This is a genomic window from Natrarchaeobius halalkaliphilus, assembly GCF_003841485.1.
Classification (GTDB): Archaea; Halobacteriota; Halobacteria; order Halobacteriales; family Natrialbaceae; genus Natrarchaeobius; species Natrarchaeobius halalkaliphilus.
The window spans coordinates 279,198-504,266 of record NZ_REFY01000002.1; the positions used below are offsets into that span (position 1 = coordinate 279,198).

A 225,069-nucleotide genomic window follows, 5' to 3' on the forward strand; every position below is an offset into this window, starting at 1 on the left:
AACCGAGGCCGACGAGCTTCGATCCGAACTCGACGACCGGATGCTCGAGATTCCCCAGGTGCCACACGAGAGCGTCCCGCTGGGACTCGACGAGCGCCACAACGTCGAGGACCGGCGCTGGGGGTTCGACGATCTCCGTGATCTCCCGACCGACGTGACACCTCACTACGAACTCGGTGCGGAGATGGATATCATCGACGAAGAACGCGCCGCAAAGACGACCGGATCTGGCTTTTATTTCCTGAAAGGGGACGGTGCGCGACTCGAGCACGCCCTGATCCAGTTCATGATGGACGTCCATCGCGAGCAGGGGTACGTCGACCTCTTTCCGCCGGTTCCCGTCAAGAGCGCGTCGATGCGAGGGACCGGTCAGCTCCCCAAGTTCGCTGACGACGCCTACCGGCTCGGCGGGGACAACGACGAGGCCTACGACGACGAAGATCTCTGGCTCTGTCCGACCGCGGAGGTCCCCGTCACCAACATGTACGCAAACGAGATCCTGCTCGGGGACGATCTCCCGCTCAAACACCAGGCCTACACCCCGAACTTCCGTCGCGAAGCCGGCGAACACGGTACCGAAACGCGGGGAATCGTACGCGTCCACCAGTTCAACAAGGTCGAACTGGTGAACTTCGTCGAACCCGAAGAGAGCTACGACCGACTCGAGGGACTGCTCGACGAGGCCGAGGACATTCTCCAGCGACTCGGACTTCCCTACCGCATTCTCGAACTCTGCACTGGCGATCTCACCTTCGCCTCGGCCAAGACCTACGATATCGAGGTCTGGGCCCCCGGCGACGACTTCGAGGACGGCCCCGAGGAGGGCGGCCGCTGGCTCGAGGTCTCGAGCGCCTCGAACTTCGAGGCGTTTCAGGCTCGTCGCGCCGGCCTGCGCTATCGACCCGAGCGCCACGAATCGGCCGAGTACCTCCACACCCTGAACGCCTCCGGACTCGCACTCCCCAGGGTGATGGTCGCGATTCTCGAGTACTACCAGAACGAGGACGGCACGGTGACGATTCCCGAGGCGCTCCGTCCGTACATGGGAGACAGGGAGGTTCTCGAAAGCCTCGAGAAGGTAGGCGAGAGCGCGCTGGGTGCCGGCGAGCGGGAGTAAGCGTTCTTCGAAAACGCCTCCTCGATCTCGTGTCAGCACGCCAGTCCTTGATGACCTCGGCTGTTTTTTCGCGTGTCCAACACGCACTCGGAGAAGCTGTCTGTGAACCGCTCGAGTTCACGCCCTTCGAGAATCGTCGGTTCCCGTGACCCGGCGAGACCTCGGCCTCGCGGACCTGGCTGATCGTTCCCCCTGTAGTCACGAAAATGTCCGGTTTTCGGACGACTCGAGTACGCGCCGGTACCGCTCCCCCGCGTCGTCGTCGGCCGAGAGCGCCTCGCGGATCGGCGGCGAGATCCACTCGCGCCCGCTTGCCGCAACGTCGTCGAAGCCGTCGGGACGCAGGGCGGGCGGGAAGAACCGCTCGTAGACGGGAAGCCGCTCGCGCAGGGGCAGGTCCGACGAGGCGGCGATCTCCTCGAGTTCGCGCAGGGCGGGCCAGGCGTACTCGGGGTTGATGTGGTCGTCGGTGACCGGCGAGACGCCGCCCAGATCGTCGACGCCGCAGTCGATCAGTTCTCGAGCGGGCGCGAGGTTCGGCGGCACCTGTACGGAGACCTCCTCGGGAAGGGCGACGCGGGCCATCGCCGTCACGCGACGCATGGTCTCCGTATCGGGCGAGCCTTCGGACCAGCGCTCGTTGTTCACCACCGGCTGGACGATGACCTCCTGGACGTGATCGTAGCGCTCGTGTAACTCGGTGATAGCGAGCAGGCTCTCGGCCCGGTCGCGCCAGGTCTCCCCGATCCCGACGAGGATACCGGTCGTGAACGCCACGTCGAGTTCGCCCGCGGTCCGGATGGTTTGCAGGCGCTGGCCCGGTTCCTTCCTGCGGGGACCGGCGTGGGCGTCGACCGTCGCAGTCGACTCGAGCATCACCCCCATGCTGGCGTTGACGTCCGCGACTTCGGCCATCTGCTCTCGGGTCTGGTCGCCGGGATTGGCGTGGGGGAGCAGCCCCTCCGCCAGGGCGACCTCGCAGGCCTCCCGTAGGTACGAGTGGATCGAGTCGTGGCCCCACGTCACGAGCTGGTCGTAGATGTCGGTGTAGCGGTCGTCCGGGTCGTCACCGAAGGTGAACAACGCCTCCGTACAGCCGGCGTCAGCACCCCGTCGGCAGATTTTTCGGACTTCCTCGAGCGAGAGGAGCGACGCCTGCCCCGGCGGGTCGAAGTAGGTGCAGTAGGTACAGGTGTACCGACACGCGGTAGTCAGGGGAACGAAGACGTTTCGTGCGAACGTCAACGCGGCAGGTGCTTCGACGTCAGCGGGTTCGATCGAGCACAACGCTTCGACGTCCGCCTCGTCGACCGCGATATCGACGCCGTACTCGCTCGCCCCGGGAATCATTACGTCGCAGTGTCGTCGCCCCGCACATAAGGGCTTCACTTCGGCCCGAACGTCGGTCCCCGTTCGAACCCGGGTCGGCCGGTGGACGACCACCGTTACGCTCGAGAGAGGTGTCACGGGGCGAGACGTGGAGATTCCTGCCAGATTCGTAGCCGAGACGTGATTCGATCGACCGTCTCCCGAGGGGTTCGTTCGTCGGTGTCGATAACGAGATCGGCCTCCGGCGGCTCGAACTCGCGGTAAACGACCTGGACGCCCTGCTCGTCGATCGCGTCGTCGCGGTGTCGATTGCGCTCGAGGCAGGTCTCGAGGCTAGCAGTGAGCCGAACGAATCGAACGGGCTCGAGGGTTCGAAACAGGGTGTGCCACTCGCGCCGGTAGAAGGTTCCGTCGATCAGACAAAATCCCTCATCCGGCGCGTTCCGAACCTGCTCGTACAGTCTGTCGTAGGTCCGCCTCGAGAAGTCGTCGGAGTGATAGTTCCGCACGGGAGTTCCGTCTTTCTCGAGACGGCGACCGAGCTCCGTCGTGGTCGTGGTTTTCCCGGTTCCCGGCGGTCCACAGATAACGACGTTCACGGTTGACGGTGGTCGTAGAATCCCCACGTACTATATCCGTTGCATTCCAGTCGACCGACCGGCGATTCGCGTTCGCAGACACAGCACATGAGACAGACACGACTAATTACTTCGGGTAATACTTTTCACGGCGAACGGGTTGAACAGTGAAGAAAAGTCGAAAGTATTAGTTACCACTGGAAATATAGTGTTCGTACGAGAGTGAACGAGAGTGAAGCTACGTCAACCAACTGACTTCTTGATCCTCGAGGCCCTCGAGGACAAGGGACGAAACGTCGCGACTAACCTCGCGGCCCACACCGGAAAAAGCCGCAAGAACATCAACACCAGACTTCCCGTCCTCGAAGACTACGGACTGGTCGATAAGATCGGGCCCGCGGAGCGATCCGGTCTGTACGAGATCTCCACGCAAGGAAAAGCAGCCCTCATCTACCAGGATCAGTACGATGAGGCGGACGATTTCGAGGCGCTGATCGAGGGACCGAGCGCAGCGGATGCACCCTCGAGTGCCGACGCACAGGCGAGTTTCGTCCGCGGGGAAGAAAACGACGAAACCGAAGACGAGTAGAGCGATCTACTGCCTCTGGGTGGGGCTGGGGATCTCTCCTATCTACTCGTCGTTCGGCGTCTTCGTCGTCGGTGATGGCACCACTGTGCGTCCGGGTCTGACCGCCGTGAAGCGAACGAATCCGGTCACTCCCCGATCGTTCGGCGCGGTCCGATTCCGCCGGTATAGGTCCGAAGCTCCCGGCGCGCACACCGTGAGAAGGCGAGACTGAGCCGACGTTCGTGGTCGTCGAGAGTCGCGAAACCCGTTCCGCAGCGAGAACGATCGACGTCGTACGTCGGATCGAAAGCGTAGGTGCTGATCATCGGCGTCGCGACGACCGCGTCGCCGTATCGAAACGCGACGCCATGGTCGTGATGGAGCCCCAGTGCGTGACCGATCTCGTGGAGCAGCACCTGCATCGTCCGAGTGGGCGTTCTGACGGGAACGATCGAGCGCTCGACGTCACCGTCCGCTCCCGTTCCGACGAGGTCGTCGAACGGCTCGAGCGAATCGAGATAGCGAGCACCGCCGACCGACGCGACGTGCGGAAGTCCGTACCCCGTGGGCGCACGCCGCATCTGTCCGTCCGTCACCAGTAGATTGACGTCTGATGCGGGCTCGATGTCGCCCGGTCCGACCGTCCCGGACGTGACGGCAAGCGGCCATTCGCCGCTACTCGTGACGAGAGCACCGTCCTCGGTGGAAACCGAAATCGTCCCGCCGAGCGATACGTCGACCGTCCAGAACTCGAAGTCGAGGAGTCGTCCCAGATACTCGAGCACTCGCCGTCGAGCGGTCCCGTACGTCGCTGCCCGCTCCGAGAGCCAGAGTCGAATCTCGAGGGTGTCGACGGGATCTCGCGTCGCGTACGCGAGGGTTCCGAGCGAGGTGGCCGTGCCGAGCGCACCGAGGACGTGTCGGCGGTTCACGGTGATCGGTACCACGGAAAGCCGTCTCGATGTTGTGCTTCTCATATTCACGAGTTATATATCGATCGACGCGCACCGCGTCACCCTCGGAGAGTGTGAACCGGCGATCACCGGCTACGGTAGCGCCTTCGATGAGGAATCGATCGTCGTCGGTCCACGACGCGAGTAGCCATCCCACGAACACGAACCTCGAGCCAGTTCGGCAGCCGCTCCAGATCGATCGAGGTGAGCAACAAAAGGACATCCGCCCCGGTTTCGACCAGATACCGTACGGGAGTTCGCTGTCGGATACAGAGTTTCCAGTGCCCGTTTTCGAGGTTTCGACGGATCTGCCAGCCGGTGTAGTACCGTCCGTTCGATCCCTCGAATACGGTTTCGACGGCAGTCGTCTTCACGGAACCGTCACCATCGCTCGTTCGATCCGTCGGCGTTCGTTCATCGGTGTGCAAACGACGGTCGGGACCGACTATCGACGCTCGGATTAACATACTCGACCTTTAATAGATCGTGACTGTCCCGCAATCGTGACAGAGACGGTCGACCATCGCTTACTCGGATGTCGCTGTGGCCTCGAAGAACTCTCCGAGAATCGTTTTGAGTCCTTTCCGGAGATGCTGGTGCATCGTCGGCGGTGAAATGTTCATGCTGCTAGCGATTTCCTCGCCTGTGCGCTCACGTGGCCAATCGAAGAATCCACCGTAGTACGCGAGTCGAAGCGTCGTCAACTGTCGCTCGGTAAGCTCATCGAGGATGCGATCGTGTCGCTCCGCTGCTGTTCGAACCGGTCGGTCGACGTCTCGACGGGCCACGAGCTCCGTCTGGTCGTACACGCGACCGAGTGCATTCGAAATCTCCCTGACGTTTGCGCTCTGTGGAACCTCGATGAGACAGGTCCCGACGTCGCTTTCCACCACGACATCCCGGATGGTCACGCCGTGGTTCGTCAGCGTCCGAACGCCGGAGTCACGCAGGCGCAACTCGAGCGTACAGCCCTCGGTACCGTCCTGAACCAGTTGACACTCCTCGACGGATTCGTGTTCGTTGGCCGCTTCGAGAGCCGTTTCACCGTCGATTCCATCGATCGTCACGAACTGATACGTCCGTCCGCCGGTGGTCGTTCCCGCCCACTCGAGCGTACAGGAGCAGCCGTACTCCCTCGAGATATCGAACGAAAACGTCTCCCCACCGTTAATTCGAAACTCGAGTTCGACGACGCTATCCGCGAACAGCAGCTGTCGGTTCTTGATCGCCATGATCGTGAATCCGATCGTCTCACCGAGTAAGTCGAAACTCGTCTGCTCGCTATCGCTGAACGCGTCGGCACGGCCCGAAAGAACGGACAGAACGCCGTACGTCGTCTCGTTGTGGGTGATCGGAACGGCGATAGCGGCCCGAATGCCGTCCTCTCGGGCAGCCCCCTGAAGTGGGTGTGGAAACGGTTCGCGCTCGAGAATACGGTTGATCGTCTGTATCTCACCGGTTCGTGCTGCTCGTCGGAACGGGCAGTCCGAACTGGACGTGGTCTCTCTCGCGCACGAGAGATATTCGGTCGCCCCGCCGGAACCGGTTCGATACGCGAGTTCGTCGTTGCCGGTCCACTCGGCTATCCAGGATCCGCAGTACAGCTCCGACTCGACGAGCTGATCGCAGACTCCTCGTTCGATCGCGTCGCGCCCGGGTGCATCGACCAGCGTCTCGATAACCTGTCTGACGACCGCATTGATACGATTGAGCGTCTCGAGTTGCGCCTGGCGCGAACGGAGTTCTCGCTCTCGATTCGCCCGCTCCGTGATGTCGCGTGCCAGCCAGATGACCGCCCGACGACCTTCGATCCACTCCTCGACTGGCACCACTCGAGCGTCGAACCGTCGGCAGCCGTCGGTCGTCTCCAGATCGTACTCGATCGACTGTACGTTCCCGGTCCTGAGCGTCCGATCGACACAGTCCTGCAACGACGCTGCGGTTTCGTCGGGAACGAACTCGGTGAGGTTCATCCCGACCAGACTGTCGGCTGAAACCGAATACAGCCCCTCCGATCGCGCCCGAAATCTCGCCTCGAGACACGTCCCGTCCTCCCCGATGACGAACGCCTCGTCGGGCAGTTCGTTCGCGAGAATGCGACGGAAATCACCGTCTGGATCACGCGCTGATCTCCCCGTCGTTCGGATCGGCTCGAGGATCCGAGCGACTGCCTCGTCGCTCCCGGCCGAAACGTAGTCGGTCGCTCCACCTCGAAGCGCTGCCGTTGCGAGAGCTTCACTGCCCCGCTCTGGGACCACGACGATCGGCAGATCGATCGCCATCGACCGAACGAGATCGACGCGGTCGCGGAGGACATCGGGGTCATCGATCTCGAAAACGACGCCTACCGGACAGTTCGCTTCGAGTACCGTCTCGAGTTCGTCGACCGAAATCGACCGCACTCGAGCCGTCGTCTCCTCACGCAGCCTACTTGACAGGCGACTTTCCCCCGCTCGCTCTCCAGATACGAGAACGATCAACTCGCTTCGAGTCTCGTTGTTCATACCATCGATTGTATCCATGTGTTTCGATATCGACGAACGACCGCGCTGACAGACCGCGCTCTCTTTCTGTATATACCTGTCTCGTGTAATTAAAAAACTGGTGGCACATGGACCCGAACGCCCGGCCCAGGAGAATACTGTGGGCACACCGGGACGCTCGAGCGGATCGTTACCGTCAGCTCTCGACGAACGCTCCGGCCGAAAACGACCGCTCCTGGTGAAGGCGAATAGTCCCGATCGAAGCTACAGTTCACCCTGTTCTTTGAGATCCTCGATGATGTCGTCGACGAACGTTTCCACGTCGTCGTACGGGAAGTCACCACCCGACGTCTTCGTATTCAGTTCCATCGCCGTCATCGAGAACTCCCCGGACTCGAACGACGTTCCAGGCCCGTTCGGAAGCGCTGGAACGAGATCCATCGGACTCGAAATCGGATACTCTGCGCCTTCGAACGCCTCGATCATCTGCTCGCGGATGTCGGTTTCGTCTACCATCGCCTCTCCGTTACACACGATAAATAATAAATTTGCAGGTAGTTGCTTTTTGCTCGGGAGTCAAACGACAACCCGGGAACACCACACCGATCACGTGTACACCTCCGAAACAATAAATAGTGAGTAGTGCTGAATTTCGGGGCATGGCGAAAGATACCGTCAGATATCCCGACGAAGTCGTCGAGGAGATCGACACTCTCGTCCAAGACGGTATGTTCGAAAGTAAATCCGAGTTCTACCGGTTCTCCGCGGAGTACGTTCTGACGCTCGTCAATCCGGATCACGACGTGAAGACGTTCAATTACGACGAAATCAAGACCGAACTCGACATCTCCGACGCCGACCACGGAAAAGCCCTGGGTACGGACGGCGGAACCTTTTTCCTAGATGCCGTTATCACCGTCCGAAAACAGGGACTCCGCGGCAACTACGAGGCCGCAGAGCGGTTCATCGACACCCATTACGATGCAACCGATCAGGAGTGTATCATCCTCGAGGAACTGCTCGGAACCTACCGAAACGGACCGGAGTGATCGAACGGCTCTCCGAGCGCCTCGAGATCGATGTGTTCGCGGACGAGCGCTGCGGCCCGGTCGTACGGAGTCGACCCGCGTGCAGCCTCGGCGTTCGATTCGTCCTCCGAATCGCCCGCGTTCTGTCGGTCGATTCCCGCGCTTTCGGCGATGGAGTCGAGAACAGCCGTTCGAACGGAATCGTCGTCGAACAGTCCGTGGAGATACGTCCCGAGTACCGATCCACACGCTACGCTCGAGTCGCCAAGCGGACGCGAGACGGATTCGTCTTCGAGCACCGTCGTTCGGCCCGCGTGAATCTCGTAACCGGTGACGGAACCCTTCGCACCGAACAGAAGCGACGTCGCGTCTTCGTCGATCGAGACCGTCGTTCGCTCGAGTGACTTTTTCGCGACGAAGCGGGTCTCGACCGGCAACAATCCCAGTCCCCGTACAACGTCGTCGGAACCGGTCCCCTCGAGTGATGCGTTCGTGATCCGCTCGCCCAGTAGCTGGTAGCCCCCACAGAGGCCGATAATCGGTCCGGAAAACGAGTGGAGTGCGTCCTCGTACCCGGCCGTTCGAAGCGCCAGCAGGTCGTCGACGGTATTCTTCGTCCCGGGCAGAACCACGGCGTCCGCGTCGACCGCAGCCAGTGGATCGGGGCGCTCGTCCGTTCGGCCCGTCGCCGGCTCGGTTCCGTCGCTGTCGTCGACCGGGACGTAGATCACGGAGACGCCGGGCTCGGCTGCGAGCGCCTCGAGATCGGTCGCATTCGAGATGCGCGGCAGCCGGGGAACGGCGATTCGGAGCCGGCGCTCATCGGGGACGCCGTCGTCGTCCCCGACGACGCCGCACTCGCCCGGGCCGGGCAGCGAAACGCTGTCTTCCTCGGGGAGTCCCGGATCGTCGTAGGGAACCACGCCGAGTATCGGAACGCCCGCTCGCGACTCGATCTCCTCGATTCCGGGCTCGAGCAACGAGGGATCGCCGCGGAATTTCGTGATAACCGCCCCGATCACGCGGTCTCGTAGCGAGTCGGGCAACAGTTCGATCGTTCCGTAGAGGCTGGCGAAGGCCCCGCCGCGTTCGATGTCGACGAGCAGGAGGACGTCGGCGTCCGCAAAGCGGGCGGTTTCGACGTTCGCCAGGTCGCGGTCGTGGAGGTTGATCTCCGCGATACTCCCCGCGCCCTCGGCCACGATCACGTCGTGGTCGGCCGCGAGCCGTCGGTAGGACTCCTCGGCAGCCTCGCGAGCGACGTCCCAGTACGCCTCGTAGTACTGACCGGCGCGAACGTGTTCGTGCGCCCGTCCCTGAACGACGAGTTGGCTCTCCCCGCCACCGCGAGGCTTCAACAGAACCGGGTTACAGTCCGTCGTCGGTGTGGTCCGTGCGGCTCGAGCCTGTACGAACTGAGAGACGCCGATCTCGCCCCACTGATCGACGCGCTCGCGCGCATCCGCCTCTTCGGTTTCGTTTCCGGGACCGTCCGGTCGAACGACGACGCGAGCGTTATTGCTCATATTCTGTGCCTTGAACGGAGCGACGGCGACGGTTCGGTCGGCAAGCAGCCGACAGAGTCCGGCGGCGATCGTCGATTTTCCCACGTGGCTCGCCGTCCCCGCAACGAGGAGAGTCCGTGTCATCCGCGTAGTGAGCACTCACTCGCACGGGGCTATCGTCCTATCGGTTCACCGTGGTGAGAACGATCACCCCTCGTCATCGCCACGAATCGGTGGCTCTCCGTCCTCGAACGCGACCGCTTCGCCCGCGTGGGGCTCGATGTGACTCAGGATCTCGTGTGGAACGTAGCCGATGTTGTAGCCGTTTTCGTCGTGCAAGACGATACCGTAGTCGTATTCTCGAAAGTCGAAACAGTTGATCTCTTCGTAGGTGTTTCCGGGTTTGTAGACGACTTTCACGGATTCGCTCTCCACGTCCGAACACGTTTCGGAACAGCTTGCGTTTGCAAGGCCCAGCTCGAGCGCACGACCGCGGGTCGCCCGACACGCCCTCGAGCGCCATACGTCTGCTGTAGCGATTCACCGCCCACACGGGTCGCGAATACGTCGGAACTGACGGACAACAGCCCGTCTCAGTACTCGGTTCCCCGTCGCGCTCGCTGGCCCTCGTCGATCGGATGTTTCTGCTTTCGAACGTTCGTCACGAGATCCGCTCGCTCCTCGAGATAGGTTGGTTCGGCGTGGCTCCCTGACAACACCAACTCGAGGTCGTTCGGCTTCGTCTCGATCAGTTCGAGTACGTCGGCCTCCGCGAGCAGTCCCTGATCGACGGCATAGAGGATTTCGTCGAGTACAAGCATGTGAACCCCCGCCTCGGGCGGTCCATCGAGATCGAACGCCGTCCCGAGATCGGCCTCGGACGCCGCCTCGAGCAACTCGTGGGCTCGCTCGAGGCCGGCCCGCGCCTTGTCCTCGTGACCGGCCTCGTCGCTGCCGTCTGCCATCCCGTGCCAGCCGTAGTGGCCGAGGTTCTCGTAACTGATCCCCGGAAGCGCCTCGATCGCGTTGTACTCGCCCCGAACCGCTTCGACGCTCGAGGCACCGCCTTTCATGAACTGGAGGACGTGAACACGATAGCCGTGGCCCGCCGCGCGTACCCCCATCCCGAGCGTCGCCGTCGTTTTCCCTTTCCCGTCGCCCCACCAAACCTGGACGAGTCCGAACTCCTCCGGTGCCGACGGATCGATCCGTTCGGCCGTCGGCGTTCGTCCCTGTCCGGGCGTGTTCTCGAGGGTCGCGTCGCGACTCTGATCCTCGCTCATACGGAAGCCGTCGATCCGATCGCACATGTAGTTGTTCGTCCCCGCCGCTCACTCGGGTTCAGGAGGAAGATCGCATAACGCCGAAACCGTACCGAACGGTCGTACTCCGGAAACTGAGACTGGATCGGTCTCCGTCAGTGGTCCGTCGACACGCGCTCATCGAACGTCTCCCGGACCTTCTCGACCTTCGGGGCCGCGTGCATCCTGCAGTAGGCATCAGTCGGGTTCTTTTCGAAGTAGTTCTGGTGGTACTCCTCGGCTTCGTAAAACTCCTCGAGCGGTTCGATTTCCGTGACGATCCCGTCGTAAACGCCGGTACGTTCGAGTTCGTCGACGAACGCCGTCGCGGTCTCGAGTTGGCCCTCGTCGTGCGTGTAGATCGCAGATCGGTACTGAGAGCCGACGTCCGGTCCCTGACGGTTCGGCGTCGTCGGATCGTGGATCGTCATGAACACCTCGAGCAGATCCGCGTACTCGATTCGATCCGGATCGTACTCGAGCTGGACGACCTCCGCGTGGCCAGTCTCACCCGAGCAGACCGCCCGGTACGTCGGATCCTCGGTGTAGCCGCCGGCGTATCCCGAGGTCGCTGATTCGACGCCCTCGAGCTCTTCGAAGGCCGCTTCGACGCACCAGAAACAGCCGCCGCCGAACGTGGCTCGTTCCATGTCCCGTCGTAAGCGACGCCGGAGGAAAGGTGTGACGGGGAGCGACGCGTCCCGTCGTCGGTCGGCGCTACCGGCCGCCGATCGTCCACCGCAGCAACGCACCGTCGTCCAGCCGCCGAACGGACTCGAGTGCGAGCGTGGGAAACTCGTCGACGAATCCCTCGCCATCAGCGAGCGTCGGTGCGTCGCGTCCCCCGATCACCGTCGGACCGACGAACACCTGAAGCTCGTCGACCAGTCCGGCCTCGAACAGCGAGAAGATGAGTTCGCCGCCTCCCTCGACCATGAGCCGCTCGAGTCCCCGCGCTTCGAGCGCGGCGAACGCACGCAGGAGATCGACCCGGTCGTCGCCCGCGGTTACGAGTTCCGCGTGATTCTCGATTCCCATTCGGCTGTCGACGGGTGCGGCGTCGGTCACGCAGACGTACGTCGTCGCCGCGTCGTCGAGCACCGCGGCGTCCGTCGGCGTTCGGGCCGTCGAATCTACGACGACGCGGGCAGGGTGTTCACTCTGTCCCTCCTCGAGACGCCGCCTGCAAAGCGTCTCGTCCTTGACGGTGAGATGCGGATCGTCCGCCAGCACCGTACCGACGCCCACCACGACGGCGTCGCTATCAGCTCGAAGTTGATCGACGCGTTCGAAATCCGCGTCGCCGCTGATCACGATCTGATCGCGGCGTCTGGAGGAGAGCTTGCCGTCCGCGCTCATGGCGGCGTTGACGACGACGTGCATGGCGGTCCTTCGGTAGCCGCCCGGAAATACTGTTCGTCCGGATCGATGCGACGGTTCTCGGTGACCGGTCCGGATATCGTCGGGAGGGAACGCTCGCCAGTACCTCTGCCTCGAGTCACCAGTATCGATTAATGACGATCGGTTTTCCGTGAACGGTAGGTCTTTGTGTGTCTATCACATGGTGCCGAGTGCATCGATATGAAACCGTGCCACAACTGTCAGGCGGTCATCGACGAGTACATCCTCGACAAACAACTCGAACCCCTGCGCGAACTCACAGTCGACGACTTCAACCTCTGTGTCGACTGCGCGACCATCGTCCCCGGTGCGTGCATAGAGTGCAACGGCGCGGTCTACGTTCCGCGAGACGTAACCGTCACGCCCGATTTCTGTCCCGCGTGTCGATCCGACCACATCGAACGCTCGGGTTACGACCCCGGCTGGAATCTCGAGACCACGTCAGTCTGAACGGCACGCCTCCGTCCACGGCGTTCGTCCGAACCGAGAGGTAACACGTGCTTGAGGAGATCCTCACGGTAGCGATTCACTCGAAAAGCGCCTCGAGTCGTACCTCTCCGGGATCGTTCGTCAGACCTATTGAGCGATGCTGACTGATAGTAATTAGGTCGAATCGTTACCGGTAAGATACGGCCAAATGCTTGGTTCGGTGATCGCGTTCACTCCTCGTGGGATGTAGTCTTTCAACGTTGAGAGATCAGGTGCGAGTCGATACTTGAACCACTCTCGCAACTGACCCACCACCCTTCGACGGCGTTTAGCTCGGGAAGTTTCGACGGAAAGTACCATACTTCGATGATCGTCCCCACGCCGCACGGGATCGAAAACTGTCTCGACTTGGAGCAGGCCGCTCACACATTTGGAACCGTTGGCTCGTTGAATCTCGCTGGCGCATCCCTCGTGAGCGTTATCGACTGCCTTGCTATGGAGGATTCCACAGCTCTACTTGACATCCTCCTCCGCGTTCACGCGGAGGAATCCCACGGTACCGCACCGCTGGATTGGGATATTAGGGTTTACAGTCTACCACTTGTTCCTGCGGTTGGAATCCACTGGACAAGTCATGAAGGTAGACTCCGGGCTGTGCCAACCAGCCGGTACTCCTATCCCCACCCAAACTGGGTGCAGACTTGGAGTTACTTTCCTTGTTGATGTTGAGACGGATGTTTTCCGCCCCGTTCACATCAGCGTTGAACGCCGCGTCACACGCCTCACAGACGTACAACCCGCGTTCAATACGCTGATTATCGTCTTCCGTACCGCACACACAACACGTCTTGCTCGTGTCGCGCTCTGGAACTTCTACGACTTCGATCCCCTCGACTTTCGCCTTGTAGGAGAGGATTTTCGCTCGATGGGTGCGGTGGACTTCCAACATTCTGAACGTCTGTATAATCACTTATACTCGCGCTTCTTGCAAAAGTTCGGATTGGAAACGCGGAATATCCGGGCCTGCCATCGGCGGTGGATTGTTGAGGAGGTGTCGGATTCATCCTGACCCTAAAGGGCCAGGTATTCTCCTCGATTCTGTATAAGAGCGAATTCGACCCAGTTGAACGCACTTGCTGTCACGGGAGGTTCTCAGTCACGTCAACGAGTTGCTCCTCGGTCCGCCAGCGATACAGTCGCCCTTTTTTCTCGAACAGTTCGAAGACGCCGTCCTGCATCCAACCAAACGGGTACGTTTCATCCTCATACTCTCGCTTGAGGACATGACTCTTCGAGAAGTACTCGGTCGTACCGACGAGGAGTCCCTGTTCGACGAGGAAGTCGCTCGGTTCCTTCTCAGCGACGCCGACGAGGTAGGTCACGATATCGGCGATCAGGCAGAACTTCTGGATGCTATTGTCCCACTCTCCACGGATGTCTACCATCCGGAAGGCATAGGTATCCTGGCGACGGTTAAGGCGGTCAACCACCAAGTTCAACCGACGAATTGGCTCTCGATCATAGTTCCCGAGCACAAAGTACGATCGATCGTTCTCGTAGACCAGTGTCAACTCGCTCAAAGCGTGGAGAATTTCCTCGTTGTCTGCCAACGAGATTTCATCCTCATTGAGTTGGTCCTTAGCGCTCGTAAGAACCCCTTCAGGGACAGGCGACTCCTCGTCGGACATACACGGCCCTTCTCAGTGACGTGAAATATGATTTATGGAGTAATTTACCGAGTTGACCATAGCCTGGTTTACCCTTCGGTAATTTACCCGAGGGTAAACTACTTATCACCGGGACGTATACCCTTCCATATGAGCACTAATCTGGAGGCTGCTAAAGGGACCAAACCTCGCGAACTGATCCACTTCGTCACCCAACAGACACGGTTCGCGCTCATCAACAACATCCTCCAGCACCCCGAGCAACTCCCCTCGATGTACGAACTAGAGGAACTCAACCCCAGCGTGAGCGATGCCACTGTCTACAAGCATATCCAGAAGCTCATCGATGCTGGCATCGTGAATGAAGTCGCGCTAGACGACGATCAGCGCCGGCAGGGCTACCCCTGGAAGTTCTACGGTCTTACAGAGGAGGGACGAGACTTCCTCGAGGAGCACAACCTGCTCGCCGCCGAGGAGACCCTCCAGCAAATCTACGAAACAATCTCCGACAAATCCGAAAAGATGGTCAAATACGAGAACGCACCACGTCCCGACGAGTCGTAGTTGGTCACACTCTCCGCCCGCAGAAGAGAAACACGGTTATCCACGACAGATCGAAGCGCGTTATTCGCTCTCGAGGAGTTCGCCGACGTATTGATCTTCCTGTCCCTTCTCGACGAGACCTTTGTCGACGATGGTATCGAGGTTTGGGTACAACCGTCCGTGGTGGATATCCTTTTCGTAAGCACGATCCGGTCAATCTTGTAGTTACTGTTCAGAAGAGTGTTCTCAGAATACCCCAGTAATCGGTCAGGACATCCCTTCGAAGTAAAGCCATTCGAGTAGATCCCTCTTCCACGTTTGGTGGTTTTTCTGGTATTTCTGATTATGCGCGCGCGTGTTGACCGATGCCTCTGTGGTTTCTTGGGCAGGGAGAAGAAAATCAGAGTTAACTTCTCGCGCTTCCCGCTTGAACGTCATTTACTGGCCTCCAGGCTACTTTTTGCACCCGCCTGTCAGTCGAAACGGTGTAATCGAATCGATGGAATCATAGCCGTCTTCTTTCTTTGCTGAAGACGACAGAAAATGCAGAGTTCGGATCGGAGAGCCGGTGATGCGCTGGCTGGGATTTGAACAACGCGAAGACGGTCCTGCTCGCTCACGCTCACTTCGTTCGCTCGCGGGTGCGACTTCTCTCGTTCAAATCCAAGTTCGATTCCTCTCGCTCACGGAGTTGTTCGCGAAAGAAATGCGCTGGCTGGGATTTGAACCCAGGTTGTGACCATGGCAAGGTCACGTGATACCACTACACTACCAGCGCCCCGTTGCACTCTTATCTACTCCCGGAGGGATGTATAAGGGTTGCGAATCGGGTCACCATCGACAGAGGGACACACGAAAGCCGCTCGAACGACAGTCGACGCCGAGTGCGTTTCCTCGAGTCAGTTCGTGGAAAAACCGGTGAGTCGATGTGACGCTCGGGACGACGGTTTGCCAGTCGTGAGTGTGTGCCCGTTCACCACGAATTCGTGGGTGTGAGGGGTTCACAGCCGTGATCGAATCCGCTATCCTTTTAAGACCTTGTCCGCAACACATCGCTACAGTCTAGTGACGCGGCGCCGAAGCGTTTCGGCATGACCGTCAGCGTACTCGTTCCGTCGTCACTGACCCGGGAAGCCGAGGACAAACGCGAGGCAACTCGCAAACTCGGATACGTCGCCCGCGCGGCGACGGTCTTCCGGGCCGATCGCCTGCTCGTCTACCCCGACCGGGGCGGCGAAACAGGTCGATTCGACGGCGGGTTCGTACACACCGTCTTGCGGTACGCCGCAACGCCTCCGTACCTCCGAAACGAGGTCTGGGGGATGCGGGACGAACTGGAGTACGTGGGCGTCTTGCCCCCGCTCCGCGCCGCGTCGCAGACCGGCTCCGAATCGAACGGTTCGGGGTCGACAAGACAAGGGATCGTGACCGAGGTCGGACCTGATCAGCGCGTCCGGGTCAATTGCGGCTTGCAACACCCGATCTCCCTCAACGTGCCTTCCCAAATGAAGGTCGTCGAGGGTGAGCGCGTGACAGTCAGGATCTCTTCGCGACGACCGGTCCGGGCGAAACTCGAGGACAGTCCCCTACCGGGGCTCGTCGTCGAGCGGACGGACCTTTCGACAGCACTCGGCCGTGAGGACGCTGGCGTGTGTATCGCAGCCTCTCGATTCGGTGAGGAGCTCACCGTCGGGAGACTCGAGACGCTGGCCGGACGCATCGAGCGGGACGGGCTGACCGTCGCGTTCGGCGCGCCCGAGAGAGGGCTGCCGGACATCTTCGGAATCGAGGCGTCGACCGTTTCCTCGAGCGACGAGGGGACGACCGACGACGGAGTCGAACCCACAGCCGATCCGGGGTTCGACCTCTGGCTAAACACGGTTCCGGATCAGGGAAGCGAGGTGATTCGAACGGAGGAGGCTCTGTTCGCGTCGCTCGCTCCCCTCTCACTCAGAGAGTGATAGAATGCCACAACCAAACGCACCACGCAAAGGCTCACTCGGGTTCGGCCCACGACAGCGTGCGACCAGCGAGGTCCCGCGCTTCAATTCGTGGCCGGACGACGACGGACAGCCGACGCTCCAGGGCTTCGCGGGCTACAAGGCCGGCATGACCCACGTCGTGATGGTCGACGACAAAGCGAACTCGTCGACCGAGGGGATGGAACAGACCGTCCCCGTAACGATCGTGGAGACGCCGCCGATGCGCGCCGTTGCCCTGCGTGCGTACGAAAACACACCGTACGGTATGAAACCGGTAACCGAGGTCTGGACCGACGAGTTCACGCCCGAACTCGACCGCGTTCTCGACCTTCCCGGCGATGACTACGATACCGACGCCGCCGCGGACGAACTCCGTGGCCTCCTCGAGGAGGGACGCGTCGACGACGTTCGCGTCATCACGCACACGGTTCCCGGCGACATCCCATCGGTGCCCAAGAAGAAACCGGACGTTATGGAGACGCGCGTCGGCGGGGGTTCCGCCGACGAGCGCCTCGAGTACGCCCTCGAGTTACTCGACGAGGACGGCGGCGAGCACGTCATGAACGACGTCTTCCGCGCCGGCGAGTACGTCGACGCAAGCGGCGTCACGAAAGGGAAAGGAACCCAGGGTCCCGTCAAGCGATGGGGGGTCCAGAAACGCAAGGGCAAGCACGCCCGGCAGGGCTGGCGTCGCCGTATCGGCAACCTCGGCCCCTGGAACCCGTCTCGTGTTCGTTCGACGGTTCCCCAGCAGGGACAGACCGGCTACCACCAGCGGACGGAACTGAACAAGCGCCTCGTCGACATCGGCGACGGCGCGGACGCGACGGTCGACGGCGGCTTCGTCAACTACGGCGAAGTCGACGGACCGCACGCGTTGATCAAGGGTTCGCTTCCCGGGCCACAGAGGCGTCTCGTGCGCTTCCGCCCGGCGATCCGACCCGGAGACCAGCCGCGCCTCGATCCCGAGGTTCGGTACGTCTCCACCGCATCCAACCAGGGCTGATAGACTATGGAAGCAACAGTACGAGACCTGGACGGCGGCGACGCGGGCTCGGTTACACTCCCGGCGGTCTTCGAGACCCAGTACCGCCCGGATCTGATCGCTCGCGCCGTTCGTGTCGCCCAGGCGAACCGAACACAGGACTACGGCGCCGACGAGTTCGCCGGCAAGCGGACGCCGGCCGAATCGCTCGGGAGCGGTCGCGGGATGGCTCACGTTCCACGACAGGACGGACGCGCTCGGCGCGTCCCACAGGCTGTCAAAGGACGAAAGGCACACCCGCCGAAAGCCGAAAAGGACTGGACCGAATCGATCAACACGAAAGAACGAAAACTGGCCATCCGCAGCGCGATCGCTGCGACGGCCGACGCAGAAGTCGTCGCCGAACGCGGCCACGAGTTCGACGACGACGCCGAGATTCCGGTCGTCGTCGCAGACGAGTTCGAAGACCTCACGAAGACGAACGAGGTCGTCTCCTTCCTCGAGGCAGCCGGTCTCGAGGCGGATATCGAACGCGCTGACGAGGGTCGAAGCGTCCGATCCGGACAGGGGAAAGCCCGTGGCCGGAAGTACAAGACGCCGACGTCGATCCTCTTCGTGACCGCGAGCGAGACCGGGCCGTCCCGTGCGGCGCGAAACCTCGCCGGGGCGGACGTCGCGACCGCGGCGGAGGTCAACGCGGAAGACCTCGCACCCGGAACGCAGCCGGGTCGACTCACCGTCTGGACCGAGAGCGCACTCGAGGAGGTGGCCGACCGATGAGTTCGATCATCGAACACCCGCTCGTGACGGAGAAGGCGATGAACGACATGGACTTCGAGAACAAGCTCCAGTTCGTCGTCAATCCGGATGCGACCAAACCCGAGATCCGGGACGTGGTCGAATCTCGATTCGACGTTGGAGTCGATTCCATCAACACGCAGCTAACGATGAAGGGCAAAAAGAAAGCAATCGTCAAACTCTCCGAGGACGACGACGCTCAGGAAGTCGCCTCGCGAATCGGGGTGTTCTGACGATGGGACGACGAATCTTCGGACAACGACGTGGCCGCGGGACGCCGACGTTCCGTGCCCCGTCACACCGGTACAAGGCGAAGCTCGAACACAAGAAAGAAGAAAGCGACGTCGTTCGCGGGACGGTCGTGGACATCGAACACGATCCAGCTCGCTCGGCCCCGATCGCTGCCGTCGAATTCGACGACGGCGATCAGCGTCTTATCCTCGCTCCGGAGGGCATCTCCGTCGGAGAGGAGCTACAGGTCGGAGTCTCAGCCGAGATTAAACCCGGCAACACGCTCCCGCTCGCGGAGATTCCCGAAGGAGTTCCGGTCTGTAACGTCGAGGCGAACCCCGGCGACGGCGGCCGATTCGCCCGTGCATCGGGAACGAACGCTGACCTGATCACCCACGACCGCAACGCGGCGGTCGTCCAGTTGCCAAGCGGTGAGGTCAAGCGCCTCGATCCGCAGTGTCGTGCCACCATCGGCGTCGTCGCCGGCGGTGGCCGCACGGAGAAACCGATGGTCAAAGCAGGAAACAAGTATCACAAGATGAGAGCACGGGGCACGAAATGGCCTCGCGTCCGTGGTGTCGCGATGAACGCCGTCGACCACCCTTTCGGTGGCGGTGGCCGACAGCACCCCGGCAAACCGAAGTCCGTCTCGCGGGATGCCCCGCCGGGACGGAAGGTCGGTGACATCTCCTCGCGCCGAACCGGCCGAGGTGGAAACAAATGAGTCAGGAGTACCGAACCGGCCGTGAGGGTGATGAGTTCACCTACCGCGGCCACACGCTCGAGGAGCTGCAGGATCTGGAGCTCGAGGACGTCGCGGAACTGCTGCCCGCACGAAAGCGGCGAAGTATCGAACGCGGTCTCTCCGTCGAGAAGCAGAAGCTTCTCGAGAAGGGCCGCGAGAAAGGCGAAGAAGAGACGGCGAACGCGCCGATCCGAACCCACCTGCGGGATATGCCGATCCTGCCGGAGTTCGTCGGACTGACCTTCGAAGTGTACAACGGCCAGTCCTTCGAGCGCGTTCGCGTCGAACCCGAGATGATCGGACACTATCTCGGCGAGTTCCAGCTGACCCGCACGTCCGTCGAACACGGACAGGCCGGGATCGGTGCGACTCGATCTTCGAAGTTCGTCCCACTGAAGTGATCCACGCATGGGAATCAACTACTCAGTCGACGCCGATCCGGAGACGACCGCGAGAGCGATGCTCCGGGAGCGTCACATGAGCCACAAGCACAGCAAGGAAATCGCACGCGAACTGAAGGGACGAACCATCGACGACGCGCGGGCGTACCTTCAGGACGTCATCGACGGCGAGCGCTCAGTTCCGTTCCGATCTCACAACAGCGGCGTCGGTCACCGCTCGGATATCGACGGCTGGGACGCCGGCCGCTATCCCGAGAAGGTTTCCAACGAGTTCCTCGAACTACTCGAGAACGTCGAGGCCAACGCGGACCATCAGGGCTTCGACGGCGCATCGATGGAAATCGTTCACGTCGCCGCCCACAAGGTCGGTGAATCGGTCGGGCGCAAACCCCGCGCGATGGGGCGAGCGTCGGCCTGGAACACGCCCGAAGTCGACGTCGAAATCGTCGTCGGCGAGGAGCCACGCTCCTCGGACGAGGACGGTTCTACGGAGGATAATAACTAATGGCTGACGAACACCAGTTCATCGAAAACGGCCTGCAGCGGTCACAGATCAACGAGTTCTTCAGCGAAGAACTCGGCCGTGCAGGGTACGGTGGCATGGACGTCGCCAAAACGCCGATGGGAACCCAGATCGTTCTCAAGGCCGAAAAGCCCGGGATGGTCATCGGCAAAGGCGGCGAGAACATTCGGAAAGTCACGACCGCACTCGAGGAGAAGTTCAACCTCGAGGATCCACAGATCGACGTTCAGGAAGTCGAGGAACCGGACCTCAACGCACGGATCGTCGCGGATCGACTGGCCAACGCACTCGAGCGTGGCTGGTACTTCCGGAAAGCCGGTCACACGACGATCGACCGGATCATGGAGGCCGGCGCGCTCGGCGCAGAGATCGTCCTCTCGGGGAAAGTCACGGGCGCACGGTCGCGCGTGGAGAAGTTCAACCGAGGCTACATCAAGCACAACGGCGAACCCGCCGAGGAGATCGTCGACGAGGGACAGGGCGTCGCCGTCATGAAACTCGGAACGATCGGCGTCACGGTGAAGATTATCCCGCCGAACGCCGAACTCCCCGACGACTTCCGCATTCTCGAAGATCTCGATCCCGAAGAAGTCGTTCCGGACGCCGTCGAGGCCAACGAGGCCGAGGGTGTCGAGGAACTCCTCGAGGGCGAACCCGAGGAGGCCGAGGCTACCGAGAGCGGTGCCGAAGCGCCTGCCGAGGACGCCGTCGAGCCCGAACCGGCGGTCGACGAAGAAGACATCGAGGAGGTCATCGAGGAAGAGGTCTCGGATGACGACGAAGAAGAGGTCGAGACTCCAGCCGAGTCACCGATCGAAGAGGATCTGGACGAACTCGAGGAGGACGTCGAAGCCGAAGCCGAGGAGCTGATGGCGGAGATGGACGACGACGAGGCCGACTCGGACGAACCCGACGAGGGAGGTGACGCCTGATGGCGATCATCCACGTCGAGGAGATCCGCGACATGACCGCCGCCGAGCGAGAGGAGGAACTCGAGGAGCTCGAAACCGAGCTGCTGAACGCGAAGTCCGTCCTCGCGGCCGGTGGTGCCCCGGAGAACCCGGGTCGAATCGGAGAACTCGGTCGCACGATCGCGCGGATCAAAACGATCCAGCGTGAGGAAGGTGATTTCGAATGAGGTTCGAAATCCGAACGGGCGACCGCGACGACGAATAACGATACCAATGGCACTGACACCCGAGACACTCCCGCGACACGAACTCAACGGACTTCCCGTCCGAGTCGTCGAGAGCGACGACCCCTCGCGGGTTGGCCTCGAGGGGCGCGTCGTCATCGAGACGGCGAACACGCTCTCGATAGAGGTTTGCGTTCCGCCGGAGACGGACCGGTGGCGAGACGATGCCGTCGAGCGCACCGACGGAGAGTCTCGGGTCGTCATGGTGCCCAAATCGGGCTCGGTATTCGAGTTTGCGATCACAGATGACGCCGCCGGAGACGAGAAGTCACCGGGGACTGCGTCCAAACTGGCCGACACTCAACCTGGTGTCCACGAGCTATCGACGACACCAGACGGCGCTGGCGAGGACGCAGCCTACGTTACGGTCGATGGATCGCGGCTGCTCTCACGACCCGCCCGACGAACGGAAACGAATGGTGATTCACCATGGCAATAGGACTAGACGTTGAAACCCCTCCGGAACCGGATAACCCGGAGGAATACGACTACGAGAAGTGTCCGTTTTACGGCGAGCTCCCCGCTCGAGGCCAGATCCTCGAGGGGACCGTCGTTTCCACGGACATGGACAAGACCGTAGTCGTCGAACGAGAGTACGATGTAGCGGTCCCGAAGTACGACCGGTACATGAAACGTCGTTCGCGCATCCCGGCACACGTGCCGGGCGTGCTCGAGCCGCTCTCGCTCGGTGACACGGTCAAGATCGCAGAGACCCGACCACTATCGAAAACCAAATCGCACGTGGTCGTCGAGATAACCGAAGAAGCGACCGCGGCTGACGTCGCAGAGCTGACGCGACCGGGCGAGCCCGAGCGCGAGCTCTCGAGCGAAGACGTCACCGCAGACGCCGACGACGAACCCGAAGGTGATCAGTGATGGAGGCGATGAAAGCCGACGTCACCCAGGGACTCAAGAAAGGGTCGCTGATCACGTGTGCCGACAACACCGGCGCGCGCGAACTGAAAGTCATCAGCGTTTCGGGCTACCACGGCACCAAGAACCGCCAGCCGAAGGCGGGACTCGGTGACAAGGTAACCGTCTCGGTCACGAAAGGGACCCCGGAGATGCGCCGCCAGGTTCTCGAGGCAGTCGTTGTCCGCCAGCGAAAGTCGATTCGTCGGCCGGACGGAACCCGACTCAAATTCGAGGACAACGCGGCAGTCATCATCGACGAGAACGAAGAGCCCCGCGGTACCGAGATCAAGGGACCGATCGCTCGCGAAGTCGCAGAGCGTTTCGGTGCAATCGCATCAACCGCGACGATGATCGTATAGACCATGAGCAAGCAACCACACAAACAGCGAAATCGAACGGAGCGCGCACCGCTTCACAAGCGGGGGACGCAGCTTCACGCGACGCTTTCGGACGATCTTCGCGATGAGTACGACACGCGTCGAACTCGCGTCAACGCGGGCGACACGGTCGAGGTCATGCGCGGCGACCACGCCGGCGAAGAAGGCGAGGTCCTTCGTGCAGTCCTCGAAGACGGCGTCGTTCACGTCGAGGACGTGACGGTCGAAACGGCAGACGGTGAAGAAGTGCCACGACCGCTCGACACCTCGAACGTCCGGATCACGGAACTCGATCTCTCGGACGAGCGACGCGAAGCACGCCTCGAAGGCGACGCGGACGGTGATACCGAATGACGAAACACCAGAAACGACTATCCGTTCCGAAGTCCTGGCCGGTCGAACGAAAGACCGAGGTCTTCACGGTCAAAGCCGGAGCCGGTCCCCACGGCGAGGAGGGTGTCCCCCTCGTCGTCCTCTTGCGGGACGTTCTCGGTTACGTTGACTCGAAAAAGGAAGCACGGTACGCACTCTCAGAGGATTCGATCCTCGTCAACGGAGAGTCGATCAACGACGAGCAGCGTCCGATCGGAATCTTCGACATTCTCGCGTTCCCTGGACGCGAAGAGAGCTACCGGATCTTCCCCGATGAGGGCGGCCGTCTCGCTCTGACGGAGATCGACGAGGAATCCGCTGGCAGCCGCCTCGGCAAGATCGAGGGCAAACAGCAGGTTCCGGGCGGCGACACGCAGCTGTCGCTTCACGACGGTACGAACGTCATCGTCGACGCCGAAAGCGAGTACGTCGCGAACGATTCCATCGTCATCGACAACGAAGACAAGTCGATCGTCGCTCACTTCCCCTACGAGGAAGGTGCACTCGTCACCGCGATCCGGGGCAACCACGGCGGCAAGATCGGTGAGGTCGAAACGATCGACGTCACGCCCGGTAGCGGTCCGAACACCGTCGCCGTCTCGACGGACGACGGCGAGTTCGAGACCATCGAGGAGTACGTCGTCGTCATCGACGAGAACTTCACGAGCGACGACTCGTCGTCGGAAGATGAGAGCGGTGAAACCGCGAGCGACGGAGGTGACGACGAATGAGCGAAGCCGACTCCGGTGAGCTCCACGAAATGCGAGAACCTCGCGTCGAAAAGGTCGTCGTCCACATGGGCGTCGGTCAGGGTGGCCGCGAACTCGGCAAGGCCGAGGACATCATCGAGGAGGTTACCGACCAACAGAGCGTCCGAACCCAGGCGAAACGGACGGAGCCCGACTTCGGCATTCGTCAGGGTGACCCGATCGGAACGAAGGTCACCCTTCGCGGTCAGGATGCCAACGAGTTCCTCGAGACGGCCCTGCCGCTTGCGGAGCTCTCGTCGAAGCAGTTCGACGATACGGGTAACTTCAGCTTCGGAGTCGAAGAGCACACGGCGTTCCCGAGCCAGGAGTACGATCCCGCGATCGGGATCTACGGACTCGACGTCACTGTCAACATGGTTCGGCCGGGCTACCGTATCGCCAAGCGCGACAAGGCGAATCGGTCGATTCCATCGAGTCACCGCCTGACTCCCGAGGACGCCATTTCGTTCCTCGAGGCGAACTTCGACGTATCTGTAGAGGAGACCGACGATGAGTGAAAGCGAACACGAAAACGACCAGACGGGCGAGCACGCCGCAAAGCGCACTGGCCAGTTCGAGCAGTGCCAGCGCTGTGGCCGTAAGCAGGGCCTCGTCGGCAAGTACGACATCAATCTTTGCCGACAGTGCTTCCGCGAGATCGCCCGCGACATGGGATTCAAGAAGTACCGATAATATGACCGGGAACGATCCACTCAGCAACGCGCTCTCGGGGCTCGACAACGCCGAAAGCGTTGGCCATCTGAGCCACGAGGTAACGCCCGCCTCCAACGAAATCGGCAGCGTACTCGAGGTCTTTTACGACCGCGGGTACATCGACGGCTTCGAGTACGTCGACGACGGCAAAGCCGGTCAGTTCGAGGTCGAATTGAAAGGAGCGATCAACGCGTGTGGCCCCGTCAAGCCCCGCTACAGTGCCGGTGCCGAGGACTTCGAGAAGTGGGAGAAGCGATTCCTCCCCGCTCGAGACTTCGGCGCGCTCGTCGTCACGACGAGTAACGGCATCATGAGCCACTACGAGGCTCGTGAGCAGGGGATTGGGGGTCAGGTGATCGCATACGTCTACTAACCATGCGAGTCGAACTGGAAATCCCCGACAACGTAACCGTCGAGACCGACCACCTCGATGTGACCGTCGACGGACCGGAAGGCACCGTTTCACGGCGTCTCTGGTACCCCGACGTGACCGTCGATGTGGAAGACGACACCCTGGTAATCGAAAGCGACACCGACGACGCGAAAACGAACGCGACCGTCGGTACCTTCGAGAGCCACGTCCAGAACGCGTTCCACGGCGTGACCGAGGGCTGGGAGTACGAGATGGAAGTCTTTTACTCTCACTTCCCGATGCAGGTCCGTGCGGAAGGAACCGACGTCGTCATCGAGAACTTCCTCGGCGAGAAGGCACCGCGACGAACGACTATCCACGGTGACACCGACGTCTCCGTCGACGACGAAGTCGTCGTCCTCACCGGTCCGAACAAAGAGGACGTCGGCCAGACGGCGGCAGACATCGAGCAGCTGACGAAAGTCAGCGGCAAGGACACCCGCGTCTTTCAGGACGGGGTTTACATCACCAAAAAGCCAGCCAAAGGAGGTGCCTGATAGATGGCAGACGACGATCCAGAGCCGGACGTGGAGGCGGACGACGTCGACGCGACCGACGACGACGACCAGCAGGAACTCGAGGATATCAGCGGCGTCGGCGCGAGCAAAGCCGACGCGCTGCGCGACGCAGGCTTCGAGTCCATCGAGGACGTCAAGGAAGCCGATCAGGACGAACTGGCGGAGGCCGACGGCATCGGGAACGCACTCGCTGCCCGTATCAAAGCCGACGTCGGTGATCTCGAGGTCACGGCAGATACCGACGCCGAGATCGAAGACGACGCCGACGAGGACGACGAGGTCGCAGTCGAGGACGTGGAGACGGAACTCCAGCCTCGTGGACTGACCGAGAAAACGCCCGAACTCTCTGCGGACGAACAGCGATTGCTCGATCGGCGCAAGGCCGAGGGCAAACCGCAGTTCAACCGTCAGGACTACCACATGAAAAAGCGGACGCCGGAATCGTGGCGTCGGCCACGCGGCGGCCTCTCGAAACAGCGCCGTGGCATCAAAGGCAAAGGACCGAAGGTTCAGGCCGGCTACCGAACGCCCGAATCAGTTCGCGGGAAACATCCGAGCGGATTCGACGAGGTCTACGTGGAGAACACCGACGATCTCGAGGGCGTCGACGGCGACACGGAAGCGGTCCGAATCGCGTCCTCGGTCGGTGCGCGAAAACGCGAACGAATCGAAGAAACCGCCGAAGACAACGGCGTTCGCGTGCTGAATCCGACCTACGAAGAAGTCGAGGTGGATACAGATGACTGATCTCTCCGCACAGAAGCGACTCGCGGCCGACGTCCTCGACGTGGGACAGAACCGCATCTGGTTCGATCCCACCGCACAGGGCGACATCGCTGAGGCGATTACCCGCGACGAGATCCGCGAACTCGTCGACGACGGCCTCATTCAGGCCGACGACGCCCGTGGAAACTCCCGCGGCCGCGCTCGAAAGCGAAACGAAAAGCGTTCGTACGGTCACCAGAAGGGGGCCGGTAAGCGCAAAGGCAAGAAGGGTGCTCGCCAGAACGAAAAAGAGCAGTGGCAGAACAAGATTCGTGCACAGCGACGGACGCTCCGTGAACTCCGAGACAAGGGCGAGCTGACGCCCACCCAGTACCGCGAGCTCTACAAGAAGGCTGGCGGTGGGGAGTTCCGTAGCGTCCAGTATCTGTTGAACTACATCGACGACAACTACGGTGACAACTAATGGCGACAGGACCACGATACAAGGTACCGATGCGTCGTCGCCGTGAGGTCCGGACGGACTACCATCAGAGGTTGCGCCTGCTGAAATCGGGCAAGCCCCGCCTCGTTGCTCGCAAGAGCAACAAGCACACTACGGCGCAGCTGATCACGCCCGGCCCTCAGGGAGACGAAACCCTCGCCAGCGCGTACTCGGGAGACCTCGAAGAGTACGGCTGGGAGGCACCAACGAGTAACATATCCGCGGCCTATCTGACCGGCCTACTGGCCGGAAAACGAGCCGTCGACGCAGGCCTCGAGGAAGCGGTCCTCGACATCGGCCTCAACACTGCAACGCCCGGCAACAAGGTGTTCGCACTACAGGAAGGTGCGATCGACGCGGGCCTCGAGATTCCGCACAACGACAGCGTGCTCGCGGACTGGTCGCGTACTCGCGGTGAACACATCGCTGAGTACGCAGAGCAGCTCGACGAGCCGCTGTACAGCGGAGAGTTCGACGCAGTCGAACTCCCAGAACACTTCGACGAGGTACGAGAGGCGATTCTCGAATGAGCGCAAACGACTACAACGACGACGGCTGGCAGCCGGTCACCCGTCTCGGCCGGAAGGTTCAGGAGGGCGAAATCGATACGATGGAGACTGCCCTCAACTCGGGACTCCCGCTGAAGGAGCCCGAACTCGTCGATCAGCTCCTTCCGGGGCTGGACGACGAAGTGCTGGACATCAACATGGTCCAGCGAATGACCGACTCCGGACGCCGCGTGAAGTTTCGATGTGTCGTCGTGGTGGGTAACCGCGACGGCTACGTCGGCTACGCGGAAGGCCGAGACGATCAGGTCGGCTCCGCCATCCAGAAGGCGATCGGTATCGCGAAGCTAAACATCATTCAGGTTCCACGCGGCTCCGGTTCGTGGGAGGATCGATCCGACCGTCCGCACTCGCTGACCCGCCGAACGAGCGGCAAGGCCGGCTCGGTCGAAGTCGACGTCATCCCGGCTCCGGAAGGACTCGGCCTCGCCGCGAGTGACACCGTCCGCGCCGTCCTCGAGCTTGCAGGGCTCGAGAACGCCTGGACGAAAAGTCACGGCAACACGCGAACGACGGTCAACCTCGCGAAGGCGACGTTCAACGCACTCGAGAACGCCTCGCAGTCGCGACTGCCGCGTTCGGTCGGTGCCGACCGGGAGGACGCCGAGGTGGCTGACCAATGAAGGCCGTCGTCCAGGTCCGTGGCGAAGTCAACCGCCAGGAGGACGTCCAGGACACGCTCGAGATGCTCAACATCCACAGCGTCAACCACTGTGCACTCATTCCCGAAACCGACACGTACCGGGGAATGATCACCAAAGTCAACGATTACGTCGCTCACGGAGTGCCGGAGTCCGCCGTCCTCGAGACGGTCCTCGAAAAGCGTGCAGAGCCGCTCGAAGGCTCACAGTCCGACGTCGACGAGGAGTGGCTCGCGGACAACACCGACTACGACGATTTCGCCGCGCTTGCCGAGGCGCTGCTCGCAGAGGAGACGACCCTTCGCGATGAGGGGCTCTCTCCGACGTTGCGACTTCACCCGCCGCGCGGTGGTCACGACGGCATCAAGAAGCCGACCGCCGAGGGAGGCCAACTCGGAAAGCATACAACAGCGCAGATTAACGACCTGCTAGAATCGATGCGATAACTATGACGAGCAAAAAACGACGCCAGCGCGGATCCCGAACCCACAGCGGTGGTACTCACAAGAATCGACGAGGTGCGGGTCATCGCGGTGGTCGCGGCCGTGCCGGACGAAGCAAACACGAGTTTCACAACTACGAACCGAAGGGCAAACACGGGTTCAAGCGACCACACGACATTCGTGACGAGGTCGCAGAGATCGACGTCCAGAAGCTAGACGAAGACGCGATCCTCTACGTTGCCGACGATCTCGCTGACGAGACCGACGGTGGCTACGAACTCGACGCACGGGACATCGTCGAGGACGGTTACGACGTCGACATCGTCAAGGTCCTCGGCTCCGGTCAGGTCCGCAACCAGCTAACGGTGACGGCTGACGCCTTTTCCGAGACCGCTCGCGAGAAACTCGAGGCGGCAGGCGGTGAGGCTATCGTTTCGGAGCGAGCCCAGGAAGACGACGCCGAAACCGACGACGAACCCGAACAGAACGAGGACTAACAGATGGGATGGAAGGAAGCCGCCGAACCAGTCTTGACGCGGATGCCCGCAGTCCAGCGTCCACAGAAGCACGTTCCGTTCAAGCGGAAACTGGCCTGGACAGCTGGCATTCTCGTGTTGTACTTCTTCCTGACGAACATCGGGTTGCTCGGGATGGAAGCCGGGCAGGGCGACGACCTCTTCGGTGAGTTTCGTGCCGTTCTCGCCGGAGAACACGGTTCGCTGATGCAAGTCGGTATCGGACCGATCGTCACGGCCAGCATCGTCATGCAACTCCTCGGCGGTGCGAACCTGCTCGGTCTCGACACGGACGATCCTCGAGACCAGGTGCTCTATCAGGGACTGCAGAAACTGCTCGTCATCTTGATGACGGCGCTAACTGCGCTCCCGATGGTGTTCGCCGGCGGTTTCCTGCCAGCCCAGCCGACGCTGACGCTCGGCGGGTTCTCGTTCGATCAGACCCAGGTCCAGGCGCTGATGTTCCTCCAGATATTCATCGGCGGCGTCCTGATCCTCTATATGGACGAAGTCGTCAGTAAGTGGGGAGTCGGGAGCGGGATCGGGCTGTTCATCATCGCCGGTGTCAGCCAGCGTCTCGTCACCGGGTTTATTCAACCCACCGAAGGCGGATTCTTCTACGACTGGTATCTGATCCTTACCGGCCAGGTGAATATCGGATCGATCGTCGCCGGTGACGGTCTCTACACGTTGTTACTTCAGGAGGGGCACATCATCGCCCTGTTCACGACGCTGTTGATCTTCGGGATCGTCGTCTATGCCGAATCCGTTCGGGTAGAGATTCCACTCAGTCACTCACGCGTCAAAGGCGCTCGCGGTCGCTTCCCCGTGAAGCTCATCTACGCGAGCGTCCTGCCGATGATCCTCGTTCGCGCGCTGCAGGCGAACATTCAGTTCATCGGACAGATCATGGAGCGACAGTGGGCAGATATGCCGGCCTGGCTCGGACAGTACGGTCCGCAGGGTCAGCCGGTCAGTGGGTTCTTCTACTACACCGCACCGATCTACTCGCCCGAAGACTGGATGTGGTGGACCGGTGAAGTCGCCCAGGACGCCTGGATGGTGATGATCCGCGTCTCCGTCGACCTGACGTTCATGGTCATCGGTGGTGCGATCTTCGCGATTTTCTGGGTCGAGACGACGAACATGGGTCCAGAGGCGACCGCCCAGCAGATCCAGAACTCCGGGATGCAGATCCCCGGTTTCCGACAGAACACGGGCGTCATCGAGAAGGTCATGGAGCGATACATTCCACAGGTGACCGTTATCGGTGGTGCGCTCGTCGGGCTGCTCGCCGTCTGGGCGAACATGCTCGGCACCATCGGGGCCGTCACCGGGACCGGCCTGCTGCTGGCCGTTTCCATCACCTACAAGCTCTACGAGGAGATCGCAGAAGAGCAGATGATGGAGATGCACCCGATGATGCGCCAGATGTTCGGCAAGGAGTAACGAATAGCTCCACTTCTTTCTGTTCGTAAACATCCCTGATCATCGGCTTCGTCTCGAGCAGCTACGTTCGTGATGTCGCTGTGATCGTCCGCTGGTTCCTCGAGACGACGTACGGTCTCGCCTGACGGTATCGCTCGTCGGTGGTTTGGCTATCGCAGTCGTTGTACGTCACTGCACGCTCGTTTGCGAACTGCCGGCTACACGCTCGGTACTGGCCGCTCGAGTTCGAGTGGATCGGGATTTCGACGGTCACGTTCGCTCACTCGAGTGACGCTAAAGGCTGTGTGACTGACTCAGTGACGACCCGAACTGAAAGTATGAAAACGGCGGTCGACTACTGGATGGAGTAGCCGGCTGCGACGGTGAGCAGGAACACCATAAACACGGCCATCCCCATCATGTAGGTGATCGATCGGGGTTCCTCGATGAGGTGCTGGTAGTAGCCGGCGATGAGGAGGATTTTAGCAACGGCGAGAACGATCGTTGCCGCCAGTGCGATCTCGTACGTGAAGAACTCGAAGAAGGCGAACTTACCCGTACCGAGTGCCAGCAGTACGACGTAAATTAGCGCGTACGTTCGAACGTCAGCCATTGATCTCCATTCTGAGCGACGACCACTTATACCTTCCTCAATGCGGCTGATGCAGGGGTGATTCGGTCGTGTCGGCAACGGGTTTCTTCCGATCGTAACTCGGGTACTCCCATCGCGTCCGGGATGGCCGCGGGTGACGGAATTGCGGGTCGCCGTTTTCGACACGGGCATCGACGACGATCATCCTGATATCGAACTGTACTCAGAGAACCCGTCGGATCCCACCTATCCCGGTGGATGAACCGAGTTCACCGAGACCGGCGAGCGACTCGAGAGCGCCTGGCATCCCGAAGACGGACCGGACCAGAATCGGTACGAACACGGTATTATCGACGCAGAAACCGCGGCTGAGGAACTCGTCGAGAGCTACGAGGAGTCCGAACCACTCACCGAAGCGAATTCCGACGACGCCGGAGCCAGTCCGGTCTCAAGCGTCGAAGCCAGCGAGCGGGACGAGGAGCCGTCCTGGTGGCTCGATGCCGATCCACTCGTCGTGGCCGTCTATCTGGGTCTGTTCGCCGTCGCCGGTGGAATCGCTGCCATCGCGATTCGAAACTGACTCCCAGGCTTTCGAACCGGATCGATCACTCTCCTCGAGTCGGCTCGTATTCGGTAGCAAAAGTCGACGAAAAGCGTCGGAGATCGACGCTACATCAGGTAGAACAGCGGGAAGAGAATGACCCAGACGATATCGACGAAGTGCCAGTAGAGTCCGAAGAACTCGACCGGCCGGTGATCCTCGAGATACGCGTCGACGCTTACGATCCGGTAGATCATGAAGATAGCGATGAGCACGCCGAGGATGACGTGAAGCGCGTGCAGGCCCGTGGTCACGAAGTAGATCGAGTGCTCGATGCTGGTCCACCAATATTCACCGATCGCGAACTTGTAGTTGTACTCGTAGGCCTTGACGACCATGAAGGTGAGGGCAAGCGCAAGCGTCGCGCCCATCGCACCGAGCAGCCCCTTCTTGTTCTTGCGTTCAGCGAAGACGAGCGCCATGATGACCGTGAAACTCGAGGTCAACAGGACGTACGTGTTGAGTAGCCCGGGCCAGGAGGCGAACGGAACGGTCGTCCAGTCGGACCAACCAGTGTGCAGACGCATGAAGACGAACGCACCGATCGCAGCACCGAAGACGACGACGTCGGATGCGAGGAACACCCAGACGCCCATTTTGGTGTTTCCGACGCCGCCGAACGGCCACCGTTCGGCAACTGCCATCTCCGGGACGGTGAACTGCTCGAGACCGAACTTGAAGAGGGTGTATCCGAGCAGGACGATGCCGAGTGCGACCAGACCCAGATACAAGGCGTTCGGCTCGGCACTGGTCCCGACGACGGAGTGACCGCGATTTTCAGCGAATTCGACGAGGTACGGTGTGATTCCCGTCAGTCCGAGGAAAAACACGAAGGTCCCGATACCGATTCCGAGAGGCCAGATACTGGCGTGATCTGGGTGTTCTTCTTCGTGGCCAGCGACCGTTTCGGAGGCGGTTCCCTCACCGTGGGCAACGCCGCCGTCCGTCGCCGCCGCCGAATCCTCGACGAACTCGAGGTGACCGCTCGCGTAGCTCGGTCGACCGCCCCAGTTCTCGAGCGGCGGTGGGGACGGAACCGCCCACTCCGCTGTTCGGGAGAACTCCCACGGATTGTCCGGGGCCTTCGGCCCGTAGAGGAAGCTGTAGATGAACGTCGCGAACATGATGACGAACGACGCGGCGAAGACGAACGCACCGACCGTCGAGAGCTGGTGATAGAACTGGGCGTCTCCGGTGTAGTGGAAGACACGTCGTGGCGTCTCCCAGGCGATAAACTGCGGGAAGTACAGGAGATTGAATCCGATGAAGTAGACGGCGAAGTTAAGCTTGCCGAGCGTCTCCGAGTACATCTTCCCGGTGATCTTCGGCCACCAGTAGTAGAGGCCGGCGATCAACGCGGTGACGCCCGAGACCATGACGTAGTGGAAGTGGGCGACGACCCAGTACGTGCCACGGAACTCGTAGTCGAGGACGACGGCTCCGAGGAACACCCCGGTGATCCCGCCCAGGATGAACAGCACGAGCGCACCGAGTGAGAACAGGAACGGCGTGGTGAACCGAACCCGTCCCTTGACCATCGTGTAGATGAGCGCGAAGACCATCAGGTCGAACGGCAGCGAGATTCCGATCGTCGTCGCCATCATCAGCGTCTTGATCTCGAGGTTGATCGTCGTCAGGAACATGTGGTGCATCCAGACGAGGAACGACTGGACGGCCACGAGTACCATCGCGATGATAACCCACTTTCGGCCGACGAGACGCCGACCACAGAAGGTCTGGAACGTCTCGAACATGATCCCCAGTGCGGGGAAGAAGACGATGTACACCTCCGGATGGCCGAAGAACCAGAACAGGTGCGCCCACAACAGACTCGAGCCCTGTTCGGCCGCGAAGTACTGCGTCAAGAACAGTCGATCGGTCGCCAGCAACAACAGCGCTGCGAGGAGCGCTGCGAACGCGAACAGCATCATCCAGACGGTGAGCAGCCACGACCAGGTGAACATCGGCATGTTCCAGAGGCCGAGCCCTTCGGCACGCGACCGATGGATCGTGACGAGGAAGTTCACCGTTCCGATGGTGATCGAGATGACGAACAACATCAATCCGAGAATCGTCGCGTTCCCACCGGTAGTCGCCTCCATCGCGGGCGTGTACGTCGGCACGTTCAGTGGCGCGTACATCGTCCATCCGCCAGCGTAGGCACCGCCCTGGAAGAACGAGAGTACGATGAGAATTCCCGAGAACAGATAGAACCAGTAACTCAGCGCGTTCATCCGTGGGAACGCGAGGTCTTTGGCACCGATCTGGAGCGGTACGAAGTAGTTCGCAAAGCCGGCTGCGAACGGTGACAGGAACCAAAAGACCATCAACAGTCCGTGAGCAGTGACGGCCTGGTTGAACTCACCTGCGCTCAACAGACCGGTTCCGCCGGGTACCCACAGCTGTGCACGGAACGCGAGCGCCATTACCCCACCCAACAGGAGGAAAAACAGCGCCGTTCCGAGATAGAGGATCCCGACGTCCTTGTGATTCGTCGTGACGAGCCACCGCTTGACCGACGTCATCGGGGGAAGGTCACTCATTCGTCATCGCCTCCGCTTCCGTCGTCGGTGGTATCCGAGTCCTCGTCATTATCCTCGTCGTCCGCATCCGGATCCTCGAGCGTGTAGGTCTCGTCCGTCGGGCCGGTGAAGTCGATCGTGTCTTCGATCTCTTCGAACTCGCCGTCGGTCGGAGTTATCACCACGTCGTAACTGCCACCCTGATCGAAGTCGGTGATCTCGACCGTTCCGTCCTCGAAGTCGTCCGGACCGAGCGCGGCAGAGAGATCCTGCTCGAACTCGTCGTTCTCCTGGTGCTCGATCAAGAGTTCGAAGCCGTCGGTGACGGGTTCGGGCTCCTCTTGGTCGTCCTCGAGAGCGATCGTCAACGTTAGCTGGTCGTCCAACCACTGGTCGAAGTCGTCCTCGGCCATGACGGTGACGTCGGAAGTCATGCCGGAGTGGCCGGCTCCACAGAGTTCGAAGCACTCGAGGAGGTAATCGCCGGGCTCATCGGCCATGAACCAGGTCTGTTCGGTCTCTCCGGGGATCGCGTCAGCTTTGACCCGTAGATCGGAGATCCCGAACGTATGCCAGACATCGGTCGATGTCACCTCGATCCAGATCGGCGTATCCGCCGGAATCACCATGCCCTCATCGAATGAAGTCGTTTCGACGCCGTTCTCGTATTCGAATCCCCAGTCGAACGCCCAGGCTTCGACGTCTACTTCGATGGCGTCTTCCGTCGGATTGTCGTCTGGGCCGTCCTCGACGTACAGCAACATCCCGTAGGTCCAGACGACCAGCGAGATGACGATGATCGCGCTCAGTCCGAAGGATACGAACAGTTTCTTTCCGCCCTTTCCACCAGTCGGTAGCTCCCCGAGCGTTGGCAGATCGTCGTCGTCGCTCGGCTCGCCGCTATCACGATATTTGTACGCGTTGTACAGCGTGTATGCGACGACGACGACGCCTACGAGCGTACCGAGTGCGAGGAAGACCAGGAAGATGTCCTCGAACACGTCCACGCGCGTCTGCACTTGCATCGGGATCGTAAGTGCGCTGAAGATTGTATTCACCTCTATTGAAGACCGCTTATATGACGGACGATGGTTGCCGGGGGCACTTATCTATTTGGAAACGGGCCGACGGCCCCGACGTCATTGACCGTACTTGTGCGGGTCGGTCGTCCATCATCGAACGATCTGTCAGACCGATACAATAGTCCGACCTGATACGGTCTACTGTAAGTCGTTCCCGGAGCGACCGCAGGACGGTTCGCGGTCGTCCCGGACAAAGTCACAGTAAACCGTATGAATCGCTCGTTCTGGCTCGTCACTGAGTCGTAGGATTCGTCAAGCTTCTATCTGTCGCCCGGGAAGCAGCCATCTCGAGACGTGGTTGCTCACCGCGGCGAACGACCGCACATCGATGTCCCTCGAGTCGACCCCATCGTCGCTTACGAAGAGGTCAGGGTCGGTTTTGGGACGCAATTTTCTATACCGTCCGGAACGAAAGGCGGGTATGCCGGAAGAAGTGCTCTTCAAATTCGAACGGGAGATGAATCAGGCCGATATTGCGGATTATCTCCGGGCAGTCGCAGATAACTTAGAGAGCGGGGAAGACCTCACCATAGAGGCTGGTGGCGAATCGGTGACGATGTCGCCGCCGGCCCGGCCGACGTTCGAAATCAAGGCCGAACGCGAAACCTCGAGTTCCGGCGGCGCTGGCGAACTCAGCATCGAGTTCGAACTCGAGTGGGACGAAAACGGTGATCGATCGAGCGGCGAGCTGAACATCGAATAGCGTCGCCGGTTCGAACGCGAGACGGCGTCGGGTTCAGAGTGCAACAACCCAGACGCGGAACTCGGCGGGGAGACCGTAGACTCGACGAAACACCGCATCGAGAAACTGGCCGATTCGATTCGGATCCGCTTTCGCGCTCACGTGGGCGTTCGTTCCCGGCGCGTCGTCCGGGCGGGTCAGCTCGCTGATTTTGAAGGCGGGGAACTCCCCCAGGACGGCCTTGAGTTCCTCGAGTTCGTCGTCAGTACAGTCGAGGTTGATCGTTCCATCGGAGAACTGAATCCAGGGAGTGCCGAGTTCGGGATCCGGACCGGTCGTCTCCCGACTGTTTCGCTTTCGGTCACCGTCCACGTGATCGGTCTCCTCGGTACCGAGTTCGTCGCCACCGAGTTCACTGTCGTCGACCTCGAGCGTCAGAAACGCGCTCCCGCGCTCGCGGTGTGCAGTGATGGCATCGACGTACAGTTTCCGGCGATCGTTCGGCTCGGTCGCGTCGAAGCGAGTCATACGAAGACCGATACGCGCATTTCTTTAAGCCTTTATGCGACGGGCATGAACGGATCGGTATGGCACAGCCACGAATCCTGATTCTGGGTGCTCCCGGTGCGGGGAAGGGAACCCAGAGCGCGAAGATTTCCGAGGAGTTCGACGTCGAGCACGTAACGACCGGCGACGCACTCCGCGCGAACAAGGACATGGACATCTCCGAGATGGATACGGAGTACGACACCGCGCGGGAGTATATGGACCGGGGGGAACTCGTCCCCGACGCGGTCGTCAACGCCATCGTCGACGAAGCGCTCTCTCAGGCCGACGGGTTCGTACTGGACGGCTACCCCCGAAATATCGAGCAAGCGAAAGAACTCGAAGGAATGACTGACCTCGACGTCGTGCTCTCGCTCGACGTGAGCGAGGAGGAACTCGTCCACCGGCTGACCGGCCGGCGCATGGATCCCGAGACCGGCGACATCTACCACCTCGAGTACAACCCGCCCGAAGACCCAGCGGTCGAAGCTCGCCTCGAACAGCGTGACGACGACACCGAGGAGACGGTCAAAGAACGGCTTCGCGTCTACAGAGAAAACACGAAGCCGGTCATCGACCACTACGAGTCCGTCGGCGTCCTCGAGCGAATCGACGGCGAGCAGTCCCCGGACGAGGTCTGGACCGACGTCGAAGCGACTATCGAAGACGCCGCGTAGATCCGTCTCAGTCGTCCGCGACGAGACAGTACGCGTGGCCCGGCTCCTCGAACACCGTCTCTTCGCTGTCGTCCCAGAAGTTCGAAAACACGCCACGCTCGGCGTAATAGATTCGCCCGCCACGGGGAATCGGTCCGCTGGTGACGTGTCCTCGGTTCTCGACCCGCCAGCGACGGCTTCCGGTTTCCTTCTCGAGAGCGTAGAGGTGGGTATCGTAGGAGCCGACGAGGACCGCGTCCGCGGTTGCCGTGAGCGACCCGATCACGTGGCCGCGAACGTTCGTCGACCAGAGTTCGTCGCCGGTCTCCGCGTCGAGCGCGTGGACGTGACGGTCGTCGCCCCCGACGTAGACGACACCTTCGTCGGGGTCGATCGCGGGATTGGACATGATCACCTGTCCCGTCTCGAACGACCACTCCTCGCTGCCGTCCGCGAGATCGAGTCGGTAAAATCGTCCGTCCCATGAGCCGACGAAGGCCGCGCCGTCGTAGACCGGCGTCGTTCCCTTGATCTCCGCACCCAGGTTGAACCGACCGCCGGCCATCGACTCGCCGTCCGGTCCGCCCTCGCCGCCCGCCTGAAACGACCAGGCGAACTCGAGCGAGGGAAACTCCCAGCAGTAGACGACGCCGTCGTTCGAGCCGGTTACGAGCCGACCGGCGTCGCAGTCGATGGCGGGCGATGGGTGGGGCATCCCCCAGATTCGGTCGTCGCTCCAGGTTGGCGTCCCGGTTTCGGCGTCGATCTCCCACAGCGCGCCGCTTGCCGGATCGCTATACTCGGCCAGCAAGTAGAGCCTGCCGTCGATGTAGGCTGGACTCGAGCCGATCGCGATCGCGCCGTCGAACTCGCGGATGCCCGTTCGCCAGATCAACTCGCCGCTCTCGACGTCGATCGCATAGAGCACGCCGTCGTAGCCCCCGACGTACGCCACGTCACCGACGATCGCCGGCGTTCCGTGAAAGCCGAGGCTTCGGGAGGCCCCCGTCTCGAGCCGCCAGCGTTCGTTTCCCTCGGGCGTAAGAGCGCGTATCACGCCCGTATCGGCCGCGACGAGGATCGTCTCGCCGTCGGACGTCGGTCGCGGTGTCGACTTCGCCGCCGTGTGACCGATGCGGTTGACCGGTGTGGACCAGTCGACGCGAACCTCGTCGGGAACGGTTACGTCCGGGTAGTAGCCGTATCGGCGCAGCCCGCGGCGAAACATCGTCACGTCATCGTCGACCGGTCTCGGTACGTGTTCGGGTCCAGCGTCGGCCGCCGCTCGCTCGCAGCCGGGTATCGTCCGTCCGACGCGTGCGCTTGAGCCGACGAGCGACAGGCTCCCCACCGCACCGACGCCGGCGAGCAAGCCGCGCCTGGAGATCTCCTCGAGTTCGGTCCCTGGCCGTTCGGGTTCGACTCGAGATCGATCGGAACCTGTGTTAGGTCCGTTCACGCCCGTTCTCGTTCGTCTACGGTGAGCCGAGGAGAAAAACCCCATCCTTTCGGATCGGAGCGCCCGCGGTCAGACGACCGACCGCACCGCCCCTGCCGTGATCACTCCTGCTGGGCGTCGACGACTGCCACGCCAGCCAGGTTTACGATGTCTTTGACCTCGTCGCCTCGCTGGAGGACGTGGACCGGTTCGTCCATACCGACGAGCATCGGACCGATCGCGTCCGCGCCACCGAGGCGTTGGAGAAGCTTGTAGCCGATGTTCCCCGACTCGAGGTTCGGAAAGACGAGCACGTTCGCCGGTTCCTCGAGTTCCGAGAAGCCGTACGTTCCCTCGAGGATGTCCTCGACGACGGCGGTGTCCGCCTGCATCTCGCCGTCGACGGGAAAGTCGACGTTGGGATCGTTCTGGAGCATTTTCGCCGCCCGGCGAGGTTTGCGCGTGCTCTCGTTGTTGACGCTGCCGAAGTTCGAGTACGACAGCAACGCAGCGCGCGGTTCGACGTTGAACCGTCGGGCGAGTTTGCCGGTCTGTTTGGTCACTTCCGCGAGTACTTCCTCGTCGGGCGACTGGTTGACCGTCGCGTCCGCGACGAAGATGACGCGGTTCTTGAACGTCAACATGTAGACGCCTGCCGCGTAATCAACGTCGTCTGCGGTGCCGATGACCTGTAACGGCGGGCGAAGCGCCGACGGATAGTGGTGTGACAGGCCGGTCATGAGGGCATCTGCGTCCCCCTGTTCGACCATGATGCTTCCGAAGTAGTTCGTATCGCGCTCGATGAGTTCGCCCGCCTCGGTCCGGGTGATTCCCTTGCGCTGGCGGAGTTCGTGAAGCCGGTCGGCGTACTCCTCGTAGTCCCCGACCGTCGGATCGGCCACCTGCGGTTCGAAGTCGAGTCCCAGATTCGCTGCAGTCCGTCGAATGTCACCTTCGTCTCCGATGAGGATCGGGACTGCGATCCCCTGTTCTTGAATCTGGTAGGCCGCTCGAATCATCTTCTCGTTTTCGCCCTCCGCCAGCGCGACCGTCTTCGGGTCGCTTTTGGCCTTGTTGAGGACGACCCGCATCATCTCGCGTGACTTGCCCAGACGAGCCTCGAGTTCGGCTTCGTACTCATCGAGATCGATTTCGGCTCTGGCGGAACCGGATTCCATCGCCGCCTCGGCAATCGACGGTGCAACTCGGAAGAGAACCCGTGGATCGACGGGTTTGGGGATGATGTAATCCGGACCGAACTGAATTGGATCGTCGCCGTAGGCTTTGACCACGGCGTCGGGAACGTCCTGGCGTGCGAGGTCGGCCAGTGCTTCGGCACAGGCGACTTTCATCTCCTCGTTGATCTCCGTCGCACGCACGTCGAGTGCCCCTCTGAAGATGAATGGGAAGCCGAGGACGTTATTGACCTGGTTCGGATAGTCCGACCGACCCGTAGCCATGATGACGGTATCGTCTCGGGCGGCCTTTGCCTCCTCGTATCCGATTTCGGGGTCGGGGTTCGCCATCGCGAAGACGATCGGATCGTCCGCCATCGACCGAATCATCTCCTGTGAGACGAGGCCACCGATCGAGAGGCCGACAAAGACGTCTGCACCGTCCATGGCGTCCGCGAGATCCCCCTCCGTAACGTCGCGAGCGAACTGCTGTTTGTACTCGTTTACTTCATCCGCGTTGGCTCGCTGTTCGGTGATGATTCCCGACGAATCGCACATCGTGATGTTCTCTTTCTCACAGCCGAGAGAGACGTAAAACCGAGCCGTTGCGATCGCACTTGCTCCCGCACCGGAGAAGACGATTTCGACCTCCGAGAGATCCTTCCCGGCGATATCCGCGGCGTTGAGCAGCGCCGCACCAGAGATGATCGCGGTCCCGTGTTGGTCGTCGTGAAACACGGGAATGTCAATTTCCTCGCGCAGGCGTTCTTCAATGGTGAAACACCCCGGTGCTTTGATATCCTCCAGGTTGACGCCGCCGAAGGTCGGTTCCATCATTTTGACGGCCTCGACGAGTTTGTCGGGATCTTCCTCGTCGAGCTCGATGTCGAAGACGTCGATGTCCGCGAATCGCTTGAACAGTACTCCTTTCCCTTCCATCACGGGTTTCGACGCCTGCGCACCGATATTTCCGAGGCCCAGGACGGCAGAACCGTTCGAGACGACTCCGACGAGATTCCCTTTAGCCGTATACGTGTAGGCCTCCGTTTCGTTTTCATCGATTTCCGTACACGGCGCAGCGACGCCGGGGGAGTACGCGAGAGACAGGTCCCGTTGTGTGTTCGTCGGTTTCGTCGTCGAGATTTCTATCTTTCCAGGTGGATCCGTTCGGTGGTAATCCAGTGCGTCTTCATCCAGTCCCATACCACAGCCAGTGTGGGCTAGCACTAAAAACAATGCGAAAGGGGTATTCGACAACTGTCGTAAACCCCGCCGGGATCGACCGTCGTATGAGCATTCGACCCTTTTATACGATCTGCACGAATGGTGTGCAGTATGGACGTCGCGGTCGGTGGAACGTTCGATCCCGTTCACGACGGGCACCGCAGACTGTTCGAACGGGCGCTCGAACTCGGAGACGTGACGGTCGGACTGACGAGCGACGAGTTCGCACCGAAGACCCGACACACCGACCGACAGATCCGACCCTTCGAAGCGCGAGCGGAGATTCTCGAGAACGAACTCGAGGAACTCGCAGACGAGTACGCTCGCGAATTCGAGATTCGGCCGCTCGAGAAGCCGACCGGAATCGCGACCGAGCCACAGTTCGACTATCTCGTCGTCTCCCCCGAGACGCGCGACGGTGGAGAGCGAATCAACGAGATCCGGGTAGAACGCGGGTACGATCCCCTCGAGGTCGTCGCCGTCCCACACGTCCTCGCAGCGGACGGCGATCTCATCTCGAGTACGAGGATTATCGAGGGGGAAATCGACGAGCACGGAACGGTCCTGTCGGAGGATTCAGACTGTCCGTGATATAGTCGGTGAACATCACTGCACTCCCGTTCGCGAACTGGCGACCAGTAGGCTCGGTTCTGGCTGCTCGGGTGCGAGCGAAACGAACGTCGTTCCGACGGCTACTATCGGCCCACGTCGCGATCGTTTCCACCGGATAACGGACCGCTAACTGGATGAAACGATCACCTATCGCTGGATTCTCATCGCTGTCCGATACCGTCCGCCGACCGACAGCTCGGAGACGATCCACCGTCGAATTCCGATGATCGACCCCTTACCATCTGGGGGGCTCGAGACCGGCGTCTTCGAGGAGATTCTTCCACCGAGTCTGAATGGAAAGCCGAGAGACGTCCGTCGCCTCCGCGACGGCACCCTGCGTTCGGCCGTCACCAGCGATCAACGATCCGGCGTAGACACTCGCCGCGAGTACCGCCTGCTTCGATCGGTCGTTCGACGGAACGTCAGCGAGAAAAAGATCGATCGCACACGAGCGGGCCTCGCTCGACAGCGCCAGCCGATCCGCCGCCGCCTCGAGTTCCTCGAGCCACGGCTCGTATTCGATTCGATCCCGTGCGCTGTGCATACAGCCCCTCTCGCCGCGATGGTGAATAAACCCAACGCACTCACCACCCTCGCTCGAACGAACTTCGCGCGGACGTCTTCGTCGTCTGATATCTTCGACAGTACTCGACCGTTTCGATGAATTCGCCCGACTGCACCGAACGTTCGTCGAGCCAATACGGTGCTACCGAGGCCAACGATCAGCTACGAACGCCTAGCGAAACCGGCCGTTCTCCCTGGGTTTCACTAGGAGACGACTACTTAAGCATGCTGCAGCCCTACCGGTCGATGACGCCCCGGCTCGCGGTCGTCGGGTCCACTTCGTCATGAAGGAACCAACCTGCAAGCTCGTCTGTACCGGTTGTGGCCTCGAGATGCCCTACCGGGATCGATCACTGGCCGAGCAGGCCGCAGAGCTACATCAACTTCGCGATCCGGAGCACGTGACGTTTATCGTCCCACCCGATTGGTCACCCGAAGAGCCGGTCAAACACGACTGATCGAGCCGGCTCACGGCCGTAAGCGCTCCCGTTGACTTGCCGAAATCCCACCAACTCGAGACGCCACGGGTTCGATCCGTGAAGTAACGCTTTCGGGGCTCGGTCACGTCGGATCCGACTATGACCACGCAATCTCGACTGGAGGGGGACCGATGACGACCGAGGGCGACTCACCGACGAACGACCCGGTCTGGGCGGAGGTCGTCGCGGACGCAGGAGCGATCACCGAAGAGTACCGCGACCGCGACTGGGACGTCGTGGTCCTCGAACCGGCCGACATCTCACCGGTCGAAGACGGCGATCGAACCGGTTTCGACGTCGTCGTCTCGGATGCCGAGTACGACCTCGTCGAAACGCTCGTCGAGGGAGACGACGGTTCCTTTACTGACGCGGACGTCTACTACCGTCCGTCCGACGGCTCCGATCGACGATTTGCGCTCGTCTTAGAGCGCGACGAAGCGAGCGAAACGGCCGTCTGCATTCCGCTCACGTACTCGATTTCATCGGCTCGCTCCGTCCTCGAGGGAGCGTTGCTCGACGAGGAGTTGCTCGTTCACGTTCGAACCCTCCGATCGGACACTGACGACGATGACCACGAGGACCGTTCGAAACAGTGGGTTACGTTCTCGCACGACGATCCATCGCTCTTCCTCGAGGAATCGGATGTCCGAGACTGGGACGAAAGCGAGACCGAAGACGACACGTAGCCGGTTCAATCCTCGTCTTGCTCTCGCAACTCTTCGCTCGCTTCTCTGACCTCTCGCATCACGCTCGAGATTCGCTCTTCTGCCTCGAGTTCCTCGTCGACCGAGAGATCGACCCCTTCGACCTCGAGGAGGAACTTTGCGACCTCGGTCGACTCGTACATCACGTCGTCGAGTTCCTCGGCGGTGAAAAAGTCACACATCGCTCCGTAAAGGAAGGTCGCACCGGCTTTTCTGACCTTGTCTTCGAACGAAGATCTGGCCTGATTGACCGCCTGGGGCGTGTACGTGTCGGTCATGAACGGAACGAGCTCGGGCAGGTTCTCTCCGATCTTCGTCATTTCGACGCCGGTCTCGGTCCGAAAATCCGAACAGAGCCGGGCAATCGCCCACTCCCTGGCTGTCACGTACGTTCGGTCGCGAAGGAACTCGTTTACCCGGTCGTACTGTGCACCGTCCATCTTCGTAAACCGTGCGTACTTCTCGACGTCTTCGGGAACGTCGCTCTTCGATGGTTCGGGGTCCGGAACGTCCGGCATGGGCTCGTCATTCATGGCCGCCTATTCCGAGACACACGGGATAAGGATTGTTCTCGAAACCGACGCTCGCTCGACGCGATCGAGTAAACGATAAACTCGAGCTTTGTTTTGGACAGTTCGACCGGATTTAAGTCCGTAAGGACCGTCCGGTACTGCATGTCACAGACGCCAGTCGTGGTCGAGGCCGTACGGACGCCACAGGGCAAAGAGGGCGGTGTATTCGCGGATCTCCGAAGCGAGGAGCTTTCGATTCCACTGGTCGACGAGCTTCTCGACCGGACGGGGCTCACAGGGGAGGATATCGACGACCTGATGTGGGGCTGTGCACAGCAACGCGACGAGCAGGGGAACAACGTGGCTCGCGTCATCGCGTTGCTCTCGGAACTCGGCGAGAGCGTCCCCGCAACGACGATCAATCGCTGGTGTGCGTCTTCGATGCAGGCCGTCATGTCGGCGTCGGACGCGATCGCAGCCGGAAATCGCGACGTCATCATCGCCGGCGGCGTCGAGAACATGTCTCGTATCGCGATGGGTGAAAACACGCCGAACGTCCACCCCGGAATGGCCGAACGCTACAACATCGGGGAACTCCAGATGGGGATGACCGCCGAAACGGTCGCCGAGGAGTACGATATCAGCCGAGAAAAACAGGACGAATACGCAGCTAAAAGCCAACAACGTGCAGTCGAGGCGACCGAAGACGGACGGTTCGACGACGAAACCGTTCCGATCGAGACCGACGACGGCGTCGTCGACGAGGACGAAGGACTTCGTCCCGGAACGACCGCGTCGAAGCTGGCCGAACTGCCGAGCGTATTCAAAGCCGACGGCACCGTCACGCCCGGCAACGCCTCTCAGATCTCCGACGGCGCAGCCGCGTTACTCGTCACCAGCGAATCCTTCGCTAACGACCACGATCTCGAGATAGTGGCCCACGTCGGGATGAACAACGTCGCCGGCGTCGACCCGACCGTAATGGGGATCGGTCCCGTGCCCGCGACTCGAGGACTTCTCGAGCGCAACGGCCGCGATATCGACGACTACGACCTCGTGGAGCTCAACGAAGCGTTCGCCAGCCAGGCGGTCTACTCGCGCGACGAACTCGGCGTCGATCCCGACCTGTTCAACGTCAACGGTGGTGCGATCGCCATCGGACACCCGCTCGGTGCCTCGGGTGCCCGGCTCCCAGTGACACTCATTCACGAACTCCAAAAACGCGGCGGCGGTCTCGGTCTCGCGACGCTCTGTGTTGGTTTCGGACAGGGTGCAGCCATCGAGTTCGACGTTTGAGGATATCGAGAGACGTGACACCGGAGCGGTCCACCGACGTCACGCGTGTCTCTCTGATTTGCGAACGCGTGATACGGTTTACTGTGACTTTTTTCCGGGGCGACCGCGAGCCGTCCTGCGGTCGCTCCGGTAACGACTTACAGTAGACCGTATGAGACTCGAGCGCGGTGAAGACAAAACGGCGCTCGAGTGCAACGACGGAAGCAGTGCGATCTCCGGTATCAATCGCGGCTTCCCTACTGGCTCGCACTGGCCCCATCGAACGGTGATCTGGGTGGCAACTGGTCACACCGTACATCGCTCGTGACGTGTCCAGTGATACGGTCTGTTATGATTCGGTACCGGTGATGGCTCGGATGGGGCTGCGATCACCGGTAAAACGGTATAACGACCCGTATGAGAGCCTGCCAGTTTAGTATCCTCGGCACCGAGATATCGCATGGACACAGTATTGCTCGCGATAATCGTAGGCATCCCGCTCGCCTGGCATCTCGTCCTTACGGTGGTGACCTACTACGACGCCGGACGGGTCGGCCTCGAGCCGCCGAGAAAATGGGCGGTGATCACGTTCGCCGTTCCGATCTTCGGCTTTTTCATCTATTTATTCGAACGGAGCGAGCTCTCGTACGACCCCGAGACCGATCCGTATCGCGGAAACACGATCAACGTCCACCCCTCTCGAGCGGACGAGGTTCCCCTGTCATCCCGCAGTGACGAGCGACCGTCTTCGACTCGAGATGACGAGTAGCCTGAATCGAAACCACTTTAGGTAACTTCGACCAACGTCTCATCGCGGGGTCGTGGCCAAGCCAGGGATGGCGACTGACTCCAGAGGTCCCGCGCCCGGGACGACACTCCAGACTGATATACTGATCGGACACCTGATCAGTGTCCGTGTGATGACCCTCTGGAGTTCCGAGGCGCACCGGAGATATCAGTCGATCGGGGGTTCAAATCCCTCCGACCCCATTCTGAGCTTAATACTATCTTAAGACTACAGAGACGTCTTCTCTGGACAAAACTCGAAATACCTGTTACCGTATTTCCGGCCGTTTTTGGCAGGAATAATCTGATTTCTGATATACTTCTTTCCCTCCGGCGGTTCCTATCGTGTAGCGGTGAGCGGTCAGCATCGACGGAGCGCCGCGAGTGCCGGATGGGTGAAAGCCCGGCAATCCCGCCCGGACGAGCTGGCGCAAGCGAAGCGAGCGACCAGCCTCGTTCCGGCGAGGGAGCGGCGCGAAGGAGTTCTCAAACGACTGGTTCGCCTTCGTCAAAGCGGCTACTGACCGATGGGGGTCGTGTCGAGAGTGAACCGTCTCTCATTCGCTATCCACCAGTTAAGCCACCGACGATCTCCGAAACCGGCCAGGGTCACCGATACGTTCGCTGTACTCGCGGTGATAACGACGATACGGTCTATATTCACCAGCTCTGTGCGATCGCTGCTGGCGCTGATCCGTACGATGTCTTCGGTAAACAGTACGACGTCCGTCACGTCGTACCGACCGAGTGGCTCGGTCCTGACGCCAAGACTGCGAAGGGAACTCCAATTCTCAACACTACAGAGACGGTCGCTCTTGCGCCGATCTGGGCACGTTGTAGTGATCGGTTTGGGGAAATCGACAGATCGGAGGACGAAGCATGACGGTCGTTTGTCGTCACTGCGGCAGGGTGATTCAAGAGCACGGAACAGCCGTGCTCGAGGATCGCTTTGTTCTTCGGATCTGTCCCGTTGCGAGTCGAACGCCCATCGTCGACGCACGGTGAATGGGGGCGCTTTCGGGCACACAGCAAGGTTGTAACAGATCCAGTTTAGTCCAGTACCTTGCTGACTGCGGCCTGATGGCTTACGGTCAACGTGACTCGAACGCGCTGACCGACCGAAACAGCGACCGCGTTCGAATTCTCAAGTTCCTTGCACGGCACCCAGAAGGCGTTTCCCAGACTGCGCTCTGTCACTTTGTGCTGAAAGGTGTTGCTCCTAGCGATTACTCGGGCCTCTACGATCTCTCAGGCGATGCCTACGAACGTCACGATGCTGCTGCTCAGTATTTTTACACCGGTAACGACTGGGTAGCGCTCGATGGCTCCGATGATGACTACCAGTTCCTCAATCGATTCGTCAACGATCTCCAGGAGTGTACCGATCTCGTCCGTCTCGAGCACGTCGATCGCGACGACGAGCGGGGACGATGGGTCTACCCGACCCACCGCCTCCTTGACTTGATTTCGGAAGGCATTCGTGAAACACCGACCGCTTCGAACGAACTCGTCTACGACCGCGAGTTCGTACAGAACATGCTCAAGACCTGTAGGAACAGCAGTTTCGACCTTACTGATTCCCAGAAAAACTTTGCAGCTCACGCACTTCGTCGTTACATCCAACGCACGCAGGATTACCGATTACTCTTCGATGTGCACCTCGCTAACCGAAGCGGTTACGACCGTCGTCGTATGGAAAAGTCCTACAAAACCCGGTTTACTGACGAAGGGCGCGTGAACAAGGCTTTCGCGCGGCTTCAGTCAGCACTCGAATACGGCTACGAACGAGCTAAGAACGCCGTGTTCGTGACGCTCACGACTGATCCCGCGAAACATGATTCGCTGTGGGACGCTATACAGGCGATAAATCCGGCTTTTCACAACCTCACGCAGTTTTTCAAAACCGACCCTTCCACGGTCAAGGATACTCGAGAATCCGTGGTTCCGTACTGGCGACCTGGACTCGACTCGTCGAACTTTCACTTCGGCCAAGAAGGTGTCGTGTCGGGCAGACCACGTGAACGTCTCGAGTACGTCAAAGTGCTCGAATTTGACGGTGGCGGGAAACCACATCTACACTGTCTCTTTTTCGATGTTCCAACCCGTGAGAGCGACGGAATGCCGTGGTTGATCGACAAAGACGAACTCTCACATCGCTGGGATCAGTACGGGCAAGGTCGAATCGGCGATCTGTACCCGCTTGCGTATCGTGACGATCTCGACGAAGTCGGTGACTTCGGAGATCGCGTCGTCCGTGATGAGGACGGGACTCGTCTCAAAGATGAGGACGGCGAGTTTGTCACGGAACCCGTCGACGAAGGCTTCGTCTCCTGGTATCGATACGGCGATCACGATCACTCGCAGGAGTGGGTCGATGAGCACGTTCGGTATCACAAAGGAACGGACGGCCTGATCGATATGGACGGTGACGACGACGTTCTACAGGAGAAAACTGCTGGTGCATACATCGGGAAGTACATCTCTGAGATGTACGGAACGCTCCTGGATCACAACGCTGCCGACGTCCCGGAGGACTTCGATCCGGAACTCGATGCTGACGATGACGATGCGGCGTACTGGAAGCTCGCACTCTACTGGGCGACACAGCGCCAGTTTTGGAGTCCATCAAACGGGATTCGCGATGCCATACGGCTCGACGATGATCGCACTGACATTCGTCGCGGTGTCGCTGATGCTACCAGAACATCACTCCTCGTTTCCGCTGAAGCACATCACGAGCCTCATGCATCCTATCCCGATCTCGATTCGTCACGAACTGAGTCGCTGTTCCACGATCTCGTTCGTGACCTTCTCGCTGAACGCGAGCTCGAGGAAACTCGAGCGTCGGTCACGTCGACTACGCTTGCCCGAATCGATTACCTCGGTGCGTACCACTATTCGGACGTTCCCGACAGCGGTGATCGACGCGTGGACGCTGCTGTGGTTGAGCAGGCGATACACGATCCGAACGAACCTGTTGTTCTTGCATCTTCTGGCGATAATCCACCACCTGTTGAAGACGTGTGGTCATAGACATGACTCCAGGTCTACTAGTTGCTAGAGGGTGTTATAGAACAGCTTGCCACCCTTTGCGGCTACCGACGAACGGTAAGTACAGTACATTGGTTGACCAATACAGAGCGAGGTGAAGCAGAATTCAGTCATACTCACTGCCTGTCAGAGGTGGCATTCGGCGTCGGTAGTTTCTCGCGAGCGGAATAGTCCTCCTCTCCGACACTGTCGCCGATTCTGGTCACTGGTTTATTAGTATCTCCAGTATTTGTTGTCCGTATGGCATCAATTCCAACAGAGTCTCGTGATTTGTTCAAGAAGAAGAAGACGTTCGCTCACCTGGCAACGCTCTTGCCGGATGGCGCACCTCATGTCGTTCCAGTTTGGGTGGAGTACGATGCCGATGCTGACCGTCTCTTGGTGAATACCCAACGTGGCCGCCGGAAGGAAAAAAATGTCCGCCAACAGTCACGAGTTGCCATCAGTATGACTGACCCAGATAACCCTTACCGGATGCTCTCGGTACGAGGTGAGGTCGACGACATCACTTCAGAAGGGGCACACGAGCAAGTCAACAGGATGGCGGAGCGCTATCTGGGAGACGGGGACTACGCTGACCCTCAGACAGAACGTGTTATCATCTCAATCAGACCTGAGCAAGTCAGCTACTCTGACTCGTAGGAAGAGAACCGAGTCCAGACAAAGCTGGGAGAAACTATGAGTCCGCTGGCCGGGTGAGCGCCCGTTCGTCCTCCCTCAGCAGTGGTACAGCGAATAGTAGGCGCGTGGAGTGAACGGATAGTTCAGTCTATCGGAGACGAAAAGAATTCTATTGAAATCGTTCTATGACTCCCACAGTTAGCTACGCCACTTTCGGTCCCGCCACTGTACGTACAAGACCACGTTTCCCACTTCTAGCTATTACTATCACTCTAGTATTTAGATATGCATGGCAACTAGTGATAGTTCTGGAGACGGGTTCCAGACAGCGACGGTATCGAGCGGGAACTACGATGGCGACGATGCTGAATGGATTCCTCTCCCGGACGAAGGCGAAGTGATTCAGGGAATCATCCTTGCGATGACTCCAAACAGCGGAGACTACGATCAGCTGCGCGTCCGGTTCAAGTCGACCGACGGCGACGATGAAGGCGAGATTCGGCTCGCTCACTTCAACCAGACGCTCGAGGACACCGTTCACGAGAATGGAATCTCGGAAGGGTACGAGTTCCGCCTCGAAGGTGTCGACTCGTACGAGTGGACGGACGACGACGGCAACGAGCGCGAAGGAACCGAACGCGAGCTGGAGTACCGCGCCTGAGCAGTAACGCGACGACGTTTTCTCACACACGATTACTATGGCAAATCACAGAAACGGATTCGATCTGGGCGGAATGGCAAACGACTACGCAAACCTTCGAACAGTCCCTGCGCTCCTGTCAATCGTCTTCGCGATGGCGTCGCTATACCAGTTCGGCGCTGTCGACGAAATTCACATCCAGTGGTTCGACTACACGCTGTCGAACACGCACGCTATCGGTGGCTCGCTCGGCGTGTACGTAATCGCGTTCATGTCGAGCCAGACCAAGAGCTTCGAGCACTACCAGGACTGGGAAAAGGTCACGATTGCAGCCGGACCGATTCTCATACTCGGGTACGAATACTTGCCGTACCTGCCGTCGGTGATCGAATACCACGATCTCGCACTGTTCGGCCTGGTCGTCCTCACGCTTGCGGTCGTAGGCTTTTCGATCGCGCTCGTCGGCACTGCCGCTGCCGAAGAAACCTCCGCTGACGATCTCGAGGTCGAACACAACGACACTGTCGTTGTCAACGCGACCTTCGCGGAAGACGGTGCGACTGCCGATCTCAACGTGACGATCGTCGCTGACGACAACGAGATTCTAGACGAGTCGACGCACACGCTCGAGGGCGACGAAAACGAGTCCGACGAGTGTCACGGGTTCTTCGATCGACTCGACGACGGCGACGGCGTCCTCGAACTCACGTTCCAGTCGGTACGACGGGGCGTCGCCGCTTTCGCCGCGTCCCCGTCGGTCGAACGTGTATACGGTATAGTGCGCCTCGAGGCCGGAGCGAACCGGTCCCCACCTGGAGTGATCCGCTGTCGTTCCGTGTACCAGTACGACTGGTGGGCCGCTCCCGGTCCGTTCGTACGCGATCGACGTGCCGTCTGCAGATTTGGCCGTCTTCATTGTCTTTTGACTTGCCGTTTATACCCTCAGCGAGACAACCAGTTCTATTCGCGTGACTCGTTGTGAAGTGGACGGTCGCCGCGGCTCTGGGCGTTCCCGAGTAACGTTTCCGCCTCACCCCGGTAGTCATAGCCGGGGATGATTCCCTGTGCGAAGGTTCCCTCGACGTATTCGATGAGGGCTTTCGCGTCCTCGACGCCATCTCTCGCGTTCCCGGCGACGTACTCCAGCGTTACTCGCACGTCGGTGGCGTCACGGTCGACGGTGGGCTTCTCGTGCGTGTCGGTGTGAGAAACGGTGAAGGCGTCCTCGAGTCGACGCTCGAGGGTTTCGAACCACCCGTCTTCGACGACAGGAGCGACGGTTTCGTTCGCGACGGCGGCATCGAGTGTCGGCAGGGTAACGGTGATGAGAAATCGACTGCCGCGTCCGCTGTTCGTATCGACGGCTGTCACGGTCGTGTCGAAGACGGTCGTCGTGAGCGTATAGTCTTCGTCCGACTGGTCGAACGCGTCGTGGGATTCGAGTTCCTGTTCGATGGCTGGCGGAACTGTGGTCATCGTAGAGTGAAACGGCCGTCATGAAAAAGGGTGTTACGTTGTCCTACCGATCGGACAGTGAGACGAGGGAACAACCACCACGACATCGTAATCCGTCCGATCGTTTCGACTCGGTAGGGATCCGTTTCCGATGCAAACGCCATGCATAACTACAACGGATATCGACGTTTCTCGCTGGCATGTCCATCGATAGACACGCAGCCGAACGCCGCCGTTTTGCTCGACTTCTCGGAACCGACGGGGAGGTCGGTTCTGGACTCCCAATCGGCTCTCGCTCGAGTTCGGTTTCCAAATCGGCCCGCGAGGAGCGACGGACGGACGGGGCCGATGACGAACGCGTAACCGACTTCGGAAGCGAGGGGGCTGTCGGAGCCGATCCGAGATCAGAATAGTCCGAGGCGGCCAGAATCGTCCGACGAGATCAGGACAGTTGGCGGGTTTCGAGAAACGAACTGAGCGCGGTCGCGACTTCTTCGAAGTCCTTGACCGTGAGTCCGTCCGTCGTGGCGAAAACGCCCTCGCTGTCGTTGGTCACGCGAATCAAAAAGCCGTTATCGAAGACGCGAATGGTGTAGTTGTACTCACCAAGTTCCGAGTTTTCGTAGGCTGTTTGTGCGGTTTTGAACCCTCGCCACTCGTGACCGATGAACGTCGAGAGGTCGGCATCGCGTTCGAGGTCTTCTCGCAGATAGACCTGTTCGTAGTCGTCACGCGTAAAGTAGGTGACCGAGCGGAGGCTGTCCCCGATCGCCGTTCGACAGGTCGTTTCGATCTGCTCCGTCGCCTCGTCGGTGAGTAGGCCTGTGGCCATACCTGAGTGGTCGAACTCAGCCACCTTAACGACGGGGGGACTTATCGACCTATTGATACTGAAGGATTGACTTCGAGGCGATTCACGCGCTCGAGATTGCCTGATCGAGATCTGCGATCACGTCGTCGACGTCTTCGATACCGATCGAGAGTCGGACGAGGTCGTCGGTAACACCGCCTGCGAGCTTTTCTTCCTCGGTGAGTTGCTGGTGAGTGGTGCTTGCGGGATGGATTATCAACGATTTCGCGTCTCCGACGTTCGCCAGCAGACTCATGAGGTCGACTTCGTTGCAGACCGTCTCGGCGGCGTCGTAGCCTCCCTCGAGACCGAACGTGATCATGCCGCCGTAGCCACCCTCTAAGTACTCGCTGGCTTCGTCGTGGGTTTCGTGACTTTCGAGGCCCGGGTAGTTGACCCACGAAACCGACGAGTGGTCTTCGAGGTACTCTGCGACGGCCATCGCGTTCTCGCAGTGTTTCTCCATCCGGAGCGGGAGCGACTCGAGTTTCTGGAGAGTGACCCAGGCGTCGAACGGCGATTGCTGGTTGCCGAGGTCGCGCAATCCACGCGTTCGGGCGGCGATCGCGAACGCCTGCTCGCCAAACGTTTCGTGGAAGTTAATCCCGTGATACGCCGGATTCGGCTCGGTAAGTTCGGGATACTCACCCTCGTCCCACGGGAACGAGCCGCCATCGACGAGAATTCCACCGACCGTCGACCCGGCACCGTGGATCCACTTGGTCGTCGAGTTCCAGACCAGATCGGCCCCGTGTTCGAGCGGGCGACAGAGATACGGCGTCGCGAACGTGTTGTCCACGAACAGCGGAACGTCGTGTTCGTGTGCGATATCAGCGATGCGTCCGATATCGGGCGTGACCAGGGCGGGGTTACCGATCGTCTCGAGGTGGACGAACGCGGTGTCGTCGTCGATCGCCTCGGCGTAGGCGTCGTAGTCGAGAGTGTCGACGAACTTCGTCTCGATCCCGCGTTTCGAGACGGTGTGGGTGAGATAGGTGTAGGTCCCGCCGTAGAGCGAAGACGAGGACACGATGTTGTCGCCCACGTCCGCCAGAATAAACGTCGCGAGATCGAACGACGCCATTCCAGAGGACGTCGCAAGCGCGCCGACGCCACCCTCGAGGGTGGCGATCCGCTCTTCTAACATCGCGTTCGTCGGGTTCATGATTCGCGAGTAGATGTTTCCGAACTCCTGTAACCCGAAGAGTGCAGCGGCGTGTTCCGTGTCGTCGAACGCGTAGGACGTCGTCTGATAGAGCGGGGGTGCTCGAGCGCCGGTCGTCGGATCGGGGTCCTGTCCGGCGTGGATGCTGTCGGTCGCGAACTGGTGGTCGTGGCTGTCGTCGCTCATACTGGTAGACACACAGGGCTGATAGTAAAACGTTGTTACGATCGCCGGTCTCACGACCGATCTCGGAGGGGACCAACCGATCGAGTGAGGTCGTGAGACCGGCGATCGGTTTCGTTCTGACTGATCCTGAACTCGAATCGTGCCCCACCCGAGTCGGCGGAGCCGGCCGTCACCGTCCAGCCGTGTGCGTCGGCGACGGCCGCGACGATCGAAAGACCGAGCCCGGTCCCGTCCCCGCTCGAATGCCCCTCCTGAAAGACTCGATCGCGTCGTTCGGAAGGAATTCCGGGACCGTCGTCCTCGACGGCAAATCCTCGTTCCGTTTCCAGGACACGGACTGTAACCGACGGTCCGGCGTGTTCGACAGCGTTTCGAAAGAGGTTCTCGAACGCCTGTTGAAGCCGACTCCGATTACCGTCGACGGGTCCGATGGATCCCGTTTCGAGTTTCGATTGCTCTGTTTCGACCGCGTTCCAGGCAGCTCGAACCGTCTCTTCGAGATCGACCGTGTCGGGTTCGCGGACGTCCTCGTCCTGACGGGCAAGCGTCAGGAGATCGTCGATCATCGTCTCCATGCGCTCGGCTGCAACGACGACGTCAGTTGCGTGGGACGGATCACCGGTTTCTTCGATCAGATCGGCATAGCCTCGAAGGATGTTGAGCGGGTTCCTGAGATCGTGGCTGATGACCGAGATGAATCGCTCGAGACGTTCGTTCTTGCGAGCCAGTTCCCGTCGACGACGATCACGATCGTGCGTGTAGCCAACGAGTTCACCGACCGTCTGAACCTGCTGGCGAAGCGATCGCGGCCACGGTCGCTTGGTTCGCTGTTCGATAAGGAGTATTCCCTCGAGTTCCCAGTCGACGACGATGGGTGTCGCGAGTATGGACTCGAGACCGCGCGCTCGAAAGTACGGATGTTCGATCGGGTCTTGTCCGTCGATCTCGTCGTTTCGACTACCGTCGACGCCGAGGCTACCGACGAAATCGTCGGGAACTTCGATATCGAACTCGTCGTCCATCTCCGGTGGAACGGCGTACGGATCGAACGACTGAGACAGCGTGTCGAACCCGGGAAACGATTCGGCATCGATCGCCGGAACGTCCACGGACGGCTCGTCGACGACGGCGATACCGACGGGTCGAGGCTCGCCACTGCTGGCCCCATCGTCATCGGCGTCTCTCGAGGGGGCATCCCAGCAGTATGTTGGCTCGAGAACGCCCTCGTCGTACTCGAATACCAGACACCGATCCGCGTCGAGCTGTCGTCCGACCAGTTGGAGTCCCCACTCGATCTCGATATCGGTCTCGTCCGATGCTGCGCCCATTAGCGACCGCGAAACCTCCAGAACGACCTCCCGAACGTCCGAAATCGACCGGTGGTACTGTTCGTCGAGACACGCCTGCAGTCGCTTAACATCTGTACGAGTCAGCGAGTCGGCTCCGTCCTTCGAGACGATCTCGGCGCGTTCGATCTCGAGCAGGGCGCGGCCGATCGCCGGATCGAGCGACGAGGAAACGTAAATAACGGGGGGCGATGACCGCGACTCGTGTACGTCCTCGAGGACGGAACACGCCTCGTCCGTGGCGAGTCCATCGCCGACGACGAGGCAGTCGACACCGTCCTCGAGTTCCTCCTCGATCGAACTCGGTGAGGTGACGTGCTGGAACCTGTAGCGCGACTCGAACGCTTCGGTGATCCGCGTACGGGTTTCGGGACCATCGACGGAGAGGACGTCAAACGATCGTTCGCACCGCTTCTGATCGGTGGCTTCGGGTTCAGTTGCCCGTCTAGAATCCCGGTTCATGTCGTCTTTTAGAGTGTTGATGTCTCGCTCCGACCTCACGGCGTCTGGGATACGTGACCTCGAGGTCCCGTGCGTACTATCAGGCCTATGGTTTGGCGTTCGTGTCGTACTGGACAGACTACTGCGTTGCCGGTGCGAACGTTACTATGTTCCGCCATGTGCGTTCAGATAAACATTCTGGCCGAACAATTCGAGTCGTGTGACATGATCGAGCGAGTTCCCGAGCAAACGCGAAACGGAGGAGTTCCTCGGTGCTCTGGACGGGGGACAGCCACAGTCGCCGCCCACGTCAACGACGCTACAGGCCGGCTCCCGCGAAAGCGAACAGTCCGGCGAACGGATCTCGAAGTAACACCAGTGCGACTCCGGCAATGACGGTAACGATCAGCCAGACGGCCATAATCGACAGCACCCGACGAATAAACTCCTCGTCCTCGTCGGCCATCAGGGATCCATCGGCACTCATATCGAAGCGTTCTGTCCCCGCGACCATAATAGTAGCGAACGGGGCCGAAGCCGTCGGCGACGAGATCACTCGAGCAACGGTTCGCCGGTCATCTCCGGCGGGCGCTCGAGACCGATCAATTCGAGCAAGGTCGGCGCGAGATCCGCGAGCGTGCCGCCGTCGCGAACTGATCGATCGTCGTCCGTTCCGTCGGGAGAGAGAAAGACGACCGGCACGTCGTTGTACGTGTGTGCGGTGTGTGGGTCGTCTTCGGTTCCCATCTCGTCTGCGTTTCCGTGATCCGCGGTGATGAGAACGTGTGCGCCGGCGTCCTCGAGACAGTCGACGAGCCGACCGAGCTGGCTATCGACGGCCTCGACGGCCTCGATCGCGGCTTCGTAATCGCCGGTGTGTCCGACCATGTCGGGGTTCGCGTAGTTGAGTACGAGCACGTCGGGATCGTCGGATCGAATCGTATCGATCGCGGTCTCTGTGACCTCGGGTGCGCTCATCTCGGGCTGTACGTCGTAGGTCGGAACGTCCGGGCTTTCCACGATCTTTCTGGTTTCGCCGTCGAATTCGACCTCGCGACCGCCGTTCAGGAAGTAGGTGACGTGGGCGTACTTTTCGGACTCGGCGATCCGAAGCTGCGTCTTGCCGTCGGTCGCGAGCGCTTCACCGAGGACGTTTTCCGGCCGGTTCGGAGGGTACGCGACCGGCAGGTCGAACGTCGCGTCGTACTGGGTCATCATCACGACCGTCGTATCGGGGGGGCTGGTTTCGAACTCGGTGGCCCAGTCTTCGCGGCGGATATCCGCGAGCATCCGAGTGAGCTGGCGAGCCCGGTCCGACCGGAAGTTGAACCAGATGACCGAGTCGCCGTCTCGAAGACGCGGACCGTTCCGGATCAGCGTCGGCTCGACGAACTCGTCGGTCTCGCCGCGATCGTACGATTCCTCGACCGCCTCGACCGCGGAATCGGCGGTCCAGTTTGCGTCTCGAGCTACGATCGCGTCGTACGCCCGTTTCGTCCGATCCCAGTTCTGATCCCGATCCATCGCGTAGTATCGGCCGGAAACGGTGGCGACGTCACCCGTCCCCTGCTCGCCGATCACGTCTTCGAGTGTCGAGAGATAGTCCCGCCCACCGGTCGGGGAGGTGTCTCGACCGTCGGTGATGGCGTGAGTGACGGCGGAAACGTCTCGGTCGGCGGCCAGTTCGATCAGTGCGTGGAGGTGTTCGTGGTCGGAGTGAACGCCGCCGTCGCTCACCAGACCCACGAAGTGGGCGCGTCCGCCGTTCTCGCGAGTCGCGTCCAGCGCCGCGGTGATCGCCTCGTTCTCCCGGAAGGAGCCGTCGTCGATCGAATCCGAAATCCGGGTATACTCCTGATAGACGACCCGTCCCGCGCCGATGTTGAGGTGACCGACCTCGCTGTTTCCCATCTGTCCCGCCGGCAGGCCGACGCGTCGTCCGGAGACTTCGAGTCTGCCGTCAGCCCCGGTTCTCGTGAGACGATCGAACGTCGGTGTCTCGGCCGCTTCGACGGCGTCCCGTGCCTCGCCGGTTCCGAGCCCCCAACCGTCGAGAACGATCAGCGCTGCATCCATATTCGAGCGATGCCGGGCCTGGCGTAACTACCTATCGTTGTCGGCTCGAGGGAGATCCGATACACCCGGCCGGTCACGCGTTCTCGAGTTTCCATGGGCGACCGGCGTTTCGGTTCCGATCACTGGCTTTTTGCAAGTGGACTTCGAGTCAACGGCAATGACACTCGATCCGGTCCACTACGACGGCATCGCGAAACTCGCGAGGCGGATCGATCACGGTGCCAGCGAACGGGACCGCCGCGAATTTGCCGAGACCGTCTGGGAAAACTTTCTCGACCCCCTCCGATCGGACGCTCGAACGGTGATGGAGCCGGTCGACGAGCAGGGCCGTCGAGTCGTCGACTGCGAGGACGTCGCACTGTGTGACCGAAAGTTCCCGACCCAGCACGGTCTCGACGCGGGGACGATCAATCCGACGGCGTTCAAAAACGGCCTCGTCATCGACATTGCCCAGGCCGCGATGAGCACGACGCCGAGTGACCTCGAGATACACCGGTCGCGGACGACGGTCATGACGGTTCACTCGAACGACGAGACGATGACGGTGGACGAGAACTGGGGAGCGTTCGACGAGGGGTACAGTCGAAGTCGAGCGGTGAAGATCCCGCCACTGCCCCGGTTTGCCGAGGGAGTCGTCCACGCGCTCGCGCTCTATCTCGCAGAGAGCAAACACGCACTCGAGCACGCGGCCGACGTCAGCGACCTTCTCGTCCTCGATGGACCGCTGTACCCGCGAGGGCTGCTCAGATGGGCCGATCAACACCCCGATCTGTCCGATTTTCTGCTCGAGGATCCGCGGCCGACGACGGTGCTCGAGAACTACGTTCGGCTGGTCGAGACGCTCGTCGAACGCGAGATACCTCTCGTGGGATTCGTCAAGAACCCGGCGACTCGGCTCATCACGCGGACCGTAACGAACAGACGGGACGTCGACGTCAGCGTGCCGTGGGCCGACGACACGGCGTTGTTCACTCGGCTGCTGGAGCGCGGGGAGTACGTCGACGACGTCGACGGCGAACGCTGGGAGCGCGACACCGATGCGCTGTCGTACACGAACTGGTTTCGCTCACGCGGTGGCGTCGATCGGCCGCTGTCGATCGATGGCGACGCGCTGGGAGTCGATCGCCATCTCGAGTCCGATCGGTACGAGGTGACGTTCTTCGTCGTGTACGATCCCCGAGACGATCTCATCTACCGGGTCGAGGCGCCGTACGCGTTCACTCGAGATCCCGATACTCGAGAGCGACTGACGATGCAACTGCTCCAGGACGTCGCGGTCGCCCACGGCCCGCCGACTATCATCGAAAAGGCGGACGAACTCGCACGGATCAGTCGAGCCGAAAAACGGTCCCTTCGGGAGACACTCGAAACGCAGTTCGACACGAGCCGAACGCGCAACTACGACGATCATCGCTGGGAGGAGCTGTAGTACCACTCATACGGTCTGCTGTAACTGTTTACCGACGCACCCGGCACCCGGTCTCCGGATACGGCCGGTACTGACTTACAGCAGACCGTATCAGTTCATCACGTCCGGTTCGGACACCGTTCGGTCCATGAACTCCTGTCCGTCACTCTTCGGAGTCGATCTCGCTCTTTTCGACGTCGAATTCGACGTCTGCCGGGTCCATTCCGATGCGGGCGAACTGCGTTCGAACGTGTTCTTTGGCACACTCGATGGCCTGCGGTCGCGTATCGAAGCCGCGTGGCATGGGGGACTCGAACGCGAGGTGGACTTCGCGTCCGTCGACGAGCTGCGTGGTCCCTCCGCTGTCGACCTCGTAGAATTCGTCACAGACCCAGACGTACGCGGCGTCTTCGTCCGGGGCACCGCGGAACGACGGGGCCTGTTCACCACGCTCGTAGAGCGTGCCAGTGAGCTCGGTCCCACCCGCCGATCCGCGAACGATGAGCATGCCACACCTACGTCTCGCGGGTGCAAAAAGGGAGTGACTTGCAGACGGCCGAACCTCATCACGTTCTCGACACTTGTCATCTCCCGTGACCCGATCGAATACGCGAGGTCCGGATGTGATGTGTCCCCCTCCCAAATTCTTTTGGAGATGGGCTTATCCGCGGCACGCTGATCTGTACTGGTAATGAGTTCGGACGTAACTCCCGGTAGCAGCGCTGGCCGGAGTCTACTGAACGACGTCCCCGTGGACCACTACGAGATTCTTCGACATCCCCGGCGTGTCCGATTGCTCGAAATCATCGAAGATCGGCCTCGAGTAACGCTCGAGGAGCTCACGACGACGCTCATCGAGCGAGGGGGGACCGACGTTCCGGTCGGAACGGCGCGTCGGGAGGTGCACCTCTCCCTCGTTCACAACCACCTTCCGCGTCTCGTCGACGCCGGAATCGTCGAGTGGGATGACGAACGCGGCGTTGCCCTCGTCGAAAACCCGCCCGTCTGTCCGGAGAGGCTCTCGAGGGTACTGAAAAACGACACGCAGCGTCTCGAGTGTCTCACCGATCCCGTTCGACTGCGTCTGCTCGACGTCCTGAATGGGCACGCTGGTTCGCTCTCACTCGAGGCACTCGCCTCGACGCTCGCAGCAAACGGGATTATCGAACGTTCGGACGCCGACACGGTCACGGCCGCCCTACACCACTCGCATCTCCCCGCGCTCGATGACGCCGGCCTCCTCGAGTACGATCCCGAGTCGGGGCTGGTCCGTTCGATCGAGTCCTGAGACGAGATCCTGTAAATCAGTACCGATTCGATCGGTGACGGTTTTCGATTGCACCGGAACATCGGTACGACAATCCGTCCGATCTGTTACCGGAAACCCCCTGGGCGAACGCCTTCACCCCCGAGTAACGCGTTTACGGCCGTGACGCCCATACCGGATCGGGAGGGAAACGGGTTTCAGGAACCAGTCGGATGGAATGAGTATGACCGATCTGGGCGACTTCGGTGATTACAGCGCAGCGTCCGGCGACGGAGCCGGGGATTCGGGTTCCGACGCTGGAACCGGCTCCGACTCGAGCAGTCCCAGCGAGACCGACATCGGGTCCGGAGACGGCCCATCGGAACGGTCGCGTTCGGACGATGCGTTCGAATCGACGGCCGTCGAACCCCGCGGAGAGGACGTCGGCATCGGTGCGGTCTGTGTCTCACAGGGCCTTCGCGTCGCTGAGGACGGCGACGACACCACGCTCCGAGCCTACATCACTCGCGGCAACCGGTCGTCGATCCGTCTCGGCAGCTACCTGCTCGCACCCTATCCCGACGGTGAAACGCTGTTCTGTCGGATCACCGGACTCGAGTATGCCCAGCAGTATCACGCGGACGACGCGACGGAGATCCACGCCCGTCGGGCGATGCGGGCCGACGACATCGAGGAAGCCGACTACAAGTTCGTCGCCGGACTGGAGCCGGTCGCCGTGCTCTACGACGACGACGGCGAGTTGAAACGACGGATGACCGACCGCGTCCCCAAGCCACAGACGATCGTCCGAACGGCCGACGACACCGAAGCGATCAAAACCGGACTAAAGATGCCCGAAGACGGGGTCTTCCTCGGCCACCTCTCGGTCGGCGGCGAGAAAGTCAGAACGGCGGCGTCGCCGCCGACGATCGACTACCGCCTGAAAGACGATTACGAGGCGGGCGACCCACTCGTCTTTCGTCACACGTTGATCGCTGGCGGCACCGGTTCGGGCAAGACCCACGGCGCGAAGAACGTCCTCCGGCAATTCCTCGCGGACGAACGAACCTATCCGATGGCCGACGGCCGGACGGTCAGCCCCGCGGTCGTCCAGTTCGATCCCCAGGACGAGTACGCTCAGATGCACGACGACAACCCGGACCTCGACGACGCCTTCGCTCGCCGTCTCGAGCGCGAGGGAATCGCCCACGGCGGCGTTTCGGAGACGACGGCCTTTATTCCGCGAGTGGGTTCGGCGGCGTACTCGGCGGGCCACCACCGCGCCGAGCAGATCGAGTTCACAGTTCCCTTTTCGATGTGCAAACGCCGCCCGTGGCTCGTCTCCGGTGGCTCGCTCAACGACAATCAGTACGGCGCGCTGACGTTCCTGATCGACCGGTTCTTCTCGGAGTACGGAAACGACGGGACGTACACGCAGTTCAAAACCTTCCTCGACGATCCGGCGTTGCGCGAAGAACTCGACGAGTCGGGACGCGTCCACGAGGCGACGTACGATGCCGTCCGCCGTCGCGTGTTCGGATTCGACGACGTCTTCGATCAGGACGCACGGCCGATCACCGACCTCGTTCACGACCTCGTCCGTCCCGGCGAGCTAAGCGTCGTTCCGACCTACCATATCAACGACACTCGAGCGACGGAGGCCGTCGTCCTCGCACTCTCGTCGCTGCTGATCGACGAGAAGCTCTCGAACGATCCGACCTACGATCGGATCAAGGAGACGCCGCTCGTCCTCGGAATGGACGAAGCGCACAACTTCCTCACGGACGCCGACAGCGTTCAGGCCCGGAAGGTCATCAACAAGTTCACCGAGGCGGCAAAACAGGGTCGAAAGGAACGGCTCGGTCTCTTTCTCATCACCCAGGACCCACAGGATATCGACGACGCCGTCTTCAAGCAGATCAACACCACCGTCGTGTTGAACCTCGGTGACGAGGACGCCATCAAGAGCGTCAACATTCCCAGCAACCTCGAGTCGAAAGTGCCCTACATGGAGAAAGGACAGATGGTGGTCTACTCGCCGGACAATTCCGAACCCGTCGAACTGATCGGCCTCTCGAAGTGCCTGACTCGCCACGGCCGCGATTGAGATCGGAGCCACCGAGCGGAGTGTTCGATCGAACCCGCCGTCGCCGTCGCTACGACTGGCGTGACGGTGCGCCCTCGAGGATTTCGACGCCGCTCGAGGTGCCGATCCGTTCGGCCCCTGCCTCGAGCATCGCGAGCGCTTCCTCGTAGCTCCCGATTCCGCCGCTTGCTTTGACCGGGAGGTAGCCGCTCATCAACTCGACGTCAGCGAGCGTTGCGCCGGCGTCGGCAAAGCCGGTCGAGGTCTTGACCATCGCCGCGTCAGCAGCCACCGCGGCCTCGCACGCTCGCTCCGTTTCGGCCTCCGTCAGTAGGGCGGTCTCGACGATCACTTTCACCGGGACCGGAACCGCGGCGACGACTTCCGCCAGTTCGGCCCGAACGGCGTCGTCCTCCCCCGCTTTCAGTCGACCGACGTTGATCACGACGTCGAGTTCGTCCGCGCCGGCCTTCCAGGCGAGAACGCCCTCGCGACGCTTGACGTCGTGGTCGTTCTGGCCGTGGGGAAACCCGATGACGGTCGCGATCGTCACGTCAGAAGCGTCGCTGGTCGCGTCCTCGAGTGCGTACGGCGGAATACAGGCGTTCATCCCGAACGCTCGTGCGTCCTCGAGCACCGATCGAACGTCGGTGGGCGTCGTCTCAGGTCCGAGAACGGTGTGATCGATTAGCGGCGCGAGTTCGTTGCGCTCCATAGCGGACCGACTCGCCGGACGGTCAAAAAGCCGACCGATCGCTTTTGTTCCGTGCCATCGTTTCGTTACGCATGGGAAACGAAGCGCCTGCCGTCGATCCGGTCGTTGAATCGACCGCCGCCGATATCGCCGCGATGCGGATACGCGGTGCGGCAGCGATCGCTGATGCGGCTGCGGCTGCGCTTGCGATACAGGCCGAGCGATCCGACGCCGTGACTCCGGGGGCGTTTCGAACCCAGCTCCGCGTGGCGGCCAGAACGCTCTACGAGACGCGCCCGACCGCTGTGAGCCTGCCGAACGCCCTCAGGTACGTTCTTCGAGGAACGGACGGGGATAGCGTCGACGAGTTACGGTCGTCGACGATCGACAGGGCCGAAACGTTCCGAGAGGATCTGGAGGACGCACAGACGACGCTAGGAAAGATCGGATCCAACCGCCTGCGGGATGGCGACGTCGTCATGACTCACTGTCACTCGACCGACGCGCTGGCGTGTATCGAGGCCGCGCTCGATGACGGAAAACGGATCGAAGCGATCGTCACGGAGACCCGGCCGAGAAAGCAGGGCCACATCACGGCCCGAGAGCTCCGCGAGTGGGGTGTGCCCGTGACTCTGATCGTCGACAACGCGGCCAGACGGTATCTCGACGACGCCGATCACGTTCTGGTCGGAGCGGACAGCATCGCCGCCGACGGCGGAGTCATCAACAAGATCGGAACGAGCGGCCTCGCGGTCAACGCACGCGAACGGGGCGTTCCGGTGATGGTTGCGGCTCAGACGATCAAACTTCACCCGGGGACGATGACCGGCCACACCGTCGCGATCGAGATGCGAGACGAAACGGAAGTACTCACATCGTCCGAACGGAGCGAGATAACCGATCTCGAGGACGGTGACGACGGATTCACGGTCGAAAACCCGGCGTTCGACGTCACGCCCCCGAGACACGTCGACGCGATCGTCACCGAACACGGCCAGTTCCCGCCGGAAAGCGTCGTGACGCTCATGCGGGAGCTGTTCGGTGAGACGACCACCGAGCCGTGGGAAACGTAGCAGTGTACACCGACCTCGAGTGTCCGCTCACGACACGAGTACGTATTCTGTCGGTGATTCGGAGATAACCGCAACATGTTAGTTACTTGCATGTGCCTGTAGGCGTATGGTCTTACCAGAGGGGTTCGTGGTTCCGCCGTGGTACCTCCTCGTTCCGCTCCTCGTGGTATTTCTCAGCGCCGTCTCACTCCTGTGGACGCTCGAGCCACCGGTGACCGATCGGACGGTACTCGCGTTCGCGCCGTGGATGATGATCGGTGCCGCCGCGCACGTCCTCTACAGACTCGAGGTCTATCCGGACGCAATCGCGGTGTTGTTCGCCTCGCCGGGCGTCTATCTGGTGACGGCAACCGTCGGTGGTCTCGTCTGGATTCTCGGAACCTTTCTCGAGGCCGCCGGCCTCCAGCGGACGGCGGAGCGATTTCTGGGCAGCGTCGGCGTCGTCGTCTTCGCGGTATCGGTGATCGTTGTGCTCGTCGTCGGCTGGGAACACGGAGCGGTCCAGCCGTTCTGGCCCGTCGTCGCCGTCGTCGTCTCGGGACTGGTCACGGCTCTTGCTTGGCTCGTTCTCGGTCTCTGGTTCACCGACGTCGCCGCGACCACGGGTGCGACCGGCGCACTCGTCGTCTTCGGTCACGCGCTCGACGGCATCTCGACCGCCATCGGCTACGACGTGCTCGGAGCCAGCGAAGAGGTTCCGGTCTCGCGCATGATCCTGGAGGCCGGTGGATCCCTCCCGACGGCGGAGTACATCGGCGCTGGCTGGCTGTTCGTGGCGGTGAAAATCGCGCTGGCGATGGTCGTCCTCGGACTCTTCAGGGAGTACGTCGACGCCGATCCGTCCCAGGGACGATTTCTCCTCGCTCTGATCGCTGCGCTCGGTCTCGGACCGGGAGTTCACAACGTCCTCCTGTTCGCCGTCGCCTAGACTTTTCTCGTCGGCCATCGACGTTCCGATAATCGAATGGTTAGGGTGGTTACTGCCGGCCACATCAACTGGGACGTGACGCTCCGAGTCGACAGCTTTCCCGTTGCGGACGGTGAAGCCGTTATTCGTTCACAACGACAGTCCGGCGGCGGAAGCGCGGGCAACGTCGCCGCTTCGCTGGCCGGGTTCGGAATCGAGACGGGACTGATCGGAAGCGTCGGCGACGACGACAACGGTTTGCTCGCCCGCCAGGAGCTCGAGGACGCCGGCGTCTCCCTGGACCGGGTGTGTGTCGTCGACGGTGCGGACACCGCCGTCAAGTACCTGCTCGTCGACGACGAAGGCGAAGTCGCGATCCTCGGAAACGACGGCGTCAACGAGGCTATCGGCCCCGACGACGTCGACGAGTCGGGGATACGAACGGCCGAGCACGTCCATATAACGGGACAGCGTCCCGAGACGGCCGCGGCGATCGCGACCGCCGCACACGAGAGCGACACCACCGTCAGCGTCGATCCCGGGCGTCGAATTGCGGACCGGAACTTCACACGGACGCTCGAGGTGGCAGATATCGTCTTTGCAAACGACAGGGAGAGCGCGGTACTGCTCGAAGACCACTTCGGACAGTCGATCGGAATCGACCGTTTCGTTGTCGTCAAACACGGTGAGGACGGTGCCGTTGTCCACGCTCCCAACGGCTCGTACACACACGCCGGATTCGACGTCGATCCCGTCGATACCGCTGGCGCGGGTGACGCGTTCGCAGCCGGCTTCATCGCGAGACTGCTCGAGGGAGACGACGTCGAACGCGCACTCGAGTACGGAAACGCTTGCGGTGCACTGACGGCGAGCGCTCACGGTGCTCGAAACGCGCCGTCGACCGAGGAGATATCGGCCTTTCTCGGGTCACGGTTCTGAGCGGTGGAGTCTTATCGGCCGCCGGTGAGGACGGAATGCTGTCGAACCCACACGAGCGAGCGACTTCCAGTACGCCTCTATGTGCTTTTCAGCTGCTGGTGTCTGACGGTAGCTATATGTGATGAGCCGTTGGCCACTCGAGTACATTGTCACGGAAACGTGATGGAGAGACATGACGGAACGAAGGATATGCGAGTCCGACGGATACCTGCTCGATCGATGCCTAACGTACGACCGAGGGGTTGACGAATCGCCCAGTGTCGCCGTCGTAACCGCCCTTGCACGATATCACGGTGAAAGCGTCACCGAAACGAGTACGAACCTCTACGAGTACGTCGATCCCGAAGCGCTGGATGCGCTGTTTACCGACACACGACGCGGCGTCGAGCGCTCGGCCGATCGCGTGGAGTTCGAGGTCGAGGATGTGACCGTCGTCGTCACCTCGACACGTGTCGAGGTGTCCCCGACGGCGTCGTGATCCGGCGATCGAACCGTCCCCTTCTCGAACCTTTTTTCTCGTCACCCGGGGAACGCGATGGTATGGGTACCCAGCCACACCTGCTCGTCGAGGACGGTGACCTGACCGATATCGCGCTCGTTCCGGGTGATCCCGGTCGAGTCGATCGAATCGCGAGCCACTGCGACGAATCCGAAACGGTCGCAAGCAACCGCGAGTACAAGGTCGTCAACGCGAGCTACGAGGGATGCGAGCTCACGATCTGTTCGACGGGGATCGGCTGTCCCTCCGCCGCAATTGCCCTCGAGGAACTCGCGAACGTCGGCGTCGAAACCGTGCTTCGGGTGGGGACGACCGGCGCGTTGCAGTCGGGAATCGAGATCGGTGATATGATCGTTGCCACCGGTGCTGCGAAAAACGAGGGGACCTCGAAACGGTACGAACGCGCCGAATACCCCGCCGTTCCGGACTACGAGGTGCTCTCTGCGCTCGTCGAGACCGCAAACGAACGCGAAGGAAACCGAACGGTCCGAGCGTCGAACGGAGAGGACGCGGCGGGACAGGTGCACGTCGGTCCGATCGCCTCGGACGACGCTTACTACGCCGAAACTGAAGAATACGTTGCGGACTGGGAAGAAGCCGGTTTGCTCTCGGTCGAAATGGAAGCCGCCGCGCTCTTTACGCTCGCTCGACGGCGCGGGCTTCGCGCCGGAGCGATCTGTACCGTCGACGGTAATCTCGTCGATGGGACACAGAAGGGAACGGATACGGAAGACGACGAACTCCCTGAGAAGGCAAAGAACAACGTCGGCCGTGCGATCGACATCGCTCTCGAAGCCGCGACCGAGCTGTCCCATCACTGAGCGCACCGCCGAGAAACAGATTCGCCACACCCGCGAAGATGGGGAACCGGAAACGGTCGTCTGAAGCGGGAGCGGCCGTCTAAAGTGCCAGTATCAGCGAGCGGTCGGCGGAGTAGCCGACCGATCTCGATCGCGAACATCCGAGAGAAAGTTCTCGATCACGTCGTGGCCGACCGCCGTGAGCACGCTTTCGGGATGGAACTGTACGCACTCGATCGGATGTTCGCGGTGGCGAACGCCCATGACCAGTTCCGTACCGTCGTGGTCGGCGGTCGCCGTCACCTCGAGACAGTCCGGGACCTCGGTGGCGACCAACGAGTGATACCGTCCGGCACGAAATCCCCGCTCGAGGCCGTCGAAGACGCCCTCGCCGTCGTGATCCACTGCGGAGGCCTTGCCGTGAATCGGGTCGGGCGCTCGTCCGACGGAGCCGCCGTAGGCGTAGACGGTCGCCTCGAGACCGAGACAGACGCCGAGAGTCGGTACGTCGGGGCTCAGCTCGCGGAGAACGTCCATCGTAACGCCGACGTCGCGGTCGTTTTTCGGATGTCCCGGTCCGGGACTGATGACGATCGCGTCGGGGTCGACCGCACGGACGTCCGCGAGCGACGCCGTATTCTTCCGTACCTCGGTTTCCGTCCCCGGCAACTGACTGACGTACTCGACGAGGTTGTAGGTGAACGAATCGTAGTTATCGACGAACAGCACGCGGAGCGTCGCCGTCTCAGCCCCCGTCACCGGTTCGCCGTTCGACGATGAGTTCGGGCTCATCGCCTCGCCTCCGGGGTCGTCTCGAGGTTGGCAGTCGCGTCGTCACCGTCGGATATCTCCGCGCGGGTTTCGATCGCCTCGAGCGCCGTGAGAACGCCGCCCATCTTCTGTTCGGTCTCTTCGTACTCCGATTCCGGATCGCTGTCAGCGACCAGCCCGGCTCCCGCCTGAACCGTGATTCGATCGTGATCTCCCTCGTCTTCGACCGTCGCCGTCCGGATCACGATCGCGAAGTCGGCGTCGCCGGTCCAGGAGTAGTAGCCGACGCCGCCGCCGTACAGCCCTCGGGCGTCGACCTCGAGGTCGTCGATGATCTCCATCGCTCGGACCTTCGGCGCACCGGACAGCGTCCCCGCCGGAAAGGCTGCGCGGGTCGCGTCGAACGCGTCGGCGTCGGCCGCGAGTTTCCCCGTCACCGTCGACTCGATGTGCTGGACGTGGCTGTATTTGAGAACGTTCATAAACTCGTCGACGCGAACCGATCCGGCCTCCGAAACGCGTCTGACGTCGTTTCGCGCGAGATCGACGAGCATCGTGTGTTCTGCGCGCTCTTTTCCGTCCGCGAGCATCTCGCCGGCCAACCGCCGATCCTCGACCGGACTCGATCCCCGGTCGCAGGTTCCGGCGATCGGGTTCGACATGACCTCGCGACCGCGGACGGAAATCAGCGTTTCGGGGCTCGCACCGACGACCGTCAGATCGTCGTGATCGAGCAGATACATGTACGGCGACGGATTGACCTCTCGCATCGCCTCGTAGAAACCGAGCGTATCGATCTCGCCGGAGAGTTCCCGTGTTCTCGAGATGACGCCCTGATAGATGTCGCCGTCCAGAACGTGCTCTTTCGCTCGGCGGACGTTCGCTTCGTACTCCGCTTTCGGACCCGCGACCTCGTCGTGACGAACGAATCCGTTCGTCTCCGGTCGGTCGGCTTCTCGTAGTACTCGCTCGACCATGGCGACTTCCGCGAGCAGTCCGTCGTACACCTCGTCCGGATCGTCGTCATCGGTGAGAACAGGCGTACAGACGATCGACACCGTCCCGTCGTGCTCGTCGAACGCGATCGTTTTCGTCGTCAACACGAACTGCGCGTCCGGAAAACGCGAGTCGGGGCGCTCACAGCCGACCTCCTCGAGCCAGAGATCATAGACGGCGTCGTAGGCGAGAAAGCCGACGAGCCCGCCCTCGAGATGTTGTCGATCGTGGTCGGGAAAGTTCGCCAGCCGCGCGTCCGGCATCGCAGCCCGCAGGGCATCGACGGTGTCGCCGTCGCTGTCGGTTTCGATCGACTCGACCGGCGCGCCCTCCGAGAGCGCTTCGACCGTCGTCCCCGTCGGATCGACCGTGACGACCGCTTCCGGGTCGTAGCCGACGTACGAAAAGCGCGCGTGGCGCTGTGCACCGACCGAACTCGGCCGAAACGCGCCGTCGGGATCGCTCGAGGCGGTCTTCTCGGCGCTCTCGAGCAAGAACGCGTACGGCGATCGGTCGCGGTCGCTTTCCGTCGAACGACCCGTGAGGGCCGCGTAGGCTGTCAGCGGTGTCGTTTCGACGGGAATCGGCGCCACGGTCCGGACGACCGTCGTCCCCTCGCCGCTTGCGTGCTCGCGAAACGCCGTTCGATCGAGGTCGAGCGAGGGCGACTCGTCTCCCGGCCCGTCGCTTCGTTCGGTCTCCGCTGTGGTAGAGTTGGCGTCGTTCATGAGGAGTGTGGCGTCGGTTCCGCGCCGTGGGCGCGTCGTGCGCACTCGACGAACGATCGCACCGCATTCGGATCCTTGACGCCACCGTCGGCCTCGACGCCGCTTGCGACGTCGACGGCGAAGGGATCGGCGGCCCTCACCGCCTCGGCGACGTTCGCCGGCGTGAGCCCGCCCGCGAGGATCACCGGCGACTCGAGGTCTGCGATGGCCGTCCGGGTGCGGTTCCAGTCGTGCGTTCGCCCCGTCCCACCGCCGCCGTCCTCGGCGGGCGTATCGACGAGGAAGGCGTCAACGTCGCCGTCGTGGCGTTGGGCGCTCGAGACGTCGTCGGTGTCGACGGCGAGGACGAGCTGACTGTCGACGCAGTCGGTCACCGCCGCGATATCGATCGTCTCGGGATCGGCGTGGAGCTGGAGGACGTCCGGCTCGACCCGTTCGACCAGATCGGCCGCGTGCTCGAGTCCCCGATCCATCGTAACGAGGACCGTCGTCACGAACGGCGGCGCTGTCGCCACGAGGTCCGCGGCCCGGTCGGCCGTGATCTCTCGAGGAGTGTTCACGGGAACGTCGACGATGACGCCGACCGCGTCCGCACCCGCGTCGACGACCGTCTCGAGGTCGTTGCGGCCGGTCAACCCGCAGATCTTCACTCGCGTCATCGTCCACCCAGTCCGGGAACCGCACTCCGGAGCTGCTCGAGCTTCGTCGCCGCACCGCCGGAGTCGATCGCCTCGCGAGCGACCGCCGCCCCTTCCTCGAGCGAATCGGCTTCGCCCGCGAGGTAGATGGCAGCGCCGGCGTTCGCGAGGATGACGTCGCGTTTTGCGCCCGTCACGTCGCCCTCGACGATGCCGCGGAGATCGGCCGCGTTGGCCTCGGGTGAACCGCCCGCAATGGCCGATATCGCGTGTTCGTCGAGGCCGATATCGGTCGGTTCGACGGTGTACGCTTCGACCCGGTCCCCCTGGACTTCGGCGACGGTCGTCTCGCCGTGAACGGCGATCTCGTCGGTGCCCGAGCCGTGGACGACGAGCGCACGATCGGTATCCATCCGGGCGAGTGCGTCCGCGAGGACGGGAACGAGATCTGCATCGTAGACGCCGATGACCTGTGCGTTCGCGCCCGCGGGATTGGTAAGCGGCCCCAGGACGTTGAAGATGGTTCGCATGCCGAGTTCCTTGCGGGGGCCGATGACGGCTTTCATCGCCGGGTGAAAGACCGGTGCGAGCATGAACCCGATTCCATCACGGTCGATGGCCGTCTCGACGGCCGGCGGCTCCGCCTCGACGTTCACGCCGACTTCCTCGAGGACATCCGCGCTGCCCGAGGACGACGAGACCGAGTAGTTGCCGTGTTTCGCGATCGGAACGCCCGCGCCGGCGGCGACGATCGCGCTGGTCGTCGAAACGTTGATCGTGTCGTAGTCGTCACCACCGGTTCCGCAGGTGTCGACCAGCGGTTCTCGGTCCGGCGAGATCGTACGCGCCACATCGCGCATTCCCTCCGCAAAGCCCGCGATCTCGGCTTCCATTTCTCCTTTCGCGCGCAACGCCGCGAGCAACGCGCCGATCTGTGCCTCCGTCGCATCCTCGAAGACGGCCGTCGAGGCCGCCCGAGCGTCGGCTTGTGTGAGGTCGGTTCCGTCAGCCACCCGTTCGATGTATTCCTTCATAGTGGACACCAATGTACGTAGTTGTCTTACAATGTCCAAATGAGTGCATCAATTTAAGCGTATCGGAGGTCCGCGTGGTTCGGTGTCGCGTACGGCGATCGATTCGAAACCTTCAATTACGGTGGCGGGCAACCGTTGAGTGCAGGTGAAGGTGGCCTCGAGCCACGGACGAAAGCCAGGCGGGTTGGTGGTCTAGTCTGGTTATGACACCTCCTTGACATGGAGGAGACCGGCAGTTCAAATCTGCCCCAACCCACTATTTTTGCGCCGAACAAATCCGTGAGGCGCAAAATCGTCACGTTGAGCAGTTTGAACCAGACAAGTCCAAGCCCGGGAAACAAACGAAGAGGGCGACTCGGACGGTCTTGGTGAGGTTCAAACCCATCTCACCCGACTCGATCCCCGCCGAACGATCGCGTGAGAACCCACTCCGATGGATCGAAAGGGGACCATCCGATGTGCCAGTTGTTCGGACGCGGGGCGACGCTCGAGTCGTACTCGAGGCGTCCACATCGAGCTCGCCGCGCGTACTTGAGTACCGCCGATCACGAAACCGATGGTGGCCACGGCCGCCGATACCCATACATTGTCGGGTTTTGGAGATCCGCTTCAAGAAACCGTCACAGAGATCGATCGGAACGTCGGAGGTGATTAGCCTGACCATTCGCCGGCGAGATCTCCAGCGATGTTCTCTCGCCAATGATCGAATCCGCGTTCGCAGTCGCCGTTCTCGTCGATATGATCGACGAATCCAGCACCGGGAGAGGCGAGTTCGTCGCCGCAGAACGGACAGGTAACCGGGTCGACCCAGTTCATGGTCGTGTTCACCGACATGGAGAAATCCGTGCTATTCAACAATATAAGCCTAGTCGATTAACATCTAATATATATCCTATGTGTTAATATGCCCCTAGTATCGAACGCGCCTCACCGTAGCCGCTACCGACTGAACCAGTCGAACACCGTCGAACCGGCCGCAGGAGACGAACGAGGGGTCTACCCGCCGTCCTCGTGGCCGATGCGTGAGAACGAGGCGAGCCGACGTACTATGAGGGTCGTCGCTACGAGTCGTCGGGGTTACCGGCGTCGTCGTCGAACTCGAAGACGTTCTCCGTCTCCCCTACGGAGTCGCCCACCTGCCGTTCGTCGGAGTCGACGCGCTCGTCGGGACCGTTTTCTTCGTCAGAATCGACGGTATCGTCCGATCGGTCGTCGGTTCGATCCGGGGATGTCGCTGCGGACATCGCTCGAGTCGTTTTCGCCTCCGAATCGACCGTTTCCTCCTCCGGATCGGCCAGATCATTCTCCCGATCGTCGCCCACCGGACCGTCGGTGTCCCCACCGGACTCGTCGACGTCGGTTTCGAAGTGATCCAGTGCCTCAGAGAGCCTGGTCGCCTGCCCGGTGAGTTGCGACGCCGAGGTCGACACTTCGGTCAACGCCGTCGTCTGCTCTTCGGTCGCCGCGGCGACGCTTTCGGCCTCGGCGGTCGTCTCCTCGCTGATCGTCGCGGCCTCGTCGACGATCGCGACGACCTCCTGTGTGGTCGCAGCCTGTTCTTCGGTCGCCGCAGAGATCTCCTGAACCCCGACGTTCGTCTCGTCTGCGTACGCTGCGATCTCCTCGAGCGCCGTGACTGCCCGGTCGACCTGCTCGTGTGCCGCCTCGAGTCGCGCGCTCGTCGCTTCGACCTCCTCGGCCGATCGAACCGTTTGCCCACGGATACTCTCCAGTCGGTTCTCGATCTGGTTCGCGGCCGCTTTCGCGTCGCTGGACAGCTCCTTTATCTCCTGGGCGACGGCGCCGAACCCGTCTCCGTCCCGACCGCTCGCGGATCGAGAGGCCTCGATGTTGGCGTTGAGCGCGAGCATGTTCGTCTGCTCTGCGATCTGCTGAATTCGATCGATCAGGTCGTCGATCTGGCCAACTTCGGACTCGAGCGTTCGAATCTCCTCGACGGCCTGTCGCGCCTCGGTTTCCGTCTCGGACATGCTCTCGAGGGCCTCTTGGGCGGCCTCCTGTCCCGTCTGCCCAGTGTTCGCCGTTCGTGCCGCGAGATCGGCGACCTCGTTCGAGGAGGCGGCGATCTCTTCGGTCGTCGTCGACAGGGTGGACATTTCGCCGGTCGCCTGCTGGAGCGATGCGTTCTGTCGCTCTGCTCCGGCCGAGATTTCCTGGATCGATTCGCTGACTCGCTCGCTCGCGGAACGCACTTCCTCGCTCGAAGCGGTCACCTGTTCGCTGGCGATCGCGACCTGCGTTGCGAACGTCTGGAGATCTGCGACGGTGGTTTCGATGTCGTCGAGCATGTCGTTGAACTCGTCACCGATCGTTCGCATGGACTCGTTGTCCGTTTCGATGTCGGCTCGGACGGCGAGGTCGCCGGCAGCGGCGGCTTCCATCACCGCACAGTACTCCGTGGCGGCGTCCTCGAGTCGATCGTTGAGTTGCTGGACGCGTTCGCGTTCGGCTTCGGACTCCTGACGCGCGTCCTGTGCCGCTCGTATCTGTTCTCGAAGTGAAGTGCGCATCGTCCCGAAACTATGGTAGAGCGACCCGATTTCGTCGATTCGACCGGTCTCGAGATCGACAGAGAGGTCTCCCTCTTCCATCCGCTGTGCGCGATCTCGGAGACGATTTAGATCCGCCGAAACGCTCCGACCGCCGACGAGGCCGACGGCGACGAACACGAGCCCGGTCAACACGATCGTGACCACGAAACTCGTCTGTACCTCGTCTCGCACCGCGAAGGCGGCGTCAGTCGGCGTCGTCGTCACCACGTACAGAGTCTCGCCCGCAGCGGACGAGTACTGGTAGCTCGGCAGATAAGAATAGACTTGCTCGTCGTCGACGCTCTCGGCGATTCCGTCGACGCCGGGCTCGATAACGGCCGAGCCGACGCCGCCGGCACCGATAACTGGCTCACCGTCTTGAGTGACGACAACGGTATTCGCCCCGTCAACCGCTTGGGGAAGGTCCGGTCCTGCCCTCTCAGGGGGGAACTCAGCGACGAGTATCCGATCGCCCATAACGACGCGCTGTCTCCCAATAGCGACCACCTCGTCGTCGTCGAAGTTGGTGTATCGCTCCGCCGTGATGAACGAAGACGACCGCGTGGCCGTCTCCTCGGGGATGTGTTCGAACATGTTCTGGCCAACGGCGTCCCGATTCGAACTCCCGACCACCTCACCCGTTCCCTCCTCGACGAGATGTAGCTCGGAAAAACTGTTCGTGTACGCCTGATTCTCGAGGTGTGTCGATATTCGATCCGAATCGTCCATCGTCAGGACGTCCGCCTGCGAAATCTCGGTCAGATCGTCCTCACGATCCGTGAACCACTGATCGAGGACGCTCGCGTGGAGTTCGGTCGTCTGTTCGGCCTGGTCGTCGACCTGTCCCTCGAGCTGGTCGCTGATCCCGAAGTAAAAGACCGTGCTGATCGCTGCGGTCAACAGGAGAATCGCACAGACTGCGACGAGAACCTTCGTAATGAGCCGTCGTCTGAGTATATCGGGGACGAGCCTCGACGCGATCGATGGGTTTCCGTTCGTTTCAGCTGGCCGTTCCGACGTTTGCCGTGGTTCTGACACATCACTCATGGATTATACCTACCGGTTATCGACCGCGTTCCGCGCCGGTGATTGGCGCAACTGCCTGCCTACGCGCAGATGCGTATCACTGATGACGATTATCTCGTTATCAGTATTACTAATAAAGATTGCTAATTACCTGTATTTATTTCAACGCTGCAGTGTCAACGAAAACAGACTTCCGGTCGAGTGTAACGGGTCGAAACCTCCGCTGTGTCGACACCGATCCGAGTCGGCGAGACTCGTTTCGTCGACACAGCGAACAGTATATATGGGTGCAGTTCTCACACCCGCCAATGAGTACGGACCTCCGAACACCGACTGCCCGCGTCTGCGAGCGGTGCGGTCGGGCCGAGTACTGGGACGACGAACTCGAGGCCTGGCAGATCGACCACGAAGACGGTGAAAAGCAGGTCGGAAACCCGCACTGCCTCCACGAGTGGGATATCAACGGAACGTTCAATCCCGTCCTCGAGGAGTGAGGGGACGCCCATCAGGTCGATGACGACGGTCTACATCACGGCTCCGCCCGAGGAGGCCGAGCGCATCGCACGGGTACTCGTAGAAGAACGACTCGCAGCTTGCGTCAACAGGATACCGACGACCTCCACGTACCGCTGGGACGGTGAGATACACCACGACGACGAGGTCGTGTTACTCGCGAAAACGACTGACACGGTCTACGCCGAACTCGAGAACCGCGTCCTCGAGATCCACCCACACGAGGTTCCGTGTATCGAGCGCTTCGACGAGAGTCACGCCCTCGAGTCGTTCGCTGAGTGGCGAGGCGAGGTCACCCAGCCGAGCAGCGGTGAGAGTGACTGACTCGAGACCTGTTTCCATTCGGTGACCGTGAGTGATCACTTCGAAGTGCGTCAGGGAGTCACAGACGGTGTCTACCCGAAAAAGCAACCCTTAAAACTCGCGCACGGGTTGTGACGGATATGGCTGGAACCATCGAAGTGCTCGTTCCGGGTGGCCAGGCCAACCCTGGCCCACCGCTCGGTCCCGAGCTCGGACCCACACCCGTCGACGTACAGGCGGTCGTACAGCAGATCAACGACCAGACAGCGGCGTTCGACGGAACCGAAGTGCCGGTAACCGTCGAGTACGACGACGACGGCTCGTTCGATATCGACGTCGGCGTTCCCCCGACGGCCGCACTCGTCAAGGACGAAGCGGACTTCGAGACCGGAAGCGGTGAGCCCCAGAAGGATTTCGTCGCGGATCTGTCCGTCGATCAGGTGAAAACGATCGCAGAACAAAAACACCCCGACCTGCTCGCTTACGACACGAAAAACGCTGCAAAGGAAGTCGTCGGTACCTGTGCCTCGATGGGAGTTACCATCGAAGGCGACGATGCTCGCGAGTTCAAAGCAAAGGTCGACGCGGGCGAGTACGACGAGACGCTCGCATAAGACGACAACGAATTTTCGGATCGCTTCGGACCGACGAGCGCGTCGTCCGCCACTCAGATCTTGTTCGCTGGCGGAACGCTCCGGTCTTCGGGACTGGTCGTTCCGCCTGGCCCGAGCAGAATCCGAACGAGAGTGCCCAGACCGAGAGTCGTTGCCGTCCCGACCAGAACGACGGTCACAGCGAGCGACAGCCCGGCGAGCCCGCAAACGAGACTGCCACATAGAACGCCGAACCAGAGCGTATCGCGTCCGAACCGCGCCGCCATCGACTGACCGATGGCGACGAGACCGACGACGGCGGCTACCGGGATCACCGTTATTCCGAACACGACGAAGATGACCCCGAAAAACGTCCCCAGACTCGAGCCGAGAATCAGATATCCGGTGCTCGATATGGTGAGGACGACGAGGAGTGATGGAAATCCGAGACAGCTCGATATTATCGGACTCCGGCGGGATTTTGCGATCGCGCGCGAACTGTGCTCCTGAACCAGCCCGAGCAGTACGACCGCGGCGACGAGCGCTCCGACGAACTGTCCGCCAATCCGTTCGACCGGTGTGAGCGACCGGTACGTCTCGAGGACCCACACGTGGGCGAACTGGCCGGTCGGCTCGAGACCCGCGTTCCAACCCATACCCGATAAATCTATTGGCCACATGCACGAACGATACACTGTCATTGGAGATATTACTTTCGGAAGAACGGTCTCGATCAAAAACGTCGGATGAGTATCGTGTTGATGGATAACAGACCGCTCTGGGGCCACGTATCGCCCTCTCGGCCGGATACACTGACCGTGGTTCGACGGGTTTAAGTTTGCCATGACACTTTGCTCAAGGGAGACAGGCATTGCCTGTTTCACTGACCCGTAGGAGCACTCCTGCGTACTACGGAGGTGAACGATGGCAGATTCGGATATCGAAACCGCAGTGGCTCGCGCACTCGAGGATTCGCCGGACCGGAACTTTACCGAGACGGTCGACCTCGCGATCAATCTGCGCGACCTTGATTTGAACGAACCGTCGAATCGTGTTGACGAGTCCGTCGTCCTACCGGGTGGAACCGGTCAGGACACGCGGATCGTCGTGATTGCCGAGGGAGAAACCGGAGTCCGCGCCGAAGAGGCTGCGGACGACGTGCTCTCGGAGAGCGATGTGGCAGATCTCGACGACGACGAGGCCAAGGATATGGCCGACGAGACGGACTTCTTCATCGCTGAAGAGGCGATGATGCAAGACATCGCCCGGCACCTGGGTACCATTCTCGGTCCCCGGGGGAAGATGCCGGATCCGCTCTCGCCCGACGACGACGTCGTCGAGACCGTCAACCGGCTCAAAAGTACCGTGCAGATTCGCTCCGGCGACCGACGAACGTTCCACACGCTCGTCGGTGCCGAGGATATGAACGCTGAGGACATAGCCGACAACATCGACGTCATCCTGCGTCGTCTGCACGCTGACCTCGAGAAGGGGCCACAGAACATCGACGGCGTCTTCGTCAAGACGACGATGGGGCCGTCCGTAGAGGTGGTCTAACATGAGCGCACAGGCTGAACGCAAGACCGAAAACCTTCCACAGTGGAAAAAAGAGGAGGTCGAGGAGCTTCAGAACCTCATCGACGACTACGAGAGCGTCGGCGTCGTCGGAATCACCGGTATCCCCTCGAAGCAGCTTCAGGACATGCGCCGTGGACTCCACGGAACCGCCGTGGTACGAGTCAGTCGTAACACGCTGCAGGTCCACGCGCTCGAGGACGCCGGCCTCGACGACCTCGTCACGCACGTCGAGGGACAGGTCGGACTCGTCGCGACCGACGACAACCCCTTCACGCTCTATAAGGAACTCGAGGCGTCGAAGACGCCCGCTCCGATCAACGAGGGCGAAGTCGCTCCGAACGACATCGTCATCCCCGAGGGTGACACGGGCGTCGATCCGGGGCCGTTCGTCGGTGACCTTCAGGGAATCGGTGCGAACGCACGCATCGAGGACGGTTCGATTCAGGTCATGGAGGATTCGACGGTCCTGGAGGCCGGCGGAGAAGTCTCTGTCGACCTGGCGAACGTCCTCAACGAACTCGGTATCGAGCCCAAGGAAGTCGGACTCGATCTTCGCGCCGTCATCGCTGACGGCGTGCTCTTCGATCCCGATGATCTCGACATCGACGTCGAGGCCTACGAAAGCGACGTTTCGACGGCTGTTGCCCGCGCTCGGAACCTCTCGGTCAACGCGAGTTACCCGACCGCGACGACGGCTTCGACGCTCATCGCCAAGGCGACGGGCGAGGCCAAGAGCCTCGGCCTGCACGCGGCGATCGAAGACGAAGAGCTCATGCCCGACCTCGTCAGCAAGGCCGACGCACAGCTTCGTGCGCTTGCGGCCCAGATCGACGACGAGGAGGCGCTCCCCGAAGAGCTCCAGAACCTCGAGGCACCCGTCCCGGCGGCGGGAGACGCCGACGAGGTCGAAGACGAATCGGCTGACGACCAAGACGAAGCAGAGGCCGACGAAGCCGACGAAACCGATGACGAAGACGATGACGAAGACGACGGCGACGGCGCGGAAGGTCTCGGTGCGATGTTCGGATAACGAACGGAGGATTCAACAATGGAATACGTTTACGCTGCACTCATCCTGAACGAAACGGGCGAAGAGATCAACGAAGACAACCTGACGGACGTACTGGACGCTGCTGGCGTCGACGTCGAAGAGTCCCGAGTCAAGGCGCTCGTCGCCGCACTCGAGGACGTCGACATCGACGAGGCAGTCTCCGAGGCCGCCGCCGTCCCTGCCGCTGGAGCCGCTGCAGGCGGTGCTGCCGCCGCAGCCGACGACGGCGAAGACGACGACGGCGACGCAGAGGAGACGAGCGACGTCCCGGACACGACGGACGACGACGAAGACGACGAAGACGACGATGCCGGCGGCGAGGGCCTCGGCGAGCTCTTCGGCTAAGTCGCGACGCGACGAATTCACGAAATCAATTTTCTTTGGTCACACCCACCAGCGACTGCGATCTGCTGGCTATCTACCACCACCGTGACCCTCCACGGCCGAGAGTCGACCACTACCAGGTCCGGTAAGGGGTTCGAGAGCGTGATACCGAGCGTCGTCCCTGGTCGCTTCCGTCGTCCGTTCGCGTGACGGTTCGAGTCCATCCTCGAGTTTACAAAGCAGGACGAACCCAGAGGGAGCGATGGCCGTCGCTCCAGTCGAGTTCGTCGTCGACCCGACGCTCTCGATTCAGTTGCTCGCCTGGATACTTGCCGGTTCGTTCCTCGGAAGTCTAAGCGGCCTCGTGCCGGGGCTCCACGCCAACAACTTCGCGCTCTTGCTCGCGGGGTTTGCCGTATCGATCCCCGGACCGCCGCTTTTCGTCGGCTGTGGGATGCTCGCAGCCGGCGTCGTTCACACCTTTCTCAACGCCGTTCCGGCCATGGCGCTTGGCGTTCCCGACGCCGAGATGGCCGTCACGGCGCTTCCGGGCCACCGGATGGTACTCGAGGGGCGTGGCTACGAGGCGATCCGGCTTTCGGCGCTGGGTAGCATTCTCGCCGTCCTCGCCGCCGTTCCGCTCGCCGTCCCGGTCACGTGGGCCGTTACGACGGCGTATCCCACGATCAGATCGAACCTTCCGCTCGTACTGGCGGTGGTCGTCGTCGCACTCGTGGCCTCGGAGCAGACGTGGCGCGGTCGGTTCGGTGGGCTGCTCTCGTTCGGACTCGCGGCCGTACTGGGCGCGCTGACGCTCGATCTCTCGCCCGACGCACCGCTCGAGGCGGGCGGGATGTTGGCCCCGCTGTTCGCCGGACTGTTCGGCGCGCCGGTGTTGATCGACGCGATGGTCGGAAACGGCATTCCGCGACAGGATGGCGACGCGATCACGGTATCCCGTCGTCTCGTCGGTGCCACGGCGCTGGCCGGTGCGCTCGCCGGAGCGGTCGTCGGGTACATTCCGGGAATCTCCGCCGCGATCGCCGCCGTTGCGGTCCTCGTCTTCGTACCGGGTGACTCCGGCGATCGCGGATACATCGTCGCGACCAGCGGCGTCGACACGGCCAATACGATTTTTGCCCTGTTCGCGCTGGTAGCCATCGGGCAGCCACGAACTGGAGTGATGGTCGCGTTCGAAAGCGTTAACGCACCGCTCGAGATTCCGATCTTGCTCGTCGGCGTGATAGTCGCCGGTCTCATCGGATTCGCGCTGGTGATCGTGGTCGGGGAAACGTATCTCGAACTCGTCGGAAAAACGTCGTACTGGAAGATTTCGATCGTCGTTCTCGGACTGTTGTTCGGACTTTCGTATCTGTTCACCGGAGCGCTCGGAATCGCCGTGTTCGTCGCTGCAGCCACGATCGGCATGGTTCCGGTTCGATTGCGAGCGAGACGCGTGCATCTGATGGGCGTGCTGATCGGTCCGTTGATGTTCGGGCTGTGATCGATCGTCCGCACGACGATCACGTTCGGGCCTATATATTATATTGGTGCGAACATGTTCGCCTCCGTCCCATCCGCTGGGAATCGACGGGCATTTCAATGACGTTCTGTGCGAACAGAGAGATAGGACATGACCACATTCAATGGTAACCGACGAACGTTTCTGAAGGCAGCAGGTGCAGCGACCGCGACCGCACTCGTCGCTGGCTGTAGCGACAACGGGAACGGCAACGGGAACGGCAACGGGAACGGCAATGGGGACGGCGAGGGCGTCGAGATCGAGCCCGGTACGGAGATCCTCTTCGACGGGCAAATGTCCGGCTGGGAAGGCCTCGAGCCGGCCGAAATCGAAGGCGACGTGAATCCGACGCTGATCCTTCAGGAGGGCGAAAGCTACGAGATCGGCTGGACGGAAGGCGACGACAACTTCCACAACATCGAGATCCGCGACGACGGCGGCGACGTGGTCGACGACCTCGAAACCGAAGAGGTCGACGACCCCGACGACGACCAGATCCTCGAGTTCGAAGCCAGCGGCGAGATGGCCGAGTACGTCTGCGATCCGCACCCGAACTCGATGGTCGGCGAGCTCATCGTCGAGTAATCGATTCGGCCCGCAGACCGTTTTCGGCTACTCCTCCGACCACTTGATCGAACAGCCCTGCGAGGGCTGCCACTCGAGATCGACGTTCTCGCCGGCGAGGATTGCGTCGATCGCTTCGCGGACGTGATATCGAGTGGGTTCGTCGTCGGGATTGAGAGCGTCGTCCAGTCGGCCCTGATAGACGAGTCGGAACTGTCCGTCGTCGTTGGCGAACAAGAACGGATCGGGCGTACACACCGCGCCGTACTCGCGCGCGACCGATTGGCTCTCGTCCCGGAGATAGACGTCGAAGGCGATCGTTCCGTCGTCGACGAGGTCTCGCATCCGTTCTATGGAATCGTCCGGCTTCTCCGTCGCGTCGTTCGGATTGATACCGACGACCGAGACGTCGTCGTACTCGGCTGCGAGTTCGTTCATGAGGTCGAACTTGGCTTTCGCGTAGGGACAGTGATTGCACGTAAAGACGAGCAAGAGAGCCTCGTCGTTCGCGAAGTCCACGAGCGTATAGGTTCGTTCGTCGGTGCCCTCGAGTTCGAACGCCGGCGGCGCATCTCCCTCATCCAGTACTGTGTCGGACTCTTTGAGTACCATGTCGATACGGTTCGGGTATGTGGTGTTAAATCGTTCGGGGATGCGGACGGTGTTTCCGTCATCGATTCGCGTGTTCCGGACGTTCCCGGTGACGGCCTACATATTTGTACTTGCCACCGTATCGGTGAAATATGGAGACGCTCGAGATCACCGACGAACAGTACGAGGTTATCCAACAGCTTCGCGAGGAGATGTCGGAATCGGTCGTCGGCAAATACGGATTCGTTCGCGAACAGGACGTCGTCCAGTTTCTGCTCGATAACCTCGACGAGGAGACCCAGCTGGCCGACGAAGTCGACCTCGCACCCGACGACAGTACGGCCGCCGTCGACGCCGACGGACCCGTCGAATCCGGCTCGAGCGAGCGCGAGGAAGTGACGTTCGACGAGACGGCGAGAGCCGCGACGGATTCCAGTTCCGATTCGTCCTCGGATAACGAGGACGAAAACGCGGGCGACGAGGACGCAGACGACGGTGGTAACGCGGATGACGACGATTTGTTGAACGAGATGATGAGCTTACTCGAGACGCACGATGACAAGTGGGAGGAGTCGTCGTCTGCCGATTATCGTTACACGGTGACGCTTCCGGACGGCTCGAGCGAGGACGTCCAGACCAAAGACGACGTGCGGGCGCTCCTGTTCAAAAATTACTGAACTTAGGGTCCGCGCGCGAGCGAACCACGGCAGTGCAAGCCGAACGTTTAGGTCGATTCTCCGGTTGTATGTGTTGTGATACCAGGCTCCGTTCTATTGTCGTGGTATATATTGCCTGTAATAATATTCTGGTAAATACCTTTTGGGGCTAACTTTAAGTATCTGGATTACTCACTCATTAAATACTATCGGTATCGGCCCAGCGAACCGATCCGGTTTACGCCGGTCCCCAGCGTACGACTTCGGGACGTCATTCGAGTCTCGAACAGTGCGAGGAGATGCGTGCCCATTCAACCATGATCCAGCAAACCGCTGCCGTCCGATCCGGAGACAAACAACCCGCAGTGATAGCATGAACGGTGACATCGAGACGCTCGAGACGCTCAGTACGGAGTACAAAGAATCGATACCCGCCGACTTGCGAGAATCCAAGTCGTTCGACTGGTACCTCTCGGAGTGCTACGAGGATCCGATGATCACCCGCAACGCCCACCAGCGGGTTGCGGACATGTTCGATTACTACGGAACGCGCTACGACGAGACGGAGGGTGTCGTCGAGTATCAACTCGCCAGCGAGGACCCTCTCGGTGACGGCGAGAACACGTTCTACGGAAGGGTGATTCACCAGTCGATCCACGAGTTCGTCAACAAGGTCAAATCGGGTGCCCGTCGACTCGGCCCCGAGCGCCGAATCAAGCTCCTGCTCGGCCCGGTCGGTTCCGGCAAGTCCCACTTCGACAAGCAGGTTCGCACGTACTTCGAAGACTACACGTTGCGTGATGAAGGTCGGATGTACACCTTCCGATGGACCAACCTCTGTGACGTCATCGCCGATCAGGATCCCGCGGACGATACCGTTCGGTCGCCCATGAACCAGGATCCGCTCGTGCTCCTCCCCGTAGAGCAACGCCAGCGAGTCATCGAGGACTTAAACGAACGGCTCGAGGCACCGTACACGATCCAGAACGAGCAGGCGCTCGATCCCGAAAGCGAGTTCTACATGGATCGACTGCTCGCGTACTACGACGACGACCTCCAGGCGGTCCTCGAGAACCACGTCGAGGTCGTTCGACTCGTCGCCGACGAGAACAAGCGCCAGTGTCTCGAGACGTTCGAGCCGAAAGACAAGAAAAACCAGGACGAGACCGAACTGACCGGCGACGTCAACTACTCGAAGATCGCCATCTACGGCGAGTCCGACCCGCGGGCGTTCGATTACTCCGGAGCGTTCTGTAACGCAAACCGCGGCGTCTTCTCGGGCGAGGAGTTGCTCAAGCTCCAGCGGGAGTTCCTCTATGACTTCCTGCACGCGACCCAGGAACAGACGATCAAGCCGAAGAACAACCCGCGAATCGACATCGACCAGGTGATCGTCGGGCGAACGAACATGCCCGAGTACAAGGACAAGAAAGGCGACGAGAAGATGGAGGCGTTCAACGACCGCACGAAGCGAATCGACTTCCCGTACGTGCTGTCCTACGAGGACGAATCCCACATCTACCAGAAGATGCTGAACAACGCCGACGTGCCGGACATCAACGTCGAGCCACACACCTTGGAGATGGCCGGGCTGTTCGGCGTGCTCACGCGGATCGAAGAGCCGGACGCGGAGACGGTCGATCTGCTATCGAAGGTGAAAGCCTACAACGGCGAGATCGACGAGGGCGACGACATCGACGTCAAAAAGCTCCGCGAAGAGGCCGAGCGGAAAGCCGAGATCGGGGAGGGGATGGTCGGCATCTCGCCTCGCTTCATCGGGGACGAGATCGCCGAAGCGATCATGGACTCGAAACATCGCAGCCGCGGCTTCCTCTCGCCGCTTACGGTGTTCAACTTCTTCGAGGAGAACCTAGAACACCACGGCTCGGTTCCCGAAGAAAACTTCGAGCGGTACTACCGCTACCTCGAGACGGTTCGTGAGGAGTACAAAGAACGCGCCATCGAGGACGTTCGCCACGCGCTGGCGTACGACATCGACGAGATCCGTCGACAGGGCGAGAAGTACATGGATCACGTCATGGCCTACATCGACGACGATACGATCGAGGACGAACTGACCGGCCGTGAACAGGAGCCGGACGAGACGTTCCTTCGGTCCGTCGAGGAGAAGCTCGACATTCCCGAGGATCGCAAAGAGGACTTCCGACAGGAGGTTTCGAACTGGGTCTCCCGTCGTGCCCGCGAGGGCGAGGCGTTTAGCCCCCAGGACAACGAGCGACTCCGCCGCGCTCTGGAGCGCAAGCTCTGGGAGGACAAAAAACACAACATCAACTTCTCCGCGCTGGTGTCGGCCAACGAGTTCGACGACGACGAGCGATCGGCCTGGATCGACGCGTTGATCGAACAGGGCTACTCCGAATCCGGTGCCAAGGAGGTGCTCGAGTTCGCCGGCGCGGAGGTCGCCAAAGCAGAGATGGAAGATTGATATGACCGGCAACGACTACGTCACCGAGGCCGACCGCGCACTCGAGGAAACGTACGAGGAGCCGATGACCCTCGCGGCGTACGTCGACCGGATCTTCGAGAACCCGACCATTGCATCCCACGCTTCGAAGTACTTACTCGAGGCGATCGAATCGACGGGAACGCGGACGGTCGTCGAGGAGGGCGAGGAGAAAGAGCGCTACCGCTTTTTCGACGATCCGCACAACGACGGCGAGCACGCGATCCTCGGGAATACGGAGGTCTTGAACGGGTTCGTCGACGACCTCCGCTCGATCGCTGCGGGCCGGGCGAAAGACGAGAAGATCGTCTGGTTCGAAGGACCAACGGCGACGGGAAAGTCGGAGCTCAAACGCTGTCTGGTCAACGGCCTCCGGGAGTACTCCAAAACGCCGGAGGGACGTCGGTACACCGTCGAGTGGAACGTCACGACAGCGCAAGCCGAAGAGCGCGGCCTGAGCTACGGCGGCGATCCGACGGCATCGGACGATCAACACTGGTACGAGAGTCCGGTCCAGACCCATCCCCTGTCGGTCTTTCCGGACGAAGTCCGCAAACGGATCCTCGCAGATCTCAACGACGGTCTCGAAGAGCACGTTCCCATCAGAGTCGAGACGGAACTCGATCCGTTCTCGCGTGAGGCCTACGACTTCCTCGAAAAGCGCTACCGCCGGGAGGGGAAGTCGGACCTCTTCTCGACGATTACGGACGAGCACCATCTCCGCGTGAAAAACTACGTGATCGACGTCGGCCAGGGCGTCGGCGTCCTGCACTCCGAAGACGACGGCCGTCCCAAAGAGCGCCTCGTCGGGTCCTGGATGCACGGCATGCTTCAAGAACTCGACTCTCGGGGCCGAAAGAATCCGCAGGCGTTTTCCTACGACGGCGTCGTTTCGCAGGGAAACGGCGTTCTCACCGTCGTCGAGGACGCAGCCCAGCACGCCGATTTGCTCCAGAAGCTGCTGAACGTTCCCGACGAACAGTCGGTGAAACTCGACAAGGGAATCGGGATGGACGTCGACACGCAGCTGCTGATAATCTCGAACCCGGATCTCGAGGCCCAGCTCAACCAGCACGCCGACCGAAACGGGATGGACCCGCTGAAGGCGCTCAAGCGTCGACTGGACAAACACCGCTTTGGCTACCTGACGAATCTGAGTCTCGAGTGCGAACTCATTCGTCGCGAGCTGACCAACGAGACGGCGGTCTGGGAGGGGGAGAGCTACGATACGCTGGCAGAACGTATCCGTGAACCAGTTTCGGTGACGATCACGCACTCGCCCGGCGAAACGCGGACCCAGGAGTTTGCCCCGCACGCGATCGAGGCGGCCGCGCTGTATGCGGTCGTCACCCGTCTGGACGAAGAGGACCTGCCGAACGGTCTCGATCTGGTCGACAAGGCGCTGATCTACGACCAGGGATACCTTCAGGAGGGGGATACGAGGCGGGAGAAAGACGAGTTCGAGTTCGACGACGACGGCCACGACGGCGAACACGGCATCCCGGTGACGTACACCCGCGACACGTTGGCGGAGTTGCTCCAGGCGGACCGCGACCGCCACCACTCCGAGCTTCCGGTCGAAGACGTCGTCATGCCGCGAGACGTGCTGAACGCGATGGCGGAGGGGATGGCCGACGCACCGGTTTTTTCGACCGGCGAGCGCTCCGAGTTCGAAAACCGCGTGGTTGCCGTCAAGAACTACGTCTTCGACCAACAGGAGTCGGACGTCATCGAAGCGATCATGCACGAAAAACGAGTCGACGAGGAGACGGTCGCTGAGTACGTCGAACACGTCTACGCCTGGGAGACCGACGAGCCACTGTACAACGACCGCGGCGAGCGTATCGAGCCCGATCCGTTGAAGATGAAGCTCTTCGAGATCGAACACCTCGGACGATTCTCCGAGGACGAGTACCAGGACAACCTCCCCAGAGAGAGCGTCAGAAACTTCCGCCGGGAGAAGGTGATCACCTCGTTGAACCGCCACGCATGGGAACACCGCGACGAGGACTTCGCCGTCGAAGACGTCGATCTCACCGCGATTCCGGTGATCAAATCCGTCCTCGAGAGCCACGACTGGGACGACGTCAGTCGCGTCTTCGAGGACTTCGATCCGCGCCAGTGGGACGATCCGCCGAGTGGAACGGAGACGGAAGCCGTCAAGGAACGAACGATCGAGACGATGATCGATCGGTTCGACTACTCCGGGGCGTCGGCCGAACTGACCAGCAGACACGTCATGGGGCAGGTGAGCTACCGATGGGACTGACCAGCGAGGGACGATCATGGGACTAAGAGACGATCTAGAGCGGTTCCGTGAAGTGGGAGAACAGCGCCGAGAGGACCTGGCAGAGTTCATCCAGTACGGCGAACTCGGCTCGAGCCGACCGGGAGAGATCAAGATCCCGGTGAAGATCGTCTCCCTTCCGGAGTTCGAGTACGACCAGCGCGACAAAGGCGGCGTCGGCCAGGGGGACGGAGACACGCCCGACGTCGGCCAGCCCGTCGGTCAGCCACGGCCGGGAGACGGCGACGAAGACGGCGAGCCGGGCGAGGAAGGCGGCGACCACGAGTACTACGAGATGGATCCCGAGGAGTTCGCTCAGGAGCTGGACGAGGAACTCGGGCTCGATCTCGATCCGAAGGGAAAGACGGTCGTCGAGGAAAAAGAGGGCCCGTTTACGGACCTCACGCGAAGCGGTCCGGACAGCACGCTCGACTTCGAGCGGATGTTCAAAGAGGGGCTCAAACGCAAGCTCGCGATGGATTTCGACGAGGAGTTCGTTCGCGAAGTCTGTAAGGTCGACGGGATCACCCCCCGCGACGTCTTCGAGTGGGCTCGAGGTGAGAACCTTCCGGTGTCGATGGCCTGGATAGAGACGACCTACGCCGAGATTCCCGACGGCGAGCGGGGAACCTGGTCCTCGATCGAGGACGTCGAACGGAACGTCGACCGCGAGAGCGTCCAACAGAAGATCCGCCGCGAGGGGATCAAGCACGTCCCCTTCCGTCGTGAGGACGAGCGCTACCGCTACCCCGAGATCATCGAGGAAAAAGAGAAGAACGTCGTCGTCGTCAACATCCGCGACGTTTCGGGCTCGATGCGCGAGAAGAAGCGCGAACTCGTCGAGCGTACGTTCACCCCGCTCGATTGGTACCTGACGGGGAAATACGACAACGCGGAGTTCATCTACATCGCCCACGACGCCGACGCCTGGGAGGTCGAACGCGAGGAATTCTTCGGCATCCGGTCCGGCGGCGGCACGAAGATCTCGAGCGCCTACGAACTCGCGTCCGAGTTGCTCGAGGCGTATCCCTGGTCGGACTGGAACCGATACGTCTTCGCGGCGGGCGATTCGGAGAACTCCTCGAACGACACCGAAAAGCGCGTGATTCCGATGATGGAGGAGATCGACGCCAATCTCCACGCCTACGTCGAGACCCAGCCCTCGGGGAACGCGATCAACGCGACGCACGCAGAAGAGCTCGAGCGCTATTTCGGGACCGATACCGACGACGTCGCGGTGGCGTACGTCAACGGCGAATCGGACGTGACCGACGCGATCTACGAGACCCTCAGCACAGAGGGTGAAACCGATGAGTGACACCACCGAGAACACGCCCGCGAACGACACCGAGCGCACGGACGAAAGCGCCGGTGTCGACGGGAACGAAAGCGGTACCGATCACGGAAACGTCAACACGAACCTGAGCCCGAACGCCGACCGATTCCGAAAGCAGGCGATCGCCAGCGAGCTTCGCGAACCGGTCACCGAGGCGCGGAACCTGGCCGAGAAACTAGGTCTCGAGCCGTATCCGGTCAACTACTGGATCATCGATTACGACGAGATGAACGAACTCATCGCCTACGGTGGGTTCCAGTCGCGCTATCCACACTGGCGCTGGGGGATGCAGTACGACCGCCAGCAAAAACAGGGCCAGTACGGCGGTGGGAAGGCCTTCGAGATCGTCAACAACGACAATCCAGCCCACGCCTTCTTGCAAGAGTCGAACGCGCTTGCCGACCAGAAAGCGGTCATCACCCACGTCGAAGCGCATTCGGACTTCTTCGCGAACAACGAGTGGTTCGGTCTCTTCACCAACGGCCGTGCCGACCAGACGCAGGTCAACGCCGCCGCCATGCTCGAACGCCACGCGCGTGCGATCGACGAGTACATGTCCGATCCCGAGATCGACCGTGCTGACGTCGAAAAGTGGATCGATCACTGCCTCTCGCTCGAGGACAACATCGACCAACACCGGGTGTTCGAACGGCGCTACGACGTCGACGGGCCGAACGGAGAGATCGACGACGACCTCGCACAGAAAGTGGGCGAACTCGACCTCTCCGAGGAGATCAAAGGCGAAGTGTTCGACGAGGAGTGGCTCGAGAAACTCGAAGAAACCGATCGAGCGGCGACGTTCCCGGAACACCCCCAGAAGGACGTACTCGCGTTCGTCAGAGAACACGGCAAACAGTACGACGAGGAGACGGATCGGGCCGTCGAGATGACGGAGTGGCAACGCGACGTCCTCGATATGATGCGTGCGGAGGGGTACTACTTCGCCGCACAGAAGATGACCAAGGTGATGAACGAGGGGTGGGCCGCCTACTGGGAATCGACGATGATGACCGACGAGGGATTCGCCGGCGACGACGAGTTTCTCAACTACGCAGATCACATGGCGAAGGTCCTCGCTTCCGGAGGACTCAACCCCTACAGTCTGGGGATGGAGCTCTGGGAGTACGTCGAGAATACGACCAACCGCCGCGAGGTCATCGAGCGGATACTTCGCGTCGAAGGGATCACCTGGCACAACTTCGCCGACGTCGTCGACGTCGACGACGTACTCGAATCCCTCGAACCCCCAGACGCGATCGACGAGATCGCATCCGAGACGCTCGAGTCGCTAGCGGAGGTCCCGTCCGAGTGGGTCGACCACGACGCACTCGAGGCGGCTCGTGCGGGCGAAATCGACGTCGAGCGCTACCCCTGGAAAGTCCTTCGCTACGAGGGACTGGCCCGTCGACACTACTCGCTGGTCAAGCGCCAACACCGCGGGTTCCTATCCAGGATTACACAAAACGAACTCGAGCGGATCGGGCGATACCTCTTCGACGACGCCCGCTACGCATCGGTCGACGAAGCGCTGGCTGACGTCGAGTTCACTGCCGGCTGGGATCGGATGTACGACGTCAGGGAGAGTCACAACGACGTGACGTTTCTGGACGAGTTCCTCACCAGGGAGTTCATCACGGAGAACGACTACTTCACGTACGAACACTCCCGAGCAACCGGCCAGTTCCACGTCGCGAGCGACGCTACGTCGGACGTCAAAAAGAAGCTGTTGTTGCAGTTCACCAACTTCGGGAAGCCGACCATCGCGGTCTATGACGGCAACTACAACAACGCCAACGAACTCCTGCTCGGTCACCAGTACAACGGCGTCGTCTTGGACATCGGACAGGCTCGAGAAACGCTGAAACGCACCTTCGAACTGTGGGGACGCCCGGTGAATTTGCTGACGATCGTCAAAGAGATCGACGAACACGATGTCGAGGTAGCAAAGCGTCGTAACCGAGAACCCGAAGCCGAAGAACGAGGGAAACTGATCCGCTACGACGGGGAGTCGGTTACGACCGAGGACGTCCCGTGGGAAGACGTCGAGCATCTCGCAGCCGAGGACGTCGATTACGATACGAAACCCGACGAATGGCTCGCGTGACTATCGTTTCTTCGTGAACGTTTCGAAGTAAACTGCCGGAAGGCTTTTCCCTTCTATCAAACATGGAGAGGTACGATGTATGGGGATGGGGATGGAGCGGGGAGTGTCGACCAACGAGAGGGGAGTGATCCAGTCGACCTTCCATCAATTCTCGCACAGCTCGACGAGCAGACGCGCGCGACCCAGCGTGACGCCGTCAGAACCGTCCGTCGAAACGTCCGTGAGCAACCGGAACGCTGTATGCCAACGGTCCCGAAACTGCGTCAACTGCTCGAGGAACCGTCGGTCGATTTCAACGACGAGATCGCCTTCTGTCTCGCGGAGCTTGCCGAGGAGTCCGTAAACGACGTCGTTCCATCAGTCGATGGGATCGTTTCGTTCGTCGCGGAGAACCCTTCCAGCGCTGCCGTTCCGGATCTGCTTCGATCGCTCGAGACCGTTTCGAGCGAGCATCCGGGCGCGATCACGGAGCACCTCGAATCGATCGTTCCGGCACTCGAAGTCGACGATACAAGGACACGTGCCACCGCTGTAGTCGTGATCGGGCGCGCAGCATCCGAGGTCGATACGGCTGCTGGCGAGACCGTCGACGAGATTCGAAGCTCGCTCGAGGAACGAACGAGAGACGATCCCGACTCGAGCGTTCGCGACCGGGCCGAGTGGGCGCTCGAGCAGCTTCCGTGCTCGCCGCCCTGTCGAGTCGACTCCTGACCGTTGTCCAGCGGACTTCCGTCCGACAGCATATTTACCCACGGCGGGCCAACGTGGTAGCAGCGATGTACCACGACGTTCTCATTCCGACGGACGGGAGCGACGGCACTCGACGGTCGATCGTTCACGGGCTGACGATCGCAGAGCGGTTCGATGCGACGGTTCACGCGCTGTCGGTCGTTCCCGAGGGACCACTCGGAACGCTCGAGAGCGAAGAAGCGACACCAGCAGCCCACCGTGCGGTCGATCACGTCGCCGCGACAGCAAAACGCTCGGGGCTCGAAGCAGTTACTGCCGTAGATCACGGTGTTCCCCACGAGGAGATACTCTCGTATGCGGACGAACACGGGATCGACATGATCGTCATGGGAACTCAGGGTCGGACCGGGCTCGATCGCGTGCTGGTCGGGAGCGTGACGGAGCGCGTCGTTCGGATGGCCGACGTACCGATCGTGACCGTCCGGTTGACCGACGACCGACGGATCGAAACCTCGGAAGAAGCCGAAGCGATCGCGCGCGAGTCACTCGAAGAATCGGTGACCGATTCCGGCGACGAAGCCAAAACGCGGGACAGCTATCGTATCAGCGCGACCTGGTACGTCGAGTTCGGGACTTCATCCGGTCCCATCCAGGTTCAGGTCGACGCCGTCTCGGGCGAAACGAGGCGCTCGAACGTCGACGAGTGACGGCGAACGTTGCGATCGACCGAATCGCGCTCATCTATCCGTTCATGTTCCGTTGTTGATCGGCGTCTGGTCGCTGACGGACAGCAGTTCCCCTCACAGGATTTGCTTTCCGAACGCGCTGGCGGCGAGTTCGGCCGCCACCGTTGCGGTCTCGTTTCGTTCGTCGAGGATCGGATTTACCTCGACGACGTCCATCGACCGAATGAGTCCGTCAGCGTCGTGGCGTCTCGAGACGGTCTCGAGTGCCGAATGGGCCTCGCGGTAGGTGACGCCGCCGCGAACCGGCGTTCCCACGCCCGGTGCAGTCGTCGGATCCAGCCAGTCGAGGTCGAGACTGACGTGGATTCCGTCGGTGCCGTCCGTGGCCACTGAGAGAGCGTCCTCGACGACTGCGGTTATTCCTCGCTCGTCGATATCGGACATCGTGAACGCGGTCAGTTCGCTCTCGCGAACTCGTTTGCGCTCCCGTTCGTCGATACTCCGGAGACCGACGTACGCGATCGCGTCCTCTCGAACGCCCGATGCGTTCGCCCACTCCATTTCGCCGAACATTCCGCGTCCGAGCGTCGCGCTGAGTGGCATTCCGTGGACGTTTCCGCTGGGGGAGGTCTCGGGAGTGTTCAGGTCGGCGTGAGCGTCGAACCAGATCACCCCGAGGTCGGCGTCCCGAGACGAACCGCGCAACGATCCGATCGAAACGGAGTGATCGCCGCCCAGAACGAGCGGAAACTCGCCGTTTCCGATCGCATCGGCGACGCGGTCGGAGAGCCGCGTACAGACGTCTTCGATCTCCCGAAGGAACTTCGCGTTTCCACGCCTCGGGGACCCCGCATCGGGGTCTCGTTCTTCGGCTCGAGGGACGAACAGATCGCCACCGTCGACCGGCTCGACGCCGGCGTCCTCGAGTTCCGTTCCGAGTCCCCCGTATCGTATCGCGGACGGTCCCATGTCGACGCCGCGTCGATCGGCACCGTAGTCCATCGGGACACCGATGATTCGAACGGTCGAATCCATACGTAGCCACTGGTGCTCCAGGCGCTTTGTCGTACTGGGTGATGCGCCGAATCACGCCGACAGATTTAGGGTTAGACACGGCTAAATCGATATAGGATGATGCTGAGCGACGTGATGGAAGACTATCTCAAAGTGATCTACCAGCTCCAGCAACAGACGGACGATCGGATCAAAACCTCCGAAATAGCCGACGAGCTGGACGTCACGTCGCCGACCGTCACCAGTATGCTCGAGAAACTCGAGGATCGAAGTCTCATCGACCGAGAGAAATACCGCGGAGTAACGCTTACCACGGAGGGTGAGACCGTCGCCCTCGAGATCGTTCGCCATCACCGACTGCTGGAGGCCTACCTTACCGAACACCTCGACTACGACTGGTCCGAGGTTCACGCCGAAGCCGATCGACTCGAACACCACATCAGCGAAGTCTTCGAAGCGCGCGTCGCGGAATCCCTCGACGACCCGGAGGTCGATCCTCACGGCTCACCGATCCCGAGTCCCGACCTCGAGCCACCCGACCGACCCGACGGCGACTCCGTCGTGGAGTGTGCGGAAGGCGAGACCGTCGTCGTCGAGGAAGTCGCTGACCACGATCCGGACATCCTCTCGTATCTCTCCGATCACGGCGTCGAGCCCGGACTCGAACTCGAAATTCTCGAGATTGCGCCGTTCGGGATGGTCACCGCCCGCTCGAGTGAGAGCGACGAATCCGTCTCGCTTCCCGACGACGTCGCTCGTCACGTTCGCGTCGCTCGGACGGCCGAACCCGAGCAGTGACCGCCAGATAGCACGCTACCGATCGGAATCCGATTCACCCCTGGGCCGTACAGCCGGACGCTGTTGGGTAAATTAGAGTAGGTCTAGCGGTGCGGTTCACAAAAGAAATATATGTTTAGGGCGGTCTAAGAATAAGTAATGGAGCAACTATCTGTGACGAACAACGGTGATCCCGGGGAATGAGTTGGAGGTGTCTCTCAGATCTACCCCGAAGCCTCCTCGCGATCGGTCCGATCGTCGTTCTGGGTGCGATATTCGGCGTGTTGTATCTAACCTCACCCTTCGGTGATCTCGGCTCAGTCGACGACGCGAGCACGCTCGAAATTATCTGGATGCTGACCGTTATCGGCGCTCTCGCCGGGGTCGTTCCCGTCGCTATCGGCATGCTCTGGTTCCCGTTTATCCGCGATCTCGACCCGCGCTATCTTCACGCGTTTCTGGCGCTCGCGGCGGGCGTGCTCGTCTTTATCGCCCTCGAGATGTCGGAAGACGTTCTCGAGTACAGTGTCGACGCCGAAAACACGCTTCTGGCGGGTAGCCTGGCCGTCATCGGCGTTGTCGGCACGTTCGTCGTTATGTACGTCGCCAGCAAGTGGCGACAACGGAAGGTCACGGCAACCGACAAGAGCGGACTCGAGATCGCCTACCTGGTCGCGCTCGCGCTTGGCCTCCACAGTATCGGTGAGGGGCTCGGAATCGGCGTCGCGTACATCCAGGGTGATTCGACGCTCGTGATGTTACTCGTCCTGGCGTTCGTGTTGCACAACGTCATGGAGGGGCCGACCGTCGTCGCCGCAGTTGCACGCGACAGGGAGACGCCGCCGCTCTATCACTTCGCGGCGATGGGACTCATCGCTGGCGGTCCCGTTATTCTCGGCGGCTGGATCGGCAGTTTCGCCCAGTCCGATCTCCTCGCTGTGTTGTTCTTTTCGATCGCCGTGGGTGCAATCGTACAGGTGCTCATCGAAGTCGCGGAACTGATCAGATTCGACGCCGAAGCCGTCCTGACACGGGTCAATGCAGCGACGTTCGTCGTCGGGTTCGCCCTCATGTTCTTCCTCGAGGACGTCCTCGGTGATCTCCTCCTCGAGGGGTGGCTCGTTCCCCCGTGAATTCGACATAGTACTCCGTTTCGAACGGCTGTTCCCCGAAATTCGACCACTCACCCGTCGGGTTTAAGGAATCCAACTACGAACCATTCGGTATGTCATCCATCGAACTGACTCCGAGCCAGAAGAAGATCCTTCGTGCGCTGACGAACCTCCATAAGGAGTCCGAGGACGCAATCAAAGGCGAGGATATTGCTGAACAGGTAGATCGAAACCCCGGCACGATTCGCAACCAGATGCAGAGTCTGAAAGCGCTCCAGCTCGTAGAGGGCGTACCCGGCCCCAAGGGCGGCTACAAACCGACTGCGGCCGCCTACGAAGCCCTCGAAATCCAGCAGATGGACGACCCCGCATCCGTTCCGCTCGAACACGAAGGCGAATCCGTCGAGGACATCATCGTCGAAGAGATCGATCTCTCGAGCGTTCACCACCCGGAACTCTGTCGCGCGGAGATCCACATGCAGGGCTCGATCGACGACTTTTCGGAAGACGACGCCGTTACGGTCGGTCCGACCCCACTCTCGAAACTCGTCGTCGAGGGCCGCGTCGACGGAAAAGACGACACGAACAACATCTTGATTCTCCGTATCGTCGATATGATCGCACCCGCCGACGAGCCCGCTCACTGACTGCTCACTCGAGCGACCGTCTCTCTAGAAAACACCTGCGCGGAGTGATACACCGTCGCTTATCCGCGGTTCGGAGCGAGTGAAACGAGCGAGAACCGCGCTCGCTCGAGTGGAACATCGAAAATCAACCGCGCGTCGATGATCGGTTACGTTTCCTCGTCCGCCGATTCGTCCGTTGATTCGTTCTCGGCTCCCGACTCGAGTGACTCAGCAGGAATCACGTCGACGCTCGCGACCGCATCGTCCGCGTCGACTTCCATTACGATGACGCCCATCGTGTTCCGACCGACCGTCGAGATTTCGTCGACTCGAGTCCGAATAATTTGTCCGCGTTCGCTCATCATGACCAGTTGATCGTCCGCCGAGACCGCTTTTGCGGCCGTCACCGATCCGTTTCTGTCGCCCGTCTTGATATCGATCAGCCCTTTTCCGTACCGCGACTGAGTCCGATACTCGGAGAGGAGCGTTCGTTTCCCGTATCCGTTCTGGGTGACGGTCAAGAGTGCACGGTCATCGTGCCCGTTGCCGCCGGTTGCGACGAGACCGGCGACCGCATCACCCTCCTGGAGATCGATACCGTTGACACCGCGGGCGTTTCGCCCCATCGATCGAACCTCGTCCTCGTCGAAGCGGATCGTCATTCCACCTTCCGTCGCGATGACGAGGTCCCGTGTGCCGTTAGTCACGTCGACATCGACGAGTTCGTCGCCCTCTTCCAGGTCGGCCGCGATGATGCCAGTCGAACGGATGTTGTCGAAGGCGTCACCTGCGGTTCGCTTGACGTAGCCGTTCCGAGTCACCATCGTCACGTACTCCTCATCACCGAACGCGTCCGTGTCGACGATGGCCGTGATCTCCTCGTCGGCCTCGAGATCGAGGATGTTGACGGCCGACTTGCCCCGCGCGGTTCGGCCCATCTCCGGAATTTCGTACGTTTTGAGCCGATAGACTTTTCCCCGGTTAGTAAAGCAAAGCAGGTAGTCGTGGGTGTTCGCCCGGAACACCGTCGAGACGCGATCGTCGTCTTTGACGTCCGCGCCGATGATCCCCTTGCCACCCCGGCCCTGGGGATCGAAGTTCTCGATCGGCATTCGCTTGACGTAGTCGTCTTCGGTCATGACGACGAACACCTCTTCTTCGGGAATGAGGTCCTCGTGGGTGACCGTGCCGTGATCTTCGATGATGGAGGTCCGTCGATCGTCGGCGTACTCGGCTCTGATCTCTCCGAGTTCGTCTTTGATGACCGCGAGCAGTTCCTGTTCGCTCTCGAGTATCTCGGTGAGCCGTTCGATGTCGACGGTGACCTCGTCGTACTCTTCTTCGATCTCGACCGTCTCCATCGAGGTCAGACTCCCGAGTTGCATCCGAACGATGTGCTCGGCTTGCTCGACCGAGAATCCGAACTCCTCTCGAAGTCCGTCTTTTGCCGCCGTCCGGTCCTCGCTATTTCTGATGAGGTCGACGACGTCCTCGGCGTTTTCGACGGCTTTCAGCCGCCCCTCGAGGATGTGTGCGCGATCCTCGGCTTCCGCGAGATCGTACTCGCTGCGCCGGCGAACGACCTCTCGTCGGTGGGTGACGTACTCCTCTAGGGTTTCTTTGAGCGAGAGCACCTGGGGCTGGCCGTCGACCAGCGCGAGGTTAATTACGCCGAACGTCTTCTCGAGGTGGTTCTCGAGTAATTTGTTCTTGACGACCTCGACGTTCGCGCCGCGATTACACTCGACGACGATTCGGACGCCGTCCCGATCGGACTCATCGCGGAGATCGGTGACCCCTTCGATATCGCCCTCGGTGACGTCCTCCGCGATTCGTTCGACCATCCGGGCCTTGTTCGCCTGGTACGGAAGCTCCGTAATGACGATTCGCTCGCGGCCGTTTTTCCACTCCTCGACCTCGAACTCGGCTCGAACGCGGATGCGTCCGCGGCCGGTCTTGTACGCCGAGTAGATGGCGTCTCGGCCGACGATGTTCGCGGCGGTGGGGAAGTCGGGACCTTTGACGTGGTCCATCAGATCCTCGACGGTCGCGTCGGGATCGTCGATCAGTTCGATCGTCGCGTCGATTATTTCGCCCAAGTTGTGCGGCGGGATGTTCGTCGACATTCCGACCGCGATTCCCGAGGAGCCGTTGACCAGGAGGTTCGGAAACGCCGCGGGCAGGACGCCTGGTTCCTGAAGCCGGTCGTCGTAGTTCGCCTGAAAGTCGACGGTATCCTTTTCGATATCGGAGAGCAGTTCCTCGGAGACGGCTGCCATCCGAGCCTCCGTGTACCGTGGCGCTGCGGCCGGGTCGCCGTCCATCGAGCCGAAGTTCCCCTGGCCGTCGACCAGCGGATAGCGCATCGAGAAGTCCTGTGCCATCCGCACGAGCGTATCGTAGATCGCGCTGTCACCGTGAGGGTGGTAATCACCCATCGTCTCCCCGACGATCGATGAGGACTTGCGGTGGGACGAACCGCTCGTGACGCCCATCTCGTGCATCGCATACAGGATACGACGGTGGACGGGCTTTAACCCGTCCCGGACGTCCGGGAGGGCGCGACCGGCGATGACGGACATCGCGTAGTCGATGTAGCTCTGTTCCATCTCGTCTTCGATGCGGACGTTTTCGACCGCACGGGCCTCTACATCTGTCGGATCGGGTACGTCTGAACTCATGTAGTTACCTCACCTCGTTTCGTCTTCTCAGATGTCGATCCATTCCGCCTCCGGCGCGTTGTCCTTGATGAATTGCTTTCGCGGTTCGACGGCATCGCCCATCAATACCGAGAACATCTTGTCCGCTGCCGCGGCGTCCTCGACTGTGATCTGTTTGAGGATGCGATTGTCCGGGTTCATCGTCGTCTCCCAGAGCTGTTCGGGGTTCATCTCACCGAGACCCTTGAACCGCTGGACTTGCGAGGGGCTTCCGTCGCATTTCTCCTCGACGATCTCGTCTCGTTCCGCGTCGGTCATCGCGTCGTAGGTCTCGCCGCGGTATCGAATGCGATACAGCGGCGGCTGGGTCGCATAGACGTATCCTCCCTCGAGCAACGGGCGCATGTGCCGGTAGAAGAACGTCAGCATGAGCGTTCGGATGTGCGCGCCGTCGACGTCGGCGTCCGTCGCCATGATTATCTTCTTGTAGCGGACGTCGTCGACGTCGAACTCGTCCCCAATCCCCGCACCGATCGCCGTGATCATGTTCCGAATCTCGTCGTTCTCGAGGATGCGATCGAGGCGGTGTTTCTCGACGTTCAGGATCTTTCCTTTGATCGGGAGGACCGCCTGGAACTCCGGATTGCGCGCCTGCTTGGCGCTGCCACCTGCGGAGTCACCCTCCGCGATAAACAGTTCCGCTTCATCCGGGTCTTTGGTCTGACAGTCCGCGAGCTTTCCGGGGAGCGACGTCGAGGAGAGGGCGGACTTCCGTCGCGTCAGCTCTTCTGCCTTCTGGGCCGCCTTTCTGGCTTTGGCCGCCTCGACCGCCTTGGTGACGATCGCCTCGGCGGTGTCGGGGTGTTCCTCGAAATAGGTGCCAAGTCCCTCGTGCATTGCGCTTTCGACGATACCGCGGACCTCGCTGTTGCCGAGTTTCGTCTTCGTCTGTCCCTCGAACTGCGGATCGGGGTGTTTGACCGAGATAACGGCGGTAAGTCCCTCTCGGATGTCCTCACCTTTCAGATTCTCTTCGATATCTCCGAGCAGATCGTTTTCGTTGGCGTAGTCGTTTACACACCGGGTCAGTGCGGTCTTGAACCCGGTGAGGTGGGTGCCACCCTCGCGCGTGTTGATGTTGTTCGCGAACGCATGAATCGATCCCTGAAGATCCTTGGTCGCTTGCATCGCCACTTCGACCTGAATATTCTGTTCTTCGTCCTCGAAGTAGATCACGTCCTCGTGCATGACGGAACGCGTCTCGTTCAGGTACTGGACGAACTCGCGGATGCCGCCGTCGTACTCGTAGGTCTCTTCGACCGAGTCCGAATCGGGGGTTTCCGCGCGGTCGTCTCGAAGGGTGATCCTGACACCGGAGTTCAAAAACGCGAGTTCGCGAAGCCGGTTCGAGAGCGTCGAGAAGGCGAACTCGTCCGTCTCGAAGATGTCCGTATCCGGCCAGAACCGGATCTCGGTGCCGGTCTCTTCGTCGGACTCCATATCGCGAACGCGCTCCATGTCGCCAACGGGTTCGCCCGTCTCGAACGCGTGACGGTAGACGCCGCCGTCGCGTTTGACTTCGGCCGCGAGTCGACCCGAGAGCGCGTTGACGACGCTAACGCCGACGCCGTGAAGTCCGCCGGAGACCTGGTACGATTTGTTGTCGAACTTTCCACCCGCGTGAAGGACGGTCAAAATCACCTCGAGTGCGGGGCGGTCGTACTCTTCGTGCGTGTCGACGGGAATGCCACGGCCGTCGTCTGCGACGCTCACCGAACCATCCTCGTGGAGGGTAACGGTGATATCGTCACAGTGGCCGGCCAGTGCCTCGTCGATCGAGTTGTCCACCACCTCATAGACGAGATGATGAAGCCCTCGAGAGTCAGTAGAACCGATGTACATGGCCGGCCGTTTCCGCACGGCTTCCAGGCCTTCCAAGACCTGAATCTGACCGGCTCCGTACTCGCTTTCCTGGGACATGAGAAACCTGCTTTCGGGTAGTGGACGGTCACTAATAAAGCTTCACGTACGCGCGCGGGCGAAATCCGGAAAAACTCGAAGATCGACACCCACGCAGGCTACCGACAGCCAACGCGGGGTAACACGGAGCGTCCACGCAACGAGACCACCCGGAACACCTTTCCCGCTGACGAGAATCCTCTCAGATATGATCGATGAGACCGTCGAGCAGATCCAGGAGATGCAAACGCACAGCTCTTCGGTGGTCGCTATCCGTGCGACACGAGCCCTCGAGGACCTGACTGATCGGGAGTTTGCGACCGTCGAGGAGTACGTCCGCTCGCTCGAGCGAAACGCGACCGTTCTTCGCCGGGCGAATCCCTCACACGCCACGCTGCAGAACGCGGTTCGACAAGTCGTCGAGGACGTCACGACCGCGGATCTCGACAGCGTCGAGGACGCACAGAATCTGACGCGCGAGCGGATCGACGCCGTCGTCTCGAAGGTCGAATCCGGCAAACGTCTGGCCGCCGAGAACGCCGCAACACATCTCGAGGACGGGGCGACGCTGTTGACGCACGATTACTCCTCGACGGTGATCGGAGCCCTGGAGAAAGCGACCGAGGCTGGAAAATCCTTCGACGTCTACGTCACGGAAGCGCGCCCGCGCTACATCGGCCGCAAGACGGCACGGGCGCTCGCCGGAATCGACGGTATCGATCCGACGCTTATCACGGACAGCGCCAACGGCGTCTATCTCGAGGAGTGTGATCGGGTCATCGTCGGCATGGACTGTATCGTCGACGAGACGCTTTACAACCGCGTCGGAACGCTCCCGATCGCGGCGACGGCGACACAGTTCGACGTCCCCGTCACCGTGCTTGGGTCGGCTTCGAAGATCATCTCGGAGGGGTTCGTCTTCGAAAACGATTTTCGATCCGGTATCGAGGTCATGTCGGAACCCACAGAGGGCTTCGACGTGGAGAACCCCGCCTACGACGCGACACCGGTTTCGTTACTCGAGAGCGTGATTACCGACGACGGCAGACGGGAGTTCTGAACGGCCGTCGGAACACACTAGTGAGCTTGAGAGTCAGTCGTCTGTGGCCACAGCCTATCCTCGTGGCCGGTGTAACGGCTGTATGCGTCTCGTACAGGTATTCGTCCCGAAGGGTGATCTCGAACTCGTCCTCGAGACGGCCGACGCGACCGGCTTGGATTACGCCGTCTCCGAGGAGACCAGTCGAGGTGAGTTCGAAGCACTCGTTTCGATACCCGTTCCGCCGGCAGCCGTCGAACCGCTGCTCGCGGAGTTGCGTGCCGCCGGCTTCGACGAGGACTCGTATACGGTCGTCACCGCCGCTGAGACGATCGTATCGAGTCGAACCGATCAGCTGATCGGACAGTTCTCCGGAACCCGGATATCGCGGGAAGAGCTCCAGACGCGGGCCGAAGATCTCGCGCCGGCAGCGTCGACGTACTTCGTTCTCCTCGTCGTCAGTACGGTGATCGCGACCGCCGGATTGCTCCTCGACTCCGCCGCCACGATCATCGGGGCGATGGTCGTTGCGCCGCTTATGGGCCCGGCTTTGGCCGCCAGCGTCGGCGTGGTCGTCGACGACGGCGAACTCGCGACTCGAGGGGTTCTCTTTCAGGTGACCGGCCTGCTCGCGACGGTCCTGACGGCCGCCCTGATAGGGTGGCTGCTTCGAGGCACCGTTTTGCTTCCGCCCGGATTCGACATCACCACGGTTCCACAGATCAGAGAGCGAATCACTCCGAATTTCCTCGCGTTGTTTCTGGCGCTGGGATCCGGCGTCGCCGGCGTCGTCAGCCTCGTTCGTAACGTGGGCTCCGTCCTCGTCGGGGTGGCGATCGCCGTCGCCCTCGTTCCCCCCGCAGCGACCGCCGGGCTCGGGATCGCCTGGGGACACTCGATAGTCGTCGTCACCGCCGGGACGCTCGTTCTCGTCAACATGCTCTCGATCAACCTGACCGCGTTGATCGTCCTCTGGCTGTCGGGCTATCGTCCCCACCGAAGGGCGAGCGTCGAGCACGTCTACGGCCGAGTCAGATCGCGAATCGTCGTGTTGGTCGTCGCGATCGTCGTACTCTCGATGGTACTCGGCGGCGTCACGTACGGGACCTACCAGACCGCCGCAGTCGAACACGACGTCGGGACCGAACTCGAGGCGATGAGCGACGATCCAGTCTTCGGAGATCTGCGGTTTCAGGAAGTCGCCGTGGAGTACGAACTGATCGACGTCTATACCGGCACAGAGCCCGCGGTCACGGTTCTGGTCGAGCGGCCGCCCGGCGAGCAAGAGCCGGCGGGGTTCGCTGATACCGTCCGCGAACGACTCGAAGATGCGACCGGTGGCGATCTCACGGTCACGGTCGAGCTGGTCGACACGCGACGGAGCGGTTGATACGGACTGCTGTAACTGTTTACCGGCGCTCCCGAAACCCGGTCTCCGGATACGCCGGTACTGACTTACAGTAGACCGTCGAGTTGCTCGGCGTCGTCGACCGCCTTCAGTCCCGTTCTCCGAACGACCGCGGTGATCCCCCCGGCGACGCTGCCCAGTCGACCGCGTTTTTGAGCACCCGTCGAACGGCGTCGTTCTCGAAGATGGGATAGGTCTCGTGGCCCGGCCGAAAGTAGAATATTCGGCCGTTCCCTCGCCGGTAACAACAGCCGCTTCGGAACACCTCGCCGCCTTCAAACCAACTGACGAACACGAGCCGATCCGGTTCGGGGACGTCGAAGGGCTCGCCGTACATCTCCGTCTCGGGGAGTTCGATCGATTCGTCGAGTCCGTCGACGATCGGATGTCCCGGATCGACGACCCACAGTCGTTCCGCCCTTCCATCTTCGCGCCACTGGAGGCTACAGGTGGTCCCCATCAGCCGCTTGAACACCCTCGAGTAGTGAGCCGAGTGGAGGACGATCAGTCCCATTCCGTCGAGGACCCGCGCGTGGACCCGATCGACGATATCCGTTGCGACCTCGTCGTGGGCCGTATGACCCCACCAGATCAGCACGTCGGTTCGCTCGAGGCGGCCCTCGTCGAGGCCGTGATCGGGTTCGTCGAGCGTCGCAGTATGGATCTCGTGAGCATCACCGAGCCCCTCAGCGATGGTTTCGTGGATTCCGTCCGGATAAACCGCTGCAGCGTCGTCGTCTTCGCGTTCGTGTCGGAATTCGTTCCAGATCGTGACGTCGGCCATCGGGTGTTGCTCACCATCGACGTCCTTAGCATCGTGGGGTAGAGGGCGTATTAACTACGTACTGCTGCCCAGTTATTCCCACATGAACAATACGTTCAGGAGAGTATTTATATTATTTCGTGAATATAACGTCTATCAAACGGATTGATTAGTCACAACGCTTATTTCGATCGCTGGCTGCGTATCTACATGGAATTCTTCACTCACGGACGAACGAAACCGAAGCGGTGCGTTTCTCTCGATTCGGTCGCCCTCAACGGCTGGGGAAGGGGTGCGTATGAATGAACCGCGGAGCGATCGGGATCGGCATCGTCGGCCTCGGTGGGATGGGGACGCTTCACGCACGGAGTCTGTCTGATCTCGGTGCAGAGATCGTTGCGGGCGCAGATCTCGTCGAATCGAAGCGAGAGCAGTTCGAAACCGAGTTCGACGCGACGACGTACGAGACGCACGAGGGGCTCGTCGTCGACGGGGACGTCGACGCGGTCGTCGTCACCACGCCGAATCGTTTTCACGAGCCGATCACCGTCGACGCACTCGAGGCAGGCTGTGACGTGCTCGTCGAGAAGCCACTCGCACACACGCTCGAGAGTGCAGAGCGGATCGTGGCGACGGCAGCGGCCGCGGAGGGGTTCTGTATGGTCGGCTTTCACAACCGCCACGCCGCATCGATGGCGATATTCGACGAGTACGATGCCCGCGGTCGCTTCGGTGAACTCACCCACGTCGAGGCGAACTACGTCCGTCGGCGCGGGATTCCCGGTCCCGGCTCCTGGTTTACCGATCCGGATCTCGCCGGCGGCGGTGCGTTGCTCGATATCGGCGTCCACGCGCTCGATCTCGCACTCTATGCGCTCGACTTTCCCGAAATCACCGAAGTTTCCGGCGTCACCAGGACCACGTTCGGAACCCGCGAAACGTACGCCGATCCGGACGGCTTCGGGGACAACTGGGACGCTCAGGCGGAAACCTACGAGGTCGACGATTCCGTCAGTGCCTTCATCCGATTCGCTGACGGGCAGACGATCTCGCTCGAGTCTGCCTGGGCGACCAACCGAGAAGAGAGCATGGAGTTCAGAGTCCGGGGAACCGAGGCCGGGGCGAAGTTCGACATCGGCGGGACGGAACTGAACATAATCGAAGCCAGCACGGCGGGCTGTGACCACTACGCCGACGTTCACCTCGAGGGAGATCCGACGGTCACCGGGCACGTCACACAGGACGAGGCGTTCCTCGACGCGATCGCGGCGGGTGGCGAACCGGAGACGAACACGGTCGACGAAGCGCTCGTCGTCCAGCGCGTCATCGATGCGATCTATCGCTCGAGCGAAACCGGCCGAACCGTCCAGTTCGACGACTCGTTCCCCGAGTCCGAGCGAACGACGACGCCCAAATCGTTGACCGATTGAACGCCGTCAAGTGCTTGACCCACATCGTTTCGACGTGGTCGATACGCAGTGTCGATACGAAACCAGAGAGATGTCGATCGATCCGAGAACTAGTATATTATAGTTGCTAAAGCAATTCATTCAAATAGTTATAGAGGAGTTTTATAATCACTAATCAGCTATTCGATAGCGGATGAAGCGACGAACGACGCTCGCGATCGTCGGTGCATCGATCTTCACAGGAGCAGCAGTTAACGCGACGACAGCGACGACCGACGGCGGCCCACGAATCGTCGACATCGACTCCGAAACCAGTACCGAAGACGTCGACGCAGGCGACGAGTACGCAATCGAGTACGTTGACGGCCGGACAGTCGTCGTTACGGCTCGACGACGGTCTCCACCCCTTGCTACGAGGCAACCGTCCCCGCAATCGAATCCACGGCGTTTGGAGACGTAGTACGTATGATGCCCGAGCAAACGCGCGACGTCTGTCCCGACGTTCTCGCGCGGCTCGCGTTCCGGATCGAACTCGAGTACGCGGATCAGGCTGCCGACGTCTTTCTCCAGTTCGTCGACGACTGATACGGTCTGCTGTAACTGTTTACCGGCGCACCCGGCACCCGGTCACCGGATACGCCGGTACTGACTTACAGCAGACCGCATGACGGCGTCGTCTCGAAGGACTGTACAAAAGAGAGCGGCCGAGGATCAGATGACGTCGTCGAAGTCGTGGTGGCCGTGGATGTCGACGCCCTCCTCGGTGATCTCACAGAGGAAGACACCGTTGCCGGAGCCCGTGTCGCGTTCGGCCGCGGATTTGATTCCGCGGGCGGCGACGGTCGTCGCCTCGTCGTTCGAGAGGTCGTCCTCGTAGGCCTGCTCTAAGTGACCGTAGGCGAGTTGCATTCCGGAGCCGGTAACGGTGTAGTCGTCTTCCATCACGCCGCCCGCAGGATCGATGCTGTAGACGTGACTGCCGTCGTCGTCGACGCCGCCGAGGATCGGGTGGATCGCGAAGAACGGGCCGCCGCGGGCGAAGTTTCCGGCGAGCGTCGCCAGCGCGTCAATGCTCATGTTCTCGCCGCGTCGGGCCTCGAAGAGGTTGACCTCCGCGCGAAGGCTCGAGATGAACGACTGGGCACCGCCGACGCTTCCGACCATCGTCAGCGCGCCCGTCGGATGGATCTGTTCGACCTTCTGGACGTTCTTATTGGAGACGAACCGTCCACCCAGGCTCGCACGCATGTCCGTGGCGATGACGACGCCGTCGGTCGTCGTGATTCCGATCGTCGTCGTTCCGGTCTTGTTCACGTTGTCTAGGTCGGCGCGCGTGAGTTCGTTCTGTGGCATCGATCCGATCTCCGGCGCGTAGGGGTCCGGACTGCGATCGAGTTGATCTGCCGTACGGGAAAACTCCGAGTCGTCTATGGGTGTTCGCATTGACGAACCTTTACGGTCGACACGGTATAAAACATCGGCGTTCCCGGCGGCCGAACACGGATGACGAGCGAGAAACGGTTCGAACCGATTCGCGAGCCGGGGGCTCTCGCGTACAGTGACTCACACGAGAACCGTCGCCCCTCGTATCTACTCCTTGTGACCAGAGGTACTTAAAGAAAATCCACGCTCGAGAGAGCGGTCGGTCGAGCGGTTCCGAACCGATTCGGTGTCCGGTCGGTGCGGTGAGCGACGCGAGACGGACGGAGGGAACGTTCGACCACCCATCAGCAATCGCCCGTTCCGAAAGGCATAATCGGACGCTGTCCCGAGTACGGGCAATGAGTCATCAGCTCCCGGACGTACAGGCGTCGTCTCCCGACGTCACGGTTGGTCTGAGTCAGGTCGGCGTCACCGGCGTCGAGAAACTCGTCAAGATCGCCCGCGAAGGGAAGCGCCCGCTCGTGTTCACCGCCGAGTTCGAGGTGTTCGTCGACCTTCCCGCCTGGCGCAAGGGCGCGGACATGAGCCGAAACATGGAGGTCATCGACGAAATACTCGAGGATGCGACCCGCGAGGAGGCCTATCACGTCGAAGAGGTCTGTGGTGACGCCGCCGAGCGGCTCCTCGGAAAACACGAGTACACCTCCAAGGCGACCGTCTCGATGGAAGCCGAGTTCATGCGCCGCGAGGAGACGCCCGCGACCGACCGCGAGACCCAACACACCGTCGACATCGTCGCGTCCGCGACCGCGACCGACGAGGGGACCCGCGAAGAGATCGGTGCGACGGTCACGGGAATGACGGTCTGCCCGTGTTCACAGGGGATGTCGGCTGCCCGAGCGAAAGCGACGCTCGAGGATCTGGACGTCGACGACGAAACGATCACGCAGTTCCTAGAGGAGGTCCCACAGCCGGGTCACTCCCAGCGAGGCCACGCGACGCTGACGGTCGAATCCGGCGGCGATCCGGACGTCGACCTCAACGACGTCATCGATATCGCCCGCGACGCGATGAGCGCGCGGATCTACAACCTCGCAAAGCGCCCCGACGAAGATCACATGACTTTCGAGGCACATTCTGACGCCAAGTTCGTCGAGGACTGCGTTCGTTCGATGGCCGAAGGGGTCGTCTCCCAGTTCGGTCACCTCCCCGACGACGCCGTGGTCACGATGAAACAGTCGAACGACGAATCGATCCACCAGCACAACGCACACGCCGAACGAGTCGTCGAGATGGCGACGCTTCGCGAAGAAATCGACGGAACTCACCGTCCCCAGTAAACGCCGGCACACCGCCAGCTGGGCGCTGGACGAGTCGGACCGCGCGGTGAGAGAGATCCGATGAAGGGATTCGATGACGGAAAGTCGGGTCGGTTCAACTGAACTCGAGCGGTTCGGCCTCGGTCCATCTGGGAACGAACTCTTCGTGGACGGTCGCGGCGAACTCCGGGTCCTTCAGATCGATCATTCCGAACGCATCTCCCGACGAGAGTGGGTTCGGAACCTGAATGCAGAGTTCGACGTCGTCGATGAGATTGAACGAGCCGGTCACGTCGTCGTTCGTCCGAACGTCGAAGTCGTCGCGACCCTGAAGGGTACGACGATACCGCTCACCCACGTTTTCCGACAGCGTCCCGATCATCTCGCGGGTCATTAACACGTCGACCGAGACGCCCCTGTCGAGTGCGTTCTCGAGTTCCTCGGTGACGTCTTCGCTGACGGTCTGCATGTCTCGCTCCGGTACCGGATCGGCAGCCACCATCACGATGTGGTCGTCAGCGGCTGCGAGGCGCTCTAACAGGAGATCGGTCGTCTCCTCGGGCCCGACCGCGGCGGTCCAGAACTGCTCTTCGATCGGATCGGCCGCATCGAGCTCGTCAGAGAGGTCGTCGACGATCGACTCGTACTGTTCTGCCTTTTCCTCGAGTTCGCGGCGTTTGTCGTCGAGAAGCCGGTCGAGCGCCGTCGAGGGTTCGACTGCGACGTACTTCTTCGGGCGACTCGCGGTCTGGCTCCGGACGAGATTGTACTGTTCGATACTGTTCAACACGTCGTAAATCCGTCCCATCGGCACGTCGCTCGCTCGCGACAACTCCTTTGCCGTTGTGGGCCCCGTGTTCAAGAGTGCGCGATACGCTCGAGCTTCGTACTCAGAAAGCCCGAGATCCCTGAGACTGGCCATACGTCGAACGAAGTGAGTGAAGAAACATAAACGCTGTGGTAGTTTGACGGCGTTCGGGATTGTCGTTCCTTAGCCCTCGATTCCCTCGAGAATAGCCCCTAGCCGGTGGCTCAACTGAGAGGGAGTTTCAGCGGTTTCGGAGTGAACGTCGCCCCGTTCGATCCGAGCGGTTCCAGGATCGAGTTCGTCCGTCGCCTCCGGAACGACGATCTTCTCGTGGTCCGCGAGGCGTAACGCGCCACGGTGTAAATCCGATCCGATTTCGTCCCCGACCAGAACCACCAGCGGCCCCTCGAGCAGTCGAGAGACTGCCGTCGCATAGCGGGCGACCTGAACGCCGAACCGATCGCTCGCCCCGGCGAAGTCCTCGAGCGTCTCGCGAGCGACGGCCCGATAGCGATCGTCGCCCGTCTGTACCGACAGATCGATCAACGCGTCAGCAAAGACCACGTTCGAGTCGAGTGGTCGGAGGGTTCGATCGAGGAGACCGACGGGTTCTGGCGACGCATCGACGAACGAGTCACCGTCCCGGAGACGTTCGATCGTCGCATCAGCGACTGCGACCGCGTCCTCGAGTGCGTTCGTCTCGAGAACACTGCCAGCGGTCGTCAGCGCGGACACCACGCGCGCCTGATTCGCAAGCAAGCCCGCTGGTCCGGTCTCCGGCTGTGAATCGTGACCGTCGTGGACGTGAGCGACGACACCGTCGTCGATCATCTCCGTTCGGAGGGTCTCGAGCGCCCGCTCGGCGTATCGCCGGGCGCGTTCGTCGTCCGTGTAGGCGACGTAGGTACAGAGCCCGTCGATCGCCAGCGCGTTCGGCCCGGAAAAAACGCGCTCGTCGATCGGTGGCTCGGGAGCACTCGAACGCTCGGTCGCGTCGAGACCGTGAGCCGCGTCCGAGCCGGGTGCCTGGCTGCTGGCGAACGCGTCGACCTCGCCGTTCCAGAGCGTCGTCGTCAGATATTCGATCGTCCGCTCGGCGGGCCGGCGATAGCCGTCGTCGCCCGTGTGAAGATAGGCGTTGGCGAACGCCCGGACGAGCGCCCCGTTCGCATCGAGCAGCTTCTCGTACTGGAGCCCCGACCAGTCGCGTTCGGTCCCGAAGCGATAGAACCCACCATCGTACTCGTCCAGTAAGTTCGCTCCGACGGCGTCGAACGACCGTAGCGCCATCTCCCTGTCGCGTTTGAGAGAAAACTCGAGCGCGTCGGGTAACGGAAATTTCGGCCCCTCACCCCAGCCGCCCGCGGTATCGTCGTACGTTTCCGTGAGTTGACCCAGCATCGCCGCTTCGACGTCGGTCGTGAGTTCGCCCGCAGGAGGGTTGTCCTCCCGGAGTGGACGAGGAACCCGTCCGCCATCAGCTCCGTTGGTCTGCCACATCGTTCGGACGCTGTCGAGCACCTGTCGCATTCCCTCGGGACCGAGGTAGCCCGCCCCCGTGAGGACCTGACCGTTCGGCGCGAGAAACACGGTCGACGGGAAACCGCCCATGTTGTACCGATCACGAACGCGCGGGCGGCGGTCGACGTCGACGCGAACCGGGACGAAGCTGTCGTTGACGTTCGCCGCGATCCGTGGCTCTGCGTACGTCTCTTCGTCCATCTCGTGACAATGATCACACCACGTCGCCGTCATCGAGAGCAAGATCGGAACGTCCGCCTCCGTGGCCTCATCGAAGGCGCGATTTCCCCACTCACGCCACTCGACGTGCGCTTCGTCGTCACTCTTCATACCGGACCGTCGGCTGTCGGCGGTGTAAGGGCTTCGCTCCGTCATCTCGAGCATCGAATCGGAATTCGGCGCGAGCGGTGACGAGAGTAAAGGGTTTTCACCCTCGGAAAGCTATATCCGGGCATGCTCCGGTGGATCTTCGCGCTGTTGCTCATCCCGTTTCTCGACGCGGTGATCCTCGCGATCGTCGTCAGCCAGACGACTTACATCGGCTGGGTCGGGATGGTTCTGCTCGTCGTCCTGACGGGACTGATCGGAATGTTGCTCGTCCGCGCCGAGGGGCGACGAACCCTTCGAAAGATGCAACGATCGCTCGCAGCGGGAAAACCGCCGACGAACGAACTGCTGGATGGCGGGCTACTGATCGCCGCCGGTGCGTTCTTGCTCACGCCCGGTCTCGTGACCGACGCGATCGGGTTTCTACTCGTTCTCCCCCTCTCGAGGATCCCCATCCGTGCCGGTCTCAAACGCTACGTGATCGTCCCGTATGCGGACAAGAAGACGGCCGGCTTCGCGAGCGGGACCGTCTGGACGTACGGCTTTCCCGAAGGGGATCGATCGGAGGACTCCGCGACGACTGCGAACGATGGAACGTACGACCTCGGAGAGGACGCCTACTCCGTCGATTCGACCGGCGGGGATTCGTACACGATCGACTTCGGAGACGAATCATCGACCGGTTCCTCGAGTTCCGAAGACGGGACCGATGATCGCGACCCCCGCGCTCGCTAGCGATTCGCACGGGCCCGACGGAAAGAAACGCTTAAACGTACCACGGGGCAACTACGGGATGCGAAGACGGGCCGATAGCTCAATCAGGTTGAGCGCCACTCTGATAAGGTGGAGGCTCTCGGTTCAAATCCGAGTCGGCCCACTCAGCATATATACGTTTTCCGATTTCCTGACATGTAGCGGCCGCTTTTCGGGGTGGTTTGCGTGAGTTCTACACCCTGGACACCGATCGATCGGCATGTCTACACTGTGGATCCCACGTCACCGATCGGTTCGGTCGCGTCTTCGGTAACGATCTCGACCGCACCCACCGCTGTGGCGAGTGCGACGGCTACGCTCGATCGAGTCGCGGCTCCGCCGCTGGGATCGAGGTTCCGATTCCGGATCCGGAGACGTCGCCGGGCCGACACGGAAGTGAGCCCGATGCGTAAGCCGTCGTTCGTCCCCGCGAGCGAACTGTACGACGTCTCGAGCGGAATGCTCATCGCCCATCCGGCCCATCGAGCGACCGGCGCCGAGGTTCGCGAAGCGCTCGAGAACGGGGATGAGTCTCGTGAGCGGCGAGTCCTCGAGCGATACTGACCGCGAAAGAACGAGCTGCCCGCGGAGGTGGAGCTCATTCACCCGTCTCGGGGGTGACTCAGATACAGCTGTTTCCAGCTATAATTCCCGAGACAGTACGCAATGGGGTCGCTATCGTCAAAAGATCACCCCTCGAAAAAGCAAGCTCATCGAAGAAGGCGGGAATACTCACTACGGCCGGAGAACGGCCGCCCAGTCTCAAAATCTGAGAACTCGAAGGGAAACAGAGGGGGTTCGCGATGAGCCGCCTGGTCGAATCCACCGAGTGCGACCGGTGTGACGAGCCGGTTCCGGCGACGAGCCGGCTTTGTCCAGAGTGTGCTCGCGAAGCCCGCCGCGCTCGGGGTGGTCCGCTGTGAGTACTGACACCGAGTGCGTCGTCGAGATCTCGAGCAGCGGCATACTCCTGAATACATTGCGAACGTCGGCCACCGTGTGGATCGTCGTCGCGAGATCCCGCGGAACGGATGTCTCGCGGAATTCGTCGCCTTTGCCGTGCCAGACGCGGAGCACGGTTCCGGCGTCGGTGTCGACGACGTTCTCGGGTGAGATGTCGAGCACTTCGTGCGAGCGGAGTCCACACCGATCACCGAGTGAAAACGCGAGTCGTTGCTGTGTGTCCTGGGCCGACTCGAGCAGCTGTGCTTACAGAACGAATCCTATCGGCTCGATCAGTAGAAATACGTCTTTCAAGAGGGCAAACTAACAATTACCACACTTACTTTCTTTTCGTCAGGACAGGCATGGATCACCACCGGGGACCCACCCAGGAACACAGTTTACCATTTAATCAGCGATAGAGATGGAACGACCGCTATCGTTTTTTTAAGTAGGGAGGGAATTGGTGGTCGCCCTAACTGGGCAGTGAACAGGCATGAGTGACGATACCAATCCAAGCGGAGACTCGAGACGATCGGTTATGAAAAAAGGCGCACTGGCAGCGACGGCCCTTGCAGTCGGCACAGGTGCCACAGCAACCACGACAGCGGCCCAGGAAGAGGACGGAGAGGTCGTCGTGAGCGGCCACGATTACTACCCAGACACCGATTTCGACGTTCTCGCGGAGTTCGAATCGGGGACCAGAGACGACATCCTGGAGTCGGACAATCTGGAAGGCGAGTTCGACGATGTCGGTGACTGGGACGTCTACGCGGTCAGTTTCGACGTCGGAAGCGGCGGGATACTGGGATACTTCATGGTGGACGAAGGCGACGCGGACATCAGCGCCGGAGACACCGGATCCATGACCGGAACCGCGTCGTTCCGCAACGCGGAGGCGAACCTCCTCGAGGTCGACGTTACCACGGAGGCTGCCGAGGACGACCCCGAAGACGACGAAGCCGACGCCGAGGACGATGAGGCCGATAACGACGAATCTGAAGACGACGAAGAAGCGTGAACACAGAGACAAATGAAAGAAACACACACTGCAGACGGTGACTCGAGGCGCTCATTCATGAAAAAAGGTGCACTGGCAACAACTGCCCTTGCAGTCGGTACAGGAGCTTCAGCGACAATGGCAACGGCACAAGATGACGACGACAACGACGACGAGGCGGAAGGAGAGGTCGTCGTGAGCGGTCACGATTACTACCCAGACACTGACTACGAGGTTCTCGCGGAGTTCGATTCGAGTACCAGAGACGATATCCTGGAGTCGGACACGTTCGAAGGCGAGTTCGACGATGTCGGTGATTGGGACGTCTACGCGGTCAGTTTCGACGTCGGAAGCGGCGGGATACTGGGATACTTCATGGTGGACGAAGACGACGCGGATATCAGCGCCGGAGACACCGGATCCATGACCGGAACCGCGTCGTTCCGCAACGCGGAGGCGAACCTCCTCGAGGTCGACGTTACCACGGAGGCTGCCGAGGACGACCCCGAAGACGACGAAGAGGAAGAGCCAGAAGAAGAAGAGCCTGACGACCCCGAAGAAGAGCCCGACGACCCCGAAGAAGAGCCAGAGGAGGAACCCGACGAGGAAGAAGACGACGACGGAATCTTCGGCTGAATCGAACGCTCTTTGAACATCTATAGATATGTTTATTTTCCGTTACTCTTCGTGGTGCTGGTTCGGCCGACACACAGGTGATCAAGAGAATTACGATAGGGGGAAAAGTGGGGTACAGCAGTCACACCGACTCGGACACAACCGAAAACCAATCAGCTCCTCTGAGCTATCGTCTCGATATAAATATGTGGGTTGGTAACAGCTTATTATCGAATTCTTCGGTATCGTTTTGATAGACAATTTCCATTTGTGGCTCTGAAACGAGAAGCTCCTTCGGAACCAGCTGGCGTAACCGGCCGATCGGTCGCTGGATCGTTTCGAAGTCAGAGAGACAGCCTCGAGTCGAAGTGCGATATCCAACCAGGTCGGTTGGGTTCATTTACTATGACGAACCCCTCCGTTTCCCTTCGAGTTCTCAGATTGTGAAAATGAACGGTCAGCAACCATCCGTATGCGTCGATGCTACGAACCGAAGACGGCTCGAGGCGAAGCAGTCGGCGTGGCAAGTTCAGGGAAATAGCTTACCAGAACCGGAGGTCGAGAGTGGATAATGGACATCCCCACTGATCGACTTCTCGTGATGTTAATCGTTGCGAGCGGACTCGCCGTACTGATGGGTGGGTGGGCGGGTGGTCTCGTCCAGGCCGAGACGACGGGATGGGAGGGGATCGGACTTCGAGTCGCTATCGGGGTCGTTTTCTTCGCGGCGCTCCTCGGCGCATGGATTCGCTTCAGTAGAATAGACGAGGAAAAGGGCTGACGACCTCGTTTCCGACCGCACCTCGGTGACCGAGACTGCGAACAGTGTTCCAGCCCGGACATCGATGCGCGCGATCACGCCGATCTCCGTAGCCGCGACGGAACTCCGGAGTGACGTGATTACCACATTTCTGACACCGATCTGTTCCCGATGTGCGGGGATTCCAACGCATAATCTCTTGCATACCTCGATGCTGAGAACGTTGGATAAAGGTGCCTGAGTTATCCGGTGTTGAGGGTTGTAAAATTTCGTATGGGACCGCCGAGAATTGAACTCGGGTCCTACGGACCCCATCCGCAGAGGATACCACTACCCCACGGTCCCGCAATTGAATCGATGGCTGTCCATCGTTTAAGCGTATCGTTTCGGCTCGTACCGCGAGGGGAGATCCGCTTCGCGGATCGATCAAACCAGCACCCGCTCGAGATCGATGACGAGGCCAGACTGTGCCTCGGGGTCGCCGACGAGCGTTCCGAGGCAGACGGCCGCACCGTCGGGAGTGACACAGGTGAGGAGATCTCCCGTACCGATTCCGTCGTCGACGCTCCGTATGCCGGGTGCGTAGACGGGTGCGCCGTTCGCGACCTCCCTGGCTGCTCGTTCTGCGATGACCACGTTCGGAACGTTCTCGAGGATTCGCTCCGCCGGATCGACGATGTCGTAGAGGGACGTTGGATCGTCATCCTCGAGCCAGAACGAGAGCGCATCGAGGAACTCGAAGGCGGTGTGGAGGTCCGTATCGTCGAAGGGAGCCGTCGCAGTTCGACGCAAATGGCCCATGTGACCGCCAGTCCCGAGCGCGAGGCCCAGATCGTGGCAGAGCTTCCGAATATAGGTTCCGCTTTCACACCGAACCCGGAGTAAGAGCCGTCGTTGCTCGCGCTCGAGCACGTCGATGTCGTGTATCGTTCGAACCCGAAGCCGCCGAGAAACGGCGCTCTTTCGCGGCGGTTTCTGATAGATCGGTCCGTCGAATTCAGCGACGATCCGGTCGGCGTCGGACGGGATTGGGCCGTGACATTCGAGGACGGTAACGTACTCCTTTCCACCCTCGAGAAACACTTGCGCGAGGCGGGTCGCGTCACCGAGCATGACCGGTAGACAGCCGGTCACCTTGGGATCGAGCGTGCCAGCGTGGGCTGCCTGATCGATCGTCACGTCGGCGGTGCTCTCTGCGAGCGTCTCGGAGACGGCATCGCGAATCCAGCCGCTAACCTGGTGTGAAGAGGGACCGGGCGGCTTATCCAGGTTGACGACGCCGAACGAGAGGAGGTCAGCAGGTGAGCGTTCGTCGGGTGGACCTCGGAGCGTCATTCGAACTCGTAGTCGAGTAAAACGGGTGCTTTCCCTTCGTCACCGTCGGTATCGTACTCGTCGACGGCGGTGACGAGCATATCGAGAACGGCGTCTGGTTCCCAGCGTGCGGTGTTGACCGAGAGATCGTAGATGGTGAGATCTTGAATGTCGATCCCGTAGTACTGCTCGTACCGCTGGGCTTCGCTCGCTTCGCGCGCTTTCGTTTCTTCTGTTGCGCGCTCGGGATCTTTCGCTTCGCGCTCTGCGATCCGTTCACCACGGACTCGAGCCGGCGCGTCGAGCCAGAATCGAAAGTCCGCTTCGTCGCCAGCCAGCCATCCGGCCAGACGGGACTCGAGAACGAGGTCGTCTTCCTCGAGAGCGATCTCTCGGAGTCGGCGGTCGAGGTCGCGGTCGATCTGCTCGTTTTCCTCCGCGAGTTTGTTGAACTCGAGGGGTGTATAGCCGCGTTCGTCAGCCAGTTCGCGGAAGATATCACCGCCGCTGACGTGTGCAAGATCGAACGTCTCGGCGACCAACTGAGCGGTCGTGCTCTTCCCGCTTCCCGGTGGACCGGAGACGGTGAGTAACATGGTTCATCTGCGACGTGGCGGGTAAAATGGGTTTTGAATCGTTCGAACCGACGACGGCGTTCGAAATGGAGTTAAGACCCCGTCCGAATCACGTGGGGGTCATATCGATGTTGAGCGCTTTTCGCAGGAGCTGTGTAAAGCCCATCGAACAGAGGAAATACCAGACGATCCATGCCCACATCGGGCCGATAAGCCCCTGGTTCAACGAAACCTCGCCCGCAATGGGCATGATCATCGTCATTTCGGCCTGGCTGACGTGGCCGTCGATAATCTTCCAGTACATCCAGAGAAACAGCGGGATCGTGAACAACATGATCCAGACCATGGGACGGAACTGCTCTTTGAACATCCCGATGTTGTCCGCCATCGCCTCCATCTGCTCTTCACGGACTGCTTCTAACTCGTTCTCGAGTCGTTCGATTTCGGCCTCGCTCGCGTCGCGCTCTTCGGCTTCTTTCTTGCGATTTCTGACGTCCTTTTGTTTTTCCTGCATCGACTTCATACGCTGTTGGTACTTCCCCATGACCTCGGGGTTCATCAGGTTCGCCTGCAACAACGTCGAGTACAGTCCGGTCAACATCGCAACGGAGAGGATAACGGCGTAGAACGGAAGCGTCGCATCCAGGGGAGCAAGCGCGAGATCGAGCGTCCCCCCAACGGTGTCTCTGACGGATTCAAGCCAGTAGCCGATCATCAGGAGAACGGACCCGACGGCGGCCAGTTTGTCCCACTGAGACCACTTCGACTGTTCGTCGTCGATATCGACCTCCTCGACGACCGACTCCCCATCACCGTCGCCGTCGAGAGCCCCGTCGTAGGCGTCCCGGTCGGCTATCTCGAATCCTTCGTTCCCGTCGACCAGAACCCCCTTTTCGATCAAGCGCCCCCACTGCCCACTCGTCAGGTCATCGCTTACGTCCTGCCACTGGACTTCGCCACCGTTTTCGTCGGCGGTTTCGCGGATTGCCTCGAGGGCGTCGACCATCGAGGAATCCTCACGAACGAGGGCAGTGATCTTCTCGGCTGTCCGTGTCATCTGCTTGTGTTACGGGACGTTCGGTATACAAGTGTTTATTTTCGTCGGAGTATCTGCCCAGGGGGAGAGCATCCGAGTCCGCAGTAAATATGCGTGATTCGCGAAGGCGGAAATAATAAGTACCTATATCCGATACTAACTAACTGGTCGAGGAATCGGAAGGTTTGCCAGCTCGAGAGGTATTGATTTCGTCGAAGTTCTTCTTTCTGGTATTCTATTATGAAGAAACATTTATAATAGTGCTATAGTAATTATATTCTAATGGGCTCGGGAGGCGGTCGGCAGCGAACTACTGGAGGTGAACAGAGAGCACTGTCACCACAACTCGGCTTTGTTATGCTCCTTGGAATGGTGTTTATCGGGTCGGCGCTGGTCGTCGTCCTCGGAATGGGGCTCGTGGACTCTCTGGAGTCAGAAAGTGAGTCGGAAATAACGTATGCGGCGATCGAAACGACGGAACACAATCTCGCTACCGTTAGCTCGACTGGACAAACGCAGGCGATCCCTTGGGATAAAGCGACGTATCGACCCGACGGCGAAGTACACATCGCGTGGTATAACGAATCGAACGAGAGTTCAGCTGGCGAACTCGATGTCGCGATCGAGCCGCTTGGAGCGATCGAATACGACCTCGAAGATCACGTGGTTATCCAGCAGGGAGGGGCGAGCTGGGAACGGCGTAACGGAGCGTTCTACGAGCGAACCGCACCGGATATCCGCTACGACGGTGACTTTCTCAGGCTTCGGTTGTTGAGCCTGAGTGAAGACGATATCAGTGACGAGAGCGCCGTCGCGAGACCGGATTACGATAGCGACCTTCCGGAACGATTGCAGACCTCGAGAAAAGAGGCCGAGAAAAAGGGGTACAACGATCTCGCACTCGTCATCAAAAGCGAGTATCACGATGGCTGGTACGACTATCTCGAAGGGTTCGATGAGTACGAGAACGTCAGTGTTTATCCGAACAACCAGAGCCCGCGGATCGGACCGGGGAGTGACACTACCGTTCAGGTGATTATGGAAAACGTCAGCGAGACGGATGCCGCGGATTTCTGGATCAGAACGGATCACGGGATCGTCAGCGGTCAGCACGCGGACGAGAATACGTTCGTTGAGGATAGTCCTGATCCGTTCCGGCTGCAGGCAACGATCGAAAACACCGGTGACGAACGCCAGAGACAGGACGTGAACCTGACGATAACGGACAAGGACGGAACCGAGATACTCGACGTCGGGAACCGGACGGAACTCGATGGCGGTCAGGCAGAAACGGTCAGCTTTACGATCGACGGTCATGCGAGTTACTTCGAACCGGGCACCGAGTACGAGTACGACGTTTCGACAGAAGACGATAACCTCAACGAAGAGCGTGGAACGTTTTACTATGCAGAACACAGCGAGCCGACGCTGATCGTCTCCGGTCCGACTGTCAACGGAACGGATGCGACCGATAGCGACAACCCGGTCGATCCGAGCGACGACGACGTGGCTCTCGAGGCAGACGTTCGAAACGCTGGAGTCGAATCAGTCGAGGACGAGCCAGTCGAGTTTGTACTCGAACACGACAGCGAGGACTGGGAGGGAACGGACTCGGACCTGATCGAGCGTGATGGCGGCGAGACGGCACCGGCAAGCTGGACGATCAATCAAACCTCGCTCCTCGAGGGCGAACACACGTTCACGATCTCGACCCCGGATTCGGAAGTCAGCGGTCACTTCTACGTTTCAGAGGGGCTCGACGTCGGCTCCTCGGAGATCCATCTCGGCTCGGAGACGGACGTGAACGTAACGATCGTCGGAAGCGAGATATCGAACAGTAACCCGTTCGATTGCGAGGAGTGTCGTACCGCACACGTCTCCGAGAGAACCGAAGGGAGCTTCGTCGAAGGCGAACGGGTCGGCTACGAGTGGGACACGAGACACGACTGGAACGGAGACGCAACCGCCCCCGAATGGGACGAGTCGGGCGGCTGGAACACCGACGGTGAGCCCGAGTGTGTCGACTCGACGTGGGCCGGCTGTAACGAGTACGGGTTCCCCGATTCGACGGAGTTCTGGTGGGACGACTCCGGTGGGTGGAGGCTCGAGTGGACGGACGATGGCGGTTCCACGCATTCGACTGACTGGGACTGGACCGGACCGATCGAGGCCGGAGAGGCGCCCAGCGACGAGCCGGAGTTCGACGTCGACGGCTACGAAATCAACTGGGTTGGCGCGAGTGCGGAGATCGTCACGCAACCGGTTGACGAGGATGGCAACGCACTCGACGAGCCGACACCGCTCGAGGGCGTTCCCTGGCACGAGACGAATCTGAACCGATTCGACGAGCCCCGGCCGCTGTACGAATACAACTTCACGACCGAAGAGCGCGTCAGCTTGATGCTCAGTGCGACCTCGTACAACCACGGTGGCTCGGACTACTGTGGGGGCCATACGGACACCACGTACACCGACACGTACAACGGAGGCGTCTGGGACCACACGGAGTGTTCCGACGACGCCGTCGGCGGTGGGAACGAACTGGTGAGCCTGTCGGCCGATACCGAAACCGAAGAGACGAACGTTCGAGTCCTCGGTCAAGACGACACGCAGCTACCGGAACTGAATCCCGGCGTCGAACGACAGATGAGTACCGACGACCTCCTCGAGCGACCCGAAGTCGATGTTCCGGTCGACGAAGACGGCTATCTGGACCTCGGTGAGCACGAATTCATCTTCGTTTTCGAAATCACCCACCATCCACGAGAGTACAATACCGACCCGTCAGTCGATCCAGATATTTCGGCGGACGACTACTGGGAAACGGCCCACGACGAGAGCGGTGATCCCAACTTCAACGACATGATCGCCCACGTCGAAATAACGCCCGCCGGCCAGGGATCGCCGGAGATCGATCCGGAGTTCTCGACCGGCCAGGGATCGGGAGCCGACGGTGGAACCGGGAGTGCTGACGAGCCGAGCAACTCGGGTGGTTCGAACGAGAGTGATATCGACGTCGACACTGACGAGATAATCATCGGGTAAAGCGGCCACGGGCCGGCAAAACGACAGCTATCGGAGCAGTCGTTCGAAGGCCGACTACGGAGTCACTTCGTGTGATTCGGACTCGAGAGTTTCGAGAACAGCCGCGGCGTGCCCGCCGGGAGAGACATCTTCGTACGTCGTTTCGACTCGTCCGTCGGGAGCGATGACGTACGTATTCCGGAAGACGCCGTCGAACGTGTTCCCGAACATCTGCTTTTCACCGTATGAGTCATAGAGCGTTGCGACCTCTCCGTGTTCGTCCGACAGGAGATCGAACTCGAGGTCGTACTCGGCGGCGAACGGTTCGATGTCGTCGACCGGATCGTCACTGATACCGACGATTGCGGCGTTGTGTTCCGTGAATTCGGCTATCGCATCGTTGAATTCACGCGCCTCAGTCGTACAGCCTTCGGTGTTCGCTCTGGGATAGAAGTAGATGACGAGTCGTTGGCCGCCGAAATCCGAGCGCTGGACGAGGTCGCCGTGTTGATTTGGGAGTTCGAACTGCGGAGCCTCATCGCCTACGTCGAGCATAGCCGTCTGTTAGAGACAATCGTTGTATGTGTTGTGATTCCGTCCGACGAAACGAACGCAAAAATCAGTTCGGACGTCGCTCACTCGAGTGGCTCTGCGGCTTCACGGTCGACGAGCGGTGTCGCGTTCTGTTCGGGAAGGGTGACGACGTCATCGGCCGAGAGTCGATATTCGCGATCGTCGACGCCGAGAATCGAGCCGACGTCGCGAGTGATCTTGACCGTCACCCGCTCGACGGACGGCTCGTCGGTGATCTCGTTGTGGTCGGCACCGTCGACGGCAGGATCAGCGCCACCCGACGCGCTATCGGGCTCATCGGGAGCGACGATGTCGTCCGGTTCCGTCTCGTCCGCGTCTCGATCCGGGTTCGACGAACTCTCGCCGGATTCTCGAGGCGGAACTGCTGGATCGGGTTCGGTGTGCGAATCGGTCTCGCCGTCCATAACGTCCGCGGCGGTGACGCCGCTGGTGTCGCTTTGGTGATCGCCCTCGGAGAGCGGTGGGTCAACTCCGGGCTCGGTTTCCGGCTCCGGTGGCTGGGGCGGTTCGGAAGGAGTCTCTTCGGGCGGATCGCCGTCTCGAGTCCCCGCGTCGAGTTCGTGGCCCTCACTCCCGGTCGACGCGTCGGATTCGCGTCCCTCGAGGACGTCGAGGACCCGTGACTTGTTCGATTCGATATCAGTGACGAGATCGTCGAAGAGATCGGATTCCTCGGCGGTCAGGCCCTCGTCGTCGGCTTGCATACCGGCCGCGGAAAGACTGGCCTGCTTGACGAGTTTTCCCATCCTGCGCTCGTAGACCGCCTCGACGACGTCTTTTGCGGTCTCGATCTCGTCGGTGAGTCGGCCGACTTCCGGCGAGGAGAACGGGTCGTCGGCCGTCTCTGCGACGCGGTCACGCTCGGCTTCGAGGTCAGCGATGTACTCGCCGACCTCCTGGTAGAACGACGGTCGCAGATGCTGGAGGCTGTCCTTCTTTCGCTCCTTGCTCTGGACCGAGCGTAACTCGTCGAGATTCATTCTTTTTCCTTCTCGGCTCTGCCGCGTGCCATGAGAAACACGCCGACATACTCCGGGAGTAACTGGTCACACTCTGAGACCGTAAAGATATCGCCACCGAGTTCGACCTCGCCACCGTCGGTGACGTCGACGGCGATCTCTTGGCCGCGAAAGGTGGCCGGAATCGCGTCGCAAAGCGGGTCGAACGCCGCAATTTCGTCGCGTTCGAGTCGGACCGTCTCGAGGCCGCTGCCACCGTGAAGGCTTCCCGGAAGCCGGATGAGCCGGTTCGTATCCGTCGTCACCGGTTCGTCGATTGGCGCATTGTCGCGTTCGACGGCCCGACTGGCAAAGCGTTCGGCAAGCTGGGAGACGGCGGTGTGAACGGTAACGTTGCCCGCTTCGAGTCCCTCCCGGTTGTTTCGTGCGGCGTTGAGCGTCGCCTGTGCTTTCCCGGCACCGATTCCGTCGAACTCCTGGAGACGCTCGAGTGCCGTCTCCTCCTCGAGTTCGAGCAGTTCGTCGACGTACTCCATGAAATGGGCGTGGGTCCGAGCACCCCATCCCCCCTCGATCTGGAGGAGGCGACGCTCCGTCGGCGTCTTCCGACCCAGCCCCGCAACGGTTTCGGTTTCGATCAGCTCCTCGAAGTCGAGTCCGATTCCGCGGACGTAATCGACGATCTCCCGTCGATGTTCCCGCTCGAGATGGCGGACGTTCTCGTCGCGAACGTGGACGTGATAGCCCCGTCCGCCGGAGAAGACTATCTCCATCTCATAGAAGCCGAAGTCGTTCTCGAGGAAATCGAGCAGTCGAAACAGCGCCTGTTTACACGTCGCGAGCATCTCGGCATACGAATCCTCACCGAGCGTTACCCCCGGGAGATGGTCGGCGTCGAGGTCGAAGATCAGGTCGGCCGATTGCCAGTCCTTCGCGTCCATCGAACTGGCGCCCGGATCGCGAAATCGGCCCGCGGAGAAGTAGACGTGTCGTGGCCGCTTGCGGACGAGAAACTCCGAAATGTCCCCCAGCTCGAGCAGCGACCGGTGTCTGACCATCGTCGTTCCCGGTCCGTCGGTCCAGGGGATAAACCCCCACTCCCGTTCGTTGGCTGCAGGGGGTAGCGTGATCTCCGTCCGGCGATAGTGATCACGAAACCGTCCCCTAAGGTAGGCTCTCGTTCGCTCCTCCATGCGCCTCGGTAGTCGTCGGTCGGGGGGTATAATCCTGCCGAATGGTCGACTTTGATCCGATCTTCGACGGCTGACTCGAGTGGATCGGGGAGGGGAGACGTTCTCGAACCGTCAAGGGTGGCTTTCGGGGACGAACAGGCTACGAGATGAGACGAGACGGGTGACCCGTGGAGTGGCGATTATCTTCGCATTAGTTCGGAGAGACGGTCTGTAATCCCGACATCGGGACCGAGTTTGAGGTAGTAGGCGTCGCCGTCGTCCTCGTAGTAGTCGTCGATCCGGCGTTTGATCTCGAATCCGAGATGCTCGTAGAACTCGAGAGCGTTCTCGTTGTTCGTGCGAGCGTGACAGGTGATCGTATCGTGATCGTCCGCGACGAGGGCGACGAGTTGTTTTCCGATTCCGAGCCCGCGACAGTCCCGGTCGACCGCGAGAAAGAGGATGTAGCCGTCGCGCCTGACCGCCGCGAATCCGACCAACTCCCCCTCCTGAAGATAGCAGTGGACGGTAGAACGGCGGTAGGCGTCGGTGAAAAAGTCGTATCGCTGCTTGAGCACTCCCTCGCGTCGTTTGATATCCTCTTTGAGCTGCCAAGCTTCGTCGACAAAGTCGTCACTCCCCGGCGTGACGACGCGACTGTCGATGTTGACGCTCACTATTACACTCTTACATCGTGGCCAATATAATTCCACCGGCAATCGGTAATCGAGAACGTCAGACGACTCCGTGTGTCGGCCGGTTTCGATCCGACGAGCGACGGACATACCACGTCGGTCCTCGTAGATGCCAGCGATGAGTTACGAACTCCGCGATCATACGGCCGATATCGCGGTCGCTGCGACGGGAGGCTCACTCGAGGCGGTGTTCGCGGCGACGGCAGACGGGCTGACGGCTGCCTCTTCGGAAGAAGATACGGAGACCCACGACGGTGAGCGGTTTTCGATCTCCGTAACCGCGGAGAACCCCGAGGCGCTCCTGTTCGATTACCTCGACCAGGTGATCTACCTCCGTGACGTTCGCGTCGAGTTACCGGTCGACCACCGGGTCGATCGGATCGAAACGGCCGCCGGCGATCGCAACGATCAACGCTGGGTGCTCGAGGCCAGCGCACGGGGAATTCCGCTCTCGAAGATCGTCGCCCGCGACGTCAAGGCGGTCACGTATTCGGAGATGAGTCTCGAGCAGGTCGAAGACGGGTGGGAGGCGTACGTCGTTTTCGACGTGTGATACGGATTACTGTAACGATTTACCGGCGTACCCGCGGCCCGGGCGGCGGGTGCGCCGGCAATGATTTACAGTAAACCGTATGAGACGGTCCGTGAAGGTCAGTACCGGTTCAACCGCCGGACAGAGCGGTTGAACCGATAATCCGTTGCAGCATCCGCACGAGACGCTAGATTGCGGTCGGTGACCGGTTTCAGGTTGCGGTCGGTGACCGGTTTCAGGTTGCGGTCGGTGACCGGTATGGAGTGCACGAGTGAAGACTGTGAGGGGCCCGAGTCAGTGTCCCACTGTGCGAACCGCTCCCCAGCGTATTTCACCGCGGCCGTGGTACCGTCGGCGGTGTTCCGCCTCGTCCGTGCAGTCTCCAAAATCACCCTCGTCAGTGTGGTGCTGTTCGTAACGGCACTGACGGCGAGCGCAAAGGCACACGAAGAGTACGTGGTCGACGACGAGCGAGACGTGACGGCCACGGAGTTCCTTGCCGACGCGCTGGTGGATCCCGCCGTGGTCGGTCCCCTGATCGTCGGCGCAGCCGGAGTGGTGGCCGTCGTTGCCGGCTATCTCTTCGTGCGGCCGCTCCAGCGAGACATCGGCGCGTTCCGGTCCGCCATGCGAGAGTACACCGACTACGTTCCCTGGCTCCTCCGAATTTCGTTGGGTATCCCGCTGATTGGAGCCGGGTTCAGCGGCTACTTCATTAGCCCCGCTCTCGAGGTCGATCTGCGACTCCTGCAGGTCACGCTCGGCTTTCTCCTGTTGTTCGGACTCGGGACGCGAATCGTCGCGCTGGCCGGGCTCGTCGCCTACCTCGTCGGAGTGTTTCGGTGGCCGACCCTGCTGTTACAACTCGAGTTCGTCGGCGGGTTCGTCGCGATCGCACTGATCGGGAGCGGGCGGCCGAGTGCCGATCACGTCCTCCAGCGGGTCGCCGGAACGACGGGAACGGCGTACAGACGATTGGATCCGATCCACGAGCGTTCGCGGTCGTTTCGAGAGCGAATCGGCACGACAGAACGGTATCTACCGACGGTGGTCCGGGTCGGCCTCGGCGTGACGTTCATTTTTCTCGGCGCAACCCAGAAGATCCTTCAGCCGGGACTGGCTCTCGGGGTCGTCGACCGGTACGATCTCACCGCGGTCGTTCCCGCCAGCCCGGAGCTGTGGGTACTCGGAGCGGGTCTCGCGGAGGTCGCCCTCGGGATCGCACTGATCGTCGGCTTGTTCACCCGCGCGACGGCCGCGGCGGCGGTCGCGATGTTTACACTGACGCTGTTTGCCCTCCCGGATGATCCCGTCCTCGCACACGTCGCGCTGTTCGGGATGGCCTCCGTTCTGCTCATCACCGGCGGCGGCCCATTCGCACTCGACAACCGACTCGAGCGCTTCGAGAACCCCACGACCGATACCCGGATAGACGAACACCTTTGAGCGTCGGGACCGGACGTAGATCCATGAGCAACGGAACGTTCGACGCCGGCGACGTCACGCTCGAGCAAGTACGCGAACACGTCTGGGAACTCCCCGCGACGGGCGACATGCGAGTTCCCGCGCGAGTGTTCGCCAGCCGGGCCCTTCTCGAGGAGATTTCGGAGGACAAAACGCTCGAACAGCTTCGAAACACGACTCACTTGCCGGGGATCACGAACTACGCCATCTGTATGCCCGACGGTCACCAGGGGTACGGGTTCCCGGTCGGCGGAGTAGGCGCGCTGGACGCCGAAACCGGCTGTATCTCGCCCGGCGCGGTCGGCTATGATATTAACTGTGGCGTCAGAATGATGAAGACGAATCTGACGTACGACGAGGTTGCCGGAACCGAAGCGGAACTCGTCGACTCCCTGTTCGCCAACGTTCCGTCGGGGCTGGGCGGCGGCGGAATCGTCGAGTCGGACGTCGAGACGGTGAACGAGATCCTCGCTCGCGGCGTCGACTGGGCGCTCGAGCACGGCTACGCGGTCGAAGAGGACCTGTTGCACTGCGAAGACGAGGGAACGCGCGAGGAGGCGGATCCCGACAAAGTGACCCAGAAAGCGAAGGATCGCGGGAAGAACCAGATCGGCTCGCTCGGCTCGGGCAATCACTTCCTCGAGGTCCAGCGCGTGACGAACGTCTTCGACGCGCACGTCGGCGAGGCATTCGGACTCGAGGAAGATCAGATTGTGATCTTGATCCACTGTGGCTCGCGCGGGCTTGGCCACCAGACGTGTACCGACTACCTGCGGAAGATCGAACGCCAACACCAGGGGTTGTTGAATCAGCTTCCCGACAAAGAGCTGGCTGCGGCACCAGCGGGTTCACAGCTCGAGACGGACTACTACGGGGCGATGAACGCCGCGATCAACTTCGCGTGGGTCAATCGCCAGCTCATCATGCATCGGACCCGACAGGTCTTCGAGCGCGTCTTCGATCGATCGTGGCAGAACATGGAAATGGAGCTTCTGTACGACGTCGCCCACAACATCGCGAAAAAAGAGACGCACGACGTCGACGGCGACCAGCGCGAACTCTACGTGCATCGAAAGGGAGCGACGCGAGCGTTCCCCGCCGGCCATCCGGACGTTCCGACGGCCTACCGCGACGTCGGCCAACCCGTCATTATCCCCGGGAGCATGGGTGCCGGAAGCTACGTTCTTCGCGGCGGCGAGAACTCGATGGATCTCACCTTCGGATCCACTGCCCACGGTGCGGGCCGGCTGATGAGCCGGACCCAGGCGAAAAACGAGTACTGGGGCGGCGACGTTCGGGACGAACTCGAGGACCAACGAGACATCTACGTCAAAGCGCAGTCGGGCGCGACGGTCGCTGAAGAAGCGCCGGGCGTCTACAAGGACGTCGACGAGGTCGTTCGCGTCTCGGACGAACTCGGGATCGGTGACAAAGTCGCGCGCACGTTCCCGGTGTGTAACATCAAAGGGTGAAACGGCGCTTTTATCGACCAGTAACAGTTGTTGCAAATACGATTTCTTTATTCAGCAACCGGCGTGCATATTTTACGAGGGATTTCGGGCATTCCTCGGAGTTACTCAGCGAGTTAATCCACACCATATTTCTAGTTCTTGATAGTCTTTTCGATGGGTATCACCCGGAGTTCTCCGAAGCCGTAGCGCGAGTGTGAGCCGACCCGACGAACGGCATTCTTCGCCGTCTCCACCGGGCGGTCACCCTCGTACTTCACGACCTGACCGTGGTCGATGGTCTGAAGCCGATACACCTCCTGTTGCTCCAGCACCTTCTCCTCACGCTCACGGAGATCGCGCTTCGCCTCTCGCTCCAGTTGCTCGGCGCGACGGCATCGATGCTCGGCTCGCCGTTCGCTGGGTGTCCATCTTGCAACGAAGACTGGTTCGATTCCGAAGCTTCGATGCGACAACACCATGCGCAAGTGCACGACGAGAGTCTGGTTCAGACGCTCACATTCGTGTGCGAATGGTGCGGAGAGGAGTTCGAGCGCACTGATACTCAAGCAGATGGTGCCCGCTTTTGCTCTCAAGAGTGCAGAGTGGCGAAGGGCCGACGGAGACTGGTCGGCACACAGCGAGGACGGGAGAGATGAAGCACTCGAACGCGACAATCACGAGTGTCAGAGGTGTGGCGAAGACACCGACATCGAAGTTCATCACCTCATACCACGGTCAGCAGGAGGCCCTGACAAAGCGGAGAATCTCGTTACTCTGTGCTCAAAATGTCACTCGTGGGTTCACGCCGCGGGGTTTTCACAGCTGCTTGAGGAAAGGAGCGATCTGTACGAAGAACTTCGGGAAGCGGTTTGCGACGAAGACTGAGCGACAGTTCTTTGAGTACCACCCGCGTACCACGCATTATGAGCACGGACGCAGGCGACAACGGCGATGGGGACATGGTGAAGTTGAATGTGAAGGTGCCGAAGCGGCTTCTCGAAGAGATCGACGAACTGGCGGAGGAACTGGAGTACACCAACCGCTCGGAGTTCATTCGTGAGGTGCTGCGCGACACCACGGAGCCGATTCTGACGCCCGGAGCACAGGAGGGCGTCTCGGAGGGCTACACGGATGTTGCAGCGGGGCGGACGATGTCCACGGACGAGGCCCGCGAACGCCTCGGTATCGACGACTGAGGGCTGAACGGTGGCTCACGAGGTCGTTCTGACGGAGACGTTGGTCGAAACGCTGGAACAGTTCGAGACCGATGACGCCGAGCGGATCATCAACAAGCTGGAGGACATCGGCGACTTCCCGAACCACTTTCTTGACCGGTTGAAGAACCATCCCGGCTACAAGCTTCGAGTTGGTGACTTCCGCGTGCTGATCGATTGGGACAAGGAAAACGAGGTGATCTACGCCATCGACGCCTTCGAGCGGAAGAAGGAGTACCGCGAACTCGGGAAGTACCGTGAGGTATGGGGGTCGTGGCGAGATGATGAGTAGGTGGTGAAAGGCCGTGGCAAAGGAGAAAGACGACGACGCCGACCGCGATCCCGAGCCGAAGGGTAAAATCCACGAGCGGTGGCAAGAGAAGGCGGAGATTTCAAGCCGGTACACCGAGGCCAAAAAGAAGTTGCCAGACGACCCGCGGGACGATCCGTGGGCGTACACGGCACTTCTGAGCCGAAATCCAGCCAACAACATCACACCGCCGCTGTGGGAGGCGATCAAATCACACGCCTACCGAGTCTACAATTGGGCAGAGGAACGAAATCGGTACGATCAACCAGAAACGCCTGAGCATCGGCTCGCAAAGGCACTTGGAAAAGTCCAGCTTCGACACTACTACTGGTCGAAAGGAACGAACGAGCACCTCACGGAGACTCTGGACGGAGAGGACGCAACGCGGCTGTATCCCTTCTTCGATCTCTCGGCGCCAACTAAGGACGACCCACACGACCTTCGGCTTCCGACCGAGCCACCAGAAACCCGATAAGTATTTGGCGACGTTCTTGGGGCCGGTTGGAGCACCTCAAACGCCGACTGAATCTCGGGAGGCGTTGCTGAATAGAATCGGCGTGTTTTCAACTACTGGTAACGAGGGTCGAGAGCGCGTCCTCGAGCGCCTCGGCCGCAGCCTCGAGCGCTGAAACGGCGACGTACTCGCGTTCTGCGTGAGCCACGGCCCCGTCCTCGTCGGCCAGAACTCCCGGACCGAAGACGACAGTTGGGGCGGTGGCGGCGAAAAAGCCCGCTTCGGTGGCCGCACCGAACGGTCGAACGTCGCCCCCGCTTGCAGCCCGAAGCGTCCGAACCAGTTCGTCGTCCTCGTCGGTGACGAACGCCTTCGGGAACGGCGTATCGGGACGGATCAGATCGACCGAGATCGTCCGCGCCCCGGCGACGCGTTCCTCGAGGTACGCCTGGAGATCCCGTCGGAAGCTCTCGCTCGTTTCGGGGGGAACGGTTCGACGGTCGAACGTGAGTCGGCATCGGCCCGGAACTCGGTTCGGTGCACCGCCACCCTCGAGACCGGTCGGAGTCAGCTTCGGTCCGCCGAGAACGTCCGTGTCCCCCGATCCCGATGCGTCGTCGTAGCGTTCGAGCGCCTCGAGGACGGCTGCCAGACCTGCCACCGGGTTCGTCGCGGCGGGGACGCTCGCGGCGTGCCCGCCCTCGCCTTCGATCGTGATCGTACCCTCACACTGGCCGCGAGCGCCGACACAGACGTCGAGTCCGGTCGGTTCACCGACGACGTAGCCGTCGGCCGACAGCCGTTCAGCGAGTCCCGCAGCGCCGGTCATCAGCGTCTCCTCGTCGGGCGTGATCGCGAGCGTGAGTCGGCCGTCCGACGGCTCGACTCGCAAAAACGCAGCCAGCAGCGACGCGAGGGGCCCCTTCGCATCACAGGCACCGCGTCCGCGAACGACGTCCGATCCCTCGTCGCGGTCGTACGAAACGTGTGGCGGAACGGTGTCGATGTGGGTGTTCAGGACGACGTGTGTACCATCGTCGTCTCCCCGTCCCCGACTCGCGAGTACGTTACCGAACTCGTCGACTTCGGGAGCCATACCGGCGTCAGAAAGCGTTTCGAGGAGGAAATCTCGCATCTCCGTGACGTCCTCGTGAGAGGGGATCGCGACCGCATCGGCGTGGAATTCGACGAGGTCGAAGTCCGAACCCATCGTCACTGTTCCACGCGAGTGACGTCATCGAGCGTCTCGCGCCGGCGAACGATCCGATGCCCGCCGTCCTCGAGTGCGACCTCACCGGGGCGAGGCTGTGAGTGGAACTGACTCGCCAGCTCGTAGCCATACGAGCCGGCGTTACCGATGGCGATGACGTCTTCGCGTTCCGGACGGGCGATCGGTCGGTCGTGAGCGAAGACGTCGGCGCTGGTACAGACCGGCCCGCCGACGGTGACCGGGTGTGGCTCACGCTCGGGCACGCTTACGTTCAGCATGGGGTGATAGGAGCCGAACATCGCGGGACGGATCATCGTCGCGAGACTGGCGTCGACGCCGACGACCGTCGTGTCGGGTGCCTCCTTGATCGTGTTGACCTCGGTGAGGATCACCCCCGCGTCAGCGACGACGTATCGCCCCGGCTCGAGTTTGAGCGTCGCGTCGATCTCACCGACGGCGTCACGAACCATCTCCGCCGTTCGTTCGAGGTCGAGCGGTTTCTCGTCCTCTCGATAGGGGACGCCGAAACCGCCACCGACGTCGACGAACTCGAGGTCACCGACGCGTCGGGCCATCGCACCGACTCGCTCGATCGCCCGGCAGTGCTCTTCGATGCCGTCCGTGAGAACGCCGCTTCCCGCGTGGGCGTGAAGACCGACCAGATCGAACCCGTCGCGAACCCGGTCAGCGACGTCCGGAACCCGCTCGTAGGGAATTCCAAACTTGGCGTCGGCGCCCGTCGCCACCTTCTCGTGATGGCCGGTTCCGATACCTGGATTGACGCGGATCGCGATTCGACCGTCGTAGCCCCGGTCTGCGAGTCGCTCGAGCGTGTCTATCGCGCCGATCGTGATCGTCAGCCCCGGGTGGTCCGTGGCCAGGTCGGTCGCGTAATCGAGGTCGTGGTCCGGTGGATTGACCGCGGTGTACTGTAGCGTGTTCGGGTCGGCACCGGCGTCGATCGATCGCTGTAGTTCGCCCCAGGCGGCACACTCGATGTCGCCGCCGGTCTCGAGGATCGTCTCGAGTACCGCTTTCCCGGTGTGTGCTTTCGCCGCGTACATGACTTCGGCGTCGGGAAAGGCGGTCGAAAACCGAGCGTAGTTCTCCGCGACCCGATCGAGATCGATCACGTAAAGCGGCGTCTCGTACTCCGCAGCGAGGGACTCGAGCGTCGACGCGTCCCAGTCGGTGAGCCGGCGAACCGCCGGCGAATCCGCGAGATCACACATTACGTCTCCGGAGTCGTCCCGAGGATTCAAAACTTTGGATTCCGCCGCCGAGACGACCAGTTCAGCGCCCAGCCATCGAACTCGAACCGAAGAGTGGCAGATGGGAGATGCCAGTCGTCCGATTGGCCTCCATCAATCGACGTTGTTCGCTCTCCCACGCTCATCGTCCAATAACTGTTCGCCACCGACATTGGCTTTGGAGACGCGGTCACTCGCGAAGTGCGTCCTCACGCTCGGTCGCCTCGAGCGTTTCCTGCGCCAGGTCCGTCGCGACGACAGCCGGTTTGTACGCGCCGCCTTCGAAGAGCTCGTGGTCGCTGATCGAAGATTCGACAAATCTAGTAAACGCGCGTCGATCGGCGGGTAGTTCGCCGTAGATGACCTCCTCCTCGACGAGATCGTAGACCGGAATTCGCGGCGTCAACAGTGTATTCTCACCGACGACGCTGTTCTCACCGACGACGAACCCCGACGTCACTCGACAGCCAGCGCCGAGCGAGACATCGTCTTCGACGATGACCGGTGCGTCCTCGACGGGCTCGAGGACGCCGCCGATAAGCGTGTTCGCGCCGAGCTTGACGTTCTCACCGATCTGTGCGCACGATCCCACGGTGTCACAGGAGTCGACGAGCGTCCCGTCACCGATGTGTGCGCCGATGTTGACGAACGCGGGGCTCATCAGGATGCAGTCGGAGCCGACGTGAGCCCCCCGACGGACGACGGTTCCGTCGGGCGTGTTTCGCGAGCCGCGATCGCCGTAATCGCTCGTATCGGCCAGCGGCAGAACGTCGTTGTACGTGACGCCACCGTACTCCCGAGGCCGGGTTTCACGCAGACCGAAGTTCAGCAAAATACCCTGTTTGACCCACTCATTTGCCTCCCAAGTGCCGTCGGCCGGCTCGGCCGCGCGAACGTCGCCCGCCTCCAGTGCCGCGACGAACTCGTCCAGCGTCGCGAGTTCGTCAGTCCCTGCAGATCGGGCGTCGACCGCATCGTTCTGTTTGCGCTCCCACAACTCCCGTACGTCCGCCTCGAGCGTACTCATATCTGTCCGGAGATGACGAGTGCAGGGCTAAAATACCACCCGTTCTCTCTTCGCTGCGTTCCTCGGCCGTCACTCCGAGATGACGTCAGCGAACTCGTACCTGCCTGGGTCGCGCTCGGCGAGCCAGACGGCAGCGTCGACGGCACCCGCAGCGAACACTCCGCGATCCTCTGCGCGGTGGGTCAGTCGAACTTCCTCGTGGTTGCCGGCGAGCAAGATCTCGTGTTCTCCCGTGATATCGCCCGCACGGAGCGCGTGGACGCCGATTTCTCCGGCTTCGCGGGGAGAATCGCCCTCGCGGCCGTGCGTTCGCTCAGCGAACTCTCCGTTCGCCTCTATCTCGGAAAGCAGCCGGTTCGCGGTCCCGCTCGGAGCGTCGCGTTTTCCGTTGTGGTGGGTTTCGACGAGTTCGACGTCGTACCCCGGAAGGTTCCGAACGGCCTCACCGACGACGTTGAGCAGCGCCTGGACGCCGCGTGCGAAGTTCGGCGCTCGAAGAACGGGAACCCGATCGCTCGCCGCCGCGAGAACCTCGAGATCGTCCGCATCGAAGCCGGTGGTTCCCGTGACGAACGCCACGTTCGTCTCGGCACAGTGAGACGCGTACTCGCGAGCCGATTCGGGGCCGGTGAAATCGACGACGACGGTCGGCTCTCGATCGACGAGAAGCGTCTCGAAATCCGCCGCGGGCTCGATTTCGGTCCCGCCGACCGATTGACCATCCGGACTGCGGTTGATCGCGAAGGCGAGTTCACAGTCGTCGCGATCGTTTACGGCGGCGATCACTTCTCGGCCCATTCGTCCAGTCGCACCCGTCACACCGACTCGAGCCGTCATCGATCGGACTCCGAGGACGCGTCAGCGACCGACGTTCGTTCCGTCTCGAGATCCGCAAGGATCGTCTCGAGGTCGCCGCGGTGTTCGTCGGAAAGACGGGAGAGCGGCGGCCGCAGTCGTGCCGGCATGTTGCCCCGGATCGCCATCGCCTCCTTGACCGGAATCGGATTGGTCTCGACGAAGAGCTGTCGGAAGAGCGGACCCAGTTCGTGATGAAGTCCTCGTGCGCGTTCGTAGTCGCCGTCGATGGCCGCACCGACCATCGCACACGTCCGTTCCGGTTCGACGTTCGCGGCGACGCTGATCGTTCCGGTCGCGCCGACGGAGATCATCGGCACCGTCAGCGCGTCGTCGCCCGAGAGCACCGAGAAGTCCGCTTCAGCGGTTCGCTCCGTGATCTCTCCGATCAGTCCGAGGTCGCCGCTCGCCGCCTTGTAGCCCGCGATGTTCTCGTGTTCTGCGAGCGTAACGGCGGTGTCGGGTTCGATCGATCGACCGGTTCTCGAAGGAACGTTGTAGACGATCTGTGGCAGATCGACCGCGTCAGCGATCGCCCGGAAGTGATCGACGAGTCCGCGCTGTTCGGGCTTGTTGTAGTACGGCGAGATCAACAGCAATCCGTCCGCGCCCGCGTCGGCGGCGCGCTCGGAGAGTTCGAGCGCCTCGCGAGTGTTGTTCGAGCCGGTGCCCGCGATGACCGGAACGTCGTCGACGGCCTCGATGACCGCCTCGACGACCCGGACGTGCTCGTCGTGGGTGAGCGTCGCTGACTCGCCCGTCGAGCCGACGGGGACGAGCCCGTCGACGCCCGCGGTCTCGAGTCGCTGTGCATCGGTCTGGAGTGTGTCGAAGTCGATTCGTTCGTCGTCGTCGAAGGGCGTACACATCGCCGGGAAGACGCCCGTGAGGTCGAGTGGTGTGCTCATGGAGTTGGTGTTCGGTCGTGTCTCGATCCGCAATCATCTCGTCGGTAGTCGTCGATCGAACTAATTCGTGCCGAAACGTGCCCGGGACGGGGACGCTACGCCCGCCTCGAGCACACTCACGAACGTTTACGTTTCGAAAAACGGACGGAGGCGTCGCTCACGACGGATTCGGCGTCCCGGTGAGCGAGACAACGCATGGGCGAAAATCGTATACCCACTAACTTATCAGTTGCGTCTTTCCTCAGCACGCACGACGCGCCGTCGTGAATTCGACGGTGAATTGCCACATCGGTTGACACAACATTTCGCGTAATTTATACCACCGCCAGCACGTAGGGACGGCTATGACCGACTTCGGATTGAAAGTTCGAATGGCGATCGTCGGATCGATCCTGTTCGCCTTCTACATGTTCGTCGGCGCATTCGCGCTCGCGATGTTCGGTTTCGGCGCGTGGCCGCTCGTGTTGCTCGGCTTGCTCGTGTTGCCCGTTATCCAGTACAAGATCGGTACGTGGTCCGCGACGAGGCGGGCCGAGTCGATGCCCGAGGAGGGCCAGTACCGGGACATCCACCAGATGACCGAGTCGCTCTCGAGAGATATGGGTATCAAGAAACCCGAACTGATGGTCATGGAGATGGGCGTTCCGAACGCCTTCGCGACCGGCCGAAAGGGTAAGGGCGTCGTCGTCGTCTCGACCGAGCTGATTCGCCTCCTCGAGCGCGACGAACTCGAGGGCGTCGTCGCTCACGAACTCGCACACATCAAAAACCGCGACGTCGTCACGATGGTTATCGGCCAGTCAATCGGAATGATGGTCGGCTGGGTCGCCTACATGATCTACATCATGGGCAACGACCGAAACTTCGGCAGTATCATCGTCGGATTGGTCATCTCGAACATCGCACAGATGCTCGTGATGGTGTTCGTACTGGCGATCTCCCGGTACCGCGAGTACATCGCAGACGAGGACGCCCGCCAGTACATCGGTAGCGGCGATCCGCTCGCACGCGCCCTCGAGAAGATCTCTCGCGGTTCGGAGGGGCGCGAGTCGAGCCTCGACGACAGCGTGAGTGCGCTCTGTATCTTCAACGCGGACAAGAGCTTGCTGGCGAAGCTGTTCGCGACTCATCCACCGACCGAAAAGCGCATCCAAAAGCTCCGAAATTAGGGAATCGCGGATCGGTTCGGAGTTCGGATCACGTTCGATATCGTGGTCTGAAATATCGACGAACGTCCGTCGACAGCGACGGTCGGCCCTGACGGACGGCGAACGACGGCTGGAACGGCCGATTTTTAGGGCTGCCCGACGAGGCTAACCCATGACGGAAATTCATCCGGATCAGCGCGTCGCCGTCCTCGTCGACGCTCAAAACCTCTATCATACGGCACAGAGTCTTCATAGCCGGAATATCGATTACTCCGCGCTGCTCGAGAAAGCCGTCCAGGATCGACAGCTCACGCGCGCGATCGCCTACGTTATCCGGGCTGAAGCGCCCGACGAAGAGAGTTTCTTCGACGCGCTGGTGGATATCGGCTTCGAGGCCAAAATAAAGGATATCAAACGATTTTCAGACGGGACGAAAAAGGCCGACTGGGACGTCGGTATGAGCCTCGACGCTGTGACTCTCGCGAACCACGTCGACACCGTCGTCCTGTGTACCGGCGACGGAGACTTCTCGAGGCTGTGTTCACACCTTCGCCACGAGGGAGTCCGGGTCGAGGTGATGGCCTTCGAATCTTCGACGGCCGACGAACTGGTCGATGCGGCCGATACGTTTCTCGATCTCGGTGAGCGCCACGAGACGTTTTTGCTCTGATAGGGACTGTTGTGAATCATTGCCGGTGAAACCACAGACGAATCGTGGTTTCACCGGTAAATCGGTACAACACCCCCTATGAAGGCGATCGCCACGACGGTTTGATGGGAAAACAGCCGCCTCACCGAACGCTCGTCGAAAGAACGAGTATAGTAGATCCACCGATTCGATCGGTGCGGTCAGTCCCTCACGAGAGCCGAGCATCGCGTGCGACGCTCGCGAGGACCGCGACCGAACCGAGGAGAAGTGCTCCACCCATCACGATCGTGACGACGTCGGTGTCGAACATCGACGGGCCGACGAGCGTCAAACTACTGACGGCGAGGAGTCCGAGCCCGAGCCCGATCTGCGTGATGTCCATTCTCGAGTAGGGATAGCACCCACATCGTATATACTACTCGCTCTCATCCGTTGAATAATTCCACGATCGAAGGGCTTTCGCTTCGTCGCACGAACACACCCTCGATGAGCGAGTCAGACGAGCCGGCCGATGGAGAGGCGGATCTTTCGAGTCTTCGGACGATCGCGGACTATCAGTTCGGAGCGGGTGCGGGTGTTACGCTCTTTTCTCCGACGGAGTCGCTTACGATCAAACGAACGACTTCCGGTCGTCCACAGCAGGTCCACTGCGCGGATGGACGGATCGTCTCGTTCGGCGTCGACGGCCGGTTTACCCTCGGGATCGAGGGCGGCCGTCGACTCTCGAGAGCGCTTTCTCACCCCGCCTACCGGGTGGTCGTCGACGACGAAAGCGAGCCGTTCGTTCGCGAGGAAAAGAACGTCTTTGCGAAGTTCGTTCTCGAGTCGGACCCGGAGATTCGACCGGGAGACGAAGTACTGGTCGTCCACGAACGTGGCGAACTGCTCGCGGTCGGTCGAGCCGAACTCGACGGGACGGCCATCGAGGACTTCGAGACGGGAATGGCGGTTGCGGTCCGAGAGGGGGAACCGGCCGACGACTGATAACGGTCTGTAGCAACGATTTAGCGGTGCAACGTAGGGCGGTCGCGGTTGCACCGGTAACGACTTACAACAGTCCGTATGAGCCGGATCGGCTTCCGTCCGTTTCGGCGGAGCGCTCTCGGTCGTCGCTCGAAGCCGGCGATCGTCAGACGGGTGGAACGACAAAGTAAAAGGTCGCGGGTGGCGAGATGTCGGGTATGTTCGGAGGAGGAGGCGGACTCAACCCGCGCAAGATGGAACAGATGATGAAACAGATGGGGATCGACGTCGACGACATCGACGCCCAGGAAGTCGTTATTCGGACCGACGAGTACGACCTCGTCTTCGATAATCCGGAAGTGACCAAGATGGACGCGAGAGGTCAGGAAACGTACCAGATCATCGGATCGCCCGAAGAGGTCGAGGCCGGAAGCGCCGGAGGTACGCCGGCGGTCGACGGCGACGCTGGCGCTGGGATTCCCCAGGACGACGTCGAGCTCGTTGCCGAGCGAGCGAACGTCAGTGAAGACGAAGCCCGCGACGCACTGGAAGCCGCCGGGGGGGACCTCGCCGCGGCGATCGGCAACCTCGAGTAAGGCTCGTGGAAGACGATACCGACCCGACGGGCGACGCCGAGACCGAACCCGGTGACGACGGCGGGCGTATTCCAGTGTTGCTGGTCCGGGACGATCGCGAGTTCCTCATCGAACCCGGTGAGGAGATGGGGACCGATCTCGGCGTCCTCGACGTTCCCGACGACGTCGAATCCGGTGACACGATACCGACCCACCTCGGGGAAGCGTTCACCGTCCGTCGGCTCCGCGGTCCGGACCTCTTTCATCACTTCGAGCGGACGGGCGCGCCGATGGTCCCACGCGACATCGGACTGGTGATCGGTGAGACGGGGATCGCTCGAGGCGACCGGGTCCTCGATGCCGGTACTGGAACGGGCGTTCTCGCGGCCTCGATGGCTCGCGCCGGCGCGTCGGTCGTGACCTACGAGCGTGACCCGGACTTCGCTGACGTCGCACGAACTAACATGGCACTCGGCGGCGTCACGGAGGACGTCGACGTTCGCACCGGCGACGTTCGCGAGGAAATCGAGACGCTCGAGCCGTCGTCGTTCGACGTGCTGACGCTCGATACGGGAGACGCCGCCTCGATCGTGTCCCACGCTCCCGACCTCCTGGTTGAGGGGGGATTCGTTGCGGTCTACAGCCCGTTTATCGAGTCGACCAGAGCGGTCGTCGAAGCCGCCCGCGAGGTCGAACTGTCGAACGTCCGCACTCGAGAGACGATCCAGCGCGAGATGCAGTTCGACGACCGGGGCTCGCGGCCGTCGACTGCGCCGGTCGGCCACACGGGCTATCTAACGATCGCTCGGAACGTCTAGTCCGTCCGAACCCTCGTGTCCGGATTCGGACGCCCCCGTACGACGCTCCGTTTTCGAAGGCGGAACCGAACGAGGACGTGCCACGGGTTCCTCTCTGTAGCGTTACTGACTGTTTTTGTGGACAGTAACCTCGAATATGGCTTCTACTCTGACCAAATGATTGATTGAACGGGATGTCGAAAGAGCAACGCCATGACACTCGACGAGTGTACCATAGAAGAAGCGACGATCGATCAGATCCGTCGAGCGTTCGAGGCGGGTACGATTACGAGCGAGACGCTCGTCGAGCGGTATCTCGAGCGGATCGACGCGTACGACCGGGACGGTCCCGTGCTCAACTCGATCGTCACCGTCAACGATCACGCGACCGACCGGGCATCGGAACTCGACGAGGCGTTCGACCAGTCCGGAACGTTCGTCGGTCCGCTCCACGGTATTCCGGTCCTCGTGAAAGATCACATCGAAACGACCGACGTGGTGACGACGTTCGGCTCCGAAGCGTTCGACGAGTACACGCCCGAAACGGAGTCCGACGTCACTCGCCGACTGCGTGATGCGGGAGCGATTATTCTCGCGAAGACGAACATGCCCGACTGGGCGACGTCGTGGTTCGGGTTCTCCTCGGTTGCCGGACGAACGAAGAACCCGTACGATCCCGACCGCGATCCGGGCGGCTCGAGCAGTGGAACGGGCGCTGCTGTCGCGGCGAACCTCGGAGCGGTCGGGATCGGGACGGACTGTGGCGGTTCGATCCGTGTTCCGGCCTCGTTCGATAATCTGGTCGGATTTCGCGTGACGCCGGGGTTGATCAGCCGGTCCGGGATGAGCCCCCTCGTCTCCCAGCAGGATACGGCCGGGCCGATGACGCGTACGGTCCGTGATACGGCCAGGCTGCTCGACGTCCTCGTCGGCTACGACGAACACGACGAACTCACCGGTAGAACCGAGTTGCGATGGAACGCTGAATCGTACACGAATTACCTCGGTGCGGACGGCATGACCGGGGCGCGAATCGGCGTTCTGCGGGACGGGTTCGGCGACGAGGAAAACCCCGACGCTGCGCCGGTCAACCGGGTTATCGAGGACGCGCTGACGGCGATTCGAAACTGCGGCGCGACGCTCGTCGATCCGGTCGAACTCCCGCGGCTGAACCAGTATCTCGAGGAAACGATGTTGTACATTCTGCAATCGAAACGGGATCTCGACCGGTTTCTGGCCGATCGAAAGACGCCGGTCGAAGGAGTCGACGAACTGTACGAACGCGGACAGTATCACGATCTGTTGGACCTATTCGAGGGATTTGCCGAGGACGGTCCCGACGACCTCACCGACCACGTAGAGTACTGGAAGCGACGAAACGCTCAACAGCGGTTTCAGGAGGCGATCCTGAACGTGTTTGCGAAACACGATCTGGACGCCATCGTCTACCCCGACGTTCAGGTACTCCCCCCGACGGAGAACGAAATCCGCGACGGAAAATACGATACGATGACGTTCGCGACGAATACGATCATCGCCTCTCAATCACTGTGTAGCGCGGTGTCGGTCCCGGCTGGCGTTACGAACGACGGGCTTCCGGTGGGACTCGAGATCCTTGGAAAGCCGTTCGACGAACCCACGCTACTCGAGTTGGCGTCCGCGTTCGAGCACGTGACGGATCATCGCCGCCCGCCGGAGACGACGCCACCGCTGTCCGAATAGCGATCGACCTGGGAACGCCGGACGATCATCAGGTCGCCTTTCCGCCGGACGGTAACGCCAGCGTGGTCGAGTGGACCGTCAGTTGTCGTCTTCGCGCCACTTGTACTCACACGACGAACAGATGAAAAACCGGGTTTCGGACTCGTCGGCCGATCGGATCTGTTGCATATACCAGTAGGCGCGGTCGTGTCCACACTCCGGACACAGCGCGTCGGTTTCGGGGAGCGAGGTTTCTTCGGAGGATTCGATCACCTCGCCGATCTCCTGGTCCTCCGTGACGGTGTACTTGGCGGCGTCGCCCGTTGGTTTCGTAAACCCACAGCTGCCACATTCCCAGAGACCATCCTCCGCTTTCATCATCGAACCGCATTCGTCGCAGAACTCCATCGTTGTCCGGGCTACGTCGACCGAGCGACTTAAACGACGCGTTTGCCGTCCCGGGTCCGTCCCGAACGGTCCGATTCGAGAGCTATCCCTCCCCTTCCGATTGAAACGGCTCGCCAACCGCTTCCCGCGGGAGGACGTTGTGCAACTCCGCTTCGAGATCCGCGGGTGAATCGAATCTGTCGCTCGTACTCGCCTCGAGGAGCTCCCCGAGATTTCGCTCGCCGTCAGCGAGCAACAGCGTCATGCCGTCGAATTCGGAAACCACTTCGTCGTCCGTGAGTGGGAACTCGAGGCGCTCGAAAGCGGATTCAATCTCGTTGAGTTTGATCTCCGAGTCCATGTCCGAACGAACGGAATCCGACCGTTTGTACTTCTCTGTGGGTTTGCGTGACGGTCACCGCCACACACCATTTCGATTCGAAACTATAATCGCACAGGATGCTCGAGATACGCACCGATGCGGGAACTCGCTCGTCGAATCGTCGCGCAGTTCGTCGTCGATCGACGGGTACTCGCTCTCGCGTTCGCACGAATGGCCGACGGGGTGGGTAATTCGTTTCTGATCATCGTGATTCCGCTCTACGTGGCGAGTGACGTCGTCGGCGGGACGACGCTGGGACTCGAGGAGGCGATGATTATCGGGATCATCCTCTCGCTGTTCGGCTTTCTCAACAGCAGCTTTCAGCCGTTTACCGGCCGTCTCTCGGATCGGATCGGCCGGCGTAAGCCGTTCATCCTGATCGGGCTGGGTGGACTCGCCGCGACGAACCTGGCGTACGTCTTCGCGGAGTCGTATCTCTCGCTCGTGTTTATTCGCAGCCTCCAGGGGATCAGCGTCGCGTTCATCGTTCCGGCGTCGATCGCGCTGGTGAACGAACTCGCGACGACGCACGACCGCGGCGGGAACATGGGCGTCTACAACACGTTCCGGCTGGTCGGATTCGGTGCCGGACCGGTCGCGGCCGGTGCGGTGGTCAATCTCGGTCCCTACGGATTGCCGGGCGGGACGATTATCAGTGGATTCGATGCCGCCTTCTACGTCGCCGCGATCACGGCGCTGTTGAGTTACGCGATGGTGACCGTTCTGATCTCGGACCCCGATTCGACGAAGGCGAACGCCGGCGCGGATCTCTCTATTTCGATCCGTGACCGAACCGGACCGAACGTCCTCGACCCGATCTTTACGTTGGGCGTTGCCTCGCTGTTGATGGCCGCCGCGATCGCGCTGTTCGCGACCATTCAGCCACAGGTCAACGGTCGACTCGAGCAGGGATCGACCTGGTTCGGACTTCAGTTTGCGGCATTTATCATCGCACAGATCCTCTTACAGACTCCGATCGGACGCGCCTGTGACGTCTTCGGTCGCCGGCCGTTCATCGTCGGCGGGATGATCCTGTTGATTCCGACGACGCTCGTCCAGGGATTCGTACCGAGTTCCGAGGCGATGTTCCTCGCCAGATTACTCCAGGGAATCGCGGGCGCGATGGTGTTCGCGCCGTCGCTCGCGTTGGCGGGTGACCTCGCCGGAGAGGGCGAATCGGGCTCGAAGCTGTCGGTGCTGACGATGGCGTTCGGGTTCGGTATCGCCGTTGGTCCACTCTCCTCGGGTGCACTGATCGGCTACGGATTTTACGTTCCGTTCGTCTTCGGTACGGTACTCGCCGTGTTCGGATCGATTCTCGTCTACACGCAGATCGAAGAGACGCTCGAGACGAGGACGGCCCTGCCGATCGTCGGCGGGGGATGATCGATCCACCGATCCAGTACGGTCGCCACTCCGAGACCAGTATGCGGGACGGGGCGCAACGCAAAAGTAGCGGATACGCATACGGTTGGACAATGACGCTCTCGGAGGAGGCCAGAGAACGGCTGGCCGACGTGGTGGAGCTACAGCCGACGAAAAACGCCGAGCTCCAGGACCGGTGGGGAATGGAAAGCGGCAGCGAAGTACACCAGTATCTGGAGGGGGAACTTGGTGACTACTACTTCCGCGACGATAACAGCCTGATCCGTGCAACGTCGGAAGCGGCCGATCTCGTCGACGTCGAGCCGGGAATCGAGACCGGGCCGGACGAAGAGGGACCACCGTCGCGGATCCGCGTTCCCGAACTCCAGTCCCGAATCGTCGCGGTCCTCGCTGCACCCGACGAAGAGTCAGAAAGCGTAGTTTCGGTGTTGCACAAGCTCAGGGACGAATTCGACGTCGACCCGGACACCGAGGACGTCCGGTCGGGTCTCCAGAGTCTCCGACGAAAGGACGTCGTCGAAGTCGAGTATCGAACCGTCCCGACGTTCCGGCTAACGGTTTCGAGGGACGATCTCGAGGTCGGCGTCTCGGATTGAAAGGGAGAGACCCGCACTCGAGCGAACGCCGCGGACCGTCAGAGTCCCGGTCGTCGCCGCTCGCGCCGGTCCGCGAGTAACCGTCGACAGCGCGCTCCGGGTCCGCCGTCGATCGGCCAGCCCCGCATTCGCCAGGCGGGTGGTTCGGGTTCGAACTCGGGACACGAACCGGAACACGCCGTCGCAGTCTGGCACTCGTCGATCGCATCGCAGTACGGAACCAGTTGATTCCCGGCGTGTGAACGTAACCCGAAAAACCGACAGTCGGGACGCATGGTGTCGACGAACGAACGCCAGCCGCGTTCGTAAGCCCGTTCGGCTATTTCCAGCCGAATTTCGGCTTTTTCGTCCGCACTGATGGAATCGAATCTGGCAGCCGAACCGTCGTGATCGCCGCCGCTCGGCCGCTCGAGGATTCGCGTTCCGGGGTCGGATACCGCGAGCGAGCGAGGATACCACTCGACGTCGGCGGAAAGCGTCTCCGTATCGAGTACGATCACGCCGACTTCCGTGGGGAGTCCCTCGAGGAGAACGGGTTCGACGGGCGCTCCGGTTTGCTCGGTGGCGACCCAGGTTTCATCGGACAGCGCCATCGCAACGTCGTACTCGAGTTGTGCCTCGAGCGAACGGGCAGCGCTCGCGTCGAGGTCGGGTTTGTTCTCGATCGCAACGATCCGATCGACCCAGTCGGGATAGGACCACTTCCGTCGGATCTGAATCCGGTTTCCAGCGCGTCGTGCGTCGACGATACCGCGGTCGTCGGCCCGATGGATCGCCTCGCGAACGTACCGCCACGGGTAGCCGGGGTGCGGTACCGCGTCGCGGTAGTACGCCCATTCCGTCGGCGCGTTTTTGACGACGTGGAGGAGGTCACCGTCGAGACGCTTCGGGCCGAAGTTCGCGCGTTCACGGAGACCAACGGGATCGCACTCGAGGACCAGCGTGTCCCACCGGCGGTGTTTCGTCCCGAGCTGGCGAGCGACCAGGGTGGAACGGTCGTCGTCGGAATCGGGTGGCCACTCGCGTTCCGCCCACCGACAGGTTCGGAGTTCGAAGTTGAACTCGGCGCTGTACCGGCTCACACCCGCCCCCTCGAGCGGGTAACGGAAACGTTACTCGGTTCGTCGGCGCTCCGTGAGCGAGCGACCGCGACCGCGATCAGCCGACTGCTCACGAGCGCTGCGACGAACGGAACCGCCGGCAGAACGACGATTCCGACGATCGAAACGAGACAGAGGACGGCGACGATGGGAACGACCAGCGGAACCAGCTGTAGGGCTGCCATTCCGAGCGCGTACTCGCTGGTGGTGGCGATACGCACGAGCGGTTTTCGCTCGAACGCGGCGCGAAGCGACCCAGTTTCGGCGTACCGTGCCAGCGCCGCCGGGAGGTGATAGTAGACGACGAGCGTGAAAGCGACGAACGCGAGTGCCAAAAGCGCCGCGACGAGCGCCGCGACGACGCTCGTTCCCCAGACGAGCGTGTCGTGATCCGCGACGACCGGTGCGAGTCCGAGGAGACCGTAGTACCCGAGCGCACCGACCACCAGACCGAGCATCGTCCCAAGCGCGAGCGGACCGACGAGATAGACGAGGAGGATCACCGATGCTGCGGTTCCAGTGACTGCGAGGGGACGCCACGTTCCCGGAGCGATTTCCGGTGGATCGTCGGAACCCGCAAGCGTCGTCTCCGCGACGCGAACGCAGTAGCCGATCAAAACGAGTGCGGGAATCACGAGCACGGAACCGAAAACGAGCGCACCGCCGACGACCGTCCGCTCGAGAGCGCGTCCACGACGCGGATAGGAACCCAGGTCGGAGAGCACCGAATCCATCTCGAGAGAACGGTCTCACACCTGATGGTTAAACGCTTCGTGGTGATGTCGAACCTGTCTTTTAGGTTGTGTCGAATCTGTCTTCCTGTTGATACCAAGATTTATCTCGATCGAATGAAATTCAGCCTACCATGGAGAAACACCCTGCTCCGCAGATGGGAACGAACGGGGATGTCATCGGGAAGCGATTTCTCGCGTTCATCCTCGACAGCATCATCATGGGTCTCATCGCGGGAGTCCTCATCGGAATCGGATTCGTACTGGGAGACATCGGCGTGATGCTGATGTCGCTCGTCGCGTTCGCGGTTTCGATCGTCTACGTCTTCTTGCTCGAGGGTATGTACGGGTACACACCCGGAAAGCACCTTCTGGGACTGGTGGTCGTCAAGACCGACGGTTCTGACTGTACGATCGGCGCGTCGGTCCTGCGAAACCTGTTGATAATCGTCGACAGTCTTCCGACCGCATATCTCGTCGGTATCATCCTGATTCTCGTCACTGACGAGAACAAGCGTGTCGGTGACTTCGTCGCGGACACCGTCGTCGTCAACCAACGCTAACGGAACGGCCGTCGCGTTATTCTTCGTCCTCCTCGCGATCGTCGAGGAACGCGTGTGCCTGCTCCAAGATTTCTCGAGGGCCGTCCTGTGTGACGGTGTTCACTGCCTGTTCGTAATCGCGCCACTGCAGGTCGCGATGTTCGTGAGAGAGCTCCGCGCTCGCCTCGAAAGACTTCGCGATGAAGAGATGAACGGTCTTGTGGATGGTCGTTCCGTTCGCCTCGAACACGTAGTTGTAATCCTCACGAAAGCCATCGAGGAGCCGAAACTCGTCGATGCCCGCCTCTTCTTTTATCTCGCGGATAGCCGTCTGCTGTAGTTCTTCGTCTCCTTCGACGCCGCCCTTGGGGAACTCCCAGTCGCCCGGGCGACTCTTGAGTAGAAGATACTCGCGCCGGCCCCGCGTGTCGCGAAAGAGGATCGCGCCTGCGCTCGTAGCTTCAACTGCCATTAACAGCACTAATAGTTACGACGTTAAGTGAATATCGGACTGTTCGTCGTCCGTATACTGCATTCTATCTTGACAGTCACAAATTTAGGTCCGCTCCCCGTGAAACACCCGGTACCAGGGAGAGGCGGCGTCCGATCTCAGCAACTTTTTACGCGCCGGGCGTGGACGGTTGGATACCATAGCTATGACGTTCGTCACACGCCTCACACTCCAGAGCGGGGACAGAGCCGCACTCGACGGTATCGTCGACGACATCAAATCGACCGCAGAGCGAAAGGGCGCTGCGCTGAAAGGGCCACACTCACGCCCGCCCCGGAAGTACTCCGTCCCCCAGCACTGTCGGCTCCACGCCGACGACGACCGGCGATTTTCCTCCTGGACCTACACCGTTTTTACCAGAGAACTCGAGATTCACGGCCACGACAATCTCGCACGGAACATTGCCTCACAGAACTTTCCCGATTCGGTTCATATCGAGGCAAAGGTCGAGCAGATTCACAGTGCGGGCCGCGAGAACTGATCGATTGTAAGAGGCGGGACGATCGACGCGGCCGCCGACGGCATTACGTACCGAGAGCACGCATCGTCGCACGAATATGACCACCGACGACCTCATCGCTCTTCGGCGGGACCTCCACCGGCGACCGGAGCCCGCGTGGCGTGAATTCTATACGACGGCCCGTATCGTCGACGAACTCGAGTCGCGTTTCGACCTCGACGGACTCCACGTCGGCGCGGACGCGATCGCTGACGAACAGCGGATGGCAGTTCCGGACGATGCGGAACTCGACCGATGGTATGTACAGGCTCGCGACGCCGGGATCGACGAGGCGATTCTCGAGCAACTCGAGGGAGGGTACACGGGAGCCGTTGCCGTTCTCGAGTGCGGGCCGGGTCCGACCGTCGGACTTCGAGTCGACATCGACGGGTTGCCACGCGAGGAATCGAACGATCCGGATCACCACCCGGCGGCCGCGGGCTTTCGCTCAGAACACGAGGGCGCGATGCACGCCTGCGGCCACGACGCCCACGCGACGATCGGTATCGGTGTCATAGAGCGAATCGCTAACAGTGACTTCTCGGGAACGCTGAAGGTGTTCTTTCAGCCGGCCGAAGAGATCATCGGCGGCGGGAAGTCGATGGCGAAAAGCGAGCACATCCGGGACGTCGACTCGCTGCTTGCGGTTCACATCGGTCTCGACCATCCGACCGGGGAGATCGTCGCGGGCATCGACGGCTTTCTCGCGGTCTGTCACCTCGAGGCGACCTTTACGGGCGAGCCCGCACACGCGGGTGGCCACCCCGAACAGGGGAGAAACGCCGTCCAGGCCATGGCGACCGCAGTGCAGAATCTCTACGGAATTCCGCGTCACAACGACGGAAAAACGCGGATCAACGCGGGCGTCGTCGAGGGCGGGAGCGCGGCGAACATCATCCCCGAGGAGTCACGGATCGTGGCCGAGGTTCGCGGAGAGACGACCGAGCTACTGGAGTACGTACGAGCGAACGCCCGCCGCGTCCTCCGAAGTGCAGCCGAAATGCACGACTGCGATCTCGAGATCGACGTCGGTGCGGAGGCACCGAGCGCGACGAGCGATGGGGAACTGGTCTCGATCGTCGAAACCGTCGCGACCGAGACGCCGGGCGTCAAGACGGTCCTCGAGCGTGATCAGCTCGGCGGCAGCGAAGATGCGACGTTCCTGATGCGCGAAGTCCAGCGAAACGGTGGCACGGCCTGTTACGTCGGCGTCGGAACCGATCATCCCGGCGGTCATCACACGTCGACGTTCGACGTGGACGAGCCGAGCATCGGCCACGCGGTCGACGTTCTCTCGGGGACGATCGAACGACTCGCTCGAGAGCACCCCTGAAGACCGTCACACTATCGGAGTCAGGAACGACGGGAGTGTCCGAACGCGGCGCTTCGGGGACTTTCGTCTCGCGCGACCACTCGGATACCTATTTCCCACTCGAGATGAATCGTTCGAACGAGATGTGTTCCCCGACACTTCCCTCCACCACAGGCGATCGACTGCGACTCGAGGTGGGTTCACCGTGACGTCGGTTCGCACCCGCGTCGGTCTCCTCGTCCGTACGGTCGTCGCCGCCGGCTGCTGTCTCGCCCTCTCGAGTGCCGTTGCCGGCGCAGCCCTCCTGCTCGTCGCCGCCCCCGTCTACGCGGCGATTCGCTACGGTGTGGCTGCGCTTTCGTCACCGACGGCGCCGTTCCACTCCGGTCTGGTCGACGAACCGCTCGCAGCGGCGGTCGTGATCGCGGTCGTGATCGTCTGTCTGACCGCCGTCGAGCTGTCGTTGCGAACCGTTCGCACCGCCCGCGAGCGCGGCTCACCGGCGGGTGCGCTCGCACAGGGAACCGTCGAACTCGCCTCGTACGTGCTGTTACTCTCGTCGCTGTTGATCGCCCTGGCTGCCTTGCCGTTCCTGCGTGCGGCACTACCGGAGCCGGCGTTCGCACTCCTGATCTTAGTCGGTCTCTTCTACCTGTTGACGGTCGGCTACGCCTGGGCCGCCCACGAGTGGCTTCGCTCGAAAGACGGCGTGGACGACGAGCGAACGACAGGGGGCAACTGGCTCGTTCTCGTCGTCTTCGCCGTCGGCTACCTTAGCGTGGCGTTTTGGTCCGGGTTCGCCCTGCTCGTCGTCGTGGCGCTCGGCTGGCTCGTCCTCGGCTCGGTTCTGGCACCCGACCACGTCGATCGGGTTCGAGACGCCGTCGAACGCCGAGCCGCAGAAAGCGCCGAGGAGACGCCCGTCGACCCCGACGAGGTCTACGGCGTTACGGACGGCGTCGACCGAATTCGCGCCCGACTCGACCGGGGTAGCGGCCCGCGAACGACGATCATCGCGACGAGCGGCGTACTCGCCGTGGTGGGCGCAAGCTACTGGGCGGCGACCCGCATCCCGACCGAGTCGCTCGCCGCCTCGCTGGCCGCCGCGACCGCCGTCACACTCGTCGGCGTCCACGCCGGCGGCGCGATCCGCGCGGAGTTCGGCGGCGACACCGCCGTTCTCCGGGATCTCGAGGATCGATTCGACCTCGAGACGCTCGCGACCGATGCCGACCCGACTCGTGCGTCCCTGGAGTCGATCGTGACCCGACTCGCCGGTCAGGCCGATCTGCCGACCCCCGAGATTCGGATCCTCGATCGCGAACCGGCGATAGCGCTGACGGTGGGCTACCGGCCGGCCGCGTCGACGCTCGTCCTCTCACGAGGATTGATCGAGACGCTCGAAGCGCGCGAACTCGAGGCAGTCGTCGCCCACGAACTCGCCCACCTCAAAAACCGAGACGCCGCGGTGCTCACCGCGTTGTCGGCACCCGGTGCCGTCGCACAGCTCTCTCGAAGCCGGTACGGCTACAATCCCGTCGTCGAACCGCTCGCGACGGTGGTCCAGATTGCGAGTCGCTGGTACGTCGCCTTCGTCTCCCGCGGACGAGAGTACGCAGCCGACGACGGCGCGGCCGCGATCACCGGCGATCCGGCCGCCCTGGCCAGTGCGCTCGAGAGGCTCGACGACGACCTCGAGCGTCGTCCGACGACGGACCTCCGCGAGCGGGACACGGCCTCCGCCTTCGCCATCGTCCCGTCGCCGTGGGACGAACACCGATTTTTCGACCGCACCCGCTGGTTCGTCGCCCGCAAACTCTTCGGAACGCACCCGCCGACCGAAACGCGCATCGAACGGCTGCGCGCTCGAGTGTAAGATCCGGCCGAGAGCGGGACCGAGCGCCGCGAGGTTCCGCGACCCGGGGAAGGGCAGGAAGGGCAGGGGTTCAGCCGATACTCTCCGCGAGCGACCGTCGGGAGCGAGCGGGCCGACGACTGATGTGGAGGGACGCGAAGCGAACCGGAACGAAAGAGGAGTGCTTTTGATCGACATTTTGCCGAGGGACGGCGGGAGCGAGGTGTACGAACACCTCGCTCGCGACAGACCGCAGCGCAAAAGGTCGGTTTTAGTACTTCGGATCGGCTCCCGTCGTCTCGTAGACGGCCTCCATCAGCTCGTCGCGGCGCGCCTGCCACGCCGCGAAGCCGTCTGGACTCGAGGGATACGACTCGTAGTGCTCGAGCAGGTCGTCGGCCCGCCGTTTGGTCTGATAGAGGTTCCAGATCGTTCCCCAGTGGCCGCGGCTTTTGAGCAGCGCCTCGAGTTTGAGTTTCAACCCGATATCCGTACTTCCCGAGTAGAGCGCCTCGGCGAGCTTGTCGCCGGGCATCGCCGCGAGCAACCCCATCAAATCGTCCACGTCGACCGCCGTCGAGAGGATGTTGTAGACGTCGAGTGCCGCATAGCGAGCGCCGAAGTGATCCATGACGCGCTCGTTGTACCGCCAGAAGACGTCCTCGTCGAACGCGCCGGTCGCTACTCCCTCGATAGCCTGTTCGGCGGCGTACTGTCCGGCGTACGCCGCTCCGGCGATACCACCGCCCGTGGTTGGGTTGACGTGACCCGCGGCGTCGCCAACGGCCATGTAGCCCGGATGAACGGCGGAGTCGTAGGGCCGTCGCGTGGGAAGCGCAGCGCCGAGTTTGTCGTCGACCTCGGCACCCTCGAACTCGGGTCGGTTCTCGAGGTCGCGTTTCAAGTCGTCGACGAGTTTCATCGGCTCTTCGGTCATCTGAAAGCCCAGTCCGGCATTGATCTCCGTTTCAGTCCGCGGGAAATACCAGAGATAGCCCGCCGCGCGTTCGGTCGGCTTGAACACGAGAGCGTCGTGCCAGTCGACCGGCTCTTCGACGTGGACGATCTCGCGATAGGCCGAACAGAAGTGCGAGTAGTCGACGTTCGTATCGAACGTCGAACCGGAGAAATCGACGTGGTCCTGGAGGACCGAGAGCGACCCCGCGGCGTCGATGACGACGTCCGCTTCGTAGGTCAGCGGTTCCCCTTTTCGGATCGCCTCGACGCCGGTGACGCGGCCGTCGTCCGTCTGGGTGACGTCCTGGACGACCGTGTCGTAGTGAAGCTCCGCACCGGCGTCGATAGCACCCTCGATGATCCGACGACCGTACTCCCAGCGGTCGATGACCGCCAGTTCGCCCGGAACCGGAATCTCCAGAACGGTGTCTTCCTGGGGGATCTCGAACCGACCGTGATCGACGCCGGTGTTGGTGAACGCGGATTCGATCTGCGATTTGGGGATCGAATCGGGAAAGGCGTTTGCACCTTTCAACGCGTCCCCACAGGCGATGTGACCCGCTTCTTCCTCGGATTTTCGCTCGAGGATAACGACGTCGTAGCCCTCGGATGCGACAGTTGCGCCAGCGTAGCATCCGGCAGTTCCAGCACCGACGACGGCGACGTCAACCCCTCGAGTGCCGGATGACGTGGCTGTTCCCGACTGTTCCAGTGTACTCATACCCACAGTATCTCTACCCCGGTAAGAAAACGTTTTATGGTCGATTCGACCGTTCGCCTGAACCGACCGCGAGGCAATCCGTGATCAGCTACACCACCCGACTCGTGACTTTCGTCCTATCGAGCAGGACAAAAGTGGAATAAAGAGTTTTAGTCGGGTCGTCCGTAGCGACATGCATGACAGAGTACACGGTCGAGTTCGTCGGGACAGGTGAGACGATAACGTGTTCGGAAACCGAGACGGTCCTCAGTCGGTGTCTCGAGGAGGGCATCGCCCAGGAGTACTCCTGTCGGGTCGGGATGTGTCTGGCGTGCTCCGCCGAAATCCTCGAGGGTGAAGTCACCCAACCCGCCGCACGGGCGTTTACGGAGGACGAAGCGGAACACTACGCCCTGACCTGCATGGCCCGGCCGCAGTCGGATCTCAAACTCGAACGGGGAGTCTACCCGCCGAGCATCGAGGGCGACCTCGAGACGACGGGCGGGGAGACAGCGGCTGCCGACGACTGATACGGTTTGCTGTGACTTTTTACCGGAGCGACCGCGAGCAGTCCTGCGGTCGCTCCGGTAACGACTTACAGTAGACCGTATGAAACCGGCGACAATCCGTGACGAAACGAGAGGGTTTTTCGACCACGTTAAGTTATCTCTGAAATGTTGAAAGTGAGAATCCACTGCTAAATAGATCGCCGCTTAGTCGACGAAGTCGATGTCGTCTTCCATCTCGGGCTGGACGGCATCGCCCTCGGGACGGCCGTAGATCTGAGGAGACTGGACGCCGGTGACGACGATCATCGTTCGCATGCTGCCCTCGAGCGTCTCGTCGATGGAGGTTCCCCAGATGATGCGCGCGTCGGGATCGATCCGATCGTAGATCTCTTCGACGACGCCCTCTGCTTCCTCGATCGACATGTCGTTTCCGCCGGTGACGTTGACGAGGGCGGAACTCGCACCGGAGATATCGACGTCGAGTAACGGCGAACGGAGCGCGGTTTTGACGGAGTCTTCGGCTTTCGCTTCGGAGTCGGACTCACCGAGGCCGATCATGGCGACGCCGCCGCGTTCCATTACGGTTCGAACGTCTGCGAAGTCGAGGTTGACGAGGCCGGGTTTGGTGATGAGTTCGGTGATGCCTTTGACCGAACGCATCAGGACCTCGTCCGAGACCTTGAACGCCTGCCGGACGGGAAGCTTGCCGACGGAGTCGAGCAGCCGGTCATTGGGGACGACGATCACGGTGTCCGAGACGTCGCGAAGACGCTCGAGACCCGCCTCGGCGTTCGTCCGACGGACCTCGCCTTCCGCGGTAAAGGGCGTCGTGACGATCGAGATCGTCAGCGCGCCGGCTTCGCGGGCCGCCTTTGCGACGACCGGAGCAGAGCCCGTTCCGGTTCCGCCGCCGAGTCCCGCCGTGACGAAGACCATGTCCGAGCCGTCGATCGCATCGTAGATGTCCTGTTGGCTCTCGAGGGCGGCTTCCTCTCCGACCTGCGGGAGCGATCCGGCACCGCGACCGCCGGTTTTTTCCTCGCCCATCAGGATTTTCGTGTCGGCTTCGATCTCCACGAGGTGCTGGACGTCGGTGTTGGCGGCGACGAGTTTCGCGCCGTGAATGCCTTCCTCGTGCATTCGATCGATGGTGTTTCCACCGGCACCGCCACAGCCGACGACGGTGATATCGGTCTGGAGGTCCTGCAGAACGTCTTCGAGTTCGTCGTCGGTCATCGTTCCCGTTTCCCGACTGCTCCCGGACGAAGCGCCGTCCGCCGACTGAGCCTCGTCGGGAACTGTCGATGGGTCCCCGTCTTCGGCCTCGTCGATGGCATCGTCGATGAGTGAATCCATTCTTGCGATCACCTAACGGGCGGAGCATAATTACCTTTCCCCTGTGCGTCAGCCAATCGTCTGACACGTTATGGTTGTATTACTTGTCGAATTTTAATAAAAAGCAGAACGGTTCTCGTACACCAGTAGTATTGTACTACTATTCGAGATACAACATCTCATATAGCGAACGTTCGCGTTCGTCGAACCCACACGCGTTCGGGTTCGATAGTATCACCGTCGACGGTAACCGACTCACCATCGGCCAGCGTGCCGAACTTCGGTCCTTCCGGAACGCCCGCTTCTCGAGCCAGACCGGGATCGAAGGCCCGTCTTTCGACAACGACAGCGTCGCCGGTGATCGCCACCGACTCGTATTTCTCCTCGAGAACCGCCGCGAGTTCCTCGACGATCGCCACGCGCGGAGTGCGGTCGTCACCGCGGCCGTCGTCGACCGCGTCATCGGTGTTTGTGACATCATCTCGAGAACCGGTCCCGGGAACCGCCGCTCGGTCACCGATTCGACTGCCGCCATTGTCGGTCGTGAACGCGATGCTGTTACGCTCTATAACCCCGCGAACCTCGTCGGGATCGATCCCTTCGGCCGCCTCGACGAGTTCGGTCGGCAAGTCGATCACGACGACCGGCGTCTCGCGCCGCACACCGAAGCGAACGCCGCTATCGATCGTTCCCAGATCGGTTTCGACCGTCGCGACCAGTGTCAGCGGACGGTCACCGACCTCGCGCAGCCACGTTTCGCTGACCACGTCGTATCCGAGTTTTTCGAGCGTCGTCTCGAGAACTGGCCACTCCCCGTCGAGCAGGGCGAATTCGGCGTTGCTAGCTTCGAACGCGGCTTCGATGAGATCCTCGTGGGTGCGGGGGTGATCCATCGCCTCGAGCGCCCAGTCGGCTGCGACATGTCCCACCGCCCATGGCGTCTCGCGGACGATTCGTTCGAACCGGGGTGCGTAGTGGTTACCTCCGAAGCCGACGACCTGACGGCCCCGGTGTGGAGCGACGCCTCGAAGTTTCAGAATCGCGCGGGCGACTGCCCGCGAGCCGGCGGGATCGTCCCACTGTTCGTCGCCGCTGCCGAGTTCCGCAAAGAGCGACGGGCAGCCGACGTCGGTCGGCCCGTGGTGGGTACACTCCATTCCCACGTCGTAGCCGTCCGGTGCGTGCTCGTCGAACGTCTCGAGCAACCGGACGAGCGCGTTCGGACACGCGGTGGCGACGGCGTTGGTATCGCCGCCGAACTCGGCGGGACCGAAGTTCCCCGTGAAATGGCCGGTCAGGAGCGCACCGGTGTCGCCCGAGTGTCGCGAGGCGAACGCCAGCAGATCCGGATCGCACTCGAACGCCGAATCCGGTCGCTCGAGGTCGAGATGAAAGTCGTCGAACGAGCGGAGTTCCATCCGATCGGTTCGGTAGTAGGTGCCGCCGCCGTCGGCGTCCGGTCGTCCGTCGTCGGTACGCTCGGTCCAGTCGACGAGGTCGCGAAGCTCGTCGCAGATGTGGACCGACGCCCGGTCGGCGCGGCTCTCGACGATCGCGAGGTCGCTCATACCGTTCTTCCGGCACCGGATGCGGTTAAGTCGCCGGATTTCGCTTACGGGAAGAGGAGATACACGAAGACGCAGTACCCAATGACGAGCGCGCCGCCGTCGAGCCTCGAGAGGCGACGATCGTATCCCATCAGTCCGACCAGAACGACGGTGAACAGTATCAGCGCGGGGATCTCGAATCGGAGCGTCTCCGAGGCGACGGAGATGGGCGTGATGAGTGCGACGACCCCGAGGACTGCGAGAACGTTGTAGATGTTCGATCCGACCACGTTGCCGATCGCGAATCCGGTTTCGCCGCGAACGGCCCCGACGACTGACGCTGCCAGCTCGGGGAGGGACGTCCCGAGAGCCAACACGGTGAGGCCGATGAAGAGATCCGAAAAACCAAGCATCGAGAGCAGTTCGGTCCCGCCGCCGACTAACCACCGCGAGCCGACGACCAGCGCGACCAATCCGCCGAGGACGAGAGCGATATCCCGACGTCGGATACCCTCGCCTGCGTCAGGTTCGTCCACGACCGACGCGGGATCCGCACCGACGTAATAGAGCAAGTACCCGGTGAACCCGGCGAGAACGGAAAGAAAGATCGCTCCCTCGAGACGACCGATCGTCCCGTCAGCGCCGAGGACGGCGAGCAATAGAGCCGCAAAAACCATGAACGGAACGTGGCGACGCATGACCGTCTCACTGACCGTCAGCGGCTTGATGAGGGCCGCGACGCCGAGGACGAGCCCGATGTTCGCGACGTTCGACCCGAGGACGGCTCCCAGGCCGATGTCGGTCGAGACGTCGAGGGCCCCGATGAGCGCGACGAAGAGTTCGGGAGCGGTCGTCACGAACGCGATCACCGTCACGCCGACGGTCGCAGCACGGAGCCCAATCCCGAACGCGAGGCGTCCGGCACCGGCAACGAGTAACTCGGCACCGACGTACAGCGCAACGACACCCGCCGCCAGGACGAGCACGGAAAACCCGGTCCCGGAGAACATGTGCGTGGCTACTCGAGAACGCCCTAAATACTGATCGCTGCCCAGTGACGCACCACCGAGGGATCGACCGTCTCTCGAGTCGACCGACCGCCCCCACAAATCGACCGATCAGCGCGAACGACGGTCGGTTTCCCGACAGGTCGACCGGAACGAGACCCGTAGGCAAATCCTGGTGAGGATTTTTGTGCTACACGTGGTAGCACCGCCCATGGACGGATTACGCTGGGTTCAGTTGACCGATCGGGAACGTACGGCGTTTCTGGGGACCGGCGGAACTGGCGTTCTCTCCTTCGGAACGGAATCGACGGATCCACCGGCCTCGCTCCCGGTTTCGTACGGCTATTTCGACGACGATCAGGCGTTCTACTTTCGCCTGTCGTTTCCGGAGGGGACCACCAAGGACGACGTGATCGAAAATCCGGTATCGTTCGTGACCCACGGCGAGACGGACGACGGCTGGCGAAGCGTGATCGCAACCGGGACGTTAGAGGAGCTAGGGGAGTTCCCACACGAGTCGGTCGAAGTGCAGGGAATGTGGGCGGTCGATATCCCCAAGGTCGACGTCTTCGACCGTCCGCGAGACGAGATTCCGTTTCACGACTTTCGACTGGATCCCGAGCGACTGACCGGTCGAAAGAGCGTCACAGAGTGATACGGTTTGCTGTGACTTTTTACCGGAGCGACCGCGAGCCGTCCTGCGGTCGATCCGGTAACGACTTACAGTAGACCGTATGAGACGCTCGTCGTCGACGCGGGAAATCTGGCCTGGAGTCGAGTCCGGGAGATTACCGACTCGAGAGACGGAACGTTATCGATCGGTGATCGCGTCCGGGTCGAAGTCGTTCGTAGCTCGGTTCGGCTCGAGTCCGGCCCGATCGACGACCTCGAGATCCGCGGCGGGTGATTGACCGTCCGTCGTGAGGTAGTCCCCGATCAGGATGCCGTCCGCACCAGCCTCGAGCGGGCGGTGCTGTTCGTCGGGGGCCAGATTGACCTCGCGTCCACCCGTGAGTCGAACCCGCGCCTCGGGGTGGAGCAGTTTGTAGACGGCGACGGTCGCGACGATTTCGTCGGTCGTGATCTCGACGTTGCGATCCGCGAGCGGCGTGCCTTCGATCGGGTTCAAGACGTTCACCGGCAGCGACGAGACGCCCATCTCCTGAAGGGCGATAGCTGCATGGACGCGATCGGTCGGCGTCTCGCCCATGCCCAGGATTACCCCCGCACAGAGCTCCATGCCGGCTTCCGTTGCGATCTCGAGCGTTCGGACGCGGTCCTCGAAGCTGTGCGTGTCGACGATTTCGGGGAAGTACCGCGGAGAGGTCTCGATGTTGTGATTGTAGTGGTTGATCCCGGTGTCAGCGAGAATATCGGCTTCCTCGCGGGTAAGGATGCCGAGCGAGGCGTCGACCTCGAGATCGCACTCGTCGCGGACGAGCCTGATCGCCTCGAGGACCTCCTCCCACTCGTCGGGGCGGCGGTCCTTCGAGACGCCTTTCTCCGCGAGGACGATGCCGAAACGCTGGGCACCGTCCCGTTCGGCTCGTTTGGCCGCCTCGAGAACCCGCTCCGGGCCGAGGAACTCGTAGGTGTCGATGCCGGTGTCGAAGTGGACCGACTGCGCACAGAAGCCACAGTCCTCGGCGCAGTTGCCCGCCTTCGCGTTGACGATCGAACAGGCGTCGACCGTCCCGTCACCAAAGTGGTCGCGAACCACGGACCCGGCTTCCGCGAGCGCCTCGACCGGCTGTGCGATAAGCGCCAGTCCGTCGGTTCGATCCAGGCGTTCACCGGCGAACACCCGCTCGAGCGCGTCGTCGATCGTTTCGTTTCCAGTCTCGTAAACCACAGACGAATGAGTTGTTGACGGAAGGATAATTCTTGTGACTTTCCGGCGACAGATCGCCCGACGAACAGCGTCCCGGAGTCGGTGGTCGATGAGAGGCGAGCGGTGGCGGCCCGCTACCGCGGCGTCTCGGCTCCCCACTTCTCGAGTGCGGTCGCGAGTTCCTCGTGCTCTTCGGCGTCGGCCTCGAGCGAGACGCCCTCGAGGCTGGCCTCGGTGGCCTGCCGGAGCGCCTTCGCGCCGGCGTGCGTTCCGTCCGGATGGCCGTGGATGCCGCCGCCGGCCTGAATACAGATGTCCGTCCCGAGCGCGTCGATCAACTGGTCGACGACGCCGGGGTGGAGCCCGCCGGAGGCGACCGGCAGGACCGGCTGCAGACCGTGACACTCGCCGTGGAGCCAGGCGTTGATCCCGGGCGTATCCTCGTTCTCGAGTTTGCCGAGGCCCGCGGTTCCCGTGTGAATGTGGTCGACGCCACAGAGGCGCGCGATCTGTGCGATGACGCGCATCGAGACGCCGTGGTGGTCCGTGCGGTCGAAGGCGGCGTGCATCGCGCGGTGGGCGTGGATCGCGAGGCCGTGGTCTGCACAGCGCTCGCGAACCGTCTGGACGGCCGACCAACCGCAGGTGATCACGTCGATCATGACGAACCCGCCGCCGTGTTCGGCAACCAGATCGACGCGCTCTAACATCTTGTTGGTCTCGGCCGTCACGTTGACGAGGTAATCCTTTCGCTCACCGACGTCCTCCTGGACGCGGTCTCTGGCAGCGAGACTCTCCGCGAGTCGGTCCTCGAAGGGGTTGAACGCCTGATCGGTGAGGTTCTCGTCGTCTTTCAGCAGATCGATACCGCCGCGCCAGGCGGCTTCACCGACGTCGACGTGGGCCGACGTCGACAGCCCGACCTTCGGCTTGGGAACGGTCGCGAGGACCGGACGCTCGCCGGCGTCGAGCAGCTCGTTGGCGACGCTCGTTCCGAACTGCGGCCCCGGAAACCCGTCGACGATCGACGCTGGCCAGGTACAGTCCTCGAGTCGAATCGAGTCGACGGCTTTCATCCCCATTATGTTTCCGGCGATACACGAGAGTATTTGTGGCATGCTCCCCGTCTCGAACAGATCGGCGGGATAGGCAACGGTTACCCGGCTGCCGTCGATCCCGCAGGCGACTGCACCCAGATCGGTCAACTCGGCCTCGTCGACGTGTAACGCGGCCCAGGTTCCGTTCGACGATTCGGAGGCGACTCGGCTCGCTGCCGCCTCCATCGACATATCGGTCGCTGGATCGATCGTGAACGTACAGACCAGATCCGTCGACGCTGGTTCGTACTCGAGGTCGAGGAAGTCGTCGTACTCGATTCCGGTCATGGCAACTGCCGTTCTTCGTTTCCTCGAGTAATAAGGATTGGCGCGAGGACCACGTGACGAAGCCGACCGGAACCGATTACGTTCGTGACAGTAAAAATTCCAAAACTTAATTATCTGTGATAATGTACTAGAACAGAGCGAGTCCATGACCGACAGTACGATCGACGACAAACCGGGTGACGGCGGGTTCGACGTCGGGTCGAGTGCCGACGAACTGTTCGGGGAGATCGAAGAAGAGCCTCTCGAAGCGGATGTCGATCGATCGGACGAGGACGGGGACGAAACAGGCACAGAACACGAGGGAGAACCGGCCGATGAAGACGACACCGGCGTCGAAGATCAGACGGCTGCAGCCGTCTTCGGGCAACTGAAAAACGAGGTCGTCGCTGACGGAGCGGACGGCGTCCTCGAGGACGAAACTCCGGAGGAGATCATCGCGGGTGCGGACGAACCCGATCCCGAGCCGGCGGAACCGATCGACGACGACCTGCTCGCGGACGAAGACGAACTGGCGGATCTTCTGCTCACGGAACGGACCAAAGGCGAAGAGTTCCTCTGGGTCGATTCGGGATCGTCGACCGAGGATACTGGGACCGAACCGGATACGGCTCCTGGTTCTGACGCGAAATCACAGCAAGGTGAGACGTCCGAAGTCGATCTGGAGGCCGAGACAGCGGCCACCCCGGAATCGATAGCCGACGAAAACGTCGACTCCGGATCGAACGGCCGTGACTCGAGTCACACCGACGACGCCGAGGCGATGGACGACCGTGTCGATGGGGGCCTCGAGGTGACGGACGAACGAATGGATGAGGGCTCCGACGTCGATTCGCCACAAGACGATAGCGACGTATCGGAGACCGACGGCGATACGGGTGGCGTGATCGGTTGGATTAAGGCCACGATCGGGCGGGTATTTTGAGCTCGTTTTGAGATCGATCGGGAGTGGCGTTCGTGGGCGTAACTGTTCGTGATTGACCTCTAGGCAGAGTGCGAATCAGAGCTATAGGAACGGCGCGTGTTCTGGTACCATGGGACATTCATATCGTACGGAGCCCGATCCGCCGGAAGAGCCGACCGAACGCAGTGAATCCGACGCTCGAGAAACCACCGACGCGCTCCGGAGCGGAGCGTGGGTCGCGATTTCGTCGATATTCGGACTGGTATTCCTCGTCGCAACGCTGACGCAACTCATTCGAGTGCTCGTTCCCACGTCACCCTACGGCGGACCGACGCTTCTCAACTGGCTGCTGTTCGTGGCCGTCGTCCTCGCGTTCGCCGTCGCCGTGACGTGGAGCTGGCGAGAGCGGACCACGATTCCGCAGTAACGACCGCTATACGAAATCCGTGTGGTGAAACCCCGTCGCTACAGCTGGTTATCGACCGATCACTCGAGGAACGCTTCGATGTGATCGGCGACTTCCTCGGGCGTATCACCGACCGGAACGCCGGCATCGTTCAGCGCGTTGATCTTGCTCTCTGCGGTGCCGGTCCCCGACCCGGAGACGATCGCACCCGCGTGACCCATGCGCTTGCCCGGCGGGGCGGTCCGACCGGCGATGAAGCCGGCGACCGGCGTGTCGACGTGTTCGTCGATGAACGCGGCGGCTTCCTCTTCGTCCTCGCCGCCGATCTCTCCGCACATGGCGATCGCGTCCGTCTCGGGATCGTTCTCGAACAACTCGAGAGCGTCGACGAAATCGGTGCCGATGATCGGGTCACCACCGATGCCGATGGCGGTCGTCTGGCCGATACCGCGGTTGGTGAGGTTATCGACGACCTGGTAGGTCAGCGTCCCGGACCGAGAGACGAGACCGACGTTCCCCGAAGAGAAGATGTTTCCGGGGAGGATACCCAGTTTGGCCTCGCCGGGTGTGATGAGGCCGGGACAGTTCGGACCGACGAGTCGCGTCTCCGTCTCCGAGAGACGCTTGTTGACCCGCGCCATGTCCTGCGTCGGGACGCCCTCGGTGATCGCGACCGCGAGATCGAGGTTCGTATCGAGCGCCTCGAAGATCGCGTCGCCCGCGAACGCGGGCGGAACGAAGATGACGGACGTATCGGCGTCCTCTTCTTCGACCGCCTCCTCGACCGTATCGTAGACCGGAACGCCGGCGGCTTCCTGACCACCCTTGCCGGGAACCGCACCGGCGACGACGTTGGTACCGTACTCGATCATCTGTTCGGCGTGGAAGTTGCCCTCTCCGCCGGTAATTCCCTGTACCACGACGCGCGTGTCGTCGTCGACTAATACGCTCATTGTTCGTTCACCTCCGCGGCGTACTCGACGGTACGCTCGACTGCATCCTCGAGGGTCTGTTCGACCGTTACGAGGTCCTCGTTCAGAATCTCCATTCCCTCTTCCCAGTTCGTTCCCGCCAGCCGAACGACGACCGGCTTTGGAATCTCGTCGAACTGCTCGAGCGCCTCGTTGATCCCCCGGGCGACCTCGTCGCCACGGGTGATGCCGCCGAAGATGTTGAAGACGACGCTGTCGACGTTGTCGTCGGAAAAGACCATGTCGAGCGCGTTCGTGATTCGGGACGCCTTTGCTCCGCCACCGACGTCGAGGAAGTTCGCCGGCTCGCCGCCGTAGTAATCGACGAGGTCGAGCGTCGTCATCACCAGCCCCGCACCGTTGCCGATGATCCCGACGTTACCCTCGAGGCGGACGTAATCGAAGCCGTACTCGTCCGCCTTCTGCTCGAGTTCGTCGCCGCCGGTGGCTTCTTCTTCCATCTCGGCCAGCTCGGGCTGGCGGAACAGGGCGTCTTCGTCGATGTTCATCACGGCGTCGGCGGCGACGACTTCGTCGTCGCTCGTGACCATGAGCGGGTTGATCTCGGCATCGGAACCGTCGCGGCTCTCCCAGAGGTCGTAGAGCGTCATGAGAACGCTCGAGACGTCGCGAGCGACGGTTCCGTCGACGTCCGCACCGTAGACGGCTTTACGGGCCTGATACGGATGCATGCCGAACGACGGATCGATGTGCTCGGTTGCGATGGCACCGGGGTCTTCTTCGGCAACCTGTTCGATGTCGACGCCGCCTTTCGTCGAGACCATCGCGACGGGCTTGCCCTCGGCACGGTCCATCGTGATGCCGACGTAGAGTTCGTTCGTAAAGTCGACGGCCTCTTCGACCAGAACGCGGTCGACGTGGTAGCCTTTGAGATCCATCCCGATGATCGACTCGGCCGCCTCGCGGGCCTCGTCTTCGTCCGATACGAGTTTGATCCCGCCGGCTTTCCCCCGTCCACCGACCTGTACCTGCGCTTTGACTGCGACCGGATACCCGATCTCCTCGGCCGCGGCGAGAACGCCGTCGACGTCGGAGGCGAGTTGTGATGCCGGCGTCGGTACCCCGGCATCGGCGAAGACGTTCTTCGCCTGATATTCGTGGAGTTTCATAGGCATTCGAACGGGTGTGCTGGCCTTGCTTAAATCCTGTTAGTTTCCGCCGTCAGCCCCGCTCGACCACGCGTATCGGGCGTCTACCGTCGGAGTGTTGAAAGGTCGAGAGCCACACCACGAGCGCGAGCGCTTTCAGGGGCGAATCAGCACGAGATACCTGGTAAGTACCAGCGAACAAATAGAATATGGGTTGAATGTACCGTCTCGCTGAGTGGCGAAAATCACCACTACGGGTAGAACATCATTCGATTATGAGTTGTGATTTGTGGCGATTATTCGCAACCTTCTTTAGCCACTCACATGTCCACGCAGATAGAGATGGCTGTACTCTGGCTGGACGAGATCAGTGCCGGCGACCTCGAGACGGTCGGCGGGAAAGGTGCTTCCCTCGGTGAACTTACGGGTGCTGGGCTGCCGGTTCCGCCGGGGTTCGTGGTGACTGCGGGGACGTATCGATCGTTCATCGAAGGTGCCGGGATCGACGACGAGCTGTTCGAGTCCGTCGACATCGATGCCAACGACTCGAGCGCACTTGCGGACGCTGCCGACCGCGCGCAAGAACTGATCATCGAAACGCCGTTTCCCGACGAGCTGCGCGAGGAGATCCTGGCCGCGTACCACGACGTGGGAACCGACGGAGAGGCGTTCGTCGCGGTTCGGTCGTCCGCGACGGCCGAGGACCTGCCCGACGCCTCCTTTGCCGGCCAACAGGAGACGTTCCTGAACGTCACGGAAGACCAGCTCCTGAATCGCGTTCGCGAGTGCTGGGCCTCGTTGTTCACACAGCGGGCGATCTACTACCGACAGGAACAGGGATTCGATCACGCGACGGTCAACATCGCGGTCGTCGTCCAGCAGATGGTCGATGCCGAAAAGTCCGGCGTGATGTTCACCAGCCACCCCTCGACGGGTGATCCGACGATGATCATCGAAGCCGCCTGGGGGCTGGGCGAAGCCGTCGTTTCCGGAGCGGTCTCACCGGACAACTACGTCGTTCCTCGAGACGAGGGAGTGACCGACGTCACCGTCGCCGAAAAGAAGGTGATGCATCTCAAAGATCCCGAGACGGGCAAAACCGTCGAGCGGGACGTTCCGGATGACAAACGTAATGCGCGCGTGGTCAGCGACGAAGAAATCGATCAGCTCGTCGAACTCGGTGAGCGCGTCGAGAATCACTACGACGAGCCCCAGGACGTCGAGTGGGCGATGGTCGACGGCGAAGTCTTCATGCTCCAGTCCCGCCCGATCACGACGATCGACGAGGCGGCGGAAGACGACGTCGATTCCACGGCCGCCCCGCGGACCGCCGCAGGCGTAACTGACGGAAGCGGCAGCGTCAAAGCCGATCAGGCGAGCGTCGATTCGGAATCGGAAAACGGCGGCTCCGGCGAGATCCTCGTCGACGGGCTCGGATCGAGTCCCGGGATCGTAAGCGGCCCGGCGAAGATCGTCAAAAAGCTCGACGATCTCGCGAAAGTCAGCGACGGGGACATCATCGTCACCGAGATGACGATGCCCGATATGGTTCCAGCGATGAAACGCGCCTCCGGGATCATCACCGACGAGGGTGGGATGACCAGCCACGCCGCGATCGTCTCTCGAGAACTCGGCGTTCCCGCGATCGTCGGGACGACCAACGCGACGACCGTCCTAGAGGACGGCCAGGCCGTTACCTTAGACGGCGAGAAAGGAGCCGTTCTCGAGGGAACGGAAGTCGAACCCGAAGACGAAACCGAGCCGGTCGAGGAGGTCCGCCCGCAATCGCCGGTCAAGCCGATGACGGCGACGGAGGTGAAGGTCAACGTCTCGATCCCCGAAGCGGCCGAACGAGCGGCTGCGACCGGTGCCGACGGCGTCGGCCTCCTTCGAACCGAACACATGATCCTCTCGCTGAACCAGACCCCCGAGAAGTTCATCGAGGAAAACAGCGCGGACGCCTACATCACGGAACTCCTCGAGGGAATCCGGAGCGTTGCCGACGAGTTCTACCCCCGCCCCGTCCGCGTTCGAACGCTCGATGCACCGACGGACGAGTTCCGCCAACTCGAGGGCGGCGAGGACGAACCCAAAGAGCACAACCCGATGCTCGGCTACCGCGGTATTCGCCGTTCGATCGATCGAACCGAGGTGTTCGGCCACGAACTCGAGGCGTTCCGTCGACTCTACGACCTCGGCTACGACAACGTCGAGATCATGTTTCCGCTGGTCAACGACGCCGAGGACGTCTACCGCGCCAAACAACGCATGATCGAGGCGGGGATCGATCCGGACAAGCGCAAGTGGGGCGTGATGATCGAGACGCCCGCATCGGCGCTCTGCGTCGAGGAGATGGCTGCCACCGGCATCGACTTCGCTTCCTTCGGAACGAACGACCTCACCCAGTACACGCTCGCGGTCGACCGCAACAACGAGCACGTCGCGGATCGATTCGACGAGCTTCACCCCGGCGTCTTGCGGCTCATCGGTGACGTCATCGAAACCTGTCGCGAACACGACGTCGATACGAGCATCTGTGGCCAGGCCGGCTCCAAACCCGACATGGTCCAGTTCCTCGTCAACGAGGGCGTCAGCTCCATCTCCGCGAACATCGACGCCGTCCGCGATGTCCAACACGAGGTCAAACGCGTCGAACAGAAACTCCTGCTCGAGTCGGTTCGGTGACCCCCTGAACGGGACGATTCGGCTTACTCATCGGTGCGCTCCACCGGAACGGCTTCCTCCTCGATTTCGCCATAAAACGAACGAAGAGCGGCTTTCGTTGCCGAGTAGACCACGATCCAGATGACACCGAACAGGATGAGGATTCCGGTGACAGGCTCGACCGGACTGTCAATTTACGAGTGTATGTGTGAAGAAATTATCGATCGAGTACTGTTGGGTAGTGCTGTCCTGGGCGACGCAGCACTGCCCGTGATGAGGAACCACTCCACGACGCAATCTCGAGGATACCGAAGAGAACGTGAGGCGAGAACTCGTCCCGGTGACGAACGTGCGAGAGCGATCCGAGCGAATACGAAACACCGTCGAACCGCGCTACTCGACTCGTTTGTCGGCCAAACGCAACGCATAAGCGATCGACCGTTCACGTCCCTGATATGCAGATGGAGCCGCAGCCGTTCGACCGGGTGCTCTCGTCGATGTGTACGGAACCCCACCCGGTGGCACGCGAGGCGGCCGAACGGTTTCTCGCGACGAACCCCGGGGATCCGGGGACCTATCGGACCGTCTCCGCACTCGAGGACGATGCTATCGCCATCCTGGGCGAGATCGCCGGCCTCGAAGAGCCGGCAGGCTACGTGGCGAGCGGCGGGACGGAAGCGAACGTTCAGGCCGTTCGGATAGCCCGCGAACGTGCCGACGACCGTCGACCGAACGTCGTCATCCCCGACTCCGGTCACTTCAGCTTTCACAAGGCTTCGGACGTTCTCGGCGTCGAGTTGCGGGTCGTTCCGACCGACGACCGCCACCGGGCCGACGTAGCGGCTGTCCGCGCCGCCGTCGACGAGGAAACGGCGCTCGTGGTCGGCGTCGCGGGATCGACCGAGTACGGCCGCGTCGATCCGATCGTAGTCCTCTCCGAGATCGCAGCCGATGCCGGCGCTATGTGCCACGTCGACGCCGCCTGGGGCGGATTCGTCCTGCCGTTTACCGACTACGAATGGCACTTCGACCACGCGGCGATCGATTCGATGACGATCGATCCCCACAAGATGGGACAGGCGGCCGTTCCGGCGGGCGGATTGCTCGTTCGTTCGTCCGACCTCCTAGACGAACTCGCCGTGGACACGCCGTATCTCGAGTCGACCGATCAGGCGACGCTCACCGGGACCCGATCGGGAGCAGGTGTCGCCAGTGCGGTTGCGGCGATGGACGAGTTGTGGCCCGACGGCTATCGCGGCCAGTACGTTCGCTCGCAGAACAACGCCGAGTGGCTCGCAGGTGCGCTAGAACAGCGCGGATACGCGGTGGTGGAACCGACACTGCCGCTGGTCGCCGCCGACATCCCGCAGTCGACGTTCGACGCCCTGCGCGCGGAGGGATGGCGTCTCTCCAGAGCAGCGACGGGCGAGGTTCGGATCGTCTGTATGCCCCACGTCACTCGAGAGATGCTCGCTTCGTTCGTCGACGATCTGGATCGTCTCGAGTCTCGGTCGAGTGCTCCCACGGCGGGTGACGACTGATCGAGATGGCGCTCGATCGAATCGACGGGATCGCGTTCGTCGGCTTCGTTCTGGTGGGCGTAGCGGCGACGGTCCTCGACGGGGCGCTCGCGGCTGCCGCACTGGCTGGCGTGTTGCTCTCGGTCGCGAGCTGGCGACTCTACGGCGGACGACCCTGGGAGGCGCTGGGCTGGCTCTCGTGGGTCGGTGCGGCGGTGACGCTCGTGATCGATCCCGGTGGGCTGACGTTTCTGGTCGCGTTCGGTGGCTTTGGACTCGTCGGGATCTGTCTCCTCGTCGGCGATCGACTCGGGTTCCTTCCGGACGTCTGGACCGTCGGAACAGCGACGAACTGAGCGCTCCAGGACGGTGAACAACGGTGGGATGACGGATAGACTGGCTGTCATCCGCAAACGAGCCCGAACGGATCGACGCTACAGATCAGCGAGCCACTCGCTGAAGGGGCCCGTCAGGAATTCGACGTAGTCGAGGACGCCGAGGGTGAGCGCGACGAACAGTGCCAGAACGACCGGGATACGCACCGCCCAGATCCAGGCGGTTCCGTACCCCCCGAGATCACCGATGCCACGCTCGAGTTCTTCGATCGCGAGCGTCGACAGGGACCACCCGACGAGGATCATCAACAAGAGCCCGCCGAGAACCAGCAGGATCTGGTCGGCAAAGAGGTCGAACAGATCGAGCAGGACGAGGTCGTACGCCGACGGGATGCCGAGCAGAAACATGGCGCCGCCGATACCGATCGCGGCCGTCATCCGGTCGACGTTTCGTTCGTCGATCGCGTAGGAGACGACGACTTCCATCAGGCTGATCGCACTCGAGAGCGCGGCGATGGCGACGGTGCCGAAGAACACCGCCCCGATCAGCCAGCCGAGGGTGAGATCCCCGAAGGCTGCCGCGAGCGAGACGAAGATCGCACCCGCGCCCGGATCGCCCGGATCGATGCCTGCGGTAAAGAGGATCGGGAAGACGATCAGTCCCGTGACGAACGCGATCATCGTGTCGAAGCCGATGACGATCGCGCCGTCCTCAGCGAGGTTTCGGTTCTCGTCGAGATAGGAGGCGTAGGTGATCATCACACCCATCCCGAGCGAGAGGGTGAAAAAGGCCTGCCCGGCCGCGGCGGGCAGGATACTCGTCCAGTTTGCCGCGATTACGTCCCACTCTGGCGCGAGGTAGTAAGCGTAGGCGTCGCTCGCCCCCTCGAGAGTGGCGGCGTATATCGCGAGTCCGATCGTGATGGCGATGATCGCCGGGACCATCACCTTGACCGCGAGCTCGATTCCGCGTTTGACCCCCAGCCCGACGATGAGTATCACCGCAGCCATGAAGACAGCGTGGAGGAAGATCGCGTCGAGACCGCTTGCGAACGTGACGAACTGGCCCTCAGCTTCGCCGGCATCTGCGAGGTAGCCGTCCTGAAGTCCGAGTATCGTATAGCGGATCGTCCAACCGGCGACGACGCTGTAGTACGAGAGGATGACGAACCCCGTTGCGACGAAGATCCAGCCGACGTAGCGCCACGCGCCCCCGCCGATCTCCTTCAACGCGCCGACCGGATTGCGTTCGGTGTGGCGACCCACGACGAACTCGACGAGCATCGCCGGGAAGCCGACCAGAACGATGAATAACAGATACATCAGCAGGAAGCCTGCACCACCCTCCTGTCCGACCTGAAACGGGAAGCGCCAGATGTTCCCGAGGCCCACCGCACTCCCGACGGCCGCCAGGATGAATCCGATACGAGTCGCCCACGTCTCCCGTGGCATGTTGACGGTGCTCATGACATCTTATGGCACGTTATTTTATAAAAGATTGTCGGGAGCGTTAAACAAGTCTCAGCGATCGAAAACCGGCGGGTTTTACGCCGCCCAGCGAAAGAGTACGGGTATGAGCACCGACGAGTTTCCGACGGACCGCCCCGCGGTCGTGACCTGCGGGTTGCCCTACGCCAACGGGGACCTCCACATCGGTCACCTCCGTGGCTACATCGGCGCGGACGCCTTTCGCCGCGCGCTCGAGACCCTCGGACAGGAGACCGCCTACGTCTGCGGCTCGGACATGCACGGCACGCCGGTCGCCGTCAACGCCGAGAAAGAAGGCGTCGCCCCCGAGGCGTTCGCACTCGAGTGGCACGAACAGTACGAGGAGACCTTTCCACAGTTCAACGTCGATTTCGACAACTACGGCCACACGCACGACGAGACCAACACCGACCTGACGAAAGAGATCGTCCGGACCCTGGACGAGAGGGGCTACGTCTACGAGAAGGAGATCCAGGTCGCCTACGATCCCGAGGCCGACCAGTATCTTCCCGACCGGTACGTCGAGGGGACCTGCCCCTACTGTGGCGAGAAAGCCCGCGGCGACGAGTGTGACGAGGGTTGTCAGCGTCACCTTGAGCCCGGCGAGGTCGAGGATCCGACGAGTACGATCACCGGAAACCCGGCCGAGTACCGGAACCGTTCACACAAGTTCTTCGAGGTCTCGGAGTTTTCGGACTACCTGAGCGAGTTCCTCGACGGCCTCGAGGGAACGTCGAATGCGCGCAATCAGCCCCGGCAGTGGATCGAAGACGGCCTACAGGACTGGTGTATCACGCGGGATATGGACTGGGGGATCGACTACCCCCACGGCGACGACGAGGACGGCGACGACCTCGTCCTCTACGTCTGGGTCGACGCCCCCATCGAGTACATCTCCTCGACGAAGCAGTACACGGAACGCGTCGGAGCCGACGAGTACGACTGGGAACGCGTCTGGACGGAAGACGGTGACATCGTCCACGTCATCGGTCGCGACATCATCCAGCACCACACGATCTTCTGGCCGGCGATGCTCGAGGGGGCCGGCTACAACGCGCCGCGAGCCGTCGCCGCAACCGGGTTCATCACCATCAACGGCAAGGGTCTCTCGACCAGCCGAAACCGGGCGATCTGGGCGAAGGAGTACCTCGAGGAGGGCTTCCATCCCGATCTCCTACGATACTATCTGACGACCACGGGCGGCCTCCAGCAGGACGTCGACTTCTCGTGGGACGCCTTCCAGGAGAAGGTCAACGGCGAACTCGTCGGTACGGTCGGCAACTTCTGGTACCGATCGTTGCTGTTTGCCTATCGAAATTACGAGGGAACGCCCGACGAAGACGCCTCCGAGGAAGTCAGCGAGCGGATCGAGGCCGCGATCGGTGACGTCCGCGAAAGCGTCAACGGGTACGATCTGCGCGGCGTCGGCCAGGCCGCAACCCGACTCGCACAGTTCGGCAACGAATACATCCAGCGCAACGAGCCCTGGAAGCTCACCGACGACGAGCCCGAGAAAGCGGCACAGGTCATTCGCGACTGCGTCCAGATCGCAAAGGCCGTCGCCGTTCTGCTCGAGCCGATCACCCCCGACAAGTCACAGGCGCTGTGGGGACAGATCGGCGAGGACGGCGAGGTAGCGAACGCCCACCTCGAGGACGCCCTCCAGTCACCGCCGCGCAACTTCGACGAACCCGGAGAGCTCTTCGAAAAGATCGAAGACGACCGCGTCGACGAACTCGGAGAGCAACTCGAAGCGCGAGTCGCCACCGCCTCGGACGACGAGGGAGAGGAAGCCGAAGGCGACGACACCCCGGCGGACGAACCCGACGATACGGCCGATTCGGGGTCGGAGACGGACGGCCTCGAGCCCCTGCTCGACGAGCGCATCGGCTTCGAAGACTTCCAGAACGTCGACATCCGCGTCGGCCGCATCGAAACCGCCGAGGGCATCGAAGGTGCGGACGACCTCGCGCGACTCGAGGTCGACATCGGCTTCGAGATCCGCCAGGTCGTCGCGGGGATCAAGCAACTGCACGATCTCGATGAGCTGCCGGGGACGAAGTGCGTGCTGCTCGCGAACATGGAGCCTGCGGAGCTGTTCGGCGTCGAATCGAACGGGATGATCCTCGCCGCCGGCGAGGAGGCGGACCTGCTGACGACCCACGACGACGCAGAGATTGGCGAGAAAGTTCGGTAGCGGACCCGCACGAATCTGCACGTTTATCCACGGTATTTCGACAGTCGGCGCGTCCCTGGCCTGCCGGGTTAGAACGGAACGCGAAGCAGGTTCCAGTACCACAGCAGCCAGCAGAAGCCGATCACGCTTGCGACGACGAGCGCGTAGTGGATCCTTGAGAGCCGACCCCAGTAGCCGTCGCGCCAGGAAACGACGGCGTATCCCGCCGACGCGGCGGCACCGCCGGCACCGAGCAGCCCCAGGAGCGAGACGAGTTCGTACGCGAACGGCGGGTCGCTCAACAGCGTGTGCGGGTACAGAACCAACAGTGTAACCACGCCGGCGACGAAGGCGAACAGAGAGGCGATCGAACCGCCGGCGATCCAGCGCGCACGCGCCGGCCCGGCGAACGACAGTCCGAGCGTGGATCGCGACTGGGGTTCGTCACCGACGGACGCTTCAGAAGCACTCGAGGCCGAATCGTCGTTCGATCCCAACTCCGGGCCGTCGCTCGGGTCTCCCCCGCCGAAGCGCCGCCAGCCCCACGACAGCGGCCAGGCGGCCAGCCCGGAGACCATTCCAAGCGCCGTCACGCCGGCGAGTCCGCCGTGCAACGAGAGCGACTCGTGGCGCGAGATCCGTTCGTACGCGTGAAAGCCGGTGAAGAGGTGAGTCAGCTCGCCGCCGTCGTCGCGAAACGCGAGCGTCCCGGTTCCGTCGACCTCGTCGAAGACGAGCGGCTCGCGTTCGATCCACCGGGTCGTCCCGCCGTCACTGTCGGTGACGAGGTATCCGTCGTCGTCGACCGAGACGTCGATCTCGCCGGCCTGTAGCGTCGACGACAGTCGAGCATGGGTGGACTCCGCGATCCGCACGCCGCGGTACGTTCCGGCGAGATCGTCCGTCCGCTCCGGGAGGCCGTCCGGCTCCGTCTCGATCGAGGATTCCGCGTCGGTTCTCGGAACGAACTCCTCGAAGAACGCGTCGAGGACCTCGGCGTTCGCCGCGGCTCCGGTGTTCGTGTTGTACGTGAGAAACAGGCCGAGATCGTACTCCGGGACCAGTAGCAGGTAGCTGTAGAATCCGGGCACCATCCCGTCGTGATGGAGGACTCGAACGCCGCGTCGCTCGTCCTCGAGCAGTCCGAACGCGATGCCGGAGACCGCCTCGTGGTGGGTGAACCACCTGTCCAGCGTCGCGTCGACGGACTCGGACTCGAGGATCCGTCCACCGTCGACGGCCCCGTCGCCCAGCAGCGCTCGCACGAGCTGCGCGACGTCAGTTGCCGTCGCGACCGCCGCGCCCGCGGGTGCGATCTCGAGGCCGAGTTCGGGTGCCTCCCCGACGGTGCCGGCAAAGGCCGTGTAGCCTTTCGAGACGCTGACGCCGTCGGGGACCGGCTGCTCGAACGTGGCGGTCGTCATCGACAGCGGCTCGAACAGCGACTCCGCTACGTAGTCCTCGAAACTCGTTCCCGCAACGTCGGCCACGAGCTGTCCGGCGAGTGCGGTCCCGTAGTTCGAGTACGACGCGATTTCACCGGGCGGTCGAACCCGTTCCGGTTGCGATTCGTTCAACACGTCGGCCAGAGCTCTTCGCTCGTCTGGATCGTCAATCCAGGTACCCCGAAATCGCTCCTCGAAGCCGGCCGTATGGGTCGCGAGGTGGGCGACGGTCATCGGCTCGTCGTACGCGTCGGAAATCGAGACGGACTCGAGGGAGTTCCGGACGTCCTCGTCCGGATCGATTCGCCCTTCCTCGATCAGTTGCATCGCGGCAGTCCAGACGAACGGTTTCGAGACCGATCCGATCCGGAAGGTTGTTTCGTCGGCGTCGACTGGGATTCCATCCGCGCGGTCAGCGTCGCCGAATCCGCGCGCGAGCTCGACACCGTCGCTTCGGACGACGGCCATCGACGCGCCGACGACGTCGTGGTCGTCGAGCAGGTCCGGGACGGTCTCGTCGACGAACGTTTCGAGTCCCTCGAGGTCGACGTCGGGGGTCGTTGCATCGGTCGTCCGTCGCGTCTCGGACGACGAAGGGGATCGACTCGTTGTCGCAGTTTCGGGGCCGGGTTCGCCGCGACCACGCCGAGTGAGGCAGCCCGCGAGCGACGCCGTACCGAGGAGGGCCGATCCCGAGAGAATCCGTCTGCGGGGTAGTCGTCTTGACATCGGTACCGTCTGTGGATTCCAGCAGAATCGGTATATGTATTTTGGTCAATATTTCACCCCCGATATCAGGAGGTGGTCTCGGTGGCGAACGGACAGGCGGCTTTGGAAGGGCGGTCCGACCGAACCGATTGGAGTGGCAATCGACGGTAACCGTGCGCTCGCGTTCGATCGACCGTCAGTAAAAAAACAATACTCGAGGGCGAGTAAGTCCTGTATCTTTTTGACCGTGCTCGCGCTACCTCGAGCCATGAGAAACGCGAAAATCGTCTGTACGCTCGGGCCGGCCTCGAGCGATCGGGACACGATTCGGGAGCTGGCCGAGGCCGGGATGTCCGTCGCCCGGTTGAACGCGAGCCACGGGAGCCGGGAGGACCGCGCTGCCCTCATCGAGCGCGTTCGTGCGGTCGACGAGCGGCGATCGGAACCCGTCGCGGTCATGCTCGACACGCAAGGTCCCGAGATTCGAACCGCGCCGCTGCCGGAGGGGGAGACGGTTACGCTCGAGACCGGAACCACGATCGAGTTCGTCGAAGGTGAGACGGTCACGCCGAAGACCGTCGGCCTCTCGCTGGCCATCGACGCCGTCTCGATGGACGACCGAATTCTCCTCGACGACGGCCTGATCGAGACGACCGTCGTCGAACGAGATGGGGATACGGTCCGGGCGCGCGTCGACACGGGTGGCGAACTGGGCGGTCGCAAGGGCGTGAACGTGCCCGGCGTCGACCTCGACCTCGACATCGTCACCGAAAGCGACCGTGGCGACCTCGAACTCGCCGCGGAGAAGTCGGTCGACTTCGTCGCCGCGAGCTTCGTTCGGGACGCCGACGACGTCTACGAGGTCAGCGAGGTTCTCGAGGGGTTCGGGGCGGAGATTCCGATCGTCTCGAAGATCGAGCGCGCCGGCGCGGTGGAGAACTTAGACGAGATCATCGAGGCCTCGGACGGAATCATGGTCGCCAGGGGAGACCTCGGCGTCGAGTGTCCGATGGAGGACGTCCCGATGATCCAAAAACGAATCATCCGCCGGTGTCGCGAGGCGGGACTGCCCGTCATCACGGCGACGGAGATGCTGGACTCGATGATCCACGCCCGCCGACCGACCCGTGCGGAAGCCTCAGACGTCGCGAACGCCGTTCTCGACGGAACCGACGCCGTCATGCTCTCGGGCGAGACGGCCATCGGCGCGCATCCGGTCGCCGTCGTCGAGACGATGGACAGCATCGTCCGCGAGGTCGAAGACTCCGAGGAGTACGCCGAGTTGCTCGAGCAACGTGTCCCCGCTGCCGGCGAAGCGCGGACGGACGCCCTGGCTCGCTCCGCGCGGTTTCTGGCAAGGGACATCGGCGCGGACGCGGTCGTCGCCGCGACCGAGTCCGGATACACCGCGTTGAAAACGGCCAAGTATCGGCCCGGCGTACCGGTCGTCGCCTCGACACCGACCCAGGAGGTCCGACGCCGACTCGCCCTCTCGTGGGGGATTACGCCGCTGTACGCGCAGGTCTCTAACCAGGGTGCCGACGCCGTCGTCGAGAGAGCCGTCCAGGCGGCTCTCGACGCCGGGATAGCCCAGAGCGGCGATACCGTCGTCGTCCTCTGTGGGATGATGACCGACCTCGAGGGTGCGAACACGACGAACATGCTCAAGGTCCACGTCGCCGCGGAGGCGTTGACGACGGGACGGGTCGTCGTGGACGGGCGGGCGACCGGTCCCCTCACACACGTCGATAGCGGTGACCTCTCGGACGTTCCTGACGGTGCGATCCTGGCGCTTGCCGCGGACTTCGACGAGGAGTTCACCGGCGATGTCGAGAAAGTCGCCGGTATCGTCAACGCCCAGCGTGGAATGACCGGCTATCCCGCCCTCGTCGCGAGGGAGATGAACATTCCGATGATCAGCGGTGCGACCGTCGCTGAAACCGACGGCGGGACGACCGTCACGATCGACGCCGAACGCGGGGTCGTCTACGGCGGCGATACCGGCGGACGTCTCGATCGAATCTGAGACGGTCCGCCGTTTCGCTTTATGGAAATCCGTACGAGCGCTCGAGACTGCGACCGCGGCTTTTTGATGGCTCGCCTACTAGGGGTGGGTATGTCAGACGAGACGTCCGACGTCGACGGTTCGGGTGAGTCCCAACCGACGTCGGACGGTCACGACGCGGACAGCGAGTGGGAGTGGGGGAAAACCGAACCAGTCCCGAGCGAGGATCCGCCTCGAGACGGCTCGAGTGACATCGAACCGGTGTCGACGGCGACGGACACCGACTCCGAGACGGAGAGGGATCGAATCCCCATCGATCTCTCGAGGACGCCGGCCGACGACGATCGGACGGAACCCGACGAAGACGAGGATGAAGACGACCCGTACGCGCCGGAACCCAGCTCCACGCCGATCGTTGCCGGTGAGCCCGACCTCGAGAACGCGCTGTTCGTGATCATCGGGGCACTCGCGATGATCCTCGTCACCGTCCGCCTGATTTGGATCCCATTGTAGCCCGACCGGGATACCCGTCCGCCAGTATAGCCACCGTCGAGTTTCGGTCCGGAGTTCCGACTGGTCGACACAGCTATACGTTTTCCGTGTGTCGAATTTCGACGAACTCATGAACTCGGTCCAGTCGGTCCTCGACCGATACGCCGGCGGGACGCCGTACGAGCGACTCACCCGACAGTTTCTCGAGTTCGATCGGTGGAGCGGCGACGATCCGCTGTTGCTCGTCGCTGAGACTGCGGTCGCGACGACCGGACAGCGATCCGCCGGCGGACGGAACGCGGACGTCTCGGAGTTTCGCGACGCGTTCGTCGCGACGGGACGTGTCGACTCGTTCGAGACACTCGCCGGTCTCGAATCGGAAGACGCGGGTCTCTCGGAGGTCTTCGCCGCGGCACGGACGCGCCGCGTGCTCCTCGAGGTCGCATCCGTCCTTTCGGCGCGTCCCGAAGCGGACGACCTCGCGGCGCTTCGTGGGTGGGCCGGGGAAGCCGACCAGTACCGATACGACGAGGACCCCATCGGCTCGATTTCTGGGATCGGCCCATCGAGCTTTCAGTACCTCCGACAGCTCGCCGGCATGGACGTGGCGGCACCCGACGCGACGGTCAGCCGATTCGTCGATACCGTCGACACCGAACTCGAGTCCGCCACTCTCGAGACGACCTCACCGCTCCTGACGATCGCTTCCTGTGAGTGGCTGGCGATCGTCTCGGCGTACAGTCCCATAGAGATCGATCGAATCGCCTGGTGGACGTTCGCGGACGAAGACGAGCGCCAGGTCGCCCTCAGTTGATTTCCGTGGCTCGGTCACCGACGCGTTCGAAGCCGCCACACGAATCGATATCGGTCGGCCTCGGTCTGACGTGGTGTAATACCGTCGGCTGACGGCGCGTTTCCGTCGACGACCGGGGCGTTCGAAAGTCACATCGGTTATGGGTGTGCCGCATCGAGAGTGAACAGAGATGGCTATGGATGTCTTCGGTCTGCTCGGAAACCCGGTCGGACACTCGCTGTCGCCGCCGATGCACGAGACGGCCTACGACGAGCTCGGACTCGACGCGCGGTACGTCACGTTCGAACCCGAGACGGACGAACTCGAGGCGGCGACCACCGGGGCGGACGCTCTCGGAATCGCGGGACTGAACGTAACCATCCCGTTCAAACAGGACGTCCTCGAAATCGTCGAACCGGACGACCTCGCGGCGCGAATCGGTGCGGTCAACACGATCGACTTCTCGCGGTCGAGCGGGTCGAAAACGGAGCCGCCGACGGGGCACAACACGGATGCAGCCGGCGCGATGCGTGCGCTCTGTGATCACGACGTGACGGTCGATGGCGCACGCGCGGTCGTCGTCGGCGCTGGCGGTGCCGGTCGAGCGATCGCCTTCGGCCTCGCGGACGCGGGTGCGACCGTCGACATCGCAAACCGGACCGAATCGACCGCTCACGATCTCGCCGCGGACGTTCCCGGCGCGACGGGACACGGTCTCGAGACGGACGCACTCGAGACGCTGGTCGGTGACGCCGACGTACTGGTCAACGCGACGAGCGTCGGGATGGAAGAAGACGCGACGCCGGTCCAGGCCGACGTGCTTCACGGCGATCTCGTGGTCATGGATGCGGTTTACCGGCCGCTCGAGACGCGACTGCTGTCAGAGGCGGCCGCCGTCGGAGCGACCACCGTCGACGGGGCGTGGATGTTACTCTATCAGGGCGTCGAGGCGTTCGAACTCTGGACCGACGAACGGGCACCGGTCGGGGCGATGAACGAAGCGCTCCGGGCCCGGCTCTAGGTTCCTCGAAATCCGCCGTTCGTCCCGAGAACGGATCGTGACAATTTGTGTGTGTTTTTTGGCGGAAATACGTGTACGGTATTGGACGAATTTAAGTGCAAGAGACGAGTATCTCTCCACAATGGGAATCCTCCAAACGCTGAAGTCACTGTTGGGGCTCGGTGATTCGAGTCCACAGCGGCGGGAGTCTCGAGAGGTCGGTGTAACCGTCGAACGGGAGAGTTCGCGCGGGGAAGTCGGACACGACGAAGACGATTCGGATCCAGCCGCGGCCGGCTCCGACGCTGCCGGCTCGACGGCATCGCTGACGGAACCGTCGGACGATCCTGACCGGGCCGCCGAACCCGCTGAGGCCGCCGGACCGACCGAATCGGACGCGACGCCGGCATCGGAACCGGACCCGGCGGACGGAGTCAGTCACATCGAGGAAGCCGAGAGCCCCGAACCGACAGACGCCGAGAGTCCCGAATCGAGCGACGAACACGACGGACCGGAACGTGACGAGGCGAAGTCGGACTCGGTGGTCGACGAGACGGGGTCAGACTCCGAGACCGACGAGACGGAGTCTGATTCGGAGTCGAACGAACTCGAGAGCGATTCGGAGTCGGCGACGGAGGACGACGGATCCGACTCTCCTCGAGACGCGGACGACGAACACGGAGAGCCCATCACCTCGATCAAGGGGATCGGACCGGCCTACGCCGACCGCCTCGCGGACGCGGGCGTCGAAACCGTCACCGAGCTCGCTGATGCCGACGCGGCGGAACTCGCCGGCGGCACGGACATTTCGGAGAAGCGAATTCAGGGCTGGATCGACCGCGCAGCGCTTCGGTGACGCCGGCGCGTATTGCCATCAACGGCTTCAGTTAGATAGAGAGATCCGCTTTCGGTCGAACGACGTCGACGTCTTCGGCGTCGACGTGATCGACCTCGAGAAAGTGGGGGATGTAGTTGCGTTTCTCGTAGTCTTCGTACTCCGAGTCGTCGCCAACGGTACACCAGAGCTGGACCTCCTCGGGACCGTTCCACTCCCCGTTTCGGTTGATTCCGAAACAGACCACTTCCTCGTCGTCGTATTCGACGATGGCCCCTGCACGGATTCCGGGATCGCCGTAGATGATGAGTTGCTTCATGCTCGAGCGTTCACAGGAGAGGGGATTAAACGCTTCGAAGATCGAAACGCACCTCGAGAAGACTGGCCCGCTTCGAATGCGCGCCGACGATTGCTCGTGATCGATGGGGCTTTTGAACGGCCCGACGTAGACCCGCCTATGAAGATACGCGGGGAGCGCGAGTGTCAAGAGTGCGGGACCCGCTGGTCGTACTACGAAACGGGCAGCATCGGCTGTCCCGCCTGCGGTAGCCTCCACAGCGTCGGGACGGACGACCGCACCGAACACACCGACCAGCAGGTCGCGTTCGATCTCACGACCGTCCGGTCCGACATCGACGACGCGTCGATCGACGACCTCGCAGACCGGGCTCGAGACCGCTGTCGCGAGTACGTCCGACGACGGGGATTCATCAACGCCGGCGAACTGTGCGACCTCGACGAGACGTACCTGACGGCGAGCGAACTCCACCACGTGGCCGACATCGTCGCTCGAGAGTTCGATCTCGAGGAACGCGAGGAGCTGTACTTCCTCGCGCTGTTGCGTGACGGCGACGAGGGTGAGCGACCGCCACCTGACGACGTTCCGACGACGTTGCGAGCGGGGCGTGGAATCGCGTACGCGAACGCAGTCCGGGAGTACCGACGGGACGTTCGGACCTGGATCGACGTCCACGATCGCGACCTCGCGGCGGGCGAACGGAGCACCCTCGAGACGCTGGGCGAGCACGTCACGCGGATTCGGATGCTCGAGGGGGACGTGAGTCCGCGGACGGCCGAGCGGCTGATCGAGGCCACGCGCGACCTCGCTGACGGGCTCCGGGGAGACGAACTCGCGCTCGGTCGGGCACAGGATCGACTCGCTGCGCTCGAGGGTGCAGACGAACGTGGATAATCGATCGAAGACGGACAAATCGAGCAGCGAAACGGCAGGTGAACGATCTGACGACGAGCCGAGCGGCGCTACGGCAGGTCGACCGGAACGCCTTCCTGGAGGCTCGCGGCTTTGACCGTGTTGTAGAGCAACATCGCGCGCGTCATCGGACCGACGCCGCCGGGGACCGGCGTGATCGCGTCCGCGTTCTCCGCTGCGGTCTCGAACTCGACGTCGCCGACGAGTTCGTAGCCCTTCTCGGTGTCCGCGTCCACGCGATTGACGCCGACGTCGATCACGACCGCACCGTCGTCGATCATCGAGCCGTCGATCAGCTCCGGAACGCCGACCGCCGCGACCACGACGTCGGCCTGACGGGTCTTCGCAGCGAGGTCTTCGGTGCGGGAGTGACAGATCGTCACCGTGGCGTTTCCGTCGTCCGCCTTCTGGACGAGGAGGTTCGCGAGCGGTTTACCGACGATAGCCGATCGCCCGACGATCGTGACGTCCGCACCCTCGGTGTCGACTTCGGTTGCCTCGAGTAACTTCTGGATGCCGTGAGGTGTACAGGGGCGAAATCGCGCATCGCCAGCGACGAGTCGCCCGACGTTCTCGGGGTGAAAGCCGTCGACGTCCTTCTCGGGATCGACCCGGCGGATGACGTCCCGGTAGTCGACGTGATCGGGAACCGGAGCCTGAACGATATAGCCGTGCACGTCCGGATTATCGTTGAGATCCGCGATCGAATCGTACAACGTTTCCGGCGAGGCGTCGCCGTCGACGTCGACGTGAACGCTCTCGATACCGACCTCCTCGCAGTCGCGCTGTTTCATGTTCACGTACGTCTCACTGGCGGGATCGTCACCCATCAACACGGTCGCCAGCCCGGGCCGTGCGCCGGCGTCAGCAAGCGCTTCGATGGAACCCGTCAGTCCGTCACGGATCTCGCTCGCGACGGCGTTGCCGTCGATGATCTCGGTCATTACTCGAGCAAGCGACCGCGAGGCTAATCAACCCTCGGGTTCGTGCTCATATCTGTCTGTCTGTGTCGTGAAATACCCACCTACGTGGATAGATTCGCTCAACAGTAGTGGCTTCACTTGCCGAGGAAGGGTACACTTATACAGCCGTCGAACCCCACATCGATTATGGAACACGAGCACGTTCGGGACGTCGATCCCGCCGTTGCCGATGCACTCGAAGGAGAAGTCGACCGTCAGCGATCGTCACTGCAGATGATCGCGAGCGAGAACCACGCCAGTCGCGCGGTCATGGACGCACAGAGCAGCGCACTCACGAACAAGTACGCCGAGGGCTATCCCGGCTCGCGCTACTACGGCGGCTGTGAGTACGCCGACGAAGTCGAACAGCTCGCGATCGATCGTGCGACAGAACTCTTCGGTGCGGAACACGTCAACGTCCAGCCCCACTCGGGCACGCAGGCCAACCAGGCCGTCTACTTCGCGATGCTCGAGCCCGGCGACAAGATCCTCTCGCTCGATCTGACCCACGGCGGCCACCTCAGTCACGGTCACCCGGCGAACTTCGTGGGCCAGCTTTACGACGTCGAACAGTACGAGGTCGACGCCGAGACGGGCTATCTCGACTACGACGATCTCGCAGAGCAGGCGGACGACTTCGAGCCGGACATCATCGTCTCGGGCTACTCCGCGTATCCCCGCGAGATCGACTGGGAGCGCATTCAGGAGGCCGCCGATGCGGCCGACGCGCTCCACCTCGCGGACATCGCACACATCACCGGTCTCGTCGCCGCCGGCGTTCACAGCTCGCCCGTCGGAATCGCGGACTTCGTCACGGGTTCGACGCACAAGACGATCCGTGCCGGACGGGGCGGGATCGTCATGACGAGCGAGGAGTACGCGGACGACATCGACGCGGCCGTCTTCCCCGGCGGACAGGGCGGTCCGCTCATGCACAACGTCGCCGGGAAAGCCGTCGGCTTCGAGGAAGCCCTCCAACCCGCCTTCGAGGAGTACGCCGAGCAGACGGTCGCGAACGCGAAAGCGCTCGGAGAAGCCCTGGTCGACAACGGCTTCTCGCTCGTCTCCGGCGGAACCGACAACCACCTGGTTCTCGTCGACCTCCGCGAAAGCCATCCCGACACGAGCGGCGGCGACGCAGAGGAGGCGCTCGAGGACGCCGGGATCGTCCTCAACGGAAACACGGTACCGGGTGAGACGCGCTCTGCGTTCGATCCAAGCGGTATCCGAGCCGGAACGCCCGCCCTCACCACTCGCGGATTCGACGAGGACGACTGCCGGACGGTCGGCAACCTGATCGCACGAGTCGTCGACAGCCCGGACGACGAGGACGTCACCGCGGACGTGCGCGAGGACGTCGAGTCGCTGTGTGGACAGAACCCGCTGTACGATTGACATTCTCCGCGCGCTAAAGCGCGAAGCTTTCTCTTTGACACTCCGTAACGATCGGCGTGTTCCAGCGCGAGTTGTCTCGGTAACTCACTCGAGTATCCGCTCGACGTCGGCCAGCGAGTCGAGGACGTAATCCGGCTTCACGGGAGACGACGCGACAGCCGACCGATCCGTCACGCCGGTGAGGACGAGGGCGGTCGTCATTCCGGCCTGCTCCCCGAGCGCGATATCCGTATCGAGGCGGTCACCGACGACGAGCGTGTCCTCGGCGTCGATCTCGAGTCGACGCTTGGCAGCCGATGCGGCGATCGACGATGGTTTCCCGAGAATCGCATCCGGCTCACGTCCGGCGACGGCTTCCATCGCGGCGAGAATCGCTCCGGAGCCGGGTATCGTTCCGCCGTCGACCGGGATCGTCGCGTCGGGATCGGTCCCGTAGAACGGAACGCCGTTCTCGAGCGCATCGAGCGCAGCCGAAAGCCCCTCGTAGGAGAACGCCCGATCGAACGAACCCAGGACCACTTCAGCCTCCGCGGGTTCGTCAGTCAGGCTGACGCCGGCTTCGTCGAGAATCGACGCGAGCCGGTCCCCGCCGACCAGAAACACCCGTTCGTCGTCGTACGTCTCGGAGAGGTACGACGCGGAGACGGTTGCCGAGGTCAACACCGTGTCGGGGCCGACATCGATCCCGTGTGGATCGAGTTTGTCACCGTAGTGGTCGCTCCCGCGCGTGGGGTTGTTCGAAAAGAGCAGGCGCGAACAGCTCGCGTCCTCGAGCGCACTGATCCCCTCGATCGCACCGGGAATCAACTCCGAGCCCAGAACGATCGTTCCGTCGACGTCGAGGATCACGCCCTCGTAGTCGGTCATCGACGCATCGTAGGCCCGGTGAGCGATTGAGTGTTTGGATTCGAGACTTTTGATCGTCAATTTGGACACCGTCCGTCGGCCGGATCGCTCGAGTTCGGAACGGACGTCTGCAGCGCCGTTATTTCGTACGTTCGATGACGGATCGAGCGAGCCAGTTGTGATACCGGTGTGGTCCCTCGCCACGGTCGCATGTGGGAATTCTTATCCGCCGGCCCTCCGTACGCTCCGGTATGGGACTCGAGGTCGAACCGCCAGCGCCGCCGGAACTCGAATTCGTCGACCCGAACGAGTACGATGACGCCACGATCAGCGCCGACGGAGCCGACGAGATCGACTACCGTCGCGAGGAACTCCAGGAGTTCCTCGAAACCGGCGCGTGGGACGACGCGCTCGCGGAGTGGCTAGAGGATACGGACCTCGACGAAAACGAGTACGCCATCGCCCGCGATCTGGATCTCTTCGCGGAGTTCGACTTTTTCTGGGACGACTTTGCGGACAGAGTCGGCTATCACGCACCCGGGATTCCGGAGGACTGGCAGACGCGGGAGTACCATCCCGATCTCGAGACGTGGGGGACGGTCTCTGCGATCAACGCCGAACTGACGGAGTTCGGCCAGATCGTCTCCGTCGTCCTCAAAGAGGAGTACATCGACTGGGAGGCCGAGTACGAACCGCCGGACGATCTCCCGGACTTCGAGTAACGAGCCAACCGCCTACTCGCGTCCGATTGCGATGTTTTGCGTTCGACCGCCACACTCGGGACAAGCGCCCAGCGTGTCGGTGGTTTCGCGGTAGCCACAGTCACAGCACTCGTAGTGTGAGCGGTCGGGCGTGTACGGATCGGTGTAGACCATGTTACATGGGAGGTTATATCACTGATAACGATTGTGTTGGATCAATAGAATCCAATACATATTCACGAAAGTATTAGTATCCCCTAAAGAACTGGTTGTTCGTCCATACCTGTCGTCGAGAGGATCGACGGAGCGTGAGCGGACGCGCCACCGGTTCGCGAAACCGAACGGTAAAAACCTCCGAGTCGGTTGGAACGTGGTATGGAGGTCGTTGCCCGGCTGCTGGCGCTGCTCGTGTTGTTGCTCGTCGGAGCCGGACTGCGAACGACCGGCGTTCTGGACAGGAGGCGGGTCGCTGGTCTGAACACCATCGCCTACTACGTCGCGCTGCCGGCGCTCGTCTTCGTCTCGACGTACGATCAGAACGTCGCTGATCTCCTCTCTGTCGCACTCGTCGGTGGGCTCCTATTCGTGTTGGGTACGACCGCCGCACTCGCGTGGGTGGTCCACCGAAACAGGGGTTCGAACGACCGCTCGAGCGTCGCAATCGTCCAGTCGTATCACTCGAATCTCGGCTATCTCGGGCTCCCACTCGTCGCGGCGACGTTCGACGCCAGGGTGACGGCGATCGCGAGCGTCGTCCTCGGGGTCGTGACGCTGACCCAGCTTCCGATGACGATCGTCGTACTTTCGACGCTCAACGGCGCTGATGCCGCGCTCGTGGGCGAAATCCGAGGCATCGTGAAAAACCCGGTGTTGCTCGCACTGATCGTCGGGCTCGCCGTCGGCTCAGCCGGCGTCTCGATCCCGTCGACCGTCGCGTCCGGCTTCGACGCGGTCGCCGCGCTCGCCTTACCGATCGCGTTGCTTTGCGTCGGCGCGTCGCTTCAGGTCGAAGCTTCGACGATCGATTTCGGAGCGGTCGTGTCGGTGATCGCTCTGAAGATCTGTTGTATGCCGATCCTCGCCTGGCTCGTCTTCTCCGCGCTCGGCGTCGATCCGGCGACGTTCACCGCGGCGGTCGTTATGCTCGGAACGCCAACGGCCGTCTCGACGTACGTCTTCGCGGCCGAACTCGGCGGCGACAGGAAGTTCGCCTCGTTAAACGTCTTCGCAACGACGCTCGCTTCGATCGTGACGCTGTTCGTCCTCATCACGCTCGTCAGTTGAGTGTCCGAAGGGGCCCGTCGGGACGCGAGCCTGCCCGACTCGAGCCTATCTGGAAAAGAGTCGTGCGATCCGTCCGAACAGTCCGGTCCGTTCGTCGCCGCTCGAGTCGTCGTCGGAGTCCGCGTCGTCCCCGGAGACGGCGGTCGACGCGTCGGTTTTCGCCTCTCCGCCGACAGCATCCGTCCGATCTCGATTCCGGTCGTCTCGGATCGTCTCTGCTCCACTCGCGCGTTCTCCGATCACCTCACTCGGCGGTCCGGCCGTCGATTCACCGGTGTCGAGGTCGTCCATCGAGAGCTCGATCTCGTCGATTTCGGGCGTCGACTCCCGCCCGCCCCCGGTTTCGGCGGCTCGGACATCCGAACCAGTGACGTCGCCGCTATCGATTCGCGCCTTGAGCGCATCGACGGTGTCGTCAACGGTCGGTTCGGAGCCATCGACAGTTGACGGAGGCGCTGTCTCGGTCGTCGGCCTGGATTCGTCGGAAGCGGCCCTGGGCTCACTGGTCGCCGCCCTGGGTTCGTCGCTGGGCAGCTCGGCCTCGTCGGTCGACGTCTCGAGTTCGTCGGTCCGGTCGCCGTCGTCTGCAGTATCCCCCGTCGTCTCATCGAGGGACGAGAGAATGTCGTCGACGCTCCGCTCGGAAACGACCCGGCGAGGACCGCCGCCGGGCGCTCCGCCACCGGACTGACCATCGTCGGTCGATTCGTCCCCCTCGGTCCCGTCGTGGTCCGGTGATCGATCGTCACTCATCGTGGGTGTCTGTCGGTTCCGGTACTATAACCCTTTTCCCGGATCGATCAGCGGCCTCATACGGTTTACTGTAAATCATTGCCGGCGCACCCGCCGCCCGGGTTGCGGGTGCGCCGGTAAATCGTTACAGTAATCCGTATCACTCGGCGATCAGCGGCCTCGAGCGAACGACGTTGAGGACGGCCCCGACGAGGATGACGATGCCGGCGAAGTAGAGCCAGGTGACCAACAACAGGACCGCACCGACCGCGCCGTAGGCCTGATACCGTCCGGCGTTCGCCGCGTAGAGCTGAAAACCGGCCTGCAAGATCGTCCAGCCGACGGCGGCGAACACCGCGCCGGGGAGGACCTCGGTGAGATCGACGGGAACGGGTGGGAGCACGTAGTAGATGGGAACGAACACGAGTACGAGTCCGACCAACAGAGCGACCCAGCCCACCACGCCGCCGAAGGGAATGCTCCCGGCGACGAGTCCGAGGACGGCACCGACGACGACCATCAGTGCAAGCGCGAACGCGCCCGCGACGATGACGGTGAGGCCGTCGCGAACCTCCTCTGTAAGCGAGTCCTCTGAGACCTCGTCGTACACCTTATCGAACGCGAGGCTGAGGCCGCGAAACACCTTGAGAGCACCCCAGGCGGCCACGACAAGGGCGACGACGGTCGCCTCCGCACGACCGGCTTCGGTCGTCAAAGCGTCGGTCACGAGCGCTTCACCCGCCTCGGGGAGGAAATCGCCAGCGACGAGAACGAGTCGCTGAGCGACGTCCTCGCCGCCGAGGAGGGAACCGACGACGAGGGCGAGCAAGACCATGGGAATCAGCGAGACGAACGCGTAGTAGGCGAATCCGGCCGCGAGAAAAGTGATATCGCGATCCGTAGCCGTTCGATAGATCGAGGTCAGCGTCTCTTTCGCCACCATACACAATCCACGGAGGGGGACACCAAGAATCTGTTATCCGCTTTCAGATTCTGGGTATCGGACAGCCCCGTGGCCACTCTTCGCGGTCGTTCTCCCCGTGGCCTACCACTCGTGACAGAAGTTGTGTGAGGCGTAGACTGCACCGTCGTCCGCGATGTAGACGCCGACGCCGCCACGGTCCCAGCCGGGACCGCCGTGCTCCTCGAGGATCGCTTCGCGGTGGCTCGTCGAGTTCATCCACTGATCGACGAGACCGGTTGCGAGGTCTTCTGCGGTGTAGTACTCCACGGTGTCTCCGTTTCCGGGGCGTTCGATCGGTCTGTCGATCCACGTCAGGGCGATGTTCTCGCCGTAGCCGCGACAGTAGTCGTCGACTTCGCTGAAGCGGTCGTATGGTCCCTCACCGTCCGGGTTTCCGTGCGAAAAGTAATCGCGGTGAGCCATATCGTAACTGTGGGCCCGCGAGACGGAGGCGACGGTTCCGTCCCACTCGAGCGACTCGAGACCGTGATCCGCGCGCCGGTCGTTAACCGCCGCGTGGACGAAGTCCTCGACCGCATCGGAGCGAACCGTCTCGACGTCGGTTTCGTAGCTCGAGACGCCGGGATCGTCCGGGTCGGTGACGTCCGGGTCGCGTTCGCCGGCAGGCGGCGGGTTCGAACTCGGATCCGGACGATCCTGAAGGTCGATTCCGTCGGCGTCTTCGGCGCGCTCTATGAGTGTAGTTGCGAACGTGGCCGCCCCGAGTACAACCGCGCTCACGAGAAGTACGAGGACGACCAGACGCCCCAGCGCTCGCAGAATACCACGCTCGGACCGGTCACCGGACGTACTCTCCGACTTCGACCGCGGCCGCCGTGTCATCGTCCGTCGACTCACCGACCCGAGACAAGACTGTCCGGGTGCGTTGCAGTCACTGATACGGTCCGCTGCCCCGACGGTCACTCCCCGCCGAAGATCGTCTCGTGGATTCCCAGAACGAGTCCGGGAACGACGGCCATGAAGAGGTGTTCCTCGATCGGGATGCCGGCGACGTCGACACCGGTTCGGAGGTTAATATCGAAAACGCCGACGGCGAGCGTGTACCGGTCCCAGACGTACGCGATCGGATAGAGCGCGAGGATCGTCACCGCGGCCTTTCGAAGCGCACCCGCCCGCTGGAGCAAGACCAGGGCGACGGTGCCCCAGAACAGTTCAGTCACGAGGTAGGTGTACCGACCGAAGACGCTGATATCTGGTCGCATACATCACTACTATTGGTTAACAGACAAAATCGTTGGCACGCAACGGTGGGAACAGGCAGTATCTTCAAAACCCCTGCGGCAGTATATCGGATCGGAACGATGAATATCGCTGATATCGCCACACAGGACTACATCGAAGTCGACGTTGGGACGCGAATGGGGAAGGTTCGTTCGACCTTCGAGAACGGCAACCCCAAAGGAATTATCGTCACTAACGACGGGGAGTACGAGGGCGTCATCAGCGAACGAGAGGTCCTCCAATCTCACGTCGAGGACGACGCGAAGGTCGCAGCACTCACCAAACCGAGCCGGAGCGCACCCGCACCGAAAATCGACCGACACGAGGACGTCCGAGAGACCGCTCGCGTGCTCGTCGAGAGCAACGCCAAAGTCGCACCAGTTTTCGAACACGACGAACTCTGGGGCGTTATCAGTGACGACGCCATCCTCGAGGCGGTCCTCGAAAACCTCGATACCCTCACCGTGGAGGATATCTACACCGATGCGCCGGTCACCCTCACCGAGGACGACGGAATCGGCAAGGCGATCAACTACCTTCGTGAGCACGGAATCTCCCGATTGCCGGTGTTGAACGACAGCGGCTTTCTCACCGGCGTCGTAACCACACACGACATCGCGGACTTCGTTATCCGCGAGAACCACACGACGACGACCGGCGACCGCGTCGGTGACAGCGATCGGTTGCTCGACGTTCCCATCTACGACATCATGACCAGCCCGGTTCAGACGACGACGCTCGACACCACCGCGAAAGAGGCCGTCGAGACGATGCTCGAACTCGATTACGCCGGGTTGATGGTCACGCCCGAAGACGACGACCGCGTCGTCTCCGGCGTCATCACGAAGACCGACGTCCTCCGAGCGTTGACGTTCACCGAAGAGGAGTACATGGACGTCCAGATCACGAACGTTTCGTTGCTCGATACGATCTCTCGAGAGTCGATCGTCCAGAGCATCGAGGACGTCTCGGACAAGTACGCCGACATGCAGGTGATGCACGCCCACGTCCGGTTCACAGAGCACAAGGAGAAACTGCGCGGTACGCCGCTCGTGCAGTGTCAAATCCGCCTACGGACGAACAAAGGTCAGGTCGCAGGCACCGGCGAAGGGTACGGTGCGGAGAACGCCTTCCGCGTCGCACTCGACAAACTCGAGCGAAACGTTCTCGAGGTCAAAGGAATCACGGCAGACGAGGAGTACCGCGGTCAGCTCCTGCGAAAACTCAACGAGCTGTAAGCGGGCTCGACTCGCCCGCTCGCGAGCTCCACACGAACCTGACAGTCGAACACAAAGTCTATACCGGATGACCGTGGGTGCTATCGTATGGCCGCTATCGAACTCCGCGGCGTAACCAAGCGCTACGAACGCCGTGGCATCCTCCACACGGACTCCGTTACCGCCCTCCAGAACGTCGATCTCACCGTCGAAGACGGTGACGTGTTCGGATTTCTCGGTCCGAACGGTGCCGGAAAATCGACGGCGATCGACATCATGCTGGACTACGTCGCGCCGACCAGCGGATCGGTCAGGGTCCTCGGCCACGACGTCGACTCCGACAGCGTCAGCGTCAAAGAACGGACGGGCGTCCTCCCGGACGGATACGGACCGGTCAGCGAACGGACCGGACGGGAACACCTCGAGTTCGCGATCGACGCCAAAGACGCCGACGACGATCCGGACGAGCTGTTGGCCCGGGTCGACATGCTCGGCCCGGACGGCTACCCCGTCGATCAGTACTCGAAGGGAATGGCCCAGCGACTCATGCTCGCGATGGCACTCGTCGGTGAGCCGGATCTCCTCGTTCTCGACGAACCCTCGACCGGACTCGATCCGAACGGAGCCCGAACGATGCGACGGATCGTCCGCGAGGAGAACGACCGCGGGGCCACCGTCTTCTTCTCGAGTCACATTCTCGAGCAGGTCGAAGCCGTCTGCGATCGGGTCGCAATCCTCGACGCCGGTCGGCTCGTGACGGTCGACAGCATCGACCGGCTGCGAGACACCGTCGGTGGGTCGGCGCGCGTGAGACTCGAGCTCTCGACGGTCCCCGACGGCGTGATCGAACGACTGGAGGGTATCGAGGGAGTCTCGAGCGTCGACGTAGACGCGACGACGGTCGACGTCGCGTGTGAAAACCGTGCCAAAGCGCCGGCCATCGCGACCTGTTACGATTCGGATGCGACGGTAACGGACGTCTCGACGACGGAGCCGTCGCTCGACGAGCTGTTTGCGACCGTTACGGAGGGAACCGCGTGACTGACGCGGGTGCGGCCAGCCGTCTCGCGCTGTTCGCACGCGAAGACGTTCGAGATGCCGTACGCGAACGTCAGGCGCACGTTCTGGGTGTTCTGTTCGTCCTGTTAGGTGGGGGACTGGCGTATTCGGCCGGACGAACGGCACAGATGGTTTCCGCCGAGATCGAACTCGTGGGTCGGCTGGTCGGTCCGCTCGCGCTGTTGATTCCGCTCGTCGCGCTCGGACTCGTCGCCCCCGCGATCGTCGAAAAACGAGCGACCGGTGCGCTCACGGTCCTGCTTGGACTGCCCTTTTCGCGACGGACGGTCGTCCTCGGAACGGTTCTCGGGCGGACGATCGTCATCGCGGCCGGCGCACTCGCGTCGCTGATCGTCGCCGTTCCAATCGCGTTGATGATGGGCGTCTCGGTCGACCCTGTCGACCTCCTCGGAGTTGCACTCGCTTTCGGGGTTCTCGCGGTGACGTTCACGGCGATCGCCGTCGCGATTTCCACGCTGACGCGGACGTCTACGCGCGCCTCCTTCGGTGCCTTCGGGACCTACGTCGTCTTCGTCTTTGGCCTCTGGGCGCAGCTCCCGATGCTTGCGCTGTACGTCGTCTCCGGTTTCGAATATCCAGAGACGGTCCCGACGTGGGTCGAGTTCGTCTCGGCGCTGAATCCGATGACCGCGTTTACGAACCTCGGCGGTGCCGTTTCCCCACTCGAGAACGTGGCGTTCAGCTCGGTCCCGACCGAACCCGCCGTCTACGAACGGCCATCGGCTGCGCTCGTTATCTTGCTCGCCTGGATCGGCGTCTCGGTCTGGGTGAGTATTCTGCGATTCGAGCGAACCGATCTGTAGTGGCCGCGAGTGGGCTCCGTCGCTGACCGTCGTCGATCGGCTCCTCGCGCATCGCAACCGGTCACGTCGTCGCACCGCCGCGTTTCGTGGCCATCGGCTCCGTCGGCACCTCAGCGACGGCTGGCAGTTTCGCCGCCGTCGACGCCCGCGTCAGTGATCCGGAACTGGGCGGATTCGCCCACCGCTTTCGAGCGGTGTTTCTCGAGCGTCGCCCGCCGGTTCCCGCCGCGGAACCGCTCGAGTCGAAGAACGACTCCGGTCCAGTGTTCTAACGTGTTCCCCCCGAGCGCACGCGTCCGATCGGAGTCCGGGTCGGAAAACACCTGGTTCGTCAGGACGACGGCCAGATCGTGCTTTCTGGCGAGCGAGAGGAGGTGTGTCACCTGTCGGGCAACGCGACGAAGGGCTTCTCCGTCGTCGCCGTCGGCGGTTCGCTCGAGTCGGTAGAACCCCGTCGCGCTGTCGAGGACGATCAGATCCGCCCGCTCAGCGAACCCTTCTGCGTCTCGGACGGCTTCTGCCTGCTCCTCGAAATCGAGTGCGTCCTCGATGACGATCCGCGAGGCGACCGTTTCGATCGCGGTGGACTCGTCTCCGGGTTCACACTGGGCCGCAAGCAGTTGCTCGAAGCGGTCGACCGAAACGCCTTCCGTATCGATGTAGACGACGGTGCCACCGTCGACCGCCGTCGCGACTGCAGCCGAAAGCGCCAGGTTCGTCTTTCCCGCCGCCGGCGGACCGTACAGTTGCGTGACGGCTCCGCGTTCGAACCCTCCGCCGAGTAACTCGTCGACCGGAGTACAGCCGGTTGGAATCGCCTCGTCGTTCACGACCGGCATTCGTAACGTTCGCGCAAAAAGCCCCCGGAACCCGGCCGGCCATCGAGTACGTTTATTCGCATCGGACCCGAATCGGAACTCGTGATCGTCGTCGCAACGTCGGACTTCGAACTCTACCACGGCGTCGTCAACGAACTCCGCGATCGCGGGAGTCAGTTTACGACGATCGAACCCGATCAGACGCTTCCAGAGCCGACCGACGTGGTCATAACCGGAGCCGATCACGCCGATTCGTTCGACGAGATACCGACGATCGTTGCCGATCCCGACGAGCCACGGCTCGCGGTCGATCAGGCGCTTACGACCGTCCGCGGCGACACCGGTCGGACGATAATCGGCGTCGATCCCGGACGGAAACCGGGAATCGCCGTACTCGCCGGGGAAACGGTCGTCGCCGCGTTTCAGGTTCCGCTGTCGGACGCAGTCGCGGTCATCCAACGAGAGGTGAGCGAGGCCGCCGATCCGCTCGTCCGCATCGGGGACGGCTCCCGACTGCAGAGTACGGCGCTCGTCAATGACCTCGAGGACGTGCGAGTCGAACTCGTCGACGAAACGGGGACGACCCCCTACCTCGGAACCGGTGCCAGGGGAATGGAGGACGTTCTCGCCGCGGTCAACATCGCTCGCCTCGAGGGCGAAGTGGTCGAGGCTCGAGAGATCGAGCCGACGGCAGGCGAACTACAGGTCATCAAAGACCGGTCTCGAGAGCGAAGCGAGACGAACCGGGCTATCGACGAATCCCTGGCCAGGCAGGTCGCGCTCGGGGAGTTGACGATCGAACGGGCGCTGGCCGAACATCGAACTCGCGGCGCAAATCACCGTAACGACGACGGTCGAGAGCGCGGACCGGACGATCGCGAAGAAGACAACGCGTCGTCGAATCGATCCTCGAGCGAGGACGCGTAGTTCGGGTCTCAGCGCGTCGTCGCGATCCACATCCGCTGGACCGCCGGTCGGTTGACGAGCCACCATCCCCCAGCGCCACCGATGCACCCGACGAACGCGAGCCAGCCGTCGGCGCTTCCGGCCGTGACGAGCAGCGCCATCACGCCGAGTACGCCCGCGGTGGCGAACGCACGCATCGGCTCCAGACCAGTCGCCTTCGCCGCGAGCAACAGGTATCCGACACCGAATCCGACCGACGCGACGACGTCGACGAGGTAGTGGACGCCAAGAGCGAGGCGGGAAAAGCCAACGACGGCGATAACGATCGAAGCGATGAGGAGTCGCCCTCGAGCGCTGAACCGATCGCTCCAGTACGCAAGCGATACCCAGAGGACGGTCGCCGCCATGGTGTGTCCGCTCGGAAAACCGGTTCCCTCTCGCGGGACGGCCTGGAGCGACGCTGGCGGGCGCGGGGAGTCAATCGTCGTCTTCAACACCAGCGTCAGCGCGAGTCCACCGAGAACGATCGCCACGAGCGTAGCCGTCTCCCTCGAGAGGAGGTGATCGGAGCCACTATCTGCCGATCGGTAGACGTCGACGACCACCAGTATACCAAGCACGCCGACGACGACGAGTTCGTCGCCGAGCAACGCCGTTATCTCGAAGATCGGACCGGCCCACTCGGGGAGCACCGTGCGGATCAGCTCCGTGACGCCGACGTCTCGGTTCATTGTGAGTGATCGCCACCGTTCGATCGGTGCGGAAACGGAAGAGTGGATGACCAGTATTTCGGCCCGCAAGTTAACTCTTTCACCGGAGAATCCGGTCGGAGAGGGAGTCGTGAATCGATCGGAGAAAAGCAGCGAGCCGATCGAACACTCACTCGACCGACGACAGTGACTGCCCGAACGGAGAGGCCGATGGGACAGTCATCAGGTGTGTAGTGACGTACAGTGGTTACGATAGGTCCTGCCGAGAATCGCGAGGAGTACTCGGCGGTCCTAAGGTAACAGGCAATTACAGGGAGCAGCTATTTAGGCGACTTTGGAATGGTCGTAGCACATGCACGCTGTCGTCCTCGCGGCCGGAAAAGGAACTCGTCTGCGGCCGCTCACCGAAGACAAGCCGAAGGCACTCGTCGAAGTCGACGATCGACCGATCATCGAAGACGTCTTCGATAACCTCCTCGAGATCGGTATCAGCGAACTGATCGTCGTCGTCGGTCATCTCAAAGAGCAGATCATCGATCGGTACGGCGACGCGTACGAAGGCGTTCCGATCACGTACGCACACCAGCGCGAACAACTCGGACTGGCACACGCGATCCGCCAGGTCGAGCCACACGTCGATGACGACTTCGTGTTGATGCTCGGTGACAACGTTTTCCGAGCGAACCTGGCGGACGTCGTCAATCGACAACGGGAAGCACGGGCCGACGCCGCGTTCCTCGTCGAGCAGGTTCCGTACGACGAGGCCTCCCGGTACGGCGTCCTGGATACGAACGAGTACGGCGAGATCGTCGAAGTCGTCGAGAAACCCGCGGAGCCGCCATCGAACCTCGTGATGACCGGGTTCTACACGTTCACGCCGGCGATCTTTCACGCCTGCCACCTCGTCCAGCAGAGCGACCGCGGCGAGTACGAACTCCCCGACGCGATCGATCTGCTGATCCAGTCCGGACGAACGATCGACGCGATTCGGATGGAAGGATGGCGAGTGGACGTCGGCTATCCCGACGATAGGGACCGCGCGGAAACACAGTTACGACAGGAGACGGGCCCCCTCGTCGAATCTTCGACGGAATCCGAACAGCCCACGGAATCCACAACGGACTGATCCCGGATGACGAACGTTCTCGTTACCGGCGGTGCCGGATTCATCGGCTCGCACCTCGCCGCGTCGCTTCTCGAGGCGGGCCACACCGTTACCGTCCTCGATCCGCTCGATCCGTACTACGATCTCCGAATCAAAACGCACAATCTCGAACGGTGTCGCGAGATCGGCGGTGATTGCTTCCAGTTCATCGACGGATCGATCACCGACGAAGAACTCGTTCACTCGGTCGTTTCGAGTCACGATATCGAGGTCGTCTACCACCAGGCTGCTCAGGCGGGCGTTCGAACGAGCGTCGAGAACCCGAAAAAACCCCACGAGATCAACACGACCGGGCTGCTTACGCTCTTGCTCGCGGCCGATGAACACGGCGTCCACCGGTTCGTGAACGCGTCGTCCTCGTCGGTCTACGGCGAGGTGGAGTACTTACCATACGACGAGGACCACCAGACGGTTCCACGAAGTCCCTACGGCGTGACCAAGCTCACCGGCGAACATTATTGTCGTCTCTGGAACGAGATCTACGACGTTCCGACCGTAAGCCTCCGTTACTTTACGGTGTACGGTCCACGGATGCGTCCGAATATGGCGATTACCAACTTCACCTCGAGGTGTCTCAACGGGGATCCGCCGATCGTCTACGGGGATGGCCAGCAGAGCCGCGATTTCACCTATATCGACGATATCGTCGATGCGAACCTCAGTTTGCTCGAGACGTCCGACTGTGACGGCGAGGTCGTAAACGTCGGCTCGACGCGGACGATCACGATCGAAGAACTCGCAAACCACGTCATCGCTGAAACGAACGCCGCGGTCGGGATCGAGTATGCGGACGCCAGAGAAGCCGATGCACGCCACACACACGCCGACGTTACGAAAGCTGGTGAGTTACTCGATTACGAACCGACGACCGGAATTCGCGACGGCGTTTCGCAGTTCGTCGACTGGTACCGTTCGAATCGTGAGTGGTACGAGCCGCTGGTCTTCGCATCACGGGCGGGAGAGTCCTCGCCGTCCCAGACGTCGTAATGGCTGACGAAGCCGATCCCGACGCGATCGCTGAGGCCACGGCGTCGTTTCGCGATCAATACGACGACGGAGAGCACACGCTCGAGACGGTTCTCTCGGTCGACGACGAGTACGAAACCTGGACGTTCGACGATCTTCCGCTCGATTCAGGAATCTTCGGGGAGCTCGTCTCTCGCGGTATCGTGAGGAAACGCGACGGCGAGTACCGTATCTCGAGTCGCGAAGGCGTCCGGGCCGGACTCGAGGGGAGAGCGGTATCCACGGTGGACCAGGACGATCCGCGGCGTGCTCTCTCGAGTCCGATCGCACTCGACGTGCGTGCAGGAGCGGCACTCGTCTGTGCGCTCGCCTTCCTGTTCGGAATGCGGGTGCTGAACTATCGGTCGGTGGTGCGTGGCGAACACGTCGTTTCCCCGGCGAACGATCCCTACTACTACCGGTACTGGATGGAAACTCTGCTTTCGGAGTCGGACGGAATCACGGATACGACCGTCGTCACGGACATGCCCGACGCCGCCGCCTCGCGCCGACCGCTGACGCACGCTTCGAATTGGGCGCTTGCCGAACTCCTCGGCGGCGATCAGTGGGCTGCGGACATGGTCGCCGCCTGGCTCCCGGTCGTCGCGACCCTCGCGCTCGGAATCGTCGTCTACTGGCTCGCCCTGATCGTCACCGACGACACTCGAGTCGGGATCGCATCGGTCGGTCTCCTCGCACTCACGCCGGTACACGCGGTCTACACGAGCATCGGCTTTCTCGAGCACCGCCCGTACCAGTACCTCTGGATTGGGGTGACGATTCTATCGCTCGCCTGGCTGGCCGTCGACGTGCAGCGGCGGCGAGAACGTGCGTCGAGACCACGAGTAGCGATCCGTGAGCACCTGCTGTGTCCGTGGACGTGGATCGCCGCAATCGTTCTGGGGATCGCACTGGCGTTCTCGGTGCACTCCTGGGGTGGGTCGATACTGCTGTTCGTTCCCCTCGGCGCGTACGCCGGACTGAAAATCGCTCTCGACGTTCGGGCGGGCCTCCCACCGATGGCCGGGAACGCGCCGCTGCTGGTCGGAGTCGGCATCGGCGGAGCGATCACCGTGCTCTTGCACGTTCGGTGGGGCTGGCACGAACCGTTCACCGCCGTCGTCTCTTCGATCGTCGTCGTCGGCATCGTGGCCGTCGCCGCCGTCGGAGAGCTGTGGCACCGCCTCGAGTGGCCCACTCTCGGAATCCTCGCCTTCGAAGGCGGAATCGCCGCTGTCGGCGTCAGTGCACTGTGGTATCTCCGCCCCGATGAGTGGACGCGACTCGAACAGCGAGCCGAGGACCTGTTCGCTCGGGAGGGTGCGACGGAAACCGGGTCGCTGTTCACGACGGAAAACGCGGTCGTACTCGAACCGATGGCCCAGCTCGGACCCACGTTTTACATCGCGATCGCCGTACTGGGGTGGGCCGCCTGGACCGTCTCCCGACGGTACGATCCGGCGTGGGGGGTGCTCGCCGTCTACAGCCTATTCTGGCTCGTGCTGGCGGCGTTTCAGGTTCGCTTTGCGGCACAGCTGTCGATCGTGGTATCGGTCCTGGGTGGATTGGGACTCGTCCACCTGCTGGCGTGGCTCGATCTCGTCCGGACTCCAGTTCCGTTCCGAGAGTCCACCGCGAGCGCTCGAGATACGGTTGGACCGAGCGCTCGTGATACCGCGGCCGACGGGGGCGACCGCGAGCCGAGTATCGCTCTCCCGGAGGACGGGCGCACGCTCGGAGCACTCATCTGGATCGCGTTGCTGGTCTGTGGGTTGAGCCTGATTTTCGTGCCGACGTTGAGTGCCCAGACGGTCCACAGCGACGCACAGTTCGAGGCCGCGATGGCTATCGACGACCACGCGGCCGACCGAGAGACCCCGAAGACCTTCGTGTTGAGCGAGTGGGGCGACAACCGCATGTACAACTACTTCGTCAGCGGCGAATCCTCGAGTTACTGGTATGCTTCCCGACACTTCGAGGAGTTCAGGACTGGCGGAGATCCCGACGGCTGGTACGAGGAGTTCAACGAGAGCGACGTCGGATACGTGGTCCTCACCGAAGCGGGGGGATACGACGAGCGAAATGCACAGCGACAGCTCCACGACGAACTCGGAACGGGCAGCGACGGAGAGACGCCGCTCGAGCACTATCAGGCGGTCTACGTCGACGACGAGGTGACGGCCTTCGCGGTGGTTCCAGGTGCCACGATCACTGCAGACGGTGAACCGGGCGAAGAACTGTCGCTCGAGACCGAGGTACCCGTCTCGGGCGAAACGGTTACTTACGAACGAACGGCTACCGTCGACGACGACGGAACGCTGGCGGTGACGGTACCCTATCCCGGAGAGTACACCGTCGGTGAACGAGAGATCGACGTCCCAGCGCGAGCCGTCGAAACCGGGTCGGTACTGGAACTCGAGCAGTCCTGAGTTGTGTCGAGCGGTGCGGCGCGTGAAAAGCACCGTATTGGTCGGGTACACTCGGGTTTCGGCCCGAAACGGTGCTCTTACCGATACTTCACATCACCGAGACCGGCCGACTGTTCCGCCAGAACGCAGTGCTCGGTGTGAGGAATCAGTCAGTCGAACACGGACATACAATACGTGTATCGGTATCGTCCAGCACATCGTTTCAGCTCCGGAACATGCAATTGTGTCAGACTGAAAAACTTTCGGTAGTCGACGCTCTCGAGAAAACATCAAATGGAATATAGTATCTGTTGGTGAGGCACGCAGTGAATGGTCACCGGCTGGCAGTACCGAACGGTAAGTGTACTCGGCGTACTGGTGCTTACCATCGGTGCCGTCGCACTAGCGAACCATCCGACGGCCCAGCTCTTGTTCACGACCTACGTTCCCGTGTTTAACCGACTCGAGGTAACCGTGTTGAGCGACCGGTCGCTGTACTGGGCGATCACGCTGAGCGTCGTCGCGGTCGGGTGCAGTCTCGTTCCGCTGTACAAGCCCCAGCCACGTCGCGTCCTCGATACCGTCGTTCTCTCTCAAAAGCGTATCCTCGTCGCCGGTCTCGCGATTGCAACGCTCGGATACTTCAACTGGTCTCATCGCCTCCCACGGGCGACGCTCGTGATGACCTTCGCCATCCTGGGTATCGTCGTTCCCGCGTGGTTCGTCTGGATCCGCCGACGCCCGCCCGAGGAGGCCGACCGGACGCTCGTCGTTGGCGACGACCTGGAACAGATCGAACGCATCTCGCCGTCGGTTTCGGTCCCCGTTCTTGGCTACCTCTGTCCGTCCGTCGTGAACGTTCGCGGCGAGCCCACATCCGTCGAGACCGCAGCCGACGGCGGCGTCACCGTCGGCGACGGCGGCGAGCGGGACCGACTCGAGACCCCGAACCGTCTCGGTGGCCTCTCGCGCCTCGAGAACGTCCTCTGCGAGTACGACGTCGACACCGTCGTACTCGCGTTCCTCAATGCCGACCGCGCGGAGTTTTTCGGCGCGCTCGATACGTGTCACGACCACGGCGTGTCCGTGAAGATCCACCGCGAGTACGCCGACAGCGTGCTCGTCTCTGAAGGTGACGTCGGCGAGATCGTCGACGTCGACCTCGAGCCGTGGGACCCGCTCGATCACCTCTACAAGCGCGTCTTCGACGTCGCGTTCGCGACCGTGGGGCTCGCGGCGTTCGCCCCGCTGTTCGCCGTGATCGCGCTCGCGATCAAACTCGACAGCTCCGGGCCGGTGCTGTACAGCCAGGACCGCACCGCCGGCTTCGGGGAAACCTTCCCCGTCTACAAGTTCCGGACCATGGTCCCGGAGGGCGAGTCGGTCACTCCCTCCGAAGACGAGGAGAACGACCGGATCACCGGCGTGGGACGGGTGTTGAGGCGGACACATCTCGACGAGCTTCCCCAACTGTGGTCGATCCTGGCGGGCAACATGAGCGTCGTCGGCCCGCGGGCCGCGTGGACCGAAGAGGAGGTCCTCCTCGAGGAAGACGCGCCGGCGTGGCGAAAGCGCTGGTTCGTCAAACCCGGACTGACCGGACTGGCACAGGTGAACGACGCGTCCAGTACCGATCCCGAAACGAAGCTGCGCTACGACCTCGAGTACATCCGACGCCAGTCGTTCTGGCTCGACCTGAAGATCGTCGTGCGGCAGGTGTGGAGGGTGCTCGAGGACGTGCTCGAGATGCTCGGCCCATGAACCCGATCGATAGTACGCTGGTGGACGTGTTCACTCAGTTACCAGGTAGCTGGTGGGGCCGCTCGATGATTTCGTCGCAGGCGTTCAGCTTCCGGCGGGCAGACGGGCGAGACAACAACGCTGGCTTCAACGAGGCTCGTTATAGATGACAGCAAGCCGACCTCCCCTCTCCGTACTGATGTCGGTCTATCGCGACGAAACGGCCGACCACGTACGAACGGCGCTCGAAGCTCGTCCTGACGATCTCGTCGGCCGCATCCGGGTAGACCGTGCTGGAACAGACGCAGAGAATTCCCCGGTCGGGAACGTATTTGGCGACGGTACGGCGCGCGATTCGGACGGCGCTCATGTCCGGCTCGTCGCCGTTCATGTCGGTCGGGACGGCGATGATGAAGGCGTTGGCCTCGAATGGCATGTGGGATCCGTGGTCGGTTCGAGGCCCGCCTCGAGCGCCCGCGCCACGTCGCAGTCGGAAATATCGTCGACGTGCGACGATCCGTCCCGGAGGTCGGCCATTCGGTCCTCGTCGATGCCGAAGTCGACAACGTTGAATCCCGCCGCGGAGAAGTGACACGCCGGCAGGAGTCTGACGTAGCCGATGCCGACGACCACGACGGTCGCTGTTCGATCATCGGTTTTTTCGTTCGGGAGGCGTCATCAGATCACCTGCTCGTACGCCGACGCCGACCGGCGTTCGTCGATGACATCCCGAACGGTCCGAACGAGATCGGTTTGCGGATGCCAACCGAGCGTCCGCTCGCGTTTCTCGACGTTGGGTTCGCGCTGTTGTGGCTCCTCGAAGCGCTCGTCGAAGGCGACCTCGTACGGACGTGTTCGATTTCGGGGTCTGAGCCGGTGAATTCGATCACTAGCTCGGCGAGGTCGTTGATGCTCGTCGGGACAGGGGACCCCACGTTGTACACGTCACCGTGAGCGACGGGAGTCTCGAGCAGGTCGCGCGTGACGCGGACTGCATCCCTCACGTGGTGAAATTCCGCGTCTGGGCCCCATCGCCGTACACTATCAGTGGTTCGTCGTTCAGGGCCTGCTCGACGAACGTCGGGACGTCGTACTTCGAGGCAGCCTCGAGGACGAGTTCGTTCCGCGGAGGTTGGTCTCGAGGCTCTCGAGCGGTTCATCGACGATCTTCTCGACACCCACGGCAGCCGCGAGGTGGTAGATCTCGCCGGCGCGTTTGATACACTCCTCGACGATGGGCTCGCTTCGGATATCAGAGGAGATGACCTCGAGGCGAACCGAGTCGGGCAGGTTGTCGATCGATCCGGTCGAGAAGTCATCGACGACCAGTACGTCTCGAACAGGGAGTCGACGAGGTGGGACCCGATGAAGCCGCCACCTCCCGTGACGAGCGTTTTCATGACACAGTACACCCATTTGCTTCCGGCTTAGCATTACAACGGTCAGTAACGCAATCGAAACATAACTGCTGGAAGGATGTTGGAAATATGGTTTTATAACACCGGCCGCTCGTCGAGGAAGGGACGAAATAACGCGTTTCGGTCGAAGGGTGGCGGGGGTAGCGGCGCGTCCCGCCGGTGTCGGACGGGACGACAGCGGTAACTTCGGGCTCGAAACCGGCGGCCACCCCGACCGGGCGGTCGAACGGATCGTTGAGACCGATCGTCGGCCGACGGTTGGTGCGTACTAGTCCCCCGACGAAGGCGAATCGAACCGACCGTCGTTTTCGGAGTTGGCTCCTAAGTTCGAGATCGAAACGTCGCGAGAGGGCGGGACTATACGGGTCTCGGGCCACCGCCTCGAGGACGCGAATGAGGAACGGGATGTGGATGTAAGCACTGGACAATTAACTGTGTGGTCGGGACGTAGTCAACCAATGGCGGACGACTCCGAATCCGTACTCGTCGTGACGCAGTATTTCCCGCCGGAAACGGGAGCGTCCCAGACGAGGTGGGATGAGCTCTCGAGACGCTGGTCGGACGAGGTCCCCGTGACCGTCCTGACCTCCGCCCCCGATTATCCAGAGGGAGAACTGTACGACGGCTACGACAACCGGTGGTTGCGACGCGAACGAAGGGGCGACGTCGAGGTGCTCTACACCAAAACAATCACGTCCTCGAGCGGAAACCTCCTCCGTCGGAGCCTGAAGTTCGTCTGGTTCATGCTTATCTCGACGATCATCGGCATTCGATACACGTCCCCGTCAGTCGTCGTTGCCACGTCGCCACAGCCGTTGACCGGCGTTTCGGCCTGGATCACCGCCCGGGTCAAAGGAGGATCGTTCGTGTTCGAAGTTCGTGATCTCTGGCCCGAGTCGATTCTCGCAGTCAGCGAGTTCGGCAATCGGTTCGTCATCCGGGGTATGGAACGAACGGTGGCGTTCCTGTACCGGCGCGCGGACCACCTCATCGTGGTTTCACAAGCTTTCGTAGATCCGATCGCGGAGTGCGGGGTCGACCGGTCGAAGATCTCGTTTCATCCTAACGGGATCGACCTTGAGTTCTATCGGAGAGGACCCGCCGAGTCCCCGGTGGTGGACGATATCGACGACGAGTTCACCGTCTCGTACGTGGGCACGATCGGGCGGGCACACGGGCTGTCCGTCGTTCTCGACGCAGCCCTGGAACTGGATGACGTCCAGTTCGTGCTGGTCGGCGACGGGGCCGAACGCGAGGAACTCGAAGTCCGGGCTGCCGGACTCGACAACGTCGTGTTCGCCGGCCGCCGACCGAAGGAGGAAGTGCCGGCCATCCTCCGGGAATCGGACATCGCTCTCGTTCACCTGAAGCCGCGCGATGTCTTCGAGACGGTGATCCCGTCGAAGCTTCTGGAGTCGATGGCGGCCGAACTCCCGATTATTTTAGGAGTTCATGGCGAAGCCGAGCGAATATTGACAGAGGCGGACGCTGGCATCGCTATCGAACCGGGGAGCGGTGACGAACTGATCGCCGCGGCGGAGCAACTTCGGGAGAACCCGGAGCAGCGGCAGATGTTCGCCTTCGCAGGACGAGAATACGTGGTCGAACAGTTCGATTGGGAGACCATTGCCGACGCGTATCTAACGACTATCACCGAGGATCCAGACCAACGGAGTGATGCGAGACCGGAACAATCCGTAACGAACGCGGACCTTTAAGTCCGAATCCGGGATCCAATACGTGACGAATCATCAGGTCAATGTCATCCACGCTAAGTTTCGTACTAGGGACAAGACCGGAGATCATCAAACTCTCTCCAGTGATCCGGGCCTGTCAGCGAAGAGAGATACCGTTCTCGATCGTCCACACCGGGCAGCATTACTCCGAAAAACTCGACTCGGTGTTCTTCGAACAGCTCGGACTGCCCGCGCCCGAGTACAACCTGACCATCGGATCGAGCAGTCACGGCGAGCAAACCGGGCGGATGGTCGTCGAGATCGAATCCGTCTTGGAGAAAGAACGACCCGACGTCGTACTAGTGCAGGGCGACACCAATTCGGTGCTCGCCGGGACGATCGCGGCAACGAAGCTAGATCCGATCTTGGTAGGTCACGTGGAAGCAGGGCTCAGGAGTTTCGACCGAGACATGCCCGAAGAGGTCAATCGCCGGCTCGCCGACCACGCCGCGGACTACCTGTTTCCGCCGACTGAAACGGCTCGAGACCAGTTACTCGAAGAGGGTCTCCCTGCCGAGTGGATGACGATCACCGGTAACACGATCGTCGACGCCGTGACGGAAAACACCAGCATCGCCCACGAGCGAAGCGACGTTCTCTCGGAATTCGGGGTGCGAGAGCGGTTCGCCCTATTGACGGCCCATCGCGCCGAGAACGTCGACGATCGGGAACGGTTCGCTTCGCTGATCGATAGCGTGGCAGCGGCCGTACGGAAACACGACCTTTCCGTCGTCTATCCGATCCATCCGCGAGCGGAGAAGCGGATTTCTACGCTCGATATCGACGTTCCGGAGGAGATCACGCTCGTGGAACCGCAGGACTTCCTCGATTTCCTCGTCCTGGAGGACGAAGCCGAGATCGTCTTCACCGACTCGGGGGGCGTCCAAGAGGAGAGTTGTATCTTACGAACCCCCTGCGTGACACTTCGGGACAACACCGAACGGCCCGAAACTATCGCAGTCGGCGCGAACCGCATCGTCGGCGTGGAACGGGCGAGCGTCGTCAACGGTGTCCGAGAGATGCTCGCGGTCGAACCTGACTGGAAGAACCCGTTCGGCGACGGAACGGCAGCAGAACAAATCCTCGATGCGCTCGAATACGAATGATGGACGACAACCCACGAATCTGCGTTCACGGACTCGGCTACGTCGGTCTTCCGACAGCGGCGATCCTCGCGAACTCCGGATTCGACGTGTACGGGTTCGACGTGGATCCCCAGCACCGACGCGACCTAAAGAATCAGGACTTCACGTTCGAGGAACCGGACCTCGAGCGGTTCGTGAGCGGCGCACTCGAGGACGGACTGACGATCGTCGGTGATCCACGGCCGGCGGAGTTTCACGTGATCTGCGTGCCGACGCCGTACGACGAGAATCTCGATCGGACGGACCTCACGTACGTGGAGGCCGCCGGGGAAACCGTGGCGTCGCTGTTGCGTCCTGACGACACCGTAATTCTCTCCTCGACGGTCCCCCCGGGGACGTCCGCCGAGAAACTCAGAGAGATCGTCGAACGTGAGGGATTCTCGGCGTCCGAAGATGTGGTGCTCGGCTACAGCCCCGAAACTGTGTTGCCCGGAAACACGCTCCGGGAGCTCCGGGAGAACGACAGGCTCGTCGGCACGGTCGGCGGGCGACAACCGGACCGAATCGTCGCGCTGTACGACTCGTTCGTCTCGGGGGATATCAGGACGACCGACGCGACGACGGCGGAGTTCGTCAAACTCGTCCAGAACGCGTACCGCGACGTCAACATCGCGTTCGCGAACGAGGTGGCGAAGCTGGCCGACGAGTTCGAAATCGACTCTCGAGGGTCGATCGCGCTGGCGAACAATCACCCGCGCGTGGACATCCTTCGACCGGGACCGGGCGTCGGCGGCCACTGCATCCCGATCGATCCGCTGTTTTTGAACCACGGCAACGACATCCCGATGCTCATCGAGACCGCCCGCCGGGTCAACGACGGGATGGTGGGATTCGTCGAGCAGCTTCTCGAGGCGGCGCTTGGAGAACTGGCGGGATCGACAGTCACGATCCTCGGAGTCGCGTACAAGGGCGGCGTCGCCGATACGAGAAAAAGTCCGTGCTTCGCGCTGATCGATCGGCTCGCGAGAACGGAGGTCGACGAAATTCGATTGACCGATCCGTACGTGAACGGAGAGGTGCGCGGACGGGAACTGGTGGCGCTAGAAGAGAGTCTCGAGGCGAGCGACGCCTCCGTGATACTGACGGACCACCCGGAGTACGGGGCGCTCGATCCGGAGGTGTTCGCGGACCGGATGGCAGGTCGGACCGTCGTCGACACGCGAGCGATGGTGGACGAGGACCGATGGGCCGCTGCCGGTTTCGACGTCCATCAGGTGTGAGAGGTTGTGACGGACCACCTGACGCTTCTGGGCACCGCGATGAACAAGCGTCCCGAACAGCTTCTCGGCGTCTGTAAGCGGTCGCTCAAGGGGAAGCTGCTACCCCGTCTTCCCGTGAACGTCGACCGACGGTACGAACGTCGAACTCCGGAGAACCCGACCGCCGTCGTCGAACCGATTCGAGAGAACACGGCGGAACTCCAGCGAAGTACCGCGTCCCGGCGCGAGACGTTTCGGGAGCGAGCGAACGACGCGGCGGACGGAACCCTGACCTTTCTCAACGAGTCCGTGGAGTTTCCCGACGGCGATCGAGTTTCGTTGTCGCCCGAGCGGTTGGAGGAGCAGTCTCTCCACTGGAAGCTGAAGTGCTGGGGGTTCGAACACCTGAAGCCGGTCTGGCTCGGGTATACGGACCCGAAAGCGCTTTCGGGTGACCAGCGACGAATTCACCGGCGGTGGCTTGACGAGTGGATAAACGCCCACCCGATCGCCGCGGAGCCGGGATATCTTCGGCGGGAATGGATGCCCCACGCGGTCTGTCTTCGAATCTGGAACTGGAGTCGATACGACGCGACGTTCGGGGAGGGATTGTCGCCGGATTTTCGCCGCGACATCAGGCGATTCGTCTACAAGAACGCGGCGTTCCTCTCGGACAACGTCGAGTACGGCGTCGGCGGAAACCACCTGATCGAGAACGGGGCCGCGCTCGTGATCGCGGGCGTCTACCTCGACGAGGATCGGTGGCGTCGGCAGGGACGGCAGATCCTCGAGCGCGCGGCGTCGAATCAGTTCTTCGACGACGGCGGTCACGTCGAGCGATCGCCGATGTACCACGCGATCGTCTGCCAGCGGTATTTGAGCGCCCATTCGCTGTTGAGTACCGTGGGGGAACCGTCGGGCGAGATCTCACGCTGTGCCCTCGAGAGCGCCCGGTTTTTGCAGCGGTTGCGCCCGCCGGACGATCGGATTCCGCTGTTAAACGACTCCGTGTTCGGCGAGGCACTGGCGCTGACGGAGTGTCTGGCGTACGCTCGAGCGGTCGGCGTGAGCGACGGCTCGAGCGGAACGGAAATCGGTCGGATGGACGGCTCCGGATTCTACTGGCTCGGAGGCGGGGACGACAGGATGCTCGTGGCGGCCCACGAAATCACGGTTCCGCACCTCCCCGCCCACGCCCACGCCCACCCCGGACACGTGTGTCTCTGGATCGACGGGCAGCGGGTGTTGACCGACACGGGCGTTTACGAGTACGCTGCGGGGCCCCGTCGCCAGCACGCTCGAAGCGCCCGAAGTCACAACACGGTACAGGTCGGCCGAACGGAACCCGCCCGGATGGCGTCCTCGTTCTGGCTGTGGGGCCGTCTCGGTCCAACTGTGTCGTTCGCCGAAACGGACGGGACGCTCGAGTTCTCCTATTCCGTGGATGGAATCGGTCGTCCAACGTATAGACACGATCGAAAGATCACTCACGAGTCCAGAGTCTGGACGGTGGGCGATCGGGTCGACAGTAACGGGAAACCGGTGACGAGTCGACTGCACGTCCATCCGGCGTTCGACGCGAGGATGGCGAACGATCGGGTCCGGATCGAGGACACGCAGGCGGAACCGGTCCTCTCCGTGGCCCCGTCCGGACACGAACGAGTTTCGGTCGAGACGGCACCGTACTATCCCGAGTACGGACGGGAACGCCCTCGAGACGTGATCGTCCTGCGACACTCGCAGTCGGAACCGCTCTGGGTGCAGTTCGAGAGTTCGACGGAGTAATTTCCCGATGAACGGCCATATGCTGGCAATAAAAAAGAAACGTCGAACGGTGGTGGGTGGTTATAATGCGCCAACTGCAGCAGGATTTCAGCAGCGGGGAACTACAACTCGCCGAGATTCCGCAACCCCGCACGTCCTCGAACGGCGTTCTCGTCGACACTCGCTACTCGCTAGTGAGTGCCGGGACCGAACGGGCGATGATCGAACTGGCGAACAAAACCCTCCTGGGAAAAGCGAAAGAGCGTCCGGACCTCGCCAAACAGGTCATCAACAAGGCGCGAAACGACGGCCTCCGTTCGACGTATCACTCGGTACGGTCGCGTCTCGACAAACCGCTTCCGCTCGGCTATAGCTGTTCGGGACGTGTTATCGACGTCGGAGACGATGTCACCGAGTTTTCCGAGGGCGATTTAGTCGCCTGTGGCGGTGCCGAATACGCGACCCACGCCGAAGTAAACCACGTCCCGGAGAACCTCTGCGTCTCCGTTCCCGACGGGGTTTCGCCCCGCGATGCGGCGTTCACCACCATCGGTGCGATCGCATTACAGGGAGTTCGTCGCCTCGAGCCGACGCCGGGCGAACGGATCGCGGTGATCGGGCTCGGGCTCGTCGGACAGCTCGCAGCCAAACTACTGTCCGCGTACGGACACCCGGTACTCGGAATCGACATCGACGAGTCGAAGGTTGCGGCAGTGGACGAACTCGAGGCGAGCGCCGTCATCGAACAGGATAACGTGGAGTACATTGCGGAGTCGTTCGGCGACGAAGGCGGCGTTGACGGCGTGATCATCGCTGCGGCAACGGATTCGGACGAACCCGTCGAACTGGCCGGGAAAATCTGTCGAGAACGAGGTCGGGTATCGGTCGTCGGCGACGTCGGCATGGATATCCCGCGGTCGGAGTACTACGAGAAAGAACTTGACTTTCGGCTCTCCAGATCGTACGGCCCCGGCAGGTACGATCGGTCATACGAGGAGAAGGGGCTCGATTATCCGATCGGCCAGGTTCGATGGACGGAAAATCGAAACATGGCGGAGTTCCTTCGACTCGTCGGAGACGGACGCATCGACCTCGAGGGACTCGTCTCACACACGTATTCGTTCGGCGAGGCACTGGACGCGTACGATTTCATTCTGAACGGCGGCGACTACACGGGTGTCGTTCTGGAGTACGAGCGCCAACCCGAACGGGAGAACGGCCGGCTCGACCTCGAGTCAGTTCCGAAGCGGTCGGTATCGAACGAGATCTCCGTCGGTGTAATCGGCGCCGGTACCTTCGCGACGGGCACGCTGTTGCCGGCGATATCGAGCGTCGACGACCTGAGTATCGCCGCTGTCGCCACCGCCACCGGCGGCAGCGCTCGAGCGGTCGGCGAGAAGTACGACGTCGATTTCGTCACGACCGACTACGAGGAGATCGTTCGCGACGACGGAATCGACCTCGTCGTCGTCGCCACTCGCCACGATCTGCACGCCGAAATCGCCGTGAGCGCGCTCGAGGCCGGGAAGGACGTCCACGTCGAGAAACCACCCGCACTCGATCGAGAGGAGCTATCAGCGCTCGTCGAGGCGGAACGGTCCGCGGACGGCCGGTTGATGGTCGGATACAACCGCCGGTTTTCGGACCCGGCTCGAGAGATCGCGGACGAACTGGCCGGCCGCGAGACGCCGTTTATGGCGCAATACCGGATCAACGCCGGTTCCGTCCCGCTCGATCACTGGACTCTCGATCCGGAGGAAGGTGGCGGGCGAATCGTCGGCGAGGTCTGTCATTTCGTGGATCTGATCCAGTATTTCGCAGAGAGCAGTCCGAGCCGCGTCTACGCCTGCGGACCCGCGGTGCCCGAAGACTCTCCGACGCGGCAAAACGTCCAGGCGACGGTGGAGCTCGAGGACGGTTCGACCGGAGTCATCACGTACACCACACTGGGGGACGACTCCGACGACAAGGAACACGTCGAAGTCTTTCACGGCGAACGAAGCACTACCATCCGTGATTTCAAAACTGGTCGACTCGGCCTGAATCAGGCGAAGGGGTTCGAGAGTGAATTCCGGGAGTTCGCCTCGGCGATCCAGAACGGTCAGTCCGCTCCGATCGGTCTCGAGGAAATCGTCCAGACGTCGTTGACCACGTTCGCGATTCGAGAATCGCTGACAGAGTCGGAAGTCGTCGAACTGTCGCCGATGTCGTTCCCCGGCACTAGTATCGAGGGGAGGGGGTTCGATTAGACTCGGAGGCGGCCGTTGTTGCTCGAGTCGGAAGCCTACCACCGTTCACGAAACGCAATCAATTAGTAGTGGTGTCTTGGATTTTTTCGGATCGTGTGTATTTTACTTTCCAAAAATAACTACAGACAGGGCTTCGGCCCCCGAGAACATATAAGATTTTGATCTATTACGGAAATTTAAGCGGACCGGTGGTGTAATAGTGATGGTACAGACATGGATTCCTGTGCTAAATCAGTACATGACATGTGTCCAGCCCCGTTCCAGAATATCGCAGTTTTTCTCAAGCTATTTCATTTTGATAAACAATATATCAATTTACCTTCACAAAAGTGTTGGTAGAGTCCTACATCAGTTTTGATTACAGAAATATAATAGATAAAAATCTAGATAAAAATGAAAATTGGGATTAACGGCTTGGCAGCAAAGATGGGCGGCGGTGTGACATACCTGCAACATCTCGTAACTAATATTCTGGAGGTTTCAGACCACAGGTTGCATTTCTTTGTTTCATCAGTAGCAGTAGAGCGATTCAATCTACCTATAGAATCGGATCAATTGACGGTCGAATCGGTCGATACATCCGGGACTGCGAGTCGATTGTGGTACGAGCAGACATACATTCCCCGACAAATCGTCAGAGAGAACATTGACCTCTTGTATTCACCTAGTGAGATTCCTCTTCTAATGTGTCCCTGCAAGCAGGTCGTAGCGAATCAAAATTCTCACTTGTACTATGATATTGACACCGAAGAATCCTTCCGGCAGCAAGTTCGGAAACGAGTGCTTGCGAGGGCATTAGAGGTATCACAGTCGATTTCGGAGTCAATGATATTCGTGACGGAGTCATCGAAACGGAAGGCAGCACGCGAATTAGCGATTTCAGAAGACAACGCATATGCGATCCACCACGGTGTTGACCCGTCGTTCGGGGATGCATCTAATGAAGGACTGATCACCCCAGCGGAAGAACGTGACTATATTCTCATGGTATCTACCCTATATAAACATAAGAATGTACATAATTTAATTTTGGCATATTCTCGACTCCCGGCAGAGACTCGACATAAGCATCCGCTCATTATTATCGGCGACAAAACAACTGACAAAGAATACACACAAAGAATCGAATCGATGGCGAAAGAATTAGAGGTTGCAGAAGATGTATCCCTTGTAGGCCGTGTCCCTCTGAGCGAGGTCAAGTCCTATTACAGTAACGCTCACCTGTTCGTCTTTCCATCGCTAATCGAATCGTTCGGGCTACCGCTACTGGAAGCAATGACCGCTGAAGTCCCTGCTGTAGCCTCCGCAAGTGCGTCTCTTCCTGAAGTCGGTGGTGACGCAGTGCTGTACTTTGATCCGAAAGATCCAGACCAGATATCCGTTATCATCGAACAAGTATTGAACGACGAAAAGCTGCGGGAGGACTTGATCGTTCGTGGCCGAAATCGAGTCAAGGAATTCACGTGGGAAAAATGCGCGGAAGAAACAATCGAAATATTTGAGAAGGCTGTCGATCCCAATGAGTGATCGTGTTATAAAATCTAACTTATAGCATGAATTTCTCACGTCCTGAGTCGTGCCTTCGCTCATACTTGGTGATTACAATGACGAGCTAGGGACACAACGAAACGAACACTTCTGTTTGTACGTGAACGCGGCTTTAGGCACGTGACTGATCGGCGTAATTTTTGCACATCTTGATCCAGTCACTAGTGAAGTTCAACCAAAAAATCTCTCGGTGAAGAACGTCCTGAAGTGGTCTCTACCCGTAAAGATCCCGATGAAATCTCGTTCTCTAGGTCTTGCACACTGGTTCGATAATATTTAGCGTCTTTCAAGACTACTATATGAGTGCTATCAGTCGGTTTGTATAGTTAATCTGTAACAAATGAGTGAGCAACGAACCCAAATGTGACTACAAGAATTACTGAAGGAGCAGTGAAGTGAAAAATGGTCACCGACTCGAACAATGAGTAGATCCAGTAACTGGTCAGGATCGCCGGAAATACCGCTGGCATCGTGTTTACTCGGTCTCGTACAGAAACCAACAATATCCGCGCAAACATGTACAGATACAATATGAATGGCCCAAGACCACCCCACAGTCCCAGCATGTAGTATGCGTTATGTGGCTGAGTCCCGCTCTGGGTGGCGAGGCGTGAATTCCCTGGTCCATATCCCAAGAATGGCTGCTTTTGCATCGAATCAATCGCGTGTTTCCATCGCCATGCTCTTGGCTCCGACACAAGTTCGATTAGGCTAGGAACAGGACCAATTCCAGTGGGTGCGAGAACAAGCAAGCTTCCAATAATACCGGACAGGCAGAATATTCGAACTATAGTCGTGGAGAAGTGGTGTATCGCTATGAACGTCACAACGCCAACAATAAGTGCAATGAAACCCCCTCGAGATCGCGTCAGTATTAAAGATATCAGTGGGAATAATAGCGCAATTCCAGAAATCACTATCTCGCTCATTGGTTTTTTACTTACTGCAGTTCTTAGATAGCTGACTCCAGCGAGAACTCCAGGGAGAAGAACTACAGATAACTGGTTCGGATTCTCGAGCCCAGCAATAGGGACTTCACCATATCTTGCTTCCCCGAATATAACGTACTCCTCGTAAGGCACAGCACGGAGCAATTCCACTGGTCCAATCGATTCAAGTGGCAGGATGAGTGCGAGGACGCTAAATAATCCTAGAACGAACGAAATCAAGAAAATATGAAACAGGAACGATCCACTACTGTACACTTTCGGGATAATGAAAATTGCAGTTCCGCTAATGGCGATAGCCGCCACAGTTTGCAAAACTGATTGCGATATAGTTGGTGAAACTGTAACGGAGCTAATTATAAAGAAAGCCCAAATAGCCAATAGTGGGAGAAAAATAAACCTTGGTAATTCAATGTACTCGTCGTGTCTACTTGACCAGAGCATGCAAATGCCGAAGACGGTTCCCAAAATCAATACGTTCACTACTTGTGTATTTCCGAACATAGTGAACGAGAGTAAAGATAGAAATAGCAGAATGAAAATAATAATGGAAGCGATCTTAGAATGAAATTGACCGAAGGCACTCATAGCACCAATCGGGACCACCTCCATCCCTATGAAAATATCTGTTAGTGGTATCGAGTTTCAAGGATTATAACCACGAGAACTGCGAATGACGGTCTGATGGCTTCAATGTATTGCTTCGACTTTCATCCGTTTTTGCTGAGCCTCCGTAGCCGGTGATCAGTGGTAGGAACTACCTTTGAAGGATTTGTGATGTTGATGATCTTTTCCGCATCCTCGATCAGCAACGTCAACAGTCCAGCAGCGAATAGGGGAGATATTTCGTCAGATCGCAGAGGATGAAATGGGTTCTAATCATCAGCCATTCCTGTAGGAAGTTACTAGTTGAACAAATCATAACTGTCGGTGGCACTGTCTAGTTGAGCACCTCCTTAGCTGGTACTCGGCCATCGAGTGCTCGATACGAGCATCTCAGTGAGTCGATGCAGAAACGCTGCCACCGGATCGGTTCCACGGTGGTTGTACACGTCGATTTCCGATAGCAGCTTCGACTCTGTGCCGATCGCAGTGTACAGCCACTTTTTCTCGCCGTCTACCACGATGTCGACAGCGACCCGCCAACGGTCGAGCAGTCGCGGGTCGTTCTGGGTATTTGATAGTTTATACGACCAGTTCCAGGTTTTGCCATGAAAACGGTCAATGCCCAGTAATTCGATTACTGCAATGACCTCCCGAACTGACAATCCCATTGAATCTAGGCGCACCCCGAACACCATGACGGGTGTTGGAGTGCGCTCGTTCTTCCAAATCGTTCGTACAATTTACGAGACCCGATAGAAAGACCTTTTCGAAATTTTGGGTTCAATAGTTCTCTTTCCTAGAAAAGATTATTAAAGGATGGCAAATTACGTCGTGGCCATGGATGAAGGTTTAGTATCAGTCATCATTCCGACATATTATCGAAATAACGAGTTGGAGTCAGCAATCGAAAGTGTATTGAGGCAGACATATAAAAACTGCGAAGTAATTGTAGTCGATGACTCCGGAGAACAATACGCAAAAAGTTTAGTAGATTGCTATGATGGTGTTAATTACATAGGGTTAGAAGAAAATAGAGGGGCAAATTATGCTAGATCAATTGGCACATATAAATCTAATGGATGCGCCATCCAATTTTTAGATGATGACGATATAATCCATGAGAAAAAGATAGAAAAGCAGATGGCTCTTTTAAACAGATATTCAGGTGTAGTATATTGTGGGTTTCAAAGGAACAATATAATTCATTTACCACCAGAAAGAGGAAAGGGAAACGTGTTAAAGGTGACACTCGGGTTTGATTTAAATAAATGTATTACATCCTCCATGCTAATTAGAACTGATTTAGTTAAAGATATTCTACCCTTCCCCAATTTACCTGGTTCGGATGACACTTACTTAAAAATAGAGTTGGCAAAGCGAACATGTTTTGATTTTGTTTCTGAACCATTAGTTGAAAAACGTAGTTTGAATGATTCAAGAGGATCAGGTGAAGGTGCCCTCTATGGCATGAAAGAGGTTATAGAATTATTCGATGGACTTTATAATGAATATGATCCTGAGGTCAAAAAATCAGCTATTTCATCATTCTACTTGAGAAAAGGGAGTTTAGAATTGGAAAAGTCAGGTTGGTCTCATCGTGCCACCATCGACATATTTAAATCTCTAGTTTATTCCCCAAATATATTTAATATTGGGTATTTTCTATGCGCAATATTTGGGCGACCAGGAGTTAAAGTAGGGAAGTTTATATTCAATAAAGCTAGTAACAACCGTTCAATGTAACTAGTACTTCTAGTTGATCCTTCAACAATAAGTTTGATGATATTGTCAGAGACTGGCTCTCAGTGACCAAGCGTACGCTTGACAAACGCCATGCGTGTGCGATGCTGGTATCGAAAATTTCGCAAGATCGTCCTACTGGTTGTCGGCTACAACATTAAGCGTGCTGTGATCTAAGTAAATCCAATGTCGTATGGCGATTGACCAACTCCTTTCTGGACTGAGAATGGATTCGTAATCACCGCTAAGCTCTCGAGATAACGACTGTAACAAGTTTCAGTACCTCACAAAGCGTTACCAGCTAATTCGATCTGAGTCTCCAGTTTCGTCCTGACGAGTCATCACGAGTGGGTGAACTACGCTGATCGAAGAGGGAGCTGTCGCTGTCGGTGGCGATTAGCCGCCGATGCGACGGCGTTGCCACTCGCGGTGAGGCTTGCTCCGTCGGTGGTTACCGGTGGAACCGATCGTCCGGTGGCCGATTTGTGGGGACGGCCCGACGCACCGCGAGGGACGTCCACGCTGCCCGTCGGATCATGTTGATGAACTCCTTGAACGGCCAGGACCAGAGGCGACGCCCGCCACGGCGGGGCGTCGCCACATACTCCCAGTGTAGATACCGCCACACGTTCTGCAACAGCAGGCTCACCACGACGTACAACAGCCGTACGACCGGATCTTGCGTCGATGTCGTCGCAATACTCTGTTCGGACAACCGGTAGCTGGCCTCGATACCGAAGCGTTTCGCGTAGTGGTATCGAGCGTCTCGTGGCGTGTCGATGAACGGCGCGTCAGCGGCGTAGCCGTGACGCGCCACGCCATGTTCGTTGTAGCGTCCATTCTGGTAGGCACAGTCGATGTAGACGGGAAACTCGACGGTCACAGCTGGACCGTCGAGTTTCCCCGTCAGGTCGTGTTGGATGACACGACTCCAGCCTTCAGAGAGTTCCTGCTTGATCGTCTTTCCCCAGCGGACGATCGGCATCACGTAGGCGTAATTGGGCGCCTGAAGCAACGTGAGACACTTGCTGTCGTAGAATTCACGGTCGAGATAGACGGCCTTGACGCTGAAGTCAAGGCCGTCGAGCACACCGAGAAACTCAGCGAGGACACAGCTGGCAGTGTCGCCGTCTTCGAGACGGCGCACAGTCAGCGTAAATCGCTTGTTCGTCACACGTGCGTAAAGTGTAGCGTACGCGTGGAATGCAGTGGTTCCACGTTTCGCTTCCGAATGATAGAGGCCGTCCGTCTCGTCCTCGTCACCGTAGTAGGGCCGCAGGTGGAGGTCTGCGCAGACCTCCACCTGCTCGGGAAGTACGTCGAGAACGTCCTTCTGAAGCAGCGTATTGCCAATTCGTTCGACCGACTCCAAGTCGAACTTCTCGCGGAGGTGGTACAGAACCGTGTTGTGGTGGGGTGAATCTTCGCTCTTCTCGCAGAGTGTCGAAACCGAGGTCCCGTCGGCGCATGTGCCGACGAGGACCTCGTGAACGTCTTCAGACGTCGTTTTGGCGTTGAGAGCGAGGTCAAGCTCAACTTCCTCGTCAATCGTGTTGACGAGGAAGTTAAGAACCTGGTCCTCATGGATTGAACCGTCTGCTTGCGTGGGATTGAACACACCATCGGCAAGCAGACATCCTACCTAGTCACTTACCATTTAGTGGAGACTCTCGGATTTGTCCCGACTGCATCAAGTCGCCTTGTGAAGTACTGATACCGATCCGCCACGACGGCTAAAACCGAGCGATCGGATCTTTCGTGGTCGTGGTTGCTCGCGGCCGGCGAAGTAGTCGATAAACCCGTTTCGGTCGCAGATTAACTGCGGTAGAGCTGTTCAACGCGTTTCGGTGGGTAAGGGATGCGTACACGAACGACCTCGCCGTATTTCTCTGATTGTCCGGTTGATAGAAGAACACAGATCGCGAGCGGGAACTCAGATTCCTGCTCATTTTCGTTATACATGCGATAAATTGTCATGTATGATTTGTACCTCTCTAACATCTATATTCGACTATTACACCCGAACCGTCCTCGATAGAGGTGATTCCAATTCCGTCGGCTTACCCTTGTCATAATCTCGTATTGTCGTTCCAGGCCAGGGTCACAATACGGTTCGATGATGGTCGGAACAATCGAACTTGAATCCTAACGATGGGACGACCGACAGGATTTATGACCGCTCATCTGGGAACACACGACGTCCAGATGTCGTCTTCAGACACCGGAGCTATTTCCCGTTGTGAGAAACTTGAGGACCCTTTCAATGACGCTCGCTTCGATCCGATGTTCACGGTGATCTTCCTTGGCCTCATGTTGGTAGCTGCGGTACTCAAGGGGATCGGTCGGAGTTTCATCTTGTCGATCAACGAAATCGCCCCTGTTGACGGCTCCGTAGCGAATTTACAACTGATTGAATAATCGTTCATATAAATCACTCATGGGGAAATATAACTAATGAACATATTAATGACAATTTGGGGTGACTACCCGCCCGATGCCAGAGTTAGAAAGCAAGCGAAGACACTTCTCAACGCTGGCCATAATGTCAGAATTCTTTGTGAATCAGATTCCCCCGGTATCGAAAATATAAAGGGGGCTACTGTCCACCGAGTATATCGTCCGGATCCGGGCCATAACCTACGAGATGTTCCGCGTTCCATCGAATTACTTCTAAAAAATGTAGATCCATTATGGAGGGACGAAGTTCAAAATGAAATTAAGAAGAATGTCGATATAATTCACGTACATGACCTTCCACAAGCAAGAACTGTACTTCAAGAGAGCAACGTACCTGTTATTTTGGATCTTCACGAGAATTATCGTAAGGCAATCTATCACTATCGGCCGGACCTGAACTTTTGGAAGATACTGACCAATCCAAAAATACTAGCGAGACGAGTATGCAAGCCTCCTTGGCGCTATCATTGGGAGCAGAAATTTGCGATGAAAAACGCCGACCATGTACTAGCAGTAGTTCCAGAAGCTAGGGACGAATACATCCGGTCAGGAATCGATCCGGAGGCCGTTTCGGTCGTTTCAAATACTGTTGATTTAGAGTGGTTTGATAGACATATACCAAATTCCGACGACCTGTATTCCGAAGAATTCACACTTACTTATGTTGGTAGTGTGTCTGGACCACATAGAGGTTTAGATACGGTAATTCGGGCAATCCCTCGGATTAAAAAGGAGATTCCAAATGTCCTCTTTCGAATTGCGGGAGGAGGCCAACTGAACGATTTAGAAGATTTGGCAAATAACCTGGGAATTCGGGATCACATTGAATTCACTGGGTGGATTGACGAAACAGAATTCCCGAAATATATGTCAAGTGCAAACATTGGACTGTTACCTCATCGATCAAATGGTCACACCAATACAACAATCGCTCACAAATTGTTCCAGTACATGGCTGCAGAACTTCCGGTAATTGTGACTGATACGCGTGCTGTGGGTCGAGTTGTTAGAGAAGCCAGCGCAGGTGTTGTTGTCCCACCAGAAGAGCCGAATGCTATCGCTGACGCGGCTATTAACATCTTCCAATCAGAAGTTGGTAGAATTTATGGGAAAAACGGACGAAATGCAGTAGAGTCAAAATATAATTGGTCCCATGATAGTAAACAACTCCTGAAGGTATATGACAAGTTGTGTTAGAGTCAACTAAAGGCACTCAAACTCTATATTATATTCCTAGTTTTCATAATATACATAGCAATAGATATTCACTTATGCTATATAAATCGATATTGTACTGAATATAGGCGCAAAAATCATGCGCGTTTCATTATTAGGCTATTCCCTCATCAAACCTGATCGATCTAATCTGGAACTGCGCCCACCACGACTTCTTACCGAGAACTGGCGAAGATACCGACGAATTTCGAGATCTTACTACTCTGCGTACGAAGAGTGATCAGAGCATCCTCTGAACATTTGGAAGAAACGGCCGATCTATAGTAGACGTTAGAAATAATTGCTCAGGCACTGTCTAGTTAAGCACCCCATAGCGAAAACCGGATACGCCTGGGAAATCAGTAGGTTTGATTGGTTTCGGCCATTTAACATAGCTATTATAAGAGTTATGACTGATGGCAACCTTGTGGCGAGAGCCTTTGAGAAACTGCGGGAGGACGGCCTGGCTGAATTGTCTAAAGCTATCTACCGAACAATAGCACCCTGGCAATACCTAATTCAATTACATGGATACAAATATCGTTTCAACGGTCACCCAGGGGTAGGGAATCCGACTAATCTCATCACGGTATCACCGGACCTTATCACCCACCGCATAGCGACTTCATGGTTAGACGAACCCCTTTCGCAAGGGGTCATGATCCGGGGCGGGGATTGGGACCTCAAAGCCAAACCGTTTGAGGAAAGCCCGAAGTATCGTTATATCAGCGAATTCGCCGAGCGTGATTGTCCGCCCCCCGAACGAACGGAAGTTGTACCCGAGTGGGGAAAATCAGAGCAATATCTCATAGAATTCGAACGTCTGTACGAGTCAATTCAAACGGACGGTTTTCAAACGCAATCAGAGCTTCCGGATGGCGGCGGCGTTGTTAATGAAATAAACATCTGTATTGGCCGGGATGGCACGATGATCGTTAAGCACGGATATCATCGGGTGGCTATCGCGAAGGTTCTAGAGCTTGATGCGGTTCCGGTTTACGTTCGGGTCCGACACGAAGACTGGCAACGTCACCGAGACGAGGCATGGGAAGCTGACTCCGTCAAGCAACTAAGCGCTGAAACACGTCGGCATATTTCCCACCCCGATATCCGTCAAGCTCTAGACCGATAAATATAATATATAAATATCTTGAAACTATATATATATTGGTGGATCGCCCGGTGAACTTCGGTCGCCTGCCTGAGAGCTTTGTATTCGGTGGGTCACCGCTCGGATAAACGTCCTCACCGCGGAACGAGGTAGCTGTATCATCCGTTCTAGCTTAGCGACTGACTGAGACGGTGATCACGCCGAAATTGCGTCGACTCTGACCGCAATCATACCGAGATCGCTGCTGTTCCAGCAAACCAGCCGGTTCTTGATCATGTCTCCCGTCGAAGGCGGCGCACTCGCAGTCGTGAGTGCGCCGCCGTTCCAGAGCCGTCGCTGATCAAGCCGGGGCGATCCAGCCCGTCTCGTCAGGCGAGTTCCTTACCAGAACTCGCCTGACTCTACCTGTTCACGTAACCTCGGACGGTGTGGATTTGGATCTCGTGACGACCACAGCAACAACGAATCAAGATCCGGTAGCTCGTACCCCAGATCCAGCATCAGATACAACTGGATCAGATGCGCGTGCCGTTCGACGGCGTGTGAACACCGTCGTCAAGGGAGCCGCGTCGACGACGCCGAGGCGTCGTCGGCGCAGTCTCGCTGTTTTGCGTCCAGTTTCTGGAGTTCGTCGACGATAACCCGGCTCAGCAGCAACGAGAGTGCTGCCATGATGATCAGCGCCTCGATGATGTAGGCGTCGGTCGTGTTGATCACGTCCAAACCGAACCGTGATTTGAGTTCTTTGAACAGCAGTTCGATCTCCCAGCGCGCGCGATAGAGCTGTGCGATATCAGGCGCGCGGTAGTCCTCTCTGTCCAAATTCGTCAGGTACAGATGATACTCGCCGCTGTCATCGTTGCGAACGCCGACTAATCGGAAGGTTCGGGTCGTGCTGGCGCCCGACCCTCGTTTGCGGTCGAATGAGAGCGTGATCTGTACGTCGATTTCCTGTCGCTGCAGGTCGTCGAGGACGGCCTGCAGCGACTGGCCCTCCAGTGGAATGCTGTTCCCTCGCCACGTGCGGAGTTCTTCGACGATCTCGAAGTCTGTGTTTTCTTTGACGCGAGAGACGAACCAGCCGTCATTGGCGTCAATGTGGTCGAACAACCAGAAATCGTAGTAGCCGAGATCGAACAGAATGAGGGCGCCAGCTACCCACTTCCGGCGGGTAGCTGGCTCCGTTCATGGGTGCTCGCGTCGGGAACCGCGTCGGAAGGCCGGTCAAGAGCGATTCCGTAAGGTGGAGCTTCGCCCCGGCCCGGTCGTCATCGAGTGTATAGACGTCTCTGGCGTCTTGATGGAGCGAGATGATCGTAGCGTCGACGATGAGGACGTCTCGAAATCGTTCGAGACGTCCGGTAAGCTCGGTTTGGCACGTGTCGAAATTCTCGATGGCGTCATCGAGAATCTCTCGAAGGAGTGCAACGAACCCTGGTTTGAACCAGCCGTGAAACGTCGCATACGAGAGTTGGTCACAGTCAGCCATCTCAACGTAACGTTCGAGAAACGCCTGAGTGGATCGGTCAGATCCGGCAGCGAATCCGAGTGAAAGCGTGTAAAACAATGCAACGACGTCGAGTTTCCGCTCTCGCTGGATGAAATTCGTTGCGCGAGCGCGCTCGCGCAACTCATCAGATGGAAACGCTCTTTGAATGCGGTTCACAACTACTGAATCCGGTGGTGTGTACACACTCTCCACCTGATTCTCACGTTCCTAGTTACTGACGGTTTTAGCTCGCCGTGGACGGACGCACCAGTTTGCTAAACTAGAACGGATGGCCGTAGAGAGTTCCATTGATCCGCACATTATGCGCGAGATCGATGGGACGGAACTCACGATGCTTGATTAGCGGTTTCACGCCCTCTTCCCTCGGCATATCGCGTAATTGCTGTCACTCGTAGCCTTTGCCAACCGAGCTGGGTGGTTTGAAGTCTATAGCCGTGGCCGCAACCTCTGCCTCTCATAATGACCTTCTCACCATACCAGCACTTGCTGGCTAGTCTTTACAGATTCGGACATGATTCTGCCATTATGGCAGCAACGATTTCAAAAGCCATTACTAAAGTCCGTGAGGATGGCCTGAAACGGTTTATACGAAACACTCCAGCATATACACATACAGAATTATCCAGATTGGTTAAGAGTATCCAATATATTCGTTGGCAGCGGTCGGGGTCCCATTCAGTATCGGTTGAAAATATTAATGCTGAGTTCAACATTAATGATAGAGCAGATTTTCATGCAGTGACATATTTCAAAGAGAACGAACGTGAGCTGGCTCGTGATTTATTGACTGAAGTCACTCCGGGAGACGTAGTTTGGGATGTTGGTGCAAATATTGGAATATACACATGCTTGTTGAAACAACTTCCAACAGTTGAGCCCATTGCATTTGAACCATTCCCGGAGAACAAACGACGACTTAAACAAAACCTTAGGCTGAACGGGATAGATGCGACTATTGTTGATGCTGCGCTATCAGATCGGAATACAACTGTGGAATTTGGACTGGCATCGAATCAGAACGGGAATTTAGGAGGATCAAAAATTTTGCGTACTGATGAAGGAAATATGGTAACAGTTCCAGCGCGAACAGGAGACTCTCTTGAAATACCACAACCCTCGGTCGTGAAAATAGACGTTGAAGGAGCTGAGCAGGACGTAATAAATGGAATGAAAAAGACACTTCGCACTTCTAACTGCCGAATTATTTACTGTGAGATCCACCATTCCGATTCCGGATCATCAATCTTTGAGTATGGGTCAACTCCATCACATCTAAAACAGACCCTACAAGATTTCGACTTTACAGTAACAACGCTTGAGAAGCGAAACAATCAGACGCAGATAAAAGCCACAAAATAGCACGTGAGTTAGAAGTAGTCTGGTAGCGTTGGAATCTGAACATACAGTGTAGCATTATCAAAAATGGTTAGAAAAGTAATAGATAACTGGAGTTCACCGAACTGGTGGGTTTCGTCGGCGATTCCATACGCAGGGAAACGTGCAGCGAAAGCCTATTACGATTTGAAAGGACGGCACGATATAATAGCCTCGGAGTGGGATAACCTCATACTCCTCGATGCATGCCGCTTCGATATGTTCCAAACCGCCAGCGATATCGACGGCTCTATCTCGAAAACAATCTCGAAAGGGTCGACGACAAAAGAATTCCTCGAGAATACGTTTAGCAATGCTGAATATTATGACACCGTCTATGTGACTTCAAATCCGCAGTACGTCAACGTTGGGCTGAACGATGTCTTCCACGCCGTCATTGATGTCTGGGACTGGGGTATATCGACTAATTGGAAGAGCAAGCTTTGTCCATCCGATGACGTCTCTACTTGGTTCGTATAATCGGTAGCGCCAAAATCAAATCTGGTCTCGGTTTCCTGAGTACGACGTGATCGAATCCTCCCATATCTGCTGTGTAGATCAACTATAGTCGAGTTAGGGAGAAGGGGTGGCGCTTGGCTGCATCAATACAGAACATTACCAGAATCCGAATCAGCCTATACTTAGTCATGTGTCAGCCAAAGATCTAAATGACTTGCCGACGAGATAGCTGTCGTGATTACGAAGATTGGATCGCATGTAATTCTGCATACTGACCGTTGCTATCGATCAACTCTCCGTGGGATCCCTCCTCAATAATATTCCCGTCGTCAACGGTGTAGATCCGATCCGCGTTCTCTACGGTCGATAACCGGTGTGCGATCGCGATGATCGCATACTCACGTTCCATGGACTCGATCGCCGCCTGAACCTCCTGTTCGAGATTTGAATCGAGGTCGCTCGTCGCCTCGTCTAGTACTAGCAAGTCCGCGTCCTCAAGCAACGCTCTCGCGAGCGCGACACGCTGTTTCTGTCCGCCGGACAGTTTCACGCCCTCGTCGCCTAACACAGTGTCGTACCCGTTGGGCAAGTCGTCGAAGAACTCGTCAACCTTCGCAATCTCGCAGACGCGATCGAGGTCTGCTCGAGTCACGTCTCGATTACCGATCGTCAGATTGTACCGGAGCGTATCGTTGAAGATGAAGGGACTCTGTCGGACGACCGACAGGCGTTCGCGCCACTCGTCGACGTCCATTTCATCGATGGGTGCCCCGTTCGCTCGGATCTCGCCTGCGTCGAGATCGTACAGCCGAGCCAGTACGGAGACGATCGTCGACTTTCCGGCGCCAGATTGTCCAACGAACGCAACGAATTCGCCTTTCATTACCTCGAAATCTATCCCACCTAGTACATCTTCCTCACCATCATACGAGAACCAGACATCGTCGAACTCGACGTGTTCAATTTCCTTGGGAACCTCTCGAACGGGATCATTGGGTTCTTCGTACGCTTCCAACTCCTGGATGAACCGCTGTGTCCGAACGAGGTGTGGCAGATCATTTTCAACCTGATAGTATCGTTTATTGAGGTGGCTCACTTTCGGCCCCAACTGGAACATTGCGAACAGGAAGACCCCTAACGCACCGAGGGATAAGTTTGCGAACGTGAGCGCGAGATAGATCAACACGAACACGGAGACGGCGACGCCGAGGTTGTAGAAGTTGTTGATCGCCGCCTCGTTGCGTCGGAGGGTGATACGAGCGTCCGTATATCGATCGACCGCCTGTACGAAGTCGCTGTACAGCTCCTCGGCAAGTCCAAAAATCCGAACATCACGAATCCCCTGCGTTCCCGCCTGAGCGGCCTCCTGGCGGCGTTCGTTCGCATCCGCGACGACGTCTCCGACTTCGTAACCGGGCTCGATCACGCCGCGCAAGAGGAACGTTAACCCGCCGAGAACAGCTATCGCAAACACGGTCAACAAGGGAGCCATCACGAACGCGATCAACAGGTACACCAGCGAGAGGAACAGATCCTCGAGCAATCGTATACCCCGTTGAATTACCCGTCCTGCGTAATACGTCTGGGTAACGATCGCATTCAGCATGTCGTCCGACCCCTCTTCGTCGAAGTACTCGACTCGAGCGTCGAGCGCGTTATCGAACGCTCGCAACTGAAGGTCGCGAATATAGTACGTACGGAGTGCTTCCCGGAACCATCCGACCACGAAACTGATCGTATACCGGACCGTCATCACGGCTGCCACGCCGAGGACGACGAATCCGAGCGTGAACGGAATTCCGATCAGATCGTACGCCTGCACGAACACCGCCATCAGGCCGTCGGCTTCCGCCACCGGATCATCGACCTGAACGATCTCGATGATCGGGAGGATGAAACTCAGGCCGATCCCCTCGAGCACCGCAGCCACCAACCCGAGCGCGACGATGATCACCGTAAACTTCGGGTCGAAACGAGCGACGTCGAGGAGTGCCTCGAGTTTCTCCCGGCGGGTGATCGACTCGGTGTCTGATGACGACATTCTGGCCGTCGCGTGCTCCCATAGCGGCGGTTATAAATCCCGCCGGTCGTCACGCCCGTTAGGATTTAAATTCAGCCGAACTCGAGTAACTGTACAATCCGATTATGTCGTTCGAGAACTCACTAATACCGGATTAGAAAACGAAACTCAGCCCTCCCCCTCGAGCCGACTCGCGTCTAGTTCGCCCTCGAGATACGCCGTTCCCTGGTCAGTGATCACGTAGAAGCCGCGCGACGGTCGGTCGACCAGACCGTACGACGCTAGCTGTCGACATCGGACGCCGACGTAGTCGTTGTTCCGGTCGATTTCGCCCGCGATCGCCTTCGGCGTGCCGGCCCCCCTCGATTCGAGGTACTCGAGAATCTCATCGTCTGCCCGCGTCATCCACTCAGCACGCTTTCGCATCTGTATATCTCTGCTAAGCAGAGTTCTATCAAACTACGTCGGAGCATCATTAGAAGGCTGCTATAGAGTGTATATGTACTGCTATACAGTAGTAATACTCTGCAAAGCATAGATTTATGAAACTCCATATTGAAATAATGGTGCGGGAACGGTACGGGCTCATCACGGCGTGCCCTGAAAGTGACAGGCCGGTGGTTGACGCACCGACCTGTGACAACTCCCGTAACCACACTACGGAAGCCATGTCGAACGACGAATCGCGGGGACGTAAACGCCCCGACCGACCGGAGAACCGAACTCGAGCGGACGACCACCCACCGAAACCGACGAATCGGACGACCTACGACGGGTGTCTCGATGCGATCGATCGACTGACCGCCGCCGTGCTGACGGACGTTCGCGTCGACGACGATCTCAAAAAGTCCGACCTCGAGCGCCACCTGCGCGAGATCCGCGCGGAGGTCGAGTGCGCCCGGCAGAAGCTGCCCGGCGACGGAATCACAACAGATGTGCCGATGGTGCGTCGCGGCGGGCGCGGCGTGACGTCGTGGCTGGGCCCCGATCCGAGCGCATTCGAGCGCTTCGTCGGCGACGATCGAACGGACAACGGACCCTGATCGGAGATGAGAACGTTCGGTGCACAACGTCGACGACGACCGTACGCCGTCGGGTCCCGGCCGCATTATCGGCGCGGAACAGGAGTGTTGGCCGAGATCGCCGCGCCCTCGGAGGAAGACGAGCAAACGGACGGCCGGACCCCCCGCTGCGAAGGGATTGCGGACTTGCGAATTCGCCACGCGGTAGAACGCCACGAGACTGGCGAGGTTTCGACGAACGAAGCGGCGCGGATCGCGGCCGTCAGCGCCGCCGAGTGGCTCGAGATCGCTCGTGAACGCGGCCTCACAA

The 225,069-nt window shown here is 60.9% G+C and carries 228 protein-coding genes, 5 tRNA genes and 9 pseudogenes (2 of these 242 running past the window's edge); 143 read left to right on the forward strand and 99 right to left on the reverse strand.

From position 1 onward, the window contains the following. Positions 1-1,117, forward strand: partial view of a serine--tRNA ligase gene (gene serS / locus EA462_RS04870; protein ID WP_124177452.1) — the 3' portion only. It extends 263 nt beyond the left edge of the window; 1,117 of the gene's 1,380 nt are visible here — the last part of the coding sequence; its start codon lies beyond the left edge, outside the window; the stop codon is at positions 1,115-1,117. 198 nt (positions 1,118-1,315) lie between these two features. Here the strand turns inward: serS and cofG are convergent, their stop codons facing one another. Then, a complete protein-coding gene (gene cofG, locus EA462_RS04875) occupies positions 1,316-2,467 on the reverse strand; it encodes a 7,8-didemethyl-8-hydroxy-5-deazariboflavin synthase subunit CofG (RefSeq protein ID WP_124177453.1) in 1,152 nt (383 codons plus the stop codon). Between the two features lie 113 nt (positions 2,468-2,580). Further along, a complete protein-coding gene (locus EA462_RS04880; protein WP_124177454.1) occupies positions 2,581-3,045 on the reverse strand; it encodes an AAA family ATPase in 465 nt (154 codons plus the stop codon). A gap of 211 nt (positions 3,046-3,256) precedes the next feature. Here EA462_RS04880 and EA462_RS04885 point away from each other — a divergent pair, with 211 nt between their 5' ends. Further along, on the forward strand, positions 3,257-3,613 hold the full coding sequence (locus tag EA462_RS04885; protein ID WP_124177455.1) for a winged helix-turn-helix domain-containing protein: 357 nt from the start codon (positions 3,257-3,259) through the stop codon (positions 3,611-3,613). Between the two features lie 125 nt (positions 3,614-3,738). On the opposite strand, the gene EA462_RS04890 is transcribed toward EA462_RS04885, so the two are convergent. From EA462_RS04890 to EA462_RS04905, 4 genes are all read right to left on the reverse strand, one after another. Then, positions 3,739-4,539: a peptidase M10A and M12B matrixin and adamalysin gene (locus EA462_RS04890; RefSeq protein ID WP_394341815.1), complete on the reverse strand. Its 801-nt coding sequence runs from the start codon at positions 4,537-4,539 to the stop codon at positions 3,739-3,741. A 92-nt stretch (positions 4,540-4,631) separates the two neighbouring features. Continuing rightward, positions 4,632-4,919: a hypothetical protein gene (locus EA462_RS04895; protein WP_124177456.1), complete on the reverse strand. Its 288-nt coding sequence runs from the start codon at positions 4,917-4,919 to the stop codon at positions 4,632-4,634. A 153-nt stretch (positions 4,920-5,072) separates the two neighbouring features. Further along, positions 5,073-7,049: a bacterio-opsin activator domain-containing protein gene (locus tag EA462_RS04900; protein WP_124177457.1), complete on the reverse strand. Its 1,977-nt coding sequence runs from the start codon at positions 7,047-7,049 to the stop codon at positions 5,073-5,075. A 243-nt stretch (positions 7,050-7,292) separates the two neighbouring features. Then, positions 7,293-7,544 carry an MTH865 family protein gene (locus tag EA462_RS04905; protein ID WP_124177458.1) on the reverse strand — a complete coding sequence of 84 codons (252 nt, stop codon included), beginning with the start codon at positions 7,542-7,544 and terminating at the stop codon, positions 7,293-7,295. 143 nt (positions 7,545-7,687) lie between these two features. Here EA462_RS04905 and EA462_RS04910 point away from each other — a divergent pair, with 143 nt between their 5' ends. Then, positions 7,688-8,077 (forward strand): ribbon-helix-helix domain-containing protein, encoded by a 390-nt coding sequence (locus tag EA462_RS04910; protein WP_124177459.1) that lies wholly within the window; start codon positions 7,688-7,690, stop codon positions 8,075-8,077. Here the strand turns inward: EA462_RS04910 and EA462_RS04915 are convergent. The 5 genes from EA462_RS04915 to EA462_RS04935 form a co-directional block, all read right to left on the reverse strand. Continuing rightward, positions 8,056-9,705 carry a cobyric acid synthase gene (locus EA462_RS04915; RefSeq protein ID WP_124177460.1) on the reverse strand — a complete coding sequence of 550 codons (1,650 nt, stop codon included), beginning with the start codon at positions 9,703-9,705 and terminating at the stop codon, positions 8,056-8,058. The two genes, EA462_RS04910 and EA462_RS04915, sit on opposite strands and share 22 nt — an antisense overlap. A gap of 63 nt (positions 9,706-9,768) precedes the next feature. After that, positions 9,769-9,981, reverse strand: a complete 213-nt coding sequence (locus EA462_RS04920; RefSeq protein ID WP_124177822.1) for a hypothetical protein — start codon at positions 9,979-9,981, stop codon at positions 9,769-9,771. 173 nt (positions 9,982-10,154) lie between these two features. Then, entirely contained in the window at positions 10,155-10,844 is a 690-nt protein-coding gene (locus EA462_RS04925) for a cob(I)yrinic acid a,c-diamide adenosyltransferase (protein ID WP_124177461.1), read from the reverse strand. A gap of 134 nt (positions 10,845-10,978) precedes the next feature. After that, positions 10,979-11,512 carry a peptide-methionine (S)-S-oxide reductase MsrA gene (msrA, locus tag EA462_RS04930; RefSeq protein ID WP_124177462.1) on the reverse strand — a complete coding sequence of 178 codons (534 nt, stop codon included), beginning with the start codon at positions 11,510-11,512 and terminating at the stop codon, positions 10,979-10,981. Between the two features lie 67 nt (positions 11,513-11,579). Then, the gene (locus EA462_RS04935; protein ID WP_124177463.1) at positions 11,580-12,245 is read right to left on the reverse strand and encodes a 2,5-diamino-6-(ribosylamino)-4(3H)-pyrimidinone 5'-phosphate reductase; all 666 of its coding nucleotides are present in this window, start codon (positions 12,243-12,245) and stop codon (positions 11,580-11,582) included. A gap of 198 nt (positions 12,246-12,443) precedes the next feature. Here EA462_RS04935 and EA462_RS04940 point away from each other — a divergent pair, with 198 nt between their 5' ends. Continuing rightward, positions 12,444-12,713, forward strand: a complete 270-nt coding sequence (locus EA462_RS04940; RefSeq protein ID WP_124177464.1) for a DUF7571 family protein — start codon at positions 12,444-12,446, stop codon at positions 12,711-12,713. 387 nt (positions 12,714-13,100) lie between these two features. Beyond that, positions 13,101-13,213: pseudogene (locus tag EA462_RS04950) on the forward strand (IS1595 family transposase); the annotation flags it as partial. A gap of 59 nt (positions 13,214-13,272) precedes the next feature. Here the strand turns inward: EA462_RS04950 and EA462_RS04955 are convergent. Both EA462_RS04955 and EA462_RS04960 read right to left on the reverse strand, forming a co-directional pair. After that, a pseudogene (locus EA462_RS04955) lies at positions 13,273-13,608 on the reverse strand (zinc ribbon domain-containing protein); the annotation flags it as partial. Between the two features lie 223 nt (positions 13,609-13,831). Next, a complete protein-coding gene (locus EA462_RS04960; protein ID WP_124177465.1) occupies positions 13,832-14,380 on the reverse strand; it encodes a hypothetical protein in 549 nt (182 codons plus the stop codon). A gap of 129 nt (positions 14,381-14,509) precedes the next feature. On the opposite strand from EA462_RS04960, the gene EA462_RS04965 reads away from it, so the two are divergent. After that, positions 14,510-14,923, forward strand: a complete 414-nt coding sequence (locus tag EA462_RS04965; protein ID WP_124177466.1) for a MarR family transcriptional regulator — start codon at positions 14,510-14,512, stop codon at positions 14,921-14,923. 60 nt (positions 14,924-14,983) lie between these two features. On the opposite strand, the pseudogene EA462_RS17535 reads toward EA462_RS04965, so the two are convergent. Both EA462_RS17535 and EA462_RS04975 read right to left on the reverse strand, forming a co-directional pair. Next, a pseudogene (locus EA462_RS17535) lies at positions 14,984-15,103 on the reverse strand (PadR family transcriptional regulator); the annotation flags it as partial. 506 nt (positions 15,104-15,609) lie between these two features. Further along, positions 15,610-15,680, reverse strand: a tRNA-Gly gene (locus EA462_RS04975). Positions 15,681-15,993: 313 nt separating this feature from the next. On the opposite strand from EA462_RS04975, the gene EA462_RS04980 reads away from it, so the two are divergent. The 25 genes from EA462_RS04980 to secY are packed head-to-tail and all read left to right on the forward strand — an operon-like array spanning position 15,994 to position 30,640. After that, positions 15,994-16,863, forward strand: a complete 870-nt coding sequence (locus EA462_RS04980; protein ID WP_124177467.1) for a putative RNA uridine N3 methyltransferase — start codon at positions 15,994-15,996, stop codon at positions 16,861-16,863. A 4-nt stretch (positions 16,864-16,867) separates the two neighbouring features. Continuing rightward, positions 16,868-17,890: a 50S ribosomal protein L3 gene (locus tag EA462_RS04985; protein WP_124177468.1), complete on the forward strand. Its 1,023-nt coding sequence runs from the start codon at positions 16,868-16,870 to the stop codon at positions 17,888-17,890. A gap of 6 nt (positions 17,891-17,896) precedes the next feature. Then, on the forward strand, positions 17,897-18,649 hold the full coding sequence (gene rpl4p / locus EA462_RS04990) for a 50S ribosomal protein L4 (protein ID WP_124177469.1): 753 nt from the start codon (positions 17,897-17,899) through the stop codon (positions 18,647-18,649). Then, complete coding sequence (locus tag EA462_RS04995) at positions 18,646-18,900, forward strand: 50S ribosomal protein L23 (RefSeq protein WP_124177470.1); 255 nt, start codon at positions 18,646-18,648, stop codon at positions 18,898-18,900. The genes rpl4p and EA462_RS04995 overlap by 4 nt, the downstream gene beginning before the upstream one ends. A 2-nt stretch (positions 18,901-18,902) precedes the next feature. After that, the gene (locus EA462_RS05000) at positions 18,903-19,622 is read left to right on the forward strand and encodes a 50S ribosomal protein L2 (protein ID WP_124177471.1); all 720 of its coding nucleotides are present in this window, start codon (positions 18,903-18,905) and stop codon (positions 19,620-19,622) included. Then, the gene (locus tag EA462_RS05005) at positions 19,619-20,044 is read left to right on the forward strand and encodes a 30S ribosomal protein S19 (RefSeq protein ID WP_124177472.1); all 426 of its coding nucleotides are present in this window, start codon (positions 19,619-19,621) and stop codon (positions 20,042-20,044) included. The genes EA462_RS05000 and EA462_RS05005 overlap by 4 nt, the downstream gene beginning before the upstream one ends. A gap of 7 nt (positions 20,045-20,051) precedes the next feature. Further along, positions 20,052-20,549: a 50S ribosomal protein L22 gene (locus EA462_RS05010; RefSeq protein ID WP_124177473.1), complete on the forward strand. Its 498-nt coding sequence runs from the start codon at positions 20,052-20,054 to the stop codon at positions 20,547-20,549. Beyond that, positions 20,549-21,499: a 30S ribosomal protein S3 gene (locus EA462_RS05015; RefSeq protein WP_124177474.1), complete on the forward strand. Its 951-nt coding sequence runs from the start codon at positions 20,549-20,551 to the stop codon at positions 21,497-21,499. Before EA462_RS05010 ends, EA462_RS05015 begins: the two co-directional genes overlap by 1 nt. Continuing rightward, positions 21,499-21,705: a 50S ribosomal protein L29 gene (gene rpmC / locus EA462_RS05020; RefSeq protein ID WP_124177475.1), complete on the forward strand. Its 207-nt coding sequence runs from the start codon at positions 21,499-21,501 to the stop codon at positions 21,703-21,705. Before EA462_RS05015 ends, rpmC begins: the two co-directional genes overlap by 1 nt. 46 nt (positions 21,706-21,751) lie before the next feature. After that, positions 21,752-22,201, forward strand: a complete 450-nt coding sequence (locus EA462_RS05025) for a ribonuclease P protein component 1 (protein WP_124177476.1) — start codon at positions 21,752-21,754, stop codon at positions 22,199-22,201. Then, positions 22,192-22,638, forward strand: coding sequence for a 30S ribosomal protein S17 (locus tag EA462_RS05030; protein ID WP_124177477.1), 447 nt, complete (start codon positions 22,192-22,194; stop codon positions 22,636-22,638). The genes EA462_RS05025 and EA462_RS05030 overlap by 10 nt, the downstream gene beginning before the upstream one ends. Then, positions 22,638-23,036, forward strand: coding sequence for a 50S ribosomal protein L14 (locus tag EA462_RS05035; protein WP_124177478.1), 399 nt, complete (start codon positions 22,638-22,640; stop codon positions 23,034-23,036). Before EA462_RS05030 ends, EA462_RS05035 begins: the two co-directional genes overlap by 1 nt. Before the next feature lie 3 nt (positions 23,037-23,039). Beyond that, on the forward strand, positions 23,040-23,408 hold the full coding sequence (gene rplX, locus EA462_RS05040; protein ID WP_124177479.1) for a 50S ribosomal protein L24: 369 nt from the start codon (positions 23,040-23,042) through the stop codon (positions 23,406-23,408). Then, complete coding sequence (locus EA462_RS05045) at positions 23,405-24,157, forward strand: 30S ribosomal protein S4e (RefSeq protein WP_124177480.1); 753 nt, start codon at positions 23,405-23,407, stop codon at positions 24,155-24,157. Before rplX ends, EA462_RS05045 begins: the two co-directional genes overlap by 4 nt. Then, on the forward strand, positions 24,154-24,693 hold the full coding sequence (locus EA462_RS05050) for a 50S ribosomal protein L5 (protein WP_124177481.1): 540 nt from the start codon (positions 24,154-24,156) through the stop codon (positions 24,691-24,693). Before EA462_RS05045 ends, EA462_RS05050 begins: the two co-directional genes overlap by 4 nt. Further along, positions 24,686-24,868, forward strand: a complete 183-nt coding sequence (locus EA462_RS05055) for a 30S ribosomal protein S14 (RefSeq protein WP_124177482.1) — start codon at positions 24,686-24,688, stop codon at positions 24,866-24,868. The genes EA462_RS05050 and EA462_RS05055 overlap by 8 nt, the downstream gene beginning before the upstream one ends. 1 nt (position 24,869) lies before the next feature. Continuing rightward, a complete protein-coding gene (locus EA462_RS05060) occupies positions 24,870-25,262 on the forward strand; it encodes a 30S ribosomal protein S8 (protein WP_124177483.1) in 393 nt (130 codons plus the stop codon). 2 nt (positions 25,263-25,264) lie between these two features. Then, positions 25,265-25,798: a 50S ribosomal protein L6 gene (locus EA462_RS05065; RefSeq protein WP_124177484.1), complete on the forward strand. Its 534-nt coding sequence runs from the start codon at positions 25,265-25,267 to the stop codon at positions 25,796-25,798. Positions 25,799-25,801: 3 nt separating this feature from the next. Beyond that, positions 25,802-26,566: a 50S ribosomal protein L32e gene (locus tag EA462_RS05070; RefSeq protein WP_124177485.1), complete on the forward strand. Its 765-nt coding sequence runs from the start codon at positions 25,802-25,804 to the stop codon at positions 26,564-26,566. Then, complete coding sequence (locus tag EA462_RS05075; protein WP_124177486.1) at positions 26,559-27,008, forward strand: 50S ribosomal protein L19e; 450 nt, start codon at positions 26,559-26,561, stop codon at positions 27,006-27,008. The genes EA462_RS05070 and EA462_RS05075 overlap by 8 nt, the downstream gene beginning before the upstream one ends. After that, on the forward strand, positions 27,008-27,556 hold the full coding sequence (locus EA462_RS05080) for a 50S ribosomal protein L18 (protein ID WP_124177487.1): 549 nt from the start codon (positions 27,008-27,010) through the stop codon (positions 27,554-27,556). Before EA462_RS05075 ends, EA462_RS05080 begins: the two co-directional genes overlap by 1 nt. Then, positions 27,553-28,215: a 30S ribosomal protein S5 gene (locus tag EA462_RS05085; protein WP_124177488.1), complete on the forward strand. Its 663-nt coding sequence runs from the start codon at positions 27,553-27,555 to the stop codon at positions 28,213-28,215. The genes EA462_RS05080 and EA462_RS05085 overlap by 4 nt, the downstream gene beginning before the upstream one ends. Continuing rightward, a complete protein-coding gene (locus tag EA462_RS05090; RefSeq protein ID WP_124177489.1) occupies positions 28,212-28,679 on the forward strand; it encodes a 50S ribosomal protein L30 in 468 nt (155 codons plus the stop codon). The genes EA462_RS05085 and EA462_RS05090 overlap by 4 nt, the downstream gene beginning before the upstream one ends. A gap of 2 nt (positions 28,680-28,681) precedes the next feature. Beyond that, the gene (locus tag EA462_RS05095) at positions 28,682-29,173 is read left to right on the forward strand and encodes an uL15m family ribosomal protein (RefSeq protein WP_124177490.1); all 492 of its coding nucleotides are present in this window, start codon (positions 28,682-28,684) and stop codon (positions 29,171-29,173) included. A gap of 3 nt (positions 29,174-29,176) precedes the next feature. Beyond that, a complete protein-coding gene (gene secY / locus EA462_RS05100; protein ID WP_124177491.1) occupies positions 29,177-30,640 on the forward strand; it encodes a preprotein translocase subunit SecY in 1,464 nt (487 codons plus the stop codon). Positions 30,641-30,974: 334 nt separating this feature from the next. Here secY and EA462_RS05105 read toward each other — a convergent pair whose 3' ends face one another. From EA462_RS05105 to coxB, 4 genes are all read right to left on the reverse strand, one after another. Further along, positions 30,975-31,232 carry a cytochrome C oxidase subunit IV family protein gene (locus EA462_RS05105; RefSeq protein WP_124177492.1) on the reverse strand — a complete coding sequence of 86 codons (258 nt, stop codon included), beginning with the start codon at positions 31,230-31,232 and terminating at the stop codon, positions 30,975-30,977. 427 nt (positions 31,233-31,659) lie between these two features. Further along, positions 31,660-31,851 (reverse strand): hypothetical protein, encoded by a 192-nt coding sequence (locus EA462_RS05110; RefSeq protein WP_124177493.1) that lies wholly within the window; start codon positions 31,849-31,851, stop codon positions 31,660-31,662. A 29-nt stretch (positions 31,852-31,880) separates the two neighbouring features. Further along, positions 31,881-34,355: a cbb3-type cytochrome c oxidase subunit I gene (locus EA462_RS05115; protein WP_124177494.1), complete on the reverse strand. Its 2,475-nt coding sequence runs from the start codon at positions 34,353-34,355 to the stop codon at positions 31,881-31,883. Next, on the reverse strand, positions 34,352-35,359 hold the full coding sequence (gene coxB / locus EA462_RS05120) for a cytochrome c oxidase subunit II (RefSeq protein WP_124177495.1): 1,008 nt from the start codon (positions 35,357-35,359) through the stop codon (positions 34,352-34,354). Before coxB ends, EA462_RS05115 begins: the two co-directional genes overlap by 4 nt. Positions 35,360-35,837: 478 nt before the next feature. On the opposite strand from coxB, the gene EA462_RS05125 reads away from it, so the two are divergent. Then, on the forward strand, positions 35,838-36,119 hold the full coding sequence (locus EA462_RS05125) for an amphi-Trp domain-containing protein (protein ID WP_124177496.1): 282 nt from the start codon (positions 35,838-35,840) through the stop codon (positions 36,117-36,119). Between the two features lie 33 nt (positions 36,120-36,152). On the opposite strand, the gene EA462_RS05130 is transcribed toward EA462_RS05125, so the two are convergent. Next, complete coding sequence (locus EA462_RS05130; RefSeq protein ID WP_124177497.1) at positions 36,153-36,626, reverse strand: hypothetical protein; 474 nt, start codon at positions 36,624-36,626, stop codon at positions 36,153-36,155. 59 nt (positions 36,627-36,685) lie between these two features. Between EA462_RS05130 and EA462_RS05135 the strand changes: the two genes are divergently transcribed. Further along, positions 36,686-37,321: an adenylate kinase gene (locus tag EA462_RS05135; RefSeq protein ID WP_124177498.1), complete on the forward strand. Its 636-nt coding sequence runs from the start codon at positions 36,686-36,688 to the stop codon at positions 37,319-37,321. A 7-nt stretch (positions 37,322-37,328) separates the two neighbouring features. Here EA462_RS05135 and EA462_RS05140 read toward each other — a convergent pair whose 3' ends face one another. Then, positions 37,329-38,687: an outer membrane protein assembly factor BamB family protein gene (locus EA462_RS05140; RefSeq protein WP_243641378.1), complete on the reverse strand. Its 1,359-nt coding sequence runs from the start codon at positions 38,685-38,687 to the stop codon at positions 37,329-37,331. Between the two features lie 173 nt (positions 38,688-38,860). Next, positions 38,861-41,116 carry an NADP-dependent malic enzyme gene (locus EA462_RS05145; protein ID WP_124177500.1) on the reverse strand — a complete coding sequence of 752 codons (2,256 nt, stop codon included), beginning with the start codon at positions 41,114-41,116 and terminating at the stop codon, positions 38,861-38,863. A gap of 132 nt (positions 41,117-41,248) precedes the next feature. Between EA462_RS05145 and EA462_RS05150 the strand changes: the two genes are divergently transcribed. After that, complete coding sequence (locus EA462_RS05150; RefSeq protein WP_124177501.1) at positions 41,249-41,728, forward strand: phosphopantetheine adenylyltransferase; 480 nt, start codon at positions 41,249-41,251, stop codon at positions 41,726-41,728. 256 nt (positions 41,729-41,984) lie between these two features. On the opposite strand, the gene EA462_RS05155 is transcribed toward EA462_RS05150, so the two are convergent. Further along, on the reverse strand, positions 41,985-42,293 hold the full coding sequence (locus tag EA462_RS05155; protein ID WP_124177502.1) for a transcription initiation factor IIB family protein: 309 nt from the start codon (positions 42,291-42,293) through the stop codon (positions 41,985-41,987). Between the two features lie 304 nt (positions 42,294-42,597). On the opposite strand from EA462_RS05155, the gene EA462_RS17205 reads away from it, so the two are divergent. Both EA462_RS17205 and EA462_RS05160 read left to right on the forward strand, forming a co-directional pair. Next, entirely contained in the window at positions 42,598-42,771 is a 174-nt protein-coding gene (locus tag EA462_RS17205; RefSeq protein WP_165872018.1) for a hypothetical protein, read from the forward strand. Between the two features lie 152 nt (positions 42,772-42,923). Continuing rightward, positions 42,924-43,478: a DUF7529 family protein gene (locus tag EA462_RS05160; protein ID WP_124177503.1), complete on the forward strand. Its 555-nt coding sequence runs from the start codon at positions 42,924-42,926 to the stop codon at positions 43,476-43,478. A gap of 5 nt (positions 43,479-43,483) precedes the next feature. Here EA462_RS05160 and EA462_RS05165 read toward each other — a convergent pair. Continuing rightward, positions 43,484-44,023, reverse strand: a pseudogene (locus EA462_RS05165) (DUF5806 family protein); the annotation flags it as partial. Positions 44,024-44,170: 147 nt separating this feature from the next. On the opposite strand from EA462_RS05165, the gene EA462_RS05170 reads away from it, so the two are divergent. The 3 genes from EA462_RS05170 (at position 44,171) to EA462_RS05180 (ending at position 46,273) form a co-directional block, all read left to right on the forward strand. Continuing rightward, the gene (locus EA462_RS05170) at positions 44,171-45,304 is read left to right on the forward strand and encodes a thiolase family protein (RefSeq protein WP_124177504.1); all 1,134 of its coding nucleotides are present in this window, start codon (positions 44,171-44,173) and stop codon (positions 45,302-45,304) included. Between the two features lie 439 nt (positions 45,305-45,743). Then, positions 45,744-46,052 (forward strand): PLD nuclease N-terminal domain-containing protein, encoded by a 309-nt coding sequence (locus EA462_RS05175; RefSeq protein WP_124177505.1) that lies wholly within the window; start codon positions 45,744-45,746, stop codon positions 46,050-46,052. Between the two features lie 46 nt (positions 46,053-46,098). Next, a tRNA-Trp gene (locus EA462_RS05180) sits at positions 46,099-46,273 on the forward strand. 1,044 nt (positions 46,274-47,317) lie between these two features. Here EA462_RS05180 and EA462_RS05185 read toward each other — a convergent pair. Continuing rightward, on the reverse strand, positions 47,318-47,671 hold the full coding sequence (locus tag EA462_RS05185) for a hypothetical protein (protein ID WP_124177506.1): 354 nt from the start codon (positions 47,669-47,671) through the stop codon (positions 47,318-47,320). A gap of 90 nt (positions 47,672-47,761) precedes the next feature. Between EA462_RS05185 and EA462_RS05190 the strand changes: the two genes are divergently transcribed. The 4 genes from EA462_RS05190 to EA462_RS17980 all read left to right on the forward strand — a co-directional run bounded on the left by EA462_RS05190 (position 47,762) and on the right by EA462_RS17980 (position 51,363). Beyond that, positions 47,762-49,102, forward strand: coding sequence for a hypothetical protein (locus EA462_RS05190; protein ID WP_124177507.1), 1,341 nt, complete (start codon positions 47,762-47,764; stop codon positions 49,100-49,102). A gap of 258 nt (positions 49,103-49,360) precedes the next feature. Next, a complete protein-coding gene (locus EA462_RS05195; protein ID WP_124177508.1) occupies positions 49,361-49,762 on the forward strand; it encodes a PPOX class F420-dependent oxidoreductase in 402 nt (133 codons plus the stop codon). Positions 49,763-50,030: 268 nt separating this feature from the next. Next, positions 50,031-50,402 (forward strand): hypothetical protein, encoded by a 372-nt coding sequence (locus EA462_RS05200; protein WP_124177509.1) that lies wholly within the window; start codon positions 50,031-50,033, stop codon positions 50,400-50,402. A gap of 37 nt (positions 50,403-50,439) precedes the next feature. After that, a complete protein-coding gene (locus tag EA462_RS17980; RefSeq protein ID WP_449289202.1) occupies positions 50,440-51,363 on the forward strand; it encodes a hypothetical protein in 924 nt (307 codons plus the stop codon). Here EA462_RS17980 and EA462_RS05215 read toward each other — a convergent pair. Then, entirely contained in the window at positions 51,342-51,857 is a 516-nt protein-coding gene (locus EA462_RS05215; protein ID WP_124177510.1) for a DUF5813 family protein, read from the reverse strand. The two genes, EA462_RS17980 and EA462_RS05215, sit on opposite strands and share 22 nt — an antisense overlap. Before the next feature lie 179 nt (positions 51,858-52,036). Here EA462_RS05215 and EA462_RS05220 point away from each other — a divergent pair, with 179 nt between their 5' ends. Further along, a complete protein-coding gene (locus EA462_RS05220) occupies positions 52,037-52,249 on the forward strand; it encodes a hypothetical protein (protein WP_124177511.1) in 213 nt (70 codons plus the stop codon). Positions 52,250-52,278: 29 nt separating this feature from the next. Here EA462_RS05220 and EA462_RS05225 read toward each other — a convergent pair whose 3' ends face one another. The 5 genes from EA462_RS05225 to gpmI form a co-directional block, all read right to left on the reverse strand. Further along, positions 52,279-52,668, reverse strand: coding sequence for a DUF7522 family protein (locus EA462_RS05225; protein ID WP_124177512.1), 390 nt, complete (start codon positions 52,666-52,668; stop codon positions 52,279-52,281). An 82-nt stretch (positions 52,669-52,750) separates the two neighbouring features. Continuing rightward, positions 52,751-54,037, reverse strand: coding sequence for an O-acetylhomoserine aminocarboxypropyltransferase/cysteine synthase family protein (locus tag EA462_RS05230; RefSeq protein ID WP_124177513.1), 1,287 nt, complete (start codon positions 54,035-54,037; stop codon positions 52,751-52,753). A gap of 50 nt (positions 54,038-54,087) precedes the next feature. Then, a complete protein-coding gene (locus EA462_RS05235) occupies positions 54,088-55,845 on the reverse strand; it encodes a sensor histidine kinase (RefSeq protein ID WP_124177514.1) in 1,758 nt (585 codons plus the stop codon). A 298-nt stretch (positions 55,846-56,143) separates the two neighbouring features. Then, on the reverse strand, positions 56,144-56,311 hold the full coding sequence (locus EA462_RS17210) for a hypothetical protein (protein ID WP_165872019.1): 168 nt from the start codon (positions 56,309-56,311) through the stop codon (positions 56,144-56,146). A 65-nt stretch (positions 56,312-56,376) separates the two neighbouring features. Continuing rightward, positions 56,377-57,900: a 2,3-bisphosphoglycerate-independent phosphoglycerate mutase gene (gene gpmI, locus EA462_RS05240; protein ID WP_124177515.1), complete on the reverse strand. Its 1,524-nt coding sequence runs from the start codon at positions 57,898-57,900 to the stop codon at positions 56,377-56,379. Positions 57,901-58,057: 157 nt separating this feature from the next. Here gpmI and EA462_RS05245 point away from each other — a divergent pair, with 157 nt between their 5' ends. Then, a complete protein-coding gene (locus EA462_RS05245; protein ID WP_124177516.1) occupies positions 58,058-59,329 on the forward strand; it encodes a DNA double-strand break repair nuclease NurA in 1,272 nt (423 codons plus the stop codon). A gap of 142 nt (positions 59,330-59,471) precedes the next feature. On the opposite strand, the gene EA462_RS05250 is transcribed toward EA462_RS05245, so the two are convergent. Continuing rightward, the gene (locus tag EA462_RS05250) at positions 59,472-59,816 is read right to left on the reverse strand and encodes a DUF7113 family protein (protein ID WP_124177517.1); all 345 of its coding nucleotides are present in this window, start codon (positions 59,814-59,816) and stop codon (positions 59,472-59,474) included. Between the two features lie 183 nt (positions 59,817-59,999). On the opposite strand from EA462_RS05250, the gene EA462_RS05255 reads away from it, so the two are divergent. After that, the gene (locus EA462_RS05255) at positions 60,000-60,596 is read left to right on the forward strand and encodes a DUF7344 domain-containing protein (protein ID WP_124177518.1); all 597 of its coding nucleotides are present in this window, start codon (positions 60,000-60,002) and stop codon (positions 60,594-60,596) included. 202 nt (positions 60,597-60,798) lie between these two features. Further along, positions 60,799-62,661, forward strand: a complete 1,863-nt coding sequence (locus EA462_RS05260; protein ID WP_124177519.1) for an ATP-binding protein — start codon at positions 60,799-60,801, stop codon at positions 62,659-62,661. A gap of 49 nt (positions 62,662-62,710) precedes the next feature. On the opposite strand, the gene deoC is transcribed toward EA462_RS05260, so the two are convergent. Beyond that, positions 62,711-63,355 (reverse strand): deoxyribose-phosphate aldolase, encoded by a 645-nt coding sequence (deoC, locus tag EA462_RS05265; protein ID WP_124177520.1) that lies wholly within the window; start codon positions 63,353-63,355, stop codon positions 62,711-62,713. A gap of 71 nt (positions 63,356-63,426) precedes the next feature. On the opposite strand from deoC, the gene EA462_RS05270 reads away from it, so the two are divergent. The 5 genes from EA462_RS05270 to EA462_RS05290 all read left to right on the forward strand — a co-directional run bounded on the left by EA462_RS05270 (position 63,427) and on the right by EA462_RS05290 (position 67,573). Beyond that, positions 63,427-64,407, forward strand: a complete 981-nt coding sequence (locus EA462_RS05270) for a ribose 1,5-bisphosphate isomerase (protein WP_124177521.1) — start codon at positions 63,427-63,429, stop codon at positions 64,405-64,407. A 106-nt stretch (positions 64,408-64,513) separates the two neighbouring features. Then, the gene (locus EA462_RS05275) at positions 64,514-65,335 is read left to right on the forward strand and encodes a DUF63 family protein (protein ID WP_124177522.1); all 822 of its coding nucleotides are present in this window, start codon (positions 64,514-64,516) and stop codon (positions 65,333-65,335) included. A gap of 36 nt (positions 65,336-65,371) precedes the next feature. Beyond that, a complete protein-coding gene (locus EA462_RS05280; protein ID WP_124177523.1) occupies positions 65,372-66,253 on the forward strand; it encodes a carbohydrate kinase family protein in 882 nt (293 codons plus the stop codon). 172 nt (positions 66,254-66,425) lie between these two features. After that, positions 66,426-66,731, forward strand: a complete 306-nt coding sequence (locus tag EA462_RS05285; protein WP_124177524.1) for a HalOD1 output domain-containing protein — start codon at positions 66,426-66,428, stop codon at positions 66,729-66,731. Positions 66,732-66,793: 62 nt separating this feature from the next. Next, positions 66,794-67,573, forward strand: a complete 780-nt coding sequence (locus EA462_RS05290) for a nucleoside phosphorylase (protein WP_124177525.1) — start codon at positions 66,794-66,796, stop codon at positions 67,571-67,573. A 93-nt stretch (positions 67,574-67,666) separates the two neighbouring features. On the opposite strand, the gene trpG is transcribed toward EA462_RS05290, so the two are convergent. From trpG to trpD, 4 genes are read right to left on the reverse strand one after another with little or no spacing between them, the layout of a single operon-like run. Further along, the gene (gene trpG / locus EA462_RS05295; RefSeq protein WP_124177526.1) at positions 67,667-68,344 is read right to left on the reverse strand and encodes an anthranilate synthase component II; all 678 of its coding nucleotides are present in this window, start codon (positions 68,342-68,344) and stop codon (positions 67,667-67,669) included. Continuing rightward, the gene (gene trpE, locus EA462_RS05300) at positions 68,341-70,047 is read right to left on the reverse strand and encodes an anthranilate synthase component I (protein WP_124177527.1); all 1,707 of its coding nucleotides are present in this window, start codon (positions 70,045-70,047) and stop codon (positions 68,341-68,343) included. Before trpE ends, trpG begins: the two co-directional genes overlap by 4 nt. Beyond that, a complete protein-coding gene (locus tag EA462_RS05305; RefSeq protein WP_124177528.1) occupies positions 70,044-70,706 on the reverse strand; it encodes a phosphoribosylanthranilate isomerase in 663 nt (220 codons plus the stop codon). The genes trpE and EA462_RS05305 overlap by 4 nt, the downstream gene beginning before the upstream one ends. Further along, entirely contained in the window at positions 70,703-71,719 is a 1,017-nt protein-coding gene (gene trpD, locus EA462_RS05310; RefSeq protein WP_124177529.1) for an anthranilate phosphoribosyltransferase, read from the reverse strand. The genes EA462_RS05305 and trpD overlap by 4 nt, the downstream gene beginning before the upstream one ends. Before the next feature lie 181 nt (positions 71,720-71,900). On the opposite strand from trpD, the gene EA462_RS05315 reads away from it, so the two are divergent. Further along, a tRNA-Val gene (locus EA462_RS05315) sits at positions 71,901-71,975 on the forward strand. A gap of 395 nt (positions 71,976-72,370) precedes the next feature. Here the strand turns inward: EA462_RS05315 and EA462_RS05320 are convergent. Further along, the gene (locus EA462_RS05320) at positions 72,371-72,553 is read right to left on the reverse strand and encodes a DUF7501 family protein (RefSeq protein WP_124177530.1); all 183 of its coding nucleotides are present in this window, start codon (positions 72,551-72,553) and stop codon (positions 72,371-72,373) included. Positions 72,554-72,780: 227 nt separating this feature from the next. Then, a complete protein-coding gene (locus tag EA462_RS05325; protein WP_124177531.1) occupies positions 72,781-75,318 on the reverse strand; it encodes a methyl-accepting chemotaxis protein in 2,538 nt (845 codons plus the stop codon). 287 nt (positions 75,319-75,605) lie between these two features. Between EA462_RS05325 and EA462_RS05330 the strand changes: the two genes are divergently transcribed. The 3 genes from EA462_RS05330 to EA462_RS05340 all read left to right on the forward strand — a co-directional run bounded on the left by EA462_RS05330 (position 75,606) and on the right by EA462_RS05340 (position 76,727). Then, positions 75,606-75,791 (forward strand): HEWD family protein, encoded by a 186-nt coding sequence (locus EA462_RS05330; RefSeq protein ID WP_124177532.1) that lies wholly within the window; start codon positions 75,606-75,608, stop codon positions 75,789-75,791. Positions 75,792-75,810: 19 nt separating this feature from the next. Continuing rightward, positions 75,811-76,134, forward strand: coding sequence for a divalent-cation tolerance protein CutA (gene cutA, locus EA462_RS05335; RefSeq protein WP_124177533.1), 324 nt, complete (start codon positions 75,811-75,813; stop codon positions 76,132-76,134). A 119-nt stretch (positions 76,135-76,253) separates the two neighbouring features. Further along, positions 76,254-76,727: a 50S ribosomal protein L11 gene (locus EA462_RS05340; RefSeq protein ID WP_124177534.1), complete on the forward strand. Its 474-nt coding sequence runs from the start codon at positions 76,254-76,256 to the stop codon at positions 76,725-76,727. Positions 76,728-76,780: 53 nt separating this feature from the next. Here EA462_RS05340 and EA462_RS05345 read toward each other — a convergent pair whose 3' ends face one another. Further along, positions 76,781-77,362, reverse strand: coding sequence for a hypothetical protein (locus EA462_RS05345; protein WP_124177535.1), 582 nt, complete (start codon positions 77,360-77,362; stop codon positions 76,781-76,783). Between the two features lie 268 nt (positions 77,363-77,630). Between EA462_RS05345 and EA462_RS05350 the strand changes: the two genes are divergently transcribed. From EA462_RS05350 to EA462_RS05370, 5 genes are all read left to right on the forward strand, one after another. Beyond that, on the forward strand, positions 77,631-78,263 hold the full coding sequence (locus tag EA462_RS05350) for a 50S ribosomal protein L1 (RefSeq protein WP_124177536.1): 633 nt from the start codon (positions 77,631-77,633) through the stop codon (positions 78,261-78,263). A gap of 1 nt (position 78,264) precedes the next feature. Then, positions 78,265-79,314, forward strand: coding sequence for a 50S ribosomal protein L10 (locus EA462_RS05355; protein ID WP_124177537.1), 1,050 nt, complete (start codon positions 78,265-78,267; stop codon positions 79,312-79,314). 18 nt (positions 79,315-79,332) lie between these two features. Next, positions 79,333-79,680 carry a 50S ribosomal protein P1 gene (gene rpl12p / locus EA462_RS05360; protein WP_124177538.1) on the forward strand — a complete coding sequence of 116 codons (348 nt, stop codon included), beginning with the start codon at positions 79,333-79,335 and terminating at the stop codon, positions 79,678-79,680. 241 nt (positions 79,681-79,921) lie between these two features. Next, positions 79,922-81,163, forward strand: a complete 1,242-nt coding sequence (locus tag EA462_RS05365) for a tripartite tricarboxylate transporter permease (RefSeq protein WP_124177539.1) — start codon at positions 79,922-79,924, stop codon at positions 81,161-81,163. 129 nt (positions 81,164-81,292) lie between these two features. Next, positions 81,293-81,766, forward strand: coding sequence for a cupredoxin domain-containing protein (locus EA462_RS05370; protein ID WP_124177540.1), 474 nt, complete (start codon positions 81,293-81,295; stop codon positions 81,764-81,766). A gap of 27 nt (positions 81,767-81,793) precedes the next feature. On the opposite strand, the gene EA462_RS05375 is transcribed toward EA462_RS05370, so the two are convergent. Continuing rightward, a complete protein-coding gene (locus tag EA462_RS05375) occupies positions 81,794-82,357 on the reverse strand; it encodes a thioredoxin family protein (protein WP_124177541.1) in 564 nt (187 codons plus the stop codon). A gap of 131 nt (positions 82,358-82,488) precedes the next feature. Here EA462_RS05375 and EA462_RS05380 point away from each other — a divergent pair, with 131 nt between their 5' ends. The 7 genes from EA462_RS05380 (at position 82,489) to EA462_RS05410 (ending at position 92,580) form a co-directional block, all read left to right on the forward strand. Further along, complete coding sequence (locus tag EA462_RS05380; RefSeq protein ID WP_124177542.1) at positions 82,489-83,013, forward strand: hypothetical protein; 525 nt, start codon at positions 82,489-82,491, stop codon at positions 83,011-83,013. A gap of 352 nt (positions 83,014-83,365) precedes the next feature. Further along, positions 83,366-85,438 (forward strand): PrkA family serine protein kinase, encoded by a 2,073-nt coding sequence (locus EA462_RS05385; protein ID WP_124177543.1) that lies wholly within the window; start codon positions 83,366-83,368, stop codon positions 85,436-85,438. A gap of 1 nt (position 85,439) precedes the next feature. Further along, a complete protein-coding gene (locus tag EA462_RS05390) occupies positions 85,440-87,725 on the forward strand; it encodes a PrkA family serine protein kinase (protein ID WP_124177544.1) in 2,286 nt (761 codons plus the stop codon). A gap of 16 nt (positions 87,726-87,741) precedes the next feature. Continuing rightward, positions 87,742-89,061, forward strand: a complete 1,320-nt coding sequence (locus tag EA462_RS05395) for a YeaH/YhbH family protein (protein ID WP_124177545.1) — start codon at positions 87,742-87,744, stop codon at positions 89,059-89,061. Beyond that, on the forward strand, positions 89,054-91,183 hold the full coding sequence (locus EA462_RS05400) for a SpoVR family protein (protein ID WP_124177546.1): 2,130 nt from the start codon (positions 89,054-89,056) through the stop codon (positions 91,181-91,183). Before EA462_RS05395 ends, EA462_RS05400 begins: the two co-directional genes overlap by 8 nt. A gap of 75 nt (positions 91,184-91,258) precedes the next feature. After that, positions 91,259-91,894, forward strand: coding sequence for a hypothetical protein (locus EA462_RS05405; protein ID WP_124177547.1), 636 nt, complete (start codon positions 91,259-91,261; stop codon positions 91,892-91,894). A 65-nt stretch (positions 91,895-91,959) separates the two neighbouring features. Further along, on the forward strand, positions 91,960-92,580 hold the full coding sequence (locus EA462_RS05410; protein ID WP_124177548.1) for a universal stress protein: 621 nt from the start codon (positions 91,960-91,962) through the stop codon (positions 92,578-92,580). A gap of 93 nt (positions 92,581-92,673) precedes the next feature. Here the strand turns inward: EA462_RS05410 and rocF are convergent, their stop codons facing one another. Then, on the reverse strand, positions 92,674-93,594 hold the full coding sequence (gene rocF / locus EA462_RS05415; RefSeq protein ID WP_124177549.1) for an arginase: 921 nt from the start codon (positions 93,592-93,594) through the stop codon (positions 92,674-92,676). Positions 93,595-93,690: 96 nt separating this feature from the next. On the opposite strand from rocF, the gene EA462_RS05420 reads away from it, so the two are divergent. The 3 genes from EA462_RS05420 to EA462_RS05430 all read left to right on the forward strand — a co-directional run bounded on the left by EA462_RS05420 (position 93,691) and on the right by EA462_RS05430 (position 96,109). After that, complete coding sequence (locus EA462_RS05420; RefSeq protein WP_124177550.1) at positions 93,691-94,371, forward strand: metal-dependent transcriptional regulator; 681 nt, start codon at positions 93,691-93,693, stop codon at positions 94,369-94,371. A 179-nt stretch (positions 94,372-94,550) separates the two neighbouring features. After that, complete coding sequence (locus EA462_RS05425; RefSeq protein ID WP_124177551.1) at positions 94,551-95,483, forward strand: ZIP family metal transporter; 933 nt, start codon at positions 94,551-94,553, stop codon at positions 95,481-95,483. Positions 95,484-95,575: 92 nt separating this feature from the next. Continuing rightward, on the forward strand, positions 95,576-96,109 hold the full coding sequence (locus EA462_RS05430; RefSeq protein ID WP_124177552.1) for an Rrf2 family transcriptional regulator: 534 nt from the start codon (positions 95,576-95,578) through the stop codon (positions 96,107-96,109). A gap of 146 nt (positions 96,110-96,255) precedes the next feature. Here EA462_RS05430 and gyrA read toward each other — a convergent pair whose 3' ends face one another. Together gyrA and gyrB are read right to left on the reverse strand one after the other, a co-directional pair. Further along, positions 96,256-98,769, reverse strand: a complete 2,514-nt coding sequence (gene gyrA, locus EA462_RS05435; RefSeq protein WP_124177553.1) for a DNA gyrase subunit A — start codon at positions 98,767-98,769, stop codon at positions 96,256-96,258. A 27-nt stretch (positions 98,770-98,796) separates the two neighbouring features. Continuing rightward, on the reverse strand, positions 98,797-100,728 hold the full coding sequence (gene gyrB / locus EA462_RS05440; RefSeq protein ID WP_124177554.1) for a DNA topoisomerase (ATP-hydrolyzing) subunit B: 1,932 nt from the start codon (positions 100,726-100,728) through the stop codon (positions 98,797-98,799). A 187-nt stretch (positions 100,729-100,915) separates the two neighbouring features. On the opposite strand from gyrB, the gene EA462_RS05445 reads away from it, so the two are divergent. Then, positions 100,916-101,767, forward strand: coding sequence for a translation initiation factor eIF-2B (locus EA462_RS05445; protein WP_124177555.1), 852 nt, complete (start codon positions 100,916-100,918; stop codon positions 101,765-101,767). Between the two features lie 82 nt (positions 101,768-101,849). Beyond that, a complete protein-coding gene (locus tag EA462_RS05450; RefSeq protein WP_124177556.1) occupies positions 101,850-103,136 on the forward strand; it encodes a TIGR00341 family protein in 1,287 nt (428 codons plus the stop codon). A gap of 106 nt (positions 103,137-103,242) precedes the next feature. Here the strand turns inward: EA462_RS05450 and EA462_RS05455 are convergent, their stop codons facing one another. Beyond that, positions 103,243-103,938, reverse strand: a complete 696-nt coding sequence (locus EA462_RS05455) for a ThuA domain-containing protein (protein WP_124177557.1) — start codon at positions 103,936-103,938, stop codon at positions 103,243-103,245. A 281-nt stretch (positions 103,939-104,219) separates the two neighbouring features. Between EA462_RS05455 and EA462_RS05460 the strand changes: the two genes are divergently transcribed. Together EA462_RS05460 and EA462_RS05465 are read left to right on the forward strand one after the other, a co-directional pair. Continuing rightward, entirely contained in the window at positions 104,220-105,347 is a 1,128-nt protein-coding gene (locus EA462_RS05460) for a Gfo/Idh/MocA family protein (RefSeq protein ID WP_124177558.1), read from the forward strand. 172 nt (positions 105,348-105,519) lie between these two features. Next, positions 105,520-105,786 (forward strand): hypothetical protein, encoded by a 267-nt coding sequence (locus EA462_RS05465; protein WP_124177559.1) that lies wholly within the window; start codon positions 105,520-105,522, stop codon positions 105,784-105,786. A gap of 251 nt (positions 105,787-106,037) precedes the next feature. On the opposite strand, the gene psmB is transcribed toward EA462_RS05465, so the two are convergent. Then, positions 106,038-106,769 (reverse strand): archaeal proteasome endopeptidase complex subunit beta, encoded by a 732-nt coding sequence (gene psmB / locus EA462_RS05470; protein WP_124177560.1) that lies wholly within the window; start codon positions 106,767-106,769, stop codon positions 106,038-106,040. Positions 106,770-107,107: 338 nt separating this feature from the next. Here psmB and mptA point away from each other — a divergent pair, with 338 nt between their 5' ends. Further along, positions 107,108-108,049: a GTP cyclohydrolase MptA gene (gene mptA / locus EA462_RS05475; RefSeq protein WP_124177561.1), complete on the forward strand. Its 942-nt coding sequence runs from the start codon at positions 107,108-107,110 to the stop codon at positions 108,047-108,049. A gap of 94 nt (positions 108,050-108,143) precedes the next feature. Here mptA and EA462_RS05480 read toward each other — a convergent pair whose 3' ends face one another. Next, a complete protein-coding gene (locus EA462_RS05480; RefSeq protein WP_124177562.1) occupies positions 108,144-108,950 on the reverse strand; it encodes a TrmB family transcriptional regulator in 807 nt (268 codons plus the stop codon). 69 nt (positions 108,951-109,019) lie between these two features. Next, entirely contained in the window at positions 109,020-110,687 is a 1,668-nt protein-coding gene (locus tag EA462_RS05485; RefSeq protein WP_124177563.1) for a DUF255 domain-containing protein, read from the reverse strand. Positions 110,688-110,810: 123 nt separating this feature from the next. On the opposite strand from EA462_RS05485, the gene EA462_RS05490 reads away from it, so the two are divergent. The 4 genes from EA462_RS05490 (at position 110,811) to EA462_RS17215 (ending at position 112,001) form a co-directional block, all read left to right on the forward strand. Continuing rightward, positions 110,811-111,419 (forward strand): FxsA family protein, encoded by a 609-nt coding sequence (locus EA462_RS05490; RefSeq protein ID WP_124177564.1) that lies wholly within the window; start codon positions 110,811-110,813, stop codon positions 111,417-111,419. Positions 111,420-111,487: 68 nt separating this feature from the next. Further along, positions 111,488-111,561, forward strand: a tRNA-Ile gene (locus EA462_RS05495). 58 nt (positions 111,562-111,619) lie between these two features. After that, complete coding sequence (locus EA462_RS05500; protein WP_124177565.1) at positions 111,620-111,850, forward strand: DUF7563 family protein; 231 nt, start codon at positions 111,620-111,622, stop codon at positions 111,848-111,850. Then, positions 111,843-112,001: a hypothetical protein gene (locus EA462_RS17215; protein ID WP_165872020.1), complete on the forward strand. Its 159-nt coding sequence runs from the start codon at positions 111,843-111,845 to the stop codon at positions 111,999-112,001. Before EA462_RS05500 ends, EA462_RS17215 begins: the two co-directional genes overlap by 8 nt. A 198-nt stretch (positions 112,002-112,199) precedes the next feature. Here the strand turns inward: EA462_RS17215 and EA462_RS17220 are convergent, their stop codons facing one another. Further along, positions 112,200-112,562, reverse strand: a complete 363-nt coding sequence (locus EA462_RS17220) for a hypothetical protein (RefSeq protein ID WP_165872011.1) — start codon at positions 112,560-112,562, stop codon at positions 112,200-112,202. A gap of 313 nt (positions 112,563-112,875) precedes the next feature. Here EA462_RS17220 and EA462_RS05505 point away from each other — a divergent pair, with 313 nt between their 5' ends. The 3 genes from EA462_RS05505 (at position 112,876) to EA462_RS05520 (ending at position 114,775) form a co-directional block, all read left to right on the forward strand. Then, positions 112,876-113,400, forward strand: coding sequence for a calcium-binding protein (locus EA462_RS05505; RefSeq protein ID WP_124177566.1), 525 nt, complete (start codon positions 112,876-112,878; stop codon positions 113,398-113,400). 117 nt (positions 113,401-113,517) lie between these two features. Next, on the forward strand, positions 113,518-114,015 hold the full coding sequence (locus EA462_RS05510) for a calcium-binding protein (RefSeq protein ID WP_341538900.1): 498 nt from the start codon (positions 113,518-113,520) through the stop codon (positions 114,013-114,015). 550 nt (positions 114,016-114,565) lie between these two features. After that, entirely contained in the window at positions 114,566-114,775 is a 210-nt protein-coding gene (locus EA462_RS05520; protein ID WP_124177567.1) for a hypothetical protein, read from the forward strand. On the opposite strand, the gene EA462_RS17985 is transcribed toward EA462_RS05520, so the two are convergent. The 5 genes from EA462_RS17985 to EA462_RS05545 form a co-directional block, all read right to left on the reverse strand. Continuing rightward, positions 114,747-114,959: a DUF7563 family protein gene (locus tag EA462_RS17985; RefSeq protein WP_449289203.1), complete on the reverse strand. Its 213-nt coding sequence runs from the start codon at positions 114,957-114,959 to the stop codon at positions 114,747-114,749. The genes EA462_RS05520 and EA462_RS17985 overlap by 29 nt on opposite strands. A gap of 69 nt (positions 114,960-115,028) precedes the next feature. After that, positions 115,029-115,099, reverse strand: a tRNA-Pro gene (locus tag EA462_RS05530). Between the two features lie 81 nt (positions 115,100-115,180). Further along, positions 115,181-116,089: an RNA-guided pseudouridylation complex pseudouridine synthase subunit Cbf5 gene (locus tag EA462_RS05535; protein WP_124177569.1), complete on the reverse strand. Its 909-nt coding sequence runs from the start codon at positions 116,087-116,089 to the stop codon at positions 115,181-115,183. Next, positions 116,086-116,664: a (d)CMP kinase gene (gene cmk / locus EA462_RS05540; RefSeq protein ID WP_124177570.1), complete on the reverse strand. Its 579-nt coding sequence runs from the start codon at positions 116,662-116,664 to the stop codon at positions 116,086-116,088. The genes EA462_RS05535 and cmk overlap by 4 nt, the downstream gene beginning before the upstream one ends. Positions 116,665-116,752: 88 nt before the next feature. Beyond that, entirely contained in the window at positions 116,753-117,700 is a 948-nt protein-coding gene (locus EA462_RS05545) for a DUF106 domain-containing protein (RefSeq protein WP_124177571.1), read from the reverse strand. A 261-nt stretch (positions 117,701-117,961) separates the two neighbouring features. Between EA462_RS05545 and EA462_RS05550 the strand changes: the two genes are divergently transcribed. Next, complete coding sequence (locus tag EA462_RS05550; protein ID WP_449289204.1) at positions 117,962-120,724, forward strand: DUF7289 family protein; 2,763 nt, start codon at positions 117,962-117,964, stop codon at positions 120,722-120,724. Positions 120,725-120,778: 54 nt separating this feature from the next. Here EA462_RS05550 and EA462_RS05555 read toward each other — a convergent pair whose 3' ends face one another. The 4 genes from EA462_RS05555 to EA462_RS05570 form a co-directional block, all read right to left on the reverse strand. Continuing rightward, positions 120,779-121,258 (reverse strand): peroxiredoxin, encoded by a 480-nt coding sequence (locus tag EA462_RS05555; protein WP_124177573.1) that lies wholly within the window; start codon positions 121,256-121,258, stop codon positions 120,779-120,781. Positions 121,259-121,338: 80 nt separating this feature from the next. Further along, positions 121,339-122,277, reverse strand: a complete 939-nt coding sequence (locus EA462_RS05560) for a DNA replication complex subunit Gins51 (protein WP_124177574.1) — start codon at positions 122,275-122,277, stop codon at positions 121,339-121,341. Beyond that, the gene (gene priS, locus EA462_RS05565) at positions 122,274-123,449 is read right to left on the reverse strand and encodes a DNA primase small subunit PriS (protein WP_124177575.1); all 1,176 of its coding nucleotides are present in this window, start codon (positions 123,447-123,449) and stop codon (positions 122,274-122,276) included. The genes EA462_RS05560 and priS overlap by 4 nt, the downstream gene beginning before the upstream one ends. A 179-nt stretch (positions 123,450-123,628) precedes the next feature. Continuing rightward, entirely contained in the window at positions 123,629-124,105 is a 477-nt protein-coding gene (locus EA462_RS05570; protein ID WP_124177576.1) for a GNAT family N-acetyltransferase, read from the reverse strand. A gap of 136 nt (positions 124,106-124,241) precedes the next feature. Between EA462_RS05570 and EA462_RS05575 the strand changes: the two genes are divergently transcribed. The 3 genes from EA462_RS05575 (at position 124,242) to EA462_RS05585 (ending at position 127,591) form a co-directional block, all read left to right on the forward strand. Continuing rightward, positions 124,242-124,676, forward strand: coding sequence for an archease (locus EA462_RS05575; protein ID WP_124177577.1), 435 nt, complete (start codon positions 124,242-124,244; stop codon positions 124,674-124,676). 366 nt (positions 124,677-125,042) lie between these two features. Further along, on the forward strand, positions 125,043-126,101 hold the full coding sequence (locus EA462_RS05580) for a DoxX family protein (RefSeq protein ID WP_243641380.1): 1,059 nt from the start codon (positions 125,043-125,045) through the stop codon (positions 126,099-126,101). A gap of 23 nt (positions 126,102-126,124) precedes the next feature. Next, positions 126,125-127,591: an RtcB family protein gene (locus tag EA462_RS05585; protein WP_124177579.1), complete on the forward strand. Its 1,467-nt coding sequence runs from the start codon at positions 126,125-126,127 to the stop codon at positions 127,589-127,591. Between the two features lie 131 nt (positions 127,592-127,722). On the opposite strand, the pseudogene EA462_RS05590 reads toward EA462_RS05585, so the two are convergent. After that, a pseudogene (locus tag EA462_RS05590) lies at positions 127,723-127,929 on the reverse strand (hypothetical protein); the annotation flags it as partial. A gap of 211 nt (positions 127,930-128,140) precedes the next feature. On the opposite strand from EA462_RS05590, the gene EA462_RS17870 reads away from it, so the two are divergent. The 4 genes from EA462_RS17870 to EA462_RS05610 are packed head-to-tail and all read left to right on the forward strand — an operon-like array spanning position 128,141 to position 129,569. Next, complete coding sequence (locus tag EA462_RS17870) at positions 128,141-128,455, forward strand: HNH endonuclease (RefSeq protein ID WP_394341817.1); 315 nt, start codon at positions 128,141-128,143, stop codon at positions 128,453-128,455. A gap of 38 nt (positions 128,456-128,493) precedes the next feature. Next, on the forward strand, positions 128,494-128,766 hold the full coding sequence (locus EA462_RS05600) for a ribbon-helix-helix domain-containing protein (protein WP_124177581.1): 273 nt from the start codon (positions 128,494-128,496) through the stop codon (positions 128,764-128,766). Between the two features lie 10 nt (positions 128,767-128,776). After that, the gene (locus EA462_RS05605) at positions 128,777-129,076 is read left to right on the forward strand and encodes a type II toxin-antitoxin system RelE family toxin (RefSeq protein ID WP_124177582.1); all 300 of its coding nucleotides are present in this window, start codon (positions 128,777-128,779) and stop codon (positions 129,074-129,076) included. A 13-nt stretch (positions 129,077-129,089) separates the two neighbouring features. Beyond that, positions 129,090-129,569: a hypothetical protein gene (locus EA462_RS05610; RefSeq protein ID WP_243641366.1), complete on the forward strand. Its 480-nt coding sequence runs from the start codon at positions 129,090-129,092 to the stop codon at positions 129,567-129,569. Between the two features lie 88 nt (positions 129,570-129,657). Here the strand turns inward: EA462_RS05610 and EA462_RS05615 are convergent, their stop codons facing one another. The 5 genes from EA462_RS05615 to dapA all read right to left on the reverse strand — a co-directional run bounded on the left by EA462_RS05615 (position 129,658) and on the right by dapA (position 134,798). After that, the gene (locus tag EA462_RS05615; RefSeq protein WP_124177583.1) at positions 129,658-130,758 is read right to left on the reverse strand and encodes a M20 family metallopeptidase; all 1,101 of its coding nucleotides are present in this window, start codon (positions 130,756-130,758) and stop codon (positions 129,658-129,660) included. 2 nt (positions 130,759-130,760) lie between these two features. Beyond that, on the reverse strand, positions 130,761-131,990 hold the full coding sequence (gene lysA / locus EA462_RS05620) for a diaminopimelate decarboxylase (RefSeq protein WP_124177584.1): 1,230 nt from the start codon (positions 131,988-131,990) through the stop codon (positions 130,761-130,763). A gap of 208 nt (positions 131,991-132,198) precedes the next feature. Next, the gene (locus EA462_RS05625) at positions 132,199-133,035 is read right to left on the reverse strand and encodes a 2,3,4,5-tetrahydropyridine-2,6-dicarboxylate N-succinyltransferase (RefSeq protein ID WP_124177585.1); all 837 of its coding nucleotides are present in this window, start codon (positions 133,033-133,035) and stop codon (positions 132,199-132,201) included. A gap of 69 nt (positions 133,036-133,104) precedes the next feature. After that, positions 133,105-133,872 carry a 4-hydroxy-tetrahydrodipicolinate reductase gene (gene dapB / locus EA462_RS05630; RefSeq protein WP_124177586.1) on the reverse strand — a complete coding sequence of 256 codons (768 nt, stop codon included), beginning with the start codon at positions 133,870-133,872 and terminating at the stop codon, positions 133,105-133,107. Continuing rightward, entirely contained in the window at positions 133,869-134,798 is a 930-nt protein-coding gene (gene dapA / locus EA462_RS05635; RefSeq protein WP_124177587.1) for a 4-hydroxy-tetrahydrodipicolinate synthase, read from the reverse strand. Before dapA ends, dapB begins: the two co-directional genes overlap by 4 nt. Positions 134,799-135,142: 344 nt before the next feature. On the opposite strand from dapA, the gene EA462_RS05640 reads away from it, so the two are divergent. Both EA462_RS05640 and EA462_RS05645 read left to right on the forward strand, forming a co-directional pair. Continuing rightward, the gene (locus EA462_RS05640) at positions 135,143-135,967 is read left to right on the forward strand and encodes a M48 family metallopeptidase (protein WP_124177588.1); all 825 of its coding nucleotides are present in this window, start codon (positions 135,143-135,145) and stop codon (positions 135,965-135,967) included. Positions 135,968-136,118: 151 nt separating this feature from the next. After that, positions 136,119-136,616, forward strand: coding sequence for a LabA-like NYN domain-containing protein (locus tag EA462_RS05645; RefSeq protein WP_124177589.1), 498 nt, complete (start codon positions 136,119-136,121; stop codon positions 136,614-136,616). 187 nt (positions 136,617-136,803) lie between these two features. Here EA462_RS05645 and EA462_RS17225 read toward each other — a convergent pair whose 3' ends face one another. Further along, entirely contained in the window at positions 136,804-136,977 is a 174-nt protein-coding gene (locus EA462_RS17225; protein WP_165872022.1) for a hypothetical protein, read from the reverse strand. A gap of 104 nt (positions 136,978-137,081) precedes the next feature. Here EA462_RS17225 and EA462_RS05650 point away from each other — a divergent pair, with 104 nt between their 5' ends. The 4 genes from EA462_RS05650 to EA462_RS05665 all read left to right on the forward strand — a co-directional run bounded on the left by EA462_RS05650 (position 137,082) and on the right by EA462_RS05665 (position 140,652). Next, entirely contained in the window at positions 137,082-137,579 is a 498-nt protein-coding gene (locus EA462_RS05650; RefSeq protein ID WP_124177590.1) for a PUA domain-containing protein, read from the forward strand. 197 nt (positions 137,580-137,776) lie between these two features. Continuing rightward, on the forward strand, positions 137,777-138,154 hold the full coding sequence (locus EA462_RS05655) for a nascent polypeptide-associated complex protein (protein ID WP_124177591.1): 378 nt from the start codon (positions 137,777-137,779) through the stop codon (positions 138,152-138,154). 5 nt (positions 138,155-138,159) lie between these two features. Then, complete coding sequence (locus tag EA462_RS05660; protein ID WP_124177592.1) at positions 138,160-138,951, forward strand: methyltransferase domain-containing protein; 792 nt, start codon at positions 138,160-138,162, stop codon at positions 138,949-138,951. Positions 138,952-139,143: 192 nt separating this feature from the next. Then, positions 139,144-140,652, forward strand: a complete 1,509-nt coding sequence (locus EA462_RS05665; RefSeq protein WP_243641367.1) for an amidase — start codon at positions 139,144-139,146, stop codon at positions 140,650-140,652. A gap of 78 nt (positions 140,653-140,730) precedes the next feature. Here EA462_RS05665 and EA462_RS05670 read toward each other — a convergent pair whose 3' ends face one another. Beyond that, positions 140,731-141,156, reverse strand: a complete 426-nt coding sequence (locus EA462_RS05670) for a transcription factor S (protein ID WP_243641368.1) — start codon at positions 141,154-141,156, stop codon at positions 140,731-140,733. Further along, positions 141,122-141,379, reverse strand: coding sequence for a DUF5789 family protein (locus tag EA462_RS05675; protein ID WP_124177593.1), 258 nt, complete (start codon positions 141,377-141,379; stop codon positions 141,122-141,124). Before EA462_RS05675 ends, EA462_RS05670 begins: the two co-directional genes overlap by 35 nt. Before the next feature lie 117 nt (positions 141,380-141,496). On the opposite strand from EA462_RS05675, the gene EA462_RS05680 reads away from it, so the two are divergent. Beyond that, on the forward strand, positions 141,497-142,786 hold the full coding sequence (locus tag EA462_RS05680; RefSeq protein WP_124177594.1) for an MFS transporter: 1,290 nt from the start codon (positions 141,497-141,499) through the stop codon (positions 142,784-142,786). 92 nt (positions 142,787-142,878) lie between these two features. Continuing rightward, positions 142,879-143,382 (forward strand): DUF5797 family protein, encoded by a 504-nt coding sequence (locus EA462_RS05685; protein ID WP_124177595.1) that lies wholly within the window; start codon positions 142,879-142,881, stop codon positions 143,380-143,382. Between the two features lie 38 nt (positions 143,383-143,420). Here the strand turns inward: EA462_RS05685 and EA462_RS05690 are convergent, their stop codons facing one another. After that, entirely contained in the window at positions 143,421-144,464 is a 1,044-nt protein-coding gene (locus EA462_RS05690; protein ID WP_124177596.1) for a DUF5787 family protein, read from the reverse strand. Continuing rightward, positions 144,461-145,216: a DUF4013 domain-containing protein gene (locus tag EA462_RS05695; RefSeq protein WP_124177597.1), complete on the reverse strand. Its 756-nt coding sequence runs from the start codon at positions 145,214-145,216 to the stop codon at positions 144,461-144,463. Before EA462_RS05695 ends, EA462_RS05690 begins: the two co-directional genes overlap by 4 nt. A gap of 131 nt (positions 145,217-145,347) precedes the next feature. Between EA462_RS05695 and EA462_RS05700 the strand changes: the two genes are divergently transcribed. Continuing rightward, positions 145,348-145,776 carry an RDD family protein gene (locus EA462_RS05700; RefSeq protein ID WP_124177598.1) on the forward strand — a complete coding sequence of 143 codons (429 nt, stop codon included), beginning with the start codon at positions 145,348-145,350 and terminating at the stop codon, positions 145,774-145,776. A gap of 16 nt (positions 145,777-145,792) precedes the next feature. Here the strand turns inward: EA462_RS05700 and EA462_RS05705 are convergent, their stop codons facing one another. Then, positions 145,793-146,227, reverse strand: coding sequence for a bis(5'-nucleosyl)-tetraphosphatase (locus EA462_RS05705; protein ID WP_124177599.1), 435 nt, complete (start codon positions 146,225-146,227; stop codon positions 145,793-145,795). A gap of 184 nt (positions 146,228-146,411) precedes the next feature. Here EA462_RS05705 and EA462_RS05710 point away from each other — a divergent pair, with 184 nt between their 5' ends. The 3 genes from EA462_RS05710 (at position 146,412) to EA462_RS05720 (ending at position 149,953) form a co-directional block, all read left to right on the forward strand. Continuing rightward, entirely contained in the window at positions 146,412-146,747 is a 336-nt protein-coding gene (locus EA462_RS05710; RefSeq protein ID WP_124177600.1) for an uS10/mL48 family ribosomal protein, read from the forward strand. Between the two features lie 76 nt (positions 146,748-146,823). Continuing rightward, complete coding sequence (locus EA462_RS05715; RefSeq protein WP_124177601.1) at positions 146,824-148,098, forward strand: amidohydrolase; 1,275 nt, start codon at positions 146,824-146,826, stop codon at positions 148,096-148,098. Positions 148,099-148,282: 184 nt separating this feature from the next. Further along, positions 148,283-149,953, forward strand: a complete 1,671-nt coding sequence (locus EA462_RS05720; RefSeq protein ID WP_124177602.1) for a M48 family metallopeptidase — start codon at positions 148,283-148,285, stop codon at positions 149,951-149,953. Between the two features lie 250 nt (positions 149,954-150,203). Here EA462_RS05720 and EA462_RS05725 read toward each other — a convergent pair whose 3' ends face one another. Continuing rightward, positions 150,204-151,610 carry a geranylgeranyl reductase family protein gene (locus EA462_RS05725; protein WP_124177603.1) on the reverse strand — a complete coding sequence of 469 codons (1,407 nt, stop codon included), beginning with the start codon at positions 151,608-151,610 and terminating at the stop codon, positions 150,204-150,206. A 176-nt stretch (positions 151,611-151,786) separates the two neighbouring features. On the opposite strand from EA462_RS05725, the gene EA462_RS05730 reads away from it, so the two are divergent. Beyond that, entirely contained in the window at positions 151,787-152,119 is a 333-nt protein-coding gene (locus EA462_RS05730; protein WP_124177604.1) for a 2Fe-2S iron-sulfur cluster-binding protein, read from the forward strand. Positions 152,120-152,302: 183 nt separating this feature from the next. On the opposite strand, the gene ftsZ is transcribed toward EA462_RS05730, so the two are convergent. From ftsZ to EA462_RS05745, 3 genes are all read right to left on the reverse strand, one after another. Next, positions 152,303-153,454: a cell division protein FtsZ gene (gene ftsZ / locus EA462_RS05735; protein ID WP_124177605.1), complete on the reverse strand. Its 1,152-nt coding sequence runs from the start codon at positions 153,452-153,454 to the stop codon at positions 152,303-152,305. A gap of 158 nt (positions 153,455-153,612) precedes the next feature. Then, positions 153,613-155,001, reverse strand: coding sequence for a D-aminoacyl-tRNA deacylase (locus tag EA462_RS05740; protein WP_124177606.1), 1,389 nt, complete (start codon positions 154,999-155,001; stop codon positions 153,613-153,615). Positions 155,002-155,045: 44 nt separating this feature from the next. Next, positions 155,046-155,990 carry a calcium/sodium antiporter gene (locus EA462_RS05745; RefSeq protein WP_124177607.1) on the reverse strand — a complete coding sequence of 315 codons (945 nt, stop codon included), beginning with the start codon at positions 155,988-155,990 and terminating at the stop codon, positions 155,046-155,048. 208 nt (positions 155,991-156,198) lie between these two features. On the opposite strand from EA462_RS05745, the gene EA462_RS05750 reads away from it, so the two are divergent. Next, positions 156,199-156,642, forward strand: a complete 444-nt coding sequence (locus EA462_RS05750; protein WP_124177608.1) for a pyridoxamine 5'-phosphate oxidase family protein — start codon at positions 156,199-156,201, stop codon at positions 156,640-156,642. Positions 156,643-156,801: 159 nt separating this feature from the next. Here the strand turns inward: EA462_RS05750 and bioB are convergent. Both bioB and rbcL read right to left on the reverse strand, forming a co-directional pair. After that, a pseudogene (gene bioB / locus EA462_RS05755) lies at positions 156,802-157,839 on the reverse strand (biotin synthase BioB); the annotation flags it as partial. A gap of 113 nt (positions 157,840-157,952) precedes the next feature. After that, the gene (gene rbcL, locus EA462_RS05760) at positions 157,953-159,203 is read right to left on the reverse strand and encodes a type III ribulose-bisphosphate carboxylase (protein WP_124177610.1); all 1,251 of its coding nucleotides are present in this window, start codon (positions 159,201-159,203) and stop codon (positions 157,953-157,955) included. 145 nt (positions 159,204-159,348) lie between these two features. Between rbcL and EA462_RS05765 the strand changes: the two genes are divergently transcribed. After that, positions 159,349-160,125: a hypothetical protein gene (locus EA462_RS05765; RefSeq protein WP_124177611.1), complete on the forward strand. Its 777-nt coding sequence runs from the start codon at positions 159,349-159,351 to the stop codon at positions 160,123-160,125. Between the two features lie 109 nt (positions 160,126-160,234). Beyond that, positions 160,235-160,531: a hypothetical protein gene (locus EA462_RS05770; RefSeq protein ID WP_124177612.1), complete on the forward strand. Its 297-nt coding sequence runs from the start codon at positions 160,235-160,237 to the stop codon at positions 160,529-160,531. Between the two features lie 59 nt (positions 160,532-160,590). On the opposite strand, the gene sucD is transcribed toward EA462_RS05770, so the two are convergent. Next, positions 160,591-161,463 carry a succinate--CoA ligase subunit alpha gene (gene sucD, locus EA462_RS05775; RefSeq protein WP_124177613.1) on the reverse strand — a complete coding sequence of 291 codons (873 nt, stop codon included), beginning with the start codon at positions 161,461-161,463 and terminating at the stop codon, positions 160,591-160,593. Beyond that, on the reverse strand, positions 161,460-162,611 hold the full coding sequence (gene sucC, locus EA462_RS05780) for an ADP-forming succinate--CoA ligase subunit beta (RefSeq protein WP_124177614.1): 1,152 nt from the start codon (positions 162,609-162,611) through the stop codon (positions 161,460-161,462). Before sucC ends, sucD begins: the two co-directional genes overlap by 4 nt. Before the next feature lie 321 nt (positions 162,612-162,932). On the opposite strand from sucC, the gene ppsA reads away from it, so the two are divergent. The 3 genes from ppsA (at position 162,933) to EA462_RS05795 (ending at position 167,130) form a co-directional block, all read left to right on the forward strand. Beyond that, complete coding sequence (ppsA, locus tag EA462_RS05785; protein WP_124177826.1) at positions 162,933-165,275, forward strand: phosphoenolpyruvate synthase; 2,343 nt, start codon at positions 162,933-162,935, stop codon at positions 165,273-165,275. Positions 165,276-165,709: 434 nt separating this feature from the next. Beyond that, positions 165,710-166,795 (forward strand): tyrosine decarboxylase MfnA, encoded by a 1,086-nt coding sequence (mfnA, locus tag EA462_RS05790; protein WP_124177615.1) that lies wholly within the window; start codon positions 165,710-165,712, stop codon positions 166,793-166,795. A gap of 5 nt (positions 166,796-166,800) precedes the next feature. Next, positions 166,801-167,130, forward strand: coding sequence for a hypothetical protein (locus EA462_RS05795; RefSeq protein ID WP_124177616.1), 330 nt, complete (start codon positions 166,801-166,803; stop codon positions 167,128-167,130). Positions 167,131-167,208: 78 nt separating this feature from the next. On the opposite strand, the gene EA462_RS05800 is transcribed toward EA462_RS05795, so the two are convergent. Further along, positions 167,209-168,576, reverse strand: coding sequence for a sodium-dependent transporter (locus EA462_RS05800; RefSeq protein ID WP_124177617.1), 1,368 nt, complete (start codon positions 168,574-168,576; stop codon positions 167,209-167,211). Between the two features lie 106 nt (positions 168,577-168,682). On the opposite strand from EA462_RS05800, the gene metG reads away from it, so the two are divergent. After that, positions 168,683-170,794 (forward strand): methionine--tRNA ligase, encoded by a 2,112-nt coding sequence (gene metG / locus EA462_RS05805; RefSeq protein WP_124177618.1) that lies wholly within the window; start codon positions 168,683-168,685, stop codon positions 170,792-170,794. A gap of 68 nt (positions 170,795-170,862) precedes the next feature. Here metG and EA462_RS05810 read toward each other — a convergent pair whose 3' ends face one another. Then, entirely contained in the window at positions 170,863-172,947 is a 2,085-nt protein-coding gene (locus EA462_RS05810) for a serine hydrolase domain-containing protein (protein WP_124177619.1), read from the reverse strand. Positions 172,948-173,194: 247 nt separating this feature from the next. Here EA462_RS05810 and pyk point away from each other — a divergent pair, with 247 nt between their 5' ends. From pyk to EA462_RS05835, 5 genes are all read left to right on the forward strand, one after another. Further along, a complete protein-coding gene (pyk, locus tag EA462_RS05815) occupies positions 173,195-174,952 on the forward strand; it encodes a pyruvate kinase (RefSeq protein WP_124177620.1) in 1,758 nt (585 codons plus the stop codon). Between the two features lie 90 nt (positions 174,953-175,042). Beyond that, positions 175,043-175,444: a DUF7312 domain-containing protein gene (locus EA462_RS05820; RefSeq protein WP_124177621.1), complete on the forward strand. Its 402-nt coding sequence runs from the start codon at positions 175,043-175,045 to the stop codon at positions 175,442-175,444. 109 nt (positions 175,445-175,553) lie between these two features. Then, positions 175,554-176,237, forward strand: a complete 684-nt coding sequence (locus EA462_RS05825; protein ID WP_124177622.1) for a hypothetical protein — start codon at positions 175,554-175,556, stop codon at positions 176,235-176,237. Positions 176,238-176,412: 175 nt separating this feature from the next. Continuing rightward, positions 176,413-177,237, forward strand: coding sequence for a shikimate dehydrogenase (locus EA462_RS05830; protein WP_124177827.1), 825 nt, complete (start codon positions 176,413-176,415; stop codon positions 177,235-177,237). Positions 177,238-177,358: 121 nt separating this feature from the next. Then, positions 177,359-178,072, forward strand: a complete 714-nt coding sequence (locus tag EA462_RS05835; RefSeq protein ID WP_124177623.1) for a helix-hairpin-helix domain-containing protein — start codon at positions 177,359-177,361, stop codon at positions 178,070-178,072. 31 nt (positions 178,073-178,103) lie between these two features. Here the strand turns inward: EA462_RS05835 and EA462_RS05840 are convergent, their stop codons facing one another. After that, complete coding sequence (locus EA462_RS05840) at positions 178,104-178,370, reverse strand: HAH_0734 family protein (RefSeq protein ID WP_124177624.1); 267 nt, start codon at positions 178,368-178,370, stop codon at positions 178,104-178,106. Positions 178,371-178,508: 138 nt separating this feature from the next. Here EA462_RS05840 and EA462_RS05845 point away from each other — a divergent pair, with 138 nt between their 5' ends. Further along, positions 178,509-179,243 (forward strand): DUF7117 family protein, encoded by a 735-nt coding sequence (locus EA462_RS05845; protein WP_124177625.1) that lies wholly within the window; start codon positions 178,509-178,511, stop codon positions 179,241-179,243. Between the two features lie 68 nt (positions 179,244-179,311). Here the strand turns inward: EA462_RS05845 and EA462_RS05850 are convergent, their stop codons facing one another. Then, positions 179,312-180,205, reverse strand: coding sequence for a bifunctional methylenetetrahydrofolate dehydrogenase/methenyltetrahydrofolate cyclohydrolase (locus tag EA462_RS05850; RefSeq protein ID WP_124177626.1), 894 nt, complete (start codon positions 180,203-180,205; stop codon positions 179,312-179,314). A 165-nt stretch (positions 180,206-180,370) separates the two neighbouring features. Between EA462_RS05850 and glyA the strand changes: the two genes are divergently transcribed. Next, positions 180,371-181,618, forward strand: a complete 1,248-nt coding sequence (glyA, locus tag EA462_RS05855; RefSeq protein WP_124177627.1) for a serine hydroxymethyltransferase — start codon at positions 180,371-180,373, stop codon at positions 181,616-181,618. 84 nt (positions 181,619-181,702) lie between these two features. Here the strand turns inward: glyA and EA462_RS05860 are convergent, their stop codons facing one another. After that, positions 181,703-182,485, reverse strand: a complete 783-nt coding sequence (locus EA462_RS05860) for an HAD-IIA family hydrolase (protein WP_124177628.1) — start codon at positions 182,483-182,485, stop codon at positions 181,703-181,705. 230 nt (positions 182,486-182,715) lie between these two features. Between EA462_RS05860 and EA462_RS05865 the strand changes: the two genes are divergently transcribed. Continuing rightward, positions 182,716-183,186, forward strand: coding sequence for a hypothetical protein (locus tag EA462_RS05865; RefSeq protein ID WP_124177629.1), 471 nt, complete (start codon positions 182,716-182,718; stop codon positions 183,184-183,186). Positions 183,187-183,198: 12 nt separating this feature from the next. Here the strand turns inward: EA462_RS05865 and EA462_RS05870 are convergent, their stop codons facing one another. Continuing rightward, positions 183,199-183,339 carry a rubrerythrin-like domain-containing protein gene (locus EA462_RS05870; RefSeq protein WP_124177630.1) on the reverse strand — a complete coding sequence of 47 codons (141 nt, stop codon included), beginning with the start codon at positions 183,337-183,339 and terminating at the stop codon, positions 183,199-183,201. A gap of 201 nt (positions 183,340-183,540) precedes the next feature. Here EA462_RS05870 and EA462_RS05875 point away from each other — a divergent pair, with 201 nt between their 5' ends. Continuing rightward, positions 183,541-184,449, forward strand: coding sequence for an AEC family transporter (locus EA462_RS05875; RefSeq protein ID WP_124177631.1), 909 nt, complete (start codon positions 183,541-183,543; stop codon positions 184,447-184,449). 45 nt (positions 184,450-184,494) lie between these two features. On the opposite strand, the gene EA462_RS05880 is transcribed toward EA462_RS05875, so the two are convergent. From EA462_RS05880 to EA462_RS05895, 4 genes are all read right to left on the reverse strand, one after another. After that, positions 184,495-185,202: a hypothetical protein gene (locus EA462_RS05880; RefSeq protein ID WP_124177632.1), complete on the reverse strand. Its 708-nt coding sequence runs from the start codon at positions 185,200-185,202 to the stop codon at positions 184,495-184,497. 139 nt (positions 185,203-185,341) lie between these two features. Continuing rightward, entirely contained in the window at positions 185,342-186,124 is a 783-nt protein-coding gene (locus EA462_RS05885; protein WP_124177633.1) for a YihY/virulence factor BrkB family protein, read from the reverse strand. A 102-nt stretch (positions 186,125-186,226) separates the two neighbouring features. Continuing rightward, positions 186,227-186,988 carry a CAP domain-containing protein gene (locus EA462_RS05890; protein ID WP_124177634.1) on the reverse strand — a complete coding sequence of 254 codons (762 nt, stop codon included), beginning with the start codon at positions 186,986-186,988 and terminating at the stop codon, positions 186,227-186,229. Between the two features lie 77 nt (positions 186,989-187,065). Beyond that, entirely contained in the window at positions 187,066-187,368 is a 303-nt protein-coding gene (locus EA462_RS05895; protein ID WP_124177635.1) for a lycopene cyclase domain-containing protein, read from the reverse strand. A 99-nt stretch (positions 187,369-187,467) separates the two neighbouring features. On the opposite strand from EA462_RS05895, the gene EA462_RS05900 reads away from it, so the two are divergent. From EA462_RS05900 to EA462_RS05910, 3 genes are all read left to right on the forward strand, one after another. Beyond that, positions 187,468-188,625: a CBS domain-containing protein gene (locus EA462_RS05900; protein WP_124177636.1), complete on the forward strand. Its 1,158-nt coding sequence runs from the start codon at positions 187,468-187,470 to the stop codon at positions 188,623-188,625. Positions 188,626-188,712: 87 nt separating this feature from the next. Continuing rightward, positions 188,713-189,645 (forward strand): ABC transporter ATP-binding protein, encoded by a 933-nt coding sequence (locus tag EA462_RS05905; RefSeq protein WP_124177637.1) that lies wholly within the window; start codon positions 188,713-188,715, stop codon positions 189,643-189,645. After that, positions 189,642-190,487 (forward strand): ABC transporter permease, encoded by an 846-nt coding sequence (locus EA462_RS05910; protein WP_124177638.1) that lies wholly within the window; start codon positions 189,642-189,644, stop codon positions 190,485-190,487. The genes EA462_RS05905 and EA462_RS05910 overlap by 4 nt, the downstream gene beginning before the upstream one ends. 110 nt (positions 190,488-190,597) lie before the next feature. On the opposite strand, the gene radB is transcribed toward EA462_RS05910, so the two are convergent. Next, complete coding sequence (gene radB, locus EA462_RS05915) at positions 190,598-191,317, reverse strand: DNA repair and recombination protein RadB (protein ID WP_243641369.1); 720 nt, start codon at positions 191,315-191,317, stop codon at positions 190,598-190,600. A gap of 90 nt (positions 191,318-191,407) precedes the next feature. Between radB and EA462_RS05920 the strand changes: the two genes are divergently transcribed. Then, a complete protein-coding gene (locus EA462_RS05920; protein WP_243641370.1) occupies positions 191,408-192,232 on the forward strand; it encodes a hypothetical protein in 825 nt (274 codons plus the stop codon). 8 nt (positions 192,233-192,240) lie between these two features. Here EA462_RS05920 and EA462_RS05925 read toward each other — a convergent pair whose 3' ends face one another. Further along, a complete protein-coding gene (locus tag EA462_RS05925) occupies positions 192,241-192,942 on the reverse strand; it encodes a phosphatase PAP2 family protein (RefSeq protein WP_124177640.1) in 702 nt (233 codons plus the stop codon). Between the two features lie 331 nt (positions 192,943-193,273). Between EA462_RS05925 and aglF the strand changes: the two genes are divergently transcribed. From aglF to EA462_RS05945, 4 genes are all read left to right on the forward strand, one after another. Next, complete coding sequence (aglF, locus tag EA462_RS05930; RefSeq protein WP_124177641.1) at positions 193,274-194,047, forward strand: UTP--glucose-1-phosphate uridylyltransferase AglF; 774 nt, start codon at positions 193,274-193,276, stop codon at positions 194,045-194,047. 6 nt (positions 194,048-194,053) lie between these two features. Beyond that, positions 194,054-195,073 carry a GDP-mannose 4,6-dehydratase gene (locus EA462_RS05935; protein WP_124177642.1) on the forward strand — a complete coding sequence of 340 codons (1,020 nt, stop codon included), beginning with the start codon at positions 194,054-194,056 and terminating at the stop codon, positions 195,071-195,073. After that, on the forward strand, positions 195,073-197,520 hold the full coding sequence (locus EA462_RS05940) for an MFS transporter (RefSeq protein ID WP_124177643.1): 2,448 nt from the start codon (positions 195,073-195,075) through the stop codon (positions 197,518-197,520). The genes EA462_RS05935 and EA462_RS05940 overlap by 1 nt, the downstream gene beginning before the upstream one ends. Positions 197,521-197,829: 309 nt before the next feature. Continuing rightward, a complete protein-coding gene (locus EA462_RS05945) occupies positions 197,830-199,260 on the forward strand; it encodes a sugar transferase (RefSeq protein ID WP_124177644.1) in 1,431 nt (476 codons plus the stop codon). Positions 199,261-199,399: 139 nt separating this feature from the next. Here the strand turns inward: EA462_RS05945 and EA462_RS17695 are convergent, their stop codons facing one another. After that, a complete protein-coding gene (locus EA462_RS17695; RefSeq protein WP_124177645.1) occupies positions 199,400-199,675 on the reverse strand; it encodes a hypothetical protein in 276 nt (91 codons plus the stop codon). On the opposite strand from EA462_RS17695, the gene EA462_RS17700 reads away from it, so the two are divergent. Beyond that, positions 199,669-200,193 (forward strand): hypothetical protein, encoded by a 525-nt coding sequence (locus EA462_RS17700; RefSeq protein WP_279387003.1) that lies wholly within the window; start codon positions 199,669-199,671, stop codon positions 200,191-200,193. The genes EA462_RS17695 and EA462_RS17700 overlap by 7 nt on opposite strands. 105 nt (positions 200,194-200,298) lie before the next feature. Here EA462_RS17700 and EA462_RS05965 read toward each other — a convergent pair whose 3' ends face one another. Next, positions 200,299-200,673, reverse strand: a complete 375-nt coding sequence (locus EA462_RS05965; RefSeq protein ID WP_124177648.1) for a GDP-mannose 4,6-dehydratase — start codon at positions 200,671-200,673, stop codon at positions 200,299-200,301. Between the two features lie 115 nt (positions 200,674-200,788). On the opposite strand from EA462_RS05965, the gene EA462_RS17230 reads away from it, so the two are divergent. The 7 genes from EA462_RS17230 to EA462_RS05995 all read left to right on the forward strand — a co-directional run bounded on the left by EA462_RS17230 (position 200,789) and on the right by EA462_RS05995 (position 210,277). Continuing rightward, complete coding sequence (locus tag EA462_RS17230) at positions 200,789-200,929, forward strand: hypothetical protein (RefSeq protein ID WP_165872023.1); 141 nt, start codon at positions 200,789-200,791, stop codon at positions 200,927-200,929. A 186-nt stretch (positions 200,930-201,115) separates the two neighbouring features. Beyond that, positions 201,116-202,375: a glycosyltransferase family 4 protein gene (locus tag EA462_RS05970; RefSeq protein ID WP_124177649.1), complete on the forward strand. Its 1,260-nt coding sequence runs from the start codon at positions 201,116-201,118 to the stop codon at positions 202,373-202,375. A 41-nt stretch (positions 202,376-202,416) separates the two neighbouring features. Further along, positions 202,417-203,499 carry a non-hydrolyzing UDP-N-acetylglucosamine 2-epimerase gene (gene wecB, locus EA462_RS05975; RefSeq protein ID WP_124177650.1) on the forward strand — a complete coding sequence of 361 codons (1,083 nt, stop codon included), beginning with the start codon at positions 202,417-202,419 and terminating at the stop codon, positions 203,497-203,499. Continuing rightward, the gene (locus tag EA462_RS05980) at positions 203,496-204,758 is read left to right on the forward strand and encodes a nucleotide sugar dehydrogenase (RefSeq protein WP_124177651.1); all 1,263 of its coding nucleotides are present in this window, start codon (positions 203,496-203,498) and stop codon (positions 204,756-204,758) included. The genes wecB and EA462_RS05980 overlap by 4 nt, the downstream gene beginning before the upstream one ends. Before the next feature lie 6 nt (positions 204,759-204,764). Continuing rightward, positions 204,765-206,522 (forward strand): alginate lyase family protein, encoded by a 1,758-nt coding sequence (locus EA462_RS05985; protein ID WP_124177652.1) that lies wholly within the window; start codon positions 204,765-204,767, stop codon positions 206,520-206,522. Positions 206,523-206,587: 65 nt separating this feature from the next. Then, entirely contained in the window at positions 206,588-208,750 is a 2,163-nt protein-coding gene (locus EA462_RS05990) for a bi-domain-containing oxidoreductase (protein ID WP_124177653.1), read from the forward strand. A gap of 393 nt (positions 208,751-209,143) precedes the next feature. Next, positions 209,144-210,277, forward strand: a complete 1,134-nt coding sequence (locus EA462_RS05995) for a glycosyltransferase family 4 protein (protein ID WP_124177654.1) — start codon at positions 209,144-209,146, stop codon at positions 210,275-210,277. A 347-nt stretch (positions 210,278-210,624) separates the two neighbouring features. Here EA462_RS05995 and EA462_RS06000 read toward each other — a convergent pair whose 3' ends face one another. Together EA462_RS06000 and EA462_RS06005 are read right to left on the reverse strand one after the other, a co-directional pair. Then, positions 210,625-211,728: an O-antigen ligase family protein gene (locus tag EA462_RS06000; RefSeq protein WP_124177655.1), complete on the reverse strand. Its 1,104-nt coding sequence runs from the start codon at positions 211,726-211,728 to the stop codon at positions 210,625-210,627. A gap of 512 nt (positions 211,729-212,240) precedes the next feature. Further along, positions 212,241-212,591, reverse strand: a pseudogene (locus EA462_RS06005) (IS6 family transposase); the annotation flags it as partial. Positions 212,592-212,667: 76 nt separating this feature from the next. Here EA462_RS06005 and EA462_RS06010 point away from each other — a divergent pair. After that, entirely contained in the window at positions 212,668-213,594 is a 927-nt protein-coding gene (locus tag EA462_RS06010) for a glycosyltransferase family 2 protein (RefSeq protein WP_124177656.1), read from the forward strand. Positions 213,595-214,042: 448 nt separating this feature from the next. On the opposite strand, the gene EA462_RS06015 is transcribed toward EA462_RS06010, so the two are convergent. After that, positions 214,043-215,209 carry an ISH3 family transposase gene (locus EA462_RS06015; RefSeq protein ID WP_124177657.1) on the reverse strand — a complete coding sequence of 389 codons (1,167 nt, stop codon included), beginning with the start codon at positions 215,207-215,209 and terminating at the stop codon, positions 214,043-214,045. Positions 215,210-216,045: 836 nt separating this feature from the next. Between EA462_RS06015 and EA462_RS06020 the strand changes: the two genes are divergently transcribed. Both EA462_RS06020 and EA462_RS06025 read left to right on the forward strand, forming a co-directional pair. Next, positions 216,046-217,245, forward strand: a complete 1,200-nt coding sequence (locus EA462_RS06020; protein WP_124177658.1) for a glycosyltransferase family 4 protein — start codon at positions 216,046-216,048, stop codon at positions 217,243-217,245. A 427-nt stretch (positions 217,246-217,672) separates the two neighbouring features. Further along, positions 217,673-218,395, forward strand: coding sequence for a hypothetical protein (locus EA462_RS06025; RefSeq protein ID WP_124177659.1), 723 nt, complete (start codon positions 217,673-217,675; stop codon positions 218,393-218,395). A 360-nt stretch (positions 218,396-218,755) separates the two neighbouring features. Here the strand turns inward: EA462_RS06025 and EA462_RS06030 are convergent. After that, positions 218,756-220,076, reverse strand: a pseudogene (locus EA462_RS06030) (IS4 family transposase). Positions 220,077-220,158: 82 nt separating this feature from the next. After that, positions 220,159-220,266: pseudogene (locus EA462_RS06035) on the reverse strand (IS5/IS1182 family transposase); the annotation flags it as partial. Between the two features lie 143 nt (positions 220,267-220,409). Here EA462_RS06035 and EA462_RS06040 point away from each other — a divergent pair. Then, positions 220,410-221,243 carry an FkbM family methyltransferase gene (locus EA462_RS06040; RefSeq protein WP_165872024.1) on the forward strand — a complete coding sequence of 278 codons (834 nt, stop codon included), beginning with the start codon at positions 220,410-220,412 and terminating at the stop codon, positions 221,241-221,243. 63 nt (positions 221,244-221,306) lie between these two features. Next, entirely contained in the window at positions 221,307-221,738 is a 432-nt protein-coding gene (locus EA462_RS06045) for a hypothetical protein (RefSeq protein WP_124177661.1), read from the forward strand. A 217-nt stretch (positions 221,739-221,955) separates the two neighbouring features. Here the strand turns inward: EA462_RS06045 and EA462_RS06050 are convergent, their stop codons facing one another. Both EA462_RS06050 and EA462_RS06055 read right to left on the reverse strand, forming a co-directional pair. Continuing rightward, positions 221,956-223,758 (reverse strand): ABC transporter ATP-binding protein, encoded by a 1,803-nt coding sequence (locus tag EA462_RS06050; RefSeq protein WP_124177662.1) that lies wholly within the window; start codon positions 223,756-223,758, stop codon positions 221,956-221,958. A gap of 147 nt (positions 223,759-223,905) precedes the next feature. After that, positions 223,906-224,142, reverse strand: a complete 237-nt coding sequence (locus EA462_RS06055) for a hypothetical protein (RefSeq protein WP_207891629.1) — start codon at positions 224,140-224,142, stop codon at positions 223,906-223,908. Positions 224,143-224,405: 263 nt separating this feature from the next. Here EA462_RS06055 and EA462_RS06060 point away from each other — a divergent pair, with 263 nt between their 5' ends. Together EA462_RS06060 and EA462_RS06065 are read left to right on the forward strand one after the other, a co-directional pair. Beyond that, complete coding sequence (locus tag EA462_RS06060; protein ID WP_124177664.1) at positions 224,406-224,780, forward strand: hypothetical protein; 375 nt, start codon at positions 224,406-224,408, stop codon at positions 224,778-224,780. Positions 224,781-224,864: 84 nt separating this feature from the next. Beyond that, positions 224,865-225,069, forward strand: partial view of a hypothetical protein gene (locus EA462_RS06065; protein WP_394341818.1) — the 5' portion only. 56 nt of this gene lie beyond the right edge of the window; only the first 205 of its 261 coding nucleotides appear in the window; its start codon is at positions 224,865-224,867; its stop codon lies off the right edge, out of view.

Excerpts from the sequence above, each read along its gene's own strand:
- cofG (WP_124177453.1), bottom strand. The coding sequence starts at position 2,467 with ATGATTCCCGGGGCGAGCGAGTACGGCGTCGATATCGCGGTCGACGAG.
- EA462_RS04900 (WP_124177457.1), bottom strand. The coding sequence starts at position 7,049 with ATGAACAACGAGACTCGAAGCGAGTTGATCGTTCTCGTATCTGGAGAG.
- EA462_RS04905 (WP_124177458.1), bottom strand. The coding sequence starts at position 7,544 with ATGGTAGACGAAACCGACATCCGCGAGCAGATGATCGAGGCGTTCGAA.
- EA462_RS04910 (WP_124177459.1), top strand. The coding sequence starts at position 7,688 with ATGGCGAAAGATACCGTCAGATATCCCGACGAAGTCGTCGAGGAGATC.
- EA462_RS04915 (WP_124177460.1), bottom strand. The coding sequence starts at position 9,705 with ATGACACGGACTCTCCTCGTTGCGGGGACGGCGAGCCACGTGGGAAAA.
- EA462_RS04925 (WP_124177461.1), bottom strand. The coding sequence starts at position 10,844 with ATGAGCGAGGATCAGAGTCGCGACGCGACCCTCGAGAACACGCCCGGA.
- msrA (WP_124177462.1), bottom strand. The coding sequence starts at position 11,512 with ATGGAACGAGCCACGTTCGGCGGCGGCTGTTTCTGGTGCGTCGAAGCG.
- EA462_RS04935 (WP_124177463.1), bottom strand. The coding sequence starts at position 12,245 with ATGCACGTCGTCGTCAACGCCGCCATGAGCGCGGACGGCAAGCTCTCC.
- EA462_RS04940 (WP_124177464.1), top strand. The coding sequence starts at position 12,444 with ATGAAACCGTGCCACAACTGTCAGGCGGTCATCGACGAGTACATCCTC.
- EA462_RS04960 (WP_124177465.1), bottom strand. The coding sequence starts at position 14,380 with ATGTCCGACGAGGAGTCGCCTGTCCCTGAAGGGGTTCTTACGAGCGCT.
- EA462_RS04965 (WP_124177466.1), top strand. The coding sequence starts at position 14,510 with ATGAGCACTAATCTGGAGGCTGCTAAAGGGACCAAACCTCGCGAACTG.
- EA462_RS04980 (WP_124177467.1), top strand. The coding sequence starts at position 15,994 with ATGACCGTCAGCGTACTCGTTCCGTCGTCACTGACCCGGGAAGCCGAG.
- EA462_RS04985 (WP_124177468.1), top strand. The coding sequence starts at position 16,868 with ATGCCACAACCAAACGCACCACGCAAAGGCTCACTCGGGTTCGGCCCA.
- rpl4p (WP_124177469.1), top strand. The coding sequence starts at position 17,897 with ATGGAAGCAACAGTACGAGACCTGGACGGCGGCGACGCGGGCTCGGTT.
- EA462_RS04995 (WP_124177470.1), top strand. The coding sequence starts at position 18,646 with ATGAGTTCGATCATCGAACACCCGCTCGTGACGGAGAAGGCGATGAAC.
- EA462_RS05000 (WP_124177471.1), top strand. The coding sequence starts at position 18,903 with ATGGGACGACGAATCTTCGGACAACGACGTGGCCGCGGGACGCCGACG.
- EA462_RS05005 (WP_124177472.1), top strand. The coding sequence starts at position 19,619 with ATGAGTCAGGAGTACCGAACCGGCCGTGAGGGTGATGAGTTCACCTAC.
- EA462_RS05010 (WP_124177473.1), top strand. The coding sequence starts at position 20,052 with ATGGGAATCAACTACTCAGTCGACGCCGATCCGGAGACGACCGCGAGA.
- EA462_RS05015 (WP_124177474.1), top strand. The coding sequence starts at position 20,549 with ATGGCTGACGAACACCAGTTCATCGAAAACGGCCTGCAGCGGTCACAG.
- rpmC (WP_124177475.1), top strand. The coding sequence starts at position 21,499 with ATGGCGATCATCCACGTCGAGGAGATCCGCGACATGACCGCCGCCGAG.
- EA462_RS05025 (WP_124177476.1), top strand. The coding sequence starts at position 21,752 with ATGGCACTGACACCCGAGACACTCCCGCGACACGAACTCAACGGACTT.
- EA462_RS05030 (WP_124177477.1), top strand. The coding sequence starts at position 22,192 with ATGGCAATAGGACTAGACGTTGAAACCCCTCCGGAACCGGATAACCCG.
- EA462_RS05035 (WP_124177478.1), top strand. The coding sequence starts at position 22,638 with ATGGAGGCGATGAAAGCCGACGTCACCCAGGGACTCAAGAAAGGGTCG.
- rplX (WP_124177479.1), top strand. The coding sequence starts at position 23,040 with ATGAGCAAGCAACCACACAAACAGCGAAATCGAACGGAGCGCGCACCG.
- EA462_RS05045 (WP_124177480.1), top strand. The coding sequence starts at position 23,405 with ATGACGAAACACCAGAAACGACTATCCGTTCCGAAGTCCTGGCCGGTC.
- EA462_RS05050 (WP_124177481.1), top strand. The coding sequence starts at position 24,154 with ATGAGCGAAGCCGACTCCGGTGAGCTCCACGAAATGCGAGAACCTCGC.
- EA462_RS05055 (WP_124177482.1), top strand. The coding sequence starts at position 24,686 with ATGAGTGAAAGCGAACACGAAAACGACCAGACGGGCGAGCACGCCGCA.
- EA462_RS05060 (WP_124177483.1), top strand. The coding sequence starts at position 24,870 with ATGACCGGGAACGATCCACTCAGCAACGCGCTCTCGGGGCTCGACAAC.
- EA462_RS05065 (WP_124177484.1), top strand. The coding sequence starts at position 25,265 with ATGCGAGTCGAACTGGAAATCCCCGACAACGTAACCGTCGAGACCGAC.
- EA462_RS05070 (WP_124177485.1), top strand. The coding sequence starts at position 25,802 with ATGGCAGACGACGATCCAGAGCCGGACGTGGAGGCGGACGACGTCGAC.
- EA462_RS05075 (WP_124177486.1), top strand. The coding sequence starts at position 26,559 with ATGACTGATCTCTCCGCACAGAAGCGACTCGCGGCCGACGTCCTCGAC.
- EA462_RS05080 (WP_124177487.1), top strand. The coding sequence starts at position 27,008 with ATGGCGACAGGACCACGATACAAGGTACCGATGCGTCGTCGCCGTGAG.
- EA462_RS05085 (WP_124177488.1), top strand. The coding sequence starts at position 27,553 with ATGAGCGCAAACGACTACAACGACGACGGCTGGCAGCCGGTCACCCGT.
- EA462_RS05090 (WP_124177489.1), top strand. The coding sequence starts at position 28,212 with ATGAAGGCCGTCGTCCAGGTCCGTGGCGAAGTCAACCGCCAGGAGGAC.
- EA462_RS05095 (WP_124177490.1), top strand. The coding sequence starts at position 28,682 with ATGACGAGCAAAAAACGACGCCAGCGCGGATCCCGAACCCACAGCGGT.
- secY (WP_124177491.1), top strand. The coding sequence starts at position 29,177 with ATGGGATGGAAGGAAGCCGCCGAACCAGTCTTGACGCGGATGCCCGCA.
- EA462_RS05105 (WP_124177492.1), bottom strand. The coding sequence starts at position 31,232 with ATGGCTGACGTTCGAACGTACGCGCTAATTTACGTCGTACTGCTGGCA.
- EA462_RS05115 (WP_124177494.1), bottom strand. The coding sequence starts at position 34,355 with ATGAGTGACCTTCCCCCGATGACGTCGGTCAAGCGGTGGCTCGTCACG.
- coxB (WP_124177495.1), bottom strand. The coding sequence starts at position 35,359 with ATGCAAGTGCAGACGCGCGTGGACGTGTTCGAGGACATCTTCCTGGTC.
- EA462_RS05125 (WP_124177496.1), top strand. The coding sequence starts at position 35,838 with ATGCCGGAAGAAGTGCTCTTCAAATTCGAACGGGAGATGAATCAGGCC.
- EA462_RS05130 (WP_124177497.1), bottom strand. The coding sequence starts at position 36,626 with ATGACTCGCTTCGACGCGACCGAGCCGAACGATCGCCGGAAACTGTAC.
- EA462_RS05135 (WP_124177498.1), top strand. The coding sequence starts at position 36,686 with ATGGCACAGCCACGAATCCTGATTCTGGGTGCTCCCGGTGCGGGGAAG.
- EA462_RS05145 (WP_124177500.1), bottom strand. The coding sequence starts at position 41,116 with ATGGGACTGGATGAAGACGCACTGGATTACCACCGAACGGATCCACCT.
- EA462_RS05150 (WP_124177501.1), top strand. The coding sequence starts at position 41,249 with ATGGACGTCGCGGTCGGTGGAACGTTCGATCCCGTTCACGACGGGCAC.
- EA462_RS05155 (WP_124177502.1), bottom strand. The coding sequence starts at position 42,293 with ATGCACAGCGCACGGGATCGAATCGAATACGAGCCGTGGCTCGAGGAA.
- EA462_RS17205 (WP_165872018.1), top strand. The coding sequence starts at position 42,598 with ATGAAGGAACCAACCTGCAAGCTCGTCTGTACCGGTTGTGGCCTCGAG.
- EA462_RS05160 (WP_124177503.1), top strand. The coding sequence starts at position 42,924 with ATGACGACCGAGGGCGACTCACCGACGAACGACCCGGTCTGGGCGGAG.
- EA462_RS05170 (WP_124177504.1), top strand. The coding sequence starts at position 44,171 with ATGTCACAGACGCCAGTCGTGGTCGAGGCCGTACGGACGCCACAGGGC.
- EA462_RS05175 (WP_124177505.1), top strand. The coding sequence starts at position 45,744 with ATGGACACAGTATTGCTCGCGATAATCGTAGGCATCCCGCTCGCCTGG.
- EA462_RS05190 (WP_124177507.1), top strand. The coding sequence starts at position 47,762 with ATGGAAAAGTCCTACAAAACCCGGTTTACTGACGAAGGGCGCGTGAAC.
- EA462_RS05195 (WP_124177508.1), top strand. The coding sequence starts at position 49,361 with ATGGCATCAATTCCAACAGAGTCTCGTGATTTGTTCAAGAAGAAGAAG.
- EA462_RS05200 (WP_124177509.1), top strand. The coding sequence starts at position 50,031 with ATGGCAACTAGTGATAGTTCTGGAGACGGGTTCCAGACAGCGACGGTA.
- EA462_RS17980 (WP_449289202.1), top strand. The coding sequence starts at position 50,440 with ATGGCAAATCACAGAAACGGATTCGATCTGGGCGGAATGGCAAACGAC.
- EA462_RS05215 (WP_124177510.1), bottom strand. The coding sequence starts at position 51,857 with ATGACCACAGTTCCGCCAGCCATCGAACAGGAACTCGAATCCCACGAC.
- EA462_RS05220 (WP_124177511.1), top strand. The coding sequence starts at position 52,037 with ATGTCCATCGATAGACACGCAGCCGAACGCCGCCGTTTTGCTCGACTT.
- EA462_RS05225 (WP_124177512.1), bottom strand. The coding sequence starts at position 52,668 with ATGGCCACAGGCCTACTCACCGACGAGGCGACGGAGCAGATCGAAACG.
- EA462_RS05230 (WP_124177513.1), bottom strand. The coding sequence starts at position 54,037 with ATGAGCGACGACAGCCACGACCACCAGTTCGCGACCGACAGCATCCAC.
- EA462_RS05235 (WP_124177514.1), bottom strand. The coding sequence starts at position 55,845 with ATGAACCGGGATTCTAGACGGGCAACTGAACCCGAAGCCACCGATCAG.
- EA462_RS17210 (WP_165872019.1), bottom strand. The coding sequence starts at position 56,311 with ATGAGTGCCGATGGATCCCTGATGGCCGACGAGGACGAGGAGTTTATT.
- gpmI (WP_124177515.1), bottom strand. The coding sequence starts at position 57,900 with ATGGATGCAGCGCTGATCGTTCTCGACGGTTGGGGGCTCGGAACCGGC.
- EA462_RS05245 (WP_124177516.1), top strand. The coding sequence starts at position 58,058 with ATGACACTCGATCCGGTCCACTACGACGGCATCGCGAAACTCGCGAGG.
- EA462_RS05250 (WP_124177517.1), bottom strand. The coding sequence starts at position 59,816 with ATGCTCATCGTTCGCGGATCGGCGGGTGGGACCGAGCTCACTGGCACG.
- EA462_RS05255 (WP_124177518.1), top strand. The coding sequence starts at position 60,000 with ATGAGTTCGGACGTAACTCCCGGTAGCAGCGCTGGCCGGAGTCTACTG.
- EA462_RS05260 (WP_124177519.1), top strand. The coding sequence starts at position 60,799 with ATGACCGATCTGGGCGACTTCGGTGATTACAGCGCAGCGTCCGGCGAC.
- deoC (WP_124177520.1), bottom strand. The coding sequence starts at position 63,355 with ATGGAGCGCAACGAACTCGCGCCGCTAATCGATCACACCGTTCTCGGA.
- EA462_RS05270 (WP_124177521.1), top strand. The coding sequence starts at position 63,427 with ATGGGAAACGAAGCGCCTGCCGTCGATCCGGTCGTTGAATCGACCGCC.
- EA462_RS05275 (WP_124177522.1), top strand. The coding sequence starts at position 64,514 with ATGGTCTTACCAGAGGGGTTCGTGGTTCCGCCGTGGTACCTCCTCGTT.
- EA462_RS05280 (WP_124177523.1), top strand. The coding sequence starts at position 65,372 with ATGGTTAGGGTGGTTACTGCCGGCCACATCAACTGGGACGTGACGCTC.
- EA462_RS05285 (WP_124177524.1), top strand. The coding sequence starts at position 66,426 with ATGACGGAACGAAGGATATGCGAGTCCGACGGATACCTGCTCGATCGA.
- EA462_RS05290 (WP_124177525.1), top strand. The coding sequence starts at position 66,794 with ATGGGTACCCAGCCACACCTGCTCGTCGAGGACGGTGACCTGACCGAT.
- trpG (WP_124177526.1), bottom strand. The coding sequence starts at position 68,344 with ATGAGCCCGAACTCATCGTCGAACGGCGAACCGGTGACGGGGGCTGAG.
- trpE (WP_124177527.1), bottom strand. The coding sequence starts at position 70,047 with ATGAACGACGCCAACTCTACCACAGCGGAGACCGAACGAAGCGACGGG.
- EA462_RS05305 (WP_124177528.1), bottom strand. The coding sequence starts at position 70,706 with ATGACGCGAGTGAAGATCTGCGGGTTGACCGGCCGCAACGACCTCGAG.
- trpD (WP_124177529.1), bottom strand. The coding sequence starts at position 71,719 with ATGAAGGAATACATCGAACGGGTGGCTGACGGAACCGACCTCACACAA.
- EA462_RS05320 (WP_124177530.1), bottom strand. The coding sequence starts at position 72,553 with ATGTCGGTGAACACGACCATGAACTGGGTCGACCCGGTTACCTGTCCG.
- EA462_RS05325 (WP_124177531.1), bottom strand. The coding sequence starts at position 75,318 with ATGAGTGATGTGTCAGAACCACGGCAAACGTCGGAACGGCCAGCTGAA.
- EA462_RS05330 (WP_124177532.1), top strand. The coding sequence starts at position 75,606 with ATGAGTACGGACCTCCGAACACCGACTGCCCGCGTCTGCGAGCGGTGC.
- cutA (WP_124177533.1), top strand. The coding sequence starts at position 75,811 with ATGACGACGGTCTACATCACGGCTCCGCCCGAGGAGGCCGAGCGCATC.
- EA462_RS05340 (WP_124177534.1), top strand. The coding sequence starts at position 76,254 with ATGGCTGGAACCATCGAAGTGCTCGTTCCGGGTGGCCAGGCCAACCCT.
- EA462_RS05345 (WP_124177535.1), bottom strand. The coding sequence starts at position 77,362 with ATGGGTTGGAACGCGGGTCTCGAGCCGACCGGCCAGTTCGCCCACGTG.
- EA462_RS05350 (WP_124177536.1), top strand. The coding sequence starts at position 77,631 with ATGGCAGATTCGGATATCGAAACCGCAGTGGCTCGCGCACTCGAGGAT.
- EA462_RS05355 (WP_124177537.1), top strand. The coding sequence starts at position 78,265 with ATGAGCGCACAGGCTGAACGCAAGACCGAAAACCTTCCACAGTGGAAA.
- rpl12p (WP_124177538.1), top strand. The coding sequence starts at position 79,333 with ATGGAATACGTTTACGCTGCACTCATCCTGAACGAAACGGGCGAAGAG.
- EA462_RS05365 (WP_124177539.1), top strand. The coding sequence starts at position 79,922 with ATGGCCGTCGCTCCAGTCGAGTTCGTCGTCGACCCGACGCTCTCGATT.
- EA462_RS05370 (WP_124177540.1), top strand. The coding sequence starts at position 81,293 with ATGACCACATTCAATGGTAACCGACGAACGTTTCTGAAGGCAGCAGGT.
- EA462_RS05375 (WP_124177541.1), bottom strand. The coding sequence starts at position 82,357 with ATGGTACTCAAAGAGTCCGACACAGTACTGGATGAGGGAGATGCGCCG.
- EA462_RS05380 (WP_124177542.1), top strand. The coding sequence starts at position 82,489 with ATGGAGACGCTCGAGATCACCGACGAACAGTACGAGGTTATCCAACAG.
- EA462_RS05385 (WP_124177543.1), top strand. The coding sequence starts at position 83,366 with ATGAACGGTGACATCGAGACGCTCGAGACGCTCAGTACGGAGTACAAA.
- EA462_RS05390 (WP_124177544.1), top strand. The coding sequence starts at position 85,440 with ATGACCGGCAACGACTACGTCACCGAGGCCGACCGCGCACTCGAGGAA.
- EA462_RS05395 (WP_124177545.1), top strand. The coding sequence starts at position 87,742 with ATGGGACTAAGAGACGATCTAGAGCGGTTCCGTGAAGTGGGAGAACAG.
- EA462_RS05400 (WP_124177546.1), top strand. The coding sequence starts at position 89,054 with ATGAGTGACACCACCGAGAACACGCCCGCGAACGACACCGAGCGCACG.
- EA462_RS05405 (WP_124177547.1), top strand. The coding sequence starts at position 91,259 with ATGTATGGGGATGGGGATGGAGCGGGGAGTGTCGACCAACGAGAGGGG.
- EA462_RS05410 (WP_124177548.1), top strand. The coding sequence starts at position 91,960 with ATGTACCACGACGTTCTCATTCCGACGGACGGGAGCGACGGCACTCGA.
- rocF (WP_124177549.1), bottom strand. The coding sequence starts at position 93,594 with ATGGATTCGACCGTTCGAATCATCGGTGTCCCGATGGACTACGGTGCC.
- EA462_RS05420 (WP_124177550.1), top strand. The coding sequence starts at position 93,691 with ATGATGCTGAGCGACGTGATGGAAGACTATCTCAAAGTGATCTACCAG.
- EA462_RS05425 (WP_124177551.1), top strand. The coding sequence starts at position 94,551 with ATGAGTTGGAGGTGTCTCTCAGATCTACCCCGAAGCCTCCTCGCGATC.
- EA462_RS05430 (WP_124177552.1), top strand. The coding sequence starts at position 95,576 with ATGTCATCCATCGAACTGACTCCGAGCCAGAAGAAGATCCTTCGTGCG.
- gyrA (WP_124177553.1), bottom strand. The coding sequence starts at position 98,769 with ATGAGTTCAGACGTACCCGATCCGACAGATGTAGAGGCCCGTGCGGTC.
- gyrB (WP_124177554.1), bottom strand. The coding sequence starts at position 100,728 with ATGTCCCAGGAAAGCGAGTACGGAGCCGGTCAGATTCAGGTCTTGGAA.
- EA462_RS05445 (WP_124177555.1), top strand. The coding sequence starts at position 100,916 with ATGATCGATGAGACCGTCGAGCAGATCCAGGAGATGCAAACGCACAGC.
- EA462_RS05450 (WP_124177556.1), top strand. The coding sequence starts at position 101,850 with ATGCGTCTCGTACAGGTATTCGTCCCGAAGGGTGATCTCGAACTCGTC.
- EA462_RS05455 (WP_124177557.1), bottom strand. The coding sequence starts at position 103,938 with ATGGCCGACGTCACGATCTGGAACGAATTCCGACACGAACGCGAAGAC.
- EA462_RS05460 (WP_124177558.1), top strand. The coding sequence starts at position 104,220 with ATGAACCGCGGAGCGATCGGGATCGGCATCGTCGGCCTCGGTGGGATG.
- EA462_RS05465 (WP_124177559.1), top strand. The coding sequence starts at position 105,520 with ATGAAGCGACGAACGACGCTCGCGATCGTCGGTGCATCGATCTTCACA.
- psmB (WP_124177560.1), bottom strand. The coding sequence starts at position 106,769 with ATGCGAACACCCATAGACGACTCGGAGTTTTCCCGTACGGCAGATCAA.
- mptA (WP_124177561.1), top strand. The coding sequence starts at position 107,108 with ATGAGTCATCAGCTCCCGGACGTACAGGCGTCGTCTCCCGACGTCACG.
- EA462_RS05480 (WP_124177562.1), bottom strand. The coding sequence starts at position 108,950 with ATGGCCAGTCTCAGGGATCTCGGGCTTTCTGAGTACGAAGCTCGAGCG.
- EA462_RS05485 (WP_124177563.1), bottom strand. The coding sequence starts at position 110,687 with ATGAAGAGTGACGACGAAGCGCACGTCGAGTGGCGTGAGTGGGGAAAT.
- EA462_RS05490 (WP_124177564.1), top strand. The coding sequence starts at position 110,811 with ATGCTCCGGTGGATCTTCGCGCTGTTGCTCATCCCGTTTCTCGACGCG.
- EA462_RS17215 (WP_165872020.1), top strand. The coding sequence starts at position 111,843 with ATGCGTAAGCCGTCGTTCGTCCCCGCGAGCGAACTGTACGACGTCTCG.
- EA462_RS05505 (WP_124177566.1), top strand. The coding sequence starts at position 112,876 with ATGAGTGACGATACCAATCCAAGCGGAGACTCGAGACGATCGGTTATG.
- EA462_RS05510 (WP_341538900.1), top strand. The coding sequence starts at position 113,518 with ATGGCAACGGCACAAGATGACGACGACAACGACGACGAGGCGGAAGGA.
- EA462_RS05520 (WP_124177567.1), top strand. The coding sequence starts at position 114,566 with ATGGACATCCCCACTGATCGACTTCTCGTGATGTTAATCGTTGCGAGC.
- EA462_RS17985 (WP_449289203.1), bottom strand. The coding sequence starts at position 114,959 with ATGCAAGAGATTATGCGTTGGAATCCCCGCACATCGGGAACAGATCGG.
- EA462_RS05535 (WP_124177569.1), bottom strand. The coding sequence starts at position 116,089 with ATGACGCTCCGAGGTCCACCCGACGAACGCTCACCTGCTGACCTCCTC.
- cmk (WP_124177570.1), bottom strand. The coding sequence starts at position 116,664 with ATGTTACTCACCGTCTCCGGTCCACCGGGAAGCGGGAAGAGCACGACC.
- EA462_RS05545 (WP_124177571.1), bottom strand. The coding sequence starts at position 117,700 with ATGACACGGACAGCCGAGAAGATCACTGCCCTCGTTCGTGAGGATTCC.
- EA462_RS05550 (WP_449289204.1), top strand. The coding sequence starts at position 117,962 with ATGGGCTCGGGAGGCGGTCGGCAGCGAACTACTGGAGGTGAACAGAGA.
- EA462_RS05555 (WP_124177573.1), bottom strand. The coding sequence starts at position 121,258 with ATGCTCGACGTAGGCGATGAGGCTCCGCAGTTCGAACTCCCAAATCAA.
- EA462_RS05560 (WP_124177574.1), bottom strand. The coding sequence starts at position 122,277 with ATGAATCTCGACGAGTTACGCTCGGTCCAGAGCAAGGAGCGAAAGAAG.
- priS (WP_124177575.1), bottom strand. The coding sequence starts at position 123,449 with ATGGAGGAGCGAACGAGAGCCTACCTTAGGGGACGGTTTCGTGATCAC.
- EA462_RS05575 (WP_124177577.1), top strand. The coding sequence starts at position 124,242 with ATGAGTTACGAACTCCGCGATCATACGGCCGATATCGCGGTCGCTGCG.
- EA462_RS05585 (WP_124177579.1), top strand. The coding sequence starts at position 126,125 with ATGAGCAACGGAACGTTCGACGCCGGCGACGTCACGCTCGAGCAAGTA.
- EA462_RS17870 (WP_394341817.1), top strand. The coding sequence starts at position 128,141 with ATGGTGCCCGCTTTTGCTCTCAAGAGTGCAGAGTGGCGAAGGGCCGAC.
- EA462_RS05600 (WP_124177581.1), top strand. The coding sequence starts at position 128,494 with ATGAGCACGGACGCAGGCGACAACGGCGATGGGGACATGGTGAAGTTG.
- EA462_RS05615 (WP_124177583.1), bottom strand. The coding sequence starts at position 130,758 with ATGGGTTCGGACTTCGACCTCGTCGAATTCCACGCCGATGCGGTCGCG.
- lysA (WP_124177584.1), bottom strand. The coding sequence starts at position 131,990 with ATGTGTGATCTCGCGGATTCGCCGGCGGTTCGCCGGCTCACCGACTGG.
- EA462_RS05625 (WP_124177585.1), bottom strand. The coding sequence starts at position 133,035 with ATGAGTACGCTCGAGGCGGACGTACGGGAGTTGTGGGAGCGCAAACAG.
- dapB (WP_124177586.1), bottom strand. The coding sequence starts at position 133,872 with ATGACGGCTCGAGTCGGTGTGACGGGTGCGACTGGACGAATGGGCCGA.
- dapA (WP_124177587.1), bottom strand. The coding sequence starts at position 134,798 with ATGAGCACACCACTCGACCTCACGGGCGTCTTCCCGGCGATGTGTACG.
- EA462_RS05640 (WP_124177588.1), top strand. The coding sequence starts at position 135,143 with ATGACCGACTTCGGATTGAAAGTTCGAATGGCGATCGTCGGATCGATC.
- EA462_RS05645 (WP_124177589.1), top strand. The coding sequence starts at position 136,119 with ATGACGGAAATTCATCCGGATCAGCGCGTCGCCGTCCTCGTCGACGCT.
- EA462_RS17225 (WP_165872022.1), bottom strand. The coding sequence starts at position 136,977 with ATGGACATCACGCAGATCGGGCTCGGGCTCGGACTCCTCGCCGTCAGT.
- EA462_RS05650 (WP_124177590.1), top strand. The coding sequence starts at position 137,082 with ATGAGCGAGTCAGACGAGCCGGCCGATGGAGAGGCGGATCTTTCGAGT.
- EA462_RS05655 (WP_124177591.1), top strand. The coding sequence starts at position 137,777 with ATGTTCGGAGGAGGAGGCGGACTCAACCCGCGCAAGATGGAACAGATG.
- EA462_RS05665 (WP_243641367.1), top strand. The coding sequence starts at position 139,144 with ATGACACTCGACGAGTGTACCATAGAAGAAGCGACGATCGATCAGATC.
- EA462_RS05675 (WP_124177593.1), bottom strand. The coding sequence starts at position 141,379 with ATGGACTCGGAGATCAAACTCAACGAGATTGAATCCGCTTTCGAGCGC.
- EA462_RS05680 (WP_124177594.1), top strand. The coding sequence starts at position 141,497 with ATGCGGGAACTCGCTCGTCGAATCGTCGCGCAGTTCGTCGTCGATCGA.
- EA462_RS05685 (WP_124177595.1), top strand. The coding sequence starts at position 142,879 with ATGACGCTCTCGGAGGAGGCCAGAGAACGGCTGGCCGACGTGGTGGAG.
- EA462_RS05695 (WP_124177597.1), bottom strand. The coding sequence starts at position 145,216 with ATGGATTCGGTGCTCTCCGACCTGGGTTCCTATCCGCGTCGTGGACGC.
- EA462_RS05700 (WP_124177598.1), top strand. The coding sequence starts at position 145,348 with ATGGAGAAACACCCTGCTCCGCAGATGGGAACGAACGGGGATGTCATC.
- EA462_RS05705 (WP_124177599.1), bottom strand. The coding sequence starts at position 146,227 with ATGGCAGTTGAAGCTACGAGCGCAGGCGCGATCCTCTTTCGCGACACG.
- EA462_RS05710 (WP_124177600.1), top strand. The coding sequence starts at position 146,412 with ATGACGTTCGTCACACGCCTCACACTCCAGAGCGGGGACAGAGCCGCA.
- EA462_RS05715 (WP_124177601.1), top strand. The coding sequence starts at position 146,824 with ATGACCACCGACGACCTCATCGCTCTTCGGCGGGACCTCCACCGGCGA.
- EA462_RS05725 (WP_124177603.1), bottom strand. The coding sequence starts at position 151,610 with ATGAGTACACTGGAACAGTCGGGAACAGCCACGTCATCCGGCACTCGA.
- EA462_RS05730 (WP_124177604.1), top strand. The coding sequence starts at position 151,787 with ATGACAGAGTACACGGTCGAGTTCGTCGGGACAGGTGAGACGATAACG.
- ftsZ (WP_124177605.1), bottom strand. The coding sequence starts at position 153,454 with ATGGATTCACTCATCGACGATGCCATCGACGAGGCCGAAGACGGGGAC.
- EA462_RS05740 (WP_124177606.1), bottom strand. The coding sequence starts at position 155,001 with ATGAGCGACCTCGCGATCGTCGAGAGCCGCGCCGACCGGGCGTCGGTC.
- EA462_RS05745 (WP_124177607.1), bottom strand. The coding sequence starts at position 155,990 with ATGTTCTCCGGGACCGGGTTTTCCGTGCTCGTCCTGGCGGCGGGTGTC.
- EA462_RS05750 (WP_124177608.1), top strand. The coding sequence starts at position 156,199 with ATGGACGGATTACGCTGGGTTCAGTTGACCGATCGGGAACGTACGGCG.
- rbcL (WP_124177610.1), bottom strand. The coding sequence starts at position 159,203 with ATGACCGGAATCGAGTACGACGACTTCCTCGACCTCGAGTACGAACCA.
- EA462_RS05765 (WP_124177611.1), top strand. The coding sequence starts at position 159,349 with ATGACCGACAGTACGATCGACGACAAACCGGGTGACGGCGGGTTCGAC.
- EA462_RS05770 (WP_124177612.1), top strand. The coding sequence starts at position 160,235 with ATGGGACATTCATATCGTACGGAGCCCGATCCGCCGGAAGAGCCGACC.
- sucD (WP_124177613.1), bottom strand. The coding sequence starts at position 161,463 with ATGAGCGTATTAGTCGACGACGACACGCGCGTCGTGGTACAGGGAATT.
- sucC (WP_124177614.1), bottom strand. The coding sequence starts at position 162,611 with ATGAAACTCCACGAATATCAGGCGAAGAACGTCTTCGCCGATGCCGGG.
- ppsA (WP_124177826.1), top strand. The coding sequence starts at position 162,933 with ATGGCTGTACTCTGGCTGGACGAGATCAGTGCCGGCGACCTCGAGACG.
- mfnA (WP_124177615.1), top strand. The coding sequence starts at position 165,710 with ATGCAGATGGAGCCGCAGCCGTTCGACCGGGTGCTCTCGTCGATGTGT.
- EA462_RS05795 (WP_124177616.1), top strand. The coding sequence starts at position 166,801 with ATGGCGCTCGATCGAATCGACGGGATCGCGTTCGTCGGCTTCGTTCTG.
- EA462_RS05800 (WP_124177617.1), bottom strand. The coding sequence starts at position 168,576 with ATGAGCACCGTCAACATGCCACGGGAGACGTGGGCGACTCGTATCGGA.
- metG (WP_124177618.1), top strand. The coding sequence starts at position 168,683 with ATGAGCACCGACGAGTTTCCGACGGACCGCCCCGCGGTCGTGACCTGC.
- EA462_RS05810 (WP_124177619.1), bottom strand. The coding sequence starts at position 172,947 with ATGTCAAGACGACTACCCCGCAGACGGATTCTCTCGGGATCGGCCCTC.
- pyk (WP_124177620.1), top strand. The coding sequence starts at position 173,195 with ATGAGAAACGCGAAAATCGTCTGTACGCTCGGGCCGGCCTCGAGCGAT.
- EA462_RS05820 (WP_124177621.1), top strand. The coding sequence starts at position 175,043 with ATGTCAGACGAGACGTCCGACGTCGACGGTTCGGGTGAGTCCCAACCG.
- EA462_RS05825 (WP_124177622.1), top strand. The coding sequence starts at position 175,554 with ATGAACTCGGTCCAGTCGGTCCTCGACCGATACGCCGGCGGGACGCCG.
- EA462_RS05830 (WP_124177827.1), top strand. The coding sequence starts at position 176,413 with ATGGATGTCTTCGGTCTGCTCGGAAACCCGGTCGGACACTCGCTGTCG.
- EA462_RS05835 (WP_124177623.1), top strand. The coding sequence starts at position 177,359 with ATGGGAATCCTCCAAACGCTGAAGTCACTGTTGGGGCTCGGTGATTCG.
- EA462_RS05840 (WP_124177624.1), bottom strand. The coding sequence starts at position 178,370 with ATGAAGCAACTCATCATCTACGGCGATCCCGGAATCCGTGCAGGGGCC.
- EA462_RS05845 (WP_124177625.1), top strand. The coding sequence starts at position 178,509 with ATGAAGATACGCGGGGAGCGCGAGTGTCAAGAGTGCGGGACCCGCTGG.
- EA462_RS05850 (WP_124177626.1), bottom strand. The coding sequence starts at position 180,205 with ATGACCGAGATCATCGACGGCAACGCCGTCGCGAGCGAGATCCGTGAC.
- glyA (WP_124177627.1), top strand. The coding sequence starts at position 180,371 with ATGGAACACGAGCACGTTCGGGACGTCGATCCCGCCGTTGCCGATGCA.
- EA462_RS05860 (WP_124177628.1), bottom strand. The coding sequence starts at position 182,485 with ATGACCGACTACGAGGGCGTGATCCTCGACGTCGACGGAACGATCGTT.
- EA462_RS05865 (WP_124177629.1), top strand. The coding sequence starts at position 182,716 with ATGGGACTCGAGGTCGAACCGCCAGCGCCGCCGGAACTCGAATTCGTC.
- EA462_RS05870 (WP_124177630.1), bottom strand. The coding sequence starts at position 183,339 with ATGGTCTACACCGATCCGTACACGCCCGACCGCTCACACTACGAGTGC.
- EA462_RS05875 (WP_124177631.1), top strand. The coding sequence starts at position 183,541 with ATGGAGGTCGTTGCCCGGCTGCTGGCGCTGCTCGTGTTGTTGCTCGTC.
- EA462_RS05880 (WP_124177632.1), bottom strand. The coding sequence starts at position 185,202 with ATGAGTGACGATCGATCACCGGACCACGACGGGACCGAGGGGGACGAA.
- EA462_RS05885 (WP_124177633.1), bottom strand. The coding sequence starts at position 186,124 with ATGGTGGCGAAAGAGACGCTGACCTCGATCTATCGAACGGCTACGGAT.
- EA462_RS05890 (WP_124177634.1), bottom strand. The coding sequence starts at position 186,988 with ATGACACGGCGGCCGCGGTCGAAGTCGGAGAGTACGTCCGGTGACCGG.
- EA462_RS05895 (WP_124177635.1), bottom strand. The coding sequence starts at position 187,368 with ATGCGACCAGATATCAGCGTCTTCGGTCGGTACACCTACCTCGTGACT.
- EA462_RS05900 (WP_124177636.1), top strand. The coding sequence starts at position 187,468 with ATGAATATCGCTGATATCGCCACACAGGACTACATCGAAGTCGACGTT.
- EA462_RS05905 (WP_124177637.1), top strand. The coding sequence starts at position 188,713 with ATGGCCGCTATCGAACTCCGCGGCGTAACCAAGCGCTACGAACGCCGT.
- EA462_RS05925 (WP_124177640.1), bottom strand. The coding sequence starts at position 192,942 with ATGAACCGAGACGTCGGCGTCACGGAGCTGATCCGCACGGTGCTCCCC.
- aglF (WP_124177641.1), top strand. The coding sequence starts at position 193,274 with ATGCACGCTGTCGTCCTCGCGGCCGGAAAAGGAACTCGTCTGCGGCCG.
- EA462_RS05935 (WP_124177642.1), top strand. The coding sequence starts at position 194,054 with ATGACGAACGTTCTCGTTACCGGCGGTGCCGGATTCATCGGCTCGCAC.
- EA462_RS05940 (WP_124177643.1), top strand. The coding sequence starts at position 195,073 with ATGGCTGACGAAGCCGATCCCGACGCGATCGCTGAGGCCACGGCGTCG.
- EA462_RS05945 (WP_124177644.1), top strand. The coding sequence starts at position 197,830 with ATGGTCACCGGCTGGCAGTACCGAACGGTAAGTGTACTCGGCGTACTG.
- EA462_RS17700 (WP_279387003.1), top strand. The coding sequence starts at position 199,669 with ATGGCATGTGGGATCCGTGGTCGGTTCGAGGCCCGCCTCGAGCGCCCG.
- EA462_RS17695 (WP_124177645.1), bottom strand. The coding sequence starts at position 199,675 with ATGCCATTCGAGGCCAACGCCTTCATCATCGCCGTCCCGACCGACATG.
- EA462_RS05965 (WP_124177648.1), bottom strand. The coding sequence starts at position 200,673 with ATGCTAAGCCGGAAGCAAATGGGTGTACTGTGTCATGAAAACGCTCGT.
- EA462_RS05970 (WP_124177649.1), top strand. The coding sequence starts at position 201,116 with ATGGCGGACGACTCCGAATCCGTACTCGTCGTGACGCAGTATTTCCCG.
- wecB (WP_124177650.1), top strand. The coding sequence starts at position 202,417 with ATGTCATCCACGCTAAGTTTCGTACTAGGGACAAGACCGGAGATCATC.
- EA462_RS05980 (WP_124177651.1), top strand. The coding sequence starts at position 203,496 with ATGATGGACGACAACCCACGAATCTGCGTTCACGGACTCGGCTACGTC.
- EA462_RS05990 (WP_124177653.1), top strand. The coding sequence starts at position 206,588 with ATGCGCCAACTGCAGCAGGATTTCAGCAGCGGGGAACTACAACTCGCC.
- EA462_RS05995 (WP_124177654.1), top strand. The coding sequence starts at position 209,144 with ATGAAAATTGGGATTAACGGCTTGGCAGCAAAGATGGGCGGCGGTGTG.
- EA462_RS06010 (WP_124177656.1), top strand. The coding sequence starts at position 212,668 with ATGGCAAATTACGTCGTGGCCATGGATGAAGGTTTAGTATCAGTCATC.
- EA462_RS06020 (WP_124177658.1), top strand. The coding sequence starts at position 216,046 with ATGAACATATTAATGACAATTTGGGGTGACTACCCGCCCGATGCCAGA.
- EA462_RS06025 (WP_124177659.1), top strand. The coding sequence starts at position 217,673 with ATGACTGATGGCAACCTTGTGGCGAGAGCCTTTGAGAAACTGCGGGAG.
- EA462_RS06040 (WP_165872024.1), top strand. The coding sequence starts at position 220,410 with ATGGCAGCAACGATTTCAAAAGCCATTACTAAAGTCCGTGAGGATGGC.
- EA462_RS06045 (WP_124177661.1), top strand. The coding sequence starts at position 221,307 with ATGGTTAGAAAAGTAATAGATAACTGGAGTTCACCGAACTGGTGGGTT.
- EA462_RS06050 (WP_124177662.1), bottom strand. The coding sequence starts at position 223,758 with ATGTCGTCATCAGACACCGAGTCGATCACCCGCCGGGAGAAACTCGAG.
- EA462_RS06055 (WP_207891629.1), bottom strand. The coding sequence starts at position 224,142 with ATGACGCGGGCAGACGATGAGATTCTCGAGTACCTCGAATCGAGGGGG.
- EA462_RS06060 (WP_124177664.1), top strand. The coding sequence starts at position 224,406 with ATGTCGAACGACGAATCGCGGGGACGTAAACGCCCCGACCGACCGGAG.